The following is a 226347-nucleotide window of genomic DNA, read 5'->3' as shown; positions in this document are numbered from 1 at the left end:
TGCGACCACCGTGATGAGCGCGCTGGATATAGCGCGTATGCTCGGCGACGATATTGCCTTCGGCCACCATCAGCACGCGGTCGTGATACAGCCGTACGCTGATGGGTCGGTTGGCGAAGCTGGCCGGCACGCTGTAGCGATTGCGATCGACGTGCACGAGACAAGTGGGTGTGACGCGTTTGGTTTGTTCGACGAAGCCGTCGAACGGCGCCGAGATCGGCATCAGCTCCGCCAGTTCATCCTGCAATACTTCGGCGATCGTGCGATGCGGAAGCTCAGGATGTGGCAGCGTTTGCCACAGCGCTCTGCAGCGCTGATCCAGCCAATCATTAAGGGCATCCAGCGACGCAGTCGCCGGTGCGTCACCCCAGAGACGATGACGTGCATCGCGCACGTTCTTTTCGATTTGTCCCTTCTCCCAACCCGATGCTGGGTTGCAGAACTCGGCTTCGAAGAGGAAGTGATTCACCATCGTCGCAAAGCGCAGATTGACGTCGCGCTGCTTGCCCTTGCCGACCTTGTTAACCGCCGTCCTCATGTTGTCGTAGATGCCGCGGCGCGGAATCCCGCCGAACGCGGCGAAGGCACGGTTATGTGCGTCGAACAGCATTTCATGTGTCTGCAACCAGTACGCGCGGAGCACGAAGGCCCGGCTGTGGCTGAGCTTGAACTGCGCAACCTGCAGCTTCACTTTCTCGCCGCCGATGCGCGCGTGGTCTTCGCTCCAGTCGAACTGAAAGGCTTCGCCAGGCGCAAAGCTCAGCGGAACGAAAGCCTTGCCTGCACCCTTCGTGCGATCCAGCTCGGCCTGCTTCCAGGTGCGCGCAAACGCTGCCACGCGGTCGTAGCTCCCGGTATAGCCCTTCGCCTGCAATGACGCGTGAATCTGCCGGATCGTCTTGCGGTATTTGCGTGGAGAACGCTGGTTCTCGGCCAGCCAGTCGGCTAATTCCGACGCAAACGAATCCAGGGCGCTATGGCCGCGGCGCTCGGGGTAGTTCGGCGCCAGCGCGCCGGACTTCAGATATTTGTCGATGGTGTTGCGTGACAGCCCTGTACGGCGAGCTATCTCTCGCACGGACAGCTTGTCGCGGAAGTGCATCCTGCGGATGAACGTGAGTTGAGCCATGTCGATCACTCCTGATGCTCCGGGTCGGTGAACGACACCAGAGTGTGGGAGGTGGCTCAAATTTCGATGCAAAACCCTATGAAAACTGGCTCAGTTTTCAGTGCAAATCAACATCAGGTCTTCGGCCTCGAAGTCCGCGCCGTCCGTAGCAAGGATGAACTTCGCCTTGGCCTTGGCCGTCGCAGGGCTGGCCTTGAGAGCGGCCAGCGTCTGCGTCACCCGCCCAGCGTCGCTGGTCAGAATGTGGATGTTGCTGGTCTGGAGAACACCGCCGAGGTCGGATTTGTTCGACGCCCCCGCACGCAGGCGCTTGATTGTCGTCGCCTTGTTGCCAAAGGCTTCAAGGAAGGCGTAGGGGAACTCTGCACGGTCGAAGGGCTGCTCCGCGAGGTCGGTGATGGCTTGTTCGATTTCTACGGCATTCATCGGCGTGCAGCCCCCCCTAGGGGCGAGGCCGCCAAGTTGCTATCGTTTTGCGGGGCGCTCATGTCTTGTCCTGCGTCTTCTCGGCTATCTGCGCGGCAATCCAGCGATCCAACTCGCTGCGACGAAACCGCCAGGTGCCGCCCAGCTTGAATCCCGGTATCTCCCCCTGCTGGGCCAGCCGGTATACGGTCTTCTTCCCTGCCTTGAGGTAGACCGCCACTTCATCCAGCGTGAGAATTTCGCTATCGGGTTGGTTCATTTCAGGCGGCTCGCTTGGTGTCGCGCGGCGAAGTCTTCCAAAGTTTGGCCAAGTTTACCATTTGAGCTGCCCGAATGAACCCGGAATCTCATGTGGCGAAGCCACAGATTCGGCCGGCGCTCCGCCCTGCGGCAAGTTCGCCACACCAGCTTGACGGCAACGCCATGTGCTTTGGCCGCCAGGTCGTAAATGGATTACGCCAAGAAGGTGGACGGCGTGTCTTTTTCCAAGGAAAGCAGGCAACGTAGTAGCCTGTGGCCTCATCTGGATGAGACGGGCTGAGCAATATCAGCGTAAGGCGTGCGATGGGCAAAGAGGAAACAGAGAAAGTGGATATGGAACATTGGCTACATGAACGGATCGGCCCAGCCTACGATGCGTTGAAGGCCGACCCAGGCCGCGCCGTTACCGCTGACCAGGTGCGCACCCGTCTGGCCGACATCGCCCAAGCTATCGAACTGGCCCGCCGCGTCGATGCGGACCTAGAATCCCTAACGCCCTTTGACCCGGCCGAAGACCTGACCACCGCCGAAGCCGTGGCCGCATTCTTGGCGGACGCCGAGGCCACGGCCGACCCGGCTTATATCGAGCACGCGCACCAGGTCGCGGCACGTGCGCGAACCATGCACGGCATCGCGTCGTGAGCGAGCTGGCCAGCATCGCCATTCCTGGCGGTGCTGCAGTTGGATCTCATCGCCGGAAATGACGATGCGAGATCCACGCCAAGGGGAAGAGTAAGGCGGGGCGTCATCGCCCCATCTGGCGATGCTCGAGCGCCGGCGCGCATCGCCACTTCCGACGATGCAGGCCCGGAGACAACAAGGGCAGCCATTGGCTGCCCTTGTTGTTCCTAGTATGTGGCTTACGCTGGGTGAAGCGACTGGCGCACGGCATTCAGTGCCTCACGGAAGTCCGCCGGCGTCGCTCGGCCCGTCTCGGCCTGGTAGAAGACGACCATGAAGGCATTGGCGACTGCTTCGGCCAGCGGCCCGAGCTGCCGGGCTGCATCCTGGTCAATCCAGTCTAGGGCCGCGAGCTGCACGGCCGCATGATGCACTGCCTGAGTTGCGTTGGTAGGATTCAAAGTTGCCATGATTCACCTCTCCATCAGGTGGGTTAATGGAAGTGTCGGCCGGCCCCACGCCGGCCGACGCGCCTTTCACGCCGGCGTCGTGCGATTCACGAAAGCAGCGACTTCATCATCGGGATCGGCCGCCTGATTACCGGCCTGCTCGCCGGCCAAGCTGTCGCCATCGAAGGCAGGAGCCTCTGCCGCAGTGCTGGCTCGGATCGCCGTTGCCACTTGGCCGCCGATCGTTTGGTCCATGCGTTCGTGGAAGCCCTCCGCAAGTTGCACCGCCTTGCCCCTGAGCACGGCACCCGCACCCTTCGCCAGCTCGCCGGCGGTGCCCGCAGCCAATGCTGCGGCACGAGTCAGGCCACTGCGGCCAGTGCTGCCTGGTGCGGCCTGCTGCCCCTGCCCAACACCGCCGGCTGAGGGCTTGGGTTCACTCTTGGCCGACTTGTCGGCACCGTCGCCGGTGCTGGTGGTCGAACTGCTGCCCTTGTCGCCGGCGCCGCCCTTGTCACCCCCCTTCGAGCCGGCCGAGCTGCTGCCGCCACCCGACGACGAGCCCCCGAAGCCCGCAGCCTGCGCGAAGGGCGATCCCCCTGCGCCGGCTGAGTCCTGACCGCCCGAAGCACCCGCGCCCCCCACGCTCGCCATCATGTCCATGCCCGCGCCGGCATCGCCGGTCGCGCTGCCTTGGGCCTTCTCGAAGGCGGCTTTGACGGCCGAAGCCCCGCCGGCGAGGTTGGCCGCGCCACTCATCACGGCAGCGCCGGCCATGCTTGCAGCGCCGGCCGCAACACTGGCAGCCCCCATCGCGGCACCAACAGCAGCGCCCGCACCGAAGTTGCCGATGCCACCGACGTTCCCAACGCCCGTACCGGAAATCACGCCGGCGACCAGCGGCGGCACGCGATTGACCAGCAGCAGCAACGCCAGGCAGAACACCAGCATCACGCCCAGCTCCTCGAAGTTCAGTGTGCCCTTGCTCATCTTGGCGTAGAAGCTGGACAGCAGATCATTCCCGATGCCAACAAGCAGCACCATCGTCATGATCTGCACGGCGACGCCCAGCACGGTCTTGTAGTAGTTGATCGCCATGTCGGAAGTCCAACGCGATCCGCCGAAGCCGAGGAAGAAGATGCCGGCATAGGACAGCAGCCAGGCTGACACGAGCAGCAGCAACATGTTCACGGCGATGACAGCCAGCAGAAGCAGGATGCCGGCGCTCAAGACCACGCCCACAAAGCTGTCGATGGGCGACCAGGCCGACAGGTTGTTGATGGCCTGCTTCCAGATCAGGAAGCCCACATCGACGATGCCCGACGGCGTGATCGAGGAGATACCGGAAGCCTGCTCGCCAATCCTGGACAGCGACTGGATGATCGAGTTGGCAAAGTTCGGCCCATTGCGCAGCAACCAGAGGAAGAAGCCGAAGAACAGGATGAACCTGATGAACTCGGCGAAGAACTCACCAATGTCAGCCTTGCGCAGCGCCATGAAGCCGAAGGTGATGACCAGCGAGATCGTGCCCAGCGTCCAGAACAAGAACGTCGCGGCATTCATCACCACCGTCTGCCAGGCCGTGGCCCGCGTGGCGAACTCCGTTACCACTTGGTCAAGCATCCCCTGGTTGGTGAGCTGGGCCGACGCGGCTGTGGAGTAGAGCGCGAGCGCGACGCCGATCAGCGCCGCCTTGTGCAGTGCTTTCATGGCTTCGCCTCCTGCCCCTTCGAGTCTTTCGGGTCGGCCAGTTCCAGCCAGTTCATCGGCTTCTCGGTCGGGGCGATGCCGCCGCCGGTCCGCGACCGGCGCGAGCACAGCCCGGCGAAAGTTTCGCGCGTCGCCTTGTCCTCGATCTTTTTGATCTTCTCGATCTGGCAGTTCGCGTCATTGACCTCGGGCATGGCCTGGGTGGCCGGCTTGCTGTCGCAGCCGGCCAGCAGCGCCACCACGAGGCCGGCAAGCAGCATCGTCGGTTTCATGGTGTCAGCCTCCCTGGTCAGCGGGTCAGTTCGAGCCAGTTTTTCGGGCTTGCCGTTTTCCCGATCCGCGATTCCGTCGAAGCGGCGTGCGCCGCCTGCTGCCGGGCCTCAAGGTCGGCGTCGGCCTGCTGATCGCGCAGCAGAACGCGATGGCAACCAAGATGCAGGCCGACGCCGACAAGGAAGCCCAGCAGGCGGCAGCGGCCGCACAACTGCGCCAGGGCAGCTACCGGGCCAGCCCGGCGCGCACCTGGTAAGGGGGATTCATGAAAGCAATCAAGGCTCTGTCCTTGGCCTCGGCCGCCCTCGTGGCGGCCTTGGTCGCCGGCTGCGACAACAAGCCGGCCACGGCCCCCATGCCGGAAGTGAACGACGAGAACTGCAAGCCCGAGAACATCGCCAAGATCGAGGACAAGGGCGTCCAGCAGGCTTTTTCGTCGCTGTGCTTGCGTCGTGGTGGGGATTTCAAGCCCAGCCCGAAACGCGAATGGTGAGGTGCTGACGATGAGAATGCCAGCCAATCTAAAAACCCTCGCCCTGCCGCTGTTCGTCTGGCTGGCGTTCTTCGCGGTCGATGCCCACGCGGCCATCGACAACGCCGGCGTGTTCGATAGCGTGCTGGATCGCTACCAGGCCGCCGCGAGCGGCTGGGCCGGTGTCATCACCACGGCCGCAACCTGGCTCTTCTGGACGCTGGTTGTGATCTCGATGGTCTGGACGTTCGGCATGATGGCCTTGCGCAAGGCCGACATTGGCGAGTTCTTCGCGGAGTTCGTCCGCTTCACGATCTTTACCGGCTTCTTCTGGTGGGCGCTGACCAACGGCCCTAACTTCGCCTCGTCCATCTATGCGTCGTTGCGGCAGCTCGCCGGCAACGCGACGGGCCTGGGCAATGCTCTGTCGCCCTCGGGCATCGTGGACGTGGGCTTTGCGATCTTCGACAAGGTGATGGATCAGTCCTCGGTGTGGTCGCCGGTGGACAGCATGGCCGGCATCCTCATGGCCGTGGCGATCCTGGTCATCCTGGCCCTGGTCGGTGTGAATATGCTTCTGCTGCTCGCGTCGGGCTGGGTGCTCGCCTACGGCGGCGTGTTCTTCCTCGGCTTCGGTGGTTCGCGCTGGACTTCCGACATGGCGATCAACTACTACAAGGTCGTCCTGGGCGTGGCCGCGCAGCTCTTCGCAATGGTGCTCCTGGTGGGCATCGGCAAGACCTTCCTCGATGACTACTACTCGCGCATGAGCGCCGGCATCAGCCTCAAGGAAATGGGCGTGATGCTGATCGTCGTCATCATCCTCTTGGCGTTGGTCAACAAGATTCCGCCGCTCATCGCCGGGATCATCACCGGCGCGAGCGTGGGCGGTGCCGGCATCGGCCAGTTCGGTGCAGGCGCTGCGTTGGGTGCCGCAGGCATGGCAGCAGCAGCGGCCGCGACCGGCGGCGCCGCTCTGGCCGCCGGCGCAGCCTCGGCCGCCGGTGGTGCCTCTGCCGTCATGGCCGCCTTCTCGAAGGCCAATGAGAACGTGTCGGCAGGCACGGACGTTATGTCGGCCTTCTCGGGCGGCGGCAGCTCGGGCGGCGGTGCGGGCGGCGGCGGCGACGCCGGCACCGGCAGCACGCCCTTCGCTCAGGCTGCGGGCTTTAGCGGCAGCTCCGGCGGTGGCTCTTCGTCGGGTGGCGGCAGCCCCTCGACCGGCAGCAGCTCGGGCAGCTCGAAGGGCGGCGATAAGGGCGGCGGCAAAGCCGACGCCGGCGGCCAGGGCAGCAGCTCGACGGCCAGCACCGGCAGCAGTGCCGACAAGGCCGCCAAGAACGAACCCAAGCCCGCCGGCGGGGCAGGGCAAGGGCAGCAGGCCGCACCGGGCAGCACCGGCCCCGGCTTGCTCGCATCGGCCGCATCGGCCCTCGGCACGGCCGGCCGCATCGCCGCCGACGCCGGCGCGAACTTGGCGAAGGGAACCGCCGATGTTGCCAAGGCCAAAGCCGCGAGCCTGCGCGAAGCCGCAGCCGAGCGGATCGCCGACACCACTGGCGGAAAGATCGCCGCCGCGATCAAGGCGCAAGGAAGCGGCACGGCCGAGAACATCGACGTGCCCGACCAGCAGCCCGCGCCGAGCTTCGGCGACAACAGCCTGGCAGGCGGCCCCGCCGATGCCGATCCCGAGTCCGAAGTAGCTGCGTTCGCCAACCGCGAGCAAGGCCGCGACGGCACAACTGCGTAACCAAGGAGAGTCCAACCATGAAGAAGAAACTGTTTGCCCTGGCCGCCCTCGTGGCAGCCCTCGGATCGACCGCCGGCACGGCCAGCGCGCAAGACGTGCTGACCGGCGACACGCGCCTGGCCTGCGAGGCGATCCTGTGCCTGTCGTCGGGCACGCGCCCGAGCGAATGCACGCCGTCGCTGTCGCGGTACTTCAACATCACGAAGCGCAAGCTGTCGGACACGATCCGCGCCCGCCTGAACTTCCTCCAGCTTTGCCCGGTGGCGAGCCAGACGCCGGAAATGCAGTCGCTCGTGTCGGCGATCTCGCGCGGCGCTGGCCGTTGCGACGCGCAGTCGCTGAACTCGACGTTGGTGATGTGGACGGGCGGCTACGACGATGGGCGCACGTACATCAGCAACCAGTTGCCTGACTACTGCGGGGCCTACACCGGCCACGCCTACACCGACTTCGCCAGCAGCGGCACGCTGCCGCGCTATGTCGGGACGCCAGAGCGGGGCGGGTATTGGGTCGAAGCGCGCGACTATGACCGCGCCTTGGCCGAGTACAACGAACGCATCCGGCGCGAGGACGAAGAGCGCCGCCGTCAGTCCTGGCTGAACTGAGGGAGGGGAGGGCATGCCGTTCTTCGCCGATCTGCCGCCGCAGCTCCAGGAGCGCGTCGTCTGCTCGATCTCGGCCGCCGTCAAGTACGAGGTGCCGGTCAACATCGTGTTGGCCGTCGCCGAGAAAGAGGGCGGCAAGCCGGGCCAGTGGGTGCGCAACTCGAATGGCACGCATGACGTTGGCCCGATGCAGTTCAACACCGCGTACCTGGGCGACCTGGCCCGATACGGCATCACGGCGAACGATGTGGCGGCTGCCGGCTGCTACTCGTTCGACCTGGCCGCCTGGCGGCTGCGGATGCACATCCGCAACGACAAGGGCGACCTCTGGACGAAGGCGGCGAACTACCACTCGCGCACGCCGCAGTACAACGCGGTGTACCGGGCCGACTTGATGCGCAAGGCGTCGAAGTGGGCCGATTGGCTCGAAGCTCGGTTCGTCACGCTTGACGTGACGAAGGCCGGGGCCACGCCCTCGACGCCCAGCCAGCCCGCGACGGTGGCCCAGCGGGCGACGCCGGCGGCCAGGCCGGCACCAGCACCCCAGCAGGCCGCCCCAGCGGCCGCAGCAGCTCGCAGCGTGTCGGTGGCCGGCTACGTGCCCCGCACGGTGTCTTTCAACACTTCACGCGAGGGGTCGGCCGAGTAGGCCGGCTCTTCCGATTTAGCGGCTAAACATGGACAAATTCCACGCCTTCATGATGCGGTACACGCTGGGCGTCGGCCGGTTGCTTCAAGCCTATTGCAAGTGGGCGGAAGGACAGGCCAAGAACCAGCTCGATTTGCTTCTGCTGGGCCTCGGCCCGATCTTCGCCTTGGGCCTTCTGCTGTGGGCGCTGCCGGCGTGGATCGGCAAGCCCATCGCCTTCGTGCTCTCACTGCCAGCGCTCTACATCATCTTCCTGGTGCTGCGCGCCTACGCGATTCGCGGGGGCCGGCGCTGATGAAGGCCCTGCGGATTCCTGATGGAACCGTCGAAGCGTTGAAGTGGCTCGCACTGGTTCTCATGACCGGCGATCACGTCAACAAGTACCTGTTCAACGCGACGCTGCCGGTGCTGTTCGAGGCCGGCCGCGTGGCGCTCCCCCTTTTCGTGTTCGTCCTGGCCTACAACCTGGCCCGGCCGGGCACGCTCGAACGCGGCGTGTACGGCCGCACCATGTCGCGCCTGGCGATGTTCGGCGCGCTGGCCTCCGTGCCCTTCGTGGCCCTCGGCGGCCTGTACGCCGGTTGGTGGCCGCTCAACGTGATGTTCACGCTGCTGGTCGTCACGGCCACGGCTTACCTGGTCGAACGTGGCGGCAAGCTGCACCTGGCGGCCGCCGGCGTGGTGTTCCTGGTCGGCGGCAGCTCGGTCGAATATTGGTGGCCGGCCGTGGCTTTCGGCCTGGCGGTGTGGTCGTACACGCGCCGGCCGAGCTGGGCCGCCGCGGCGGTCGCGGTGCTGGCCTGCGCGGCCCTGTGGTTCGTCAATCGCAACCTGTGGGCCTTGGCAGCCCTGCCGGTGCTCTTCCTGGCCTCGCGGGTGGATGTGCGCGTGCCGCGCCTGCGCTGGGCCTTCTACGCCTATTACCCGCTGCACCTGGCCTCGCTCTGGTTGATCCGCATCCCCATGAGCAAGGCCGGCTACCTGTTCTTCTGATTGGAGTCCTGCCCCATGCGAAAACCCGTTCTTCTGGCCCTCTCTCTGGCGTTCCTGGTCAGCGCGCAAAGCGCACTGGCCGCCGGCGACGCCGGCAACTTCGGCACGCCGATCAAGTCCGGCGTATCGGTGTCCTTCACCGGCAGCAACGCCCAGGGCGATCACCCGATCATGGATGGCAAGCGGCACCGCGTGCCGGTCGAGGGCGGCAAGAAGGGCGCGCTCGATGGCTTCTACGTGGGCCACCTGGACGGGCACCCGGCCGGGCGGATCATCAACAACAAGACCGGCACGGACATTACCTGGAAGAGCAAGGGCTACGCCTTGAGCGACCAGGAGAAGGCCAAGCTCCAGGCCGAGGCGGCCGAGAAGCTGGCACAGCGAGCCGTCGAGCAGGACAAGGCCCAGGAGGCCACCGCGCAGCGCGTCGGTCGGCAGATGGCCGACCTCGTGCCCATCGAGCAGCCGACGCCCTACCTGCAAGCCAAAGGCATCCAGGCGCAGGCCGGCGTGATGACCGACCGCGAAGGCCAGAAGACCTACATCCCGGCCTTCGACGCAGAGGGCAAGCAATGGACGATGCAATACATCCAGGAGGACGGCACTAAGCGGTTCGCCAAGGACTCGAAGAAGGAAGGATGCTTCCACCCGGTCGGCGGCATGGACGCCCTGGCGGCCGCGCCGGCGCTGGTGATCTCGGAGGGCTACGCCACGGCGGCCCAGGTGGCCGAGGCCGTGGGCCACGCCACGGTCGCCGCCTTCGACAGCGGCAACCTTGAGGCCGTGGCGAAGGCGCTGCACGCCAAGTTCCCGGACAAGCCGGTCATCATCGCCGGCGACGACGACCGGCACCTGGTCATGACCCACGGCAACAACCCCGGCCGGGAGAAGGCCGAGGCGGCCGCCCAGGCCGTGGGCGGCAAGGCGATCTTCCCGATCTTCGCGCCGGCCGAGAACACCTACCCGCGCGACTTGCCCGCCATCACGCCCGACAGCTTCAAGACCCACCTGCGCGCCGAGCAGCGCCTTGCCGACGCCGCCGCCGGCAAGGTCGAGCTGGCCGGCGACGAGGCGGCCAAGCTCAAGGCGTCGATGTTGAGCGGCGCGCAGATCGCGGCGCTGTCCACGATGAAGCAGCACACCGACTTCAACGACTTGGCGCACAAGAGCGAGCTGGGCATCGAGGGCGTGAAGCGGCAGATCGGCGCGGCCATCAGCCAGGTGCAGCGCGACGAGCAGCAGCACCAGGAGCAGAAGCACGTCGAGAAAAAGCAACAGCAGATCGAGCAGCGCCCACGGCGGGCCGCTCGCATCGGATAAGTCGAAAAATCCGGCTAAAGTGGCCGAGCTGCACATCAGGCCGCGCGGTTTTCCTCCCTGATCGCCGGCGCGGTTTCTTCCTCCCTGAACCGCATGCAGACTTGCCGCCTCGGACACCCCGAGGCGGTTTTTTTTCGCCTCGCTCGGGGTCTCCTCGTTTTCAGTGCAATAAGTGACGGTACGCAAAGCTAGCACTGGCGCGGGGGTGGTCTGGGTAGACCGTTGATTTCATTGACTTTCCTGTTCGCTTTGTAAACGGGTATGGTGGCCTCCCACTTTTGAGGTTCACGATGCAGGGTTGGCACACAACGTTTTTGGGGATGCGTGGGCTCCCCCGCGATATCAGCGACTTCGAGATGAAGGCATTTTTCACCTTCGATGGTGCCGAGCGCGACGCAATCAATGCACGCCGAGGTGATTCCCACAAGCTTGGTCTGGCGCTCCATATTGGTTTCCTGCGCATGAGTGGGCGTTTGCTCGGTGCCTTTCGGGTAATTCCAGTAGCCTTGTGGCGCCACCTTGGCAACGAGCTTGGCATTGCAGCACCAGAAGTCGCCTCGCTGAGAGCCATGTATGAACGCGGGCGCACGCTATTCGATCACCAACAAGTAGCCTGCACGGTCCTTGGATTCCAGTGGATGAGCGAGCACCAGCGCCGCTCACTGGTACGTGAACTGCGCGACGAAGTGGCGCGCTGCGCCGACCGCGATCAGCTACTCGTGCGGGCGCGTCAATGGCTGTACAAGAACAAGCTGGTGATCGTGCACGAGCGGGCAATTCGGACACTGATTGCGGCGGCACTTGCCCAGCTTGAAGTTGAAACAGGCACCGCCATCGCCGCCAGCGTTGATCCAGCAACACTTGATCGCTGGCGAGCCTCAGTTTCAGAGCTGCGCCCAGATGGACAAACCCAGCAGAGTTGGCTATGGGCTGCACCGGCGAAACACTCAACCCGCCAAATCAGCGAGGTACTGGAGCGCATCGACCTGCTTTACACGCTGGACGTTCATAAGCACCTGGCAGACATCCCCGATCTCATCTTGCGCCGCTACGCGCGCCGACTTGTCTCCAGGCCGCCCTCAGCCGGAGCCAAGATCAAAGAGCCAGCGCGCACCGTGGAGGTCGCATGCTTTCTTCGGTATTGCCTGTTCACCACCACAGACCAGTTGATCCTTATGGTGCAGCGCCGGATCGCCGATCTGTGGCGTCAGGCTGCCGCCGATGTCCCCGCTACCGTCAATTGGGCCGCAATGTACAAAACGCTGCTCGGCGAACTTGTTGCCTTGAGCGCGCAAGGTGCGGTGCCAGATGCTGAGTTGCGTGCCCGTCTTGAAGCCTTGATCACCGAAACCCAGAAACGCAAACCACCGAGCAGGGCCTCCCTGGTCCGCGAGGGATTGATTGATGGAATTCGCCCCGTGCGGTCGTTGCTCGTCGCCATTGCAAAGCTGCCCTGGCAGGCCACCGGCGAGCATCCTGCCATCGAGTACCTTGCCAAGCTGCAAGCTTTATATCTCAAAGGATCCAGAAAGCTGCCAGTTGAAGTGGTGGCACCAAGTCTGGGAATGATCTGGCAGGTTTCGATCTCCAGCCCAGACCGGGAACGGGCGTTTCAGGCGTTGGAGGTGGCCACCCTGTTTGCCCTGCGCCGCGCGGTGCGCAATGGCTCGGTCTGGATTGAGCACAGCCTGAGCTTTCGGGGTCGTGCGCGCTTGTTCTTCACGGACGAGCGTTGGCAGGCAGAGTCCAAGAAACACTATGCCCGTCTATCGTTACCCAGCAAGGCTGCCACTTTCTTGAAGCCTTTGCTGGCCAGAGTAACTGCCGGTGTCGATGCGGTGGCCGCTGCAGCCCGCAGTGGCGTACTGCGCGTGGATGATGAACTCCATTTGTCGCCATTGCCCGCAGAGGACGAAGACCCAGAAGTGACCAAGCTGCGCGCGGCTTTGGATCACCGCATCGGTGAGGTTCAATTGCCGGAAGTGATTCTGGCCGTTGACGCCCAGGTGCGCTTTAGCTGGATCATGCTCGGACGTGAGCCGCGCTCTACCGACGAGCTGCTGATGGTCTATGCCGGCATCATGGCCCACGGCACCAGTCTGACTGCGGTCGAATGCGCGCGCATGATTCCGCAGCAGAAGGCGGCGCGGCAGTGCTGCCTCAACTTCGGGTGTCACGTCTGTGCTCCTTGAAGAAGCGGCGCCGTCGGTCTGTGCCGGCGGCGCCGCCTTGAGAGGTCGTCCGGCGCACCCACGATCAGCGGGTGCACCTGCTGCTTAGCGCTGACTTCAGCTCAGTTCGCCGCCGAAGCGCTGCACGCCCTTGCCGGTGGCAAAGTTGTGCAGTCCGAAGCTCGGGAAGGTGCCGCGCAGGCCTTCGAACTTGCCGGTGGAATCGACCACCTTGTGCATGACGGTGAGCGAGACCTCGTCGATGCCCGGCACCTGGATGCCTGTGGCGGTGTCGACCGTCGAGATGCGGCTGCCGTCGCGGCTCATGAATTCATGAACCATCGTGAAGCTCGCGCGGCCGTCGACGAACTTGATTTCACTGGTGGCCTTGGCCCAGATCGGGCCGTCGAAGTCACCGTCGCCGGTGGCCAGGAAGGTTTCGATATGCGGCAGGTATTGCACGGCGGCGAAAGCGCCGATGCTGAGGGGCTTGGACATGATGCACTCCTAGGTTGGTGTTGGCCTGATGAATAGGCCGCGGGGACGGACGCTGCCGACGCTCGTCACGCCGGCAGCACCGGGATCACTTGCTGTTGCTCAGGCGGAAGCTGATCACCTTGGCAGCGTCCGTCTTGGAAGCGTTGACGACCTGCGTGTCGGGTGCGCTCTTGGGCTGATAGAACGTTTGACCCGTCAGATAGACGATCGGCGCTTCACCGCGCACTTTGACGCTGACCGCACCCTTGTCGTCGTATTCGTGGCGGTATAGCTTGCCGCCGCGCCGGCTGTCCATCACGTAGGGCGGATCGGCGTAGACGAACTCGGAGCCGGTGAACTGGTGGGACTCCAGCCAGGCCACGGCGTCGCCGTGGTGCAGCTCCAGGCCGGGCACGTCGAGCTGCTGCCAGACCTCGATCACCTCGGGATCAACGTCGATGCCGACGCTGCGGGCAGCGGGCCGCTTGCGCTCCAGGATGTTGCCGCCGCCCAGGTGCGTTTCGATGTACGTGTCGTGAGGCGGGATGTTGTTGATGATCGTCTGGTAGACGCCGGCACCGCCCTTGCCGCCGGGGTATCTCATGGCCTTCTTCCTGGAGTAAATCGGGACTTGGCCAGCATCGTCAGAAATGGCGATGCTGTCAAGGGAAGCCGGCCGGGCCTGCATCGTCAGAGCCGACGATGCGAAGCTGCTGGAGCGTCCTGCAGCACCGCCAGGAATGGCGATGCCGGATCGCTCAGTAGGTGGGGATGTAGACCACCTCAATGTCCACGCGCTGGTTCTCGCGCCGGCCCTCGGCCGTCGAGTTGTCTGCCACGAAATCGGCGGCCGATGCGAAGTTCACCATGATCTTGAGCGGCGAGACGCCGCGCGCCACCAAGTACGACCTGGCCGAGAGCGCACGGCGTAGTGCAAGGGCCTCATCGGCCGCGCTGGGCCGTAGTGTGCTGGTGCGCCCGCTGATGTAGATGATCGCCGCATTCCTAGCGTCGGCCAGCAGCTCCAGGGCCTCTGGCGTCGGCTGGAATGTCGCGCTGCTGTCGGGGAAGGACACCGATACGCCGGACTTGATCGGCGTGCCGAAGTTGCCGGCGTCGCCGGCGGCCAGTGCGCTTTGCGCGCTGACCAGGAACGCCAGAGAGAGGGCCAGAAGAACGGGTTTTCGCATGGGGCAGGACTCCAATCAGAAGAACAGGTAGCCGGCCTTGCTCATGGGGATGCGGATCAACCAGAGCGAGGCCAGGTGCAGCGGGTAATAGGCGTAGAAGGCCCAGCGCAGGCGCGGCACGCGCACATCCACCCGCGAGGCCAGGAAGAGCACCGGCAGGGCTGCCAAGGCCCACAGGTTGCGATTGACGAACCACAGGGCCGCGCAGGCCAGCACCGCGACCGCCGCGGCGGCCCAGCTCGGCCGGCGCGTGTACGACCACACCGCCAGGCCGAAAGCCACGGCCGGCCACCAATATTCGACCGAGCTGCCGCCGACCAGGAACACCACGCCGGCGGCCGCCAGGTGCAGCTTGCCGCCACGTTCGACCAGGTAAGCCGTGGCCGTGACGACCAGCAGCGTGAACATCACGTTGAGCGGCCACCAACCGGCGTACAGGCCGCCGAGGGCCACGAAGGGCACGGAGGCCAGCGCGCCGAACATCGCCAGGCGCGACATGGTGCGGCCGTACACGCCGCGTTCGAGCGTGCCCGGCCGGGCCAGGTTGTAGGCCAGGACGAACACGAAAAGGGGGAGCGCCACGCGGCCGGCCTCGAACAGCACCGGCAGCGTCGCGTTGAACAGGTACTTGTTGACGTGATCGCCGGTCATGAGAACCAGTGCGAGCCACTTCAACGCTTCGACGGTTCCATCAGGAATCCGCAGGGCCTTCATCAGCGCCGGCCCCCGCGAATCGCGTAGGCGCGCAGCACCAGGAAGATGATGTAGAGCGCTGGCAGTGAGAGCACGAAGGCGATGGGCTTGCCGATCCACGCCGGCAGCGCCCACAGCAGAAGGCCCAAGGCGAAGATCGGGCCGAGGCCCAGCAGAAGCAAATCGAGCTGGTTCTTGGCCTGTCCTTCCGCCCACTTGCAATAGGCTTGAAGCAACCGGCCGACGCCCAGCGTGTACCGCATCATGAAGGCGTGGAATTTGTCCATGTTTAGCCGCTAAATCGGAAGAGCCGGCCTACTCGGCCGACCCCTCGCGTGAAGTGTTGAAAGACACCGTGCGGGGCACGTAGCCGGCCACCGACACGCTGCGAGCTGCTGCGGCCGCTGGGGCGGCCTGCTGGGGTGCTGGTGCCGGCCTGGCCGCCGGCGTCGCCCGCTGGGCCACCGTCGCGGGCTGGCTGGGCGTCGAGGGCGTGGCCCCGGCCTTCGTCACGTCAAGCGTGACGAACCGAGCTTCGAGCCAATCGGCCCACTTCGACGCCTTGCGCATCAAGTCGGCCCGGTACACCGCGTTGTACTGCGGCGTGCGCGAGTGGTAGTTCGCCGCCTTCGTCCAGAGGTCGCCCTTGTCGTTGCGGATGTGCATCCGCAGCCGCCAGGCGGCCAGGTCGAACGAGTAGCAGCCGGCAGCCGCCACATCGTTCGCCGTGATGCCGTATCGGGCCAGGTCGCCCAGGTACGCGGTGTTGAACTGCATCGGGCCAACGTCATGCGTGCCATTCGAGTTGCGCACCCACTGGCCCGGCTTGCCGCCCTCTTTCTCGGCGACGGCCAACACGATGTTGACCGGCACCTCGTACTTGACGGCGGCCGAGATCGAGCAGACGACGCGCTCCTGGAGCTGCGGCGGCAGATCGGCGAAGAACGGCATGCCCTCCCCTCCCTCAGTTCAGCCAGGACTGACGGCGGCGCTCTTCGTCCTCGCGCCGGATGCGTTCGTTGTACTCGGCCAAGGCGCGGTCATAGTCGCGCGCTTCGACCCAATACCCGCCCCGCTCTGGCGTCCCGACATAGCGCGGCAGCGTGCCGCTGCTGGCGAAGTCGGTGTAGGCGTGGCCGGTGTAGGCCCCGCAGTAGTCAGGCAACTGGTTGCTGATGTACGTGCGCCCATCGTCGTAGCCGCCCGTCCACATCACCAACGTCGAGTTCAGCGACTGCGCGTCGCAACGGCCAGCGCCGCGCGAGATCGCCGACACGAGCGACTGCATTTCCGGCGTCTGGCTCGCCACCGGGCAAAGCTGGAGGAAGTTCAGGCGGGCGCGGATCGTGTCCGACAGCTTGCGCTTCGTGATGTTGAAGTACCGCGACAGCGACGGCGTGCATTCGCTCGGGCGCGTGCCCGACGACAGGCACAGGATCGCCTCGCAGGCCAGGCGCGTGTCGCCGGTCAGCACGTCTTGCGCGCTGGCCGTGCCGGCGGTCGATCCGAGGGCTGCCACGAGGGCGGCCAGGGCAAACAGTTTCTTCTTCATGGTTGGACTCTCCTTGGTTACGCAGTTGTGCCGTCGCGGCCTTGCTCGCGGTTGGCGAACGCAGCTACTTCGGACTCGGGATCGGCATCGGCGGGGCCGCCTGCCAGGCTGTTGTCGCCGAAGCTCGGCGCGGGCTGCTGGTCGGGCACGTCGATGTTCTCGGCCGTGCCGCTTCCTTGCGCCTTGATCGCGGCGGCGATCTTTCCGCCAGTGGTGTCGGCGATCCGCTCGGCTGCGGCTTCGCGCAGGCTCGCGGCTTTGGCCTTGGCAACATCGGCGGTTCCCTTCGCCAAGTTCGCGCCGGCGTCGGCGGCGATGCGGCCGGCCGTGCCGAGGGCCGATGCGGCCGATGCGAGCAAGCCGGGGCCGGTGCTGCCCGGTGCGGCCTGCTGCCCTTGCCCTGCCCCGCCGGCGGGCTTGGGTTCGTTCTTGGCGGCCTTGTCGGCACTGCTGCCGGTGCTGGCCGTCGAGCTGCTGCCCTGGCCGCCGGCGTCGGCTTTGCCGCCGCCCTTATCGCCGCCCTTCGAGCTGCCCGAGCTGCTGCCGGTCGAGGGGCTGCCGCCACCCGACGAAGAGCCACCGCCGGAGCTGCCGCTAAAGCCCGCAGCCTGAGCGAAGGGCGTGCTGCCGGTGCCGGCGTCGCCGCCGCCGCCCGCACCGCCGCCCGAGCTGCCGCCGCCCGAGAAGGCCGACATAACGTCCGTGCCTGCCGACACGTTCTCATTGGCCTTCGAGAAGGCGGCCATGACGGCAGAGGCACCACCGGCGGCCGAGGCTGCGCCGGCGGCCAGAGCGGCGCCGCCGGTCGCGGCCGCTGCTGCTGCCATGCCTGCGGCACCCAACGCAGCGCCTGCACCGAACTGGCCGATGCCGGCACCGCCCACGCTCGCGCCGGTGATGATCCCGGCGATGAGCGGCGGAATCTTGTTGACCAACGCCAAGAGGATGATGACGACGATCAGCATCACGCCCATTTCCTTGAGGCTGATGCCGGCGCTCATGCGCGAGTAGTAGTCATCGAGGAAGGTCTTGCCGATGCCCACCAGGAGCACCATTGCGAAGAGCTGCGCGGCCACGCCCAGGACGACCTTGTAGTAGTTGATCGCCATGTCGGAAGTCCAGCGCGAACCACCGAAGCCGAGGAAGAACACGCCGCCGTAGGCGAGCACCCAGCCCGACGCGAGCAGCAGAAGCATATTCACACCGACCAGGGCCAGGATGACCAGGATCGCCACGGCCATGAGGATGCCGGCCATGCTGTCCACCGGCGACCACACCGAGGACTGATCCATCACCTTGTCGAAGATCGCAAAGCCCACGTCCACGATGCCCGAGGGCGACAGAGCATTGCCCAGGCCCGTCGCGTTGCCGGCGAGCTGCCGCAACGACGCATAGATGGACGAGGCGAAGTTAGGGCCGTTGGTCAGCGCCCACCAGAAGAAGCCGGTAAAGATCGTGAAGCGGACGAACTCCGCGAAGAACTCGCCAATGTCGGCCTTGCGCAAGGCCATCATGCCGAACGTCCAGACCATCGAGATCACAACCAGCGTCCAGAAGAGCCAGGTTGCGGCCGTGGTGATGACACCGGCCCAGCCGCTCGCGGCGGCCTGGTAGCGATCCAGCACGCTATCGAACACGCCGGCGTTGTCGATGGCCGCGTGGGCATCGACCGCGAAGAACGCCAGCCAGACGAACAGCGGCAGGGCGAGGGTTTTTAGATTGGCTGGCATTCTCATCGTCAGCACCTCACCATTCGCGTTTCGGGCTGGGCTTGAAATCCCCACCACGACGCAAGCACAGCGACGAAAAAGCCTGCTGGACGCCCTTGTCCTCGATCTTGGCGATGTTCTCGGGCTTGCAGTTCTCGTCGTTCACTTCCGGCATGGGGGCCGTGGCCGGCTTGTTGTCGCAGCCGGCGACCAAGGCCGCCACGAGGGCGGCCGAGGCCAAGGACAGAGCCTTGATTGCTTTCATGAATCCCCCTTACCAGGTGCGCGCCGGGCTGGCCCGGTAGCTGCCCTGGCGCAGTTGTGCGGCCGCTGCCGCCTGCTGGGCTTCCTTGTCGGCGTCGGCCTGCATCTTGGTTGCCATCGCGTTCTGCTGCGCGATCAGCAGGCCACGAATCTGCAAGAGCTGGTTGGCCTGCTGGCTGGCGAGCTGGTTGGCGTAGCCGATGGCCTGCATCTGGCCGGTCGCACCCTGCGCGGCCGACTGGAGACGCTGCAACGTCGCCGCGTCGGCCGTCAGGTTCGATTGCTGCTTGTCCAAGCCCTTGAACAACGCATCGTTGGCCTTCTTCTGCGACTGGCTGGCGAGCTGCCGCACGTTGTTCATGGCGGCCAATTCGGCGGCCGAGCAGCCAGTAGCCGAGAAGCACGGTGACCCCTTGTAGTAGTTCACGTCCTGGAACTTGCTGATGTAGCTGTCCAGGCTGCCGAGCTGCGTCTTGTAGTAGTCCAGCGTGTTGACGGCGTTCATCAGCCCATTGATGGTGGACTGCGCCTGATCCCAGATATAGGCTGCCGGAGCCATCGTGTTCTGGAGCTGGTTCTGATACTGCTGGAGCTGGGTGCTGTACTGCTCAATTTGCTTGAGCGTTTGAGCCACCGATTCGATGGCCGTCATGATGTTCTGCGACAGGTTGGTGCCGTCGATGACGGGGATACCCGCCTGCACAGGCGTGATGACGATGCTGCCGGCCAGAACGGCGGCGAGCGCGGTTTTAGCCGCTAAAAAACGGACGTGCTTCATGGTCGCAATCTCCATTCGATGAAAGGAAGGCAATGCCTTGACCAAGCTCGCGCTTGCCCACGGCAAGGTTTCATCGAAGAGCTACGCCACTAGCTAATCGGTATCGCCCTTGGCACTGAGGCCCGGACTTCAGTGTTTCTGTTCTCGGCCCTTATGGGTGTCTCTGGCCTTATGCGTCCTCCCAAGTGTTGATAACGGCCAGGCCGGCGGCCCGGAAGAGGTTTGTGTCGCGTGCAGCACGCCGCAATTTAGCGGCTAAAACTCTCATGATTCGACCCTCGGCTGCACTACCGACTTCATGAGCCGGCTCATTTCGTCCTGGGTGGCCTCAATCCGACCCAGCAGAGCGAGGATCGTGTCATCGCCGAAGCGGGCTGTGCGCGGGTCGTCGGTGAGCCAAAGCTTGAGCAAGCCGCCTAGCCGGCCAAGGTCGCCATTCACGCGCACCAGCTCGCGCACGTACTCGTAATCCATGACGCCCTTGATCTGGTAGCCCTGGCCCACGTCGCGCAGGTAGCGCGCAACGCTGATCCCCGCCCTCTTGGCGTTCGCCTCGATCAGTTCACGCTCTTCGGGAAGGCAGTACACCTTGATGGGCGGGCTGCTCTTCCGCGTGACTCTCTTCTCGTCGTCCATTCATTCTCCAACCGGCGGTAGCCGGCAGCCTCGCAGAGCAGGATGCCCCGTTGAGCGCCCCCGGCGCGAATAAGGGGACGTGAAGAAGGACAACCCGCTTGCGGGTGGGCCTACTTCACACATCCTGCCCGCATAACGGCGTTGATTACTCCAAGGAAAGTCCTCGTCCGGCACCGCAAATCTTTCGCGGAAACCGCACGTTTGGAACGCAACAGCGCGAAAATGAACAGTAATAGCCGGTTTCCGCATGGTTTCCGTGCGCTTGCAGCGATCCATTTGCGTATCGCAGCGATTCATTCCGCCGCTTGTTGCGGTTGAGTTATGGGATTTTCGGAACCAGCCGGCGCGTTGGTGATGTGCCGATGGACGTACTTCAGGAAAGTCTCATAGCGAAACGGAATGCGCCCGATCTCGTGCATGTGCTCCCAGATGATCTTTAGCGCAAAGCCTGCGGCCATTGCTTCCATCACGTCCGAGCGCGCCGCCATGAACGCGGGCAAGAAGTCCTTCCGCTTCAGCCGCCCGGTTTGCTGCGCGCGCATGAGCCGCGCGGCCAGTTCCTGTTCAATCTTTGTCGCCATGTCCGTAAACCTCCGTTATCAACTGAACTACTCCGAAGGTTACGGATTGGCAGCCTGCGCAACATTCCAATAATTGGCCAAACTGGTTGACATGAAGCGAGTGACGCAAGCACGTCTATCGAAACCGCGATAGGCACCACTCAGATTCAGCACCACGGAAAAGTTGAACGCCAAAAAGAGGGCCGAAAGATTGCCTGGCAGCTTGCTGCCCCTCAAGAGTCAATGCTCAGCCGGCCGCAATCGTCGGAACGGAGACAATGGCCAGCCTCGCCGAAAATGACGATGCTGCAGCTTGGTGGGCGCGCCAAAAAAAGTGGCGCCATATGTGACCGTGGCACCGAATAGAACTGTTGTATGTTGTAGCGCGCTACAACATACAACATACAACATACAACGTCAGTCCATTGACACTTGAGGGGCGTAGCGTTTTAGCCGCTAAAAAAGGGGTCGTCTCAGAAAACGGAAAATAAAGCACGCTAAGGCATAGCCGAACCTGCCAAGCTTGCTCCACCCTGTAGTGACGCGATCAGCGGGCAGGAAACGTTCCCCCTTCGCGCATGGCAGGCGCACACCAACTCAGACAGCACGGCCTCCATGCGCGCCAGGTCAGCCATTTTCTCGCGCACGTCCTTGAGCTTGTGCTCGGCCAGACTGCTGGCTTCCTCGCAATGGGTGCCATCCTCCAGCCGCAGCAGCTCGGCGATCTCATCCAGGCTGAAGCCCAGCCGCTGGGCTGATTTCACGAAGCGCACCCGCGTTACATCCGCCTCGCCATAGCGGCGGATGCTGCCATAGGGCTTGTCAGGCTCCAGCAACAAGCCCTTGCGCTGATAGAAACGGATGGTCTCCACATTGACCCCGGCCGCCTTGGCGAAAACGCCAATGGTCAGGTTCTCCAAATTGTTTTCCATATCGCTTGACTCCGTACATGAGTACGGAAGTAAGGTTACGCTATCCAATTTCAATTCGAAAGGACAAGCGCATGTCTGAACCAAAAACCGGGCGCGGCGCGCTCTTCACTGGAGGGCTTGCCGCCATCCTCGCCTCGGCTTGCTGCCTCGGGCCGTTGGTTCTGATCGCCTTGGGGTTCAGCGGCGCTTGGATCGGCAACTTGGCGGTGTTGGATCCCTATCGCCCCATCTTTATCGGCGTGGCGCTGGTGGCGTTGTTCTTCGCCTGGCGGCGCATCTACCGGCAGGCAGCGGCCTGCAAACCGGGTGAGGTCTGCGCGATTCCCCAAGTGCGAGCTACTTACAAGCTCATTTTCTGGATCGTGGCCGCGCTGGTTCTGGTCGCGCTCGGATTTCCCTACGTCATGCCATTTTTCTACTGATCGGAGTTCACCATGAAGAAACTGTTTGCCTCCCTCGCCCTCGCCGCCGTTGTTGCCCCCGTCTGGGCCGCCACCCAGACCGTCACGCTGTCCGTACCGGGCATGACCTGCTCCGCCTGCCCGATCACTGTCAAGAAGGCGATTTCCAAGGTCGAAGGCGTCAGCAAAGTTGACGTGACTTTCGAGACACGCCAAGCGGTCGTCACCTTCGACGATGCCAAGACCAGCGTGCAGAAGCTGACCAAGGCAACCGCAGACGCGGGCTATCCGTCCAGCGTCAAGCAGTGAGTCACTGAAAACGGCACCGCAGCACAACGGACGTCATTGTCTGGCGCCACAAACGATAAAGGATCTGTTGCATGACCCATCTAAAAATCACCGGCATGACTTGCGACTCGTGCGCGGCGCACGTCAAGGAAGCGCTGGAAAAAGTGCCAGGCGTGCAGTCGGCGCTGGTGTCCTATCCGAAGGGCACAGCGCAACTCGCCATCGTGCCGGGCACATCGCCGGACGCGCTGACTGCCGCCGTGGCCGGACTGGGCTACAAGGCAACGCTAGCCGATGCGCCACTGGCGGACAACCGCGTCGGACTGCTCGACAAGGTGCGGGGATGGATGGCCGCCGCCGAAAAGCACAGTGGCAACGAGCCCCCGGTGCAGGTAGCGGTCATTGGCAGCGGTGGAGCCGCGATGGCGGCGGCGCTGAAGGCCGTCGAGCAAGGCGCGCAGGTCACGCTGATCGAGCGCGGCACCATCGGCGGCACCTGCGTCAATGTCGGCTGTGTGCCGTCCAAGATCATGATCCGCGCCGCCCACATCGCCCATCTGCGCCGGGAAAGCCCGTTCGATGGCGGTATTGCGGCAACTGTGCCTACGATTGACCGCAGTAAGCTGCTGGCCCAGCAGCAGGCCCGCGTCGACGAACTGCGGCACGCCAAGTACGAAGGCATCCTGGGCGGTAATCCGGCCATCACCGTTGTGCACGGTGAGGCGCGCTTCAAGGACGACCAGAGCCTTACCGTCCGTTTGAACGAGGGTGGCGAGCGCGTCGTGATGTTCGACCGCTGCCTGGTCGCCACGGGTGCCAGCCCGGCGGTCCCGCCGATTCCGGGCTTGAAAGAGTCACCCTACTGGACTTCCACCGAGGCCCTGGCGAGCGACACCATTCCCGAACGCCTTGCCGTAATCGGCTCGTCGGTGGTGGCGCTGGAGCTGGCGCAAGCCTTTGCCCGGCTGGGCAGCAAGGTCACGGTCCTGGCGCGCAATACCTTGTTCTTCCGTGAAGACCCGGCCATCGGCGAGGCGGTGACAGCCGCTTTCCGTGCCGAGGGCATCGAGGTGCTGGAGCACACGCAAGCCAGCCAGGTCGCCCATATGGACGGTGAATTCGTGCTGACCACCACGCACGGTGAATTGCGCGCCGACAAACTGCTGGTTGCCACCGGTCGGACACCGAACACGCGCAGCCTCGCGCTGGACGCAGCGGGGGTCACTGTCAATGCGCAAGGTGCCATCGTCATCGACCAAGGCATGCGCACGAGCAACCCGAACATCTACGCGGCCGGCGACTGCACCGACCAGCCGCAGTTCGTCTATGTGGCGGCAGCGGCCGGCACCCGTGCCGCGATCAACATGACCGGCGGCGATGCGGCGCTCGACCTGACCGCAATGCCGGCCGTGGTGTTCACCGATCCGCAAGTGGCGACCGTGGGCTACAGCGAGGCGGAAGCCCACCACGACGGGATCGAGACCGACAGCCGCACCTTGACCTTGGACAACGTGCCGCGTGCGCTCGCCAACTTCGACACACGCGGCTTCATCAAGTTGGTTATCGAGGAAGGCAGCCATCGGCTGATCGGCGTACAGGCGGTCGCGCCGGAAGCGGGTGAACTGATCCAGACGGCGGCTCTGGCCATTCGCAACCGCATGACGGTGCAGGAACTGGCCGACCAGTTGTTCCCCTACCTGACGATGGTCGAGGGGTTGAAGCTCGCGGCGCAGACCTTCAACAAGGATGTGAAGCAGCTTTCCTGCTGCGCCGGGTGAGAAAAAGGAGGTGTTCAATGAACGCCTACACGGTGTCCCGGCTGGCTCTTGATGCCGGGGTGAGCGTGCATATCGTGCGCGACTACCTGCTGCGCGGATTGCTGCGCCCGGTGGCGTGCACACCAGGCGGCTACGGCTTGTTCGATGACGCCGCCTTGCAACGGCTGTGCTTCGTGCGGGCGGCCTTCGAGGCGGGCATCGGCCTCGACGCGCTGGCGCGGCTGTGCCGGGCGCTGGATGCGGCGGACGGCGACGAAGCGGCCGCGCAGCTTGCCCTGCTGCGTCAGTTCGTCGAGCGTCGGCGCGAAGCGTTGGCCGATCTGGAAGTGCAGTTGGCCACCCTGCCGACCGAGCCGGCACAGCACGCGGAGAGTCTGCCATGAACAACCCCGAGCGCTTGCCGTCCGAGACGCACAAACCGATCACCGGCTACCTGTGGGGCGGACTGGCTGTGCTGACTTGCCCCTGCCACCTGCCCATCCTCGCTGTCGTGCTGGCCGGCACAACCGCCGGTGCTTTCCTCGGCGAGCATTGGGTCATCGCGGCGCTCGGTTTGACCGGCCTGTTCCTTCTGTCCCTGTCGCGGGCGCTGCGGGCATTCAGGGAAAGAGAATGAGCGCTTTCCGGCCGGATGGATGGACGACGCCGGAACTGGCCCAAGCGGTCGAGCGCGGGCAGCTTGAACTGCACTACCAGCCCGTCGTCGATCTGCGCAGTGGTGGGATTGTCGGCGCGGAAGCCCTGTTGCGCTGGCGTCATCCGACGCTTGGACTATTGCCACCGGGCCAGTTCCTGCCCGTGGTCGAATCGTCCGGCCTGATGCCTGAAATCGGCGCTTGGGTGCTGGGCGAAGCCTGCCGCCAGATGCGTGACTGGCGAATGCTGGCATGGCGACCGTTCCGGCTGGCCGTCAATGTTTCGGCGAGCCAAGTGGGACCGGACTTCGACGGGTGGGTAAAGGGCGTGCTGGCTGATGCCGAGTTGCCCGCCGAGTATCTCGAAATCGAGCTGACCGAATCGGTCGCGTTTGGTGATCCGGCGATCTTCCCCGCCCTGGACGCCTTGCGGCAGATCGGTGTGCGCTTCGCCGCCGATGACTTCGGGACGGGGTATTCCTGTCTGCAACATCTGAAGTGCTGCCCAATCAGCACGCTCAAGATCGACCAATCGTTTGTCGCCGGGCTCGCCAACGACCGCCGCGACCAAACCATCGTGCACACCGTGATTCAGCTTGCGCACGGGCTGGGCATGGATGTGGTGGCTGAAGGCGTGGAAACATCGGCGAGTCTTGATCTATTGCGACAAGCGGACTGCGACACAGGACAAGGCTTCCTGTTCGCGAAGCCAATGCCGGCGGCGGCATTCGCCGTCTTCGTCAGTCAATGGAGGGGTGCCACCATGAATGCAAGTGACTCGACCACCACCAGTTGCTGCGTGTGCTGCAAGGAAATCCCGCTCGATGCCGCCTTCACCCCGGAAGGCGCGGAATACGTCGAGCACTTCTGCGGGTTGGAGTGTTATCAACGCTTCGAAGCGCGTGCCAAGACAGGGAACGAAACCGATGCCGATCCGAACGCCTGCGACTCGCTACCGTCAGATTGAGGCATACCCTAACTTGGCGTCAGACCATCCGGCGCTAAATCGTCAGAATAGAGTTGCCTTCCGAATTGATTGACATACGCCGTCAAGGGTCATAGATTTCTTCCTGACACATTTCCCTCAGGAGGATACCTTGCACGGTCAGCGCATCGGTTACGTCCGCGTCAGCAGCTTCGACCAGAACCCAGAACGGCAGCTCGAACAGATCCAGGTGGATAAAGTGTTCACCGACAAGGCGTCGGGCAAGGACACACGGCGGCCCGAACTGGAACGGCTGCTCGCCTTCGTGCGCGAAGGCGACACGGTCGTGGTGCACAGCATGGATCGTCTGGCGCGCAACCTCGACGACCTGCGCCGCCTGGTGCAGGGCCTCACCCAGCGCGGCGTACGCATCGAGTTCCTTAAGGAGCATTTGACCTTCACCGGCGAGGACTCGCCGATGGCGAACCTGATGCTGTCGGTAATGGGCGCGTTCGCCGAGTTCGAACGCGCCTTGATCCGCGAGCGGCAGCGCGAGGGCATCGCGCTCGCCAAGCAGCGCGGGGCCTACCGTGGCAGGAAGAAATCCCTGTCGTCTGAGCGTATTGCCGAACTGCGCCAACGTGTCGAGGCTGGCGAGCAAAAGACCAAGCTGGCTCGTGAATTCGGAATCAGTCGCGAAACCCTGTATCAATACTTGAGAACGGATCAGTAAATATGCCACGTCGTTCAATCCTGTCCGCCGCCGAGCGCGAAAGCCTGCTGGCGTTGCCGGACACCAAGGATGAGTTGATCCGTCACTACACGTTCAGCGAAACCGACCTCTCCATCATCCGGCAGCGGCGCGGCCCGGCTACCGGGCTAGCGGCCTCAATCTGGTAACGGCTGCCGTCGTGTTGTGGAACACGGTCTATCTGGAACGGGCTGCGCACGCGCTGCGTGGCAACGGCCATGCCGTTGATGACGCGCTGTTGCAGTACCTGTCGCCGCTCGGTTGGGAGCACATCAACCTCACCGGCGATTACCTCTGGCGCAGCAGCGCCAAGATCGGCGCGGGCAAGTTCAGGCCGCTACGACCGCTGCAACCGGCTTAGCGTGCTTTATTTTCCGTTTTCTGAGGCGACCCCAAAAAGGACCGACCGGAGCTGACCACCTCTTCTGGCGTACAACTCAACGGCCGAAGGCCGACCATCGGCAAGGGCTTGGCGTCGCCCTACAGGGCGGCGGCAAATGCCGCGCCTAGTGGATGATCTTGGAAGATCATGGATGGAATTTTCGAACCAGCCGCAAGCCCGCGCCGTTACTGTGTTTTCCAGTTTTTGGCGGGGAACGTTGCTACGGGTGAAGGGGAACGTTACTACGGAGATTGGGGAACGTTACTACGGGCTTCGGCCTCCCGATTTCCCACTTCCCTTCCGCATATTCGGACACCTTCCAGCCCACGGCGGCAAGCTCGGCCAGAGCCTTGCGGGCCTTCTGACGGCGCTTCTTCATGGCCTCAGCGTTCGCGTCGTCCGGCCAAACGTAACCGGAAAGGGTATCCAGTTCCACGCGGCCGGCTTTGCCAGGATCGATCCAGCCGCATAGTCGTTGGTGAATCAGGCGGGCCGGATCGGTTTGTAGCGCCCGCACCTCGGCCATCTCAATGCGGGTATACGGACGCCGCCCAAGAATCGCCTCTGCAATCTGAGGATTCAGCGCGACGAATAGCCGTCCGTCCTCCTCATCGAAGGCATAGCTCATCAAGTGAAAAGACCGTTGCCTGCTCCCTTTGGTGACTACTACTGTCACGTTTGCCATGCGCAGCAAGCACGCCTTGATCGCCCTGATATTGTCGCCGCCATCGGTCAAGCCGATCTCGCTTAGTAGGCTGGCCATGCTCTCTCTCACGACAAGCGCATCCTGCCCTACCGCGTCAAATTTTGGCTCAAGGAATAGACGGAGCTGCTTCGGTAAGTCTGCTGTTGGCTCCGACGTCAGGATAATGCCTTTCGGCCCGCCAAGAGCCACCAGACCTTGCAGCAGCCGCATGTCATCGGCACCGAGCGGCTCAAAGCCGACGAACCGCGCTTGTTCATTCTCGGCGTAGTGATACGTCACATCGAGCTTGAGTTTCTTCCGTTCTCCGCGTTTGAGACTGCGGAACAAGCCGGGGACCAAGCAGTGCATTGGATCGTGCCTGGCATGGGTGAGGTCAAAAGCCATCGCTTCGCCTCCGGCCATCGCATCCCTTCTCCTCACTCCTGCGGGCCTCATGCAGTTCCACTGGCACCAGTACGCCGCCGGAGTGCCGCATGTACCAGCGATCAAGCGGCGTGGCGTCGTAGTTCTGCTTGCTGACGCCGAAACGCACGAAGTAGCTGCGGCGCTCATTACCGATGGGCTGCCGGTCGTGGGGGCGGTCGCTGAGGCGCTTTGCCTCATCCTCGGTCATGCGAGCGACGTAACCACACCACCTGGCGTTGTCGATCAACGCCGATGCGCCACGCGCAGCCTGCTGCTGGTCGGTTTGCCCTTCGCGGGCGCTTCCCTTGCTGACGTGGTGTAGGTAGAGCACGGATGCGCCCGTGGTGGCCGCAACGTGCTCCAACACGGCCACGAGGTGGGCCATGTTGCCGTTGCTGTTCTCATCGAGGGCGTGAATACGGCTCAGGGTATCCAGCACAATCAGCCTCGCCCCGGCACCGTCCTCAATGACGCGGCGCAGGTGAGCCTTGTTCATGATGTCCATGCGCTTGCCCATGATCGGCTCAAGCACCAAGTTCTCTGCGATGGCTTGGCGAGCTGCGTGCCCGAGGTGCTGGCCGATGGCGTGAACGCGCCGCACAAGCGCGGGCGGCGGGTCTTCACCGGCCAGATAGACCACGCGCCCGGAATGTGCGGGGGCAAGGCCCACGAGGTCGCCACCCGGAACGCTGCATGCGATGCTCATGGCCGCTTCTAGCGCCCAGAAACTCTTGCCCGTAGCCCCTGGGGCGACGAGCGCGCCGACCGTTCCCGCCAGGAAGCCAGGCCATAAGAAGTCCAGCACCGGCGGTTCGTGCTCAAACGCCGCCAGTACATCAATCGCCATGACGCTGTTCCCCGCTCAGTACAGGGACTCGTCGCTCAACACCTCGGCGATCTGCGAGGTTCGGAAGTAGACCCGCCGGCCGATCTTCAAGCGGGCCCTGTTGATTCGCTGCGCCCACTCGTTCGTTGCGCGCAAGCTGATCCGCAGTCCATCAGGCGAGCGATCAAGGACAGTGGCGAGCTGCGCGATGCTTAGCAGTGGGCCGAAGCGTTGCAGCAGCGTGTCTTCTATCGTCATTGCGTAAACCTCCGTTATCAACTGAATTGCTACGAAGGTTAGGTGCTATTGGGGGTTGCCTACATCTTATTAATTGTCCAAAATGGTTGACATGAAGAATGACCCAATCATCGTTATCTGGGAAGGTTGCGACCCCACCGTCTCGGAAGCCATCCGGCAGTTTCAAGATCGCTGGCGGCCGTACTCCGCATCCTCGCGGCGCTATCCCATCGTGCGATTGATACAGGAACTGATCGATCCCGCCGTGGCCGCCTACATGGCAGCCCTTCCAGTGCGCTATTCGGGCCACGTCCCCGGCGCCGGCACGGGAGTGAGCTTCAGCGCGATCATTCAACTGGTGGGGCTTGATGCGATGGTTCGCTTGCAGCGGCAATTGCTGCGCGCGTTCGTTCTCACGGAAGATCGACAGTCTGCGAGAGATCAGCGTTTTGTCGCAACGCTGGAATCACTGATCGAACTGGTGTGGGACTGTGCGTGCAAACGACCAGCCAAGTCACAGGTGCGCGACACCCGCCTGAATGGTGAACGTCAGCAGGGCTTCTGCCGGTTTTGCGGAGCACTCGCCGAGTTGACCTCGTTCGCCGGTGGGAGCGATGACCCAAAGGCTGACGACCCCGAGGAGAAACTTCGACTCAGCAGCCTGTACTGCCTGGATCACCGGCCCAAATTGCCGAATGGCGCATGGAATCCCTCATACAGACAAGCAAGACGCTCACTCGCGCAGTTCGATCTCGAACTCGCCAGGCTCAGCCAGCAGTGCGCAAAGCCAGCTACGCCTCAAGTGAAATCGGGCGATCAACTGGTTGACAGCTACTTCTTCCACTACGTCGCCGGCCAAACCTTTCAGCCAGCAGACAAAGCGGAGTTGCGCAATCAAGCGCGGCTCATGGTGGACTCGAAGCTGTCAGACCGCAAAAAACAAATGCTGATGCTCCAGTGGTCTGGGCTCAACCAGTCGGAGATTGCGCGAAAGCTAGGTATAGAACGCCAAGCCGTATCGAAGGCACTGGCGTCGATCCCTGCGATGTTCCACTTGAGTTCAAAGTCGCGCTCGCGGCGTCAACCAAATTGACCAACTAATAGAACGAAACAATCCGCATTCACAGGCACCATCAGGCACATGTTCGCAAGTGACTGAAAGAGGCCAAGGGATGCAGACAACGACAAGTAAGACGCTCATCAACCGCAAGAAGCTACTGGCGATGATCCCGCTGTCTGAGCGCACGATTTTCAATATGGAGCAGCGCGGGGAGTTTCCGCGTCGCATTGCGCTCACCAGCCGAAACGTCGCCTGGGACTTGGCCGAGGTCGAGGAATGGATCGAGGCGCGCAAGGCATCGGGCACTCAGGCCATGCGTCCCGGCTTCACCCCGTCGGTCGCAGCAGCCACTTTTTAGCGGCTAAAACGCAGCGCCCCTCAAGTGTCAATGAAACCCGGGGCCATGCCTCGATGTTCGGGCAGGCGAGCAAACTGTCATCTTCTGGCTTACGCCTTCGGCCGCTTCAGTGTCCATTCGTCGATCATGTCCGCCCAGTCTTGCAACATCGCCGTCCGCTGCTCGCGGTACTCGGCCTTGTTGTAGACGGCCCTGACGCCTCGCTGCTCGTGCGCCAGGCACTTCTCAATCCAGTCCGTGTTGTAGCCGGCCTCATGCAACAACGTGCTGGCTGTGCGCCGCAAGTCATGTGGCCCGAACTTGGCGAGCGACTTCCCTTCCTTCTGCGCCAGCCGATACGTCAGCGTCAGCACCTGGTTGAGCGTGGCGCTGCTCATGGGCAAGTCCGAGTCGTACCGCGACGGCAACACGTAGTCCGATCCGCCGGCAAAGGTCTTGAGGGCAATGAAGATGTCCAGCGCCTGCCGGGACAGGAACACCAGGTGCGGATTGCGTCGCTTCATCCGCTCCTTCGGGATGGTCCAAAGCGCCTCGCTGAAGTTGATCTCGCTCCAGGTCGCGTTGGTCAGCTCGCTCTTGCGCACCATCGTCAGCAGCAACAACTTGGCGGCAGCCCGAATGGATGGCGTTGTGCCGATGCGCTCCATGTACTGATACATCAGACGGATCTCGTCGGGCGTCAGCGCACGGTCGCGCGGCTCGAACTTGGCGATAGTCGTCGGCCGCACCAGCTCTGCCGGGTTCTCGACCTTCTGGCCGCGCTCGATGGCCCAGCGAAAGACCTGCAACATCACCTCGCGAGCATGCACTGCGGTCGCCGGTGCACCGCGCTCCACGATGGCATCGGTCAGCGCCCGCAAGTCCTCGTGGGTGATCTCCACCAGCTTCTGGTTGCTGAATTTAGGCTTCAGCTCGCGCTCGTAGATTGAACGGCGCATGTCGCGGGTGGAGTCAGCCATCTGGTAGCCGCGCAGCCACTTTTCCGCCCACGCCCCGAACGTCTCCGCATCCTTGACGCGGGCCTTGTCCCGCGCCTTCTCTTTGGCCGGCGACTTCCCGGCCGCGATCATCTTCTTGGCCTCGCCCAACCGCTCGCGGGCTTCCGCAAGGGTGATGCCGCCAACGCCATAGCGGCCGAAGGTGATGGTCTCCTGCCGGCCGTGGATCAAGTAGTTGTAGCGGAACGAGATCGCTCCGGCGGGCGTGACGGCCACATAGAGGCCGTCACGGTCGTTTTCCTTGTATAGCTTGTCCCTCGGCTTGAGGTTACGCAGCTTGGTATCGGTCAGCATGGTTCTCGCCTTAGTTCGGCTCAAATACCATGATCTGGAACCCGTCCCATCTTGACGTAAAACACAATAAAATCATTGCACTACGTCAGATCAATACCATGAACCCAAGAAAGTGGACTGCATGGTATCGATGGCATCTCATGGTATCGAAGCACTCAATGCCATTTATCATGCCATGAAAAATTGGTGCTTGGCGATGCCAAAGATTGCCTGATGGTGCCGAACCAAGTCACAAAAAATCCCGCAGTGACGCGGGCTTAGGTGTGTTTTCGTGCTACTCAGTGCCAGCCGATGCCAGACGTGGAATCACTCCCACTCGATCGTCGCCGGCGGCTTGCCGGAGATGTCGTAGACCACGCGCGAGACGCCGCGCAGTTCGTTGATGATGCGGTTGGAGACGGTGCCGAGGAAGTCGTACGGCAGGTGCGCCCAGTGCGCGGTCATGAAGTCGATGGTCTCCACCGCGCGCAGCGCGATCACCCACTCGTAGGCGCGCGCGTCGCCGACCACGCCCACCGACTTGACCGGCAGGAACACCGCGAACGCCTGGCTGGTCTTGTCGTACAGATCGGCCTTGCGCAGCTCTTCGATGAAGATCGCATCGGCCTTGGCCAGCAGTTCGGCGTACTCGCGCTTCACTTCGCCGAGGATGCGCACGCCCAGGCCGGGACCGGGGAACGGATGGCGGTAGACCATGCTGCGCGGCAGGCCCAGTTCCACGCCCAGGCGCCGCACCTCGTCCTTGAACAGTTCGCGCAGCGGCTCGACCAGGCCCAGCTTCATGTGCTCGGGCAGGCCGCCGACGTTGTGGTGGCTCTTGATCACGTGCGCCTTGCCGGTCTTGCTGCCGGCCGACTCGATCACGTCCGGGTAGATCGTGCCCTGCGCCAGCCACTTGGCGTTGGCCAGCTTGTTCGACTCTTCGTCGAAGATCTCCACGAACAGGTTGCCGATGATCTTGCGCTTGGCCTCCGGGTCGCTCACGCCGGCCAGCGCGCTGAAATAGCGATCGGCCGCATTGACCCGGATCACCTTGACGCCCATGTGCTCGGCGAACATCGCCATCACCTGGTCGCCTTCCTGCCAGCGCAGCAGGCCGGTATCGACGAACACGCAGGTCAGCTTGACGCCGATCGCCTTGTGCAGCAGCGCGGCGACCACCGACGAATCCACGCCGCCGGACAGGCCCAGGATCACCTCGTCGTCGCCGACCTGGGCGCGCACGCGCGCGATCTGGTCGTCGATGATGTTGGCCGCGGTCCACAGGGTCTCGCAGCCGCAGACGTCGACCACGAAGCGGCGCAGCAGGGTCTGCCCTTGCAGCGTGTGGGTGACTTCCGGATGGAACTGCACGCCGTACCAGCGCTTGGCCTCGTTGGCCATCGCCGCGACCGGGATGCGGTCGGTGACGGCGGTAATGGTGAAGCCGGGCGGTACCCTGGAGACATGATCGCCGTGGCTCATCCACACGTTCAGGCGCGCGGCGCCGGGATGGTCGCTGAGGCCGGAGAACAGCGCATCGGGGGCGACCACGTCCACTTCGGCATGGCCGAACTCGCGCTGGTCGGCGGCCTCGGTGGCGCCGCCCAGCTGCGCGGCCAGGGTCTGCATGCCGTAGCAGATGCCGAACACCGGCAGGCCGCTGTCGAACACTTCCTGCGGCGCGACCGGCGCGCCCGGCAGCGTGGTCGATTCGGGGCCGCCGGACAGGATGATGCCCTTCGCGCCGAAGCCGGCGATCTCGGCCGGGTCGTGGTCCCAGGCCCAGATCTCGCAATAGACCCCCAGCTCGCGGATGCGACGCGCGATCAGCTGCGTGTACTGCGCGCCGAAATCGAGGATGAGGATCTTGTCGCTGTGGATGTTGGTCATTGGGGCCGGGATTGGGAATGCGGGATTGGGGATTCGCAACAGCGGGATGGCGGCGATGCGCACTGCCGGTGGAGACGCGGCGGGCGACTACGAATCCCCAATCCCGAATCCCCACTCCCGCGCATGGGCGTCAGCCCATGCGGTAGTTCGGCGGTTCCTTGGTGATCTGCACGTCGTGGACGTGGCTCTCGCGCTGGCCGGCACCGGTGATGGTGACGAACTTCGGCTTGGTGCGCATGTCCTCGATCGTCGCGCAGCCCACGTAGCCCATCGTGGCGCGCAGGCCGCCGATCAGCTGGTGGATGATGCCGCTGAGCGGGCCGCGGTACGGCACGCGGCCTTCGATGCCTTCCGGCACCAGCTTGTCGGCGTCGGAGGCGTCCTGGAAGTAACGGTCCTTGCTGCCCTTCTCCATCGCGCCCAGGCTGCCCATGCCGCGATAGCTCTTGTAGCTGCGGCCCTGGAACAGTTCGACCTCGCCCGGCGCTTCCTCGGTACCGGCGAACAGGCCGCCGACCATCACCGTGGAGGCGCCGGCGACCAGCGCCTTGCCGATGTCGCCGGAATAGCGGATGCCGCCGTCGGCGATCAGCGGGATGCGGTCCTGCAGCGCCTCGGCGACCATGTCCACCGCGGTGATCTGCGGCACGCCGACGCCGGCGACCACGCGCGTGGTGCAGATCGAGCCCGGACCCACGCCGACCTTGACCGCGTCGGCGCCGGCGTCCATCAGCGCCAGCGCGGCATCGCCGGTGACGATGTTGCCGCCGATCACCTGCAGCTGCGGATAGGTCTTCTTGACCCAGGCCACGCGGTCGATCACGCCCTGCGAATGGCCGTGCGCGGTATCGACGATGACCACGTCCACGCCCGCCGCGGCGAGCAGTTCGATGCGCTGCTCGGTGTCGCCGCCGACGCCGACCGCCGCGCCGACCAGCAGGCGCGTGGAGGCGTCCTTGGCGGCGTTGGGGTTGTCGGTCTTCTTCTGGATGTCCTTGACCGTGATCAGCCCGCGCAGCTCGAAGCTGTCGTTGACCACCAGGATCTTCTCGATGCGGTTGCGATGCAGCAGCTGCAGCACTTCCTCGTCGCTGGCGCCTTCGCGCACGGTGATCAGGCGATCCTTCTTGGTCATGATGTGGCGGACCGGATCGTCGAGCTTCTTCTCGAAGCGCATGTCGCGGCTGGTGACGATGCCGACCAGCTCGCTGCCGTCGACCACCGGCACGCCGGAGATGTTGCGCGCGCGGGTCAGTTTCAGCACTTCGCCGATGGTGGTTTCCGGACCGACGGTGAACGGCTCGGTGATCACGCCGGCTTCGAACTTCTTGACCTTGGCCACTTCGGCGGCCTGTTGTTCCGGGGTCAGGTTCTTGTGGATGATGCCGATGCCGCCGAGCTGGGCCATGGCCACCGCGAGGCGGTGTTCGGTCACCGTGTCCATCGCCGCCGACAGGATCGGCAATTTCAGGCGCAGGTCGCGGGTCAGCCGGGTTTCCAGGCTGACGTCCTTCGGCAGGACGATCGAATGGGCGGGGACGAGCGAAACGTCGTCGTAGGTAAGAGCTTCAGCCTGGATGCGCAGCATCGGCGGACCCGAATGTGGGGAAGCGCGGCATTTTAACGCATTTGGGGCCGGGATTGGGGATTCGGGATTCGCAACGGCGGAGCCTTCCGCAGCCGGCCGTTTGCATGGTTGCCTGGACGCCAACGGCCGGCCGACCTCGGAGGCAACCGCGATCGACCGACGCACGCGCTTTGCCGTTGCCTTTAACGAATCCCGAATCCCGAATCCTGGCTTTACACAGCCGAATGGCTGGTCATGCCGGCCGCGTCCGCGGCTTCGATGGTGTTCTGCATCAGCGTGGCCACGGTCATCGGCCCGACCCCGCCCGGGACCGGGGTGATCCAGCTGGCGCGCTGCGCGGCCGCGTCGAAGCCGACGTCGCCGACCAGGCGGCCGTCGTCGAGGCGGTTGATGCCGACGTCGATCACCACCGCGCCGGGCTTGACCCATTCGCCGGGGATCAGGCCGGGGCGGCCCACCGCCACCACCAGGATGTCGGCGTCGCGCACCCGCGCCTGCAGCACGTCCGCCGGAGTGAACTTGTGGCAGCAGCTGACCGTGCAGCCGGCGATCAGCAGTTCCAGCGCCATCGGTCGGCCGACGTGGTTGCTGACCCCGACGATGGTGGCGTTGCGGCCGCGCACCGGCTGGTCGGTATGCCCGAGCAGGGTGACGATGCCGCGCGGGGTGCACGGGCGCAGGCCGAATTCGCGCAGCGCCAGGTGGCCGACGTTCTCCGGATGGAAACCGTCCACGTCCTTGCGCGGGTCGATGCGGTGAATCAGCCGGCTGGCGTCGGGAATGCCCGGCAGCGGCAGCTGTACCAGGATGCCGTGCACCCTGGGATCGGCATTGAGGCGATCGATCAGCGCCAGCAGTTCGGCTTCGCCGGTGCCGGCGGGCAGATCGTAGTCGAACGCCTCGATGCCGACCTTTTCCGCCGCGCGGCGCTTGTTGCGCACGTACACCGTGGACGCCGGATCGCCGCCGACCAGCACCACCGCCAGGCCCGGCCGCGGCTGCCCCGCCGCCAATCGCGCATCGACCCGCAGCTTGAGCTGGTCGAGCAGTTCGTCGGCGATGCGCCGCCCGTCGAGGATGCGGGCCGGAACGGAGAAGACGGGCGCGGAATCGGTCATCAGAGCGAGCGGGTGTAGAGTCTGGGGACCCCATTGTCCCCGATTCCGCCATGACCGACACCACCCGCATCGAAGCCGCCGCGTTCCGGCGGCTGCTGCAGCACCTCAACCAGGACCGCAGCGACGTGCAGAACATCGACCTGATGATCCTGGCCGGCTTCTGCCGCAACTGCCTGGCCGACTGGTACCGCGAGGCCGCCGCCGGCGAAGGCCAGACCCTGAGCAAGGAACAGGCGCGCGAGCGGATCTACGGCATGCCGTTCGCCGACTGGAAGGCGCAGTTCCAGGCCGAGGCCACGCCGGAACAACTGGCGGCCTTCGCCGAGGCGCAGCGCCGGCACGGCTAGCGCGCCTGCCTGCCAACCTGACCGCGAGAAGCCCTGCCGCGCTTGCGCGCGCGGGGCGAGAAACAACGAGGGAACGTATGTCGATCAGCGACCCGGCGATGACCCACTCCCCTGCGCGCACCGGCATGGGCCTTCCGCCAGCCGTATCCGGGGCCGCGCGCGGCGCGGCCTGCCGCAGCGACACGCACGACCGCCCGCATGCGGGATACGGCGAGGTGGACCACCCCGATCGCGCCGACAGGCGCTGACGATGCTGCGTCATCTGGGCATCGTGGCGGTGATCGCGGCCGTCGCCTACCTGGTGGTCTGCGCCCTGCTCTACCTGGGCCAGCGCGATCTGCTGTATTTCCCGCAGGCGACCCGGGTCACCGCGGCGCAGACCGATTTCACCCTGCAGCGCAGCCCGGCGTTGCGCCTGCGCGGCTGGCGGGTCAATCCGGGCCGCGACAAGGTCCTGCTGTACTTCGGCGGCAACGCCGAGGACCTGCGCCAGGCGCGCGCGCAGCTTGCGCCGCTGCTGCCCGACTACAGCGTGTACCTGCTGGCCTACCGCGGCTACGGCGCCAGCGACGGCACGCCCAGCGAGGCGGCGCTGATCGGCGATGCGCTGGCGCTGTACGACCATGTGCGCGCCGCGCAACCGCAGGCCGAGATCGCGGTGCTCGGGCGCAGCCTGGGCAGCGGCGTCGCCAGCCAGCTGGCGGCGCGGCGGCCGCTGGCGCGGCTGGTGCTGGTCACCCCGTTCGACAGCCTGGCCGCAGCCGCGCAGGCGCACTACCCGTGGGCGCCGGTGCGCTGGCTGCTGCGCGACCGCTACGACTCGGCCAGCGCGCTGCGCGCCTACCGCGGTCCCTTGCTGGTACTGCGGGCCGGGCGCGACCAGGTGGTGCCGGCGGCGAGCACGCAGCGCCTGCTCGATTCCCTGGCGCAGACGCCCACCGTGGTCGCGATGCCACGCGCAGGGCACGACGACGTCAGCGCCGATCCGCGCTATGCGCAGGCGTTGCGGGCGTTCTTGCGCTGACGCGTTCCAGTTCGGGGACGTCCAGCTGGCGCAGTGCCTGTGGGAGCGACTTCAGTCGCGACAGGGCTTCACCGGTAACGCCTCTGTCGCGACTGAAGTCGCTCCCACAACAGGATGTCCAGCCGCGGCTAGTCGCCGCGGCGCTCGTCCGCCGCCTCCGCCGCCGGCACCGCTTCCGGATTGAGCGTGCGGCTCTCGCGCCGCGGCGGGGTGAACGGGGTCGGCTTGGGCACCGTCGGCGCGATGTTGCCGTACATCATGCCGCTGCCGGCGCGGACGTCGCCGGCGGCGATCTCCAGTTCCAGGCGCTCGGCATCGCGGCGGCGGATCTCGCGGGCGATGCCGGCGGCCTCGTCCTCGGCCATGCCCAGTTCGATCAGCGCGGCCTGGCCGAATTCGACCGCCGACTCGAAGGTCTCGCGGATCTGGTAGTCCACGCCGGCGGCGATCAGCTCCAGCGAATGCTCGCGGTCGTACGAGCGCACCAGCAGCTTGGCGTGCGGGAATTCCTGCGTGGCCAGCTCGACGATGCGGTTGGCCGCCTCGCGGTTGTCGATGCACACCGCGATCGCGCGCACGCTGTGCGCGCCGGAGGCATGCAGCACGTCCAGGCGGGTGCCGTCGCCGTAGTAGATCTTGAAGCCGAACTCGGCCGCGCTCTGGATCATCTCGATGTCGTTGTCGATGATGGTCACGTCCACGTCGCGCGCCAGCAGCGACTGGCTGGCGACCTGGCCGAAGCGGCCGAAGCCGATGATCAGCACGCTGCCGGTCAGCCCGTCGGCCGCTTCCACGCCATCCAGCGACGGCGCCTCCACCGGCGCCCAGCGCCGGTACAGCAGCACGAACAGCGGCGTCAGCGCCATCGACAGCACCACGATCGCGGTCAGGTTGGCATTGACCTGCGCATCGATGACCCCGGCCGCACCGGCCGCCGAGAACAGCACGAACGCGAACTCGCCGCCCTGCGCCATCAGCACGCCGCGGTCCAGCGCCTGCGCGTGGCCGCTGCCGGTGAGCCGCGCGACCAGGTAGATGCAGGCGGCCTTGGCCGCCATGAACGCGAGCACGCCGCTGAGGATCAGGGTCCAGTTGGCCGCCACCACCGCCAGGTTCAGGGCCATGCCCACGCCGAGGAAGAACAGCCCCAGCAGGATGCCGCGGAACGGCTCGATGTCGGCCTCGATCTGGTGGCGGAAGGTGGACTCGGACAGCAGCACCCCGGCCAGGAACGCGCCCATCGCCATCGACAGCCCGCCGAGCTGCATCAGCAGCGCCGCGCCCAGCACCACCAGCAATGCCGCCGCGGTCATCACCTCGCGTGCCTTGGCCGCGGCCAGCAGGCGGAACAGCGGGTTCAGCAGCCAGCGCCCGGCCACCAGCAGGCCGACGATCGCCGCGGCGCCGACGCCGATGCCGACCCAGCGCGAGGGCGCATCGGCGGCGACCGGCACCGGCGCCATCCAGGCCACCACCGCCAGCAGCGGCACGATCAGCAGATCCTCGAACAGCAGGATCGCGACGATCTTCTGCCCGGCCGGCAGCGCGATGTCGCCGCGCTCGCCGAGCAACTGCATCACCACCGCGGTGGAGGTGAGCACGAAGCCGGACGCGGCGATGAACGCCACCGGCAAGGAGAAGCCGAAGCCCAGTCCGACCCCGGTCAGCAGCGTCGCGCAGACCACGATCTGCGCCGTGCCCAGGCCGAAGATCTGCTTGCGCAGGCTCCACAGGTGCGACGGCCGCATCTCCAGCCCGATCACGAACAGGAACATCACCACGCCCAGCTCGGCCACGTGCAGGATCGCCTGCGGATCGGCGAACCAGCCCAGCCCGAACGGCCCGATCGCCAGGCCCGCGGCGAGATAGCCGAGCACCGAGCCCAGGCCCAGGCGGCGGAACACCGGCACCGCCACCACCGCGGCGCCGAGCAACGCCACCACCTTGATCAATTCACTGCTGTCGGCTGCACTGGTCATGCGTGGATTCTACGCACAAGGCCGGCCAGCCCCATGCACCGATGTGCGGATGGGTCATGGCGCCTCGCGGCTCCGGTGCAGTGTGGCTTGGCGCGTGTGCATTTCCACGAAGCGCATCGGTCCACCTCTTCCCAGCGGCACCATTGCTTCCCGTTTCGAGGAAAGGCGCCCTGCAGGGACGGATGAGTGCATGGGGCGCAGGCCTCGTGCATCCAGCCCCCACGAGTCGCTTCGCGCCGGACCCTCACCCCACCCCCTCTCCCGGGGGGAGAGGGGCTAACGGCTCTCCCTTCTCCCACCGGGAGAAGGTGCCCCGAAGGGGCGGATGAGGGTCCGGGCGAAGCCTCGTGCATCCAACCTCCGCGAGTCGCTGCGCGCCGGACCCTCGCCCCAACCCCTCTCCCGGGGGAGAGGGGCTAACGGCTCTTCCTTCTCCCACCGGGAGAAGGTGCCCCGCAGGGGCGGATGAGGGGCCGGGCGAAGCCTCGTACATCCAATCTCCGCGAGTCGCTGCGCGCCGGACCCTCACCCCAACCCCTCTCCCGGGGGAAGAGGGGCTAACGGCTCTCCCTTCTCCCACCGGGAGAAGGTGCCCCGAAGGGGCGGATGAGGGTCCGGGCGAAGCCTCGTGCATCCAACCTCCGCGAGTCGCTGCGCGCCGGACCCTCACCCCAACCCCTCTCCCGGGGGAAGAGGGGCTAACGGCTCTCCTTCTCCCACCGGGAGAAGGTGCCCCGAAGGGGCGGATGAGGGTCCGGGCGAAGCCTCGTGCATCCAACCTCCGCGAGTCGCTGCGCGCCGGACCCTCACCCCGACCCCTCTCCCGAGGGGAGAGGGGCTTGTCGCTCGGCACCGCCTGCGCAGCGACCGATCGCAGTCGTGCGTGGCGACCGATCGCAGTCGCGGGACGCGCAGTGGCGGCTCAGTCCTCCACGCCGCAGAAGTGCGCGTAGTCGATGTAGCCGGGGAACGCCAGGCCGGGGGCGCACACCGGGCACTGCGGGTCGGCGGCCAGGCGGGTTTCGCGGAAGCGCATCGCCAGCGCGTCGAAGTACAGCAGGCGGCCGCGCAGCGGCTCGCCGATGTCCAGCAGCAGCTTCAGCACCTCGCTGGCCTGCAGCAGGCCGACGATGCCGGGCAGCACGCCGAGCACGCCGGCCTCGGCGCAACTGGGCGCGAACTCCGGCGGCGGCGGTTCCGGGAACAGGCAGCGATAGCACGGCGCCTGGCCGCGCCGGCGGCCGGCGTCGAACACGCTGACCTGGCCCTCGAAGCGCTGCACCGCGCCGTACACCAGCGGCTTGCCCAGCTTCACGCAGGCGTCGTTGAGCAGGTAGCGCGCCGGGAAATTGTCCGAGCCGTCCAGCACCACGTCCACGTCCTGCAGCAGGCGTTCGACATTGGCCGAGGTCACCCGTTCGCGCAGCGCCTCGACCCGCACGCCCGGATTCAGCGCGCCCAGCGCCGCGGCCGCCGACTCCACCTTGGACTGCCCGACCCGCGCCTCGGTGTGCAGGATCTGCCGCTGCAGGTTGCTGCGATCGACCACGTCGTCGTCGGCGATGCGCAATGCGCCGACCCCGGCCGCGGCCAGGTAGAAGCCGGCCGGCGACCCCAACCCGCCGGCGCCGACCAGCAGCACGCGCGACGCCTGCAAGCGCCGCTGGCCGTCGACGCCGACTTCGGGCAGGCGCAGATGGCGCGAATAGCGCTCGAAGAAATCCTGCTGCTGCGGTGCCAGTTCCGGCCGCTGCAGCGGCAGCCCGTCGCGCTGCCAGCGCGTGGTGCCGCCCTGCACCGAGGCGACCGCGGCATAGCCGGCCTGCTGCAGGAACAGTGCCGCCTCGTGCGAGCGCTTGCCGCTCTGGCAGATCAGGATCACCTCGGCGTCGGCCGCGCCCAGATGCGCGGCCGGATCGTCCTGCAATTGCGCGCGGGCCACGCCGAGCGCGCCCTCGGCCATGCCGGAGGCGCGTTCGTGCTCCTCGCGTACGTCGATCAAGCGCGCGCCGTGGGCGACGCGCTCGCGGGCCTGCTGCGGGGTCAGTTCACGAATGCTCATGCGCGCATTATCGGCGCAAACCCGTGGCGCGTCCTTCGCACCGGAACCTGTGCGCGGTTCCCGGGCAGGCAGGGTCGGATCCGGCGGCGACGTCGGCCGATCGCGTCTTCTCGCATCTGTTCACGGGCAACGACACCTGCGGAAGAGACCCCGTGTGGACTCGGGCCACGAGCCAGGAACGCTGACGGAACCGGACGCCTTCCAGCTTCGCCGCCACGGCCGATGGCCCAAGGGCACCGGGAGCCGCTCGCACGCTCCGCCGGCTGCAAAAAATGCCTGAACCGAAAATGCGCCGGCCGTGCGACCTGCGCGGCCCGACCGACCCGGACGCGCGTGCGCGCCCTGCCCGGACACGCACGCAAGGCTCAGTACGGGAACACCTCGACCACTTCGCCGGCGTCGAAGCGGCGCGCGCCCTCGTCCAGGCGCAGCAGCACGTCGCTGTCGGCGGCGCCGCGCAGGCGGTGCGAGCCGTCGGCCGGGTTCGGCTCCACCCACAATTGTCCGTGCGCGTCGCAGCGCATGCGCCCGCGCAGGAACTCCAGGCGGTCGTGGCGCTTGTCCCAGCCCGAGGCCAGCCGCGCGCGCCACTGCGGGCGCGGCTCGGCACGCTGCTGCAGCGCGTCCAGCAACGGTCGCCCGATCGCCATGAACGTGGCCAGCACCGATACCGGATTGCCCGGCAGGCCCAGGAACAGGGCGCGGTCCAGCTCGCCGAACAGCAGCGGCATGCCCGGGCGCATGCGCACCTTCCAGAAGTGGATGCGGCCGCGCTCGGCCAGCAGCCGCGGCAGGTAGTCCTTCTCGCCGGCGGACACGCCGCCGCAGGTCAGCACCACGTCGAACGCCGAGGCGGCATCGGCGAGCATCGTCTGGATCCGCTGCGGGTCGTCCGGCAACGTCGGCCACGCGGTCGGCTCCAGGCCGAGCAGGCGCAGCTGCGCCATCAGCATGTCGCGGTTGCTGTTGTAGATCTGCCCGGGCTTGAGCGGCATGCCCGGCTCGACCAGTTCGTCGCCGGTGGCGAACACCGCCACCGTCGGCCGCGCCGCCACCGCCACCTGCGCCACGCCGAGCGCGGCGGCCAGGCCGATCCGCGACGGGGTCAGGGCCACGCCGGCCTCGAGCACGCGCTCGCCGGCGCGTACGTCCTCGCCACGGTCGCGCACGTGCGCGCCGGCGACGAGCCCGGCCGGCACCTGCACCTGGCCGTCGCGCTCGACGACGTTCTCCTTGATCACCACCGTATCGGCGCCGGGCGGCAGCGGCGCGCCGGTGGTGATGCGCAGGCATTGGCCGGCGCCGATCGGCTGGCCCAGGTCCTCGCCGGCGAACTGTTCGCCGGCCAGGCGCAACAGGCTCGGCGCATCCGCGGCCAGATCGGCATGGCGCAGCGCGAAACCGTCCATCGCGCTGTTGGCGAACGGCGGCAGGTCGATCGGCGCATCCAGCGGTTCGAGCAGGATGCGGCCGTCGGCGCGCGGCAACGCCAGGCGTTCGGTGGGCAGTCGGCGCGACTGGGCGACGCTGGCGACGATGGCCAGCGCCTCGGAATAGGCAATGCGGGTGGGATAGTCGTTCATGGCGCCGGCAGGATACCCGCTGCCTGCAGGTCCTGCGGCGTGTTGAGGTTGCCCAGCGTCAGCCCGGGCAGCGATACGCAGGCCAGCGCCAACTGCCGCTGCAGGGTGCGCGGCGCATACCGTCCGGCGGCCAGCGCCGCGGCCAGCGCAGGACGCAAGCTGGAGACGCGGTACAGCGCCACCAGCGGCTGCACGCCGTCGTCGTCCTCGGCGTAGGCCCCATCACTGGCGCCGCTGGCATCGATCAATCTGTCCAGCAACTCAGGCGGAAGCCGGCGCAGGTCCACCGGCAGGGTCAGCAGCCACGGCGTGGCGCAGGCCGCGGCCAGCGCGTCCAGGCCGGCGATCGGCCCGAGCGAGCGTTCGGCATCCGCCGGCGCCTGGATCCGATCGGGCACGGCCTGCAATCCGATCGCGGCATAGCGCGGCAGTTCGCGGTTGGCGCTGACCAGCACCGCCGCCAGCGACGGTGCCAGCGCCTGCGCCAGGCGCTGCACCAGCGGCTGCCCGTCGCCTACCAGCCAGGCCTTGTCGCGGCCGCCCAGGCGTTGCGCGCGGCCGCCGGCGAGGATGCCCAGCGTGACCTCGCGCCGCGCGTCCATCGGCTACTTGCCGCGGACGTGCTTCATCAGGCGCCGCTTCTTGGCCACCTGGCGCTCGGTCAACACGTTCTTCTTGCCTTCATACGGATTGGCGCCTTCGCGGAACATGAAGCGCACCGGCGTGCCGACCAGCTTGAAGCGCTTGCGGAAGAAGTTCTCCAGATAGCGCTTGTACGACTCCGGCAGCACCTTCAGGCGGGTGCCGTGGACGATGAAGGTCGGCGGATTGCTGCCGCCCGGATGCACGTAGCGCAGCTTGGAGACATGGCCGCGGATGCTCGGCGGCGGATTGGTCTCGTAGGCCACTTCCAGCGCCTGGTTGACTTCGCTGGTGCTGAATTCGCGGATCGCCGAGGCATGCGCGTTGTGGATCGCGCGGAACAGCTCGCGCAGGCCGGAGCCGTGCTTGGCCGAGATCCGCACCGCTTCGGCCCAGGGCACGAAGCCGAGCTTGCGCGACAGCAGCGCCTCGGCCTGCTCGCGCTGGTAGTCGGTCAGCCCGTCCCACTTGTTCACCGCCACCACCAGGGCGCGGCCGGCGTCCAGGATCGCGCCGAGCACGCTGGCGTCCTGGTCGGTGACGCCCTCGGTGGCATCGAGCAGCAGCACCGCGACCTCGCATTGCTCGATCGCCTGCAGCGTCTTGAACACGCTGAACTTCTCCACCGCCTCCTCGACCCGGCCGCGGCGGCGCAGGCCGGCGGTGTCGATCAGCCGGTACAGGCGGTCGTCGCGCTGCAGGTCGACCGCGATCGAATCGCGGGTGGTGCCCGGCACTTCGGAGGCGATCATCCGCTCCTCGCCGAGCAGCCGGTTGACCAGCGTCGACTTGCCCACGTTGGGGCGGCCGACGAAGGCGATGCGCATGCGCTTGGGATCGGTGTCCAGCGTCTCGCCGGCCCCCTCCTCCGGCAGGCGCGACAGCACTTCCTCGAGCAGGTCGTCGATGCCGTGGCGATGCGCGGCGGAGACCGCGATCGCCTCGCCCAGGCCATAGCGCGCGAATTCGGCGCGTACCTGGTCCTCGTCGGTGCCGTCGATCTTGTTGATCAGCAGCAGGGTCGGCCGCGCCAGCTTGCGCAGCCAGGCCAGGATCTCGTCGTCGAGCGAGGACGAACCCTCGCGCCCGTCGACCACGAACAGCACCAGATCCGCCTCGCCGGCCGCCGAGCGCGCCTGGTCGGCGGTGGCGCCGGCCAGGCCTTCTTCCTCGCCGGAAATGCCGCCGGTGTCGACGATCACGAACGGGGTGTCCGGCTCCAGCCGGCAGACCCCGTAGTTGCGATCGCGGGTGACGCCGGGCTGGTCATGGACCAGCGCGTCGCGGCTGCGCGTGAGCGCGTTGAACAGCGTGGACTTGCCGACATTCGGCCGTCCAACCAGGGCGACCAGCGGCAGCATCGCGAATTCCTTCCCTTATTGACCCAACCGGAACGCGGTCAGGTCGCCTTTCGTGTTCTGGACCAGCAGGATGCCATCGGCCACCACCGGCTGCGCTACCAGCGCCTTGCGTCCGACCCGTTCGCGCGCCGCGATCTCGCCGTTGTCGAGCTTGAGCCAATGCAGATAGCCCTTGTAGTCGCCGACCACGGCGTAGTCGCCCTGGATCGCCACGCCGGTCAGCGAACGCCGCGCCAGCGCCGGCTGCGACCAGGTCGCCGAACCGGAGGCCTTGTCCAGCGCCCACACCGAACCGGCGTTGTCGGCCACCACCACGCTGCTGGAGCTGACGCCGACGCCGCCGGCGCTGCCATGATCGCGGGTCCACAGCGGACGGCCGCTGGGGCCTTCCAGCGCCAGGGTCTGGTTCTTGAAGCTGGCCGCGTACAGGGTGGTGCCTTCCAGCACCGGCGCGCCGTCCACGTCGGCCATGCGCTCCAGCTCGGTACGGCCTTCCGGCACGCCGATGGTCTGCTCCCACAGCACGCGCCCGTCCTGCATCGCCAGCGCCGACAGGGTGCCGTCGTCGTTGCCGATGAACAGCACGCCCGGACCGGCCACCACCGGCGCGTTGCCGCGCACGGTCAGGGTCGGCAGCTCCTGCGTGTGGAACCAGCGCTGCTGCCCGTTGCTGGCATCGAACGCGGTCACGTGGCCGTCGTTGCTGCGCACGAACACCAGGTTCTGCGAGACCACCGGCGCGGCGATCACTTCGTTGGGCACCTTGGCGCGCCACTTCTCGGCGCCGCTGGCGGCATCGAGCGCGATCACTTCGCCGTTCAGGCCGCCCACCACCACCAGCCCCTCGCCCACCCCGGGACCGCCGGCGAAGCGCGGCAGCGGACGGTTCTTCTCCAGCCGCTTGCGCTCCTTGGCCTGCTGCTTCTCGTTGCGCAGGCGCTGCTTGTAGGCGGCGCGCTCGTCCTTGGACAGGCCCTTGCTCGACTCGCCCTCGACCTGGCTCTCCGGCTGTTCCTGCACCTGCGCCAGGCGCTCCTTGCGCGCCTTCTTGGCGTCGTATTCCCACAGCGTCTTGCCGGTCTGCAGGTCCAGCGCGTAGACCGAACCGGAAGCCGCGGCCAGGTACACCTTGCCGTCGGCCACGGCCGGATGCTGGCGCACGCCGATCCGCTTCTCGCCCTTGCCGGCGTCGGTGGACCACAGCTTGACGACCTTCACCGACGGCTTGAAATCGACCAGCTCGGCCGGCTCGGCGGCCTTCTTGGCGGCCGCGTCCTTGCCCGCGAACCAGCCCTTGACCGTGCTGCAGCCGGACAGCGCCAGGCCCAGCAGGGCGACCGTGGCGATGCGCTTGAACATGATTACCTTCATCAGATCGGCTCCGCAGGATTCGGCACGGTGCCGCCCGCATCCATCAATTTCGTTTCCAGCAGTCGCCGTTGCGGCGCCGCCACGTCCAGGGTGGTCAGCGACTTGGCATAGGCATCGCGTGCCGCCTCGCGCTTGCCCTGCGCGATCAGCGCATCGCCGCGGATCTCCAGGCTCTGGTTGTCGTCGGCCGAGGCCAGCAGCTTCAGCGCTTCGTCGCTCTTGCCGGTCTGGATCAGCAGCCGCGCCACGCGCTGGTCGATCAGCAGCTTCAGCTCGCCCTCGGCCTTGAGCCCGCGCAGCGTCGCCAGGGCCTGGTCGTACTTGCCGTCATCGGCCTGCGCCTTGGCCAGGCGCAGCGCGGCCAGTTCGGCGTAGATGTTGGCCGGGCCCTGCTGCAGCGCCGCCATGTCCTTGCCCGCCTTGTCCAGTTGCTTGGCCTGGATGCTCTTGAGCACGGCGTCGTAGCGGGAATTGGCCAGCGCCAGGTCGTTGGAATGCTGCTTGGTCCACCACTGCCAGCCAATGATCGCGCCGATGCCCAGGGCAATGCCGCCGATCAGGCCGGCGCCGTTTTTCCTGAGCCAAGTGCGGACGCGTTCGCTTTGTTCGTGCTCGTCGAGCAGGTCGTCGATCGCCATGCGTACTCTCGCCCCGCCGCAACGACGGGACATGGAATGTTGAGATTGAGGAACCGCGCCGCCGTCACTCGGACGCTGGCACCACGGAACCGTCAGAGGATACCGCAAAGCGGGCCACGTTCGCGCGCTTGTACGGGGTCAGATCCACGGTACTACCGGATTGCTGAACCTGGACCGCCGAGGCATTGCCGAGCACGATGCGGCCCACTTGACCCGGCGCGTAGTCGCGCTTCTCGCCCGCCTTCAGCAACGCCTTCTCCAGCGGCGTCCCGTCCGGGGCGATGATCTGCACCCAGCTGTCGCCCTGGAACGACAGGCTCAGGCCGGCCTTGTCCGCGGCGCCGGGCGCGCGCTCCGCGTCGCTGGACGCGCGCGGCAGCGGCGTCAGCGAGGCGATGTACGGCGCCGCGTTCGGCGCGGCACGGTTGCTCGGCGCGGCCGGTGGCGGATTGCTGCCGCCGGTACCGGCCGACGCCGCTTGCGCGGCATCGCCCGGGGTCGCCGGCACCACGTCCAGCGACGCGGTGCTGGGGCCGTCCTCGGCGAAATGGGTCCGGGTGGCATACCAGACCGGTACCGCCAGTCCGGCGGTGATCACCACGTACACCATGCGCCGGGTGGCGCTCTCGAGCATGCGCCGCAGCGGCGGCGTATGCGTATGGCTGATCAGTTCCACCGGCTGCACCGGCGCCAGCCGCGCGCTTTCCAGCAGCGGCTCCAGGTCCACCCCGAGCAGGCGCGCGTAGCTGCGCAGCTGGCCGCGCACGAACACCGGCGCGCCCAGGCGCTGCCACTGCTCTTCTTCCAGCGCACGGATCACGTGCACCGGCATGCGCAAGCGGCTACCGACCTCGTCGATGCTCAGGCCCGCCGCTTCGCGCGCTTCGCGGAGATGTTGCCCGCAACCTTTGGCGCCGTCGAAAGCGTTCGGATTGGAATCACTGATCACAATGCACTAGCCCCGGGAGTCGTGGTCGCGGCATCGGGAAACTCCTTGCGCAACCGCTGTTGGTAACGGCCGGCGGCAGCCATGTCGCCCAGCCCTTGTTCAATCTGAATAGCAAGTTGTAACACGGATGCGGTGGCCGGCGCAGCCGCCAAACGCCGTTCCGAGAAGGCCCGCGCCTCGAAAAAGCGGCTCTGCGCCGCTTCGTCGCGCGCCATCGCTTCCAGCGCGTACGCATTGCCCGGGTCCAGCGCCAGCGCCTTGCGCAGGTCGCGTACGCCGCGCTCGCGCTGGCCGATCTGCAGCGCGCAGCCGCCGGCATTGGCCAGGGCCGAGGCCGGCGTGGCGTAGCCCGGCGCCGCCAGGGCGCGATCGAACCACTGCAGCGACTCGGCGATGGCGCCGTTCGCGCACAGCCAGGCACCGTAGTTGCTCAAGGTCTCGCCGCGGTTCGGCGCCAGCTCGGCCGCCTTGCGGTAATGCTCGCCGGCAGCGGCGGCATCGCCGCGGCGTCCGGCGACCACGGCCAGCAGCGTATGCGCCTGCACCGAGTCCGGCGCCAGCGCCAGGGCCTTGCGCGCATGATCCTCGGCGCCGGCCAGATCGCCGCCGCTGAGCCGGTTGCCGGCCAGCCCCAACTGCTCCTGCAGCGCATAGCGCGCCTTGACCGAGCCGTTGTCGCGGAAGTCGTAGTCCGGCGCCACCTGCTCGACGCTGCGCAGCTTGCCGGGCTTGGTGGTGCGTCCAGCGCAGGCCGCCAACGCCAGCAGCGCCACGGTCAACGCCGCGATGGCCAGGAGATGCTTAGGCCGCCGCATCCCGGTCCGCCCGCGTCTGCAACTGACGCTGGAAATCGGCCTGGCGACGGGTACGGTCCAGCACCTGCCCCTTGAGCTGGCCGCAGGCCGCGTCGATGTCGTCGCCGCGGGTGCGCCGCACCATGGTCAGCACCTGCGCATCGAGCAGGATCTTCTGGAACGCGCGGATCTCGGTCTCGCCAGAGCGCTCGTAGCGCGTGCCGGGGAACGGATTGAACGGGATCAGGTTGACCTTGCCCGCGTTCGACGCCTGCACCGCGTTGTCGAACTGGCGCATCAGCCGCGCCAGCTGGCGTGCGTGCTCGGGCTGGTCGTTGATGCCCTTCATCAGCGTGTATTCGAAGGTCACCGACTCGCGGCGCTTGTTGGCGCGCAGGTAGCGCGCGCACGCGGCCATCAGCTCGGCGACCGGGTACTTCTTGTTGAGCGGCACCAGCGTCTCGCGCAGCGCGTCGTCGGCCGCATGCAGCGAGACCGCCAGCGACACGTCGCTCTCGCTGGACAGGCGGTCGATCATCGGCACCAGGCCGGAGGTCGACAGCGTGACCCGCTTGTTGGCCAGGCCGTAGCCCAGGTCGTCGCGCATCACGCTCATCGCGCGCACGACGTTGTCGAAATTCATCAGCGGCTCGCCCATGCCCATCATCACCACGTTGGTGAGACGGCGCTGCTGGTGCGGCACGTTGCCCAGGTGGCGCGCCGCCACCCACACCTGGCCGATGATCTCGGCGGTGGACAGGTTGCGGTTGAAGCCCTGGGTGGCGGTCGAGCAGAACGTGCAGTTGAGCGCGCAGCCGACCTGGGACGACACGCACAGGGTGCCGCGGCCCTTGTCGGGGATGTACACGGTCTCGATCGCGTTCTTGCCGTCGGTGCCCATGGCCAGCAGCCACTTGTGGGTCCCGTCGGTGGACGGCTTGTCGAACACGATGTTGGGGACGACGACCTCGGCATGCTGCTGCAGCTTGGCGCGCAGCGCCTTGCCGAGGTCGGTCATCTGGTCGAAGTCGGTGACGTAGCGGTGGTGGATCCACTTCATCACCTGGTGGGCGCGGTAGCGCGCTTCGCCGAGGGTCTCGGCGAAGAAACGCTCCAACCCCTCGCGATCGAGGTCGAGCAGGTTCTGCTTGGCTGCGGCGCCGGTCCTGAGCGGATCGGCGAGCGCCAACGGAGTGTGGACGACCTCGTTCACGATGACCTCTTAGCGGGAAACCACTTCGGTGGCGGCGAAGAAATACGCCACTTCGTTGGCGGCGTTCTCCACCGAATCGGAACCGTGCGCGGCGTTGGCGTCGATCGAATCGGCGAAATCGGCGCGGATGGTGCCCGGCGCGGCGTCCTTCGGATTGGTGGCGCCCAGCAGGTCGCGGTGCGCGGCCACGGCGTTCTCGCCTTCCAGCGCCTGGATCATCACCGGGCCGGAGATCATGAACTCGACCAGCGCGTTGAAGAACGGACGCTCGCGGTGCACGGCGTAGAAGCCCTCGGCCTCGCGGCGCGACAGCTGCTTGTACTTGGCGGCCACGACCTTCAGGCCGGCCTTCTCGAAGCGGGAATAGATCTCGCCGATGACGTTCTTGGCGACGGCATCGGGCTTGATGATGGACAGGGTGCGCTCCAGCGCCATGGGAAGTTCTCCGTTGGGCGGGCCACTAGACGGCCCGAGGTTAGCATGAAAAAAACCCGCGTCAAAACGCGGGCTTAGCCAGAATTGCGATGGACAATTCTATCCAATCGCAGCGGGCTTTGCACGGCCGCAGGCTGAATCGTGCTGCATCGCAACATGACGCGGCCGGACGCGGGGCCTAGACTCAAACAATCGTTTGATTGATTCCGGCGGCCGCATGGCAAAGCAAGCGCACTTCTCCACCAAGGACCGCATCCTCAGCGCGGCCGAGGAACTGTTCGCCCAGCACGGCTTCTCCGGCACCTCGCTGCGCCAGGTCACCAGCCAGGCCGACGTCAACATCGCCGCGGTCAACTACCACTTCGGCTCCAAGGAGAACCTGGTCAACGAGGTGTTCCGGCGGCGCATGGACGAGATGACCGCGGCGCGCCTGGCGCAGCTGGAGGCCGCGCAGCGCCAGCATCCGGGCCAGCTCGGGCCGGTGCTGGCCGCGTTCGTGGAGCCGGCGCTGGCGATGGCCCAGGATCGCCAGAGCGGCGGCGCCTTCGTGCGCGTGATCGCCCGCGCCTACGCCGAGAAGAACGACAGCCTGCGCCAGTTCCTGTCCGACCATTACGGCCACGTGCTGCGCGAGTTCGGCAAGGCCATCGCCGCCTGCGTGCCCGAGCTGAGCAAGGAAGAACTGTACTGGCGCCTGGACTTCCTGGCCGGCGCGCTGACCTACGCCATGGCCGATTTCGGCCTGATCAAGCGCCCCGCCGGGGTCAGCGAAGGCGCGCACCGCGCCCACGCCGCGCGCGAACTGATCCGTTTCGCCGAAGCCGGCTTCCTGGCCCGCGCCGCGCCCTGATTCCGCAAGAACCGTTGCGCACGAACCCATCCCGCAAGACCCGCATCCCGCAATCGTTGACCCACAGAGGCTGATCGCTATGTCCAACCCCCTGCTAGTCCGCCGTGCCGCCGTCCTGGGCGCGGGCGTGATGGGCGCGCAGATCGCTGCGCACCTGACCAACGCCGGCGTCGACACCGTGCTGTTCGATCTTCCCGCCAAGGAAGGCCATCCCGACGGCATCGTGCTCAAGGCCATCGCCAACCTGACCAAGCTGAGCCCGGCGCCGCTGGCCAGCGCCACGCTGGCCGAGGCGATCACCCCGGCCAACTACGACTCCGGCCTGGAGCAGCTGCGCGGCTGCGACCTGATCATCGAAGCCATCGCCGAGCGCATGGACTGGAAGCAGGACCTGTACAAGAAGATCGCCCCGTTCGTGGCCGATCACGCGGTCTTGGCCTCCAATACCTCAGGGCTGGGCATCAACGCACTGTCCGACGTGCTGCCCGAGCAGCTGCGCCACCGCTTCTGCGGCGTGCACTTCTTCAACCCGCCGCGCTACATGCACCTGGCCGAGCTGATCCCGGCCAAGGGCACCGACGCGGCGGTGCTGGAAGGCCTGGAGGCGTTCCTGGTCACCACCCTGGGCAAGGGCGTGGTCTACGCCAAGGACACCCCGAACTTCATCGGCAACCGCATCGGCGTGTTCTCGATCCTGTCCACCATCCACCACACCGCGCAGTCCGGCCTGGGCTTCGACGAAGTCGACGCACTGACCGGCCCGCTGGTCGGGCGGCCGAAGTCGGCCACCTACCGCACCTCCGACGTGGTCGGCCTGGACACCATGGCCCACGTCATCAAGACCATGGCCGACACCCTGCCCGACGATCCGTGGCACCAGTACTTCGCCTCGCCGAAGTGGCTGGACGCGCTGATCGCCAAGGGCGCGCTGGGCCAGAAGGTCGGCGCCGGCATCTTCCGCAAGGTCGGCAAGGACATCGTGGTGCTGGACCTGCAGAAGCAGGACTACCGCCCGGCCGACCGCGGCGCGGCGCCGGACGTGGTCGAGATCCTGAAGATCAGGAACCCGGCCGAGAAGTTCGCCAAGCTGCGCGAGAGCCAGCACCCGCAGGCGCAGTTCCTGTGGGCCACGTTTCGCGACCTGTTCCACTACAGCGCCTACCACCTGGCCGACATCGCCGAGACCGCGCGCGACGTGGACCTGGCGATCCGCTGGGGCTACGGCTGGTCGCTGGGCCCGTTCGAGACCTGGCAGGCCGCCGGCTGGAAGCAGGTGGCGCAGTGGATCGCCGACGACATCGTCGCCGGCAAGGCCATGTCCAGCGCGCCGCTGCCGGACTGGGTGTTCGACGGCCGCGACGGCGTGCACGCCGCCGAGGGCAGCTACAGCCCGGCGCGCAACGCCAAGCTGCCGCGTTCGGCGCTGCCGGTGTACCAGCGCCAGCGCTTCCCCGACCCGCTGCTGGGCGAGAAGTTCGCCCCGGGCGAGACCGTGTTCGAGAACGACGGCCTGCGCCTGTGGCACGACGGCGACGACATCGCCGTGGTCAGCTTCAAGACCAAGATGAACACCGTCTCCGACCAGGTGCTCGACGGCCTGCAGGAAGCGGTCGCCCGCGCCGAGAAGGGCTTCAAGGGCCTGGTGCTGTGGCAGCACAAGGAACCCTTCTCCGCCGGCGCCGACCTGGCCGGCGCGCTGGGCCTGCTGCAGGCCGGCAAGGTCGATGCGTTCGAGGCGATGGTCGCCAACTTCCAGGCCACCAGCCAGCGCATCAAGTATTCGCTGGTGCCGGTGGTCGCGGCGGTGCGCGGCCTGGCCCTGGGCGGCGGCTGCGAATTCCAGATGCACAGCGCCAAGACCGTGGCCGCGCTGGAGAGCTACATCGGTCTGGTCGAGGCCGGCGTCGGCCTGCTGCCGGCCGGCGGCGGCCTGAAGGAGATCGCGGTGCGCGCCTCGCAGGCGGCCGGCCCCGGTGGCGATGTGTTCGCCGAGCTGAAGAAGACCTTCGAGACCGTGGCGATGGCCAAGGTCTCCACCTCGGCGGTCAACGCCAAGGAACTGGGCCTGCTGCGCGGCACCGACAAGGTCGTGTTCAACAGCTACGAGGCGCTGTACATCGCCAAGGCCGAAGCGCGCGCGCTGGCCGAGGGCGGCTACCGCCCGCCGCTGCCGGCACGCCGCATCCAGGTCGCCGGCGACGTCGGCATCGCCACCTTCAAGATGCTGCTGGTCAACATGCTGGAAGGCCGCTTCATCAGCGAGTACGACTACGAGATCGCCACCCGCATCGCCACCGTGCTGTGCGGCGGCGAAGTCGACCGCGGCGCGCTGGTGGACGAGGAATGGCTGCTCAAGCTCGAGCGCAAGCACTTCGTCGAACTGGCCCAGCAGGAAAAGACCCAGGCGCGGATTGGGCACATGCTCAAGACGGGCAAGCCGCTTAGGAACTGAGATTCGGGATTGGGGATTGGGGATTCGCAACTGTGGCTCCCCACCTCTGCAACGATTCCCTCCAACAATTCATCCGCCGGGCGCAAGTACATTCGGGCACCGGGATCCGCTCCGACGAATCCCCAATCCCGAATCCCCACTCCCGGCTTTCGGAGAAAGCCATGAGCAAACAAATCCAGGACGCCTACATCGTCGCCGCCACCCGCACCCCGGTCGGCAAGGCGCCCAAGGGCGTGTTCCGCAATACCCGTCCGGACGACATGCTGGCGCACGTGCTGCGCGCGGTGGTGGCGCAGGCGCCGGGCATCGACACCTCGCGCATCGACGATGCGATCATCGGCTGCGCGATGCCCGAGGGCGAGCAGGGCATGAACGTGGCGCGCATCGGCGTGCTGCTGGCCGGGCTGCCCAATTCGGTGGCCGGGCAGACCATCAACCGCTTCTGCTCCTCCGGCATCCAGGCGGTGGCGCTGGCCGCGGACCAGATCCGACTGGGCAACGCCGACCTGATGCTGGCCGGCGGCACCGAGTCGATGTCGATGGTGCCGATGATGGGCAACAAGGTCGCGCTGTCGCCGAGCGTGTTCGCCGACGACCACGTCGCCATCGCCTACGGCATGGGCATCACCGCCGAGAAGGTGGCCGAGGAGTGGAAGGTGTCGCGCGAGGACCAGGACGCGTTCGCGCTGGCCTCGCACCAGAAGGCCATCGCCGCGATCGCCGCCGGCGAGTTCCGCGACGAGATCACCCCGTACGAGATCCTGTCGCACCAGCCCGACCTGGCCGGCAACGTCATCGCGCTGCGCAAGCGCCTGGTCGACACCGACGAAGGCCCGCGCCCGGACAGCTCGATCGAGGGCCTGGCCAAGCTGCGTCCGGTGTTCCGCAACGGCCAGTTCGGCGGCAGCGTCACCGCCGGCAACTCCTCGCAGATGAGCGACGGCGCCGGCGCGGTGCTGCTGGCCTCCGAGCAGGCGATCAAGGACTACGGGCTCACCCCCCTCGCCCGCTTCGTCAGCTTCTCGGTCGCCGGCGTGCGTCCGGAAGTGATGGGCATCGGCCCGATCGCGGCCATTCCCAAGGCGCTCAAGCAGGCCGGGCTGAGCAAGGACCAGATCGACTGGATCGAGCTCAACGAAGCCTTCGCCGCACAGTCGCTGGCGGTGATCCGCGACAGCGGCCTGGATCCGTCCAAGGTCAACCCGCTCGGCGGCGCGATCGCGCTCGGCCATCCGCTCGGCGCCACCGGCGCGATCCGCACCGCCACGCTGGTGCACGGCCTGCGCCGCCGCCAGCAGAAATACGGCATGGTCACCATGTGCATCGGCACCGGCATGGGCGCGGCCGGGATCATCGAAGCGCTCTGAACGGCGCGCTTCGGCAACGAAAAAGGGCAGCCCAGGCTGCCCTTTTTCTTGCATCGGTTTTCGCTGCCGAACCCTGTACGCCGCGCGGCGGACCCGCGCGCTTCGGGGCAACGTTGCGGCGTTACTTGCCGCCGGCTTCGACGTCGGCCAGGGCGCGACGCATCATGTCCTGCGCCGGCTTGCTCAGCTTCTCGTGGTCCAGCGCGTAGCGGATGGTCGCCTCGATCAGGCCGATGTGGGTGCCGCAGTCGAAGCGGGTGCCTTCGAAACGGTAGGCATGCACCGGATCGCTCTCGATCAGCGCCGCGATCGCGTCGGTCAGCTGGATCTCGCCGCCGGCGCCCGGCACGGTCTTCTCCAGCAGATCGAAGATCTTGGAACTGAGCACGTAGCGGCCGACCACCGCCAGGTCGCTCGGCGCATCGGCCGGCTTGGGCTTCTCGACGATCGCGGTGATCTTGCCTTCGCTGCCGTCGAACGCCTGGGTGGCGACGATGCCGTAGCTGCCGGTGCTCTCGTGCGGCACGTCCTGCACGGCGATCACGCTGGCGCCGGAGCGCTCGGCGACGTCGGCCATCTGCGTCAGCGCGCCCGGACCGCGGTTCCAGATCAGGTCGTCGGGCAGCAGCACCGCGAACGGCTCGTCGCCGATGATCGGCTTGGCGCACAGCACCGCATGGCCGAGCCCGAGCGCCTCGGCCTGGGTCACGAAGATCGCGCGCACGCCGTTGGGCAGCACGTGGCGCACCAGCTCCAGCTGCTCGGTCTTGCCGGCGCGCTCGAGCTTCTGCTCCAGTTCGTAGGCCTTGTCGAAATAATCCGCAACCGCGTGCTTGTAGCGGTTGGTGACGAAGATCAGGGTGTCGCAACCGGCCTCGATCGCCTCGTCCACGGCGTACTGGATCAACGGCCGATCGATGATCGGCAGCATTTCCTTGGGCACCGTCTTGGTGGCGGGAAGGAAGCGGGTACCCAGACCTGCAACCGGGAAAACTGCCTTGCGGATTCTCTTGCTCATCAGAGCCTTCTGGCCTCGCGTGCGGGGAATGGAACGATTGTAGCGGAGCTATCGTGACCGGCCTGTTGTCGCAACGGCGCGAACTCGGGCATGGTCGTGCGCAGCACTTTCTCGATGCCGTCGCTGTCGTAGTCGGCCACCGCCGCGCGCAGTTGCTGCAGGCCCTGCAGCACGTTTTCGCGCGAGAAACTGCGCGCGCCGGCCTCGAGGATCTTCGGATGCGAGGTGGGACGATAGTTCTCGTCGGAATAGAACAAGGTCTCGTGCAGCTTCTCGCCCGGGCGCAGCCCGGTGTAGACGATGGCGATGTCGCGGCCGGGCTGTTTGCCGGCCAGGCGGATCATCTGCTCGGCGAGCAGGCGGATCGGCACCGGCTCGCCCATGTCCAGCGTATAGATCGCGCCATGCGACGCCGAGGCGGCGGCCTGCACGATCAGCTGGCAGGCCTCGGGGATGGTCATGAAATAGCGGGTCACCTGCGGGTCGGTCACGGTGACCGGGCCGCCCTGGCGGATCTGTTCGCGGAACAGCGGCACCACGCTGCCGGCCGAATCCAGCACGTTGCCGAAGCGCACGGTGACGAAGCGCGTGCCCACGGTCTGGTCGTCCAGCGACTGGCACACCATCTCGGCATAGCGCTTGGAGGCGCCCAGCACGTTGACCGGATTGACCGCCTTGTCGGTGGAGATGAACACGAAGGTCGAGACCTTGGCGGCGATGCAGGCGCGGGCCACGTTCTCGGTGGCCAGCACGTTGTTGCGGACCGCCTCGCGGAACTGGCGTTCCAGCAGCGGCACCTGCTTGTAGGCCGCGGCATGGAACACCGCATCGGGCTCGGCGATGCGCATCGCATGGCGGGTCACGGCCGGATCGCCGCAGTCGCCCAGCACGCACTCGATCTCCAGGTCGGGGAAGGTGCGGTGCAGGTCGGCATGGATGGTGATCAGCGCCAGCTCGTCGATCTCCAGCAGCACCACCTTGCGCGCGCCATGGCGGGCGCACTGCCGGCACAGCTCCGAGCCGATCGAACCGCCGGCGCCGGTCACCATCACCGTGCGTCCGGACAACCAGCCCTTGATCAGCTTCCAGTCCGGAGTCACCGGCTTGCGCCCGAGCAGGTCCTCGATCGCGACCTCCTTCAGTTCGCCCGGCAGATAGTGGCCCTCGAGCACGTCGAGCAGGCGCGGCACGGTGCGGAACGGCAAGCCGGTGCTTTCGCAGATCGCCACCACCCGCTGCATGCCGGCCGCGTCCAGCGACGGGATCGCGATGACCAGCAGCTTGGCCGCGGTTTCCTTGGCGATCGCGCCCGCCTCGTCGATCCGGCCCAGGATCGGCAGGCCCTGCAGCTTGGCGCCATGCAGATGGCCGGCATCGTCGACGTAGCCGACCGGGTTATAGGCACCGGAGCGGCGCAGGTCGCGCACCAGGGCCTCGGCCGCACGGCCGGCGCCGACGATCAGCACGCGCCGCGCGGTCTCGTCCGAATGCGCGATCTGGTAGTCCTTCCATGCGCGGTACAGCAGCCGCGGCGCACCGAGCAGCGCCGACAGCGCGAACGGATACACCATGAGCACCGACAGCGGAATGGAATCGAAGCGGCTGTACGCCAGCCCCAGCACGATCGCGACCAGTCCGTAGAAACTGGCCTTGAAGATGTTCAACAGGTCCGGAACGCTGGCGAAGCGCCACAGCCCGCGATACAGGCCGACCTTCCAGAACACCAGGCCCTGTGCCACCAGCACGATCGCGGTATTGAGGTTCCAGAACGGCAGCGGATGATCGCCGGGCAACATCGTGTAGCGCGCCGCATGCAGCAACTGCCAGCAGACCCAGACGATCGCCAGATCGTGGACGACCACGGATGCCTTGGGGAACAGCTCGGTAAAACGGTCGCGGGTCGAAAGCATCAGTTATCCATCAGAGTTCAGCGCAATCCCTTACGCAAAGTCAGCCAAAGCGCACTCGCCGCCACATACCAGGCAAGCGCCAACCCAACCTGCCCCGCGGTCCGCAACGTTCCACCAAACCAGGCGATTGTAATCGCGACAATGCTGAACAGGGCATAGGCGAAGGTCACAACCGTGTGGCTCCTGCCTGTATGTACCCAACGCTGGTAAAAATGTTGCGCATGCGGCTGCCACCAGCGTTCGCCAGCGAGCATGCGCGACAACAACGTGAAGCCCGCGTCGATGGCGAACGCGGATATTGGTATCAACAGCAACCATGGCGTGAGCCCGGTCGCAACATTGCACAGCGCGAACAGCGCGGCGACCAGATACCCCAGCGCCCCGCTGCCGACGTCGCCAAGGAAGATGCGCGCACGCGGATAGTTGAACGGCAGGAACCCCGCACAGGCCACGATTAGCACCCAGCATGGCCAACGCAACGGCGCCGGCAGCAGGCTGGCGAACCCCAGCGCCACCAGCATCGCCTGGCTGGTCGCCAGGCCGTTGATGCCGTCCATGAAGTTCCAGATGTTGATCAACGAGACCGTCGCCAGCCAGGTCAGCGCGGTCAACCAGGGATCCTGGTGCAGCCGGTAGACAAGTGCGGCCAGCACGCTGGCGGCCAGCGCATGCACCAGCAGCCGCAGCGCGGCCGACAGCGGGCGATGGTCGTCCCACCAGCCAATGCCGGCGACCAGCGCCAGCCCGGCCGCGAACGCCGCAATGGCCATGCCCTGCTGCGGCCAGAGCAGCGCCGCATAGGCGCAGGCGGCCAGCACCGCCGCCACGATCGCCACGCCGCCGCCGCGCGGCGTCGCCACCGTATGGCTGCGCCGCTCGCCGGGAGCGTCCATCAGCTTGCGCTTGAGCGCATAGCGGCGCGACAGCCAGGTGCCCGCCGCGCTGAACAGCGCCAGCGCCGCGAGCAGCGCCCAACCTGCCACCGGCACCTACACCACCGCGTAGTTGAGCAGCGGCTTGACCGTGCCCCACTCCTTGCAGCTCGGGCATTGCCAGTGGTGGGTGCGCGCGCCGAAGCCGCAACGCGTGCAGCGGTAACTGGGATTGCGCACCAGCAGCTGGTCGGTGATGTGCTTCAGGTCCTGCAGGGTGGCGGTGGAATCGGCGCCTTCGGCCAGGGTCAGGTCGATCAACGCCGACTCGCCGCGCACCGACGGCCGGTCCTTCAGCTGCCGCCCCAGATAGGCGCGCGCCGCCGACACGCCTTCCTGCGACTCCATCAACCGGGTCAGCGCCAGCACCGGGGCGATGCCGCGGTAGTGCTCGGTCATCTCCGACAGGAACGCGCGCGCGCCGCTGAGATCGTTGCCGCGCCGGTAGCAGTCCATCAGCGCCGGCATGATCTCCGGCAGGTAGTCCGGGTCGTGGCGCGCGGCGCGCTCGAAGGCGCGGATCGCGGCCTCGTCGTTGCCGTCGTCCACGTCGATGCGCCCTTCCAGGATGCCGGCGCGCACCGACTTGGCGTCGGCCTGGTAGGCGCGCGCGATCGCGGCCCGCGCCAGTTCGGACTTGCCGGAGGCGCGATGGCGGTCGGCCAGCTCGCATTCGAACTGGGCGATCAGCTTGCCCATCGGCTCGCCGGTCACCTCTTCGTAGCGGGTGGCGTTGTCGATCGCCTTCTCCCAGTCGCGCTCGGCCTGGTAGATGCTGATCAGGTGCTTGAGCGCCTGCGGAGCGCGCTGGTCGATCTGCGCCAGTTCGGTGAACACGGTCTCGGCGCGGTCCAGCAGGCCGGACTTCATGTAGTCCTCGCCCAGCGCCAGCAAGGCCTGCACGCGCTGCGGATCGCTCAGGTCGGCGCGCTGCACCAGCCCCTGGTGCAGGCGGATCGCGCGGTCGACTTCGCCGCGCCGGCGGAACAGGTGGCCGAGCGCGACCTGGGTCTCGAAGGTTTCCTTGTCCAGTTCGGCGATATGCAGGAACAGCTCGATCGCCTTGTCCGGCTCTTCATTGAGCAGATAATTCAGGCCGCGGAAATACGTGCTGGAAAGCCGGCTGACCTGCGTATCGCCATGGCGCTGGCCGCCACGGCGGCCGATGACCCATCCGCTCAGCGCCGCCAGCGGCAGGAACAGGAAGAACCAGAACCACTCGGTCAGGAAGTCCATCGAAGATCAGCGTCCATCCACGGGCTGGGTGTAGGTCGGTACCGGCGCGACGGCCGGTGCGGAAGCGGCGATCGCGGCCTTGTTGGCGCGGCGCAGCTTGGCGTACAGCGGGATCACCAGCGCGGCCAGCACCAGGGACGCCCCTATCACCACGCCGACGAACAGCGAGACGATGATGGCGATGCCGGAGGTGGTGTTGATGCCTGTGAAACCGAAATTGATGACGATCTGCTGCGAATTGAGCGATCCGATGACCAGCCCGGCCAGCAGGAACAGCAGCAAGATCAGCAGACGGGCAATTTTCATGAAGGTCTCCAGCGTCGGGAGACACTAGATTAGCCGAACGGGCGTGGATACCGGAAAAAGTCCGGAGGCCCACTGCTCGGGGCTCAGGGCGTATCGGACTCGACCGGAACGACGCCACTGACGCGTTCGCGCAATTCCTTGCCTGGCTTGAAATGCGGCACGTGCTTGCCGGGAAGCGCGACGGATTCGCCGGTCTTGGGATTGCGTCCCAGGCGCGGCGGCCGATAATGCAGGGAAAAACTGCCGAAACCGCGGATCTCGATGCGGTCGCCGCCGGACAGCGCGCCGCCCATCATCTCCAACAGCGATTTCACCGCCAGATCGACGTCGTCCGCCTTCAGATGCGCCTGCTTGCGCGCCAGGATTTCGATCAGTTCGGACTTGGTCATTCGGATTCGTGCGGTGGGGTCGCAACCCGGCACGGCCCGGATCGACCGGGCCGTGCCAGTAACGCTGCGTGTGGCGGATTACTCGGACTTGTTGCCGTTCAACTGCGCACGCAGCAGCGCGCCCAGCTGGGTGGTACCGCCCGACGCGGACTGGTATTCCTCCAGCACTTCGCGCATTTCGGCATCGTCCTTGGCCTTGATCGACAGCTGCAGGGTGCGGCCCTTGCGGTCCATGCCCACGAACTTGGCTTCGATCTTGTCGCCGACCTTCAGGTGCTGGGTCGCGTCGTCGACGCGCTCGTTGGCGATGTCGCGCGCGGCGACGTAGCCTTCGATGCCGTCGGCCAGGTCGATGGTGGCGCCCTTGGCGTCCACTTCACGCACCACGCCCTCGACCTTCGAACCCTTCGGGTTGGCGGCCATGTACTGGCCGAACGGATCCTGCTCCAGCTGCTTGACGCCCAGGCTGATGCGCTCGCGCTCCGGGTCCACCGCCAGCACCACCGCTTCCAGCGTGTCGCCCTTCTTGAAGTTGCGCACGATGTCTTCGCCGGTGGTGTTCCAGCTGATGTCCGACAGGTGCACCAGGCCGTCGATGCCGCCGTCCAGGCCGATGAAGATGCCGAAGTCGGTGATCGACTTGATCTGGCCGGACACCTTGTCGTTCTTCTTGTGGGTGGCCGCGAAGGTTTCCCACGGATTGGCGGCGACCTGCTTCATGCCCAGCGAGATGCGGCGACGCTCCTCGTCCACGTCCAGGACCATGACCTCGACCTCGTCGCCGACCTGCACGACCTTGGACGGGTTGACGTTCTTGTTGGTCCAATCCATTTCCGACACGTGCACCAGGCCTTCCACGCCCGGCTCGATCTCGACGAACGCGCCGTAATCGGTGACGTTGGAGACCTTGCCGAACACGCGGCTGTTGGCCGGGTAGCGGCGCGCGATGTTGTCCCACGGATCCTCGCCCAGCTGCTTCAGGCCGAGCGACACGCGGTTGCGCTCGCGGTCGAACTTCAGCACGCGCACGTCCAGCTCGTCGCCGACGTTCACGACTTCGGACGGATGGCGCACGCGCTTCCAGGCCATGTCGGTGATGTGCAGCAGGCCGTCGATGCCGCCCAGGTCCACGAACGCGCCGTAGTCGGTCAGGTTCTTGACCACGCCCTTCAGGATCGCGCCTTCCTGCAGCTTGTCCATCAGCTGCTCGCGCTCTTCCGAGTGCTCGCTCTCGACCACGGCACGACGCGAGACCACCACGTTGTTGCGCTTGCGGTCCAGCTTGATGAGCTTGAACTCCAGCTCCTTGCCTTCCAGGTAGGCCGGGTCGCGCACGGGGCGCACATCGACCAGCGAACCCGGCAGGAACGCGCGGACATCCTTGATGTCCACGGTGAAACCACCCTTGACCTTGCCGCTGATGCGACCGGTGATGGTCTCGTTCTTTTCCAACGCTTCTTCCAGCTCGTCCCACACCATCGCGCGCTTGGCCTTCTCGCGCGACAACACGGTTTCGCCGAAGCCGTTCTCGAGCGAGTCGAGGGCGACCTTGACCAGGTCGCCTTCGGCGACGTCGATCTCGCCAGCGTCGTTACGGAACTGTTCGATCGGCACGATGCCTTCGGACTTCAGGCCGGCGTTGATCACCACCACGTCGCCGCGGACTTCCACGACGGTACCGGTGACGATGGAGCCCGGCTTCAGCTTCGCCAGATTGGCTTGGCTGGCTTCGAACAGTTCGGCAAAAGATTCGGTCATTTGAAATTACTCTAGTGGACACACGGACAGGGCGTTTCTTCTGGAAACGGCGAACTGCCCACCTGGTTAGTCGGCCCAAACCGCGGCCGGGTGTGAAATGGGAAAAACCGCAGCGCGGGATTGCGCGGCGGAACCTGGGAACAACGGTGTTGCGGCACTACGGGTGAAGCGCACTGCGGTGCAACTCGCGGCGATGGCGCCGGAGCGGCGCCAGGCTGCTGCCCTGCCCCGGCGCGACCCTCAGGCGGGCAGCAATTCCAGGACGCGGCGGACCACTTGCTCGATGTCCATGCCGGTGGTGTCGAGGAGGACGGCATCGTCTGCCGGCCTCAGCGGCGCCACCGCGCGTTGGGCATCGCGTGCGTCGCGGGCCATGATCTCGCGCAGCAGGTCGTCGAATATAACGGAAACTCCTTTTCCCTTCAACTGGTTATGCCGGCGCATGGCGCGTTCCTCGGCACTGGCGGTCAGGAACACCTTGTACGGGGCGTCCGGGAAAATCACCGTGCCCATGTCGCGGCCGTCGGCGACCAGCCCCGGCGGGCGCCGGAACGCGCGCTGGCGCTGCTTCAGCGCCGAGCGCACCTCGGGGATGGCGGCGATCGCCGAGGCCACCGCGCCGGTGGTTTCCAGGCGCAGCTCGTCGGTGGCGTCGACCTCGTTGATCCTGACCCGCAGGCCGCCGCCGGCCGCCTCCTCGAAGGTGACATGGGTGTCGAAGGTGCAGCGCACCAGCGCCGCGGCGTCGGAGATGTCCAGGTTGGCCCAGCTGGCGGCCACGCCGACCGCCCGGTACAGCGCGCCCGAATCCAGGTAGTGCCAGCCCAGTTTGCCGGCGACGATGCGGCTGACGGTGCCTTTGCCGGCCCCCGAGGGGCCATCGATGGTCAGGACGGGAGCGGGGTCGTTCATGCGGTTCCTCGGACGGGGGGCGGCGCATTGTAGCCCCGGCATCGGCCGTGCTGGCGCAAGCACTTGAAACCATGAAGAAAAGCAGGCTACAATCGCCGGCTTACTGATCCAGCGACGTGGTTTCGCCGCGCCGCATCCTTCTCTAATCCACAAGTTTACGCCGAGGTGTGCCATGAAAGTCCTGTCCTCCCTGAAGTCGGCGAAGACCCGTCACCGCGACTGCAAGGTGGTCCGCCGCCGCGGCAAGGTCTTCGTGATCTGCAAGTCGAACCCGCGTTTCAAGGCTCGCCAGCGCTGATCCGACGGCGACCCGCCCTGCGGCACCGCGCGCACGGTTGCGGGTCATCGACGAAAGCCGCCTTCGGGCGGTTTTTTGTTGCCGAAATTTGCTGTAATCGCCGTTCGTCCTCTGGGGAGCACACCGTGATGAAGCACCGTCTGTCCGTCCTGCCGCTGCTGGTCGTCCTGGGCTTTGCCGGCGCGGCCCACGCCGAAACCCTGCTGGTCGAGCGGGTCAAGCAGGAACCCGTCGCGGCGATGCCGGCGCGCGGACTGAGCATGGGCGAGGTCGAGTCGCGCTACGGCGCCCCGCAGCAGAAGCTGGAACCGCGCGGCGGGCAGAAGCGGCAGTGGCCGACGATCAACCGCTGGGTGTATCCGGCCTTCACCGTGTACTTCGAGAAGCACAAGGTGGTGGACGTGGTCGCCAACAAGGCCGATGCCAGCGAGATCGGGCCCAAGCCTGCCATTCGGTGATGCGGGGCGGAATCGCCAATCCCTCGCAAGCGCCCGGTTGATGCGAGTCCTTCGCGACAGCCGTTCTTGTGCGAATCCTTCGCAAGAGCCCGCACATCCACGTGCGGGGATCAAATGAAAAGCCCGGGCTTCGGCTCGTGCATGACCTGAGTAGTGGTTGCAATGACTGATCGCCTTCGCCTTCCCGCGGAATGGGAGCCCCAGTCCGCCATCCTGATCGCCTGGCCGCACGCCGGCACCGACTGGGCCGAGCGCCTGGCCGAGGTCGAGGAGACCTATATCGCCCTGGTCGCGGCGATCGTGCGCTACCAGCGCGTGCTGATCTGCGTCGCCGATGCCGACCTGCAGATCTACGCCGAGGCGCGGCTGCGTTCGGCGCGGGTGGACATGCAGCGCGTGCAGTTCGTCGAGGCCGAGTACGACGACACCTGGCTGCGCGATTCCGGCCCGATCACCCTGGCCCGCGCCGGCGGCGGTTTCCAGTTGCTGGACTTCCGCTTCACCGGCTGGGGCGGCAAGTTCCAGGCCAGCCGCGACGACCAGCTGGTGGGCGCGCTGGCCGCGCAACGGCTGTTCGCCGACAGCACGGTGCGCAGCATCGATTTCGCGCTGGAGGGTGGCGCGATCGACAGCGACGGCGCCGGCACCCTGCTGACCACCTGGCAGTGCCTGCACGAACGCCACCCGCAGCGCTCGCGCGAATCGCTGAGCCAGGATCTGGCCGACTGGCTGGCGCAACAGCGCGTGCTGTGGCTGGACCACGGCTACCTGGAAGGCGACGACACCGACGCGCACATCGATACCCTCGCCCGCTTCGCCAGCGCCGACGCGATCGTCTACCAGGCCTGCGACGACGCCGGCGATTCGCATTACGCCGAACTGCAGGCGATGGGCGCCGAACTGGCCGCGCTGCGCACCGCCGACGGCCGCCCGTACCGGCTGTTCCCGCTGCCGTGGGCGCAACCGGTGATCGACCAGGGCCGGCGCCTGGCCGCGTCCTACGCCAACTTCCTGATCGTCAACGGCGCGGTGCTGATGCCCGCCTATGGCGATGCCGCCGATGCGCAGGCGCAGGCGGTGATGGCGCAGGCGTTCCCACGGCATGAGATCGTGCCGATCCCATGCCGCGCGCTGATCTGGCAGAACGGCAGCCTGCACTGCATCACCATGCAGTTGCCCGAGGGCGTGCTGGCGGCCTGAGCCGCGCGTGCCGGTGGAAGACGTGCAGGAGCGACTGCACGCCTTCGCCGGGTCGTCCGGTCGCACCAGCCCTGCAGGAACTGCCATGCGCACTGCGGGCAGGACTTCGCTCCCGGCGCAGCGCCGGCAGCAAAAGGCCGGATTGGCTTTCTCCTCACCACCCGGACAACGTACCGGACCCGACACCGCACGACGCTCGCGTTCGCGGCTCCGATCCATCCGGGCGCCGGCGCCGGCGCGGCATTCATCTGCCGGGAACCTGCCGCGGCACCATCCGCGTTACCATGCGCGCTTTCGCCGACCATCCTTCCGCAATGAGCCGAAACACTCTTTCCGTCGCGCTGATCCAGGAGCGCAACCATGGCGATGCCGCGGCGAACCTGGCGGCGATCGAATCGCGCGTGGCCGAGGCTGCGGCGCAGGGCGCGCAGCTGGTGCTGCTGCAGGAACTGCACAACGGCGCCTACTTCTGCCAGCACGAATCGGTGGACGAATTCGACCTGGCCGAACCGATTCCCGGCCCCAGCACCGAGCGCCTGGGCGCGCTGGCCAAGCGCCATGGCGTGGTCCTGGTCGGTTCGCTGTTCGAGCGCCGCGCCGCCGGCCTGTACCACAACACCGCGGTGGTGTTCGAAAAGGACGGCAGCCTGCTCGGCAAGTACCGCAAGATGCATATCCCGGACGATCCGGGCTTCTACGAGAAATTCTATTTCACTCCGGGCGACCTCGGCTTCACCCCGATCCAGACCTCGGTCGGGCGCCTGGGCGTGCTGGTGTGCTGGGACCAGTGGTATCCGGAAGCGGCGCGGCTGATGGCGCTGGCCGGCGCCGAACTGCTGCTGTATCCGACCGCGATCGGCTGGGATCCCAGCGATGCGCAGGCCGAGCAGGAACGCCAGCGCGACGCCTGGATCCTCAGCCATCGCGGCCATGCCGTGGCCAACGGCGTGCCGGTGCTCAGCTGCAACCGGGTCGGCCACGAGCCCTCGCCGCTGGCCGCCGATGGCGTGACCGGCGCGGCCGGCATCCAGTTCTGGGGCAACAGCCACGTGCTCGGCCCGCAGGGCGAGTTCATCGCCGAGGCCGGCGCCGAACCGACCGTGCTGGTCTGCGACGTGGACCTGCAACGCAGCGAGCACGTGCGGCGGATCTGGCCGTTCCTGCGCGACCGCCGCATCGACGCCTATGGCGATCTGCTGAAGCGCTATATCGACTGACGCGCTGCACCTGCGGCAGATGCACGGACCGCTGCACCCCGGCGCCGACCAGGCGCCCTCCGATGAGTGATGGAATGAACGAACTTTCCCAGGCCGGCGACGACGCCCTGTTCGACGGCCAGCCGTACCGCATCGTCGAGCGCGATGGCGTGCGCTACACCCTGCTCGGCACCGCGCACGTCTCGCTGGCCAGCGTCGCTGCGGTGGAACGGGCGATCGACAGCGGCCGTTTCGATGCGGTCGCGGTCGAACTGGACCCGCAACGGCTGCAGGCGCTGACCGATCCGGACGCGCTGACCAAGCTCGATCTGGTGCAGGTGATCCGCAAGGGCCGCGTGGCGCTGTTCGCGGCGAACCTGGCGCTGGCCGCCTACCAGCGGCGCCTGGCCGAGCAACTGGGCATCGAGCCGGGCGCCGAACTCAAGCGCGCGGTGCTGCTGGCGCGCGAGCGGCAGCTGCCGGTGTACCTGATCGACCGTGAGGTCGGGCTGACCTTCAAGCGCGCCTCCAGCCGGCTCGGTTTCTTCGGCAAGCTCAAGCTCGGCAGCGGCCTGCTCGGCGGCCTGTTCGCCTCCGACGAGGTCGGCGAGGCGGAAATCGAGAAGCTCAAGCAGGGCGACATGCTCGAGGCCAGCTTCGGCGACTTCGCCAGCGAGAGCCCGGCGCTGTACGACACCATCATCGCCGAGCGCGACCGCTACATGGCCACGCGCCTGCTCGAGGAACGCGCGCAGCGGAGCGCGCCCAGCCAGACCCCGATCGCCGCCGCGGACGACCTCGACGCCGCGCGCGCCGACGGCATCCGCGAGGTGCTGGCCGTGGTCGGCGCCGGCCATCTGGCCGGCCTGGCCCGGCACCTGCAGAACGACCAGGACGATCCGGCCACGTTGCGCAGGACGCTGGAAGACGTGCCGACCAAGAAGAAGATTCCGTGGATCACCCTGACCCTGACCGCGCTGGTGCTGGGCGGCGTGGCCTGGGGCTACTGGCGCGGCGGTTTCGCGCTGGGCACCGACCTGCTGCTGCAGTGGGTGCTGTTCACCGGCGGCCTGGCCGGACTCGGCTGCCTGCTGGCCGGCGGCCATCCGCTGAGCATCATCGCCGGCGCCATCGCCGCGCCGCTGAAGCCGTTCCGGCCCGGCGTGCCGGCCGGTGCGTTCAGCGCGCTGGTCGAGGTGCACATGCGCAAGCCGGCCTACGGCGACTTCCTGGCGCTGCGCGACGACGCGCAGAACCTGCGCGGCTGGTACCGCAACCGCGTCTCGCGGGTGGTGCTGACCTTCCTGCTGACCAACCTCGGCAGCATGGTCGGGGTGTGGCTGGCGGGATTCCGCATCTTCGGCAAGCTGGCCGGTTGAGCGTTTCGCGGCGGCAGGGCCATGTGCCCTGCCCGATCGCACCGTCGCCGTGTCGTTGAACATTGTGGGAGGGGCTTCAGCCCCGACGCCTTATTGGTAAGGCATCGGGGCTGAAGCCCCTCCCACACGTCGTTCTGCGCGATGCGGCGCGCGACGCCGTCAGGACACCACCGGCGCCGCCACGCCACGGCCGCCGCGGGCGCGGCGCACCAGCTTCGCCACGCCGCCGCTGAGATCGTCGAGGATCGCGTAGATGGTCGGCAGGAACAGCAGGCTGACCACGGTGGAGAACGCCAGGCCGCCGGCGATCGCGCGCGCCATCGGGTAATAGGCCGGGCCGTCGCCGAACATCTGCGTGGTGGTCAGCGAGATCGGCACCATCGCCAGGATCGCGGTGCCCATGGTCATCATGATCGGCCGCAGCCGCTCGCGCGACCCTTCCACCAGCGCCTCGGTGCGGCCCAGGCCGCGCCGGCGCAGGTTGTTGATGTGCTCGATCATCACGATGCCGTTGTTCACCACCACGCCCATCAGCACCAGGATGCCGATGAAGGCCATGATCCCGAAGTTGGTGCCGGTGATCCAGAACAGCCAGAACACGCCGAAGATCGAGAACAGCACGCCGCTCATGATCGCCGCCGGGAACAGCAGCGATTCGAACACCGCGGCCATCACCACGTAGATCATCAGCAGCGCGATCAGCAGGTTGAACATCATCTGCTGGCCGGCCTTGTCCTCGTCCTGGCCGTCGGCGCCGTCGAAGCTGTAGTGGTAGCCGGCCGGGAAGCTGACGCCTTTCAGCGTCTCCTCCATCGCCTGCTTGGCCTCGGCCGGGGTGACCTTGACCCCGAGGTTGGCGGTGATGGTCAGCGTGGTCTGGCGGTTGGTGCGCCCGATCTGGGTCGCCGCCGGCCGCGTCTGCACGTCGACCAGGCTCAGCAGCGGCACGCTGCGCCCATCCTTGGTGCGCACGTTGAAACTGTCCAGGTCCTCGGGCGTGGTCTCCTCGGCGCCGGCGAAGCGCACCCACACCGGCACCTCGGTGTCGCCGCGGCGGAACTCGCGCAGCGAGGCGCCGCGCAGCGCCAGGCCGACGAAGCTGGCGACCTGCTCGGCGTTGAAGCCGAACGCCGCGGCGCGGTCGCGGTCCACCCGCACCGCCAGCTCGGTGGTGCGGTCGCCGGTGTCCACGCGCACGTCGCGCAGTTCCTTGCGCCGCGCCAGCAGCGGCACCACGTCGTCGGCGATGGCGCGCAGGGTCTGGGTGGAATCGCCGACCAGCTGCACCTGCACGCTCTGCGCGCCGCTGCCGCCGCCCTGGCCGTTGCCGTTGCTGCCGACGCTGTAGTCGGCCAGCGCCGAGCGCGGCAGGTCCTTGCGGATCTGCTCGATCAGCGCCGGCAGGTCGCGCACCTGCTTCAGGTCCACGGTCAGCGTGGTGCTGCTGCCTTCCACCTCGCTGAACCACGAATACACCTGGGTGACGTGGTAGCGCTGGCGGCGCGCGTCGATGAAGCGCTCGAGCTTGGCCACTTCCGCCGACAGCTGCTCGCGCGTGTACGAGCCCTTCCACTGGTAGCCGATGAAGATCTGCTCGCCGCCGTCGCCGCCGAACATGTCCTTCTTGGTCTGCATCATCGGCAGCACGCTGAGCGCGGTGATCAGCGCGATCGCGCCGACGCTCCAGCCGCGATGGGCCAGCGACCAGCGCAGCACGCGCGCGTAGCGGCGCTGCAGGCGCGGGATCAGGCCGCGTTCGGAGCGGACCAGCGCCGGCGTGCGCATCCGCGCCGACAGCATCGGGATCAGGCTCACCGCCACCAGCCACGAGGCCAGCAGCGACACCGAGATGGTGATCGCGATCTGCGCCATGAAGATGCTGATGTTGTTGGTCTCGCCGAACAGGTTCGGCACGAACACGATGCAGTGGCACAGGGTGCCGGCCGACAGCGCGATGGCGACGTTGCGGGTGCCGATGATCGAAGCCAATTGCGGCTGGTCGGGCATGCGCTCGCGTTCCTGGTAGATGCTCTCCACCACCACCACCGCGTTGTCCACCAGCATGCCCACCGCCAGCAGCAGGCCCATCATGGTCAGGATGTTGAGGGTCACCCCGGCGAAATACATGAAGCCCAGGGTGATGGTGAAGCAGATCGGGATCGCCAGGGTCACCATCAGCGTCGACGGCCAGTGGCGCAGGAAGAAGAACAGCACCGTCACCGACAGCAGCAGGCCGACCGCGCCGGCCTCGGCCAGTTCGCTCAGCGACGAGGTCACCGCCTTGCCCTGGTTGTCGATGACCTTGACCTGCACGTCGCTGAGCGCCGGCTGGGTGCGGATCTGCTCGACCTCGGCCAGCACCGCGCGCGACACCTCGACCAGGTTGGCGCTGCGCTCCTTGTACACGTCCAGGCCCACCGCCGGGCGTCCGTCCAGGCGCCGGCCGTAGTTCATCCGGGTCGGCTTCAGCCGGATGTCGGCGATGTCGCCCAGGCGCAGGCCCTTGTTGTCGATGACCAGGTCGCGCAATTCCTGCAGGTCGCGCAGCTCGCCGACCGGCTGCACCCGCAGGCGCTGGCCGTGGTCGTCGATCTGTCCGGCCGACAGCGAGAAATTGAGCTTGCCCAGGCGCTCGCTGAGATCGTTGAGGCTGAGGTTGTGCGCGCTGAGCCGGTCCGGCGCGATCGCGATCTCCACTTCGTTCGGCGGCGCGCCGGACACCTCCACCTTGGCCACGCCGGGGATGCGCTCCAGGCGCCGCTTGAACTCGCGGTCGAGCATGTCGTAGGCGCCGGTCAGGTCGGCGGCGCCGGCCAGGCGCACCTTCAGCACCGGCTCGTCGCTGCTGGACCACTTGAACACGTGGTAGCGCTGCAGGTCTTCCGGAAGGTCGGCGCGGATCGCGTCGATGCGCTCGCGCGCGTCGGAGGCGGCGATGGCGATGTCGCGGTCCCAGTCCGAAAACTCGATGAACACGTTGGCGCCGTCGGCGGTGGCGGTCGAGCGCATGCGCTTGATCCCGGTCATCGTCGCCAGCGCTTCCTCGGTCGGCCGCACCAGGTTGCGCTCGACCTCGCCCGGGGTCGAGCCGCTGTACGGCAACTGCACGAACAGGAACGGCGCGGAGATGTCCGGCAGCGCCTCCAGCGGCAGCCGGAACGCGGCGATCAGGCCGACCACCACCAGCGACACGAAGCACATGATGGTGGTGATCGGACGGCGGATGCTGAACTCGGCGACGCTCATGCCGGCTCACCCGCACCGTCGCCGGCGCCGCGGCCGAGGCCTTCCAGGCGCCGCCGCGCGCGCTGCCCGCGCTCGGCGTAGTGGCTGTCGGGGCGGCGGTCCAGGCGGTCGTAGACCACCGGGATCACCACCAGGGTCAGCAGCGTGGACACCAGCAGGCCGCCGATCACGGTGATCGCCATCGGCGCGCGCACCTCGGCGCCCTCGCCCACCGCCACCGCCAGCGGCAGGAAGCCGAACAGCGTGCACAGCGTGGTCATGATGATCGGGCGCAGGCGCGAGCGCGCGCCTTCGATCAGCGCCTCGCGCTTGGCCACGCCGTCCTCGCGCAGCTGGTTGACCTTGTCGATCAGGATGATCGCGTTCTTGGTCACCAGCCCGACCAGCAGGATCAGGCCGATGAACACCACCACCGAGACCGGCTTGCCGGTCAGCAGCAGCGCCAGCACCGCGCCGACCATCGCCAGCGGGATGGTGAACAGGATCACGAACGGATGCAGCAGCGATTCGAACTGCGAGGCCATCACCAGGTACACCAGGAAGATCGCCAGGCCGAACGCGAACAGCAGCGACTTGGCCGACTGCGCCAGCTCCTCGCCCTGCCCGCCGATGTGCATGCCGACGCCGGCGCCGAGCGGTTCGCGCGCGACCATGTCCTGCACCTCGCGCACCGCGCCGCCCAGGTCGATGTCGCGCAGGTTGGCCGACACGATCGCCACGCGGATCTGGTCGGCGCGGTGGATCTCGCTGGGGCCGGTGGTGGCGACCACGTCGGCCACCGCGTCCAGTGTCACCGGCTTGCTGCTGCCGGGATTGACGATCAGCCGGCGGATGCTGTCGACGCTGGCGCGGTCGCTCTGCTGCGCGCGCACCAGCACGTCGATCTTGCGGTCGCGGAAGCTGTAGCGGGTGGCGACGTCGCCGCGCACCTTCTTCACCACCACGTCGGCGATCTGCCGCGTGGTCAGGCCCAGCGCGCCGGCGCGCTCCTGGTCGAAGCGGATCTGGATTTCCGGGAAGCCCTCTTCCACGGTCGACTTGACGTCGGCGTAGTGGCCGTTGCCGCGCAGCATCGCCGCCAGCTTCTGCCCGGCATGCTGGATCGTCTCCAGATCCTGACCGCGCAACTCGATTTCCAGCGGCGTGGAGAAGCTGAACAGTTCCGGGCGGCTGAAACCGACCTGCACGCCCGGATGCCTGCGCATCGTCGCGCGCATGCGGTCGCTCTGCTGCGCCTCGAACTGCTCGCTGCCGCCGCCGGCCATGGCGATGGTCAGCTTGCCGATGTTCTCGCCGCTCTCGGTGGGGCTGGCGTCGAGCCGCGTGCCGCTGCCGCTGACCCCGTACAGCGCCTGCACGCCGGCGTCCTTGCCGTGCGTCTCCTGCAGTTCGCGCACCAGCGCATCGGTCTGCCGCAGCGGCGTGCCGGCCGGCAGCTTCACCGTCATCTCGAAGCGGTCCTGCGCCAGCTGCGGGATCAGGTCGGCGCCGAGCATCGGCACCACCGCCAGGGTCGCCGCGAACGCAAGCGCGGCCAGGCCCAGCACCTGCCACGGCCGCGCCAGCGCGCCCGGCAGCAGCCGCAGATAGCCGCGCTCGGCGCGCGCATACGGCGCCATCGCCAGGTCGCTGGCCTTGCGCATCGCCGGCGCGATCACCGCCACGGCGCCGCGCCACAGCCGCACCACCAGCCACGCCGCACCGAAGAAACCGCCGCGCACCGCTGCCGCGGCGCCGCGCCGGCCCCATGCCACCGGCTTCAGCCAACCGCGCTGCGGCTGCCACTGCGGCTGCTCCGGCTCGGCCGGGAACGCCAGCGGCGGACGCCCCTTCAGCGAGCTCAGCATCGGGATCAGGGTCATCGACACCACCAGCGAGATCGCGATCGCGATCGCCACGGTCAGGGCCTGGTCGCGGAACAGCTGCCCGGCCACGCCCTCGACGAACACCAGCGGCAGGAACACCGCGATCGTGGTCAGGGTCGAGGCCACCACCGCCATGCTCACCTCGCGGGTGCCGGCGATCGCCGCATCGAGGATGCTCAGGCCGCGCTCGCGCGCCTTGGCGATGCTCTCCAGCACCACGATCGAATCGTCCACCACCAGGCCGGTGGCCAGCGCCAGCCCGCCCAGCGACATCACGTTCAAGCTCAGCCCGAGCTGGCCCATGAAGAAGAACGTGGCCACGATCGACACCGGCAGCGACAGGCTGATCACGAACGTGCTCCAGCCGTCGCGCAGGAACAGGAAGATGATCAGGATCGCCAGCAGGCCGCCGATCACCGCGTCCTTCTTGACGTCGCCGATGGCGTGTTCGATGAAGCGCGACTGGTCCTCCAGCGTGGTCAGCTCCACGTCGGGCGGGATCTGCGTCTTCAGCTGCTCCAGGCGCTTGCGCAGCGATGCCGCGGTGGACACGGTGTTGGCGTCGCCTTCCTTGTAGATCGCCAGCTCCACCGCTTCCTTGCCGCCCAGGCGGATGATCGCCTCGCGCTCCTTGTAGCCCTGGCGCACCTCGGCCACGTCCTTCAGCCGCACCGGCATGCCGTTGGCGATGGTGGTGGTGGTGCTGGACGAGGCGCTCTGCGCCGCCGAGGCCGCGGCCAGCGCCGCTTCCGAGCCGGTCGAGGCGGCGATCGCGTACATCTGCTGCATCGCCGCGTCGGCGGCGCTGCTGCCCGCGCCCTGGGTGGTCAGCAGCAGGTTGCGGATCTCGTCCAGGTCGGCGAACTGGTTGACCGTGCGCACCAGGTAGCGCTGCGAGCCCTGTTCCAGGCGCCCGCCGGAGATGTTGATGTTCTCTTCCTTGAGCCGGGTGATGACGTTGTCGATCGGCAGGCTCAGTTGCGCCAGCCGCTGCTGGTCGATATCGACCTGGATCTCGTCTTCCAGCCCGCCGCCGACCTTGACCGCGGCCACGCCGGCCACCGGCTCCAGCTTCTTCTTCAGGTCCTCGTCGGCGTAGCGGCGCAGCTGGGTCAGCGCGCGCACCGCATCGGCGTCGCTGGCCGGCGTCGCCTTGCTCGCCAGCACCAGGCGCATGATCGGCTCGGTGGACGGATTGAAGCGCAGCAGCACCGGCGCCTTGGCTTCCAGCGGCAGCTCCAGCGCCTCCATCTTGTCGCGCACCTCCAGGCTGGCCTGGTCCATGTTGGTGCCCCAGGCGAACTCCAGCACCACGTCGCTCTGCCCGGTACGCGACACCGACTTGAGCTTGCGCAGGTTCTTGACCACGCCGACCGCTTCCTCGACCGGCTCGGTCACCAGCGTCTCGATCTCCGACGGCGCCGCGCCGGTGTATTCGGTGCGCACGGTCAAGGTCGGATAGCTCAGGTCCGGCAGCAGGTTGACCTTGAGGCTGTTCAGCGCGATCACGCCGAACAGCAGCAGCGTCACCGTGGCCATGGCGATGGTGACGCGGCGGCGCGTGGCGAATTCGACCAGCCCGCCACCATGCACGCCCGGCGGCGAGTGCTCGTGCGGATCGCTGCCGTGATCGGAACCGGCGCTGCTCATCAGCGCGCTCCGACCGCGGCGCCGCCGCCGACCTCGGCGACCTCGCGCTGCGGCGCGATCACCTGCACCCGGCTGCCGTCGCGCAAGGCGACCTTGCCCGCGGTGACCACCTGGTCGCCGGGCTTCAGGCCGTCGCGGATCTCCACCCACGGGCCTTCGGCGTAACCCAGCTTGACCGGCACCCGCGTCACCTTGCCGGCATCGACCCGGAACACCGCCGGCTCGCCGTCGTCGAGCAGCGCCAGGCGCGGCACCACCAGCGCGTCGGCGCGCTGGTCGTAGTCGATGCGGATGCGCCCGAACATGCCCGGCTGCAGGGCTTCGGCTCCTTCCTCGAAGGCGCACACCACGCGGAACGTGCCGCTGCCCGAATCCACCACCGGCGCGATGCGATCGACCTTGCCCAGGTACTGCTTGCCCGGCAGCGCATCGGCCAGCAACGTCACCGGCTGCCCGGCCTTGAGCGTGGCCAGCTCGCGCTCGGGCACGTTGAGCGTGGCTTCCAGGCGCGAGTCGTCGACGATGCGGAAGATCGGCGTGTTGATCTGCACGAAGTTGCCGGTCTTGATCGAGCGCGACGCGATGACGCCGGAGATCGGCGCGACCACCGTCGCATAGGACAGTTCCAGCGAGGCCAACTGGTGCTGCGCGCGCACGTTGGCCAGGTCGTACTTGATCTGGTCGACATCGGCGGCGCTGACCAGTTGCTGGCCGACCAATTGCTCCGAGCGCCGGTAGTTGTTCTCCAGCTTGCGCAGCTGCGCCTCGCTCTGCGCCACCGCCAGCCGCGCGCGGTCCGGGTCCAGCCGTACCAGCGGCTGCCCGGCGCGGACCTGCTGGCCTTCCTCGGCCAGCACCGCCAACGCCACCCCGGAGGTCTTGGCCACCACCTGCGATTCGGCGCGCGCCTCCAGCGCCGCGGTGCCGCTGTAGCTGGCCGCCACCGCGCGCCGGCTGGCCGTGACCACCTCGACCGGGACCGCGTCCGGCGCCTTCTCGGCCTCCTTGGCCTTGGCCTGCGCATCGCCGGCCGCCGGCTTGCAGCCGCCGAGCAGCAAGGTGGAAGTGATCAACAGCGCGGCGGCGCAGCTGGCAGTGCGTCGGCGCGTGGAATATCGCGTCATCGTCGTGTCCCTGGTGGATGGCGTGAATGGTGTTGTAGGTAAGTAGATCACCTGATGACGTCCAGGTGAATGAGCCAAAGGTCATGGTGACCCTGTGCGGGTCCGCAGCCAGGATCCGGAGGCCTGTTTCGGAGCCGCGAAAGGCCAGGCTATACTCGGGTCGTTCCGTGTTCCCCCACGCCGGAACTCCCAGTCCCGTCCTCCGGACCACGAAACCATGCGCACGCAGCCGCTAGCCGCTTGTTTTGCTCTGGCCGTACTCGTTTCTCTCGGGGTCACCCCGGCAGCGGCGCAGACCGCGCCGGCGCCCGCCCCAGCCGCCGCTCCGGCGGCGCCCGCTGCCGCCGCCGGCAATGCCGGCAACGGCAAGCTGCTGACCTATACCTGCCAGGGGTGTCACGGCGTCACCGGCTACAAGAATGCCTATCCGAGCTACCGCGTTCCCAAGATCGGCGGGCAGTCGGCGCAGTACCTGACCCAGGCGCTGACCGAATACCGGCTCGGCAAGCGCAAGCACCCGACCATGCAGGCCCAGGCGGAGAGCTTCTCCGACCAGGACATCGCCGACATCGCCGCTTACCTGACCACCCTCAAGTAGCCATCCCATGCCGAAAGCCGCGCACGCATTGCGTCCCGCCATCGTCCTGCTTGCTGCCCTGTGGTTGGGGGCGTGTTCGCAATCGCAGGTGGAATCCACCAGCCAGTCCGCCGGCGATCCCGGCCACGCCAGTGGCGAGCATGGTTCCGGCTCCTCCGCCGGCCTGCCGGGCGGGCGTATCGCCGCCGGCGAGAAGCTGGCCCACGCCAAGGGCAAGGCCACCGGGCAGAGCTGCATCGACTGCCACGGCGCCGACGGCAACGCGCCGATCGACCCGACCTATCCCAAGCTCGGCGGCCAGTACGGCGACTACGTGGCGCATGCGCTGCAGGCGTACCGCAGCGGCGATCGCCAGCATCCGTTGATGACCCCGCAGGCGACGCCGCTCAGCGACCAGGACATCGCCGACCTGGCCGCGTACTTCGGATCGCGTGCCACCCAGCTGCGCGACCTGCACGATCTGAAGTGACCGTGGTCGCCGGCGTCCGGCCGGCGCCGGTTTCCATCGCGAGTCCGTGGCGGCAGCGATGCACGTGCATGTGCACCGAGTGCGATCGCCCGCGTGTCGGCGCCGAACTCCTCTGCTGTAGGAGCGGTTTCAGCCGCGACAAGATCCAACGGTAACGCCTGTCGCGGCTGAAGCCGCTCCTACAAGAGTGCAGGCGTCCGCATGTCGGCGGATCGCTGTCGCATGCGGCTGGCTGGGTGCCACAGCGCGGATGCGCGCTGCCCGCGCCTACTTCACGCTGCCGTTGTCGTCCTGCAGGCCTGGCTTGAACGGCACCGGCGGCGGCGGCCGCGCGCCGGCCGGCTGGTCGTTGAGGTTCGGATCGGTGATGCCGCAGCCGCCCCCCACCTGCAGGATCGAGATCACGCAGGAAATGCTGCTGGTGGTGCCGGGAATCGGGATCTTGACGCTCTTGATGCCGCGCCGCACCCACTCCTCCAGCAGCGTCGCGTTCGGCAACCAGTACTTGTCGAACGAGGTCGGCGTGTAGTCGTACGGCGGACGCTTGAGCCATTGGCCGGCATTGGCGATCTGGTCGCGCGACCAGCTGTCGGTCTCGGTGCCGGGCGCGCCGCGCGGCGGCGCCTTGCCCTGCCCTTCGCCGCCAGGCACGCGCACGCTGCCGTCGCCATTGAACAGGCCGTTGCGCTGGCTGGCGCCGGCACCGGCATCGCCGGCGCGGTTGCGCGCCGAGGCGCCCCAGTCGTCGCCGCGCTGCGGCGTCGCCCAACCGCCATCGTGCGCGACCGCGGCCGGACCGCTGCCCGGCGCGGCCGCCTTGCTGCCGGGCGGTGCGGCGCCGCTGCCGGGCGGCGCCTGGGTTTCGGCCTTGCCCTGCGCCGCGGCGCTGGAAGGGGTCGCCGCCTGCGCCGGGGCTGCGGTCTGCGCCGGCGCGCTTGCCGGCGCCTCCGATGCAACCGCAGCCGGCGTCGCCGGCACGGCGGGCGTCGGCAGTTCGATCTGCCGCACCTGCGGCGCCTCCGGCGTGCGCAGCGTCGGCGCAGGATCGCGCGGGCGGATCTGCGGAATCTGCACCTGGACCTGCGGCAGCGGCGCCGGCACCTCGCGCTCGCGCACCTGCAGCTGCGGTTCCGGCGCGCGCGGCAGCGGCACCTCGCGCGGACGGATCTGCGCCACGATGGGAACCTCGGTGACCACCTCGACCTCGCGCTCGGTCACCTGCACGCGCGGCGGCGCGATCTCGCGCGGGGTCAGCGTCGGTTCGCGCACGCTGGGCGGTGGCAGTACGAAATCGCGGGTCGGCTGCTCGGTTTCGGTGACCTGCAGCGGCTGCTCCGCCGGCGGCGGCGGCGGGCTGGACACGGCCTGCGCGGCGGCGGTGCTTGCGGCCGGCTTGGCCGCCGCGGCAGGCGCCGCCGCGGCGGTCTGCGCAGCGGCAGTCGCGGCCTGGCGCGCACGTGCCGCCGCGGCCTGCTGCGCGGCGGCGGCCGCGGCGTCTTGCGCTGCCGCGCCACCACCGGTCTCGGCCGGCGTGCCGCGGCCGACGAATTCCACCTGCACGCGCCCGGCCTCGCCCGCGTCCGGGCGCGGCGGCAACCAGCGCACGAAGGCGACCCACAGCAGGAACAGCGCGAACAGCAGATGCAGGGCCAGGCTGACCAGCGCCGCGATCCGCCGCCACCAGCGCTGGTCGTACGGCGCCGGATCCCAGTGCTGCCACCACAGGCGCCGGAACGCCTGCCACGGACTCAGCGCGGGCAGGCGCACGTTCGGCGCAGGCACCGGCTGCGGCAGCGCCGCGATCAGCTCGGACGAGACGAACGGGCGCGGCATCGCCGGCTGCGAGGAGATCCAGTGCGCCCAGCCGTACGGCAGGCCGGTACGCCGATCGCGCAGCAGCTTGCGCGGCGAGCGCGCCAACAACGCGTCGAGGATGTCGGCGGCGCGCGTCACCGGCGTGGCGGAGGAATCAGGCCGCGGAGTCGCGCGGGATGTACGGTGCGCTGCCACTGTCGTGGTCGGTGGCGTCGCGCACGGCGGTGATGCCGGGCACGCGTCCCATCAGCGTCTTCTCGATGCCCTGCTTCAGGGTCACGTCGGCCATGCCGCAGCCGTGGCAACCGCCGCCGAAGCGCAGCAGCACCACGCCCTCGGCCGACACTTCCTGCACCGCCACGCGGCCGCCATGCTGGGCCAGCTGCGGATTGACCTCGTTCTCGACCACCCAGCGCACCCGCTCGACCAGCGAGGCGGCCTCGCCCGGGGCCTCGCCCTTGATCTTCGGCGCCTTGATCGTCAGCTGCTGGCCGGTGCCCTGGGTGACGTAGTCGATCTCGGCGCCGTCCAGCCAGCCGACGCTGTCGGCGGCCACGTACAGGGTGAAGCCGGCGCAGTCGATCGCCCATTCGTCGCCGGCCAGGTCCGCCGGTTCGGCGAACTCCAGCCGCGCGTCGGCGCGGGCGGTGCCGGGATCGACCGCGCTCAGGCGCACGCCCATGCCGGGCACGGCCTCGCGTTCGAGCAGTTTGCGGAAATGGGTCTGCGCGTTGTCGGAGATCTGGATCATGCGGTTATTCTAACGCTTCCACGCGACCGGCTCATCGCGAACTTTCCCAATCGGCGGCGCGTTCGGCTGCCCTGCCGCAGAGGCTCCAAGAATGAACGACCTGATCCCGCTGGCACAGGCCCATTGCTCGCCCTGCAAGGGCAGCGAATACAAGCTCACCCAGGCGCGCCTGGCCGAATTGCTGCCGCAGGTGCCCGGCTGGGAGCTGGTCGAGCACGGCATGGCGATCAGCCGCACGTTCCGCTTCCCCGACTACTACCGCACGCTGGCGTTCGTGAACGCGCTGGCCTGGATCGCGCACCGCGAAGACCACCACCCCGACCTGGGCGTGCACTACGACCGCGTGGTGGTGCGCTATTCCACCCACGACGTCGGCGGCCTCAGCGAAAACGACTTCATCTGCGCCGCCAAAGCCTCGGCCCTACCGGAATGAATCCCATGCCCGCCGCATCCCGCCGTTCCCCCCTCGCCGCCGCCTCCTGCCTGCCGCTCGCCGCGGCGCTGCTGCTCGGCGGCTGCGGCAACTCCGAGCAAGCGCAGACCCAGCGTGTCGCGGTCGCGCCGACCGAGGTCGCCGCGGTGCAGACCCCGCCGCCGGAGTACCCGATCGAACTGGCCTGCGCCGGGCTCGGCGGCAAGGCGGTGCTCAGCGTGGTGGTCGGCGTGCAGGGCAAGGCCACCGACGTGAAGCTGGTCAACAGCAGCGGCCAGCCCAAGCTCGACGCGTCGGCGCAGCAGCGCGTGCGCGAATGGATCTTCAAGCCGGCCACGCGCAATGGCCAGGCGGTGCCATGGACGATCCAGGTGCCGGTCAACTTCAATCCGCCGCAACCGCGTCCGGACCGCTGCTTCGCGCTCGACGCGCAGTCGCACCACGCCGGCTGAGCGCGGCCGCAGGCCGCTTGCGCGCGCCGCCGGCCTCGGCGGTGCGCCGCCTTCACATTCCGCCAGCCTCGCGCCCGCTTTCATCCCTGTCTCCATCCCCGTCTCGACACAGGAGCCGCCTGGCGCATGCTGGATATTCCGTCGCACAACGTCTGGATCGCCTTGGCGGTCACCCTGGCCGCCGGCCTGGCCACCGGCCTGGGCAGCGTGCTGGTGCTGTTCACCAAGGGCCCGAACCCGCGCCTGCTCGCCTTCGGCCTGGCCTTCGCCGGCGGCGCGATGGTGTACGTGTCGTTGACCGAGATCCTCGGCAAGTCGGTCGCCTCCTTCAGCCACGCGTTCGATCCGCGCCTGGGCTACGCCTACGCCACGCTGGCGTTCCTGGCCGGCATGGCGCTGATCGTGGTGATCGACCGGCTGGTGCCCAATCCGCACGAAAGCCTCAATGCGCAGGATCCGCTGTTCCGCGCCGACAACCGCGCCTACGTCAAGCGCGTCGGCCTGCTGACCGCGGTGGCGATCACCGCGCACAATTTCCCGGAAGGCCTGGCGACCTTCTTCGCCACCCTGGAAAGCCCCACCGTGGGCATGCCGCTGGCGTTCGCGATCGCCGTGCACAACATCCCCGAAGGCATCGCCATCGCGGTGCCGGTGCATTACGCCACCGGGCGCAAGTCCTACGCCTTCGCCGCCAGCCTGCTGTCGGGCCTGGCCGAGCCGATCGGCGCGATCATCGGCTATGTGGCGCTGGCGCAGTTCCTGTCCGAAGCGATCTTCGGCACGGTGTTCGGGGTCATCGCCGGGGTGATGGTGTTCCTGGCCCTGGACGAACTGCTGCCCGCGGCCAAGCGCTACGCCAAGGGCCACGAAACCGTGTATGGGCTGGTCGCCGGCATGGCCACGCTGGCGCTGAGCCTGGTGCTGTTCCGCCTGTCCACCACGCCCTGAGCCGGGCGCCGCACGCTGGCTGAACGGACGCCGGCGCGGCCGGTGTGGCGGCGCGTTGCAGAAAGCTTGCAGACATGCAACACAGAGCATCCTGCGCGCATCTTCCGAACGCCACGTCGAAAAGGTGCAGCATGGAGATCCGCCGTCCCCTGCCATCAACGAAGTTGGCGCTGGCGCTGGCCACCGCGGCAAGCCTGCTGGCGCTGAGTGCGTGCCAACGGCAACCGTCGCCCGTCCCGACCGCGACCGCGGCGCCCGCCGCCGCCGCGCCCGCCCCCTATGTGCCGCCCAGCGCCGAGCAGCTGTACAAGCTGGTGGCGCCGATCGCGCTGTTCCCCGACAAGCTGCTCGCGCAGACGCTGGCCGCCTCGGTGTATCCCGATCAGGTCAGCGATGCCCAGGGCTGGCTGCGCAGCAACAGCGGCCTGGCCGCGGCCGACCGCCTGCAGGCGGCGGCGGCGCAACCGTGGGATCCCAGCGTCAAGGCGCTGACCGCGTTTCCCGACGTGATCGACCAGCTGGCCGGCAACGGCGACTGGACCCGCGCGCTCGGCGACGCCTATGCGCACGACCCCAACGAGGTCCTCGACGCGATCCAGGTCATGCGTGGGCGCGCGCAGGCGCAGGGCCATCTGCGCAGCACGCCGCAGCAACGGGTGCAGGTGGTGCGGCGCACGGTGGTGGAGCCGGTCTACGCCGACGAGCGGATCCCGCCGCCCAGCCAGACCATCGTCATCGAACCGGCGCAGCCGGACGTGGTCTACGTGCCGCGCTACGACCCGGAGGTGGTGTACGGCGCCCCGGTCGACGTCTACCGCGAGTACCGCTACCACCCGCGGTACTACAGCGAGGGCGACCTGGTGACCGCCGGGATCATTTCCTTCGGCGTCGGCGTGCTGGTCGGCGACGCGCTGGAGCACCACCACCACGGCCCGCTGGGCTGGCTGGAACCGGAACCGGCCTGGCACCGCTGGGGCTGGAACAGCTGGGGCATGAACTGGAACGCGCCGCCCTCGGCGCCGCACTACGTGGTCTACCAGAACCGCGTCTACGCGCCGCGCACCACCATCGTCAACAACATCACCAACAACCGGATCGACGCGCGCAGCTTCGTGCGCAACGACAACCGCAGCGTTCCGCAGCAGGCGGCATTGGCGGCGATGCCAGCGGCGGCGGCGGCCGCGGCGCTGGCGCCGCACATGGCCCAGAACCCGCACGGCCCCGCGCCGCAGTTCGCACCGGCGGCGGCGCCGGCGCCACGCCGCGCGGTCGACTATGCACAGCTGTCCACGCCGCATTTCAACGAACGGATGCTGCAGCCGGGCCGTCCGGTCGCGGCGAACGCGGCGCAGCGGCCGCCGCTGTCCGGACCGGGCGGCCCGACCGCCGCCGGCGTCGCGCACGATGCGCGCGCGCAGCCTGCATTCGCGCAATCGCCGCACGCGCCGATGCCGATGTCCGTAACCGATCCCCGCCACGCCATGCCGATGGCCAACGCCGCCGCAGCGCAACGGCGCGACCTGCCGCAGGCGCCGCACGTCAACACGCCGATGCCGATGGGGAACATGCAGCTGGCGCATGCAGCACCGGCGCGCGCGATGTCCATGCCGGCGCCGCAGCGCGAGGATCCACGTGCGCAGCAGGCCCGATTCGCCCAGCCCGAGCCGCCGCGGCAGGCACCGCACCAGTTCGCCGCCTTCAACGCGCAAGCGCCGGCACCCGCGCACCGCGAGGCGCCGATGCGGGAGTTCCCTGAGCGTGTTCAGGCCATGCCGCGACAGGAACAGCAGCGGCCGCCGCTGCAGGAGCAGCGCATGGCCAGGGTCGCGCCGCCGCGGCCGCAACCGATGCACGCGCCCGAGCCGCGTCCTGCCCCGCATCCGGCACAGGCGCACTCCGACCCGCACCATGGCCACGACCACGACAAGCACAACGGCTGAATCTCGCCGGCCGGGCGATCCGCAGCGGGTCGTCCGGCCGGCGCCTGGGTCAGCCGCCCAGGCGGTTCAACGCCTCGGCCAGCTCGTCGGCCAGCGGCGCATTCAATAGATACGGGGTCTTGCCGCCGTCGAGGGTGAATTCCAGCGACGCGGCATGCAGGAACAGACGCTTGAGCCCGATCTGTTCGCGCAGGCGCTTGTTGACCGCCGGATCGCCGTACTTGTCGTCGCCGGCGACCGGATGGCCCAGGTGCTGGGCATGCACGCGGATCTGGTGGGTGCGGCCGGTCTCGATCCGCACCTCGCAATAGGAATGCCCGCCGCGCCGTTCCAGCACCCGGAAATGGCTCAGCGATTCCTTGCCGGCCGCGTTCACCTGCACGTGGCGCTCGCCGCCCTGGCGCAGGCCGATGTGCAGCGGCGCGTCCACGCTCATCACCCCGTCGGGCATGCGCCCGACCAGCAGGGTCAGGTAGCGCTTGCTGATGCCGCGGCCCTCGACCCGGTCGTCCTCGCGCATCAGCGCCTGCATCTCGGTCAGCGCCGAGCGCTTCTTGGCCACGATCAGCAACCCGGAGGTGTCGCGGTCGAGCCGGTGCACCAGTTCCAGCGTCTGGTTCGGGCGCAAGGCGCGCAGGGTCTCGATCGCGCCGAAGCTGATCCCGCTGCCGCCGTGACTGGCGACCCCTGAGGGCTTGTTCAGCGCCAGCAGCCGCGCGTCCTCATAGACGATGGCCGCCTCCAGCCGGGCCATGAACGCGTCCGGCGGCGCGGTCTTCTCGCCCTCCTCGTTCAGCCGCACCGGCGGGATGCGCACCTCGTCGCCGGCCTCCAGCTTGCGCTCGGCCTTGGTGCGGCCGCCGTTGACCCGGACCTGGCCGCTGCGCATCAGCTTGTAGATCAGGCTGCGCGGCGCGCCCTTGAGCTGGCCGAGCAGGAAATTGTCTACACGCTGTCCAGCCCTGTCTTCCGGGACCTTGAGAATGCGCACCGCGCTGGTCGCGACGTCGCGCGGCTTGGGAGGGATCGGGGGGGAAGTCATCAGGCAGTTTATTCTGTTACACTCGGGGGGCGAGATAAGGGTTTGATTTCGTTGGAAGTTAGCGCAGGGCCAGAAGCCCGGCTTGCGACGATTCCGGCACAGTGCGCGACCACCGCCCCCGGGGCGGCCATGTTAGCGGCTCACCGGCCTACCCGGCCATCGCCGGATGCCACAAGCGTCCGCGCTGAACATGCCCCGTGCGGCGCCCAGCCTGGCTGGAGTCGCCGCCGGTCCTGAACCACCTAAAAGAAAGAAGCGCTCCCGCGGCTCGCCGTGGTGTCGTAGCGCTGGAAACCCAAGCCGCCCACCCCGCGCCTGCGCGATGGGCGGCGAAGCGTGACCAGAAGCGAAACCCCATGGCGTTCCGCGCGGTAGCAGCGCGAGGAACGCAACAATGAAGCGAATGCTGATCAACGCCACGCAGGCGGAAGAGCTGCGTGTGGCCATCGTGGACGGCCAGACCCTGTACGACATCGACATCGAGCAGCCGTCCAAGGAACAGAAGAAGTCCAATATCTACAAGGGCCGCATCACCCGGCTCGAACCCTCGCTCGAAGCGGCCTTCGTCGAATACGGCGGCGAGCGCCACGGCTTCCTGCCGCTGAAGGAAATCTCCCGCGATTACTTCCAGGCCGGCGTCGACCACAACAAGGCGACGATCCGCGAGCTGCTGCGCGAGGGCCAGGAAGTGGTGGTCCAGGTGGACAAGGAAGAACGCGGCAACAAGGGCGCCGCGCTGACCACGTTCATCTCGCTGGCCGGCCGCTACATGGTGCTGATGCCGAACTCGCCCAGCGCCGGCGGCGTCTCGCGCCGGATCGAGGGCGAGGACCGCGCCGCGCTGAAGGAAGCGCTGGACAAGCTGAACATCCCCGACGACATGGGCGTGATCATCCGCACCGCCGGCGTCGGCCGCGACGCCGAAGAGCTGCAGTGGGACCTGGACTACCTGCTGCAGGTGTGGAAGTCGATCGCCGAGGCCGCGCTGGCCAAGCCGGCGCCGTTCCTGATCTACCAGGAATCGCGGCTGATCATCCGCGCCCTGCGCGACTACCTGCGCGCCGACATCGGCGAGATCCTGGTCGATACCGTCGAGATGTACGGCGATGCCCAGGAGTTCATGCAGCAGGTGATGCCGCAGAGCCTGCGCAAGCTCAAGCACTACACCGACGACATCCCGCTGTTCAACCGCTTCCAGATCGAATCGCAGATCGAGGCGGCCTACGAGCGCAGCGTGCGCCTGCCGTCCGGCGGCTCGATCGTGGTCGACCAGACCGAGGCGCTGACCGCGGTGGACGTCAACTCCTCGCGCGCGACCAAGGGCAGCGACATCGAGGACACCGCGTTCCAGACCAACCTGGAGGCGGCCGAAGAGGTCGCGCGCCAGCTGCGCCTGCGCGACCTCGGCGGCCTGGTGGTCATCGACTTCATCGACATGGCCTCCAACAAGCACCAGCGCGAAGTCGAGAACCGCCTGCAGAACGCGCTCAAGTACGACCGCGCGCGGGTGCAGATCGGCCGCATCTCGCGCTTCGGCCTGCTCGAGATGAGCCGCCAGCGCCTGCGTCCGTCGCTGGGCGAGTCCAGCCAGATCGTATGCCCGCGCTGCGACGGCCATGGCCGCATGCGCAGCGTCGAGTCGATGTCGCTGTCGATCATCCGCGTCGCCGAAGAGCACGCGATGAAGGAGAACACCGGACAGGTGCTGGTGCAGGCCCCGGTGGAGATCGCCAACTACCTGCTCAACGAGAAGCGCCGCGCGCTCAGCGAGATCGAGAAGCGCCACGACGCGCCGATCGTCATCGTCGCCGACGAGCAGTTGCACACCCCGCACTACGAAGTGACCCGCCTGCGCGAGAACGAGCTCGGCGAGGAAAGCGCCAAGCCCAGCTACCAGCGCAACACCCCGCGCAAGCTGCCGGTGCATGCGCTGACCAAGGCGCAGCTGAACATTCCGGCGCCCGCGGTGACCAATGTGAAGCACTCGCAGCCGGCCCCGGTGCGCGAAGTGGTCGAGGCGCCCGAACCGGTCGCCGCGCCCGTGCAGGTCCAGGCCCCGGCGCCCGCTCCGGTCGCGGCTCCGGCCACCGGCGTGGTCGGCTGGCTGAAGCGGATCTTCGGTGCCGGCGAAAGCCCGGCGCCGGCGCCGGCCGCGAGCGAGCCGGCGCAGCGCCAGCGCGCCCACGACGGCAACCGCAACCGCAACGACCGCGGCGACCGCAACGCGCGTCGCGATGGCGGCAACCGCAACGGCGGCCAGGGCGGCAATGCCGCGCGCGGCAACGGCGGCAACGTGCGTCGCGACGAGCGGCGTCCGGGCAACGGCGGCGGCAATGCGCAAGGCGGCCAGCAGAACCTGGCGGCCAAGCCGCCGCGCAACGAACAGGCGCCGCAGCAGGCCAAGCCGCAGCAGAACCCGCCGCAGCAGCCGAAGGCGCCGAAGCAACAGCAGCCGCAGAACCCGCCGCGGCAGCCCCGGCCGCAGCAGGAGCCGGCATCGGCCGCGCTGCAGGGCGACAAGCCGCAGCGCCAGCCGCGCCAGGACGAGGTCGCGGCCAAGCCCGTCGCCGCCGCTCCCGCCGCTGCAACGCAGGACGCCACCACGATCGCGGCCGCCGCCGTGGCCGGTGGTGCCGCCGCGCTGAGCAGCGACGCACCGGTCAGCGAGGTCAACACCGCCACGCCGGCAGCGGCCGCGCCGCAGTCGAACGTGGCACCGGCGAGCGTCGATGAACGCGAGAGTGCCGCGGAAACCGCGCAGGCGGTCCCGGCCGGCGAGAACGGCGACGCCGACGACGCCAATGGCGAGGCCGGTGGCCGCCGCCGTCGTGGCCGTCGTGGCGGCCGCCGCCGCCGTCGCGGCAATGGCGAAGCCGGCAGCGGCAGCGAGGGCGCGGCGTTCGACGACAACGAACTGGATGCCGGCGACAGCGACAGCGACGGCGAAACCGCGCCGGCGCCGAGCCGCAACCAGCCGGAGTTCGACTTCGACGACGACACCGCCCCCGGCGAAGCCGCCGAGGCCAAGCCGCAGCAGGCGCCGCGTACACCGCGGGAAAAGCGCGAGCCGCGGCCGCGACAGGAGCATCCTGCCGCGGCGCAGGCGCCGGTCGCTGCCGTTGCAGCGCAGGAAGCCGAGGCAAACGCCGACGCTGCCCCGGCGCAGTCCGCGCCGGTCGCCGCAGCCGCGGTGGCGACGATCGCAACGGCTCCCGCCGTTGCCGAACCGGCAGTTGCCGAGCCGGTACAGGCCGAGGCTGCACCGGCGGAAGTGGCACCTGCGGCAGTGGCACCCACGGCGGCAGCGACGCCGGTGACGGCGGCGCCATTGCCTTCCGCCAGCGAAGTGCCGGTCTCGCGTCCCGAAGCGGCGCCTGCAGCGGAAGCGCCTGCAGCGGAATCTGCGCCGGCGTTCGTCGCCGAACCGGTCGCGTCCGACACGCCGCCGGCGGCGATCGAAGCGGCGCTGCAGCCGGCGTCGACGCCGATCGTCGAACGGCCCGCCCCGGTCGTTGCGGCGAAGCCCGCTGCGGAACCGGAAGCCGCCGTGGCACCGGTCGCGCCAGCCGAGGAACCGGCAACGGCAGCCACGGTGGTCGCCGAGCCGCAGCAGGACGCCGCGCCGACGCCGCAACCGCTCGCCGAGGAAGAAGCGCCCAGCAAGCCGGCCTACGTGCCGGTGCAGACCACGCTGCTGGACGTGTTCCATGAGGAAGCGCCGGCCGCGGCGGTCGAACCGACGCCGGTACACGCGCCGGTCGCTGCTGCTCCGGTGTCGGACAGCGCCGAAAACCGCCACGTCGGCGATGCCGAACCGGCACCTGCCGCTGCGGCTGGCAACGGCCTGTTCGATGCGCCGTCTGCCGCTCCGGCGGACGCGCCGGTCAGCGTCGCCCAGCACCAGCCGCACAGCAGGGCCGGCGACAGCGAAAGCGACGACGACAAGGAGCACAAGGAACGCGCCAGCTGATCGGCGCCCGTTCTTCGCAGCAAACAAAAAGCGGCCTTCGGGCCGCTTTTTTTCTGTACGTGAATCGCGCCTCTGTTCTGCCACGCGATTCTGGCGCGGTCCGGCACCCGCGCCTTTGCGGGAATCTTCGCCGAATCGCTTCGTGGAACAGGCGCGTGTCCTGCCCGGTTTCAGCGGCATATCGTGGAAGCAGCGCGCGTCACGATGGCTGCGAAACACCTAGCCACTGCACCCTCGCGGATCGAAACGGAAATGTTCGCGAGCGACCTGCTCCACCGCCCTACACCGTCGTAGCGCTTCGCAGGTCGGGATGTCGCAGCGTCTGCCGAAAAGCTGCCTGGCTGCCTGGGCATAAGGTCTTTCGGTCGCTTGGTCGCCACGACGCTTTGTGTGGGAGCGACTTCAGTCGCGACAGGTTCTACCAGGAATGCCCGCAGTGACTGAACTCTCGCCATAGTCGCCCCAGCGATCATCGCCGGGCATGATGCATGCAGACAAAAAAAAAAGCGACCGGTCAGGTCGCTTTTTTTCGCATCACGCAGGTACGACAGGCCGGCTTACAGCGGATGCGCCGGATCCAGCAGGCCGTACTGCGTCGCCAGCCGCGCCAGTGCGATGTTGTCGTGGATGCCGACCTTCTCGAACAACCGCGCCTTGTGCGTGTTGACCGTCTTGGCGCTGAGGCTCAGGCGCTTGGCGATGTCTTCCTGGCGCAGCCCGCGGGTCAGCAGCAGCGCGACTTCCAGTTCGCGCGGGGACAGCGCATCGAACGGCGAACCGCCGCCTTCCAGGTTGGCCAGGGCCAGGTTCTGCGCGATGTTGGCGCCGAGGTAGCGCTTGCCCATCGCCACGTCGCGCACCGCGCGCAGCAGTTCCTGCGCATCGCCCGCCTTGCCCACGTAGCCGGACGCACCGGCCTCGAGCAGGCGCTTGGGCAGCGGGCCGTCTTCCAGCACCGACACGATGATGACCTTGGTGCCGTGGTCGCCCTTGACGATGCGCTCGGTGACCTCGAGCCCGCTGACGCCTGGCATATGCAGATCGCAGAGCACGATGTCCGGCTTCAGCTGGCGGATCTGCGGCATCGCGGCCTCGCCGCTCTCGGCCTCACCGACGATCTCGATATCGGTCTGATTCGAAAGGATCAGCTTCATGCCGGTACGGACAAGAGCGTGATCGTCGACCAAAAAAACTCTAATGGCCATCTCGTATAACCCCAACGCAGCGAACGCCGCATAGTCAGACTAGCGGCGTGAATTGTTCAGGGCAACCGGAATTTGTAGACAAAATCGTCCAGATTTCACAGCACGCTCAGCTGGGCGTGTTGCGCTTTCATCATGCCGAAAAAAACACCACGCCGGGCTTACTCAAGGCTCGGCACGCAGGGCGAGAGACCAGCCTGTTCGCTCCTCTAGGAAAGCGCGGCGGTACCTGCGTCAGGCAGGTGCAGTATCGCGGCCGGCCGGCGACAACGTTATCAGGGCAAAGCCTGATATCGGGTCAGATTTTCCTGACCTCATTCGGCGCAATCGCGCGGCATGCCGATCGGGATTTTTCCCACTGGATGTCGGGCGCTACGGCTAGCGTTCTCGCGAGCATCAGCAGCACTGTCGCGTTCGGGACGCTCGGCGGGCGCTGCGCTACATCCTTTCTCCAGTTACCCTTTGTGCCTTGTTCCTTTCAGCTGCGCCAGCAGGCCCGTCGCTTTTTTGCCGACCGCTTTTGTACTTGGCTTCCTGGCGGCAGCGGGCACCGCGGCGGGATGGTCGCGCTGCCCCCTCCGCCATTTCTTCCATAACGTATTGCAACTGCTGGACGATTCATGCCGTTCCTCATATAGCCCAGCGGCAGACGCCAACGCGGTAGTCGATCCGCTTCAGCGCTTGCTGCACCTTCTCCTGCCGGTAGCGGTTTGTGGTTAGCGGATGTCCCTACACCTCACCGTAGATTCCGGCAGCGACGCAGCGCCACACAGCGCATCGAACGCCGCGCGCGTGACCGCCGCCCACACCGGCCCGGGCAATTCGCCTATCTGGTTGCGCCCCGCATTTGCGATCGCGCGCCCTCTGGCTAGGTGCTCCGCAGCCGTATCCTGTGGCAATGTCTAACTCTGAATTGGGCCACGGAAGGAAGCCAGCATGTTCTGCCCCCTCGCACTCGACCACGGCAATACAGCCGATTGGGCCTCAGTCGTAGTAGCTGTTCTCGTCGGCTTCTCGGTCTGGCGGCTCAGCGTAGCTGCTAATCGAACTTCCGAAGCCGCCCATCGGAACGAAGTCTTCTTACGCGCCGAGGAGGGTCGGCTGCTCAGCTACTACCTTTTTCACGAGGTGGCCGCAGCCGCGCGAAACTACACGGCCATGGCGGACCAGTTGAGCTCACCAGATTTCCCGGATCGCCTGTCAGCCTCCGCCGATGACAGGCGAACGTATCTACAGATGTTCCGACGCGAGAGAACACCCACCATCGAAGCTCACTTTTCGAGGCTGTTCGTCCTTGAGCCAAGGATCTCGAAACATTTGAGCATGGGTATTGGCCTGGCAGCCCAACTTCGGAATGTCGCAGGATTTGTACCAGATGCCCCGGGAACGCCGGAATCCGAGCGTATCGCCATCGAAGGGATGCAGAAGGTATGTGCCCTTGCCGCGACCGCGTTTCGCATTGCGGAGGACGGCTTGAAGCAGGTCCTCAGTGACGACGCATCTGCGTCGAAGCCCTGAAGCGGCCGTGTGTCTCACGCAATGCGAGTTGATCGGGGCGCAAGAGAACATTTCGACCTTCCCAGCCAGCCACTGCCGTCGCGCTGCACGGCCACTAAGCGGAACGAGTACATGGCCTCGGCGGTCTCGGCGGCGGACGCCGAGTCGATCTTCTGGGCCACGTGTTCCTCCCATGCCGATCCGCGTCGGCCACCCACCGCCATGGGCTTTTTAGCGGTGCAGCGCTGGGTGGCCCGACAGATCGCCCAAAATCGAACGGCATGGCTGGTCGGGTAGCTGGGTGGATAGCCCGCGACATTAATGCAAAAAAAACCGCAATTGCGAGGTTTTTCTTATGGATTGGCGGAGAGAGTGGGATTCGAACCCACGGAAGGTTTGACCCTTCGCCGGTTTTCAAGACCGGTGCCTTAAACCGCTCGGCCATCTCTCCGATTGCGACCACACCGCTTCACGCTTCACGCCAGATTGCCTGGCACGCGCTTGCAACTGTCAGGGCATCGCGCAGCGTCGGCGGTGGCGCTGCGGCCGCGCATTTTCGCACGGCCGCGCGGGTTTTGCTCAGCCGGCCTCGACCGCCATCGCGCCCAGGGTCGAGTGCTTGACCTTGATCCGCTCCGGGCAGCCGCTGCAGTCCAGGCGCGAGGCCTCGATCTGGCGCGGCAGGTGCTCGGCGAGGAAGTCGATGAACACCCGCACCGCCGGCAGCAGGCCGCGGCGCGAAGCGAACACGGCGTGGCAGATGCCCTGCGGCAGCGACCATTCCGGCAGCACCACTTCCAGTTCGCCGTTGCGCACGGCGTCGGCGCAGACCGTCTCCGGCAGCAGGGTGATGCCGAAGCCGTCCTTGACCATCGACTGCAGCAGCGGGAAATCGAAGCCGGCCACGCGCGGCTGCAGGTCGACGCGGCGTACTTCGCCGGCCGGTCCGTGCAGTTCCCAGCGTTGCCGCGCCTCGTCCTCGCTGATGCTCAGGGTCACGTGCGAGGTCAGTTCTTCCGGATCCTTGGGACGGCCGGCACGGTCGAGGTACTTCGGGCTGGCGACCAGCAGTTCCTGCACCTGGCCGAAGCTGCGCATCACCAGGCTGCCGTCGTCGTCCAGGCGCGAGCGCACGCGCAGCGCGACGTCGTAGCCTTCGTTGATGATGTCCACGCGGCGGTTGCTGATGTTCAACTGCAAGCGCACCTTGGGGTACTGGTCGAGGAACATCGGCAGCAGCTTGGGCAATTGCATCTGCGCCAGCGACACCGGCACGCTGACCCGTACCAGGCCGCGCGGCTCGGCGCTGAGCCGGTCCACCACCTCGCGCGCCGCCTGCGCCTCGGCCAGCATCGTCTGCGCGTGGCGATGCACGCTCATGCCCAGGTCGGTGACCGCGAAGCGGCGCGTGGAGCGCTGCAGCAGGCGCACGCCCAGGTCGGTTTCCAGTTGGCTGATGCGGCGGCTCAGGCGCGACTTGGGGATGCCCAGGGCACGCTCGGCCGCGGCGAAACCGCCGTGGTCGACCACCATCGCGAAGTAGTACAGGTCGTTGAGATCGTGCATGTTCTTTCGATATTTAGAACGATGAATGAAATCGCGTTGGGTTCATTCTACTCCCACAACGATCCGAGCTGTGCAATCAGGTCCACCTGCCGTGGCGTGTCCCGAGCACCGCCGCGGCGGCCCGTTCCGGCAGCAGCTACACGGTCGCTTCCGCTTCGCGACAGGGCGATCGCGTGAACGCCCTGCCCTGGCCCTGTGCTTCGCACCAGCGAATGGTCGCTGGTTCGTTCGCAGCGATTCCAGCATGGGATGGCTGGGGCGTCTTGGTTGCCGTTGCGCCGATGCCATCGAACACATCTGGCCCGAACACAGGCCAGCGAAGCGCAGGGAGGTCGGATCGGCCGGAACGCCTGCCTGGGCGTGGACGGTACGCAGCCACGGCATCCGCATAGCCGCCATGGCATGGGACACAGAGCCGGCATGGTTTTCGGCAGCTGGCAACGACCGTGGGAGCGACTTCGGTCGCGACGGGCATCACCGAGAAAGCCCCGTCGCGACTGAAGTCGCTCCCACAGATGCCGCCAGACACTTCCGCAAGGCGACCGCCGCGCCGCATGCGCGGCGCCCGAGACTCAACCGATGCGCTCGATGCCGCCCATGTACGGACGCAGCGCGTCGGGCACGTCGATCGAGCCGTCGGCGTTCTGGTAGTTCTCCATCACCGCGATCATCGCGCGGCCGACCGCGGTGCCGGAGCCGTTGAGCGTGTGCAGCAGCTCCGGCTTGCCGGTGGCGGGATTGCGCCAGCGCGCCTGCATGCGCCGCGCCTGGAAATCGCCGCAGTTGGAGCACGAGGAGATCTCGCGGTAGGTCTGCTGCGACGGCAGCCAGACTTCCAGGTCGTAGGTCTTGGTCGCCGAGAAACCCATGTCGCCGGTGCACAGCAGCACCTTGCGGTACGGCAGCCCCAGCGTCTCCAGCACCACCTCGGCGCAGCGGGTCATGCGCTCGTGCTCGGCGGCGCTGTCCTCGGGCCGGCAGATGCTGACCAGTTCCACCTTCTCGAACTGGTGCTGGCGGATCATGCCGCGGGTGTCGCGGCCGCCGCTGCCGGCCTCGGAACGGAAGCACAGCGAATGCGCGGTCATGCGCAGCGGCAGGCGTTCGGCCTCGACGATCTCGTCGCGCACCAGGTTGGTCAGCGAGATCTCCGAGGTCGAGATCAGGTAGCGCTTCTGCTCGCCCAAATGCGTGGCGAACATGTCCTCTTCGAACTTGGGCAACTGGCCGGTGCCGTACAGGCTGTCGGCGTTGACGATCACCGGCACGTTGGTTTCCTGGTACGCGTGCGGGCCGGTATGCAGGTCGAGCATGAACTGCGCCAGCGCGCGGTGCAGGCGCGCGATCGGGCCGCGCAGCACGGTGAAGCGCGCGCCCGACAGCTTGGCCGCGGTCTCGCCGTCCAGCCAGGCATGGCGCGCGCCCAGTTCCACATGGTCCTTGACCTCGAAATCGAACGCGCGCGGCGTGCCCCAGCGCTGCACCTCGACGTTGTCGGCCTCGTCCTTGCCGGCCGGCACGTCGGCCTGCGGCAGGTTGGGGATCTCCAGCGCCAGCGTCTCCAGCTGCGCGCGGATCTCGTCCAGGCGCTGCTCGGAGGCCTTCAGCTCGTCGCCGAAGCCGGCGACCTCGGCCATCAGCGCGGCCACGTCCTCGCCCTTGGCCTTGGCCTGGCCGATCGCCTTGGAGCGGCTGTTGCGCAGGCTCTGCAGCTCCTGGGTGCGCACCTGGATGCGCTTGCGGTCGGCCTCCAGGGCCTCCAGGGCGGCCACGTCCAGCGCATAGCCGCGACTGGTGCGCAAGCGCTCGGCGAGGTCGGCGGGCTGTTGGCGGAGCAGGACGGGATCGAGCATGGGCGCGGCACGTGGATGGATCGGAGCCGCGCATTATCGCCTGTCGGCCGCGCTTTTGCCGCAATCGCGCGGCAGCGACGGGACGCGGAGGCGCGCGCGCTGGGCGACCGATTCACCGCGGCTATGCCAGAATCCAGCGGTTCCCAAAGGTGAGTCCCATGTCCACGTCGCCTCCGTCCTCCAACACCGGCATCGTGCTGCGCCTGCCGCGGCGCCTCCTCGTGATCGTCGGCATCGCGTTCTGCGCCGGGCTGCTGCTGTTCCTGGCGGTGTGGCTGGTCGGGCGCAAGGACAACGACTTCTACAAGCCGCAACCGGCGCAGGTGCAGCAGGATGCGGCGGAGATCAAGCCGCTGCCCGAACCGCTGCCCGCCGGCAGCGGCGCCAGCGACATGCCGCAAGCCAAGCCGCCGGCAGCGGAGGATGTGCCGAAACTGGTCGAGACCGCGCCGCCTGCTCCGCCGCCCGCCGCCGATGCGATGGCGCCGGCGCCGGGTGGCACCGACGCCGCTGCTGCGGGGACGAACGCCACCGCACTGGCGCCGGGCGATCGTCCTGTGCCGCTGGAAGGTCAGCCGCCGCCACGCTATCCATCGGCGGCCTTGCGCCGCGGCGACAGCGGCACGGTGGTGGTGCGGGTCGAGGTGGATGCCAGCGGCGCCCCCGCGGGCGTGGCCCTGGTCAAGCGCAGCGGCTCGCGCGAGCTGGATCGTGCGGCGATGGAAACCGTGCGCCGCTGGCGCTTCCGGCCGGCGCAGCAGAAGGGCCAGGCGGTCGCCGGCAGCCTCGAGATCCCATTCGATTTCAAGCCGGCTCAGTAAGCTGAACACCGCTTGCAGGACGCATGCTGCGTTCACGGGCGGCTGACACCTCGCGAACGGAATCGGCGCAAGACTGGTCGCGTCCCTGAGACGCAGGAGCACGACCATGTCCAGACAACATGAGACGCAGGAGCTGTATCGGCGCGAACGCGATACCGACCGTGCCCACGCCCATCGCGGTTCGCCCTGGGCCTGGGTCATCCTGATCGCGCTGGTGCTGGCGGCCAGCGGTTGGTGGATGAGCCGCGATCGCGGACTCGACGGCCCGGCCAATGCCCCGGCACCGGCGACGCCGGCCAGCGATCCGCCACGCGCGCCCTAGCGGCGCGCTGCGCGCATCCGCCGCACCCCAGCGATCGGTGCAGCTATCCCAGCCGCGCCCGGCAGAGCGCGGCGCTGCTCAGGCAGCAGCAACCAAGCCGAACCCGGCGCCTTGCGCCAAGCTGTCGAAGCCCGGGAACGACGTGGCCACGTTGGCGACATCGTTGATCCGCACCTCGCCCTGGGCCAGTTGCCCGGCGATCGCGAACGCCATCGCGATGCGATGGTCGCCATGGCTTTCGATCACGCCGCTGCCCAGCGCGCCGCCATGGATGGTGGCGCCATCGGGCGTCTCGTCGACGACGATGCCCAGGCTGCGCAGGCCGGTGGCCATCGCCGCCAGGCGATCGGACTCCTTGACCCGCAGTTCGGCCGCGCCGGTGACCACGGTCTGGCCCTGTGCAGCAGCCGCGGCGACGAACAGCGCCGGGAACTCGTCGATCATGTCCGGCACCACGTCCTCCGGGATCTGCGCCCCGCGCAGCGGCGCGTAGCGCACCCGCAGGTCGGCCACCGGCTCGCCGCCGTGCTCGCTGTGGTTGTGCTCGACGATGTCCGCCCCCATCAGCCGCAGCGCGGCGAGCAGGCCGGTGCGGCGCGGATTGAGGCCGACCGCGCGCAGGGTGATGTCCGAGCCGGGGATGATGCTGGCGGCGACGATGAAGAACGCCGCCGAGGAGAAATCGGCCGGCACCGCGATGTCGGTGGCGCGCAGGCGCTGGCCGCCGCGCAGGCGCGCGTGGCCGGGCGCGAACGCGATCTCCACGCCGAACGCGGACAGCATGCGCTCGGTGTAGTCGCGGGTCGGATGCGGCTCCTGCACCGAGGTGACGCCCTCGGCATACAGCCCGGCCAGCAACACCGCGGACTTGACCTGGGCGCTGGCCACCGGCGAGGCGAAGTCGATGCCGCGCAGCGGCTGCCCGCCGTGGATGCGCAGCGGCGGCACGCCGTTGGCATCGGTGTCGATGCGCGCGCCCATCAGCGCCAGCGGCTCGGTCACGCGGCGCATCGGCCGCTTGGACAGCGACGCGTCGCCGACCAGCACGCTGTCGAACGGCTGCGCCGCCAGCAAGCCGGCGAGCAGGCGCATGCCGGTCCCGGCGTTGCCGCAATCCAGCTCGCCTTGCGGCGCCTGCAGCCCATCGACGCCGACCCCGTGCACGATCCGCTGCGACGGCGACGGCGTGTCGATCCTGACCCCGAGCCTGGCGAAGATCGCCGCGGTCGACCGCGTGTCCTCGCCTTCCAGGAACCCATCGATATGCGAGACCCCATCGGCCAGCGCCGCGAACATCACCGCCCGATGCGAGACCGACTTGTCGCCCGGCACATTCAACGTCCCCTGCAAAGCAGAGCCCTTCGTTGCGATCCAGTATTGCGCGTTGCTCATCACCATTCCCGAGATTGCCGTCGCCCCCGCAGCGGGCGCGCTGTTGATCTTGTCGTAGCGGCTGATTCCGCCGCCGCTGATTTTGCCGCTGCCGCTGCCGTGGTTGTTGTTATTGCTGTTGCTGTTGCTGTTGCTGCTGTTCGCTTTTCAGTTGTTGCTGTTCGCTTTTCAGGGGTCCCCATTGAGTGGTCGGCGAGCGGCCTGGGAACAACCCCGCAGGGGCGGCGCGCAGGATGCGCGACGTTTTTCGCTGGCACATGGATGTGCCATCGAAAAATCCCAGGTTGCTCGCGGACCCCGCGCGCAGCGCGGGGCGACCCGACTGGGGCGGCCTTTCTTTTGCTTACTTTTCTTTGGCCGTTCAAAGAAAAGTAAGTCGCGCAACGCGCGAAAGCCTTTTGCTGTTGCCGTTTCTCCAGCTCAGCCAGTCAGAGCACTTGACTGTTAATCAGCGGGTCGTTGGTTCGAGTCCCACTACGGACGCCAGATCGCCGGCGACCGAACAGGCCAGATCAGGGCACCGCCACCGGATACGACCCCAACACCTTGATCTGCGCCGAATGCGCCTTCAACTCCGCCAGCGCCTGCTTCATCGACTCGTCCTCCACATGCCCGGCCAGATCGATGAAAAACCCGTACTCCCACTTCGCCTGATGCGACGGCCGCGACTCGATCCGGTTCATGCTGATCCCATGCCGCGCGAACGGACTGAGCACATCGAACAGCGCCCCCGGCTTGTCGTGGATGAACACCAGCACCGAGGTGCGATCGTGCCCCGACGGCGGGAAGATCTGCCGGCCGATCACCAGGAAGCGCGTGGTGTTGTCGTCGTCGTCCTCGATCGACTTCATGATCACCTTCTTCAGCGCATACACGTGCGCCGCGCTCTCCCCGCCGATCGCCGCCGCATCCTCCGCGTTGCGCGCGCGCCGCGCGCCCTCGGCGTTGCTCGACACCGGGATCTTCTCCACCTTCGGCAGATGCGCGCGCAGCCAGCCGGCGGTCTGCGCGAACGATTGCGGATGCGCATAGATGCGCTCGATCGCATCGAGCCGGCCGGTGCGCGACAGCAGGTACTGGTGCACGCGCAGCTCGGTCTCGCCGCAGATCTTCAGGTTCGAGGTCAGGAACATGTCCAGGGTGACCTGGATCGTGCCCTGCCCGGAATTCTCCACCGGCACCACGCCGAAATCGGCATTGCCGCTCTCCACTTCCTGGAACACTTCCTCGATCGTCGCCATCGGCAGGCCCACCGCCGAGCGGCCGAAGTGCTTGAGCACCGCCTGCTGGCTGAAGGTGCCTTCCGGGCCGAGGTAGCCGATCTTCAGCGGCTCCTGCTGCGCCAGGCAGGCGGACATGATCTCGCGGAACACGTGCACCAGCACTTCGTCGCTGAGCGGGCCCTGGTTGCGGTCCACCACCATGCGCAGCACCTGCGCCTCGCGCTCGGGGCGGTAGTAGTCCACCGCGGCGGCGAGCTTGCCCTTGGCCTTGCCGACCTGGTGCGCGAACTGCGCGCGCTCGGCGATCAGCGCCTGGATGGTGCGGTCGATCTCATCGATCTTGGCGCGCACGTCGGCCAGCGCCGGCGCGGCGACCGCGGGCTTTGCGACGGCGGTCGGGGTCGGCTTGGCCGGCTTGGTGTCTGTCGCTGGGGATTTCTTCGGCTTTGCGGCCATGGATCGTGGTTCCTCGATGTTGCGGAGCGCCTGCGGGCGCGATCCGGTCGCGGCTGATGGCCCGAGGCCACCTTGAGCCGCTCCTACAGGGGGATGGCGCTCAGCCGTTGCGTTGCTGGAAGTCGCGCATGAAGGCGACCAGCGCCTGCGCGCCGGCCACCGGCATCGCGTTGTACAGCGAGGCGCGGATGCCGCCGACCGCCTTGTGGCCCTTCAGCGCAAGCAGCCCGGCCGCCTTGGATTCGGCGACGAAGCGCGCGGTCAGGGTCTCGTCCGGCAGGAAGAACGGGATGTTCATCCGCGAGCGCGCCTCGGCCACCACCTCGTTGCGGTAGAAGCCGCCGGAGCCGTCGATCGCCGCGTACACCAGCGCCGACTTGGCCTGGTTGCGGCGCGCGAACTCCTCCACCCCGCCCTCGGCCAGCATCCACTTGAACACCAGCCCGGCCAGGTACCAGTTCCAGGTCGGCGGGGTGTTGAGCATCGAGTCGCGCGCGGCATGCGAGCGGTAGTCGAAGATGTCGGCGCGCGGCTGGCCGCTGCGCTGCAACAGGTCCTTGCGGATGATGACCACCGCCACCCCGACCGGCCCCAGGTTCTTCTGCGCGCCGGCGTAGATCACCGCGTAGCGCGACACGTCGATCGGCTCGGCGGCGATGCTGGAACTGAAGTCGGCGAACAGCGGCACCGCGCCCACGTCCGGCGCGTCGCGGAACTCGACGCCGTGGATGGTCTCGTTGGCGGTGATGTGCACGTAGGCGGCATCGGCGCTGAGCTGCCATTGCGCGCGCGGCGGGATGGCGTGGAAGCCACCGGCCTCGCCGCTGGCGGCCACGTGCACGTTGGCGTACGGGGTCACCTGCTTGATCGCGGTCTTGCCCCAGTGCCCGGTCACCACGTAGTCCACGGTCTGCCCGGGCGCGGCGAAATTCAGCGCCAGCAGCGCCTGCTGGGTGGTGGCGCCGCCGGACAGGAACAACACCGCATAGTCGTCGGAGATGCCGAGCAGGCGCCGCAGGTCGGCCTCGGCCTCGGCCGCCACCGCCATGAACTCGGCGCCGCGGTGGCTCAGCTCCACGATCGAGGCGCCCACGCCGTTCCACTCCAACATCTCCGCCTGCGCCTGGCGCAGGACCGATTCCGGCAATGCAGCGGGGCCGGCACTGAAATTGAACGCGCGCGTCATGGGGCACCTATCGGACAAGACGCCTAGTATGCCGCAGCGCACCAGCTTGCGGCCCGGACAATTTAGGTTGCATTTGCATCCATTGGCCCGGTGCCAGCGTAGTCTTTGCCGAAGTCCCCAGCCGTCCCCGCCCCCTCCAGGAGTCAGCCATGTCATTGCGCGATGTGCTCAAGATCCCCAGCCGCGAGGTCACCGACGAGGCGCTCTACCGCGACCGCCGGCGCCTGCTGCAGGCCCTGGCGCTGGCACCGGCGGTGGGCCTGGCCGGTTGCGCCGATGCCGAGCCGCCGCCGCCGCCGAAGACCGTGCTGACCCCGGAACAGGCGCGCAGCGGCTTCCGCACCAGCGAGGAACTGACCCGCTACGAGGACGTGACCAGCTACAACAACTTCTACGAGTTCGGCACCGACAAGACCGATCCGTCGAAGGCGGCCAAGACCCTGCGCACCGCGCCGTGGTCGGTGAAGGTGTCCGGCGAATGCGAAAAGCCCGGCACCCTGGCGCTGGACGACCTGCTCAAGGGCAGCCGCGCCGAGGAGCGCATCTACCGGCTGCGCTGCGTGGAGGGCTGGTCGATGGTGATCCCGTGGCTGGGCGTGCCGCTGGCCGAGGTGCTCAAGCGCTTCGCCCCGACCTCCAAGGCCAAGTACGTTGCCTTCACCACGCTGGCCGATCCGCAGCAGATGCCCGGCGTGCGCTACCGCTCGATCGACTGGCCTTACAAGGAAGGCCTGCGCATCGACGAGGCGATGCACCCGCTGACCCTGCTCGCCACCGGCCTGTACGGCAAGCCGCTGCCGCAGCAGAACGGCGCGCCGCTGCGGCTGGTGGTGCCGTGGAAGTACGGCTTCAAGAGCATCAAGTCGATCGTGGAGATCCGCTTCGTCGAGCGCATGCCGGAAACCGCCTGGCACGAACTGCAGGCCTCCGAGTACGGCTTCTTCTCCAACGTCAATCCGGCGGTGGACCATCCGCGCTGGAGCCAGAAGACCGAGCGCCGCATCGCCGGCAAGGCCAGCAAGCTGTTCGCCGAACGCATCCCGACCCGGCCGTTCAACGGCTATGCCGAGCAGGTGGCGGGGATGTATGCCGGGATGGATCTGAAGAAATGGTATTGAGCCGGGATTGGGGATTCGGGATTGGGGATTGGGAGCACGCGGCGGCTGTGCGGCCTTCGAGCTCGCGTCCGATCTGCCTCGCCGCCGCCGACGTACTGAGACCGCATGGCTAAGACATCTGGTTCGCTGATCGCCGCCAAGGCGCTGGTGCATGCGCTCGCGCTGGCGCCGTTGGCCTATCTGGGCTGGCAGTTCTGGCAGGTGTGGCAGGCCGGCAGCGATGCGCTCGGCGCCGATCCGGTGGCCGAGATCGAGCACCGCACCGGGCTGTGGGCGCTGCGCCTACTGCTGCTGACCCTGGCGATCACGCCGCTGCGGCAGCTGAGCGGGCAATCGGTGCTGCTGCGCTTCCGGCGCATGCTCGGGCTGTACGCGTTCTTCTACGCCTGCGTGCACCTGGGCGTGTACCTGGGCCTGGACCTGCGCGGCTACTGGGCGCAGATCTTCGAGGAGATCGTCAAGCGCCCCTACATCACCGTCGGCTTCCTGGCCTGGCTGCTGCTGATCCCGCTGGCGATCACCTCCACCCAGGGCTGGATGCGCCGGCTCAAGCGCAATTGGGGCAAGCTGCACAAGGCGATCTACGCGATCGGCGTGCTGGCGGTGCTGCACTTCTGGTGGCTGGTGAAATCGGACATCCGCGAACCGCTGCTGTACGCGGCGATCCTGGCGCTGCTGCTGGGCTGGCGCGGCTGGCGGGCGCTCAGCGCGCGCCGAACCACAGCAGCCCGCTGAGCGCGGCCGCCAGCAGCAGGGCGCTGAGCAACAGCCACGGCCAGCGCAAGGCGGTGGCCGGACGCGGCGCGGCGACCGGCGCGGCCGCCAGCGGCACGCTGGCTGGATCGTGCTTCAGCGGCTCGCCGGGCGCGGCCTGCGGCACTTCCAGCACGAAGCGGTGCTGGGCGTCGAACACCAGCTGGTCGCCCGGCTGCAGCCAGCAATCGCGCACCGCATTGCCGTTGACCTGGGTCTGCGCATCGCCGAGCCCGCGCAGCAGCACGCGCTCGCCATGCCGTTCCAGGCGCGCGTGGCGTTCGGCGAAGGCCGGATCGTCGATGCAGATGTCGCAGTCGCGCAGGCGGCCGATGCTGCGCACGCGGTCCAGCGTATAGCTGCGGCCATGGTGCTGGCCGCCGACCCCGCGCAGCACCAGCCGCGGATCCTCGCCCTCGCCTTCGGCCGCGTCGGGCAGGCGCTGCAGCGGCTCGCACACGCCCAGCACCACCATTTCCACGCCATCGGCATAGACCGCGTCGCCGGCGCGCAGCAAGGCCATGCGCCGCACCGGGCGCCCGTTCACATGGATGCCGCGGGCGCCGTTGGCCACCTGCAGCCACAGCCCGCGCCGGTCCAGGCAGAACTGCGCCAGCAGCAGCGCGCCCTGGGTATCGTCGACCACGCGCACGTGGCCGGACGCCTGCCGCACGATGCGGTGCACGCCCGCGCGCAAGGGCCGGTCGGGTTGCTGGCGGTTGCTGAAATGGACTTGCAGGTCGGGCACGGCGGGGAGCCTAGCAGGTTGCCCGCGCTTGAAGAAGCGCGCCGCGCCTGGACAACACTCCGCGCATACGCACAATGCCTGATCTTTTCCGTGGGCCGCATGCCCGCACAGGAGCCAGCCAGCATGTCCAGCATCGACATCCGCCACGACCACGGCAAGACCCCCGCACAGGCGCGCAAGGCGATCGAGGACGCCGCCAAGAAGCTGTCCGAACGTTTCGACCTGGAATCGCGCTGGGACGGCGATGCGCTGCTGTTCTCGCGCTCCGGGGTGGACGGGCGGATCGAACTGCTGCCCAAGCAGGTGCACGTCACCGCCGAGCTGGGCTTCCTGCTGTCGGCGCTGAAGGGCACGGTGGAAAGCGAGATCCGCCGCGTCCTGGCCGAAAAGCTGGGCTGAACCGCTAGCCCCTCTTCCACCGGGAGAGGGGTTGGGGTGAGGGTGCGGCGCAAAGCGTCTCGCGGAGTTTGGATGCACGGGGCTTCGCCCGTACCCTCATCCGGCCCTGCGGGCCACCTTCCCCCGAAAAGGGGGCCATGTTCCCGATGGGAGAAGGAACAGCCTAGCCCCTCTCCCACCGGGAGAGGGGTTGGGGTGAGGATCCGGCCCGCTCAGTCGAACGCGAACGGCTGCGGGTGTCCGGCGAACAGGCGCCGCGAGACCTCGCGCTCGGTGGTCTCGATGTCGCCGATGAAGCCTTCGGCGTCGCCCAGCTTGGAGAACGCGTCGAAGCCGCGCTCCAGGAATCCCTGCAGCTCCGACAGCCCCGCCGCCTTGGCCGGGCCGCGCGCGAAGCGCAGCAGCATGCGCACGCCCGGAGTGTGCACCGCGCCGGCCAGGCCCAGGCCGACGCTGGCGATCAGGTCGATCTGGTGCAGGCGCAGGCGGCGCAGGCCGGTGTGCCGGTAGGCCTCGGCGTACAGGTCGTCGTCCAGGCGCTTGCGGCGCGGCGCCAGCGCCTGCAGCGCCTCGGCCATGCGCAGGTCCAGCGCGTGGGTCAGCACGCCCAGCTCGATGCCGTCGGCCACCGTGTCCAGCAGCGTGGCCGGCATCAGCCGCTGCATCATCGGCAGCACCTTGACGATGTCGGCGTCGCGCCGGCTGAAATCGCGGTCGCCGTAGACGTCGGTGAGGAAGAACATCGCCGCCGGCCGCCGCTGCGGGTCTTCCAGGAAATGCTCGAAGCTGCGCTCCAGCCGCTGCGACTGCCAGCGCCGCAATTCCTGCAGCCAGCGCAGCGCGTTGCGCGGCTCGTGCGCCGGATCGTGCACGGCCTGGTGCCACGCCAGGCGGCGGCCGAGTCGTTCCAGGACGGGATTGCTGCGCGCCATGGGCGCCGATGATGGTGGCAGCCGGGCGTGACCGCAAGCATCATGCAGCTCGGCTACACTCCGGCCGACGCCTTCCGCGGACCGTGCATGCTTTCCCTCCACAGCGCCTCGCCCCGCCCTCGCTCACACGGCCGCATCGGCCTGGCCATCGCCGGCGGCGGCCCGATCGGCGGCATGTACGGACTCGGCGCGCTGCGCGCGCTGGACGAGGCCCTGGACGGACTCGACCTGACCCGGCTGGACTGCTACGTCGGGGTCAGCTCCGGCGCGTTCCTGACCGCCGGCCTGGCCAACCGCATCAGCAGCGCCGAGATCTGCCGGATCTTCGTCACCGGCAACAGCGACGATGCGCACTTCCGGCCCGAGGATTTCCTGCGCCCCAACGTCTACGAATACCTGCGCCGCGCCGCGACCCTGCCCAAGCTCGCCTACGGCTGGTGGTACGACCTGCTGACCGAGCCGCGCAAGACGCGCTGGTCGGACCTGATCACCCGCTTCGGCGGGCTGGTGCCCAGCGGCCTGTTCGACAACGCCGGGGTCGAGCGCTTCATGCAGGACGTGTTCAGCCGGCGCGGCCGCAGCAACGATTTCCGCGCGCTGGACGCCGATCTGTTCGTGGTCGCGGTGGACCTGGACAGCGGCCGCACCGTGCGCTTCGGCGAGCCGGGCCTGGACCAGGTGCCGATCTCGCTGGCGGTGCAGGCCAGCGCCGCGCTGCCGGGGCTGTACCCGCCGGTGGAGATCGACGGCCGCCACTACGTGGACGGCGCGCTGCGGCGCACGATGCATGCGTCCACGCTGCTGGAGCGCGGCATCGACCTGATGATCGGGATCAATCCGCTGGTGCCCTACGACGCCACCCACGCACCGCGCCGCAACGGCCAGATCGATCGCGCGCGGCTGCTCAGCGGCGGCCTGCCGGCGGTGCTGTCGCAGACCTTCCGCACCCTGCTGCAATCGCGCATGCAGGTCGGGCTGGAAAAGTACGCGCGGCAGTACCCGCGGGTGGACCAGCTGGTGTTCGAACCCAATGCCGACAACAGCGAACTGTTCTTCACCAATCTGTTCAGCTATGCCGCGCGGCACCGCGTGTGCCAGCTCGCCTACCGCAACACCATGGCCGACCTGCGCCGCAACGCCGAGGTGCTGGAACCGATGCTGGCCGCACACGGCATCGCCCTGCGCCACCAGATCCTCAACGACCGCCAGCGCACCTTCCTCGACGGCGTGGACGTGCAGCCGGGGCGCACCACCGAGACCACCGCGCGCCTGCGCCGCGCACTCGACGACGTCGACCAGGTCATCGCCCGGCGTCGCGCCACGCGCCGCACGCGGCCTACGCCGCCGCTTTCCGCCGACTGAGGCGCACGCGCTGGTGTGATTACTCTAACCAACGCCGTGAGTCTCGAATCCAGCCACCCAACCGCCGAAGGAACCGCACCGTCATGGCCACCCTGAAGAAATCCGCACGCAAGAAGAAGTCTGCCGCCGCTGCCGACGAGGGCCTGCAGGCGCAGGCGGAAAAGCTGTCCAAGCGCCTGGGCGAATCGGCGCAGCAGGTGTGGCTGGCCGGGGTCGGCGCGTTCGGCCGCGCCCAGGCCGAAGGCGGCAAGCTGTTCGAGACCCTGGTCAAGGAAGGCCTGACCCTGGAGCAGAGCACGCGCAAGCTGGCCGGCGGCGGCGTCGATGCGGTGCGCGATGTGGTCGAGAACCGGGTCGGCCAGGCGCGCGAACGCGCCGCCGACACCTGGGACCGGCTGGAGAAGGTGTTCGAGGACCGGGTGCAGCGCGCCTTGCGCAGGTTGGAAGTGCCAAGCCGCGAAGACCTCGGCACCCTGGTCGATCGCGTAGACGCTTTGAATGCCGAACTGCGCAACCTCGGCAGCGGCCGCCGCGCGCGCCCGGCACCGGCCAAGAAGGCGCCAGCGGCCAAGAAGGCGGCAAAGACCGCCACGCCCAAATCGCGTCCGGCCAAGCAGGCGGCGCCGGCCCGGCGCCGTGCCGGCCCGGTGGTCGCCAGCGCCACGCCGGCGCCGAAACGCGCCAGCCGCAAGCGTGCGACCGCGCCGGCGTCCGCTGAATAAGGTTTTGTTGCAAAGCAGCAGATTTTTCCCGACAATCGGGGCGGACCCGCCAGTCCATCAGAAGACCGTTTGCTCCCCTCCCCTCTCGGCTTCGGACTGGCGGGTCTTCTCCTGTCCGCCGTTTCCCGCTGTCGCCTTGCCGGCGCTGTGACACGCTGGCGATAGACTGGCGTCATCGATAGCGTTACGCGGGTGCGAGCATGTTTTCCTGGATAGCGGCAACGGTCTTGGCAGTTGGAGCATGGCTCGCTGCCACGCTCTACCTGTGGGTGGTCCGTCGCCGCGAGAACGAGACCACCGCCGGGCTGCATGCCCTGGCCGGACTGCATTGGCGCGATTTCTCGCGCATGGTGCGGCGCGCGATGCGCGAGCAGCGCGACCTGCACGACGCGGTCGCCGACGACGACGCGTCCCAGGAACCGCAGAGCGACTTCGTGATGACCCGCGGCGATGCGCGCTGGCTGCTGTCGTGCAAGCACGGCCGCGCCTACCGGATCGGCTCGGCCGCGGTCAACGAACTGGGCGCCGCGGCGCGGCTGATGGGCGCGCAGGGCGGCATCCTGGTCACCGAGGGCAAGGTGCAGCGCGACGGCATCGCCGCGGCCGACAAGCAGTCGGTGGAGATCCTCGACGGCCGCCGCATCTGGCCGATGCTCAAGCGCTACCTGCCCAGCGAACTGGAGGACGGGGTGATCGGCGCCAGCCGCCGGCGTGCGCAGCGGCATACCGCGATCGCCGCGCTGGCCGCACTGACGCTGGGCCTGCTGGTGGGACTGGGCGGGCTGGCGCTGCAGCAGCGCAGCGACGATGCCGCGTCCGCCGCCACGCTGCCAGCGCCAGCAGTTGCCCCCGCACCCGCGCCTGCCACGCCAGCACCCACGCCAGCGCCGCCCGCGGCCAGTCCGCCGCCGGTCGCCGCGGCCGCGGCTGCGGCACCTGCTGCGCCCGCGGCCGCGGTGCAGCCGGCAAGCGCGCAACCCGATGCCGTCACCGAAGCCGGTTATCGCCAGTCGGTGTCCAAGGCCCTGGCCAGGACGCCCGGCGTGATCCGCGGCATCTGGCAGACCCAGATGACCCTGGTGATCGACCGCAGCGGCGACGACGCGCAGGTGTGGCCGGGGATCTGCAAGGAAGTGGAACGCTACCCCTCGCTGCGCACCGTCCGCATCCAGCTCAATCCGCGCCCCGACCGCGACGAGCCGGTGCGCTGGCGGCAATGCAGGACGTTTTGAGCGGGGATTGGGGATTGGGGATTCGGGATTGGTAAAAGCGGATTCGCCGCGCCGGATGCAAACAGCGGGACGATGGACTCGCAGGTGCTAACGTTTTTGCGAATCCCCAATGCCGACTCCCCAATCCCCACTCGTCACCAATGCAAGCCGCGCATCGACGTTTTGAGCCGGGATTCGGGATTGGGGAGTCGGGATTGGTAAAGCGGATTCGCCGGGCCAGATGCAAACCAGCGGGACGATGGACTCGCAGGTGCTAACGCTCTTGCGAATCCCCAATCCCCAATCCCAAATCCCCACTCGTCACCAATACAAGCCGCGTATCGACGTTTTGAGCCGGGATTCGGGATTGGGGAGTCGGGATTGGTAAAAGCGGATTCGCCGCGCCGGATGCCAAGTTGAGACAGCGGACTTGCACGCGCTAACGCTCTTGCGAATCCCCAATCCCGACTCCCGAATCCCCGCCGATCACCAATGGACGCCGCGCATCAGCGCCGCGAACGCGATCTGTTCCTGGCTGGGCTTGGTCTCGCGCAGCGCCTTGCGGTCGCCCTTGGCCGCGGCCGAGTCCGGGAACAGTTCGAAGGCGGTGTTCATCACCACCTCGTAGGCCTTCGGCGCGACCGCGTTGACCAACGCGGCGAAGATGCCCAGCCGCGTCGCCACCCGGCTCGGGCGCTCGATGATCGCCTTGACCATCAGGTCGGCCGCCTCTTCCACGCTCAGCGTCGGCACGCTGTCGTACATCTTGGTCGGCGCGATCATCGGCGTCTTCACCAGCGGCATGTTGACCGTGGTGAAGCTGATGCCCTTGCCCGACAGCTCGCCCTGGGCGCAGCGGCTCCACGCGTCCAGCGCCGCCTTCGAGGCCACGTAGGCGGAGAAGCGCGGCGAGTTGGCCAGCACGCCGATCGAGCTGACGTTGATGATGTGGCCCTTGCGCCGCGCGGTCATGCCCGGCAGCACGCCCATGATCAGGCGCAGGCTGCCGAAGTAGTTCAGCTGCATGGTGCGCTCGAAATCGTGGAAGCGGTCGTAGCTCAGTTCGATCGAGCGGCGGATCGAGCGGCCGGCGTTGTTGATCAGCACGTCGACATGGCCATGCGCCTCGAGCACGGTCTTCAGCAGCGCATCGCAGCCGGCCAGGTCGGACAGGTCGGCGGTGTAGGCGAACACCTTTCCGCCCTTGGCGTTCATCGCATCGCGCGCGGCGAACAGTTCCTGCTCGCCGCGGGCGACGATGATGGTGGTGGCACCGGCTTCGGCGACGCGCTGTGCGGTGGCCAGGCCGATGCCCGAGGAACCGCCGGTGATCAGCACCACCTTGCCGCGCACCTTGCCCTTGAGCGTGCGGTCCACGAACAGGTCCGGATCCAGGTGCCGTTCCCAGTGGTCCCACAGGCGCCAGGCGTAGTCCTCCAGCCGCGGCACGGCGATGCCGCTGCCCTTCAGCGCGCGCTCGGTCTCGCGGCTGTCGAAGCGCGTGGGATAGGTGATGAACTTCAGCACCTCGCGCGGGATGCGGAAATCGCGCAGCAGCATGCCGGTGAAGCGGCGGATCGGCGGCAGCCCGCCGACCGCTGCGCGGATCCCCGCCGGCACGAACGCGAACATGCGCGCGTCCACCCGCAAGGTCATCTCCGGGGCGTGGCCGGCGCGGCAGAACACGTTGAGCACCTCGCCCACGCGCAGCGGCTCCGGGTCGGTGAGGTGGAAGGTGTGGCCGTCGAGCTTGGGCTTGTGCGCGATGTGGTCCATCGCATCGGCGACGAAATCCACCGGCACCAGGTTGATGCGCCCGCCCTCGATGCCCAGCATCGGCATCCACGGCGGCAGCAGCTGGCGCAGCTTCTTGATCAGCGGGAAGAAGTAGTACGGCCCGTCGATCTTGTCGATCGCGCCGCTGCGCGAATCGCCGACCACCATGCCGGGGCGGTAGATGCGCCACTTGATCCGGGTTTCCGCGCGCACCAGCGCCTCGGCGTCGTGCTTGGTGCGCAGGTAGGGATCGTCCAGGCCTTCGGCCTCTTCGAACATGTCCTCGCGGAAGATGCCCGGATACAGCCCGGCCACCGCGATCGAGCTGGTGTGGTGGAAGACGCCGGCGCCGATCTGCGCGGCCAGCTCCAGCGCGTTGCGGGTGCCGTCGAGATTGGCCACGCGCTGCGCCTCGGCCTTGGCGGTGAGGTCGTACAGCGCGGCCAGGTGGAAGAAGTGCCGGACCTTGCCGCGCAGCGCCTGCCGTTGCGCCTCGTCCAGCCCGCAGCAGTCGCTGCCGACGTCGCCGTGCAGCACCACCAGGCGCTTGGCGTCCCAGCCCTGCTCGCGCACCAGCGCGTCGAACTTGCGTTGCGATTCCTTGCGGACCAGGACGTGGATGAGGCCTTTGCGCCGCATCAGGTTGGCCATCAGATAACGGCCGATGAAACCGGTGGCGCCCGTCACGAAATACGTCATGCCCAACCATCCCTCGTTGTGCGGCCGCGGCCCCTCGCCCCGTCCTGGACGCTAACTTGCCAGAGTGCGGCAGGCAGGACAAACGCACGCCGGGGTATGGCGCCTGCGTGCGGCGTGCGGCGGCGCAGCATCGATCGCCGCCGACGCGCGAGGTTTCGCCTGTCGCGCCGGGCTCAGCGCGCGCCCGGCGAGAACCGCGCCACCAGGTCGTAGGTGTCGCCGAGGAAAACCTGGCGCACGAAGGTCACCGCCTGCTCGCCGCGCCAGGTCTGCCGGTCGATCAGCAGGCAGGCGGTGCCGGCCGCCACCTGCAGCCGCGCCGCCTGCGCGGCATTGGCGCCGACCGCGCTGATGCGGTGTTCGGCGCGGGTCCACGGCACGTGCTGCAGCAGCCAGCTGCCGGGCACGACGACCGCGAAATCCATCTGCAGCGCTTCCGGCACCGCCACCGGATTGATCACCCGCTCCTCCAGCGCGAACGGGCGCCCGTCGGCGTAGTGCAGGCAGTGCAGCGCCAGCAGCGTGCCGGCGGCGGCGACCTCGGCCTCCTGCGGCAGTGCGTCGCGCGGCGCGCGCTGGCGCCGCTCGAGCAACTCGAAGCGGTAGGCATGGCCGCGCGCGGCGACCTCGACCGGAATGTCGGGAATCTCCAGCGCCACCTGTTCCATGTGCGGATGCGGCCGCGCCACGAACGAACCGGCGCGGCGGCGGCGCTCGATCATGCCGGCGTCGGCCAGCATCGCCAGCACCTTGTTGACCGTCATCCGCGAGCAGGCGTACTGCGCCATCAGTTCGTGCTCGAACGGGATGCGATGGCCCGGCGGCCATTCGCCGCTGCGGATGCGGCCTTCGATATCGCTGCGGATGCGGTGGTTGAGCGTCGTGGCGGGCCGGGGCTGGCTCATCGGCGCTCCTGCGCGGCGGCGTGGCGGCGCCGGCTCATGCGTCCAGCAGTCCGGTCAGCGCCCGCGCATAGGCCGCGGCGGCCGCGTCGCGGCGATGATGGCGGCCGTCGCGCACCAGTTCGCGGCCGTTGCGCCAGACCGAACGCACCGCCCCGCGCCGCGCGGCGAAGATCCAGCTGTCGAGCAAGGCGTCGCCGTTGCGCGCGCACAGCGCCGGATGCGCCGGATCCAGTTCGACCAGGTCGGCCGGCGCGCCCGCGCACAGCCCCTGCGCCACGCCCAGCGCCTGCGCCGCGCCCTGCGCCGTGGCCTGCAACAGGAAACGGCCGCTGGACTGCGCGGCATCGCCGGCGAGCACGTTGCGCCCGCGCAGCTGCAGGCGCTGGCCGTATTCGAGCAGGCGCAGTTCCTCGGCCGCATCGATCAGCACGTTGGAATCGGAGCCGACGCCGAAGCGCCCGCCGGCGTCGACGAAGGCGCGCATCGGGAACAGCCCGTCGCCGAGGTTGGCCTCGGTGATCGGGCACAGGCCGACCACCGCGCCGCTGGCGGCGATCGCCTGCACTTCGGCGGCATCGACGTGGGTGGCGTGGACCAGGCACCAGCGCGCGTCCACCGGCGCATGCGCCAGCAGCCACTGCACCGGCCGCTGCCCGCTCCAGGCCAGGCAGGCCTCGACCTCGCGGGTCTGCTCGGCGATATGGATGTGCACCGGGCCATCGCACAGCGGCAGCAGCGCGGCCAGCTCGTCCGGGGTGACCGCGCGCAGGCTGTGCGGGGCGATGCCGAGCACCGCATCGTCGAGGCCGCGCAGCGCGCGGCGGCTGCCGTCGAGCAGCTCGGCGTAGCCGTCCACGTCGTGGATCAGCCGCCGCTGCGCCGGGTTCGGCGCCGCGCCGCCGAAATCGGCATGCGCGTAGAACACCGGCAGCAGGCTCAGGCCGATCCCGCTGGTCTGCGCGGCGGCGGCCAGGCGCTGCGCCATCTCGGCGCGGTCGGCGTACGGCCGGCCATCGGCGGCGTGGTGCAGGTAGTGGAATTCGCCGACGCGGGTGAAGCCGGCCTCGAGCATCTCCACGTAGGCCTGCTCGGCGATGGCCTGCATGCTGTCCGGGTCCAGCCGCTGCAGGAAGCGGTACATCAGCTCGCGCCAGCTCCAGAAGCTGTCGCCGCTGCGGCCGCCGACTTCGGTCAACCCGGCCATGCCGCGCTGGAACGCGTGGCTGTGCAGGTTGCCCAGCCCGGGCACGGCGATCGCCAGCGCGTGGTCGCCGGACACCGCGGCCACGCCGGACTGCACCGCGGCGACGCGCCCGTCGCGCACCTCGATCCGCACGTCGCGCGCCCAGCCCTCCGGCAGCAGCGCCTGCGCGCACCAGAAGCCGCTGCTCCCCTCGTTTCCGCCTGCCTGTTGCTGCGCCAGGGTCTGCACTGGACACCCTCCGTCGACCACAATATTGTATATACAAAATAACCGACGAGCCCGCCCGTGACCATGCCCTGCGACACGCTCTGGCACAACGCCCACCTGATGACGCTGGACGCCGAGGACGGCGGGCTGGGGCAGGTCCGCGACGGCGTGATCGCCTGCCGCGACGGGCGCATCGTCTACGCCGGCGCCGCCGCGGCGCTGCCGGAGCCGCTGGCCGCGCTGCGCAGCGTCGACTGCGGCGGGCGCTGGATCGGCCCGGGCCTGATCGACTGCCACACCCACCTGGTCTACGCCGGCAACCGCGCCGGCGAGTTCGAGCAACGCCTGCTCGGCGCCAGCTACGCCGACATCGCCCGCGCCGGCGGCGGCATCGTCTCCACCGTCCGCGCCACCCGCGCCGCCGACGAAGCCGCATTGCTCGCCGCCAGCCTGCCGCGGCTGGACGCGCTGCTGGCCGAGGGCGTGACCACGGTGGAGATCAAGTCCGGCTACGGGCTGACCCTGGACGACGAACTGCGCCTGCTGCGGGTGGCGCGGCGCCTGGGCGAACTGCGCCCGGTGGCGGTGGCGCCGACCTTCCTCGGCGCGCACGCGGTGCCGCCCGGCGCCGACGCGCAGGCCTACATCGACGAGGTCTGCGAACGCATGATCCCGGAAGTCGCCGCGCAGGGCCTGGCCGAGGCGGTGGACGTGTTCTGCGAGCACCTGGCCTTCAGCCCGGCGCAGACCGAGCAGGTGTTCCAGGCCGCGCAGCGCCATGGCCTGGCGCTGAAGATCCATGCCGAGCAGCTGTCCAACCAGGGCGGCGCGGCGCTGGCGGCGCGCTACGGCGCACGCTCGGCCGACCACGTGGAATACCTCGACGACGCCGGCGTGGCCGCGATGGCCGCGGCCGGCACCGTGGCGGTGCTGCTGCCGGGCGCGTTCTACTTCACCCGCGACACCCAGCTGCCGCCGATCGCCGCGCTGCGCGCCGCCGGCGTGCCGCGTGCGCTGGCCACCGACTGCAATCCCGGCACCTCGCCGCTGACCAGCCCGCTGCTGGCGATGAACCTGGCGGCGACGCTGTTCCGCATGACCGTGGCCGAATGCATCGCCGGCTTCACCCGCGAAGCGGCGCGCGCGCTGGGACGCCAGGAGCAGGTCGGCCGGCTGCGCGCCGGGCTGCACTGCGACCTGGCGATCTGGGACATCGAAGAACCGGCCGAACTGGTCTACCGCATGGGCTTCAACCCGCTGCATGCGCGCATCTGGAGGGGACAATGAGCAACGAGATCGTGCTGCGCCCGGGCGCAGTGAGCCTGGCGCAGTGGCGCGCCGTGTACCGTGGCGCCGGCGTGCGCCTGGATCCGGCCTGCGCCGAGACTGTGCTGCGCAGCGCGCAGACGGTGGAGGCGATCGTCGCCAAGGGCGCGCCGGTGTACGGCATCAACACCGGCTTCGGCAAGCTGGCCAGCGTGCGCATCGAGCGCGAGGACCTGGACACCTTGCAGCGCAATATCGTGCTGTCGCATGCGGCCGGGGTCGGCGAGCCGATGCCGGTGCCGGTGGTGCGGCTGATGCTTGCGCTGAAGCTGGCCAGCCTGGCGCAGGGCGCCTCCGGTGTGCGCCCGGCCACGCTGGCGCTGCTGGAAGCGCTGCTGCGCCACGACGTGATCCCGGTGGTGCCGTGCCAGGGCTCGGTCGGCGCCTCCGGCGACCTGGCGCCGCTGGCGCATCTGGCGACGGTGATGATCGGCGTCGGCGAAGCCTTCGTCGGTGGCCAGCGCCTGCCCGCCGCGCAGGCGCTGGCGCAGGCCGGGCTGCAGCCGCTGGCGCTGGGCGCCAAGGAGGGGCTGGCGCTGCTCAACGGCACCCAGTACTCCACCGCCTACGCCTTGGCCGGGCTGTTCGAGATCGAACGCGTGTTCCATGCCGCGCTGGTCGCCGGCGCGCTGTCCACCGAGGCGGCGAAGGGCTCGGACACCCCGTTCGATCCGCGCATCCATGCCTTGCGCGGCCAGCGCGGGCAGATCGCCACCGCCGCCGCGCTGCGCGAGCTGATGCGCGGCTCGGCGATCCGCGACTCGCACCGCGACAACGACGTGCGCGTGCAGGATCCGTACTGCCTGCGCTGCCAGCCGCAAGTGATGGGCGCGGCGCTGGACGTGATGCGCCAGGCCGCGACCACGCTGGCGATCGAGGCCAACGGCGTGTCCGACAATCCGCTGGTGTTCAGCGACACCGGCGAGGCGCTGTCCGGCGGCAACTTCCACGCCGAGCCGGTGGCCTTCGCCGCCGACATGCTGGCGCTGGCGGTGTGCGAGATCGGCTCGATCAGCGAACGCCGCGTCGCCATGCTGGTGGATCCGGCGCTGTCCGGGCTGCCGGCGTTCCTGACCCCGAAGCCGGGGCTCAATTCCGGTTTCATGATCCCGCAGGTCACCGCCGCGGCGCTGGTGTCGGAGAACAAGCAGCGCGCCTACCCGGCCAGCGTCGATTCGATCCCGACCTCGGCCAACCAGGAAGACCACGTATCGATGGCCGCGCACGGCGCGCGGCGCCTGCTGGCGATGGCCGAGAACGCGGCCAACGTGGTCGGCATCGAACTGCTGGCCGCCGCGCAGGGCTGCGACTTCCACGCGCCGCTGACCTCCAGCGCCGCGCTGGAGGCGGCGCGCGCCTTGCTGCGCGCGCAGGTGCCGACGCTGCAGGACGACCGCTATTTCCACCCGGACATGCTGGCCGCCACCGCGCTGGTGCGCGGCGGCGCGCTGGCGGAGGCGGTCGACGTGTCCCTACCCGATGCAACGTCCGGACCATGACCCCCTGCAGGAGCGGCTCTACGTGGCCTTGGGCCATCAGCCGCGACCGGGCGTCACCGGGAAATCCCGGTCGCGGCTGATGGCCCAAGGCCACGTAGAGCCGCTCCTGCAGAAAGACCGAAAGCACGCAAAAACGCGAGGCCTTATGACGTCCCTCCCCGACTGGCTCAGCATCCACCGCGGCGACGCGCCGCTGATCGTCAGCTTCCCGCACACCGGCACCGAGCTGCCGGCAGCGCTGGCCGAGCGCTTCGTGTCGCCGTGGCTGGCGCAACGCGATGCCGACTGGTGGGTGCACCAGCTGTACGACTTCGCCACCGCGCTCGGCGCCACCACCGTGCGCACTGCGATCTCGCGTTCGGTCATCGACGTCAATCGCGACCCCGGCGGCACCTCGCTGTATCCCGGGCAGAACACCACCGGCCTGTGCCCGCTGACCACCTTCGACGCGCAACCGCTGTACCGCCCCGGCGCCGAGCCGGACGCGGACGAGATCGCCGCGCGCCGCGCGCGCTGGTTCGCTCCCTACCACGCCGCCCTCGACGCGGAAATCGAACGGCTGCGTGCGCGTCACCCGGCCATCGTGGTCTACGACGCGCATTCGATCCGCTCGCGCATCCCGCACCTGTTCGACGGCGAGCTGCCGCAGTTCAACATCGGCAGCGCCGGTCCCTCCGGCGCGAACGACACCAGTTGCGCCCCGGCGCTGGCCGACGCGGTCGAGCGGGTCTGCGCCGGCAGCGGCTTCAGCCACGTGCGCAACGGCCGCTTCAAGGGCGGCTGGAGCACGCGCCACCACGCCGCGCCGGCGCAGGGCGTGCACGCGATCCAGATGGAGCTGGCCTGCCGCGGCTACATGCACGAACCGGCCGAAGTGGCGCCGGACAACTGGCCCTCGCCGTGGCGGCCCGACGCCGCCGCGCCGCTGCGCGCGGTGTTGCAGCAGGTGCTGCAGGCGTGCCTGGACTTCGCCCGCGGCAGCGCGCATCCCTCGCCGCGCCCCGCACCGCCCTCCACGGACGTTTGACGCTGCGCATCCTTCGCATATCTCCGCACCTGCATGTGCGGACTTTCCACATCAAGGAATCCCGCATGACCCGCCTCGACACCACCCGCACCCTCCACGCGCCCACCGGCAGCACCCTCAGCTGCAAGAGCTGGCTGACCGAAGCGCCGCTGCGCATGCTGATGAACAACCTGGATCCGGACGTGGCCGAGCGTCCGCAGGAACTGGTGGTGTACGGCGGCATCGGCCGCGCCGCGCGCGACTGGGAATCCTTCGACGCGATCGTGGCCGCGCTCAGGCGCCTGGACGACGACCAGACCCTGCTGGTGCAGTCCGGCAAGCCGGTCGGCGTGTTCCGCACCCACGCCGATGCGCCGCGGGTGCTGATCGCCAACTCCAACCTGGTGCCGCGCTGGGCCACCTGGGACCACTTCAACGAACTGGATAAGAAGGGCCTGGCGATGTACGGGCAGATGACCGCCGGCAGCTGGATCTACATCGGCGCGCAAGGCATCGTCCAGGGCACCTACGAGACCTTCGTGGAGATGGGCCGCCAGCACTACGCCGGCAGCCTGGCCGGCAAGTGGCTGTTCACCGGCGGCCTCGGCGGCATGGGCGGCGCGCAGCCGCTGGCCGCGGTGATGGCCGGCGCCTCGTGCCTGGCGGTGGAATGCCGCAAGAGCAGCATCGAGATGCGCCTGCGCACCGGCTATCTCGACACCTGGACCGACGACCTGGACGAAGCGCTGCGCCTGATCGAGGAATCGTGCACGGCGAAGAAGCCGCTGTCGGTCGGCCTGCTCGGCAATGTCGCCGACGTGCTGGACGAACTGCTGGTCCGCGGGGTCAAGCCGGACCTGCTGACCGACCAGACCTCCGCGCACGACCCGGTCAACGGCTACCTGCCGCAGGGCTGGACGGTGGAGGAATGGGACGCAAAGCGCGTGTCCGCACCGAAGGAGGTGGAAGCCGCCGCGCGCGACTCGATGGCCAACCACATCCGCGCCATGCTCGCCTTCCACGCGCTCGGCGTGCCGACCGTGGACTACGGCAACAACCTGCGGCAGATGGCGCTGGAGGAAGGCGTCGAGAATGCCTTCGACTTCCCCGGCTTCGTCCCCGCCTATATCCGCCCGCTGTTCTGCCGCGGCATCGGCCCGTTCCGCTGGGCGGCGCTGAGCGGCGATCCGGAGGACATCGCCAAGACCGACGCCAAGGTCAAGGAACTGATCCCGGACAACCCGCACCTGCACCGCTGGCTGGACATGGCCGCCGAGAAGATCAAGTTCCAGGGCCTGCCGGCGCGCATCTGCTGGGTCGGCCTGGGCGACCGCGACCGCCTGGGCCTGGCGTTCAACGAGATGGTGGCCAATGGCGAGCTGAAGGCGCCGGTGGTGATCGGCCGCGACCACCTGGACAGCGGCAGCGTCGCCTCGCCCAACCGCGAGACCGAGGCGATGGCCGATGGCTCCGACGCCGTCTCCGACTGGCCGCTGCTCAACGCCCTGCTCAACACCGCCAGCGGCGCCACCTGGGTCTCGCTGCACCACGGCGGCGGCGTCGGCATGGGCTTCTCCCAGCACGCCGGCATGGTCATCGTCTGCGACGGCAGTGAGGCGGCGGCCAAGCGCATCGCCCGGGTGCTGTGGAACGACCCCGCAACCGGGGTGATGCGCCATGCGGATGCAGGGTATGAGATCGCGGTGGAATGCGCGAAGGAGAAGGGACTGGATCTGCCCGGGATTCTGGGCTGATCGCGTGCCGCTGGGTGGGTGCTGGCCGTTGGCCGGTGATCGCCCGCTTTCTCTGAAGCCGAGCATGCTCGGCGCAATGGGTCCGGGTGCACGGTGCCTGATACAAGAGCAGCCGGGCAAAGGCTCGGCGACACACGCTTGACCCTGTCGCCTGTCGTGAAGATGATGCGCCATCGCCGCTGACGGATCACCGCGATGTATCGCGCCCTTGCTGCCGCACTGCTCTGCGCCCTGCTCGGCAGCCTGCCTGCTTCGGCTCGGGAGACACCGCACGGCCTCGCCTCGCGGTTGGACGCCCAGTTGCAGGCCAACCGCGAACGCTATGGCATCGCCGGTCAGGCGGTGCTGGTCGCACACAACGGCCAGGTGCTCTACCGGGGCGCCAGCGGTGAACGCGAGCGCGGCACCCACGCGGCAGCCACCGTGGATTCCATCTTCGCCGCGCAGTCGATGGCCAAGCTGTTGACCAGCACGTTGGTGATGCAGCTGGTGGATCAGGGCGCGGTGGATCTGGACGCCCCCGCCAGCCGCTACGTCCCGGACCTGCCGGCCGCGTGGCAGGCGATCCACGTGCGCGATTTCCTCAATCACAGTTCCGGCATTGCCGAGTACTACGGCCGGGTGGACAACCGTTGGGTGAGCAAGGGCTACCCCGGCGTGGCGCCCGACCTTGCCGCTGCGCTGAAGGTTGCCGGCGCGGCACCGATGCAGTTCGCCACCGGCAGCCGTGCGCAGTACACGCAGGCCAACTACCTGGTGCTGACTGCCCTGCTGGAAGCGCATTACCGCAAGCCCTACCCCGCCATCGCACGCGAACGCATCCTGCAGCCACTGAAGATGCGCAGCACGTCGTGGGGTCTGGCCAGCGTCCCGCCGGATCGCGCGGCCGTGCCGTACATCGGCAAGGACGGCACGCTGCAGCCGGCCAATGAAGATCCGTGGCCTGACTACGGCTGGGGCCACGCCGATCTGCAGACCACCGTCGGCGACATGAACCGATTCCTGCAGGCGCTGGCCAACGGCAAGCTGGTGCGCACAGCCACCCTGGAAAGACTGTGGCAACCGCAGACGCTGACCGGCGGCGGCAACAACTTCTTCTCCACCGGTTGGGATACCACCCGCAGCGATGGCTATACCCAGGTCGGCCACGATGGCGGCACCCGCGTGCGGGCGAGACTGGCCTACAAGGGCACCCTGACCGACGGCTACTGGGTATTCGTGTACTTCACCAACGGCAGCGCCCGCAATGTCTGGTCCAGCACGCTGGTGGAAAGCACGATGGCGCAGGTCGCGCCGAAGGAGTTCCCGCATGCGGTCCTCGCCGAACGCCTGATCGCCTATGCGATGGACGAAAGCGCCGGAGCCGCGGACGCCATGCGTGCGTGGCTGCGCGACGGCAGCGGCGTCCCCGCCAATGAGCGGGAACGCGCGATCAACGCCAGCGGCTACGCCATCCGCGAGAGTCTCGGTGCAGGCAGGGCGCTGAAGGTGTTCACCCTCAACACCGAGCTGTATCCGGACTCGGCCAATGCCTGGGACAGCCTGGCCGAATGCCGCGCTGCGCTGGGCGATGCCGAGATCGCCAAGGCGCTGTACGCGAAGTCGAAGGCGCTGTCCAAGCCCATCCCGTAGCGTCGCGTTTGCTCGACTGCCGCCTGGCGCGGACCGGATCTGCGCCGAGTGCCCTGCATGCCGATCCACGCGTTCGGGCGAGCGCAAACGCAGTGGAAAGCGCGCCGCCTGGAACGTAGCCGGAACGCCGTCACGCATCGCGACAGTCGCGCTCAAGATCGTCGAACCGGCGCCGACAAGAGATGCAACGTCTCGAGGAGCCTGCATGGGCATCCTGATCTACCTGACTCCCGCCGTCGCGCTCTGGGCACTCACCGCCACGGTGCTTGCCTGGGTGTTCTTCGCCCGCTCGCGCCGCGAACAACAACTGCAGGCCAGCGCACAGGACAGCCTCGCCCGCCACCAGGCCGCGCTTTCGCAGATGAAGGCGCGTGCGGCCGCCAGCGCGCGGGAACTGGAGACGCTGCAGCAGGCCTATGCCAGCCTGCGGCAGACGCTGGACCTGCAGACGCAGGAAGCCGTGCCGGCGCAGCAGGCGATGGAGCCGCAGCCGGTGCCGATCGTGGTGATGGACCGCCTGGACATCGCCACCGAGATCGGCACCCTGCTCGCGCACGTGGCGCGCGTGGCCAGGAGCATCCGCCGCTACAGCGCCTACAGCCGCGGCCACAACGCGCCGGAACTCAGTTCCGCGCGCTACGACCTGCACTGGCTGTCCGACTGCCTGCACAGCCTGGACCAGATCGGCCACGCCCTGGCCAGGGGCAACGTGGATACGCTGACCGCCGCCTGCACCGAACTGCTGTCGATGTACGAGCTGTACCTCAAGGACGGCTCCGGCTACAACAGCCGCGACACCTTCCAGCGCCTGAGCAGCCATGTCCCGCTCGCCGACGTGACCGACGCCATCCGCTCGATCGCGGCCAAGGCCTCGCTGGCCCGGCAGGCGCAGATCCAGGCCGGCGAACACGCGCATACGGCACCGGTGGCCTGACGCGCCCGCGCCGGGCAGGCCCGCGCCCGCTGCCGCCGCGTTGACCGGACCGGTCGCCCGTGCTGTGATGCGTGCCGGTCCGGGCGGGAGCAGCACCATGGCAGACATCAAGGCGGCCTTCGAGAAAGCGGCCAAGGACATCAAGCAGCGCGAGGAGCGTCCCGACAACGACACCTTGCTGCGCCTGTATTCGCTGTACAAACAGGGCGCGGAAGGCGACGTCGCCGGCGCCAAGCCCGGCTTCTTCGATTTCGTCGGCACCGCCAAGTACGAGGCCTGGGCCAAGCTCAAGGGCATGCCGCAGGCCGAGGCGCAGAAGAAGTACGTGGACCTGGTGAAGAAGCTGCTGGCCTGATGGCGCGCGACACCCGCCGGCGCATCCTCGACACGGCCCTGGCGATGTTCAACGCGCAGGGCGAGCCGCACGTCACCACCAACCACATCGCCGACGAGCTGGAGATCAGCCCCGGCAACCTGTACTACCACTTCCGCAACAAGGACGACATCATCGAGCACCTGTTCGCGCGCTACGAGGAGCGCATGGACGCGGCGCTGGAGTTGCCGAGCGCGCGCCTGCCCGGGCTGGAGGACATCTGGCTGCAGCTGCACCTGGTGTTCGAGTGCATCTGGGACTACCGCTTCCTGTACCGCGACCTGATCGAGATCCTCAGCCGCAGCCGGCGCCTGCGCCTGCGTTTCGCGCGCATCCTGCGCCGCGCCGACGACAGCACCCAGGCGGTGTTCCAGGGACTGGCGCAGGCCGGGGCGATGCGCGCCACCGCGCAGGAGCTGGGCGGCATCGCCACCAACGTGCTGGTGGTGGCCACGTTCTGGCTCAACTACGCCGCCGCGCGCGGCGAGAAGGACGAGCAACTGGCGATCCGCCACGGCATCGTGCAGGTGATGCTGCTGATCAGCCCGTTCCTGCGCGAGAGCGAACGCGCGCACCTGGCCACGCTGATGCGCGCCTACCTGGACTGAGCGCTCGCGAGCGCGGCGTCGCCGCGTGCGCAGGCCGCACAACGGCGGCGAGGCCGGACCAAGACCGTTGCGGCCGCGGAATCGGCCGGCCCGGTGCATTGCCAGCTGTCGCGCCTGGCCCCGAACGCCGCGCCAAACCCGCACACTGCGTTCGATGTGGTCCGATGCCGCGCGCCGCACCGATTCGCCAAGCGCCGCCGGCATCGGCTAGGCTTGCCGCCCTGCCCTCGCCGCCGCATCGGAACCCGCGTGAGAACCGTCGTCGCCACCCGCTACGTGACCCCGCTGCGCGAAGGCGGCTCGCTGCCCGCGGTGGTCGAGGCCGACGACGACGGCCTGTACGTGCTGAAGTTCCGCGGCGCCGGACAAGGCCCGAAGGCGCTGATCGCCGAACTGCTCGGCGGCGAACTGGCGCGCGCGCTCGGCCTGCCGATGCCGGAGCTGGTGTTCGCGCTGCTCGACCGCGAGTTCGCGCGCACCGAGCCGGATCCGGAGATCCAGGACCTGATCCGCGCCAGCGACGGCCTGAACCTGGCGCTGGACTACCTGCCCGGCGCGATCAACTACGACCCGGCCGCATTGCGCCCGGATCCGGCGCTGGCCTCGGCGATCGTCTGGTTCGACGCCTTCGTCACCAATGTCGACCGCACCGCGCGCAATACCAACCTGATGGTCTGGCACGGCAAGCTGATGCTGATCGACCACGGCGCGGCGCTGTATTTCCACCACGACTGGGAGCACGCCGGCAGCGCCTGCGCCTCGCCGTTCGCGCGCATCCGCGACCACGTGCTGCTGCCCTACGCCAGCGCCATCGCCCAGGCCGACGCGGAACTGGCGCCGCGGCTGACCGATGCGGTCATCGACGCGATCGTGGCGCAGATCCCGGACGCCTGGCTGCAGGCCGAAGCCAGCTTCGCGAGCGTGGACGCGCATCGCCAGGCCTATGCCGATTACCTCAAGCAGCGGCTGGTACTGCGCGCCGCGTTCGTCGAGGAGGCGCTCCGTGCCCACGCTGCACACCTATGACTACGCGATCATCCGCGTGGTGCCGCGGGTGGAGCGCGAGGAATTCGTCAACGTCGGGGTGATCGTGTCGTGCCCGACCTCCAAGCTGCTGCACGCGGCGATCGAACTGGAACCGGCACGGCTGCACGCGCTGGACCCGACCCTGGACATCGAACGCCTGCGCCCCTACTTGGATGCAATCCCGGCGATCTGCCGCGGCGACGCCGATGCCGGCCCGATCGCGCTGCTGCCGCCGCGCGCACGCTTCCACTGGCTGACCGCGCGGCGCAGCTCGATCATCCAGATGTCCTCGGCGCACGTCGGCCGCACCACGCAGCCCGAGCGCGTGGTCGAGCACCTGCTCGCGCGCATGGTGCGGCCCCCGCGCTAGCGGCGCTGTGCAGGCAGCGCATCGGCTTGTTGTAGGAGCGACTTCAGTCGCGACAGGGATCACCGGTAAAGCGCGTCGCGACTGAAGTCGCTCCCACAGGTGGTTCTCGATCTGCTCCACGGATCCTGCGCAGATCAGGCCACGCCGCTGCTCGCAAAGCCGGCAGCGGATCGGCCGCGAGACCCATGCGGTCGGCTGCAAGCGGCTTCGTGCACATCAGCCGCGGCCGGATCGATGCAACGCGGCATGCCGCCGGGCCGGATCCGCTCCCCCGGCGATGCCAACGCCGCTACTGCGAACGCGCGCTACGCTTGGCCGCGCTGCGCGGACGCCGCGCAGCGGTGGTCTTCTTGGTCGCCCGCTTGCCGGGCTTGACCGCCGCCGGCCGCTTGCGCGGCGTTGCACGCGGCTTGGCCTGCAGGCCGAGCTTGACCAGCACCGGCTGCAGCCGCGCCTCGACCTCGGCGCTCAACGGCTGCACCTGGCCGCGCAGCGCCGCGGCGCCCTCGCGCACGCTGGTTTCGGCGCCGTCGGCCAGTTGCGCCACCAGCGCCTTCAGGGTGCTCGCGCCGCTGGCGGCATCGGCCGCCGCGGCCAGCGCGCGCTTGCGGGTCAGCGACACCAGGCCCAGGCCGGCCAGCCACAGGTGCCGCGGCGCCAGGGTCTCGGTCCGGGGCGTGGAGGTGGAACGCTTCTTGGTCGCCATCGTGTGTCTCCCTGGATGCCGGCAGCGGCACCGATGCGAGGCATGCTGGCGGCAGCGGCTTGAGCAAACACACTATCCGCAGTGCAGCTTGCCAGGCGTTCGTTGCGGCGCCATGCTCGGCGCGAATTCCAGGGAGGCCAGGCATGGCAGCAAAACCGACCGCATGGGCGCCGTTCCCGCACGACGCCAAGGCCTACGCCTATCCGGGCGAGGCGCTGAATAAGGCCTGGCCCAAGCTGCACGCCGGCGACCGCGAACCGTATCCGGACCCGGCACGCGCGCAGGCGCTGCTCGCCGCCGCCGGCAAGGCCGGCAAGGGCCACGACGCGCAGACGCTGTCGGCGGCATTGATCGAGGCCTGGCGCAGCTTCCACCAGGGCCAGTTCCAGCAGGCGTACACCGCCGGACAGGCGCTGGGCGTGTTCGGCGCCTCGGTCGCGGTCAAGGCGCTCGGCATCCACGCCAGCTACCTGGTCGAGGACGACAAGGAAAAACTGCAGCGCCTGCAGCAGGCCGCGACGCTGGCCGAGGCGGCGATCGCCGCGCTGCCGGACGAGGCCAACAGCCACTATCGCCACGCCTTCGCGCTCGGCCGCTACAGCCAGGGGCTGAGCATCGTCAAGGCGCTCAAGCAAGGCATCGCCGGCAAGGTGCGGCAATCGCTGGAGACCGCGCTGGAGCTGGAACCCAAGCATGCCGAGGCGCACATGGCGCTGGCGCTGTACCACGCCGAGATCATCGGCAAGGTCGGCGCGATGATCGGCGGGCTGACCTACGGCGCCAAGGCCGCGACCGCCGAACAGCACATCCAGCAGGCGCTGAAGCTGACCCCGGATGCGCCGATCGCGCACGTCGAATACGCCAACGTGCTGTTGCTGCTGCACGGCGACAAGCGCGAGGACGCGGCCGCCGGCGAATTCGAGCAGGCGGCCAAGCTCAAGCCGCGCGACGCGATGGAAGCGCTGGACGCGGCGTTCGCGCGCGAGCAGTTGGAGTAGCTGGGGCGAGCGATCGCTGCAGTGCCTTCTCCCATTGGGACCATGGCCCACTTTTTCGGGGGAAGGTGCCCCGCAGGGGGCCGATGAGGGTGCGGGCGAAGCTTCGTGCACCCGACGCCGCGGGTCGCTTCGCGCCGGACCCTCACCCCAACCCCTCTCCCGGGGGGAGAGGGGCTAGGCATGCATCGCTGTTCCTTCTCGCATCGGGACCATGGCCCCTTTTCGGAGAAGGTGCCCGCAGGGGGCCGATGAGGGTGCGGGCGAAGCTTCGTACACCCGACGCCGCGGGTCGCTTCGCGCCGGACCCTCGCCCCAACCCCTCTCCCGGGGAAGAGGGGCTAGGCATGCATCGCTGTTCCTTCTCGCATCGGGACCATGGCCCCTTTTCGGGGGAAGGTGACCCGCAGGGGTCGATGAAGGTGCGGGCGAAGCTTCGTGCACTCGACGCCGCGGGTCGCTTCGCGCCGGACCCTCACCCCAACCCCTCTCCCGGGGGGAGAGGGGCTTTGTTCGTGGGCATTGCCATGCCCTCGCCGCGCCAGAAACGACGACGCCGGCATTGTGCCGGCGTCGTCGTATGACACGCGCTCGCGCGATCAGTTTTCCGGCGGCAGCTCGCTGGCGATCTCGGCGATGCCGTCCTCGCCCACGCTCGGCTCCGCCGGCTCTTCCTCGACCAGCGAACCGTCCAGGCGCTCCACCGCCTGCAGCTTCTCGCCCTTGGACAGGCGGATCAGGGTCACGCCCTGGGTGTTGCGGCCGACGCGGGAGATTTCCGAGGCGCGGGTGCGCACCAGGGTGCCGCCGTCGGAGATCAGCAGCACCTCGTCGCGGGTGCTCAGCAGCACCGCGCCGACCAGCTTGCCGTTGCGTTCGCTGGTCTGGATGCCGATCACGCCCTGGGTGCCGCGGCCCTTGCGCGGGTATTCGGCCAGCGGGGTGCGCTTGCCGTAGCCGTTCTCGGTGGCGGTGAGGATGTAGGCATCGGGCTCGTCGCCGTTGCGCAGCACGCCCTCGGCGTCGACCTCGGCCTCCGCTTCGAGCGCCGGCTCGACGTCCTCGGCATCCTCGTCCTGGCCCTCGGCCGGCTCGGCCACGATCAGGCTGACCACGTATTCGCTCTTGGCCAGGCGGATGCCGCGCACGCCGCGGCTGCTGCGCCCGGTCGGCTTGACCCCGCCGCGGCTCTTGCGGCGCGGGCTGCGCGCGTCGTCGCCGTCCTCGACCGCCTCGGCCAGCGCGACCTCGTCGTCGCCGTTGTCCTCGCCCGTGCCCTCGTCGATGGCGCCGTCCTCGGCCTCGTCGTCCTTGGGCCGTTCGGAGAAGCGCACGGTCTTGCCGTTGGACGCGAACAGCAGCACATCGCGCTCGCCGTCGGTCAGGCCGACGCCGACCAGGGCGTCGCCCTCGTCGAGATTGATCGCGATCTTGCCGATCTTGCGCTGGAACGCGAATTCGCTGAGCGGGGTCTTCTTGACCATGCCGTTGCGGGTGGCGAAGAACACGTAGCGGCCGCCGGCATAGTCGCGCACCGGCAGCACCGCCTGCACGCGCTCGCCGTTCTCCAGCGGGATCCAGTTGATGATCGGGCGGCCGCGCGCGTTCGGGCCGGCCTCCGGCAGCTGGTACACCGGCAGCCAGAACACCTTGCCGCTGCTGGTGAAGGTCAGCAGCGTGTCGTGGGTGTTGACCAGCCACAGCTGGTCGATGAAATCCTCTTCCTTGGTCGCCGCCGCGCTGCGGCCGCGGCCGCCGCGGCGCTGCGCGCGGTAGGCGCTGACCGGCTGGCGCTTGGCGTAGCCGGCATGCGACAGCGTCACCACCACGTCTTCCGGCGCGATCAGGTCGAGGATGTCGAGGTCTTCCTCGCTGTGGCGGATCTCGGTGCGGCGTTCGTCGCCGTACTCCTCGCGGATGCTGATCAGTTCCTCGCGGATCACCTGCAGCAGCACGTCGGGGTTTTCCAGGATCCGGATCAGCCCGGCGATCGCGTCCAGCAGCTGCTTGTATTCCTCGGTCAGCCGCTCCTGCTCCAGCCCGGTCAGGCGGTGCAGGCGCATTTCCAGGATCTGCGCGGCCTGCACCTCGGTCAGCTGGTAGCCGTCGGCGACCAGGCCGACCCCGGCCGGCAGGTCTTCCGGCTGCGAGGCCTCGGCGCCGGCGGCGCCCAGCAGCGCGCCGACCAGGCCCGCGTCCCAGCGCCTGGCCAGCATGCGCTCGCGCGCTTCGGTCGGGTTGGCCGAGGTCTTGATCAACTCGATCATCTCGTCGATGTTGGCGAGCGCGACGGTCAGGCCTTCGAGGATGTGCGCGCGGGCGCGCGCCTTGCGCAGTTCGAAGATGGTGCGGCGGGTGACCACTTCGCGGCGGTGGCGGACGAACGCCTCCAGCATCTGCTTGAGGTTCAGCAGCTGCGGGCGGCCATCGACCAGCGCCACCATGTTGATGCCGAACACCGACTCCATCTGGGTCTGCTGGTACAGGTTGTTCAGCACCACATCGGCGGCTTCGCCGCGCTTGATCTCGATGTAGATGCGCATGCCGTCCTTGTCGGACTCGTCGCGCAGTTCGCTGATGCCTTCGAGCTTCTTTTCCTTGACCAGCTCGGCGATCTTCTCGATCAGCCGCGCCTTGTTGACCTGGTACGGGATCTCGTTGACCACGATCGCCTCGCGGCCGTTGTCCTGGATCTCGATCTCGGCCTTGGCGCGCATGCGCACGCGGCCGCGGCCGGTGCGGTAGCCGGCGACGATGCCGCTGGTGCCGTTGACGATGCCGGCGGTGGGGAAATCCGGGCCGGGGATGTATTCCATCAGCCCGTCGACGTCGATCTGCGGATTGTCGATCAGCGCCAGGCAGGCGTTGATCGATTCGGTCAGGTTGTGCGGCGGGATGTTGGTCGCCATGCCCACCGCGATGCCGGCCGAGCCGTTGACCAGCAGGCTCGGGAACCGGGTCGGCATGACCGTCGGCTCCAGTTCCTTCTCGTCGTAGTTGGGCTGGAAATCGACGGTTTCCTTGTCGATGTCGGCCATCATCTCGTGGGCCAGGCGCGACATGCGCGCCTCGGTGTAACGCATCGCCGCCGCGGAGTCGCCGTCGACCGAGCCGAAGTTGCCCTGCCCGTCCACCATCAGGTAGCGCAGCGAGAACGGCTGCGCCATGCGCACCAGCGTGTCGTACACCGACTGGTCGCCGTGCGGATGGTACTTGCCGATCACGTCGCCGACGATACGCGCCGACTTGTAGTAGGGCTTGTTGCTGTGCGCGCCCAGCTCGTTCATCGCGAACAACACGCGGCGATGCACCGGCTTGAGGCCGTCGCGCGCATCCGGGAGGGCACGCCCCACGATCACGCTCATCGCGTAATCGAGGTAGCTCTTGCGCATCTCGTCTTCCAGGTTGACCTGGATGATTTCCTTGGCGGATTCTGCCATTCGGGTTCCGTAAGTCTGGTGGCTAATCGACCAGGACGCCGGCCCGCGGCAAGCGGGCCTGCCGGCACCGAAAACCTACGGCGCGCAGCGGTCGATCGAACCGCCGGATTCTATCATGACAGGCGTGCGAATGCCCGGTTTTTGCCGGCCCGAACAAGCACTTGCGTGTCTTTGCGGGGCCGTGCAGGAAGTCTGGCGCGGTTGCCGCGGCTCAGCCGCCGAACGCGGCGCGCATCCGCTCCGGATCCGGACGCTCGATCACCCCGCGCTCGGTGACGATGGCATCGATCAGCGCGGCCGGGGTCACGTCGAACACCGGATTCCAGGCGGCGATGCCGTCGGCCACGGTGCGCACCCCGCCCACCCCGAACAGCTCGCCCGGGTCGCGCTGCTCGATCTCGATCTGCGCGCCGTCGGCGGTGTCCATGTCCACGGTGGACGACGGCGCCACCACCATGAACCCGACCCCGTGGTGGCGCGCGGCGATCGCCAGCTGGTAGGTGCCGATCTTGTTGGCGGTGTCGCCGTTGGCGCAGATGCGGTCGGCGCCGACGATCACCCACTGCACCGCACCGGTCTTCATCAGGTGCGAGGCGGCCGAATCGGCGATCAGGGTCGCGTCGATGCCGTCCTGCTGCAGTTCCCACACGGTCAGCCGCGCGCCCTGCAGCCACGGCCGGGTCTCGCCGGCGAACACCTTGGCGATGCGGCCCTGGGCCATGCCGGCGCGGATCACGCCCAGCGCGGTGCCGAAGCCGGCGGTGGCCAGCGAACCGGTGTTGCAATGGGTCAGCACGCCGCTGCCGGGCGCGATCAGGCCGGCGCCGAGCGCGCCCATGTGGCGGTTGGCGGCCAGGTCCTCCTCGGCGATGGCCTGCGCCTGCCGCGCAATCGCCTGGCGCCAGTCCGCGCCGGCCGCGGCCAGCGCCTTGCGCATGCGCATCAGCGCCCAGGCCAGGTTCACCGCGGTCGGACGCGCCGCATTGAGCCGCTGCAGCGCCGGCTCCAGCTTGGCCAGCGCCTGCGCGCCGTCGTCGGCCTGGATGTCGCGCGCGGCCAGCACCACGCCCCAGCCGGCGGCGATGCCGATCGCCGGCGCGCCGCGCACCGCCAGGCTGTGGATCGCCGCGGCGACCTGGTCGCTGTCGTCGCACTGCACGTGCTCGACCACGAACGGCAGCTTGCGCTGGTCCAGCAGCTGCAGCGCGTCGCCGGTCCACAGGATCGGGCGGATATGGTCGTAGCGGGCGTAATCGATATCGAGGGCGGCGTTCATCGGCCTATTGTAGACGGCGTGGGATTGGGGATTGGGGATTGGCAAAAGCGATGGCGGCGGCGCGATCGGACGCCTGGCCTGCTGGTCGCGCGTCAGTTGACGCTGAATTCTGCGCGGCAGCCCTTGTCGACCCAGATGCCGTCGCGGTCCCAGCCCCAGCTGTCGTCCTGCACGCAGGCGGTGCCGGACAGTTGCCGGCGCAGCTGCACGCCGCCGTGGATGCTGACCCCGCAGCGGCGCCGCGAGCGGCCCTTGGATTCGCACAGCACCGGCCGCGCGCCGACCGGGAAGCCGGAGCCGTCGCTGGCGCCGATCTCGAACTCGCCGCGGCAGCCGCGCGACACCCAGATCTCGTTACGGCGCACGCCCCAGCTGCGCTCCTCGCGGCACGGCACCGAGGACAACTGGCGCATCAGCCGCACCGGCGCGCCGCGCAGCATCACCGGGCAGCTTTCGACCCGGCCATCGGATTCGCAGCGCAACACGCGGCGCATCGCGCCGCGCGTGGCCTGCGGCGGATTGGAACGGAATTCGGCGCGGCAGCCCAGCGTCACCCACACCCCGGTGCCGTCCGAGCCCCATTCGCTGCCGCGGATGCAGTCGTTGTCGGACAGTTGCCGGACCAGCTCCACGCCCTGCTCGGTCGGCATCGGGCAATGCACCCAGCCCATGTCGCGCGATTCGCAGCGCACCACCGCATCGGCATAGGCGTCGGGCACCTGCGCCCACGTCGTCGCCGGCCATGCGCATACCGCCAATCCCAGCCAACCCCAGCTACCGAGCCCGTACGACCACTTCATGCTTGGCGCTGCCCCCGTGCGTAGAACCTGAACAACAAGACCGCCACATCGCGCACCGCGCGCATGTCCGGCTGGATCAAACCATCATCGATGTGGACAAAGCAAGAAGATGGTTCATGAACGCCGCGCGGTTCAGGCGTGCGCGAAATCGTAGGCGAGCACATCGCCGATCCGCGCGGTGCCGCGCATCGCCATCAGCAGGCGATCGACGCCGACCGCGACGCCGGCGCAATCGGGCAGCGCCGGCAAGGCCTGCAGCAGGCGCTCGTCCAGCGGCGGCAGCGGCGCGCCGCGCGCGCGGCGCAGCGCGTGATCGCGCAGGAAGCGGCGGCGCTGCTCGGCGGCGTCGTTGAGTTCGTGGTAGCCGTTGGCCAGTTCGTAGCCGCCCAGGTACAGCTCGAAGCGTTCGGCCACCGGCGGCTGCGCGTCGCGGATGCGCGCCAGCGCGCACTGCGTGGCCGGCCAGTCGTGGACCACGGTGATGCGATCGGCCGGGAACGCCGATTGCAGGCAATGGGTCATCAGCAGGTCGAGCCAGTCGTCGCGGGTCAGCCCCGCGGCGTCGATGCGGATGTCGCGCAACGGCCGCTGCAGCGCGTCCAGCGGCGCCAGCAACGGATCCAGGTCCAGGGTATCCAGGAACAGTTGCCGATAGGTGACGACGTGCAGCGTCGCGCTGCGCGCCACCAGCGCCAGCGCCTCGCGCACCAGCGCCACGGTCTCGTCCACCAGTTGCAGGTGGTTCCAGCCGACCCGGTACCACTCGAGCATGCTGAACTCGGGATTGTGGCGGCCGCCGGCCTCGCCGTTGCGGAACACCCGGCCCAGTTCGTAGCAGTCGCCGACGCCGGCGGCCAGCAGCCGTTTCAATGGATACTCGGGCGAGGTGCGCAGCCAGCGCAGCGCCGGGCCGGCATCGACGTGGCCGCTGAAGCGGGTCTGGAAACTGTCGATGTTGGGCTCGGTGTTGCCCGCCACCGACAGCATCGGCGTCTCCACCTCGAGCACGTCGCGCGCGGCGAAGAAGGCGCGGATGCGCGCGTTGAGCGCAGCGCGCAGGCGCAGCGCGGCCAGGTCCACCGCGCTCATCGCCGCGTTCCGCGCGGCTGCCGCGACGCGCGCAGGCGGCGGCTCATCCCTGCCCCTCGTGCTCGCCGAGCAGCGCCAGCAGCTGCGCCTCGTCCCACACCGCAACGCCCAGCTCCTGCGCCTTGTCCAGCTTGGAGCCGGCCTCGGCGCCGGCGACGACGAACGTGGTCTTCTTCGACACGCTGCCGGCGACCTTCGCCCCCAGCGCCTCCAGCCGCGCCTTGGCCGCGTCGCGGCTGAGTTGCTGCAAGGTCCCGGTCAGCACCACGGTCTGCCCGTCCAGCGGCGCGGCGCGGCGCTCGGCCTGCGCCGGCGCCGCTTCCAGCAGCCGCCGCATCGCCGCATCGGCGGCGCGCAAGGCCTGCACCCGGCCCTCGTCGGCCAGGTAGGCGGCCAGGTTGGCCGCGCCCGCCGCCGACAGCCCGGCGCCGGTCCAGCCGCTTTCGTTGGCGCGCAGCAACGCATCGAGCGTGCCGTAGGTCGCGGCCAGCCGCTGCGCGCTCTTGCCGCCGAGCTTGTCCACCGGCAGCGTGGTCAGCAGGTGCGCCAGGTCGAGGCGCTCGCGCAGCTCCGCCGGCGGCCGGCCTTCGTCGGAAAAGCGGATATCGGCCTGGATCAGCGCATCGACCACCGCGGCGTTGCCGGGTTGCTCGAAGAACGTCGCGATCGAGCGCGCCACCTCGCCGCCGATATCCGGCAGCGCCTGCAACAGCACCGCCGGCGTGGAGCGCACGAAGTCCAGCGACCCCAGCCAGTGCGCGAGCGCCTTGGCGGTGGTCTCGCCCAGGTGCGGGATGCCCAGCGCGAACAGGAACCGCGGCAGCGTGGTGTCGCGGCTGGCGGCGATGCCGGCGACCAGGTTCTCGGCCCACTTCGTGGCCAGCTTGCCGCCCAGATCCACCGCCAGGTGCGCGCGCAGGAACTCGGCGCGCGTCCACTCCGGCGCGTCCTGCGCCAGCAGCGCCTGGCCCTGCGCATCGAGCGCCAGCGCGCCCTTGCTGTCGGCCACCGCCTGTACCAGGTCGGCCGCCGTCGCCGCGTCCAGCGCCGCCTTCATCCGCACCAGGTCTTCGACGCTCAGCGCGTACAGGTCGGCCAGCGAATGCACGAAGCCGAACTCGACCAGGGCATCGGCCTGGCGATCGCCCAGGCCTTCGATGTCCATGGCCCGGCGCGAGGCGAAATGGCGCACGGCCTCCTTGCGCTGCGCCGCGCAGGCCAGGCCGCCGCTGCAGCGCCAGGCCACCGCGTCCTCTTCCTTGACCAGTTCCGAACCGCAGACCGGGCACGTGGCCGGCATCGTCCACGGCACCGTGCCGGCCGGGCGGCGTTCGGCGATGACCCGCACCACTTCGGGAATCACGTCGCCGGCACGGCGCACGATCACCGTGTCGCCTTCGCGCACATCCAGCCGCGCGATCTGGTCGGCGTTGTGCAAGGTCGCGTTGGTGACGGTGACGCCGGCGACCTGCACCGGTTCCAGCCGCGCCACCGGGGTGACCGCGCCGGTGCGGCCGATCTGCACTTCGATCGCGCGCAGCACGGTGGACTGCTCCTGCGCCGGGAACTTGTGCGCCAGCGCCCAGCGCGGCGCGCGCGAGACGAAGCCCATCGCCGCCTGCTGGTCGTAGTCGTCGAGCTTGTAGACCACGCCGTCGATGTCGTACGGCAGCGCGTCGCGCCTGGCGCCGATCTGGCGGAAATACGCGATCAGGCCGTCGAAGCCGGTCGCGGTGGCGACCTCGGGCGCCACCGGGAAGCCGAAGCGGCGCAGCAGTTCCAGGGTCTGCGAATGGGTCTCGGGCAGTTCCAGGCCGCGCACCTCGCCGACCGAATAGGCGAAGAACGCCAGCGGCCGGCGCCGGGTGACCGCCGGATCGAGCTGGCGCAGCGAACCGGCGGCGCCGTTGCGCGGGTTGGCGAGCAGCTTCTCGTTGCGCTCCAGCGCCTTGGCGTTCCAGTCGGCGAAGGCCGCGCGCGGCATGTAGATCTCGCCGCGCACCTCCAGCACCGCCGGAAACGGCATGCCGAGGTCGCGCAGCTTCAGCGGTACCGAGCGCACCTGGCGCAGGTTGGCGGTGACGTCCTCGCCGGTGCTGCCGTCGCCGCGGGTGGCGCCCTGCACGAACGCGCCGTCCTCGTAGCGCAGGCTGATCGCCAGGCCGTCCAGCTTCGGTTCGACCGAGAACACCGGCGCGGCCAGCTCCAGCTCGCGCTCGATGCGCCGCTCGAAATCGGCGACCTCGGCGAACCGGGTGCGGTCGTCGGCGTCGTCGGCCACGCCCGGCGTCTCGAACGCATTGGCCAGCGACAGCATCGGCATCGCGTGCCGCACTTCCGGGAAGCCGCCGTCGGGCCGCGCGCCGACCGTGCGGGTCGGCGAGTCGTCGCGCGCCAGCTGCGGATGTTCGGCCTCCAGCGCCTCCAGCTCGCGCATCAACGCGTCGTACTCGGCATCGGTGATCGTCGGATCGTCGTGCACGTAGTAGCGATCGTTGGCGTCTTCGATACGGCGGCGCAGCGCGGCAACGCGCTGTTGGAGATCGGATGGAGCGGGCATGCGGCCGGGACGTGGTGACGGAACAGGGGGGCGATAGTAACTGCGTGCCTGGCGAGGGGAAATGCGTGCGAGGTCGCGGCGGTGGCGAGGTGCCTGGCGCGGCACGGTGCGGCAGGAATGGGACATGGCGGGCGGCGATCGACGGTGTGCGGCATGCCGTACCCCACCCCAACCCCTCTGCCGGGGCGAGAGGGGCTTGAGCGGCGCTGCGCTTGCGATCCCGTCCCCCAGTTTGCGCAGGATTCAGAAAACTTGCCCAAACGTTAAGCGAACGTTAGCTTTGCCCTCCCCGCTACGACGTTTCGCCTGGAGAGTGCCGTGTCGCTACCTGTTTCGCGCCGTTCCTTCCTTTCCCTCGCCACCTCGGGCCTGGCGGTCGGCGCATTGGGCCTGGCACCGGCTGCGGAGGCGGCAAAGCGCAAGGCAGCGGCCGTCGCGACGCCCGGCGTGGCGCCGGCCGCCGGCCCGGTCTACCTGGACTTCAACGAATGCCCGCTGGGCCCGGCGCCGGCCGCGCTGGACGCGGCACAGGCGATCCTGCCGCGCGCCGGCCGCTACCTGTTCGACCTGCAGAACGACCTGATCGCCCTGTTCGCCGGCGAGCAGCGGCTGCCCAGCGACCACGTCGCGGTCTATCCCGGCTCCAGCGAGCCGCTCAACCGCGCCGCGCGCGCGTTCACCTCGGCGCGCGCCGGCGTGGTGGTGGCCGATCCGACCTTCGAGGCGGTCGCCGATGTCGCCGCCGCGCATGGCGCGCCGGTGCGGCGGGTACCGCTGCGCGCCGACGGCGCGCACGACGTCAAGGCGATGGCCAGCGCCGATCCGAACGCCGGCCTGATCTACCTGTGCAATCCGAACAATCCGACCGGCTCGATCACCGCGCGCGCCGACATCGAATGGCTGCTGGCCAACAAGCCCGCCTCCAGCGTGCTGCTGGTCGACGAGGCCTACATCCACTACAGCGAGCAGAGTTCGGTGGTCGACCTGATCGGCCAGCGCCAGGACCTGCTGGTGCTGCGCACCTTCTCCAAGCTGTACGGCATGGCCGGGCTGCGCCTGGGCCTGGCGGTGGCCTCGCCGGGGCTGCTGACCAAGCTGGCCGCCTTCGGCGAGAACCCGGTGGCGGTGACCGCGATCGCCGCCGGCATCGCCAGCCTGCGCGACGTGCAACTGGTGCCGGCGCGGCGCGCGGAGAACGCGCGCGTGCGCAACGACACCATCGCCTGGCTGCAGAGCAAGGGCTACAAGTGCCTGCCGTCGCAGGCCAACTGCTTCATGGTCGACGTCAAGCGCGACGGCAAGGCCGTCGCCGCGGCGATGGCCAGGCAGGGCGTGATGATCGGGCGCAGCTGGCCGATCTGGCCGAAGCTGGTGCGCGTCACCGTCGGCACCGAGGCGGAGATGCTGCGGTTTCGCGAGGCGTTTTTGAAAGCGCGCAAATAGCGCGCGCTTCGGGATTGGGGAGTCGGGATTGGGGATTCGTAAGAGCCTGGGTTTGATGCCTTCCTAGGCTTCGCCCGTACCCTCATCCGCCCCTTCGGGGCACCTTCTCCCGATGGGAGAAGGGAGGCGCAGTGGATTCGCTTTTACGAATCCCCAATCCCGAATGCCCAATCCCGGCGCCGCGCTACCAGCGCGGCGCCTTCGTCAACGGCGGCGCCTGGTGCTGCCGGTCGTAGGCGCGCAGTTCGTCGCGGATGTGCGCGATGCGCTGGCGGCCGAGCGCGTTGCGGCTGTCGTCCAGGACCACGCCGTCGAGCAGTTCGCCCATGCGCTGCACGGTCGGCAGCATCTTTTCCCAGGCGTCGAGCGCGGTCAGCGGCGCCGGCAGGGTCAGGAAGAACGCGATCGCCGGGGTCTCCATCGCGCGGATGTGGGCCATGTCGAAGCTGCCCGGCTTCATGATGCTGGCCATGCTGAAGATCGGGCCGCGCTCGGGATGGCCTTCGACCAGGCGGTGGAACACGTTCATGTGGCCGAACACCAGCCCGGTCTTCTCCGCGGCGACGACGATGTCCTCGCCGCGCAGCACCTGGCCGGCGCGCGCGGCGACGTACAGCGAGACGATCTTGTCGAAGTCCTGGCTCGGCCGCTTGCCGAGTTCGGCGCTGGCCGATTCGGCGGCGGGCAGGCCCAGCTCCGGCTGGCCGAGGGCGCCGTCCTGCTCGGCCGCGGCGACGGCCTCGCCATCGGCGGGCAGCGCGGCATCGCCGAGCGACGGCTCGCGGCGCGGCGCGGCCGGATCGGTCGGTTCCACGCGCCGGCCCTGGGTCGGTTTCTTCGGGCGGCCGAACAGGAAGATCGCCGCGATCAACAGCAGGCCGGCGGCGAGGATGCCGATGCGTAGCATTGCCATGTCGGACATTACGGGGGTTACTCCGGCAGGGGTGCGTAGGGGGAAGACAAGGTATTTAGCATGTCACGTCAGGCCGCGCCCGCCAAACGCGCGGCTTCCTCGAGGTCCACGCTGACCAGGCGGCTGACGCCCGGCTCGCGCATGGTCACGCCGCTGAGCTGGTGCGCCGCTTCCATCGTCGCCTTGTTGTGGCTGACGAACAGGAACTGCACCTTCTCGCTCATTTCCTTGACCATCGCCGCCAGGCGGCCGACGTTGGCTTCGTCCAGCGGCGCGTCGACCTCGTCGAGCAGGCAGAACGGCGCCGGGTTGAGCTGGAAGATCGCGAACACCAGCGCCACCGCGGTCATCGCCTTCTCGCCGCCGGACAGCAGCGAGATGCTGGACACGCGCTTGCCCGGCGGCCGCGCCATGATCGCCACGCCGGTGTCGAGCAGGTCTTCGCCAGTGAGTTCCAGATACGCGTGGCCGCCGCCGAACAGGCGCGGATACAGCGCCTGCACGCCGGAATTGACCCGGTCGAAGGTGTCCTTGAAACGGCCGCGGGTCTCGCGGTCGATCTTGCGGATCGCATCCTCCAGGGTCTCCAGCGCGGTGTTCAGGTCCACGTCCTGCGCTTCCAGGTATTCGGCGCGCTGCGCGGCCTCGCCGTATTCGCTGATCGCGGCCAGGTTGACCGGCTCCAGGCGGCGCATGCGTCCGTCGATCTGCTGCACCGCCTGCTCCCATTCGGCCGGATCGGCCTGCTCGGGCAAGCCGTTGATCACGTCCTCGAGCACGAAGCCGGCCTTGACCACCGCCGCCGACAGCTGCTCGGCGCTGAGCACCAGCGCCTGCTGGTCGAGGCGGCGCTGGGCGATACGCTCGCGCTGCGCCAAGGCCTGTTCGTCGCGCTGCTGGCGGGTCTGTTCCAGGCCGCGCAGTTCGTTGTCGATGCCGTCCAGCTGCGCGCGCGCCTCGCCGAGCACGCGGTCGGTGCGCACGCGTTCGCTGAGCGCGGCCTGGTGCTCGGCTTCCAGCGCATGCACCGGCGAATCGCCTTCGCTCAGCTGCGCGCTGAGTTCGCCCAGGCGCGAATCCAGTTGCCCGCGCTGGTTGCCCATGCGCTCCAGCGCCTGGCTCAGCGAGGCGATCTGCGCGCGTTGCGATTCCAGGGTCAGGGCCAGCGCATGCGAGGCCTCGCGCACCCGGCGCGCGGCATCGCGGGCCAGGTCGCGCGCCTCGGTGAGCTGGCGGCGCTCGCTCTCCAGCGCGTGCCGGGTGGTTTCCAGGTCGCCCATGCTGGTGACCGCGTCCTCCAGCTTGGAGCGCGCCTCGCGCGCCTGCTCGCGGCTGCTGTCCAGGGTTTCCAGCAGTTGCGCGATCTCCGCCTCGATGCGCTCGATGCGGGTGCGCGCGGCATCCACCTTGCCCTGCTGGCTCTGCAGCTGCCCGGCCAGTTCGGAGACGCTGCGGTGCGCCTGGTACAGCTGGCGCTGCGCTTCCTCGCGCTGCTGCTCGGCGGCCAGCGACTGCTCGCGCAGGCTCGCCAGGCGCTGGTCCAGTTCCGCTTCGCGGTCCTGCAGCGCGTCGATCTGGCCGCGCAGGGCCTGGATCTCGCGCTCGCGCAGCAAGGCGCCCTGCTTGGCCGCGCCGGAGCGCGACACGCGCAGCCAGCCCTCGCCCAGGCGCGCGCCGTCGCGGGTGATGACCGAATCGCCCTCGCCCAGCTGCGGCAGCAAGGCGCGCGCGGCGGCGAGGTCCTCGGCAGCGTGCAGCCGCGACAGCAGCCGGCGGATCGCGATCGGGCCCTGCACCTTGGCCGCCAGCGAGGTCGGCGCGAAGTTGCCGGCCTGCTCCTGGTTGCCGACCAGGGCGATGCGGCCTTCGCCGAGTTCGCCCAGCGCATCGACCAGGGTTTCCGGCGCATCGACCAGCACGCCTTCGATCAATTGCCCGAGCGCGCCTTCGACCGCGTTTTCCCAGCCGCTCTCGACGCTGATGCGCTCGCCCACGCGCGCCGCCGAATCCAGCCCGCGCGCCTTCAGCCAGGCCACCGCGGCGCCCTGCTCCTGGCCGAGCGCGGCCTGCTGCAGGGTTTCCAGCGACGACAGCCGGCCGCGCGCGGCCTGCGCCTGCTTGCGCACCTCGGCCAGTTCCGCCTGCGCGCCGCGCTGCTGTTCCTGCAGCGCCGCCACCGCCTGCTTGCGGGTTTCGACCTGCTCGTTGAGCCCGTCCAGCGCGGCGCGCTGGGTCTCGTGCTGCAGTTCCACCTGTTCGAACGCGGCGGCCAGCGCGTCCAGGTCCAGCCCGGCGCGTTCGGCGGCCAGCGCTTCGCGGCGGCGCTCGGCTTCCAGCGACTGCCGGTCCAGGTAGTCGACGCGGGTGCGCTCCACTTCGCCGGCGCGCGAGGCCTCGGCGGTGTAGCGCTGGTGCGCTTCCCAGCGCTGCTGCCAGTCGGCCAGCCTGCCCTCGGCCTCGCGCAAGGCCTCCTGCTTGTATTCGTTGTCTTCCTGCAACTGCTCCAGCTGCGGTCCGGCCACGTCCACCGATTCGCGCAGCAGCGCCAGCTTGGCCTCGTCGCCGCTGATGTGCTGGCCGAGTTCGGCCAAGGCCAACTGCGCTTCGTCGCGCGCCTTGTGCAGGCGCTGCGACAGGTCGCGCTGGTGCTGGATCTGCTGTTCGATGCGCGCCAGCGTGCTGCCGACCTGGTAGACCTCGGCCTGGGCCTTGCTCAGGGCGTCGGCGGCCTCCTCGCGGCGCACGCGGCCGGTCTCGATCCGCGCCTCGGCGTCGCGCTGTTCGGCGATGAACTGCTGCAGGCGCGTCTCTTCCTGGCCCAGCGCCTCGCGCAGGCCCTGCAGGCGCCCGTCCAGGCCGCGGTATTCCAGCGCCTTCCACTGCGCGTCCTTGACCCTTCGCTCTTCCTGCAGCGCCTGGTACTGCTCGGCCTGGCGCGCCTGGCGCTTGAGGTGCTCGAGCTGCTTGCCGATCTCCTCGCGCAGGTCGCCCAGGCGTTCCAGGTTCTCGCGGGTATGGCGGATGCGGGTCTCGGTCTCCTTGCGCCGCTCCTTGTACTTGGAGATGCCGGCCGCCTCCTCCAGGTACACGCGCAGGTCTTCCGGGCGCGCCTCGATGATCTGGCTGATCATGCCCTGCTCGATGATCGAGTAGCTGCGCGGACCCAGGCCGGTGCCCAGGAACAGGTCGGTGATGTCGCGGCGCCGGCACTTGGTGCCGTTGAGGTAATAGCTGCTGCTGCCGTCGCGGCTGACCTGGCGCTTGACCGAGATCTCGTTGAACGAGGCGTACTCGCCGGAGATGGTGTGGTCGGAATTGTCGAAGATCAGCTCCACCGTGGCCTGCGACACCGGCTTGCGCGCCGAGGAGCCGGAGAAGATCACGTCGGTCAGCGAGTCGCCGCGCAGGCGGCTGGCCGAGCTCTCGCCCATCACCCAGCGCACCGCGTCGATGATGTTCGACTTGCCGCAGCCGTTCGGACCGACGATGCCGGTCATGTTGGTCGGCAGGTGCAGCGTGGTCGGATCGACGAAGGACTTGAAGCCGGACAGCTTGATGGTCGACAGGCGCATGGGGCAGGCAATCCATGGCAGGCGCGGCCGGCAGGCCGGCACGCGCTGCCGCTAGTGAATATCCAGGTGAAGTCCCGCTTCCAAACCCTTGATACGACTACGATCGCCGGACAGGAAACAGGCACGAACCGGTGAGTATAACGGCCCCAGCGGGCGCCGGGGCCGGAGGCCGCAAACGAAACGGGCACCTTGCGGTGCCCGTTTCGGTACAGCGATGGAAGCCGTGGATCAGGCTTCGGCTTCGACCACGACCTTGACCGTGGTCTCGACGTCGGCGTGCAGGCGCACCAGCACCTCGTACTCGCCGATGTTGCGGAACGCGCCTTCGCCCAGCACCACTTCGCCCTTTTCCAGCGGCAGGCCGGCGGCGGTGAACGCCTCGGCGATGTCGCGCGGGCCGACCGAGCCGTACAGCTTGCCTTCGGTCGACGCGTTGGCCTTGACGGTGACGCTGGCGCCTTCCAGCTTGGCGGCACGGGCCTCGGCCTCGTCGTGGATCGACTTGGCCTTGGCTTCGTACTCGGCGCGCTTGGCTTCGAACTCGGCGACGTTGGCGGCGGTGGCCGGCACGGCCTTGCCCTGCGGCACCAGGTAGTTGCGGCCATAGCCCGGCTTGACGTCGACCTTGTCGCCGAGGCCGCCCAGGTTGGTCACTTTCTGCAGGAGGATCAGTTGCATGGTGTTGCTCCGTTATTCGTTAGCGCCGGCCCGTGGCCGACGCAACGCGTGCTGTCCGAATAGGACGGGAATGGAATTGCCGGGAATCGGGAATGGAGGACAGGGAATGGGACAGACCCTGTTCGCCCGACGCACGTCAAATATCGTGGTTGTCCGTGTACGGGATCAGCGCCAGGAAACGCGCGCGCTTGACCGCCGTGGCCAGCTGGCGCTGGTACTTGGACTTGGTGCCGGTCACGCGGCTCGGCACGATCTTGCCGTTCTCGGTGAGGTACTGGCGCAGGGTGTTGAGATCCTTGTAGTCGATCTCTTTGACGCCCTCGGCGGTGAACTTGCAGAACTTGCGGCGACGGAAGAACTTGGACATGGCAGTGCTCCTTAGGCGGCTTCGGCGGCGTCGCCGTCGGTTTCGGTGGCGGCGGCAGGCGCGTCGCCTTCCTCGTCGTCGCGGCGACGGCGCTCACTGCGCTCGGGCTTGTCGCCCTTCTCGTCCTTGCTCTTCATGATCAGCGACTGCTCGGTGTCCGGGCCGTCGCGCTTGATCACCAGGTGGCGCAGCACGGCGTCGTTGAAGCGGAAGCTCTCGACCAGCTCGCTGAGGATGGCCTGGTCCACTTCGATGTTGAGCATGACGTAGTGCGCCTTCACCAGGTTCTGGATCGGGTACGCCAGCTGGCGGCGGCCCCAGTCTTCCAGGCGGTGGATGGTGCCGCTGCCGTTCTCGACCAGCGACTTGTAGCGCTCGATCATGGCCGGGACCTGCTCGCTCTGGTCCGGATGGACCAGGAACACGATTTCGTAATGACGACTCATGTGGTTATACCTTTCGGATGTGGCCCGAGGGCCGGACAGCCCCCCGCGAGGCCCAAAACGGGTGCGGTGGGGCAAGGGATCCCGCCACGACGGGCGCAGGAAGCCGGAAAGTATGGCAGCGCAGGCGCCGCGCCGCAAGGTCCGGGCCCCCGCCCGCCCACGCAGGCCGCAGCCTGTCGCCGGTCAGCGCTGCCGGGCCGTTGCAGGTTTTGCGACACTGGCCGGGTGAACACCCGCATCCCCCCTGCCATTTCGAGCACCGCGGCGGCCGCGTTGGCGCCTGTGCGGCGGCCTGCCCTGCCCGCTTTCGCACGCCACGAGCGCGTGCCCAGGCCCGCGCGAAGGCGCCGCACCGCAAGGAACGCCGCGCTGCATCGCCCGCGGCACGCCACGCCCGTCGGATGCGCGCAGTGAACGCCGACCCGCTCGCCGGCCACCCTGGCGCCCATACCGGCCAACCGTTGCGGCTGGACCTGCCGCCGGCAGTGGCCACGGCCTTGCGCGGCGCGCGCCGCTACCTGCTCGACGACGGCACGCCGCTGTACGCGCTGGCCTTCGAGGCCGGGCGCTTCCAGCCGCAGGCCTTCGCCGCGGCGGCGATCGCCTGCCCGGACAGCATCGCGCGCAGCGTGCGCAAGCGCCAGGCGGAATTCCTGTTCGGGCGCCTGGCCGCGCGGCTGGCACTGACGGACGCGCTCGGCCCGGCGCAGGCGCAGGCCGAGATCGCGATCGGCGCGGCGCGCGAACCGCGCTGGCCGGGCGGCAGCCTGGGCAGCATTTCCCATGGCGACGGCTGCGCGGCGGCGGTGGCGCTGGCGGCCGGCCAGCGCCAGGGCATCGGCATCGACCTGGAACGGCTGCTCGCGCCGGCCGCGCGCGAGGCCGTGCTGGGCGTGGCGATCGACGACGCGGAGGCGGCCCTGCTGGCAGCGGCGGCGGATGCGCGGTGGCCGCCCGATGCGCTGCTGACCGCGCTGTTCTCGGCCAAGGAAAGCCTGTTCAAGGCCGCGTTCGGCGCGGTCGGGCGCTATTTCGATTTCGCCGCGGCGCGCGTGTGCGGAGTCGACCTGGCGCGGCGGCGGCTGCGCCTGCGACTCACCGAGACGCTATGCGCGCAGTTCGCCGAAGGACAGGTCTGCGAGATCGGCTTCGCGCGGCTGGACCTGGATCCGCAGCTGGTGCTGACCCACTACGCGTGGTGAGCGCGGCGCCGGCGCTCAGCGCGCGGCGGCGGCCGCATGCTCGGCGTCGGTGGTGAAGCTCTCGCCGCAGCCGCATTCGGCGGTGGCGTTGGGATTGCGGAAGATGAAGGTCTCGCCCAGGCCCTGCCTGGCGAAATCGATCTCGGTGCCGTCGACCAGCGGCAGGCTGGCGGCATCGACGTAGATGCGCACCCCGTCCTGCTCGAACACCGCATCGTCCGGGTGCGCCTCGCGCGCCAGGTCGGTGACATGGCCCCAGCCCGAGCACCCGGTGCGTTCGACGCCGAAGCGCAGGCCCAGCGCGCCGGGGGTCTGGGCGACGAAGCGCTGCACGCGCTCGAAGGCGACGGGAGTGAGGTGGATGGCCATGGCGAACGACTCCGGGGACAGCGAACGGTCATTATAGGGAGGAACCGGTGCGGCGGATGCGCGCCGCGCCTCGCAAGCGCCGCGGTTCAGCCAGTACACTTGCCCGTTCCATATCGAGTCGCTGCGGCGAGGATTCAAGTCATGACGGTGGTGAGCGTTGAGCATGCGCTGGCCGGGAAGATCCCGGCGGGCGGCGAAGTGACGGTACGCGGCTGGGTCCGCACCCGGCGCGATTCCAAGGCGAGGCTGTCCTTCGTCAACGTCAGCGACGGCTCCTGCTTCGCGCCGATCCAGGTGGTGGCGCCGGCCGAACTGCCCAACTACGAGGCGGAAGTGAAGCGGCTGACCGCCGGCTGCGCGGTGATCGCGCGCGGGCGCCTGGTCGCCTCGCAGGGCCAGGGCCAGAGCTTCGAGATCCAGGCCGAGGCGATCGAGGTGGTGGGCTGGGTCGAGGACCCGGAGACCTACCCGATCCAGCCCAAGGCGCATTCGCTGGAATTCCTGCGCGAGGTCGCGCACCTGCGCCCGCGCACCAACCTGTTCGGCGCGGTCACCCGCATCCGCAACTGCCTGGCGCAGGCGGTGCACCGCTATTTCCACCAGAACGGCTACAACTGGATCAGCACCCCGATCATCACCACCTCCGACGCCGAAGGCGCCGGGCAGATGTTCCGCGTGTCGACCCTGGACCTGGCCAACCTGCCGCGCGACGGCAAGGGCCAGGTCGATTTCGGCCGCGACTTCTTCGGCAAGGAAACCTTCCTGACCGTGTCCGGCCAGCTCAACGTCGAGGCCTACTGCCTGGCGCTGAGCAAGGTCTACACCTTCGGCCCGACCTTCCGCGCCGAGAACAGCCACACCACCCGGCACCTGGCCGAGTTCTGGATGATCGAGCCGGAGATCGCCTTCGCCGACCTGGCCGAGGACGCGCGGGTGGCCGAGGACTTCCTCAAGTACCTGTTCCGCGCGGTGCTGGAAGAGCGCGGCGACGACCTGGCGTTCATCGCCGAGCGCGTGGACAAGACCGCGATCAGCAAGCTGGAGGCGTTCATCAATTCGCCGTTCGAGCGCATCGAGTACGGCGATGCGATCACCCTGCTGCAGAAGTCCGGGCACAAGTTCGAGTTCCCGGTGGAATGGGGCCTGGACCTGCAGACCGAGCACGAGCGCTGGCTGACCGAGCAGCACGTCGGCCGCCCGGTGGTGGTGACCAACTACCCCGAGCACATCAAGGCGTTCTACATGCGCCTGAACGACGACGGCAAGACCGTGGCGGCGATGGACGTGCTGGCGCCGGGCATCGGCGAGATCATCGGCGGCAGCCAGCGCGAGGAGCGCCTGGACGTGCTGGACACGCGCATGGTGCAGTTCGGCCTGGATCCGCAGCACTACGGCTGGTACCGCGATTTCCGCCGCTACGGCACGGTGCCGCACGCCGGCTTCGGCCTGGGCTTCGAGCGCCTGGTGGTCTACATCTGCGGGCTGAGCAACATCCGCGACGCGATCCCCTACCCGCGCGCGCCGGGCAGCGCCGAGTTCTGAGGCGATGGCCGACGCCGACGCCACGGTGACCATGTACCGCCCGCTGGGGCCGGAGGAGTTCGCGCTGCTGCGCGAGGCCGGGTTCCGGCGCTGGCCGCCGCGGCTGCCCGAGCAGCCGATCTTCTATCCGGTGACCAACCAGCGCTACGCCGAGGAGATCGCCGGGCGCTGGAACGTCAAGGACAGCGGCGTCGGCTACGTGGCCCGCTTCGCCGTGCGCGCGGCGTTCCTGGCGCCCTACCCGGTGCAGAAAGTGGGCGGCGCGCACCACACCGAGTGGTGGATCCCGGCCGAGGCGCTGGATGCGCTGAACGACAACATCGTCGGTCCCATCGAGATCGTCGCGCGCTTCGATGCGCCGCCTGAGGAGGCCGCCCCATGATCCTGTTCTTCGCGCTGTGCTTCGTCGGCGTGGCGATCGCCGGGTTCAGCGCGTTCCTGATCTTCTGGCCGCTGACCCTGGTGCACATCCGCGACCGGCATCCGCCGCTGGTGGCGGCGTTCGGTCCCGGCGCCTTCCTCAAGCCGGTGGCGCTGGGCTGGCTGCTGGCGCGGCGCTACCGCCCGCTCGGCGACCGTTCGCTGTCCGGGCTGGCGACGCCGGCCTGGCTGTCGCTGCTGACCATCTTCTTCGGCCTGGGCATGGCCGCCCTGCTCTGGCTGCTTTCCCTGGTGATTCCATGACTTCAGACGCATCCGCCGCCGATCGGTGGTACCTGGCCAGCCTCGGCCGCATCCTGGTGTGGGCGCGCCTGCGCGTGCGCGAGGCCGGCACCGCCGAGGTACTGGACAGCGACGGCAACACGCTCAGCTACGACAGCGAGGACACCGCGCAAGCGGCGCTGTTCGACGCCGAATTCGTCGCCTACGACGGCCTGGACGAGGACGATGCGCTGGCGCGCGGGTTCTCGCTGCATGAAGTGGCGCCGCCGCAGGCCGACAACGACGCGGCGCTGCGCGGGCGCATGACCCAGACCCTCGGCGCGCGCGCCTGAGCGGCCGATGCACGTCCCGCCGGCGTTCGCCGAAACCGACCTGGGCGCGCTCGACGCGCTGATCGCGCGCGACCCGTTCGCGACCCTGGTCAGCGTCGGCGACGACGGCCTGCCCTGCGCCACGCCGCTGCCGGTGCTGTACCGGCGCGACGGCGCACGCATCGTGATCGAGGGCCACTGGGCGCGCGCCAACCCGCAGTCGCGGCATGCCGGCCCGGCGCTGCTGATCGTGCACGGACCGCAGGCCTACGTGTCGCCGGGCTGGTACCCGGACAAGGAGGCGATGGCGCGCGTGCCGACCTGGAACTACGCCACCGCGCATCTGCACGGCCAGTTGCAGGTCAGCGACGACGAGGCGCTGCTGGCCGACATCGTGGCGCGGCTCAGCGAACGCCACGAGCGCGCGCTCGGCAGCGACTGGCGCTACGAGCCGGACAACGAGGCGCACCGGCGCCAGCTGCGCGGCATCGTCGGCTTCCGCTTCGAACCGGAGCGGGTGGAACTGAAATTCAAGCTCAGCCAGAACCATCCACCGGCCAACGTGGAGGCGGTACGCCAGGCGCTGCAGGCGCAGGCCGATCCGGGCGCGCAGGCGGTGGCCGCGCTGATGCGCGAGCGCCTGCCGCGCGGCTGAGCGGCGCAGGCGCCGAACGCGTGGCGATTGCGTGGCGTCTTGCGCATGCTGCGTTGCCGCCGGTGCACGCCGCTGTCCGTGACACTGCGGCCGTTCCTTCTCTAGTCGGGACCACGGCCACCGTTTAGGGGGAAGCTGCCCCGAAGAGACGGATGAGGGTAGGTGCGCGGCCTCGCGCGACCCAACATCGCGAGGGCTTCGCTCCGTACCCTCACCCCAACCCCTCTCCCGATGGGAGAGGGGCTAACAACGCGCAAGCGCTCAGCCGCAGGTGCTGGCCAGCCGCTGCCGGTCGCCATCCGCCCGTTTGCCGTTCCCCATCCCGCCGTCCAGCGGCGACAGGCCCTCGCGGATCGCATAGCGGGTCAACTGGGCGATGCCGTGCATGCCGAGCTTGAGCATGATGTGCTCGCGATGGGTGCCGATGGTCTTGACGCTGATATGCAGCCGCGCGGCGATCTCCTTGGTGGACAGCCCTTCGGACAGCAATTGCACGATTTCGCGTTCGCGCGAGGTCAGCAGCGTGTAGGCCGAGGCCGCGTCGCCCTGCGCGCAGCGGTACTCGCTGACCAGCGATTGCGACAGGCTCGGGCTGATGTACAGCTGGTCGTTGCTGACCTGCTGGATGGCGCGCAGCAGCTCGTGGAAGGTGCTGTTGCGGGCCAGGCAGCCCTTGGCGCCGGCATCGATGACCGCGCGCACGTTGGCCGCGGCGTCGGAGGCGGCGATGCAGATCGCCTTGCTGTGCGGGCTGCGCTGCAGCAGCCGGCGCGTGGCCTCGATCCCGTTCAAGCCCGGCAGCATCACGTCCATCAGCACGATGTCGGGCTGTCTCCTGGTCACCAGTTGCACGCACTCCAGGCCGTCGGCGGCATGGCCGACCACGTCGATGTCCGGCGTGTTGTTCAACAGGGCGACCATGCCCTCCAGCACGATGCTGCGGTCGGCGGCAATCACGATACGTGTGTTCATTCTCTACCCGTTGTCCTCGGCGTGGATCTCCCTACGCTCGCCACCGCGCGAGAACGCTCCCCTGCGGCGCGAGCGCCCCTTTTGAACCCGATGTGCGGCGGAACGGCGTCACTTGCGTGGCGAAGCCAGCTTGTCACGCCGCACAATCGCGGCCATCGGACTCAAGCTGATATCAGGCGGTGCCCACACCTGAACTTATGCCGATTGCTGCATTCGTCTCGCTACGTAGACAGGGATGGCCGAGGCGGTGCGCGAACCGCGAATCGCACCGGGAAAACGTATGCTCGGCGCAACGTGGCCGATCGTGCGAATGCGGCGACCGCACGCGGCGGCGGTGGCGGTCACTCCGGCGGCGGCAAGCCCGAGGTTGCCGGGCTGTCCGCCTGCAGCATGGCGCGGGCGAACGCGGCGAGCCGCTGCTGCACCATGGCCGGCGGCGTGCCGGCGTCGATCGACTGCTGCAGGGCCATCAGCTGCGCGGCCAGCTCGCCCTGCCAGCGCATGCGTTCGGCGTCGTTGCCGGCGCGCTGCACCTCCAGCGTCGCCTGGGTCTGCGCCGCGGCGTCGCCGCGCACCAGCGTCTCCATGGAATCGACCAGGCGCTGCAGCAGCCGGTACACCGCGGTCGCGGAGAAGCCGCCCAGCATCGCCAGGGTCGGCTTGCCGAAGGTGCGCATGCCGCCGCTCTCGAACAGGTCGCCGGGCAGCACCTCGACCAGGATCAGCCCGGCGATCAGGCCCAGGATCATGCGCGCGCCGTAGGAGGCGTCGAACTTGGGATCGTAGGTGGCGTTGGCGACGTAGCGATGCACCTGGAACAGGGACGAGAACGACGCGCCCAGGCCGGCGCAGGACAGCAGGAACAAGGCGTTCCACAGCAGCACGCTGCCGGAGGAATCCAGGAAGCCCAGGCGCACGTTGTCCGCGCTCACCTCGTCGGACAAGGCCGACGCCACCACCGCGAACAGGAACAGCAGCGAGGTCGCGGTCAGCGCGCGCACCAGTGGCAAGGGCCCCAGCAGCGTCGCCCAGTGCCGGCGGCGGCGCTCGGCATCGAGCAGGAACACCGCCTGCGGCGTCGCCGGGCGGATCAGTTGCGCCAGCCGCCGGTGCATCACCGCCAGTTCGTGCGCGCAGCGCTCGCTGCCGGCGGCGCTGGGCACGGTTCCATCCAGCAGCGCCGACAGGCGCGCGACCAGCTCCGGCGGCACGGCCATGCCGTGTTCCAGCGCATAGCGCGCCATCGCCTCGCATTCCACGCGCAGCTGCGGCAGGATGCCCGCCGGCGGCGCCCGCGACGCGGAAGCCGTCCCGGTAACGGCGAGCCAGCGCCGCACGGCCGCGCCCAAGGCCTGGACCCATGCGTTCATCGGAGCACTCCTGGACGGGAACGGTGGTGGCAGCGGTGCCGGTGCCCGCGCACATGGCGGCTGGCGCCCAGGGGCGTGTCGTCAATTCCCGAGCAGGTCGCGTTGGGTCTGTCGGGTCGCCAGCCGGTGCCGCGTGGCGCAGCGCCTGACGGGTGGTCGGGTCAAGCCGCGCGGTGCCGGCTGGCGGCCTGACAGACCCAGCCACGCTTGCGCGTGCACGCTGCCGTGCCGGCGCGGACGTGGACACGCATGCGCAGGAGTGGCGCGAGCCGCTCGGGGATTGGTGACACGCCCTAGGGAATGCGCTGCAGGGTGCCGGCGTCGGCGCGGGTGCCGAGGCGGTCGAAGATCCGCAGGGTGGCGCTCCCGTCCGGCTGCGGCTGCAGTTCGGCCTGGCCATCGCTGAGCCGGCCGCAGTAGCCGGCGTCGTTGACGGTGAGCGACAGCACCAGCGTGGCGTCGCGCATGCCGGCGTAGCGCGCCTCGAGCTGGCAATCGCGCGGGCTGCCGTAGCGCAGCCTGGCCACGGCGGCGCCGGGCGACAGCGGCGTGGCGGCGATCGCCAGCGTCAGCGCCACCGGGTTGCGGCCGCCGCCGCTGCCGCCTGCCAGGCGCCAGTTGCCCTGCAGCGCGCTGACCGGGCCCGGCGCGGTGTGCAGCAGCACCGGCAACGGCGTGTCGTCGATGCTCAGTTGCAGGTCGTCGGCGGCGCTGCGCTGCGCGGTCAGGCGCCGGCCCAGCAGCCGGTCGCAATAGATGCCGCCATTGATCGACTCCAGGCGATAGGCGCCGGCCTCCTGCGGCAGCAGCGCCAGCGTGCAGTTCAGCGGCGCATCGAACTGCAGGCTGGCCTTGCCGGCGCGCTGCTCCAGGCGGACCGCGGCGATGCGCCGGCTATCCAGCGCCAGGCTGCCGCGCCAGTCGCCGCCCGGCAGCGCCGCCGGTGTCGCCGGTGGGGCCGCGCCGGCGGTCAACAACGGTAGCGCCAGCGCCAGGCATAGCGCCGGCCACAGGCCTGGGCGCGGGAAACGCTGCGAACGGATGGGCATGCGACTCTCCTGTTGAAGTGGATGGGGGGCATCTGCGGCCGTTCACCACGGCGGCGCGATGAAGTAGGCGATGGCCAGCAGGGCCGCGCATGCGCACAGCAGGGCCAGCAGCGCCGAGGCCATGCGTCGGCGGCGACGCCGGCGCTGCGCGCGGGCCAGCGACAGCAGGTCGATGCGCAACTCCCTGCACCAATGGTCGGTGTCGCGCCGCGACAGGACGAACCCGTGTCTACGCATGGTCTGGCTCCGTGGCAGGGTCCTGCACGCCGGGCGGGCGTTGCAGGTTCCAGAGTTTCAGCCGCTGTCCGTCGAACAGCACCTCGCCCAGCGGCGCGTGCGTGCCCTGGAACACGATCTGCAGGCGATGGCCCGGCCGCCGCGGCTTGCGCGGCAACACCTGCAGCAGCAGGCGCGGCGCCTCGTCGGGCATGTCGATCACCTCCAGCTCGACCTCGAAAGCCAGCGCCAGCTCGCCGATCTGCGGCAGTTGCCAGCTGCGCAGCTCCCACAGCGGGATCTGCAGCGACGGCGCATCGGCCGTGGACGCCGCCACCGGCAGCGCCGCCTCGCCGCCGAAGCAGGCGCGCAACAGCTGTTCGTGGCGGGCGCGACAGCGCTGCTGCGCATCCAGCAACGCCGCCGCCAGGCCATGCAGCAACAGGTCGAAATCGCAGCGCGGCGCGCGCATCATTCGTCCTTCAGCCAGCCGGGCTTGCGCGGGAAGCCCACGTGGTAGCACAGCCACTGCATCACCACCTGGTGCTCGCCGACCTGCAGCACGGCGAAATTCTTTTCGGTGCCGATGATCGCGCCCTTGGGCGTATCGCTCAGGCATCGGTTGAGCATGGCCCGCGCCTCTTCGATCTGCTCGGGCGTTTTCATCTGCGTCGGGTTGTCGCTACCGACCACGACCCTTTTGACGAACTTGACTTCAGTGAGGTCGAACATCGTTGACGAGTCCCCCGACGAGATGGTCCAACTAACGCCTTACGCGGCGACCGGCACCGGCGCGCCGACCTTGCGCGGCGCCACCGAGCTCTGCAGGATGTCCATCACCCGCGCCAGCCCTTCCGGCATGCCCTTGTCCTCGGCGTGCACCGCGACGTGGTACTTGGCCGAGTTGTCGGAGCTGCGCGTGTTCTCCTTGTGCGTGGCCACCGAGCCCTGGATGTGCACCTTGGCCTTGAACATGCCCCAGCCGAATTCCATGTCGGCCGACAGCGAGGCCGACGCGTCGGTCGAGGACTTCTCGGAGAAGGACGACTTCACCTCCATGTCGAAGGTGACGTCCACCGTCTGGATGCTCAGGCTCGGCACCTTGACGATGGCCAGCAACGGCACTTCCAGCTCCACTTCCTCTTCGGCGATGCCGCCGGCGGTGGTCGGGTCGTCGACCGGCCGCTTGAAGCGGAAGCTGGCGGTGCGGGTGGCGCCCAGCGCTTGCGGATCGGTGCTGCCGGCGTCCGGCGGCAGGAAGCCGATGACGCGGATGAAATCGGCGGTGGCGCGGGCCAGCTTGACCTGCGCGTCGCAGGCCGCATCCAGCGGGCCGCCGATCAGGTCGCCCATCGGCAGACCCTTGAACTGACTGGAGATGTTTACGAGTTCGTCAGGCATTGCAGTGACTCCTTAGGTAGGTGGATTGGTGACATCGTCCGTGCCCGCGGCGGCCGGCCTGTCGGCCATGACCGTCTTGAACACGCCCTGCGTCTGCGCCAGGTGGTTCATCAACCTGGCCGCTCCGTCAGTTGGTTCGGTCCCTTCCACGCGCAGCACGACGTGGACGGCACTCTGGCGCTGGCTCCTGGCGCTGGCGGTGGTGTCCACCCGCACGCTGGATCTGGCCGCGGTGCGCTTGGCCTGCCAGGCGCCCTGCGGCGCGGCAGGGTCCGGCGGCGGCGCGAAGAAGCCTTCGCTGGACTGCAGCCCGCCCATGTCGCCGAGCTGCGCGTCGAAACTGATCTCCACGTCCTTGATCCGCAGCACGTTGGTCGAGACCAGCGGCAGCAGCGGCGCGCGGTAGTAGTCCTCGTCGTCCTCGCCGGCCTGCGGATGCTGCGATGGCAGGCGGATGATCACGCTCTTGGGCCGATGGAACTCGTCGAAGTAGTCGCCGAGGTTGGCCATCTGGTGCTGTTCGATGCGGTCCTGCGCCTCGATCACCGCACCGGCCAAGGCTTCGATCAGGTCATTCAATGCGGTTTGCCCAGCCATGTTCGCTCCTGCAGAAAGGGGACCGCCGTCGGCGACGGCAGCGGATCGGTGTCGCCCGGCGCGCTCGGGCAACTGCCGCCGCGCCGGCCTGCGTGAGCGCGGGCGGCGACGTGGCGGCGCACGCTCACTTCAGGTCGGGAAACGCGTCGACCCTGGCCAGCCAGCCCTTGAGGAACCTGCCGAGCGCGGGCTTGGCGTCGACCAGGCGACGGTAGTAGTCGCGGCGGCCCTGCTTGTAGCGCGCATACAGGTCGCGCTGGTCGGCGGCCAGCAGCGCCGCCAGCGTGGCCGCGCCGAACTTGCCGTCCGCGGGCAGTTGCAGCGCCGGCGTCTGGTCGTTGAGCACGCGCTGCAGCAGCCTGGTCGCATTGCCGCCGGCGTTGACCTGGAAATCGAACAGGATGTCGGCCAGCGGCTGCAGCGCGATCTGGTCGCCATGCACCGCGTTCCAGTAGCAGGCCTTGTAGATCACCCCGGCCTGCGCGTCGCTGAGCGCGCGCAGGTTGTCCAGGGTCGGTTCCAGTTGCAGCAGGCTCTTGGCATACAGCCGGAACGTGCCCAGGGTGATGCCCTTGTTGGTCGCGCCACCCGGATCCACCGGGTCGTTGACGAAGCCGCCCTCGTGCTTGAGCAAGGTGGGGAAAAACGCGTCGAAGTCGGCCATGCGATCCTCCGGGAAGGCGCCCGTCAGCGGGCTTGGAGGAAGTGTGGCGAGCGGGTGCCGGCGGCGGGATCGGCAAAAACCCGATACGGCGGCGCGCAGACACTGAGGCTGCACGCCGCGGCGGTGCGGGGGTTGCCCGCGCGGGGAAAAGCGCATCGCCCTCCATACGCAGGCGTGTGTGCCGGCACCGGCCAGGCTGGCCGATGAACCGGCGCGTGGCGCCGCGGCCAGGGCGGCTGCATCGGCACGCCGGCTTCTGGAATAATGCGCGGCTATGAGCAAAATCGATCAGCTACTGAACAACAACCGGGCCTGGTCCGAGCGCATCAATCGCGAGGATCCAGAGTTCTTCAGCCGCCTGTCCAAGCAGCAGACCCCGGAATACCTGTGGATCGGCTGCTCCGATTCGCGGGTACCGGCCAACCAGATCATCGACATGGCGCCGGGCGAGGTGTTCGTCCACCGCAACATCGCCAACGTGGTCGTGCACACCGACCTCAACTGCCTGTCGGTGATCCAGTTCGCGGTGGAAGTGCTGAAGGTGCGGCACATCCTGGTGGTCGGCCACTACGGCTGCGGCGGCGTGCATGCCGGACTGACCCGCGCGCGCCTGGGCCTGGTCGACAACTGGATCCGCCATGTCACCGACGTGGCCGAGAAGCACGAAGGCTGCCTGCAGCAGGCCGGCGACCTGAGCCTGCAGCATGCGCGCCTGTGCGAACTCAATGTGCTCGAGCAGGTGGTCAACGTCAGCCGCACCTCGATCGTGCGCGACGCCTGGGCCTCCGGCCAGGAACTGACCGTGCATGGCTGGGTCTACAGCCTGCGCGACGGCCGCGTGCACGACCTGGGCATGGAACTGGACCGCATCGAGGACCTGGCGCCGCGCTACGATGCCGCACTGGCGCGGATCTGCCAGGACCGCGAGGATCGCTGATCCGGCGCGGCGCCCGCGCCGCCGCGATTGCCCAAGGACCCCGCATGCTCCCCGCCCCGCTGAACCTGCACGCCTGGATCGAACAGCACCGGCACCTGCTGAAGCCGCCGGTGGGCAACAAGTGCATCTACGCCGGCGACTTCATCGTGATGGTGGTCGGCGGGCCGAACGCGCGCTCGGACTTCCACTACGACGAAGGCCCGGAGTGGTTCTACCAGCTCGAAGGCGAGATGGTGCTGAAGATCCAGGAAGACGGCGCGGTGCGCGAGATCCCGATCCGCGCCGGCGAGACCTTCCTGCTGCCGCCGAAGGTGCCGCATTCGCCGCAGCGTGGGCCCGACTCGGTCGGCCTGGTGATCGAACGCCGGCGCCTGCCGCACGAGAACGACGGCCTGCAGTGGTACTGCGAACGCTGCAACCACCTGCTGTACGCAGAATACTTCCCGCTGCGCAACATCGAGACCGATTTCCCGCCGGTGTTCGCGCGCTTCTACGCCTCCGAGGCCTTGCGCACCTGCGGCCGTTGCGGGCAGGTGCATCCGCTGCCGGCGCCCGCCGCCGCGCCGTGAGCGCCCTCGCCGACCGCCGCGCCGGACCGCGATGCTGCACAGCCTGATCGCGCTCAAGCCGCGCGACGTCCCGCTCCGCGTCGCCCTGCGCAATACCTTCGCGGTGGTCGCCCCGCTCGCCGTGGGCGTGGCCGGCGGCCATGCCGAACTGGGCCTGGCGATGGCCACCGGCGCGCTGAACACCATGTTCTCCGACCAGCCCGGGCCTTACCGGGCGCGCATGCAGCGCATGCTGATGGCGGCGCTGGCGGCCGGCGGCGCGGCGCTGCTGGGCATGCTGATCGGCGCGCACACCCCGGCGCTGGCGCTGGCGGCGCTGCTGCTGGGCCTGGGCGGCGGCCTGCTGGTGGCGCTGGGCCCGGTCGCGGCGCGGGTCGGGCTGACCAGCATGATCCTGCTGGTGGTCAGCGCCGACGTGCGCCTGCCGGCCGCACAGAGCGTCGGCGTGGCCGCGCTGATCTTCGCCGGCGGCCTGCTGCAGATGCTGATGGCGCTGGCCGCCTGGCCGCTGCAGCGCTACCGCCCGGAGCGGTTCGCGCTGGCGGAGCTGATGCGGCAGCTGGCCGGCATCGCCCGCCAGCGGCCGAGCGCGACGCTGGCGCCGCCGGCCACCGAGGCGGTGCTCGAGGCGATGGTGATGCTGCACGGCGAGCACCGTTCGCGCGGGCTGGCGGTGCAGTCGTTCCGGATCATCGCCGAGCTGTGCGAACGCGCGCGGCTGGAACTGCTGACCCTGGCCGACCTGCACGGGCGCCTGGACGAGGCCTCGAGCGCGCGGCTGCCGATCGAGCGCGTGCTGGAACGCAGCGCGGTGGTGCTGGACCAGCTCGCCTACGCGCTGGACAACGCCGAGGATCCGGCCGCGGCGGAGGCCTCGATGACCGGCTTCGACGATCTGGCCGAGGCCTTGGCGCAGGCCGAGGACACCCGCGAGCGGCGCCTGCTGCGCATCGCCGTGGCGCGCACCCACGGCCTGGGCGGGCAGCTGCGCGCGCTGGTGCGCAACGGCCACTGGGCCAGCAGCCGCGGCGAGATCCAGGCCGAACTGGCCGAGGCCAGGCTGCCGGCTGCGCTGCGCCCGCTGGCGCCGCTGCAGACCCTGCGCGCCAACCTGGGCTTTTCCTCGGTCGCGTTCCGCCACGCCTTGCGCTGCGGCGTGTGCCTGAGCCTGGCGGTGCTGTTCGAGCGCTGGCAGGCGATCCCGCACGGCTACTGGATCCCGATGACCACCGCGATCGTGCTCAAGCCGGATTTCGGCGGCACCCTCAGCTTCGGCGCGCTGCGCGTGGCCGGCACCTTCGCCGGGCTGCTGCTGGCCACCGTGCTGGCCCACTTCACGATGGACGGCGCGGTGGTGCGGCTGCTGTTGCTGACCGTGTTCTGCCTGGGCTTCCGCCTGCTGACCCAGGTCAACTACGGCCTCGGCGTGGCTTGCCTGACCGGCATGCTGGTGCTGCTGCTGTCGTTCGAGGGCATGGCCCCGGGCGAGGCGATCGGCGAGCGCATCCAGGCCACCGTGCTCGGCAGCGCGCTGGCGCTGGTCGCCTACGCGCTGTGGCCGACCTGGGAGCGGCGCCACATCCGCGCCACCCTGGCGCACTTGCTGCTGGCCTATCGCGACCATCTCGCCGCGCTGCTCGAAGGCCGCCTGCAGGCGCTGCCGGACACCCGCGCCGCCTCGCGCACCGCGCGCAGCAACGTGCAGGCCTCGATCGAGCGGCTGCGCGGCGAGCCGCGGCGCAAGCGCAACCTGCGCGAACTGAAGCTGGCCGAATCGGTGCTGGCCAACGGCAACCGCCTGATCCGCGCCTCGCTGGCGCTGGAGGCGGTGCTGCGCGACAGCCCGGCGCTGCCGCCGCTGCCGGAACTGGAGCAGTTCCGGCAGCAGGCGCATGCGGCGCTGACCCAATTGGCCGACAGCCTGCGCAGCGGCAACGCCCCGGCGCAGGCCACGCTGCGCAGCGACGAACGGCGCCTGGCCGAGGCGCTGGCGACGCACCTGGCCGATGCCGCCGACGGTTCGGCGCTGGCCGCGCTGGCCGACACCAGTGACCGCGTCGCCGACAGCATCGGCACCCTCACCCACCTGTTGCGCAGCGCCATGCTGCCGGCCGCCGCCAGCGCTCCCGCCGTCGCCGACGAAGCGCCGCACCGCGACCGGTAGACTGTGCCCTCGCCCCGCTGCCCGTTGCCGATGAACGAGATCCTGACCCGCACCCACGCCACCGCGCTCGACGCCGCCGACCCGTTGCGCGAGCTGCGCCGCGAATTCCTGTTCCCGCAGCACCAGGGCGCCGACCAGGCCTACTTCGTCGGCAACTCGCTCGGCCTGCAGCCGCGCGGCGCCCGCGCCGCGGTGCAGGAGGTGCTGGACAAGTGGTCGACGCTGGCGGTGGAAGGCCACTTCACCGGCGACACCCAGTGGATGACCTACCACGAACTGCTCGCCACGCCGCTGGCGCAGCTGGTCGGCGCGCTGCCGCACGAAGTGGTGGCGATGAACACGCTGACGGTGAACCTGCACCTGCTCATGGTCAGCTTCTACCGCCCGACCCGCGAACGCCCGGCGATCCTGATCGAGGCCGGCGCGTTCCCCTCGGACCAGCATGCGGTGGCCTCGCAGATCAGCTTCCACGGCTTCGACCCGGCCACCGAGCTGATCGAAGTGCAGCCCGACAGTGCCGACGGCATCGTGTCGATGGCCGCGCTCGAGCGCGCCATCGCAGAACACGGCCCGCGCCTGGCGCTGGTGCTGTGGCCGGGCGTGCAGTACCGCACCGGGCAGGCCTTCGACCTGGACGCGGTGGCGCGGCTGGCGCGCGCGGCCGGCGCCGCGGTCGGCTTCGACCTGGCGCACGCGGTCGGCAACGTCCCGCTGAATCTGCACGACACCGCGCCCGACTTCGCGGTGTGGTGCCACTACAAATACCTCAACGCCGGCCCCGGCGCGGTCGCCGGCGCCTTCGTGCACGAGCGCCACGGCCACGGCGACACCCCGCGCTTCGCCGGCTGGTGGGGCCACGACAAGCGCACCCGCTTCCAGATGGGCCCGGACTTCGTCGCCGCGCCCGGCGCCGACGGCTGGCAGCTGAGCAATCCGCCGATCCTGAGCATGGCGCCGCTGCGCGCCTCGCTGGACCTGTTCGAACGCGCCGGGCTGCCGGCGCTGCGGCGCAAGTCGCTGCAGCTCACCGGCTACCTGGAGACGCTGATCCGCGCGCGCCTGGCCGAGACCCTGCACATCATCACCCCGGCCGATCCGGCGCAGCGCGGCTGCCAGCTGTCGCTGCGCGTGGCCGGCGGCCGCGCGCGCGGCCGTGCGCTGTTCGACTACCTGCAATCGGTCGGCGTACTCGGCGACTGGCGCGAGCCGGACGTGATCCGGATCAGCCCGGTGCCGCTGTACACCCGCTATCGCGACATCTACCGCTTCGTCGAGGAAGCGGAAACCTGGGCCGGCGTCTGAGCCGCCCCCTCCTGCGCGGCCGCGGCCGCGCGCCTTGCCGGACCTTTCCTTGAGCGACTCCCCCCGCAGCATCACCCTGATCGGCGCCGGCCTGGCCGGCTCCCTGCTCGCCATCCTGCTCTCGCGCCAGGGCTGGCGCGTCACCGTCTACGAGCGCCGCGGCGATCCGCGCATCCAGGACTACGAGCGCGGCCGCTCGATCAACCTGGCGCTGGCCGAGCGCGGCCTGCACGCGCTGCGCCAGGCCGGCGCCGACGCCGCGGTCATGGCCAAGGCGGTGATGATGCGCGGGCGCATGGTGCACTTCGCCGACGGCCGCCAGCAGTTGCAGCGCTATGGCCGCGACGACAGCGAGGTGATCTGGTCGGTGCACCGCAACGACCTCAACATCACCCTGCTGCAGCTGGCCGAGCAGGCCGGCGCGCAGATCCATTTCTACCGGCGCCTGCACACCGTGGACTTCGCGGCGGGCTACGCGCGCTTCATCGACGACCGCGACGACCAGCCGCACGACATCCGCTTCCGCAGCATGATCGGCGCCGACGGCGCCGGCTCGGCGTTGCGCGCGGCGATGCAGCGCGCCTCGCCGATGGCCGAGCACACCGAGTTCCTGGACCATTCGTACAAGGAACTGGAGATCCCGCCCAACGCCGACGGCAGCTTCCGCATCGAGGCCAACGCGCTGCACATCTGGCCGCGCGGGCACTACATGTGCATCGCGCTGCCCAACGACGAAGGCACCTTCACCGTCACCCTGTTCCTGCCCAACAAGGGCGAGCCGAGCTTCGCCACCACCCGCAGCGGCGAGGAGGCGCTGGCGCTGTTCGCGCGCGACTTCGCCGATGCGCTGCCGCTGATGCCGCAACTGGCCGAGCACTGGGAACAGCATCCGCCGGGCCTGCTCGGCACGCTGCGGCTGCAGCGCTGGCACCTGCACGGGCGCGCGGTGCTGCTCGGCGATGCCGCGCACGCGATGGTGCCGTTCCACGGCCAGGGCATGAACTGCGCGTTCGAGGATTGCGTCGCCCTGGCCGCGCACCTGCAGCGCGAACCCGACCTCGAACGCGCCTACGCCGCATTCGAGGCCGAGCGCAAGCCCAACGCCAGCGCGATCCAGCAGATGGCGCTGGAGAACTACATCGAGATGCGCGACCGCGTCGGCGATGCCGGCTTCCTGCTGCAGCGCGAGCTGGAACAGGCGCTGCAGGCGCGCCACCCGACCCGCTTCGTACCGCACTACACCATGGTCACCTTCCTGCGCACGCCGTACGCGCTAGCGCTGGAGCGCAGCGAGATCCAGCGCGAGATCCTGGTGCAGGCCACGCAGGGCCACAGCGACCTGTCGCGGATCGACTGGGCGTGGCTGCAACGCACCGTGCACGAACGCCTGGCGCCGCTGGACGGCGCGCATTGAGCCGATCTTGCCTTACCCTGTGCAGGAGCGGCTTCAGCCGCGACCGGCATTACCGGTAGCGCCGGTCGCGGCTGAAGCCGCTCCTGCACAAGCCGGCCTATGCGTCACGCAAGCAACAACGCAGCCGCGGCCGACGCTCCACCACCACATACCGCCGACTCCCCGATGCCCGACAGCTTTCTCTTCTACGACTTGGAAACCTTCGGCGCCGATCCGCGGCGCACGCGCATCGCCCAGTTCGCGGCGGTGCGCACCGATGCGCAACTGAATGTGGTCGAGGAGCCGGTCAGCTTCTTCGTGCAGCCGGCCGACGACCTGCTGCCCTCGCCGATCGCCACCCTGATCACCGGCATCGCCCCGCAGCAGGCGCTGCGCGACGGGGTCAACGAGGCCGATGCGTTCGCGCGCATCGCCGAGCAGATGGCACGGCCGCAGACCTGCACGCTCGGCTACAACTCGCTGCGCTTCGACGACGAGTTCGTGCGCCACGGCCTGTTCCGCAATTTCCACGACCCGTACGAGCGCGAGTGGCGCGGCGGCAATTCGCGCTGGGACCTGCTGGACATGCTGCGGCTGATGCACGCGCTGCGGCCCGAAGGCATCGTCTGGCCGCAGCGCGAGGACGGCGCCACCTCGTTCAAGCTGGAGCAGCTGGCGCTGGCCAACGGGGTGCGCGACGGCGACGCGCACGAGGCGCTGTCCGACGTGTACGCCACCATCGGCATGGCGCGGCACTTCCGCGAGCGCCAGCCGCGGCTGTGGGACTACGCGCTGAAGCTGCGCGACAAGCGTTTCTGCGGCGGCCTGCTCGACGTGGTGGCGATGCAGCCGGTACTGCACGTGTCGATGCGCTATCCGGCCGCGCGCCTGTGCGCGGCGCCGGTGCTGCCGCTGGCGCGGCATCCGCGCATCGACAGCCGGGTGCTGGTGTTCGACCTGGAAGGCGACATCGAGCCGCTGCTGCGCTACACGCCGGAGCAGATCGCCGACCGCCTGTACACGCCGCAGGCCGACCTGCCCGAGGGCGAGCAGCGCATCCCGTTGAAGGAAGTGCACCTGAACAAGGCGCCGGCCCTGGTCGCCTGGGCGCACCTGCGCGAGCCCGACTTCGCCCGCCTGCAGATCGATCCGGCGCAGATCCTGGCCAAGGCCGCGCGCCTGCGCGAGGCCGGTCCGGAGCTGGCCGAGAAGGTGCGCCGCGTGTTCGGCAGCGAACGCGCGGCGGCCCCGGCCGACGCCGATGCTTCGCTGTACGACGGTTTCCTGGCCGACGCCGACAAGCGCGCGATGGCGCAGGTGCGCGCCACCCCGCCGGCGCAGCTGGCGCCGCTGGAACAGGGCTTCCGCGATCCGCGCCTGCCCGAGCTGCTGTTCCGCTACCGCGCGCGCAACTGGCCGCAGACCCTGTCCATCGCCGAGCAGGGCCGCTGGGACGACTACCGGCGCCGGCGCCTGGTCGACGACAGCGGCCTGTCGGAGCTGAACTTCGACGGCTACTACGCACAGCTGGCCGATTTACGCCTGGCTCACCCCAACGATGCTACCAAGCAGGCTCTGCTCGACCAGCTGGCCGCCTGGGGCCAAGACCTGCAACGCACCTTATGACCAGTTATTTCAGCGACGCCAGCTTCAAGTTCCTGCGTGCCCTGGCGCGGCACAACGACAAGGCCTGGTTCAACGACAACCGGCACAAGTACGAGGAGCACGTGCGCCAGCCGTTCCTGCGCCTGATCACCGACCTGCAGCCGGACCTGGCCCAGGTCAGCGAGCATTTCCGCTCCGACCCGCGCGGCGTCGGCGGCTCGCTGTTCCGCATCCACCGCGACGCGCGCTTCTCCCACGACAAGTCGCCGTACAAGACCTGGCAGGGCGCACGCCTGTTCCACGAGCGGCGCAAGCAGGTGCCCGCGCCGTCGTTCTACCTCCACCTGCAGCCGGGCGAGAGCTTCGTCGGCGCCGGGCTGTGGCACCCGGAACCGGACACGCAGCGCAAGGTGCGCCAGTTCATCTTCGACAACCCGGGCAGCTGGAAGGCCGCCGCGCATGCGCCGAAGCTGCGCCGCCGCTTCGATTTCGAGGCCAGCGAAGTGCTGGTGCGGCCGCCGCGCGGCTTCCCGGCCGAGTTCGAGTTCATCGACGACCTCAAGCACAAGAACTGGGTGTTCTGGCGCCAGCTCGACGACGCCACCATGACCGGGCCGAAACTGCGCGCGCTGGTGGCCGCCGACCTGCAGACGCTGGGGCCGTTCGTGGACTATTTGTGCGCGGCGCTGGATCTGGAATTCTGAGGCAGTCCGCTTTCCCTGCAGGAGCGGCTTCGGCCGCGACAGGCATCATCGGTAACGCCCGTCGCGGCTGAAGCCGCTCCTACAGAAAGCGTGCACCCGTACCGAGGCACACAATGAAAAAATGGCTGGCCGTGCTGTTCCTCGCCCTGCTCGCGCTCGGCGGCTACGTCGTGGCCGGGCCGTACCTGGCGATCCGCGGGATCAGCCAGGCGCTGGAACAGCGCGATGCGGCGGCGCTGGAGCGCTACGTCGACTTCCCCACCCTGCGGGTCAACCTGAAGGCGCAGGTCGACGATGCGCTGCTACGCCACGCCGGTCCGGACCTGCAGGCCGGCCTGTTCGGCGGCGCGCTGCTGTCGCTGGCCGGCAGCGTCAGCGGCATGGGCGTGGATGCGATGGTCACCCCGGCCGGGATCGGCGCCCTGCTGCAGGGCGATGCGCTGTGGAAACGCGCCCGCGGCGACACCGTGGGCGGCGACACCTACGCCGCGCCGCGGCCGCCGCAACCGCTGCGGCAGGCCGAACACCGCTTCGAATCGACCTCGCGCTTCGTCGCCACCATCCACACCGCCGACGGCACCGCGGTGCCCTGCGTGTTCACCCGCGACGGGCTGCGCTGGAAGCTCAGCAACATCCTGCTGCCGTTGTAGGAGCGGCTTGAGCCGCGACATCGGCGCCGGAAGAAGTCTTCAATCGCGACTGATGGCCCGAGGCCACCCAGAGTCACTACAGAAAGCTTGCGACCAATCCGATGGGTGCAGGCTTTACACCCACCCACAGATTGCCGAAACCACAGCGGCTTCCAACTCTGCTCGTCGCGACTGAAGTCGCTCCAACAAGGAGCTGCGGCAAGCCGGCTGGGTTCACTATGGGAGGGACTTCAGTCCCGACTGCTCGATGCATCCGCCCCAATAAAGCACCCGAACCAAGATGGTATCCGCCTCCGCCCGTCGCGACTGAAGCCACTCCCACAGTGACGGGCGGCATGTGGCAGCGACGCCGCTCAGCGGCGCCAGGCGGTCGTCGCGAACGCCTGCTGCAGGCGCCGGAACGTCGGCCGCAGCTGCCAGCGCGCCGACCACGGCAGCTGCGCCAGCGCCGCGCGCACGTCCAGCGCCGACGGATCGCCGGTCCAGGCGAACACCACATGGTTGTCCAGCTCCGGCTCGTCCATGCGCAGCACACGCCCGCCGAAGATCTTGCGCAGGTGCGCCACGTGCTGGCGGGTGTCGGTGTCGTACAGGTTCACCGCCAGCACGCCGCCGGCGGCCAGCGCGGCGTGGCAGGCCTCGTAGAAGCCGCGCGTGCGCATCGCCGCGGGGATGCCCTCGGCGTCGTAGGCATCGAGCAGCAGCAGATCGTAGCGGCCGCGGCGCTGCGGCAGCAGCTGCGCGCCGTCGCCGTGCAGCGCCTGGAAGCGCGCGTCGTCGGCCGGGATGTGGAAGGCGTCGCGCAGCGCCAGCACGTCGGCATCGGCCTCGATCGCCTCGATCCGCGCCTGCGGCAGGTGCCGATAGCAGAACTTGGCCTGCGATCCGCCGCCCAGGCCGACGATGCCGATGCAGCGCGGATCCGGCCGCAGCAGCAGCGCGCCGAGCATGCTGCGGGTATAGCCCACCTCCAGCACGTGCGGCCACCAGGTGAGCATCCGGCTCTGCGTCACCTCGCCCTTGAACTGCAGGCTGGTGTAGCGCCAGCCGCGCTCCAGGTACGGCCGCCCCGGGCGCACCGCCTGCGCGCGGCCGGGCCGCAGCAGCTGGCGCAGCGTGGCCCAGCGACCGCCTGCGCCGCCGCTGCCGCCGGAGGCCGCGCTCACGGCTTGGCGATGAGGTTGGCCACGCCGTGCGGCACGTGCCCGGCGGCCACGCGTTCGCGCGCGGCGCTGTCGATGTTGTGCTGCGAGTCGTCGAAGAAGATGTCGGCGCCGAACGCCTGCAGGAACGGCCCCTTGTGGCGGCCGCCGAGGAACAGCGCCTCGTCCAGGCGCACGCCCCACTCGCGCAGCGTGCGGATCACCCGCTCGTGCGCCGGCGCCGAGCGCGCGGTGACCAGCGCGGTGCGGATCGGCGAGGCCTCGCCGGCCGGGAACGCGGCCTGCAAGGCATGCAGCGCGGACAGGAAGTTGCGGAACGGCCCGCCGGTCAGCGGCTCGCGCGCGTTCTCGCGCTCGTAGCGGCCGAACGCCTCCACGCCCTGCTCGCGCGAGAAGCGCTCGCCCTCGTCGCCGAAGATCACCGCATCGCCGTCGAAGGCGATGCGCAGCTGCGTGGACAGGCGCTCGGAATCGATCGCCCCGGCCGCGGCGGCGGCCTCCTGCGCATGCTCGCCCGGCGGCTTGGGCAGGATCGTGGCCGCGGCGATGCCGTGGCTGAGCGCGCGCCGCACCGATTCCGGATTGGCCGACAGGAACAGGTCGGTGCCGAACGGCTTGACGTAGGGCCAGGTGGCCTCGCCGGAGGTGAAGGTGGCGCGGACGATGCCCAGCCCGTAGTGCTGGATCGAATTGAAGATGCGCAGCCCGGTATCGGCGGAATTGCGCGACAGCAGGATCACCTCCACCGGCGGCGTCTCCGGCGGCGTGCCCTGGTTCAGCGCCAGCAGCTTGCGCACCACCGGGAACGCCACGCCGGGCGCGAGCACGTCGTCCTCGCGTTCGCGCTGGTACGCGCTGTACGCCTCCACCCCCTGCTGCTCGAACAGCGCATGGCCCTCTTCCAGATCGAACAGGGCGCGCGAGGTGATCGCGACGGTGAGCAGGCGGGGGGAGTTGTCGGACATTTGGGCAGGGATTCGGAATTGGGGATTCGGGATTGGCAAAAGCGGCTAGCTGGATCGGATCGTAAAAGAGTAAAGCGCCGGGGCGGCAGATCCGCGGTTGCGAATCCCCAATCCCCAATCACGAATCCCCGCTTTCAAACCATAAATTGCTCGCTCAAGATCCGCTCCTCCAGGTTGTGTTCCGGATCGAACAGCAGCGTGACCAGGCGGTCGCGCGATTCGCGGATGGTGACTTCGACCACGTCGCGGGTCTCGTGCGAGTCGGCGGTGACGCTGACCGGGCGCTTGTACGGATCGAGCACGCGCAGGCGCACCTCGATGTCGGCCTTGAGGATCGCGCCGCGCCAGCGCCGCGGCCGGTACGGCGCGATCGGGGTCAGCGCCAGCGTGTGCGAGCCCAGCGGCAGGATCGGACCGTGCGCCGAGGAGTTGTAGGCGGTGCTGCCGGCCGGCGTGGCCACCATCACCCCGTCGCAGATCAGTTCGTCGACCCGGGTCTGGCCGTTGAGGTCGATGCTGACATGCGCGGCCTGGCGGGTCTGCCGCAGCAGCGACACTTCGTTGTAGGCCAGCGAACCGGTGGTGGTGCCGGATTCGGTCTGCGCCAGCATCTCCAGCGGCCGCAGCTTGGCCGGCTCGGCCTGCGCCAGGCGCGCCACCAGGTCGTCGTCCAGATACTGGTTCATCAGGAAGCCGACCGTGCCCAGCTTCATGCCGAACACCGGCTTGCCCAGCCCGCCGTGGCGGTGCAGGGTCTGCAGCATGAAGCCGTCGCCGCCGAGCGCGCACAGCACATCGGCCTCGGCCGGCGCATGGTCGCCATAGCGCGCGATCAGCTGGTCGCGCGCCGCCAGCGCCGGCGGCGCGGTGCTGGCGAGAAAACAGATGCGGGGGGAAGACGGCAGGACAGGAACGTTCATGGCCCGATCATACCCGGCACGCCGTTACCCGCGCGCGCGCGGTCGGTGCCGAGGCTAGCGTCCGGACACGAAATCGTCGTAGACGGTGCGCGCGGCCTGCGCCTGCATGTCCTGGCGCACCGACGCCGGCACGACGGCGACCAGGTGTTCGCGCACCTGCTGCGCCAATGGCGCGGACGCGATGTCGCCCATGCCCTCGCCCCGCCGCGCGTCGGCCAGACACAACCAGTACCAGGCGCGCGCGACGTCCCTGCACGGCTGCGGGCCGAAGGCCTGGATCCAGGCCAGTTCGGGTTCCCAGCCCTCGCCCTCGCGCCAGCCACGCGCGCCCCACTGCGCCAGCAGCGCGGCATGATCCGGCTCGGTGCCGACGCCCAGAAAGCAGCGGCGGCCATATTCCCGATAGGCGATGCTGAAGCGATTGTCCAGCCAGGTGCGGGCATAGACCGCGCGCTTCAACGCAGCCAGCGCCGCGGCCTGCTCGCCGCTGGCATCCAGGTGCAGAAACAAGGCATACGCGGCATCGCCGAGGGATTTCCTGGACAGCGCGCGCAGCGGCGCCAGGTTGCCTTGCCGCTGTTGCTGCAACGCACGTTGCAGCCGCACCTCCAGCGAGGGACGGCGCGCCAGCAGCACCAGCAGCAGCACGACGAGCGCGGGAATCAGAAGGTGGAGCATGGTCCCTGCCGGCGCGAAGCCGCGGAAAGCAAAGTGGAGCGTGCGCAGGGAACCGGACACGCCAATGCCGGGGCGAACGGCCCCGCCATCGCGGACGTGCCGCTCCGCATCACGCGAGGTGCGCCGGCATCGCGACAGGCGCGACGCCTGCGACCACGCCCCTTCTGCGAAGGAGGCATGGCCGCAGCCGCAGCGACCGGATCGCATGACCCGGCGCGGCCGATCTGCGCGCCGGGCCCGCGACGCGGACCCGCGCACGGGTCACACCCCGTGCGCCGCCAGTTGCCCGAGCCGCTGCACCGCCACCGACACCGTCGGGTAGTCCAGCGACTTCTGCGCCGACAGTTCCTGCAGCATGTTCAAGGTGAAGCGCAGGCTGCTGTCGTCGCGCTGCAGCCACTGCTGCACCTTGGCCTCGGCATTGGCGCCCGGCAACGCCAGGGCCTGCCCGGCCAGCGCGCTGTGGTGCTTGGCCAGCTCGTCGCGCAGCACGCCGCGGGCCACCGCATGCCAGCGGCCGTTGACCTCCAGTGCGTCGATCTGCTCGAAGATCCACGGCAACTGCAAGGCCTCGCCGAGGCGGAAGTGCACCTTCGACACCTCCACCGGCTTGAGCTTGCGGGTGCGCGCCATCTCGATGATGTCGAACGCCGGCTCCAGGAAGCGCAGTTCCGACAGCTGCTGCGCCAGCGCCGGCGGCAGGCCCTTGTCCTGCCACTCCTGCACCAGCGCCTCGTACAGCGGGCGCTGCGCGTCCGGCAACACGCCGGAGGCGACGCGGATGTCGTTGAACGGCTCGTGGTAGCGCTCCACCGCCGCGGTGATGCCGGGCATCGGGCCGGGACGGAACAGCAGCCAGCGCACGAACGCGCGCTGCAGCTTCCAGATCACTTCCAGCGCATCGATCTGCACCGACTCCGGCACCTGCCCGTCCAGCGCGTCGATCTGCGTCCACAGCGCGCGCGCATCCAGCGTCTCGCGGCTGATGGTATAGGCCTTGGCGACCTCGCCGATGCTGCGCCCGGTGTCTTCCTGCATGCGCATCAGGAAGGTCGCGCCCATGCGGTTGATGGTGGTGTTGGTGACCGCGGTGGCGATGATCTCGCGCTTGAGCCGGTGCCGCTCCATCGCATCGGCGTACTTCTTCTGCAGCGGCTGCGGGAAGTAGCGCTGCAGCTCCTTGGACAGGTAAGGGTCCTCGGGGATGTCCGATTCCAGCAGCTGCTGGAACGCGACCAGCTTGGAGTAGGACAGCAGCACCGCCAGCTCCGGCCGGGTCAGGCCCTGGCCGCGCGCCTTGCGCGCGGAGATCTCCGCGTCCGAGGGCAGGTATTCGATCTGCCGGTCGAGCAGGCCCTGCGCTTCCAGGGTGCGGATGAAGTGCTGCTTGGAGCCCAGGCGCTTGACGCTCATCCGTTCCATCAGGCTCAGCGCCTGGTTCTGGCGGATGTTGTCCCACAGCACAAGCTCGGCGACCTCGTCGGTCATCGACGCCAGCAGCGTGTTGCGCGCCGCCACGGTCAGCTTCTTGGCCTGCACCACGTCGTTGAGCAGGATCTTGATGTTGACCTCGTGGTCGGAGGTGTCCACGCCGGCCGAGTTGTCGATGAAGTCGGTGTTGAGCAGCACCCCGGCCTGCGCGGCCTCGATGCGGCCGAGCTGGGTCAGGCCCAGGTTGCCGCCTTCGCCGACGATCCTGCAGCGCAGCTCGCCGCCGTTGACGCGCAGGCCGTTGTTGGCGCGGTCGCCGACGTCGCCATGGCTCTCGCTCGCCGCCTTGACGTAGGTGCCGATGCCGCCGTTCCAGAACAGGTCCACCGGCGCCTTGAGGATCGCGTTCATCAGCTCGTTCGGCGAGAGCTGCCTGACCCCCGCCTCCAGGCCCAGCGCCTCGCGCACCGGCGCGCTGATCTCGATCGACTTCAGCGTGCGCGGATAGATGCCGCCACCGGCGCTGATCAGCCTGGCGTCGTAGTCGGCCCAGCTGGAGCGCGGCAGCTTGAACAGGCGCTCGCGCTCGGCGAACGAGGCGGCGGCGTCCGGGGCCGGATCCAGGAAGATGTGGCGGTGGTCGAACGCGGCCAGCAGGCGGATGTGCCGCGACAGCAGCATGCCGTTGCCGAACACGTCGCCGGACATGTCGCCGATGCCGACCACGCTGAAGTCCTCGCTCTGGCAGTCGCGGCCCAGCGCGCGGAAATGGCGCTTGACCGACTCCCAGGCGCCGCGCGCGGTGATGCCCATGCCCTTGTGGTCGTAGCCGACCGAGCCGCCGGAGGCGAACGCGTCGCCGAGCCAGAAGCCATGGTCGATCGCCAGCCCGTTGGCGATGTCGGAGAACGTGGCGGTGCCCTTGTCTGCGGCGACCACCAGGTACGGATCGTCCTGGTCGTGGCGCACCACCTGCGGCGGCGCCACGATCTTGCCGCCGACGATGTTGTCGGTGATGTCGAGCAGGCCCTGGATGAACAGCTTGTAGCAGGCGATGCCCTCGGCCAGCACCGCGTCGCGGTCGCCGCCGACCGGGGAGCGCTTGCAGAAGAAGCCGCCCTTGGCGCCGACCGGCACGATCACCGTGTTCTTGACCATCTGCGCCTTGACCAGGCCCAGCACCTCGGTGCGGAAATCCTCGCGCCGGTCGGACCAGCGCAGGCCGCCGCGCGCCACCGCGCCGAAGCGCAGGTGCACGCCTTCCACGCGCGGGCCGTACACGAAGATCTCGCGGTACGGACGCGGTTTGGGCAGCTCCGGCACCTTGGCCGAATCGAGCTTGAAGCTGATGCAGTGGCCCGGCTGGCCGTCCTTGCCGGTCTGGTAGTAGCTGGTGCGCAGGGTCGCCTGGATCACGCCCTTGAAGCTGCGCAGGATGCGGTCCTCGTCGAGGCTGGCGACCTGGTCGAACAGCTTCAGCAGCGCGGCGCCGGCCGCCTCCAGCTGTGCGGCGCGGTCGCCGCGGCGCGCGTCGATCACCGGCTGCAGCGCCTTCAGCGCGGCGTCGTCGCCGGCCGCCAGCAGGGTCAGCTGCGCCGACAGGGCGGCCTGGCCATCGGCGATCTGCGCCTTGCTCTCGCTGCCGGTGGCCGGATCGAAGCGCGCCTCGAACAGTTCCACCAGCAGCCGCGCCAGCAGCGGATAGCGGCTGCAGGTCTCTTCCACATAGGCCTGCGAGAACGGCACGCCGGTCTGCAGCAGGTACTTGCAGTAGCCGCGCAGGATCGCCACCTGGCGCCAGCCCAGGCCGGCGCCGACGATCAGGCGGTTGAAGCCGTCGTTCTCGGCGTCGCCGCGCCAGATGCGCACGAACGCCTCGCACAGCGGCGCGTCGGCGCGGGCCACGTCGATGCTGCCGGCCAGCGGCTCCACTTCGAAGTCCTGGATGTACAGCGGCGTGCCGTCCACGGTGAGCCGGTACGGGCGCTCGGAGATCACCCGCAGGCCCAGGTTCTCCATCATCGGCAGCACGTCCGACAGCGGCAGGTCGTCGCGCTGCCGGTACAGCTTCAGGCGCAGGCTGTCGGCGCCGTCGCGGCGCAGCGACTGCAGGCTCAGGTGCAGGTCGTCGGGACCGCGCAGCGCGGCCAGGCGCTCGACGTCGCGCGCGGCGATCTGCGCGGTCGATTCCTCGATGTAGCCGGCCGGCAGCGCGCGGCCGTAGCTGGCCGCCAGGCGCAGGCCGTCGCGCTCGCCGCGGCTGGCCACCAGCGCCTCGCGCAGGTCGTCCTGCCAGTTGCGCAGCAGGTGCGCCAGGCGCGATTCCAGTTCGGTGGTGTCGAATTCCAGCGCTTCGCCGGGCTTGGGCCGCACGATCAGGTGCAGCTGCGCCAGCGGCGATTCGCCCAGCACCACGCTGGAGTCGATGTACTCGCCGTGCAGCGCGTCCTTCAGCAGCGCCTCGATGCGCAGGCGCACGTCGGTGTTGAAGCGCTCGCGCGGGATGTAGACCAGTGCGGAGATGAAGCGGCCGTACTTGTCGCGGCGCAGGAACAGGCGGCTGCGCACCCGCTCCTGCAGGCCGAGGATGCCCATCGCGGTGCGGTACAGCTCTTCCTCGTTGGACTGGAACAGCTCCTCGCGCGGCAGCGTCTCCAGGATGTGGCGCAATGCCTTGCCGCTGTGGCTGCTCGGGGTCAGCCCGGAGCTGCGCATCACGTAGTCGTGGCGCTCGCGCACCAGCGGGATCTCCCACGGCCGGCGGTTGTAGGCGCTGGAGGTGAACAGGCCGAGGAAGCGCTGCTCGGCGACGATGCGGCCCTTGGCGTCGAATTCCAGCACGCCGATGTAGTCCATGTAGCCGCTGCGGTGCACCCGCGAGCGCGCATTGGTCTTGGTCAGGATCAGCGCTTCCTTGATGCCCGATTCGCTGAGGCCGTGCGCGGCCAGGGTGCGCACCGGCCGCGCCGGCGACTTGTCGTGGCCGCGCAGCAGGCCCAGGCCGCTGTCCTCCAGCGGCGCCAGCACGTCTTCGCCGCCCTGCTTCTCGACCCGGTACTCGCGGTAGCCGAAGAAGGTGAAGTGGTCGGCAGCGGCCCAGCGCAGGAACTCCTGCGCCTCGCGCCGGCCCTTGTCGTCCACCGGCAGGCGCCGCGTGGTCAGGTCGTCGGCCAGGGTCAGCATCTTCTCGCGCATGCCGCTCCAGTCGCGCACGATGTTGCGCACCTCGCCGAGGATGCGCTGGATCGCCGCATCGACCCGCGGCATGTCCTCCGGCGGCTGCCGGTCGATCTCCAGCAGCATCAGCGATTCCGGCTTGCCCTCGCCCACCGTCTCCAGCTTGCCGCTCTTGTCGCGGCTCATGCGCAGCACCGGATGGCCGAGCACGTGCACGCCGATGCCCAGTTCCGACAGCGCCATGCTCACCGAATCCACCAGGAACGGCATGTCGTCGTTGACGATCTGCAGCACCGTGCGCGAGGACTCCCAGCCATCCTCCTTCAGGCTCGGATTGAACACCCGCACGTTGACCGTGCCCGGCTTGCGCTTGCGCGCGAATTCCAGCATCGACGCCGCCAGCGCGGCCCATTCCGGCGCGCTGTGGTGGGGGAACTCGTCCTCCTCCATGCGCTTGTAGAACTGTTCGGCGAACACCTGCGCCTCGGCCTGGCGCGCGGCCGGGTAGCGCTTGCGCAACGCCGCGTACACCGGCTCCAGGCTGAAACCGGTCGCGGCCGGCGCCGCATCGATCACCTGCGCAGTGGCCGGCACCGGCGCCGCGCCGCGCTTGCCGGCGACCGGCGCGGGCTTGGCCTTCCTGGCGGACGCCGCCGCGGCGGGCCTGGACGAAGCGGGAACGGGCTTGGACGCGGACTTGCTGGTGGCGGCGGCCGAGGACTTGCTGGAACGGGAGGCGTCTGATTTGGGTTTCATGACGGGGAGCAACAACGATGCTCGTTGGGAAAGCCAGAATTGTACCGGTGGCGCGTTCAACTACCTTGCTGCATGGCGCAAACCGGGATGGGGAATGCGGGCACACGCCAGATCGGGCAAAGTCGCGCGGGCGCCGCCGTCACGCCGGCATAACTTCCCACGGCGGAGCGTCGCCGTTGCCCTGGCCTGTCGCGATCGGCGCGGCGCTGTCAAGGCTGTTCCAATTCTAAACTGGACGGTATAGTCCACATTCAATGAGCGCCTCCCCTGCCCAGTCACGCCTGCCCCAGGCGCGCGATCAGCGCGTGTATGCCGCCGTGCGCGAGCTGTTGGCGGAGGAAGGGATGCGCCTGAGCATGGACGCGGTGGCCGCGCGCGCCGGCTGTTCCAAGCAGACCCTGTACAGCCGCTACCGCAGCAAGCAGGACCTGCTGCAACGGGTGATGCAGGACCACATGGAACTGAGCACCACGCATCTGGGCCCGGCCCAGGGCGAACTGCGCGGCAGCCTGGTGCGCTTCGCCCGCGAGCACCTGGAACAGCTGTCCGAACCGCGCGTGCTGCAGAGCTGCCAGCTGATCGCGGCCGAATCGCGGCACTTCCCCGAGCAGGCCCGCGCCCTGTTCCGCGACAGCGCGCAGGCGCTGATGCAGCGCCTGAGCGAGCGCCTGCAGCTGGCGGTCGCCGCCGGCCAGCTGCGCCATGACGATCCGCACTTCATGGCCGAACTGCTGCTGAGCATGATCGTCGGCATGGATTTCGAGCGGCAGCGCTTCCATACCGCCCATCGCAGCGACGCCGCCGCGCAGCGCGCCTGGGCCGAATTCGCCGTCGACGGTTTTCTGCGCGCATTCGCCGCGCCCCCTTCCCTTTCGTTTTCAACACCAGACCGGAGTACCACCCGATGACCTCCCCGTTGCGTTCCCTCGCCCTGGCCTGCGCCGTCGTGGTGGTGTTGGCGTCCTGCAAGAAACAGGAACAGCAGGCCATGCCGCCGCCGGACGTGGGCGTGCTGGAGGCCAAGCCGCAGACCCTGCCGCTGCAGCGCGACATGGTCGGCCGCCTGTCCGCCTACCGCAGCGCCGACGTGCGCGCACGCGTGGCCGGGGTGCTGGAGAAGCGCCTGTACACCGAAGGCACCGACGTGAAGGAAGGCCAGCCGCTGTTCCAGATCGATCCGGCGCCGCTGCGCGCCTCGCTGGCCTCGGCGCAGGGCCAGCTGGCCTCGGCCGAGGCGACCTACGCCAACGCCAAGGTCGCCGCCAACCGCGCGCGCAGCCTGGCCCCGCAGTCCTACGTGTCCAAGTCCGACCTGGACACCGCCGAAGCCACCGAGCGCACCTCCGCCGCCTCCGTGCAGCAGGCGCGCGCCGCGGTGGAAACCGCGCGCATCAACCTGGGCTATGCCACCGTCACCGCGCCGATCGCCGGCCGCGCCGGCAAGCAGCAGGTCACCGAAGGCGCGCTGGTCGGCCAGGGCGACACCACCCTGCTGACCACGATCGACCAGCTCGACCCGCTGTACGTGAACTTCTCGATGAGTTCGGACGAACTGGCGCAGCTGCGCCAGGCGCAGACCCAGGGCAACGTGGCCCTGAACGCTGAAGGCAAGTCCACCGTGCAGGTCAAGCTCGGCGACGGCAGCACCTACGCCCAGTCCGGCACGCTGGACTTCTCCGATACCGCGGTCGATCCGAGCACCGGCTCGGTGACCCTGCGCGCGCTGCTGCCGAATCCGGACCGGGTGCTGCTGCCTGGTGCGTTCGTGAGCTTCGCCGCCAACCTGGGCCAGCGCAACAACGCCTACCTGATCCCGCAGGAAGCGATCCAGCGCGATGCCAAGGGCGCCTATGCGCTGGTGGTCGGCAAGGACAGCAAGGTCGCGCGCAAGGACGTGGTCACGGTCGGCCAGCAGGACGGCAAGTGGATCATCAGCTCCGGCCTGGCGGCCGGCGACCAGGTCATCGTCTCCGGCCTGCAGAAGGCCAAGGAAGGCGCGCCTGCCAAGGCCACGCCGTGGACGCCGGGCGCCCCGGCAGGCGCACCGGGCCAGGCCCCGGGCGCTGCCGCGCCGCAGGGCCAGGCTGCCGCTGGCGCCGCGCCGCAGGACAAGGCCGCCGGCCAACCGCAGGGCGCAGCGAACGGCGACACGCCGGCCGCCGCGGCCGATTCCAAGCCCGAGCAGCAGTAACGGACCCCCGCCATGCCTAAGTTCTTCATCGAACACCCGGTCTTCGCCTGGGTGGTGGCGATCCTGATCTCGCTCAGCGGCGTGATCGCCATCCTCAACCTCGGCGTCGAGTCCTATCCCTCGATCGCGCCGCCGCAGGTCACCGTCACCGCGACCTACCCCGGCGCCAGCGCCGACACCACCGAACGCTCGGTCACCCAGGTGATCGAGCAGCAGCTGACCGGCATCGATCACCTGCTGTATTTCAGCTCCTCGTCCTCCTCCAGCGGCACCGCCACCGTCACCCTGACCTTCGAGACCGGCACCAATGCCGACATCGCCCAGGTGCAGGTGCAGAACAAGGTGTCGCTGGCGACGCCGCGCCTGCCCTCGGAAGTGACCGCGCAGGGCGTGGTGGTGGCCAAGGCCAACGCCGGCTTCCTCAGCGTGATCGCCTTGCGTTCGGAGAACCCCTCGATCGACCGCAGCGCGCTCAACGACATCGTCGGCTCGCGCGTGCTGGAGCAGATCTCGCGCGTGCCCGGCGTCGGCAGCACCCAGCAGTTCGGCGCCGAATACGCGATGGACATCTGGCTCAATCCCGAGAAGCTGCAGGGTTACCACCTGTCGCCGAGCCAGGTGTACAACGCGATCAGCGCGCAGAACGTGCAGTTCGCCGCCGGCTCGATCGGCTCGGATCCGGCCCCGTCCGGGCAGTCGTTCACCGCCACGGTCACCGCCGAAGGCCGCTTCAGCTCGCCCGAGCAATTCGAGAACATCATCCTGCGCGCGGACAGCAACGGCAGCGTGGTGCGGCTGAAGGACGTGGCGCGGGTCGCGTTCGGCCCGACCAGCTTCGGCGTGGACACCCAGTACAACGGCAAGCCGACCGGCGCGTTCGCGATCCAGCTGCTGCCCGGCGCCAACGCGCTGAGCGTGACCGAGGCGGTCAAGGCCAAGATGGACGAGCTGCAGCCCAGCTTCCCGCAGGGGGTGACCTGGTTCACCCCGTACGAGAGCACCACCTTCGTGCGGATCTCGATCGAGGAAGTGGTCAAGACCCTGATCGAGGCGATCGTGCTGGTGTTCCTGGTGATGCTGGTGTTCCTGCAGAACTTCCGCGCCACCATCATCCCCACCCTGGTGATCCCGGTGGCCTTGCTGGGCACCTTCCTGGGCATGTGGGTGATCGGCTTCACCATCAACCAGCTGACCCTGTTCGCGATGGTGCTGGCGATCGGCATCGTGGTCGACGATGCGATCGTGGTGATCGAGAACGTCGAACGCATCATGTCCGAAGAGCACATGGCGCCGAAGGCGGCCACGCAGAAGGCGATGACCCAGATCACCGGCGCGGTGGTGGCGATCACCGTGGTGCTGGCGGCGGTGTTCATCCCCTCGGCGATGCAGCCCGGCGCGGCCGGCGCGATCTACAAGCAGTTCGCGATCACCATCGCCATGGCGATGGGGTTCTCGGCGTTCCTGGCGCTGAGCTTCACCCCGGCGCTGTGCGCGGCGTTCCTGAAGGCCACCCACAACGAGAACCCGAACTGGGTGTACCGCACCTTCAACAAGTACTACGACAAGCTGTCGCACCGCTACGTCGGCGCGGTCGGCGGCACCATCCGCCGCGCGCCGCGCTGGATGGCGGTGTTCGCGTTGCTGGTGGTGCTGTGCGGCTTCCTGTTCACGCGCATGCCGAGCAGCTTCCTGCCCGAGGAAGACCAGGGCTTCGCGCTGGCGATCGTGCAGCTGCCGCCGGGCGCCACGGTCGGCCGCACCAACGAGGTGTTCACGCAGATGCGCGGCGTGCTCGAGCAGCAGAAGGCCGTGGAAGGCATGCTGCAGGTGGCCGGCTTCAGCTTCCTGGGCCGCGGCGAGAACGTCGGCATGGGCTTCATCCGGCTCAAGCCGTGGGCCGACCGCGACGTCACCGCCACCGACCTGATCCAGCAGTTGAACGGGATGTTCTACGGCATCAAGGGCGCGCAGATCTTCGTGGTCAACCTGCCCACGGTGAACGGCCTGGGCCAGTTCGGCGGCTTCGACATGTGGCTGCAGGACCGCACCGGCGCCGGCGAGGAAGCGCTGACGCAGGCGCGCAACATCCTGCTCGGCAAGGCCGCCGCGCGCCAGGACGCGCTGGCCGGGGTGCGCCCCAACGGCCTGGAGAACGCGCCGCAGCTGCAGCTGAGCGTGGACCGCGTGCAGGCGCAGTCGATGGGCCTGTCGGTCAGCGACATCTACCAGTCGATCCAGATGATGCTGGCGCCGGTATACGTCAACGACTTCTTCTACGAAGGCCGCATCAAGCGCGTCAACATGCAGGCCGACGCGCCTTTCCGCACCGGACCGGAGTCGCTGAGCAACTTCTACGTGCCCAGCAGCAGCGCCACCGACAGCGACGGCCTGCCGCAGATGATCCCGCTGAGCACGGTGGTGAAGTCGAACTGGATCTACAGCTCGCCGTCGCTGAGCCGCTACAACGGCTATTCGGCGGTCAACGTGGTCGGCAATCCGGCCCCGGGCGGCAGTTCCGGCCAGGCGATGAGCGCGATGGAGGAGATCGTCAACACCGACCTGCCGCCGGGCTTCGGCTTCGACTGGAGCGGCATGTCCTACCAGGAGATCATCGCCGGCAACAGCGCCACGCTGCTGCTGGTGCTGTCGATCGTGGTGGTGTTCCTGTGCCTGGCGGCGCTGTACGAGAGCTGGTCGATCCCGGTGTCGGTGCTGCTGGTGGTGCCGATCGGCGTGCTCGGCGCGGTCACCTTCTCGCTGCTGCGCGGCCTGCCCTACGACATCTACTTCAAGATCGGCCTGATCACGGTGATCGGCCTGGCGGCGAAGAACGCGATCCTGATCGTGGAATTCGCGGTGGAGCAGCGCGCGGCGGGCAAGACCTTGCGCGAGGCGGCCACCGAGGCGGCGCACCTGCGCTTCCGCCCGATCCTGATGACCTCGTTCGCGTTCATCCTCGGCGTGCTGCCGATGGCGATCTCCACCGGCGCCGGCGCCAACGCGCGCCACTCGATCGGCACCGGCGTGATCGGCGGCATGGTGTTCGCCACCGTGCTCGGCGTGCTGTTCATCCCGCTGTTCTTCGTGGTGGTGCGGCGCATGCTCGGCGACAAGCTGGACGAGCCGTCGAAGGAATACGCGGCGCTGCAGCAGGAAGGGCAGTCGCGGAATCAGCCGGATCGGTGAGGGGCCGGGATTGGGGATTCGGGATTGGGGATTCGTCAGAATCCCCGGCCCTTGAAATCCTCGGGTTCCTGATGCAAACAAAAAAGCGGCCATGACGGCCGCTTTTTTTGTTCTCTCGGTCCCAGCGCTGCCTGTGGCAGCGCTGGCCCGATTGCCTACTGCCGATTCTCGATTCCCGGCTCTTCAGCGCAGCCCGGTCTCGTTGCGGGCGATCACCAGGCGCTGGATCTCGGACGTGCCTTCGTAGATCTCGGTGATCTTGGCGTCGCGGAAGTAGCGCTCCAGCGGCATCTCCTTCGAATAGCCCATGCCGCCGTGGATCTGCACCGCCTGGTGGGTGATCCACATCGCCGCCTCGGAGGCGGTGAGCTTGGCCACCGAGGCCTCGGTGGTGAAGCGCTTGCCCTGCCCCTTCAGCCACGCCGCGCGCAGCGTCAGCAACAGCGAGGCGTCGAGCTTGCACTTCATGTCGGCGATCTTGGCCTGGGTCATCTGGAACGCGCCGATCGGCGAGCCGAACGCCTTGCGCTCCTTCACGTAGTCCAGGGTGGCCTGGTAGGCGGCGCGGGCGATGCCGATCGCCTGCGAGGCGATGCCGATGCGGCCGGCGTCGAGCACGCTCATCGCGATCTTGAAGCCCTCGCCCGGTGCGCCCAGGATCTCGTCCGGGGTCGCCACGTAGTCCTGGAACTCGATCTCGCAGGTGGCCGAGGCGCGGATGCCGAGCTTGGGCTCGGTCTTGCCGCGGTGGAAACCGGGCTTGTCGGTGTCGACCACGAACGCGGTGATGCCGCGCGAGCCCTGCTCCGGCTCGCTCAGCGCGTACAGCACGATGTACTTGGCGACCGGGCCGGAGGTGATCCAGCTCTTCTTGCCGTTGATCACGAAGCTGCCGTCGTCCTGGCGCACCGCCCGGCAACGCATCGCGGTGGCGTCGGAGCCGGACTGCGGCTCGGTCAGCGCGAACGCGCCGATATGGCTGCCGTCGGCGATCGCGCGCACGTACTTCTGCTTCTGCGCCTCGTTGCCGTTCTTCAGGATGCCGGCGCAGAACAGCGAGTTGTTGACCGAGACGATGGTGGAATGGGCGGCGTCGCCGGCGGCGATCTCGACCATCGCCAGCACGTAGGCGATCGGGTCCATGCCGGCGCCGCCGTACTCCTCCGGCACCTCGATGCCCATCAGCCCGTTCTCGCCGAGCAGGCGGATGTTCTCCAGCGGGAACTCGCCGGTGCGGTCGTGGTGCTCGGCGCTCGGCGCGATCCGCTCCTGGGCGATGCGTCGCGCCACGTCCTGGATCATCAATTGCTCTTCAGTAAAGCTGAAATCCACGTAGAACCCCTCCCGGGCTGTCTGGTGCGCCATTGTAGCCATCCAGACCATACGCTGGCGTGTGCACGACTTGACCCGGTCGGCCCGCGGGACCAGAATATCTCTATATCGCGATAGGAAGATATTATGGATCTGGAGGACTGGTCGACCCGGCTGAAGGTGTTCGCCGACGCGACCCGCGTGCGCCTGCTGGCGCTGCTGGAGCAGGAAGAGCTGACCGTGGCCGAGCTGTCGGCGATCACCCGGCTGGCGCAACCGCGCGTCTCCACCCACCTGGCCAAGCTGAAGGAGGCCGGGCTGGTGCGCGACCGCCGCGCCGGCGTGTCGGCCTACTACCGCTTCGACGAGGCGCAACTGGACCCGGCGCAGCGCGCGCTGTGGCTGGCGCTGAGCACCGGCAGCGACGACCCGCTGCTGCGCCAGGACGCCGAGCGCGTGGCCGCGGTGCTGGCCAACCGCGCCGCCGACCAGAACTGGGCCGACTCGGTGGCCGGCGACATGGAACGCCACTACTCGCCCGGGCGCACCTGGGAAGCGCTGGCGCGCACCGCGCTGCCGCTGCTGGAAACCGGCGACGTGCTCGACATCGCCTCCGGCGACGGCGTGCTGGCCGAACTGGTCGCCCCGCATGCGCGCCGCTACGTGTGCATCGACACCAGCGCGCGGGTGGTGGCCGCGGCCAGCGAGCGCCTGCGCCGGCTGGGCAACGTGGAAGTGCGCGAAGGCGACATGCACGCGCTGCCGTTCGCCGACGCCAGCTTCGACCTGGTGGTGATGATGCATGCGCTGACCTACGCGGCCAAGCCGGCGCAGGCGGTGGCCGAATCGGCGCGGGTGCTGCGTCCCGGCGGACGCCTGCTGCTGTGCAGCCTCGCCCGCCACGAACACAAGGCCGCGGTGCAGGCCTACGGCCACGTCAACCTGGGCTTCTCCTCCAAGGAACTGCGCAAGTTCGTGCACAAGGCCGGGCTGGACGTGTCCAGCCTGGAAACCGTGACCCGCGAGAAGCGCCCGCCGCATTTCGAGGTGGTGTCGTTGATTGCTGTGAAGCCGGTGGAGCCGGGATTCGGGAGTGGGGATTCGGGAATCGCAAAGGCAAAGGCAAAGGCAGGAGCGACCGCATGAGCAGCTCATCCATGTCTCCTCAGTCACAGCCGCCCTGGCTGCATCCGCAGCGCACGCAGAAACTGCTGCAGGCGCTATCCGAACGCATCCTGATCATCGATGGCGCGATGGGCACCATGATCCAGCGCCACGACCTGCAGGAGGCCGACTACCGCGGCGAACGTTTCGCCGCCGGCTACGACAGCGCGCACGTGCACGGCCCCGGCTGCGACCACGCGCCGCAGGGCCACGACCTGAAGGGCAACAACGACCTGCTGCTGCTGTCGCGGCCGGAGGTGATCGCCGGCATCCACCGCGCCTACCTCGATGCCGGCGCCGACCTGCTCGAGACCAACACCTTCAACGCCACCTCGATCAGCCAGGCCGACTACCACCTGGAGCATCTGGTCTACGAACTCAACAAGGCCGGCGCGCAGGTCGCGCGCGCGTGCTGCGACGCGGCCGAGGCGCTCACCCCGGACAAGCCGCGCTTCGTGATCGGCGTGCTCGGCCCGACCAGCCGCACCGCCTCGATCAGCCCCGACGTCAACGATCCCGGCTTCCGCAACACCAGCTTCGACGAGTTGCGCGGCACCTACCGCGAAGCGGTCGAGGGCCTGATCGACGGCGGCGCCGACACGCTGATGGTGGAGACCATCTTCGACACGCTCAACGCCAAGGCGGCGCTGTACGCGATCGAGGAAATGTTCGACGCGCGCGGCGGGCGGCTGCCGGTGATGATCTCCGGCACCATCACCGACGCCTCCGGGCGCACCCTGTCCGGGCAGACCGCCGAAGCGTTCTACGCCTCGGTGGCGCATGGCCGGCCGCTGTCGGTGGGGCTGAACTGCGCGCTCGGCGCCAGCGACCTGCGCCCGCACGTGGAGACGCTGGCGCGGATCGCCGACGGCTACGTCAGCGCGCATCCCAACGCCGGCCTGCCCAACGCCTTCGGCGAGTACGACGAAACCCCGGAGGAAATGGCGGCGACGCTGAAGGAATTCGCCCAATCCGGATTGCTGAACCTGGTCGGCGGCTGCTGCGGCACCACCCCGGCGCACATCCAGGCGATCGCCGAGGCGGTGCGCGGCCTGCGTCCGCGCACGCCGCTGGCGGCGCAGGCACAGGCGGCCTGAGATGACGCTGCATCCGCTGCCGCTTCACGCATTCGCGGGGCGCGCCGCATGCGCCGCACCGGCCGCCGGCGCGCGCGCGTCCACCGCAACGATCCTGCAAGGCTGAGCCCATGTCCGTCCGCATTACCCGCCTGTCCGGCCTGGAGCCGCTGCTGCTGACCCCGGACCTGCTGTTCGTCAACGTCGGCGAGCGCACCAACGTCACCGGCAGCGCGCAGTTCCGCAAGCTGGTCAAGGAAGAGCGCTACGAGGAAGCGGTGGACGTGGCGCGCCAGCAGGTTGCCAGCGGCGCGCAGATCCTCGACGTCAACATGGACGAGGGCCTGATCGATTCGGAGAAGGCGATGACCCGCTTTCTCAACCTGATCATGTCCGAGCCGGACATCGCGCGCATCCCGATCATGGTCGACTCCTCCAAGTGGAGCGTGATCGAGGCCGGGCTGAAGTGCCTGCAGGGCAAGAGCGTGGTCAACTCGATCTCGCTGAAGGAAGGCGAAGCGGTGTTCGTCGAGCACGCGCGCAAGGTGCTGCGCTACGGCGCCGCCGCGGTGGTGATGGCGTTCGACGAGCAGGGCCAGGCCGACACCTGCGCGCGCAAGGTGGAGATCTGCAGCCGCGCCTACCGGATCCTGACCGAGCAGGTCGGCTTCCCGCCGGAAGACATCATCTTCGACCCCAACATCTTCGCCGTGGCCACCGGCATCGAGGAGCACGACAACTACGCGGTGGACTTCATCGAGGCCACCCGCATCATCCGCCAGACCCTGCCGCACTGCCACGTGTCCGGCGGCGTGTCCAACGTGTCGTTCTCGTTCCGCGGCAACGAGACCGTGCGCCAGGCGATCCACTCGGTGTTCCTGTACCACGCCATCGCCGCGGGCATGGACATGGGCATCGTCAACGCCGGCGGCATGCCGATCTACGACGACCTGGACCCGGACCTGCGCGAGCGCGTGGAGGACGTGATCCTCAACCGCCGCCGCGACGGCACCGAGCGCCTGCTGGAGATCGCCGAGCGCTACAAGGGCAAGAAGGGCCAGAGCAGCGTCGAGGACCTGAGCTGGCGCGACAAGCCGGTGCGCGCGCGGCTGGCGCATGCGCTGGTGCACGGCGTGGACGCCTACGTGGAACTCGATACCGAGGAAGCGCGGCAGCAGTCCACGCGCCCGCTGGACGTGATCGAAGGCCCGCTGATGGACGGCATGAACGTGGTCGGCGACCTGTTCGGCGCCGGCAAGATGTTCCTGCCGCAGGTGGTCAAGTCGGCGCGGGTGATGAAGAAGGCGGTGGCCTACCTGCTGCCGTACATCGAGGCGGAAAAACTGCGCACCGGCGACACCGGCAAGTCCAACGGCAAGATCATCATGGCCACGGTCAAGGGCGACGTGCACGACATCGGCAAGAACATCGTCGGCGTGGTCCTGGCCTGCAACAACTTCGACGTGATCGACCTGGGGGTGATGGTGCCGACCCAGACCATCCTCGACCGCGCGCGCGCCGAGAACGCCGACATCATCGGCCTGTCCGGGCTGATCACCCCGTCGCTGGAAGAGATGAGCCACGTCGCCCGCGAGATGCAGCGGCAGGGCTTCTCGATGCCGCTGCTGATCGGCGGCGCCACCACCTCGCGCGCGCACACCGCGCTGAAGATCGACCCGCACTACGCGGCGCCGACGGTGTGGGTCAAGGACGCCTCGCGCGCGGTGGGCGTGGCGCAGTCGCTGATCTCCAAGGACCTGCGCGCCGCGTTCGTGGCCGCCAACGACGCCGACTACGCCGAGATCCGCCAGCGCCACCGCAACCGCGGCGACGCCAAGCGCCTGGTGTCGCTGGAGAAGGCGCGCGCGCAGCGCTTCGACGGCGGCTGGGACGCCTACACCCCGCCGGCGCCGAAGCAGCCCGGGCTGCACGTGTTCGACGACTACCCGCTGGAGGAACTGCTGCCGCTGATCGACTGGACCCCGTTCTTCCAGGCCTGGGAACTGGCCGGCAAGTTCCCGGCGATCCTCAGCGACGCGGTGGTCGGCCAGCAGGCCAGCGACCTGTACCGCGACGCGCGGGCGATGCTCAAGCGCATCGTCGGCGAGAAGTGGCTCACCGCCAAGGCGGTGTTCGGGCTGTGGCCGGCGCAGGCGGTGGGGGACGATGTCGAGGTGGTCCTGGCGGACCACCGGGAATCGGGAGTCGGGATTGGGGATTCGCAACAGCCCGCCCAATCCCCAATCCCCACTCCCCAATCCCGGCATCTCCTGCACTTCCTGCGCCAGCAAGTCGACAAACCCGTCGAGCGTCCCGACTTCTGCCTGGCCGATTTCATCGCGCCCAAGGACAGCGGCAAGCAGGACTGGATCGGGGCGTTCGCGGTCACCGCCGGCATCGGCATCGAGCCGCACGTGGCGCGGTTCGAGGCGGCGCACGACGACTACAACGCGATCCTGCTCAAGGCGCTGGCCGATCGCCTGGCCGAGGCGCTGGCCGAACGCCTGCACCAGCGCGTGCGCCGGGAATTCTGGGGCTATGCCGCCGACGAGGCGCTGGACAACGAGGCGCTGATCGCCGAGAAGTACCGCGGCATCCGCCCTGCTCCCGGCTATCCGGCCTGCCCCGAGCACAGCGAGAAGAAGACCCTGTTCGCGCTGCTCGAGGCCGAGCGCAACGCCGGCATGGCGCTGACCGAGAGCTTCGCGATGCTGCCGACCGCGGCGGTGTCCGGCTACTACTTCAGCCATCCGCAGAGCCAGTACTTCGTGGTCGGGCGCCTGAGCAAGGAACAGGTCGCCGACTACGCGCGGCGCAAGGGCGTGCCGCTGCTGCAGGCCGAGCGCTGGCTGGCCTCGAACCTGGACTACGACCCGGAGTGAGCCGCGGCCGGCCCGCGCAGCGCATCGGTGCCGGCCGCCCGCGCGCAGCCAGCGCAATGCAGTCCATGCACAACGCCTCCAAGCCATCGGAATGGTCCCCATGAAGATCGTGGTCACCGGCAGCAGCGGCCGCATCGGCCGTGCGATCCACATCCGCCTGTCGCGGCAGCACCGCGTCGGCGGCTTCGACAGCGCGCCCTCCTCCACCGCCGCCTGGGTCGGCGACTTGGCCGACGGCGCGCTGCTGGCGCGCGCGATGCAGGGCGCGGACGCGGTGGTGCACACCGCGGCGCTGCATGCGCCGCACGTGCCATATGCCAGCGCGGCCAGATTCCGCCAGGTCAACGTCGACGGCACCCGCCGCGTGCTCGATGCGGCGAGCGCGGCCGGCGTCGGCCGCATCGTCTTCACCAGCACCACCGCGCTGTACGGCAGCGCCGCCAGCCCCGCCGACACCGCGGCCTGGGTCGACGAAGACCTGCCGCCGCAGCCGCAGACCATCTACCACCACACCAAGCTGGAAGCCGAGGCGCTGCTGCGCGAGGCGGCCGCCCAGGGCGGGCCGAGCGTGCGCATCCTGCGCATGTCGCGCTGCTTCCCCGAACCGGCCAATCTGATGGCGGTGTTCCGCCTGCACCGCGGCATCGACGCGCGCGACGTCGCCGACGCGCACGCCGCGGCGCTGCTCCATGCCGGCCCGGCCACGGCGACCTTCGTCGTCTCCGGCACCACGCCGTTCCTGCGCGAGGATTGCCAGGCGCTGCACCTCGACCCGCAGGCGCTGCTGCGGCAGCGCGCGCCGCGGCTGGTCGACGCGTTCCGGCAGCGCGGCTGGCCGCTGCCGACGCGGATCGACCGCGTCTACTCGGCGCAGCAGGCGCTGCAGGCACTGGACTGGCGACCACGCCACGGCTTCGAGGAGGTGCTGGCGCAGTACGACCAGCACGTCCCGGAGGTCCTGCCGCCTGGCGACGGCGAGCCTGCGCGCGAGTGAGCGCGCGGCGGCACGGGCGTAGTCTCGTGCTCCAAACTCCGCGAGACGCTTCGCGCCGGACCCTCACCCCAACCCCTCTCCCGAGGGGAGAGGGGCTATGCACGCTCGGCTGTTCCTTCTCCCATCGGGAGAAGGTGCCCCAGAGGGGCGGATGAGGGTACGAGCGCAGCTTCGCACACCCAACTCCGCGAGACGCTTCGCGCCAGACCCTCACCCAACCCCTCTCCCCGGGGGAGAGGGGCTTGCGGCCGCTCAGCGCAACAGCACCGACACGCCGAGGCCGCCCTGCCAGTCCGAGCTCGGCGCGGACAAGCCGCGCAGCACCGACAGGTCCAGCTGCACGCGCTCGGCGATCAACCAGGTCAAGCCGGTGCCGAGCGCGCGCATCTCGTCCTCGCCGCCGCCGATGCCGGCTTCGGCATAGGCACTGAGGTCGCCCTGCGCATAGAAGGTGTAGCTCGGCGACACGGTCCAGCCGTGGCCGTCGTCGCTGTCGCTGAGGTTGGCGTACAGCGCGACGTTGCGCCCGCCCTCCAGGTCCCAGCCGGCGCTGACGCCGAGATCGTAGCGGTGCCCGTCGTCGCCGTACGGCGCACGCCCCACCGGCACCGCGGCGGTGCCGAGCACGGCCCAGGAAAACGCGTCGCTGTTGCTCGGCAGCGCCCATTTCAGGCCGACGCTGGCATCGCCGCCGCCATGCCCGCGGAAATCCTCGCCGGTGCCGCGCACGCGCTGCCAGACCTGGCTGTCGATGGCCAATTGCAGTTCCGCCTGCGCGCTCAGGCCGATCCGCAGGCGGCTGTCGGCCACGTATTCGGTGCTGCGCACGCCGCCGCTGCGGTCGTAGGTCACGTCCGACAGCGCCTGCTCCCAGGCGACGCCGCCGGCCGGCAGGGTCTGCGACGCGAAGCCGATGCCGGGACGGTCGAAGGCCGGCGCGTCGTCGGCGCAGGCGGCTCCGGCCGGACCCAGGCCGCCGAGCAAGAGCAGCGCGCAACGCAAGGGCGCGCATGCGCGCTGGACGCGGACATTGGCGCGCAGTGGGCCAGCGGGAACAAGGGTGGTCATGGGCCGCCTCCGGGAGATTGGGCGACGCCGCCGGTCACGGCGTCGCGCTCGATTCTGCCTGCACCGCCTTGAAGTGCGCAGTGAAGCTCGGCAACAGCACCCGGTTGCCGTAGCCGCTGAGGTGATCGGCATCGAAGAACAGCGGACGCCCGTCGCGCATGCCGGCGCAGCGCGTCGGCTCGCACAGCTCCGGCAACGGATCCCACACCGATGCGTGCGGCAGCCGCGCGGCGATGCGCTGCAGGCTCTGCAGCACCGGCGCACGGTAGCGCTCCATCGTGTCGCGCGGGATCTGCGTGCCGCGCGCGCAGATCGCATTGCCGCGATTGAACCAGTCCGAGCAGCGATACGGCGGCGCGCGCAGCAACGGCTTCGGCGCTTCGAACACGATGCGCACGCCGCGCTGCGCCAGCGGCTGCAGCAGCGCGATCGCCGCCTCCTCGCCGGCGGCGCGCACCGCCTGCGCCTGCGCACCGTCCTGCTCGGCCATCGCCGCCGCCTCGTCGAACAGCTGCGTCTGCTCGGCCAGGCGCAGCAAGCGCAGCGCCGGCAGGAACAGCACATCGCCGTCGCGCGCATGCGCGGCGACATCGGCCAGGGTGCTGCGCTCGTAGGCCTGGCACCCGGCGTGCGTCGCCTGCCAGGCCTGCAGGCCGACGATGGGGCAGCCGCCGACGCCGTACAGGCGCACCGCGACACCGCTCTGCAGCGCGAACCGGCGCAGCAATTCGTTGTAGGCCAGCGCATGCGAATCGCCGGCGACGAACAGCTGGGTCGGCGTGCGCGGCGTCTCCAGGCCGCCGTCGCGCACGTCGCAGTCGCCGCGCTCGAACAGCTTGGCGCTGCCGACCTGCAGGTCCGCGCGTCCGGTCTTCAGCGTGCAGCGCGGGAACTCCTTGCGCATGCCCTTGGCATAGGCGTACCAGTCCAGCGGATGCCGGCTCACCGTGCTCAGCGAATAGTAGCGCTGCGTGTCCAGCAGCAACGCATGCACCCCGGCGGCAAGCAGGATCAGGCCCAGCCCGGCGGCGATGGTCCGCGCCGGCGTGCGCGTCTTGCCGATGCGGCCGCTGCGCCATGGCAGTTCCACCCAGCGGTACGAGGCGATCGCCAGCGCCGCCACCAACAGCAGCGCCAGCGCCCTGGCCAGCGCCGACTCCAGGCCCACGGTCCAGCGGAACAGCACGAACACCGGCCAATGCCACAGGTACAGCGAATAGGAGACGCGGCCGATCGCCACCACCGCGCGCTGCGACAACGCCCGCTTGATCCAGCCGGCGGGCGCGCCGTGCAACAGCGCCAGCAGGCCCAGCGTGCCCAGCACCGGCCACAGGCCGTCGGGCCACGGCGAATGGCCCGGCCGCGCGCGCCACAGCCCGTAGCCGACCGCGGCCAGCGCCAACGCCAGCAACGGCGAGCGCCAGTGCCAGGTCGCGCGCGACGCCACCGCGCCGCGCTCGAAGCGGCCGCTCAGCGCCAGGCCCTGGTACAGCAGCACGCCGCTGCCCAGCTGCCAGAAGCGCGCGCTGGTCAGGTAGAACGCATCGCCGGCCTCGCCGCCGCCGCGGCTGCGCAGCAACGCGTAGGCCAGCGACGCGGCCGAGGCCAGCGCCACCAGCAGCGTCGACCAGATGCGGCCGCGGCCGCCGCGGTTCCAGGCCAGGAACAGCAGCGGGAACAGCAGGTAGAACTGCTCCTCCACGCCCAGCGACCAGGTATGCGTGTACGGATTGAACTCGGCCTTCGGCGAGAAGTAGTCGTTGTCGCTGGCGGCCAGCACCCAGTTGCTGAGGCCGACGAAGGCCATGCGCCCGGTCTTGGCGCTGGTCTCGCTCAGCCAGGAGTCGGGAATGAACAGGCCGCTGGCCAGCGCGGTCGCCAGCAGGCACGCCACCAGCGCCGGCGCGATGCGGCGCAGGCGCCGCGCGTAGAACTGCGCGAACACGCCCCAGCTGCCGGCGGCCGGCAAGCGCTGCAGCGAGGCGCTGACCACGAAGCCGGAGATCACGAAGAACACATCGACGCCGGTGAAGCCGCCCGGCAGCCAGGCCGGATCCAGGTGATAGGCGATGACCGCCAGCACCGCGAGCGCGCGCAGCCCATCGACATGCGGCAGATAGCCACGCGCATGCGCGTGCGGCGGCGTGGGCAGGCGATCGGTCCCTGCGCTCCCCGTCCCTGGGACCACCATGCCTACCAGACCAGGTCGTCGGGGATCTGGTACTTCGGATCGGCGTAGGGGTCTTCCTCGGCACTGGCGTTGGGGTCCACCCGCAACGCCACCGACGCCGGGAAGATCGCCTCGGCCTGATCCAGCAGGGCCGCCGTGACCAGCAGGTAGCGGCCGTTCTGCTGCAGCACGCCCAGCTCGCCGGCGTTGAGCGCCCTGAGCTGGTCGGCGGTCACGTAGATGCGCTTGATCTTGCCGCCATACGGGAAATGGCGGGCGATGTCGGCCTCGGCGTGATTCAGCGCCTGGTCCTTGAGCAATTCGTCGAGCCTGGCCCGCGCCTCGCGGCGCAGCCGCGCCTGCTCCTGCTTCAGCCGCTCGGCCTCGATGCGCTCGTCCTTCTCGCGCTGCGCACGGATCGCATAGGCCTTGGCCAGATCGATGTCCTCGCGCGAGCGTGGCGGCCGCGCGGCATGCTGCCGTGCCGGTTGCTGGCCAGGCGCGCCCTGCGGCCGGCCCGCACCCTGCGCACGTCCGCGGCCGTCGCCCGCCGCATGCGGACGCGCGGCGCCGTCGCCACGCGGACGGCCGGCGCCGTCATGCGCGCGCGCGCCACCGGGCTTGCCGGCGGCGTGCGGGCGTTCGCCACGCGCGCCTGACGGCTTGTGGCCATGCGCCGGATGTTGGCCGGGCCGCCCTCGCGACGGCTGCGCGGGCGTGGCGTTGCGCTCTGGGCGTTCGGGTTTCGGCACGGGCTTGAAGCCCAGGCCCAGCAGCTGGTCGCGGAGGGTATCGCTCATCGTGGCAGGATCGGATCAGTTCGGTTCTGTATCAATAATGCGGAGGGGGCGGTTCGTCGGCGGGATCGGCATACAGCGTGCTGCGCACCTTGCCCAGGTCCTCGAGCAGGTGGCGCAGCAGCACGGCGTTGCGTTGGCTTTCGGCGCGTGCCTCGGCCAACGCATCGCTCACCTCGGACAGCGCCTGTTCCTGGAAGGACAGGCGCGTCTCCAGCTCGATCAACCGGTTCTCCAGCAATCGATCCTGGGTGGAGAAGTCATGCTTCACTGATCGAACGCCCGCGGCCGATGCCGTAGTAAGCCAGACCGAAGGTCTCGATTTCCTGCGGATCGTAGAGATTGCGGCCGTCGAACACCACCGCGTCGCCGAGCAGTTCCTTGATCCGGGTGAAATCCGGGCTGCGGAACTGCTTCCACTCGGTGACCACGACCAGCGCATCGGCGCCTTCCAGCGCGGCGAAGGCATCCTCGCAGAAGCTCAGGTCGTCGCGTTCGCCGAAGATGCGCTTGGCTTCCTCGGTCGCTTCCGGGTCGTAGGCGCGCACCGTCGCCCCGGCCTCCCACAGCTGCGCCAGCAAACGGCGGCTGGACGCGGCGCGCATGTCGTCGGTATTGGGCTTGAACGCCAGGCCCCACACCGCGAAGGTCTTGCCGGCCACGCTGGCGCCGCCGTAGTGGCGCTGGATCAGCTCGTACAGGTGGCCCTTCTGCGCCTCGTTGACCGCTTCCACCGCATCCAGCAGCTTGGCCTCGTGGCCGTACTGCTGCGCGGTGCGGGCCAGCGCCTGCACGTCCTTGGGGAAGCACGAACCGCCATAGCCGGCGCCCGGGTAGATGAAGTGCCAGCCGATGCGCGGATCCGAGCCGATGCCCTGGCGCACCTTCTCCACGTCGGCGCCGACCCGCTCGGCGATGTTGGCGATCTCGTTCATGAAACTGATCTTGGTCGCCAGCATCGCGTTGGCCGCGTACTTGGTCAGTTCGGCCGAGCGCACGTCCATCTCCACGATGCGGTCGTGGTTGCGGTTGAACGGCGCGTACAGGCGGCGCAGGCGCGCGGCGGTGCCCGGCTTGCTGCTGCCGATCACGATGCGGTCCGGGCGCATGCAGTCGGCGACCGCGTCGCCTTCCTTCAGGAACTCCGGGTTGGACACCACGTCGAACTCGATCGTCTCGCCGCGCTTGTCCAGCTCGGCGGCGATCGCCGCGCGCACCTTGTCGGCGGTCCCGACCGGCACCGTCGACTTGTTGACCACCACGGTCGGTCCCTGGATGTGCTGGCCGATGGTGCGGGCCACCGCCAGCACGTACTGCAGATCGGCGCTACCGTCCTCGTCCGGCGGCGTGCCGACGGCGATGAACACGATATCTCCATGCGCGATGGCGCTGGCCGCATCGGTGGTGAAGAACAGCCTCCGTGCGGCGTGATTGGCCTTGACCATCGGCGAGAGGCCAGGCTCGTAGATCGGGACCACGCCCTTGTTGAGCCCATCCACTTTGGCTTGGTCGATGTCCACGCATACCACGTGATGGCCTACCTCGGCCAGACAGGTTCCGGTGACAAGCCCGACATAGCCGGTGCCGAATATCGCTACGCGCATGTAATCTCCTTTCGGTTATTGAAGGATGCCCAACAGTTCCACATCGAAGGTCAGCATCGCATCCGGGCCGATCGGGCCGCCCGGCGTGCCCTGCGGGCCGTAGCCCAGGTTCGACGGAATCCAGAAACGGTATTTGGAGCCGACCGGCATCAGCGCCACGCCCTCGCTCCAGCCCGGCACGACCTGGCTGAGCGAGAACTCGGCCGGCTGGCCGGTCTTGTACGAGCTGTCGAACACCTCGCCGTTGATCAGCTTGCCCTCGTAGTTGACCCGCACCTTGCTGGTCGGCATCGGCCGTTCGCCGCTGCCCTGGCGCAGGACCATGTACTGCAGGCCCGACGGCGTGGTGACCACGCCCTTCTGGGTCTTGTTCTGGGCCAGGAAGGCGTTGCCCTTCTGGCGGTTCTCGGTGGCCGCGGCGGCCTGCTTGGAGGCGCTGTAGGCCTGCAGCGTGGCGGCCGCCTGCTCCTGGGTCATCGCGGTCTCGCCCTTGGCGAACACCGCGCGCACCGCCCCCATCAGGGTCGGCAGGTCGATCTCGTCCTGGATCCGCGCCAGCGACGGGCCGACCGCACGGTCGCCGAGCATCAGGCCCACGTTCTGCTTGGACACCGGCGGCGGCTGGCTGCCCGGCGCCATGCCCGGCAGCGGCTGCCCGGCGCGCGCGGCCATCTGCGTGCGCAACGCGGTGTCGGTGGCCTGCGCCTGCTCGTCGGACAGCAGCGGCTTGCCGCCCTTGAACGCGTTCTCGATCGCGCGCTGCATGGCGTCCAGGTCGATGTCCTGGGCGATGGGCTCGAACGAGCGCGCCACATCCATGCCGATCGCGTAGCTGACCTTCTGCTTCTCGCTGCCCAGCGCCGCCGGCTTGGCCGCAGCCGGCGCCGCCGGCGCCTGTGCGAACGCGCCACCGGCCACCACCGCCATCCCCATCAACAGCGACGCCGCGGCGCCGCGCATTCCCATCTTCATTCGCTACTTTCCTGGAAGTGAACTAGAGGCGCCGCGATGGCGCAGAGGCCGCATTGTCGCATGCGCGGCAACGATATCGACCCGGATTCAATGTGATCCCGGCTGCGCTTTCAGTTCGCGTTCGATGGCCGCGCGCAGGGCCGCATCGTCCGGCGCGACCTTGCTGGGGAACTGCGCGACCACGCGTCCGTCGCGCGCGATCAGATACTTGTGGAAATTCCAGCCCGGCGCCACGCCGGTGGCCTGGGTCAACTGCTTGTACAGCGGCGTCGCCTCGGCGCCGAGCACGTGCACCTTCTCGAACATCGGGAACTTGACCCCGTAGGTCAGCGTGCAGAACTCCTGGATCTGCTTCTCCGATCCCGGCTCCTGCCCCTTGAAGTCGTTGGAGGGGAAACCGAGCACGCTGAAGCCCTGCGCGGCATAGCGCTGCTGCAGCTGCTCCAGGCCGTCGTACTGCGGGGTGAAGCCGCACTTGCTGGCGGTATTGACCACCAGCAGCACCTTGCCGCCGTAGGCCTTGTTCAGGTTCACCTTGTCCTTGCCGGCCAGCGGACGGTAGTCCAGGTCCAGCAGCGAGGCCGCCCAGGCGCTGCCGACGGTACCGGCGGCGGCAAGGATCGCGAGGAAAAACAAACGCTTGGATAGTTTCATCGGGGCACCGGAAGAGAGAGAAGGAGACGCGGAGGGGCTAGGCCATCAGTTGGGTCGGTCATCGTGTTGACATGACGTGTGACGGTGTTATAGTTAAATACAACACCACTCACCCAGAGCAGGGACACGATGAACCTCCAACGCATGCAGCGCAGCCTTCCGGCCCTGGTCATCGTCGGCGCCCTGCTCTCGGTGAGTTGGGTCGGCGCCCAGAGCAGCCAGGGACGGTCGCCCGATTATGGCGCCAGCGAGCCGCAGGAAGACAGCCACGCCCCTCCCGCCGCGCCCGCGCCGGTACGGCGGATGCGTGCATCGCTGTCGATGCCCTATTTCTCCTTCGCGCACACGCTGCGCCCACGGAGCTGACCATGAGCGATATCCAATGGAGCGATGGTGCTCCGATCTACCGCCAGCTGAAGGATCGCGTGATCGCGATGATGCTGGACGGGATCATCAAGCCCGGCGACGCGCTGCCCTCGGTGCGCCAGGTCGCGGCCGAATACCAGCTCAACCCGATCACCGTCTCGCGCGCCTACCAGGAACTGGCCGACGAGGCCCTGGTCGAGAAGCGCCGCGGGCTGGGCATGTTCATGACCGAGGAAGCGGCCAAGAAGCTGCGCGGCAGCGAGCGCGATCGCTTCCTCAACGAAGAGTGGCCACTGGTGCTGGAACGGATCCAGCGCCTGGGCCTGACATTGGAAGACTTGTTGCCACCGGGGAAAACACCATGACTGCCGTTGTCGCCGCATCCGAATCCGTCGTCTCCGCGCGCTCGCTGCGCAAGACCTACAACCACAAGCCGGCGCTGGCCGACGCCTCGTTCGCGATCGAGCCGGGCCGCATCGTCGGCCTGATCGGCCCCAACGGCGCCGGCAAGACCACCGCGCTGAAGGCGGTGCTCGGCCTGACCTCGGTCGAGGGCGAACTGCGCGTGCTGGGCATGGACCCGCGCAAGCAGCGCAACGAACTGATGAACGACGTGTGCTTCATCGCCGACGTGGCGGTGCTGCCGCGCTGGATGCGGGTGCGCGAGGCGATCGACTTCGTCGCCGGCGTGCATCCGCGCTTCGACCGCGCCAAGTGCGAGCGCTTCCTGGCCAACACCAAGCTCACCCCCAAGCTGCGCGTGCGCGAGATGTCCAAGGGCATGATCGTGCAGCTGCACCTGGCCCTGGTGATGGCCATCGACGCGCGCCTGCTGGTGCTGGACGAACCGACCCTGGGCCTGGACATCCTGTACCGCAAGGAGTTCTACCAGCGCCTGCTGGAAGACTACTTCGACGAACAGAAGACCATCATCATCACCACCCACCAGGTCGAGGAGATCGAGCACATCCTCACCGACGTGCTGTTCATCCGCGACGGCCGCATCGTGCTCAGCGCCGACATGGAGCACATGGCCACGCGCTACACCGAACTGCTGGTGCCGGCCGAGCGCATCGACGCGGCGCGCGCGCTGCAGCCGATCGACGAGCGCGGCCTGCCGTTCGGCAAGACCGTGTTCCTGTACGACGGCGTGCCGCAGGCGCAACTGGCCGCGCTCGGCGAGACCCGCACGCCCGGCCTGGCCGACCTGTTCGTCGCCATCATGAAGGGGACCTACGCATGAACGCACCCGCCAAGTCCATCGCTTCGCTGTCCACCTTCAAGTGGCTGCTCAAGCGCGAGTTCTGGGAACACCGCGGCGGTTTCCTGTGGGCGCCGGTCATCGCCGGCGGCGTGATCACCGTGCTGTACGCGCTGCTGGCGCTGATCGGCACCGTGGCCGGCCACGGCAACGACACCAACAGCATCAACTGGGAGGGCGGCCCGCAGAAGGTGAACGAGGTCATCGGCGCCGTGGGCGACGGCACCATGCTGGCCGGCGTGGTGCTGGCCTGCATCGTGCTGGGGTTCGTGGTGTTCTTCTACGCGCTGGGTTCGCTGTACGACGACCGCCGCGACCGCAGCGTGCTGTTCTGGAAGTCGCTGCCGCTGTCGGACCTGAGCACGGTGCTGTCCAAGGCGGCGTGGGCGCTGCTGCTGGCGCCGATCGTGGCGATCGGCATCGGCCTGCTGATCGGCATCGCGCTGTGGGTGGTCACCGCATTGACCCTGTCGGTCAACGGCGTGCAGCAGAGCGGCGCGGTGTTCACCCACTCGCATCCGCTGCGCATCATCGGCGGCGTGCTGTCCAACCTGCCGATCTACGTGATGTGGTCGCTGCCGACCATCGGCTGGCTGATGTTCTGCTCGGCCTGGGCGCGCACCAAGCCGTTCCTGTGGGCGGTGCTGATCCCGATCCTGGGCTGCGTGATGGCGAGCATGATGGGCATCCTGCCGATGCTGCACGTGAACCACAAGGCGATCTGGTACACGGTGGTCTACCGCGGCCTGCTGAGCGTGCTGCCGGGCACCTGGCTGCCGGTGCTGAGCGAAAGCGCGCCGCCGGTGCAGCAACTCGACGGCCCGCAGGACCTGGCCAATGCGATCCAGCTCAGCGACGCCTGGCGCATCTTCCAGAGCGCCGACATCTGGATCGGTGCGGCGATCGGCGTGGCCTTCATCGTCGCGGCCATCTACCTGCGCCGCTGGCGCGACGAAGCCTGATCCGCACCGCCATCCCGCCGCCCCTTTTCCGATTCCCTCTTTGCATAAGGAGTTCACGATGATGCGCAAGACCTTGCTGCTGTCCGCGCTGCTGCTGGTTCCCGCCCTGGCCCTGGCCGACGAATGCCGGCATTCCGAGCCGCGCAACCTGAAACTGGACCTGGCCGGGGTCAAGAAGGTGGTGTTCGACGCGCAGCAGAACAACCTCAAGCTCAGCGGCGCCGGCGGCGCCGCGTTCGAACTGCGCGGCCGCGCCTGCGCCTCCGACGCGGACATGCTGAAGGAGCTGACCGTGCGCCAGCGCCGCGACGGCGACACGCTGATCGTGACCCTGCAGCACGATGGCAAGATCCATGGCATCAGTTCGGGTACCCGCTACGCCTACCTGGATCTCGCCGGCAGCGTGCCGGGCACGCTGCCGCTGCAGTTGCGGCTGGGTTCGGGCGACGCCGACATCGGCGGCGTCGCCTCGCTGGACGCCAGCGTCGGCTCCGGCGACCTGCATGCGCACGGCATCCGCGGCGCGGTCAGCGCCACCGTGGGGTCGGGCGACATCGAGCTGCGCGACATCGGCAGCCTCAGCCTGCCGACGCTGGGCTCGGGCGACGTCAAGGCGAGCCAGGTCGGCGGCGACGTCAAGATCGGCACGGTCGGCTCCGGCGATCTGACCGTGCACGGCGTGCGCGGCGGGGTGCAGATCGGCAGCATCGGCTCCGGCGATGCGCAGCTGCGCGACGTCACCGGCAGCGTGGCGCTGCAGTCGATCGGCTCCGGCGACCTGGACGTCAGCGGCGTCGGCGGCAACCTCAACGTGGAACGGGTCGGCAGCGGCGACATCCACCACAGCGGCGTGCGCGGCAGCGTCAACGTGCCCAAGCCGCGCTGATCCGTCACCTTCCCTTCTCGCTTCGACCGAGGACACACCCATGCAGCATCGTTCCCTGGCGCTGGCCGGCGTCGCCCTGACTGCACTGCTGGCCCTGGCCGCCTGCCAGCCCTCCGCCCCGCAGTCCGACCGGACCAGCAGCAACACGCCCAGCACGCGCAGCCTCAGCTTCGACAATGGCGACATCACCCTGAAGGTCTCCGGGCAGCCGCCGGCGACCATCACCCGTGCCGGCGACCTGCTGATCGACGGCAAGCAGGTCGCGGTCAGCGCCGAGCAGCATGCCCTGCTGGTGGCCTACCGCGCGCAGCTCGGCGCGATCGGCACGCAGGGCCTGGAGGTCGGCAAGCAAGGCGCCGCGCTCGGGGTGAAGGCGGCCGGAGACGCGCTGGCCGGGGTCATCAGCGGCAACACCGACCACGTCGGCGAGAACATCGAAGCGCAGGCCGAGAAGCTCAAGCAGGAAGCGCTGAAGATCTGCGAGCAGGTGGCGACGCTGCGCCAGGCGCAGGACACGCTGGCGCAGCAACTGCCGGCGTTCCGTCCCTATGCCAGCCTCGACGCCAGCGACATCAGCGACTGCGACAGATCGGTCAAGTAATTGCGCCGGACCCGGCCTAAAATGGCCGGGTCCTCCGCTGCCCCGATCGATCGATGAAGAAGCTCGCCGCCTGGTTCTCCCTGATGACGCTGTGCCTGCTGCTGGCGGCCTGCGGCGCGCGCGACGGCGCAGCCGGTGCGTCGTCCTCGCGCGCCGAGCGCGGCAAGCCGCGCGTGTCGGTGGACAGCATGACCGTGATGCTGCGCCGCGCGCCGGCCGCCAACGCCTCGATCGGCCCCGACGGCAGCCTGCGCATCGACGACATCGAACTGCCGCTGCCGCAGGCGCAGCGCACCCAGCTGCAGCAGCTGTTCATGCACCTGCAGATGCAGCGCCAGCGCACCCTGGAAACCGCGCCGCCGGACCCGAACATGCGCTCGGTCGGCTTTGCCGCCACGCCGGAGATCAGCGCCCTGCAAGGCGCGGTGCTGCACGACATCCCCTCGCTGCAGCCCTACCAGGAAAGCTTCGGCAACCTGCAGGCGGAGCGGCGCTGAGGCCACTGGCGCCTGCCGCGGCATCGGCCGCGGCGGTGGCGATGGGCGTGCGGCGCCAGATCCTGTCGCGGCCGAAGCCGCTCCTGCAGTGCGCCCGGACATCGCATCGCGCGTCTCCCTGCATCGCGCGTGTCCTGTAGTAGCGGTTTCACCGCGACGAACGCAGTGGCGAAGTCTCCGACTCCGGAGGCCGTCGAAGTTGAAGCCCCTTCCAAAGCGCATCTGGCAGGCACGCCCACAGCGCCTTTGTGGGAGCGACTTCAGTCGCGACGAACGAAGCCATGACCGCCGCAGGCGTCATGACCCGTCTGGGCCGATGGCCGATCCACTGGGAAGTTCGTCCAGAGGCTCCAGCGAGGCCCCGGGCCATCAGCCCCGAATGGCGTAGCCATCAGACGTTCTACTTCGGCCCCGGTTCGAAAACACTCCAAGCTCCGCCGCATCGCCCCTCACGGATGACATCGCAAGCCCGCGCCTGCATCCCGGCTCGCCGGCTGCGCTCCCGACCACGCCAGACCAACCGCATGGCGCGGCCCTCGCCGCACCATGCGGCCGCAGCTCAGCCGCCGCTGCCGCCACCGGCGTGGATGCCGCCCTTGGTCAGCGCCGCCGGGTCGAGCAGCTTGCGCAGCTCGGCCTCGCCCAGGCCGCTGTCCTCCAGCGCGATCTCCAGCACCGGGCGGTTCTCCTTGTAGGCGCGCTTGGCGATCGCCGCCGCCTTCTCGTAGCCGATGATCGGGTTCAGCGCGGTGACAAGGATCGGATTGCGGCCCAGCGCCTCGCGGACCCGCTCCTCGCGCACCTTCAGCCCGGCGATCGCCGAATCGGCCAGCAGCCGCGACACGTTGGCCAGCAGGTTGATCGAGTCCAGCAGGTTGGCCGCGATCAGCGGCAGCGCCACGTTCAACTGGAAGTTGCCGGTCTGCCCGGCCACGGTGATCGCGGTGTGGTGGCCGATGACCTGCGCGCAGACCATCACCGTGGCCTCGGGGATCACCGGATTGACCTTGCCCGGCATGATCGAGCTGCCCGGCTGCAAGGCCGGCAATTCGATCTCGCCGAGGCCGGCCAGCGGGCCGGCGTTCATCCAGCGCAGGTCGTTGGCGATCTTGATCAGCGCCACCGCCAGCGCATTGAGCTGGCCGGACAGTTCCACCGCGTCGTCCTGCGCGGCCAGGCCCTCGAACTTGTTGTCGGCGCTGTCGAACTTGCTGCCGGTCAGCGCGGACAGGGCCTTGGCGACCTTGCCGCCGAAGCACGGATCGGCGTTGATCCCGGTGCCGATCGCGGTGCCGCCCAGCGGCAGCCGGCGCAGGCGCTTGAGGCTGTCCTGCAGCCGTTCCTGCGCCGAGGCCAGCTGCGCCGACCACGCCCCGAACTCCTGGCCGAAGGTCAGCGGCATCGCATCCATCAGGTGCGTGCGGCCGGTCTTGACCACCTTGTCCAGTTGCTTGGCGCGCTTGTCGATGACCTTGCGCAGGTGCTTGAGCGCCGGCAGCAGCTGTTCCTCCGTCGCCAGCTGGGCGGAGACGCGGATCGCGGTCGGCACCACGTCGTTGGAACTCTGGCCGAGATTGACGTGGTCGTTCGGATGCACCGCCGGCGCGCCCGGCTTGGCCGCGCGCGTGGCCAGCGTGGCGATCACCTCGTTGGCGTTCATGTTGGACGAGGTGCCCGAGCCGGTCTGGTAGATGTCGATCGGGAAATGCGCATCGTGCGCACCGCCGGCCACCTCCAGCGCCGCCGCCTGCACCGCCTTGGCCACGGCCTTGGGCAGCAGTTCCAGGTCGGCGTTGACGCCGGCCGCCGCGGCCTTGATCAGGCCCAGCGCGCGGATGAAGCCACGCGGCATCGGCTGCCCGGACACCGGGAAGTTCTGCACCGCACGCTGGGTCTGGGCGCCCCACAACGCAGCGGCCGGCACTTGCAACTCGCCCATGCTGTCGTGTTCCACCCTGAATGTGTCGCTCATTGCGCAATCTCCGCATCTGCATAAGAGGAATCCACCCGGCGCTGTCGCGAGGGACGTCCGGGAAGGCAGGCTGGCGGAGCTGCGGCTGGCGCAGCCATTATCCGCGGCACAGCCACCGGCGTCAGCAGTGTGCACCAGTGGATGTTAGCCAGGCCTGGATGCGCGCTCGCGCGGCACCCGCGCCGCGCGCTGGCGCACGGCGCAACGGCGCCACGCCCTAGTCGGCGATACGGAACCAGTAGCGGTAGTCGCGGCGCTGCCCGCCCACCCGCACGTCGCGGATGCTGACGTCGTAGATCGCTCCCGGGCGCAGCGCCGGCACCCGGAACTGCAGGCTGTTGGGGACGCCGAAGCCCTCGTGGTCGGCGCTCAGGCCGCGCACCGCCAATGGCCGCCCGCCGCGTTCGCTGACCTGCACCTGCGCGTCGGCGTAGTCGACGTCGCGGTTGGCGAACTTGCGGCTGCGGTCCAGCAGCGCGGTGAACGACAGCAGTGCGTCGTCGGCGTAGTAGCGACGGGGATAGTCGCCGATCGGCCAGGCGATGAAGTCGTCGCGGCTGCGCGCGGCCACACCGGCGGCGGCGGGGATGAAGCGCAGCGCCGCGCCGCTGCTGACGCCGTTGCCGTCGCGGCCGGCGACCATGCCGAAGGCGACGCGCTGCAGGAACGGATCCAGCAGCCAGCGGCGGTGGCCGAGTCCGCCGGCGCTGGCGTTGTTGCTGTCGGTCAGCCAGTCGACCACGATCTCCTCGACCCCGGCGAAGGCCAGGTAAGGCGAACTGACCCCGCCGTAGATCAGGCTGCTGCGCGCGCCCTTGGCACCGGCGGCCGAGTAGCAGCGCCAAGCCGGCGTCGGCGCGTGGCTGAGCCGGCCGTTGGCGGCGATGATCAGCGCCGCCTGGGTGGCCTCGGCCTCGGCCGCCTCGTCGTAGCCCACCGCGGCGAGCCCATGCAGCCGGCGGATGTCGTTGATCAAGGCCAGCAGTTGGCGCCGCTGCAGCGGCTGCAGCTCGCCGGCACGGCACGCGGCGATCGCCGGCGGCACCCGGTACAGCGCCGCGGCCTGCGCCAGGAAGCCGGGATCCTGCGCGGCCGCCGGCAGCGTGGCGGTCATGGCGGCGGCGGCAAGGCAGGCGAGGATCGGGCGCATGGCGGACATGGCGGCAGTGAGGGTGGCGACACGATAAAAGCGTACGCGCCGGTTCGCTTATGGCCGGCAGCGCGCATGCGGTGCTGCGTTCAGCCCGGCGCCGCGGGCGCGGCCGTGATCGCCACCCGACGCCGCGCCGCCGGCGGCATGGCCGGCGCGCGGCCGGCGTAGAATACCCGCCCCACCGCTGCCGCCCTGCCCCTGCCCATGTCGGATTCCGCCCTGCTCGCCCTGTCCCCGCTCGATGGCCGCTACGCCGGCAAGGTCGATGCCCTGCGGCCGATCTTCTCCGAATACGGCCTGATCAGGGCGCGGGTGAAGGTGGAGATCGAATGGCTGCTGGCGCTGGGCGCCGAGCCGGGCATCGCCGAACTGGCGCCGTTCTCGGCCGCGGCCACGCAGCGGCTGCGCGCGCTGGCCGACGGCTTCGGCGTCGAGCACGCGGCGCGGGTCAAGCAGATCGAGCGCACCACCAACCACGACGTCAAGGCGGTGGAGTACTTCATCAAGGAGCAGCTCAAGGACGACGCCGAGCTCGGCCCGGCGCTGGAATTCGTGCATTTCGCCTGCACCAGCGAGGACATCAACAACCTCAGCTACGGGCTGATGCTGGAGCAGGCGCGGCGCGAGGTGCTGCTGCCGACGCTGGATGGCGTCGCCGCCACCCTGCGCGCGCTGGCCCACGCCCAGGCCGCGCAGCCGATGCTGTCGCGTACCCACGGCCAGACCGCCTCGCCGACCACGCTGGGCAAGGAGATCGCCAACGTCGTCGCGCGCCTGGAGCGCCAGCGCCGGCAGATCGCCGCGGTCGAGCTGACCGGCAAGATCAACGGCGCGGTCGGCAACTACAACGCGCACGTGGCCAGCTATCCGGACGTGGACTGGCCGGCGTTCGCGCAGCGCTTCGTCGAGGGCCTGGGCCTGGTGTTCAATCCCTACACCACCCAGATCGAGCCGCACGACAACGTCGCCGAGCTGGGCGACGCCACCCGCCGCGCCAACACCATCCTGGTCGACCTGGCCCGCGACATCTGGGGCTACATCTCGCTGGGCTACTTTAAGCAGAAGCTCAAGGACGGCGAAGTCGGCTCCTCGACCATGCCGCACAAGGTCAACCCGATCGACTTCGAGAACGCCGAAGGCAACTTCGGCATCGCCAACGCGCTGTTCGAGCATTTCAGCGCCAAGCTGCCGATCAGCCGCTGGCAGCGCGACCTGACCGATTCCACCGTGCTGCGCGCGCTCGGCACCGCGTTCGGCCACACCCAGGTGGCACTGGATTCGCTGGGCAAGGGCCTGGGCAAGCTGACCGTCAATCCCGAGCGCCTGGATGCCGACCTCGACGCGGCCTGGGAAGTGCTGGCCGAAGCGGTGCAGACCGTGATGCGCCGCCATGGCCTGCCCAACCCATACGAGCAGCTGAAGGCGCTGACCCGCGGCCAGGGCATCACCGCCGCCTCGATGCAGGCCTTCGTCGAGACCCTGGAGCTGCCCGAGGACGCCAAGCAACGCCTGCGCGCGCTGACCCCGGGCGGCTACACCGGCCTGGCCGAGCGCCTGGCACGCGCGATCTGAGCACGGCGCGCCGGCCGCCCGCGCCGGCGTGGCACCAGCGCTTTCGAAACCCGACAAGGAGTGATGCGATGACACGGAATCCGTTGTTCTGCCTGCCGCTGCTGGCGCTGGCTGCCTGCACCCAGCAGCCCTCTCCCGCCGCCGCCGAGGCCGCACCCACGGCTGCAGCCGCGACATCGCCCGCCTCCGCCACGGCGCCAGCGGCACCGATCGCGCCGGTACCTGCAGTGCCCAGCGTGTCGGCGCAGGCGGCGGGCGATGCGCAGGTCGGCGGCCAGCCGGACGGCGAACGCCCGACGCTGCTGGTGACCTCGACCAGCGGCACGATCGACTGCGACGGCCAGAATGTGGACATCACCGGCCGCGGTGCCAAGCTGGTGCTGCGCGGGCAGTGCGGCATGATCGCGCTGCTGGGTGCGGACGCCACCTTGCAGATCGAGCACGCCGACGGCGTGCGCGTGGTCGGCGACAACGCGCAGGTGGTCATGCGCAGCGATGCCAAGAACGTCGAGCTGTTCGGCCGCCACGGCAACCTGCAGATGGGCCGCATCGAGACGCTGGCGGTGCCGGGCGACGATAACCAGCTGCGCGCGGTCGCCATCGGCTCGGTGACCCTGCACGGCAGCAAGAACCAGCTCAGCCAGCAGACCGGCACGGCCCAGGTCCAGGACTACGGCCGCGACAATCACGTCACCGGCAACTGAGCGCAGACCGGCCACGCGACCGGCCGCCCGCGGCCGGACCGCGCGCCGCGCTCAGGTCCTGACGAAGATCTCCACGCGCCGGTTCAACTGCCGCCCGGCGGGATTGTCCTGGCCCTGCACCTGGTTCGGCGCCACCGGCCGCGACTCCCCGTAGCCCTTCGCCGACGCCTGCAGCGCCAGGCCGCGCGCGCGCAACGCTTCGAGCACCGCCGCGGCACGGCGTTCGGACAAGGCCTGGTTGTAGGCGTCGTCGCCTTTGCTGTCGGTGTGCCCGCCCACTTCCAGGTCGCGCGCCGGCACGCTCGCCAACGCCTTGCCCAGCGTATCCAGCACCTGCGCGGCATCGGCGCGGATCTGCGCCTTGTCGAAGTCGAACAGCACGCGGTCGTTCAAGGTGATCAGGTAGCCGCACGGGGCGCCGGGCGGGGCGAACTTGCGCAGCGGCGGGAAGCGCCCGGCCGGCGGCACCCTGGGCAGCGGCGCCATCGCCAGCGTGCGTCCCGGCGTGCCGACCACGCCGGTGCCGTCGCCGTTGTTGCGGATCAGGCCCTGCTCGCCGTTCCAGGTGCCGGAACCGTCGGCGTTGATGGTCACCAGGCCCCGCGAGCCGTTCCAGGTGCCGCTGCCGTCGCCATGGTTCTGGATCAGGCCGCTGTCGCCGTTCCAGCTGCCCGCGCCCCTGCCGTCCAGCGTGATCAGCCCGGCCGGGCCGTTGTAGCTGCCCGAACCGTCCGCCTGTACGCGCACGATCGCGTCCTCGCCGTCGCCGACGGTGCCGTTGATGGTGCCGCTGCCGTCGGCGTTGACCTGGACCAGGCCGCCTTCGAAGTTGGCCGTACCGCTGCCGTCGGCCTTGATCTGGAACAGGCCGTCGTCGCCGTTGCGCAGCAGATTGCCCTGCGCATCGACGCCGGTGATGCCGGCATCGTTGACCAGCACGCCCCCGGTGCCGCAGCGCGCCGGCGCGACGCTGACGCCCTGGATCGGATCCAGGATGCCTTTCATGGAGGCTTCCAGTGCGCGCTGCGCCGGCGTCACCCCGAGGATTTCCGGGACCACGATCAGCGGAATGGCCGGAAATTCCGGCACCGGCGCGGTATCGGCCGCCGCGGTTGCGGGCGTGTCCGCGGGCTTGGCCGTTGCGGGTGCGGGTGCGGACGGCGCAGCCGGCGTGTCCGCGCCCCCGCACCCGGCCAGCAACAGCGACGACAGCAAGATCGGCAGTGAACGCATTCCCTTCCCTCCTGGTCCTGAGGCGCGCACTTCAGCTTGCGCGCAGGCCGCTTGTCAAACCGGCGCGGTGCCCGCAGGCCACTGCGACAGCACGATCGCGACGGCCGCCGCGCCTGCGCAAGCACGTCGCCGGCGCCGCCGCCATGCGTACGCACAACGCACCGCGCGGCGGGCTGGGCGACAATGGCGGGCATCGCCGGCACGGTTGTCGGCCTCGCCCCTGCCGGACCACCCGCCCATGAAGAAACCCACCCCGTTCCCGATCGAGATCGACGCCACCCGGCAACTGCCGCTGGGCATGCCCGCCGCGACCTTCCTGCGCGACTACTGGCACAAGCGGCCGCTGCTGATCCGCAACGCCTTCCCCGGTTTCGTCTCGCCGATCGAGCCGGGCGACCTGGCCGGGCTGGCCTGCGAGGAGGCCGCGCTGTCGCGGCTGATCGTGCACGACCGCGCCAGCGACCGCTGGAGCGTGCGCAGCGGCCCGTTCCAGGAGAGCGAGTTCCCCGGCATGCCCGACCACGACTGGACCCTGCTGGTGCAGGACGTCGACAAGTGGGACCCGGACATCCGCGCCCTGCTCGAGCAGTTCCGCTTCCTGCCGCGCTGGCGGGTGGACGACGTGATGGTCAGCTTCGCCGCGCCCGGCGGCTCGGTCGGCGCGCACGTGGACCACTACGACGTGTTCCTGCTGCAGGCGCACGGTCACCGCCGCTGGCAGATCGACGCCAGCGCCGCGCTGGGCCGCGCCGTGCCGCCGACCGATTTCCGCGAGGACGTCGAGCTGAAGCTGCTGCGCAGCTTCACCCCGACCCACGAGTGGGTGCTCGGCCCCGGCGACATGCTGTACCTGCCGCCGCTGGTGCCGCACCACGGCGTCGCCGAGGACGCCTGCCTGACCTTCTCGGTGGGCATGCGCGCGCCGTCCTCGGCCGAGCTGATCGGCGACTACCTGGACACCCTGATCGACGGCGCCGACGAGGCGCTGCGCTACCGCGACCCGGACCTGCAGGTCCCGGCCGATCCGTACGAGATCGACGCGGCGGCGATGGGCCGCGTGATCGAGGCGCTGAACGCACTGCGCATGAACGACCCCGACCGCCTCGGCGCCTGGTTCGGCCGCTTCATCACCACCTACCGCGCCGCCGGCGAGATCCTGCCGCCGGCCAACCCGCCGGCGGCCGGGGAAGTGGCCGCGGCGCTGGAACAGGGCCTGGTCCTGCAGCGCCACCCCTGGGCGCGGCCGGCCTGGCGCCGGGCCACGCGCGGCGCCACCCTGTTCTGCAGCGGCCTGGAATTCGCCCTGCCGCTGAAGGATGCGCGGCGCCTGGCCGCGGCCGAGCAGATCGACGGCGGCGACTACGCGGCGCTGTCCGCCACCGGCCGCGAGACCTTGCTGCAGCTGGTCGAAGCCGGCTTCTATCAGCCACTGGACGAAGCCGACGACGGCGACGGGGATGCCGACGCACAGGACTGATCCGCCCGCCATGCCCGCCCCCGGCTTCCGCATCGAACCGCTCGACCCGGCCCGCCAGGCGGACGAACTGCGCGCGCTGCGCGAGCGCGCCGGCCTGCCGGCGGATGCGGATGCGGCCAGCCAGGCCCTGGATGCGCTGAGCTACCACGTCCTGGCCCGTGCCGGCGACGGCCAGCCGCTCGGCAGCGCGCGGCTGAGTCCCGAGCAGCGCATCGGCTGCATGGCGGTACTGCCGGCCTGGCGCGGCCGCGGCGTCGGCAGCGCGCTGCTGGCCGCGCTGGTGGCCGAAGCGCAGCGCCGGCACTGGCCGCGGCTGCGCCTGCAGGCGCCGCCGGCCGCGATGGATTTCTATGCCCGGCACGGCTTCCTGCCGGTCGGCGCGCGCGTTGCCGGCGCCGCCGGCGACCCCCAGCCGATGCAGCGGCTGCTCGGCGCCGCCGCCGCGGTGGAGGACCTGGCCGCGGCGATCGCGGCCAGTGCCGCGGTGGTCGCGCAGGCGCGGCGCCAGCTGCTGATCTACAGCCGCGCGCTGGATCCGGGCCTGCTGGACAGCCCGCCGCTGCTCGCGCAACTGCGCCGCTTCGCGGTGGCCGCGCGCGACAAGCAGGTGCGCGTGCTGCTGCACGACGCGGCCGCCCCGCAGCGCGCCGCCGCGCCGCTGCTGGCCCTGGCGCAGCGCCTGCCCAGCGTGTTCCGCTTCCGTGAAGTGGTCGATCCGGTCGACCGGGGCGATGCGACGGCCTACCTGGTCGACGATGGCGGCGGCTACTACTTCCGTGCGCTGGGTCACCGTTACGACGGCGAGACCGATCTGCTCGGCGGCGGCCGCGCACGCCAGCTGCGCGACGCGTTCGCGCGGGTCTGGGAGCGTTCACGCGACCGCACGGAGCTGCGCGCGCTGGGTTGGTAGTGCAGCGGATGAACCGAGGTAGCCCCTGTGTATCCGAAATGCACACCCCGGCTTGCTCATGGGGGTATAATTTTTTGGCTTGATAAACGCCCGCGCAGGCCACGCGTCCGCCGGTTCCAACCGCAAGCCAACCCACAAAGCGACCCGACCCCACCATCGTGGACAATCTCCTAAAGCAGTTTGCGCAGTCATCGCAACTCGCCGGCGGCAATGCCGCCTATATCGAAGACCTGTACGAGCAGTACCTGGTCTCTCCCGACAGCATCGACCCCAAGTGGAAAAGCTACTTCGACGGCTTCCAGGGCCGCGATGCCGGTGACGTTCCCCACTCGGCGGTCATCGCCCATATCGCCAGCGCGGCGCGCCAGGCCGCCAACAGCGGCACCAGCCCCGGCGGCGACGAGCGCGAGCGCCATGTCGGGCGCCTGATCACCGCCTACCGCTCGCGCGGCCACCTCGGCGCGCGCCTGGACCCGCTGGGCCTGACCCCGCCGGTGAACCCGCCGGATCTGGGCCTGCCGTTCCACAGCCTGTCGGAAAGCGACCTGGGCAGCGAGTTCAGCACCGGCGGCCTCGGCGGCCAGCCGCGGATGAAGCTGCGCGACCTGCTGGCGCGGCTGAAGGCGACCTACACCGGGTCGATCGGCAGCGAATTCATGCATATCTCCGAATTCGAGCAGCGCCAGTGGATCTACCAGCGGCTGGAGAACGCCGGCGGCAACATCGCCGGCGACGCCGACAGCCGCCGCCGCACGCTGGAGCGGATCACCGCCGCCGAAGGCCTGGAGCGCTACCTGCACACCAAGTACGTCGGCCAGAAGCGCTTCTCGCTGGAAGGCGGCGACGCGCTGATCCCGATGATGGACGTGGTGGTGCGCCGCGCCGGCGCCGATGCGGTCAAGGACATCGTGGTCGGCATGGCCCACCGCGGCCGCCTCAACGTGCTGGTCAACACCCTGGGCAAGAACCCGCGCAAGCTGTTCGACGAGTTCGAAGGCAAGTTCGAGCACGCCCACGACGACCGCGCCCACACCGGCGACGTCAAGTACCACATGGGCTTCTCCGCCGACGTGGCGGTGGCCGACGGCAAGTCGGTGCACCTGGCGCTGGCGTTCAACCCCTCGCACCTGGAAATCGTCGACCCGGTCGTGGTCGGCAGCGTGCGTTCGCGCCAGGAGCGCTACGGCGACGCCGCGCGCAAGACGGTGCTGCCGGTGATCATCCACGGCGACGCCGCGTTCGCCGGCCAGGGCGTGGTGATGGAGCTGTTCCAGATGTCGCAGGCGCGCGGTTTCGCGGTCGGCGGCACCGTGCACATCGTCATCAACAACCAGATCGGCTTCACCACCAGCGCCCGCGACGACGCCCGTTCCACGCTGTACTGCACCGACGTGGCGAAGATGATCGGCGCACCGGTGTTCCATGTGAACGGCGACGATCCGGACGCGGTGGCGTTCGTGGCCAACCTGGCCTACGACTTCCGCCAGCAGTTCAAGAAGGACGTGGTCATCGACCTGGTCTGCTACCGCCGCTGGGGCCACAACGAGGCCGACGAGCCGGCGGCGACGCAGCCGGTGATGTACCAGACCATCCGCAAGCACAAGACCACCCGCGAGCTGTATGCCGCGCAGCTGGAAAGCGAGGGCGTGATCCAGTCCGGGCAGGCGCAGGCGCTGGTCGACAGCTACCGCAACAAGCTCGATTCGGGCGAATACACCACCGAGCTGGCGACCCGCAAGCCCGACGAATTCGCCATCGACTGGTCCAACTACCTGTCCGGCAAGCTCGCCGACAAGGTCGACACCACGGTCAAGCGCAAGACCCTGGACCAGCTGGCCAAGATCATCACCACGATCCCGGCCGGCGTGGAACTGCACCCGCGCGTGGCCAAGATCTACGAGGACCGGGTGAAGATGGCCGCCGGCGACCTGCCGGGCGACTGGGGCTTCGCCGAGAACCTGGCCTACGCCACCCTGCTCGGCGAGGGCCACAAGCTGCGCCTGGTCGGCCAGGACGCCGGCCGCGGCACGTTCTTCCACCGCCACGCGATCCTGCACGACCAGAAGACCGACAGCTATTACCTGCCGCTGCGCCAGCTGGTCGAGAATCCCGAGGACGCCACCGTGATCGACTCGCTGCTCAGCGAGGAAGCGGTGATGGGCTTCGAGTACGGCTACTCCACCACCGATCCCAATGCGCTGTGCATCTGGGAAGCGCAGTTCGGCGACTTCGCCAACGGCGCGCAGGTGGTGATCGACCAGTTCATCGCCGCCGGCGAAGCCAAGTGGGGACGCATCAGCGGCCTGTCGCTGTTCCTGCCGCACGGCTACGAAGGGCAAGGCCCGGAGCACAGCTCCGCGCGCCTGGAGCGCTTCCTGCAGCTGTGCGCGCTGGAGAACATGCTGGTGTGCGTGCCGACCACCCCGGCGCAGTGCTTCCACATGATCCGCCGGCAGATGCGCATGACCACGCGCAAGCCGCTGGTGGTGATGACGCCCAAGTCGCTGCTGCGCCACAAGCTGGCGGTATCGAGCCTGGAAGAACTGGCCGACGGCGAGTTCCAGCACCTGATCCCGGATGCGAAGGCCGATCCGAAGCGGGTCAAGCGCGTCGTGGCCTGTTCGGGCAAGGTCTACTACGACCTGCTCGAGGACCAGACCAAGCGCGGCCAGGACGACGTCGCCATCCTGCGCGTGGAGCAGCTGTACCCGTTCCCGCGCGAGTTGCTGGCCGCCGAGCTGAAGCGCTACGCCCATGCCACCGACCTGGTCTGGTGCCAGGAAGAGCCGCAGAACCAGGGCGCCTGGTACCAGATCAAGCACCACCTGCAGGCCTGCCTGGCCGACGGGCAGAGCCTGCACTACGCCGGCCGCCCGCGTTCGCCGTCTCCCGCCGCCGGCCATTTCGCCGAGCACGTGGAAGAGCAGCTGAAGCTGGTCGCCGACGCGCTATTGAATCCGTTCAACGACCAAGTCGCTGAATAAAACCTCCTTCACCTTCCAAAAGACCCCACTAGGACGCCCTCTGCAATGGCCACCGAAGTCAAAGTTCCGGTACTGCCCGAATCCGTATCCGATGCCACCATCGCCAGCTGGCACAAGAAAGCCGGCGACGCGGTCAAGCGCGACGAGAACCTGGTGGACTTGGAGACCGACAAGGTCGTGCTGGAAGTGCCCTCCCCGGTCGATGGCGTGCTGAAGGAGATCAAGTTCGAGGCCGGCGCCACCGTGACCAGCTCGCAGATCCTGGCGATCATCGAGGAAGGCGCGAGTGCCGCCGCGGCCCCGGCCGAGGCCAAGGTCGCCGACGCGCCGAAGCCGGAGGCGCCGAAGGCCGCCGCCGCCGAAGCGCCGAAGGCCGCCAAGGCCGAGCCGGCCAAGGCCGCCGGCGACGTCTCCAGCCTGCCCCCGGGCGCGCGCTTCTCGGCGATCACCGAAGGCGTGGATCCGGCCCAGGTCGACGGCACCGGCCGCCGCGGCGCGGTGACCAAGGAAGACATCCTCAACTACGCCAAGAACGGCGGTGCCGGCAAGGCCGCCGGTGCGCGTCCGGAAGAGCGCGTGGCGATGACCCGCGTGCGCAAGCGCATCGCCGAGCGCCTGATGCAGTCGAAGAACTCGACCGCGATGCTGACCACCTTCAACGAGGTCAACCTGGCCAAGGTGTCGGCCGCGCGCAAGGAACTGCAGGACGAGTTCCAGAAGGCCCACGGCATCAAGCTCGGCTTCATGAGCTTCTTCGTCAAGGCCGCGGCCAACGCGCTGCAGCGCTTCCCGCTGGTCAACGCCTCGATCGACGGCGACGACATCATCTATCACGGCTACAGCGACATCTCGATCGCGGTCTCGACCGAGAAGGGCCTGGTCACGCCGGTGCTGCGCAACGTCGAGCGGCAGTCGTTCGCCGACATCGAGCAGGGCATCGCCGACTACGCCAAGAAGGCGCGCGACGGCAAGCTGAGCCTGGAGGAACTGCAGGGCGGCACCTTCACCGTGACCAACGGCGGCACCTTCGGCTCGCTGCTGTCGACCCCGATCATCAACCCGCCGCAGAGCGCGATCCTGGGCATGCACGCGATCAAGGAGCGTCCGATCGCCGAGAACGGCCAGGTCGTGATCGCGCCGATGATGTACCTGGCGCTGTCCTACGACCACCGCATCATCGACGGCAAGGACTCGGTGCAGTTCCTGGTCGACATCAAGAACCAGCTGGAAAACCCGGGCCGGATGCTGTTCGGCCTGTGATGCAAACCGGGATTGGTGATTCGGGATTCGGGATTGGCGACAGCTTTCCGATCCCGAGCACCCTGCCTCTTACGAATCCCCAATCCCCAATTCCCAATCTCGCGAGCGAAGAATGAGCGAACAAGAACAATTCGACGTCGTCGTCATCGGTGCCGGTCCGGCCGGTTATCACGCGGCCATCCGCGCCGCCCAGCTGGGCCTGAAGACCGCCTGCATCGACGCGGCGCTGGGCAAGGACGGCAAGCCCGCGCTGGGCGGCACCTGCCTGCGCGTGGGCTGCATCCCGTCCAAGGCGCTGCTGGATTCCTCGCGCCAGTTCTGGAACATGGGCCACCTGTTCGGCGAGCACGGCATCAGCTTCAAGGACGCCAAGATCGACGTCGAGGCGATGGTCGGGCGCAAGGACAAGATCGTCAAGCAGTTCACCGGCGGCATCGCGATGCTGTTCAAGGCGAACAAGATCACCGCGTACTACGGCTTCGGCGAACTGCAGCCGGGCAACGTGGTCAAGGTCAAGCAGCACGACGGCAGCATCGTCGAGCTCAAGGGCACCAACGTGATCCTCGCCGCCGGCTCGGATTCGATCGAGCTGCCGTTCGCCAAGTTCGACGGCGAGAACATCGTCGACAACGTCGGCGCGCTCGACTTCAACGAAGTGCCCAAGCGCCTGGCGGTGATCGGCGCCGGCGTGATCGGCCTGGAACTGGGCAGCGTGTGGAAGCGCCTCGGCGCCGAGGTCACCATCCTCGAGGCGCTGCCGGACTTCCTGGCCCTGGCCGACGCCGAAGTGGCCAGGACCGCGCTGAAGGAATTCAAGAAGCAGGGCCTGGACATCCAGCTTGGCGCCAAGGTCGGCAAGACCGAAGTGACCGGCAAGGGCAAGAAGAAGGAAGTGGTGGTCAGCTACACCGACGCCACCGGCGAGAAGAGCCTGACCGTGGACAAGCTGCTGGTGGCCGTGGGCCGCCGCGCCGCCACCAAGGGCCTGCTGGCCGAGGGCACCGGCGTGAAGGTCAACGAGCGCGGCCAGATCGAGGTCGACGCGCACTGCCACACCGGCGTGGACGGCGTGTGGGCGATCGGCGACTGCGTGCGCGGGCCGATGCTGGCGCACAAGGGCTTCGAGGAAGGCATCGCGGTCGCCGAACTGATCGCCGGCCTGCCCGGCCACGTCAACTTCGACACGATCCCCTGGGTCATCTACACCGAGCCGGAGATCGCCTGGGTCGGCAAGACCGAGCAGCAGCTCAAGGCCGAAGGCGTGCCCTACAAGACCGGCAGCTTCCCGTTCGCGGCGATCGGCCGTGCGGTGGCGATGGGCGAGCCGGCCGGCTTCGTCAAGGTCATCGCGCATGCCGAGACCGACCGCGTGCTCGGCTTGCACCTGGTCGGCGTCGGCGTCTCCGAGCTGGTCCACGAAGGCGTGCTGGCGATGGAGTTCAACGGCTCGGCCGACGACCTGGCGCGCATCTGCCACGCCCATCCGACCCTGTCCGAGGCGATCCACGACGCCGCGATGGCGGTCAGCAAGCGGGCGATCCACAAGGCCAATTGAGGCCGGGATTCGGGAGTCGGGAGTGGGGATTCGCAAAAGCGCCCCCCATCCCGCATCTTTTCCGGCAATGGCAAAGCGCCGGGCGAAAGCCCGGCGTTGTGCTTTGCGGATCGCCGCAAGATGCTGAATCGGTCGACCCACGGCACGTGCCCCGCTCCCAGCGCCGTGAACGCTCGCGCATGCAACACCCCGCTTTTACGAATCCCCAATCCCGAATCCCCAATCCCATGAAAAGCATCTGCGTCTATTGCGGTTCCAATGCCGGCAACAAACCCGCCTATGCCGAGCGCGCCACCGAGTTGGGCACGCGCATCGCCGAGCAGGGCCTGCGGCTGGTCTACGGCGGCGGCAACGTCGGGCTGATGGGCACCGTGGCCAATGCGGTGCTCGCCGCCGGCGGCCAGGTCACCGGCGTGATCCCCAAGCAGCTGGCCGACTGGGAAGTGGCGCACCGCGGCCTCACCGAACTGGAAATCGTCGGCTCGATGCACGAGCGCAAGTCGCGCATGTTCGACCTGTCCGACGGCTTCATCGCCCTGCCCGGCGGCTTCGGCACCATGGAAGAGATCTTCGAGATGCTGACCTGGCGCCAGCTCGGCATCGGCAACAAGCCCTGCGCGTTCCTGGACGTGGAGGAGTTCTACGCCCCGCTGATCGGCATGATCGACCGCATGGTCGCCGAACGCTTCCTGCACCCGGACCAGCGCGCCGACCTGTGGTACGGCGACGACATCGACACGATGCTGGAGTGGATGCACGCCTACACCCCGGCGCAGGCGTCGAAGTGGATCGACGAAAAGCGCCGCAACGCGCTGCGCTGACGCGCACCGCGTTTCCCCAGCGGCGAACCCCGGGGCGCGTGGCGGTGCGCCTGGCACCTGTAGCGAGGATTTCAGTTCCGACGAGTTGGCCAGCCGCGAGCTGGCTACGTTCGTTGCGGTTGAAGCCGCTCCTGCAATGGGACGTCGAAGTGCAGGCGGTTCATTGCGGATGGGGCTTCAGTCGCGACCCAGCTGAATCGAAGCCTGAAGATTTCCCACTGCGTTCGTCGCGACTGAAGTCGCTCCCACAGGGGCTACAGGATACTGGCGGCGCATCTCCGACGCCCTATTCCTTGTGTGCGCGGATCGACAAAGAACACCGCGCCGCACTGCGCTGAGCCACTCGCTACCCAGCGCCGAGCCTGGGCCAGTCGCCACACGCCCAGCATTCCTGTGCATCCCTCCTGCAGCACGGATGGAAACACGCGCTGATGTTCGGCACCTGGAAATACATAGATGGTCATTGAACCATAGCGAGCCAGATTCAACAGTCCAAGACCAGGCTCGTTCCCGTTGCTCCTGCTGTTGCTCCTGCTATTGCTGTTGATTTACCGGGTTCCCTTCCGCAGCGGCGGCCATGGCGGGGAAAAACCCCGCAGGGGCGGCGCACATGGATGTGCGCCGTTCGCGGCAGGGGCAGGGCTCGCCGGAAAAAGGCGAAGCACTGCTTAGCCCCGGCGAGCGGGCTGGCGCCGCGAGGCGACTGCCCCGGACTTGGCCGCGTAGCGGACAAGCCCCTTCCGCGAATCCCCGTCATGGACGCGGACCCGGAGGGCGCAGCGCGGAGGGCGCAAGGCAGGGCGTGCTTGACCAGCCTTCGGCTGCGGTGAAGCGCTTCTTTGGGTTACTTTTCTTTGCACGAGCAAAGAAAAGTGACTCGCGCCCAAGCGCGAAAGCTTTGCCTTTGCTCTGCTTGTAAGCCAAAGCAACAAAACAAGAGACATCCAAGAGCAACTCCGCAAGTCCTATGCCCGATGCCGATACCTATGTCGACCGTACACGCCTCTCAGGCGCATGACGATCGAACAGAAGACCCGCAACAACAAACGACCAAATCGACACTATTCGCACTGCGTCGAACCGGCAAAACGATTCCCAGGAACAACATGCGCGCTCAGCCTCAATGGCGCTGCGCAGGCCGCCCCAACAGATACCCCTGCCCGTAATCGCACCCCAACTCACGCAACGTATCCAACTGCCGCTGGGTCTCGATGCCCTCGCCGATCGTCTCGATCCCAAGCGTACTGGCCAACGCCAGAATGCTGCGCACCAGCGCATAGCTCCCGGCACCGCTCTCGCCGTGCAAACCGGCGACGAAACTCTGGTCGATCTTCAGCGCCGAGATCGGAAACCGGTGCAGATACGACAGCGCCGAGAAACCGGTACCGAAATCGTCCAACTGCGCCAACACCCCGCGATCGCGCAGCGCCTGCAGGATCGTCAGCGTGCGCGGCGCATCGTCGAGCAGCGCCACCTCGGTGATCTCCACCCGCAGCCGCCGCGGATCGGCGCCGGCGGTGTCGATCAGCCCGAACAGCCGCTCGGTGAAGTCCGGCGAGCGGAAATGCCGCGGCGAGACGTTGACCGACACATAGCCGCTGCCGCCCTGGCCCAGGCGCTGGATCACCTGCTCGTACAGCAGCCAATCCACCTGCTCGATCAGCCCGCTGTCCTCGCCCAGGTCGATGAACTGGCTCGGCACCAGCAATCCGCGGCTTTCGTGGCGCCAGCGCAGCAGCGCCTCGTGGCCGACCACCTGGCCGTCGATCAGGCGCACGATCGGCTGATAGAACGGTTCGAAGTCGCGGTTGTTGATCGCGCGACGCAGGTCCGCCTCCAGGTCCAGGCTGCGCAACGCCGCCTCGCGCATCGCCTCGTCGAACACCGCGCACCGGTCCTGGGTCTGCGCCTTGGCGCGGTACATCGCCGCATCCGCGTCGCGCAGCAACTCCTCGCCGCTGCTGTAGCGCGGATGCCAGGCGGCGATGCCCAGGCTGCCGGACGGGAACAGTTCGCGCCCGGCCACCCACATCGGCTGGCCGAGCACGCCGAGCAGGCGCTGCGCCAGTTCGCGCACGCCCTCCAGCCCGTCCTCGCAGCTGACCAGGATCGCGAACTCGTCGCCGCCCAGGCGCGCGACCACGTCGTCGCTGCGCAGCGTGGAGACGATGCGCTTGGCCACCTCGACCAGCATCTCGTCGCCGGCGGCATGGCCGATGCTGTCGTTGACCAGCTTGAACCGGTCCAGGTCCAGGAACAGCACCGCGAACGCCATGCCGTCGCCGTTGCGCGCGCGGTTGATCGCTTCGCCGAGCCGGTCCAGCAGATGCGAGCGGTTCGGCAACCCGGTCAGCGCATCGTGCAGCGCCTGGTGGGTCAGGCGCTGCTCGGCGCGCCAGCGCTCGGCGATCTGCGCCAGCAACTGCTGGTTGACCTCGGCCAGTTCGCGGGTGCGCTCGGCCACCCGCTGCTCCAGCTCGGCATGCGCCAGCCGCAGCCGTTCCTGCGCGCGTTGCCGCGCCAGGCCGCCGCCGACGTTGTGCGCGACGAAGGTCAGCAGGCGCTGGTCGTATTCGGTGAAACGCACCTGCGTGGTATAGCTCTGCACCACGATCGCGCCGACCACCTCGCCCTCGTCGAACAGCGGCACGCCCAGCCAGCTGTGCGAGCGCGTGCCGTATTCCTGCACCTCGCCCTGCGCCACCAGCGCCTCGATGTCCGCCAGTTCCAGCAGCATCGGCCGGCGTTCGCGCATCACGTACTCGGTCAGGCCCTTGCCGCGCCGCCGCAGCGGCCGCAGCGGGCTGTATTCGTCCACCGAGTACACGAACTCGAGCATCCTGCCGTCGTCGGACAACAGGGCGATGTAGAGATTGCGCGCATCGATCAGCCCGCCGACGATGGCGTGCACCTCGGCGTAGAACTGCTGCAGGCTCTCCGAGCGGATCGCCAGCTCGGCGATGCGGAACAAGGCCAGCTGCAGCGTCTCGGCACGCTTGCGCTCCAGGATCTCGTCCTGCAGGTCGTGGTTGGCGCGCTGCAGTTCCTGCGTGCGCAGCTGCACGCGCCGTTCCAGCTGCACCTGCGCATGGCGCCGGTCCATCGCGGTCAGCACGTGCTGGGCGACGTACGCCAGCAGCGCGCGGTCGGCATCGGTGTAGTGCATCGCGCGGTCGTAGTTCTGCACCACGATCGCGCCGCAGACGCGGCCTTCGCGCAGCATCGGCACGCCCAGCCAATCCTTGCTGTCCGGGCCGTGCAGGGCGTCGTAGTGCACGCGCAGGCGGTCGCGCACCTGCTGCGACGGCCCGCGTACCGCCTGGCCGTGGCGCAGCAGGGCGAAGGTCAGGCTGTTGGGCATGTCGCGCTGGTAGTACAGCCGTTGCGGATCGGCGACGAAGTCGTCGTGGCGGTCTGAGAAGTACAGGAAGCGCATGCTCTGCTGTTCTTCGTCGTATTCGACGATGTAGCAGTTCTCCGCATACATCAGCGAGTCCAGCACCGAATGCACGTGCTGCAGCATCTGCCCCATTTCCAGGTCCGCGCCGGCCAGGTCGGCGATCTCGTACAGCGCCTGCTGCAGCTGCTTGGATTTCTCCAGGCCCTCGATGCGCGCGCGCATCCGCTCCGTTTCCAGCAGCGCCAGGCCGAATGCGGCCGCCATCTCGCACCAGGCGGCGCGCTGCGGCTCGGACAGCGGCTGTTCCAGCCGCGCGGCCACGGCCACGCAGGCGCCGTCCTGGGTCTTGAGCACGTGCAGCAGCACCTGTGCAGGCGCCGGCACGGCTTCGACCAGGCAACGCCGGACCAGCGCCGGCAGCCAGGCCGGCGCATGCGGGGTGGCGCCGAACAGGCGCCCGCCGACCGCGCCGTCGCCGCAGGCGATGGCCACGTCGCTGCCCGCCGGCAGCAAGCCGCACAGGGCTGCCGCGCTCTGCATGGACGCGTGGCCGTCGGGTTGATCCTGGCGGGCGATCGCGGACGGCTTGAACAACATCGACAACAACTCCTGCATGACGTCGGACCTGCCCCACGCCTCCCCCTTAGACGTCAGCATACCTTTTACGTGAACGGCCGCACGCGCGGCGACCCCATCCCCGCCGCTGGCGCGTTCACTGTCTACGATGCCCGCTGCCAGCCCGCCCCCGCCCGCCGCCGCCATGCCCACGCCACGCTATGCGCCAGGCCGGCGAACGCTTAGGCTTGCCGCCGTGGACGCCCTGGTCGAAACGAGCGACGAAGCCCTGATGCTGGCCTATGCGGCCGGCGACGCCGGCGCGTTCGAGACCCTGTACGCGCGCCACCGCGGGCGCCTGTACCACTACCTGCTGCGCCAGCTGCGCGACGTGGCGCTGGCCGAGGAGATGTTCCAGGACGTGTGGCAGCGGGTCATCGCCGCGCGCCAGGGCTGGCAGCCGCAGGCCGCATTCAGCACCTGGCTGCTGCGCATCGCCCACAATCGGCTCGGCGACCACTGGCGCGCGGCCAAGCACCGCCCGGCCGCGCCGGCCGATGCCGAGCTGCGCACCGCCAGCGTGCCGGATCCGGATACCCCGGAGCGGCAGCTGTCCGCGTTCGAACAACGGCGCCGGCTGCAGCTGGCGCTCGACGACTTGCCGGAGGACCAACGCGAAGTGCTGCTGCTGCGCCTGGAACAGGAACTGAGCCTGGAGGAGATCGCCCAGATCACCGGGGTCGGCCGCGAGACGGTCAAGTCGCGGCTGCGCTATGCGATGGACAAACTGCGCGCGAGGCTGGGCGAATGAACGCCGACGAGCCGTTGACCCCGGAAGAACGCGCCCTCGCCGAACGCCTGCGGCTGGGCCGGCAGGCGCTGCCGTCGGCGGCGCTGGACGCCTCGATCCTGGCCGCGGCTCGCGCCGCGGTGGCGCCGGCAAGCGCGCCGCAGGCGCAGCCGGCCGATGCCGATCCCGCGCCGACGCCGGTCGCTCACGCGGCGCCGCTGCCGCCGGGCGATCCCCATGCCGCCGCATTGCCGAGACGCCGCGCGCGCTGGCCGGCCTGGACCGGGCTGGCGGCGTCGTTGACCCTGGCCGTGGGCATCGCCTGGCAGCTGCGCACCCCGGCGCCGCCGGCGATGGCGCCGGTCGCGCCGGAGCCGGTCGCGGCCGAGGTCGCCGCCGAGGTCGCCGCCGAGCGGTCCGCCGCCACCACGCAGCCTGCCGGGGCGGAAGACGCCGCGGGCGCGCCGGGTGCGGCATCCGCCGCCGCCCCGGCCACGGCCCCGCCGGCGCCGTTGCCATTGCCGCAGCAGGCGCCGGCGCCGGCCGATGGCGACGCCGCCAAACGCGCCGCAGCTGCGCCGCCGGCGGCGTCCACGGAGGTGCCGGTCGCGTTCGCGCCGGCACCCGTGGTCGCACCGCCCCCTTCCGCAGCGCCGCTGGTTTCGCCACCGGCCCCGCCGGCGCCGCCTGCCGCACCGGCGCCGGTCAAGATGCTGGCGCCGCCGCCGGCAGAGGCGGCAGCGCCACTGGCGAAGCCGGCGGCGCGCGCGCGCGCGGCGAACGCCATGCAGCGCGAAGAGATGTCGCAGGACCGCCGCCAGCACGACGACTACCAGGCGGCAAGCGCACAGGGCCAGGAAGCCGAACTTTCCAGCGTACGCGTCGAGGGCAACCTCAGCGCTGTGCCGGCCATGCCGCCCGCACCGATCGCGGCGTCCGCGGCGGATACCGCAGCCGCGGACGCCTCCAGCACCGATCCGGCGCTTGCGGCCGCGGCGCAGAGCGACGCGCGCCTGTCGCCGCGCCGCTGGCTGGCACGTATCCGCGAGCGCCGCGACGCCGGCGAGCACGCGGCCGCGCGCGCCAGCCTGCAACGCCTGCAACGCGAGCACCCGCACACGCGCATCCCCGACGACCTGCGCGACCTGCTCGAGGACTGACTCGCATCCGGCCGTGGCGGCGATGCGGGCGAGACGGAAACCGACCGCTCCGCTGGCGTCGATCGCGCAACCCAGGGCCGCTCGCCAACGCCATGCCGCGCGTGCTTCCGCAAGCCGATGGGCGAGGTCCGCGACGTCCGGCCGATCGGCAGCGGCGGCGGCGGCGGCGGCGGGATCATGCCCGCTGTACGACACACGCGTCGCCCACCGGCTTGGCGAGCGTCCAGGCACACCCGCTTGACACGCTCCTACCGCGGATGGATGTTGCCCTCTGTCCAGGAGGACCTGCCGCCATGCGCAGCCTGTTCGTCCGTCTCGCAACGCTGCCGGTGCTGTTCGCAGGTATGGCACCGTGCCATGCCGGCACGCTGCCGCCGCCGGGCGGGATCGCTGTGGAGCATGCGGTCGCCAATGCAATCGACGGCACGCCGCTGCATTACGACATCGGCACGCTGTCTGTGCCGGAAAACCGCGACAAGCCGGATAGCCGCGTGATCCAGGTCGGCTTCGCCCGGGTCAAGGCAAGCCGCCCGAGCAACGCGCCGCCGACCTTCCTGCTGGCGGGCGGACCGGGCGTGACGATGCTCGACATCGTGCTCGATCGCGACGACGCGGCCAGGCGCCGGATCAAGGCCTGGCAGGCCTATGCGGAGGTCGCCGACCTGGTGGTGGTCGAGCAGCGCGGCTACACCCTGCGCGGCGAACGGATGGAACTGGATACGCCGGCGTTGCCGCTGGACCAGCCGATGACGACGGCGCAGGACATCGCGATCACCCGCGACCTGGCCCGGCGCGCGCAGGCCGCCTATCCGCACGCCGACCTTTCCGGCTACTCGATCGCGCAGATCGCCGACGACGTCGACGACCTGCGCAAGGCGCTGGGCTACGACCGGATCAACCTGGTCGCGGCCAGCTTCGGTTCGCAATGGGCGTTCGCGGTGATGAAGCGGCACCGCGGGCGCGTGGCGCGCGCGGTGATCTCCGCCGCCGAACCCCTGGATGCCGGCTACGACCAGCCGTCGCAGGTGTTCGCCGCATTCCAGCGCATCGCCGCGGAAGCCGACCAGTCCGCCGCGCTTGCGCCGTACCTGCCCACCGGCGGCATGATCGCGGCGATGCAGGCGACGCGGGATCGCTTCGCGAATGGCCCGATCCGCGTCGACGTCGAACACGACGGCCGCCGGCAGCAGGTGACGCTGGGGCTGGAGGACTACCAGCTCGCGCTGATCACCTATTCCGCCAACGCCGCGACCTTCCCGCGCTTCGTGCTCTCGGCCTACCACGGCCACTACGACGACTGGGCGCGCGACGCCATCGCCTGGCGCGCGCCAGAGCGGCGTGCGCTGATCAATCCCTTGATCAACATCGGCCTGGACATGAGCGCGCCGCGCAAGCGCCTGCTCTGGAGCGACCCCGCGCTGCCGATGCTCGGGCGCTGGAACTTCGCCGCGTATCTGGCGACCAAGGGCGAATGGGCCAGTGCCGACGCCGGCGACGCGATGCGCGCGCCGATCCTGGATCCGACCCCGGTGCTGTTCGTGCAGGGCGACTGGGACACCTCCACGCCGCTGGAGAACACCCTGGCACTGCTGCCCTATTTCCCCAACAGCCGCACCGTGCTGCTGCATCGCGCGCAACACAACGGTACCTTCGCCCTGCTGCGCAGCCGGCCGGAGCTCGCCGCCAAGGTCTACGCGTTCCTGCGCGACGGCGATACCCGCACGCTGCCGGCCGACGCGGCGCTGGACCCGGTGGCGTTCGCCGCACCCGCGTTTGCCGCGCCCACGCCCGGAGCCGCGGTGCCTACCGCGGCGAACGGCCGCCGTTGAGCGCACGAGCGCGTTCGCGCGCAGCAGCGCCATCCACCCGCACCCCACGGCGCCCGCCGCGCCTGCGAACGCGCCGCACCGGCGGGCCGCCGCGGCGCCTCGTCTAGAATGGCGCCGATGCCCGATACGCTCCCCCATCCCGTCAGCCACAGCGTGGACATCAAGCACAGCCGCTTCCTGGCCCACGCGGCACCGATCGCCGACGCCGGCGCGGCGCTGGCGTTCGTGCAGCAGGTCGCGGTGGCCGACGCCACCCACAACTGCTGGGCCTACCGCCACGGCGACGACTACCGCTCCAGCGACGATGGCGAACCGGCCGGCACCGCCGGCCGCCCGATCCTGGCGGCGATCGACGGCCAGGGGTTCGACCGCGTGGTGGTGGTGGTCACGCGCTGGTACGGCGGCATCAAGCTCGGTGCCGGCGGCCTGGTCCGCGCCTACGGCGGTACCGCCGCCGAATGCCTGCGGCTGGCGCCGCGGCAACCGTTGCTGGCCTTGAGCCTGCTCACCCTGCACTGCGGCTTCGACGATCTGGGCGCGGTGCATGCGGCGCTGGGCGCCTGCGCCGCCGAGAAACTCGATGAACGCTTCGACGCCGAGGGCGCCGAACTGCGCCTGCGCCTGCCCAGCGATCGCGTGGACGCCTTGAAAACACGGCTGCGCGACGCCACACGGAACAGGGTCCGCTGTTCGGAAATCTCCCCCGCATGAACGATCCGTCGGCCGACCAGGCCAAGTCGCTGCGCAAACTCGGCAGCCTGCGCACCTTGTGGCCGTTCGTGCAGCGCCAGCGCGGCCTGTTCGGCGCCTGGCTGCTGGCGCTGGCGGTGTCCTCGAGCGCGACGCTGAGCCTGCCGGTCGCGGTCCGGCAGATGATCGACCACGGCTTCAGCGACGGCGGCAGGATCAACCAGTCCTTCGCGCTGCTGTTCGCGGTGGCGGTGGTGCTGGCGATCGCCACCGCGCTGCGCTTCTACTTCGTGTCCCTGCTGGGCGAGAAGGTCGTCGCCGACCTGCGCGGGCGCCTGTACGCGCACCTGATCGGCCTGCACGCCGGCTTCCACGACCGCAACCGCAGCGGCGAACTGGTGTCGCGGCTGTCGGCCGACAGCGAACTGCTGCGCGGGGTGATCGGCAGCACCATGTCGGTGGCGCTGCGCAGCACGGTGACGGTGATCGGCAGCATCGTGATGCTGTTCGTGACCAGCCCGCACCTGGCCGCCTATGCGCTGCTCGGCATCCCGCTGGCGGTGTTGCCGATCGTGCTCGGCGCGCGCCGCCTGCAGAAGATCTCGCGCGCCAGCCAGGACCGCGTCGCCGACGCCAACACCCTGGCCGCCGAAACCCTGGGCGCGGTGCGCACGGTACAGGCGCATGCGCGCGAGCCTTACGAGCGCGGCCGCTTCGGCCAGGCGCTGGCGCTGTCGGTGGACGTGGCGCGGCGCCGGGTCGGCGCGCAGGCACTGATCACCGCGGTGGCGATCGTGCTGGTGTTCGGCGCGATCGTGCTGGTGCTGTGGTCCGGCGCGCACGAAGTGGCGGCCGGCGAGTTGAGCGCCGGCGCGCTCGGCCAGTTCGTGCTGTATGCGATGTTCGGCGGCGGCTCGGTGGCCTCGCTGGCCGAAGTCTGGAACGACCTGCAGCGCGCGGCCGGCGGCATGGGCCGCATCGCCGAGCTGTTCGCCGAACGCCCCGAGGTGGTGGCGCCGGCACAGCCGCGCGCGCTGCCGCAGCCGCTGCGCGGCGAGGTGCGTTTCGACAACGTGGTGTTCCGTTATCCGCAGCGCCCCGACCATCCGGCGCTGGACGGCTTCGACCTGCACGTGCGGCCCGGCGAGAGCGTGGCCCTGGTCGGCCCCTCCGGCGCCGGCAAGAGCACCGTGCTGTCGCTGCTGCTGCGCTTCCACGATCCGCAATCGGGGGGCGTGCGGGTGGACGGCACCGACCTGCGCGAACTGGACCCGGCGCAGCTGCGCGAAGGCATCGGCCTGGTGCCGCAGCATCCGACCCTGTTCGCGGCCAGCGCCGCCGACAACATCCGCTACGGCCGGCTCGAGGCCAGCGACGCCGAGGTCGAGGCCGCGGCGCGCGCGGCCGAAGCCGATACGTTCATCCGCCAGTTGCCGGACGGCTACGCCAGCGAGCTGGGCGAACGCGGCGCGCGCCTGTCCGGCGGCCAGCAGCAGCGCATCGCCATCGCCCGCGCGCTGCTCAAGGACGCGCCGATCCTGCTGCTGGACGAGGCCACCAGCGCGCTCGACGCGCAGAGCGAACATGCGGTGCAGCAGGCGCTGGAACGGCTGATGGACGGGCGCACCACCCTGGTGATCGCGCACCGCCTGGCGACCGTGCTCAAGGCCGACCGCATCGTGGTGATGGACCATGGCCGCATCGTCGCCCAGGGCACCCATGCCGAACTGCTGGCGCAGGGCGGCCTGTACGCGGAACTGGCGCGGCTGCAATTCATCGACTGAGCACACCGCGCTAACGTTGGCGGGACTACGGTCCCGCTGCGCCCCATGCAGCAGCCGCGGCGCACCGGCGCCGGCCTCGCGCGCGGCGCAACCCGGTTCGATGAGTCGCATTCGACAGGAGACACGTCATGTCCTTTCGCCAACTGCCCGCCCTCGGCCCCGACGGCGAGGCCTATCTGATCACCGAGTTCCAGGACGAAGCGCAGCATCAGCAGCAGGCGCAGCACGATGCGTCCTCCGCACCGGCGCTGCGCTACGAACTCGCGGATGGCCGCAAGCTGATCCGCCGCGGCCAGCAGTTCACCACCACCGGCGGCGAGCTGACCCTGACCGCGGTGTGAACGCGCAGGCGCGATGCCGTGCCGGCTTCCTGCGCAGCACGCGCGCGGCGCACGTGGTCAATTATTGACCAAGCCTCTTGACACGCCCGCCCCGCAAGGCGCGCAGACACTTATCCACATGTTTGCGCGCATTCCATCCACACTGCCTGTGGATGAAGCGCTCCGATCGCGGCCGATGCTGCCCCTGTAGGAGCGGCTTCGGCCGCGACGGGCGTTACGTTATAGGACATGCGTGATCGATAACGCCCCGGTCGCGGCTGAAGCCGCTCCTACAGAAGCCGGACGCAACGCCGCTGGCTAGCGCGGCAACACCCGGCCGATGCCGCTGGCGTCGATCTCCGCGGCGGCCGCGTCCAACGCCGCCGCGACGGTGGCCGGATCGAAACCGATGCGGAAATGCAGCTCCCCGGCCGGCGTGCGCGAGGAGTGGATCGAGGCCAGGCTGACGCCATGGCGCTCGAACACGTACAGCAAGGCGCGCAGCGAACCGGCGCGGTCCTCGGGCAGATACACGCTGAGGGTCAGCTGCTCGGTCAGATCGGCGAGCAGGTAGCCGACCCGCTCGTAGCTGTAGTTGCCGTGCGCGATCGCGGCCTCGCCCGCCGCCTGGCGATTGGCGTCGAGGAAATCGGCGCGGAACTGCGCGCGCGCCGCGTCGTCGCCACGGCCTACCTGATCGCGCAACCGCGTCAGCTGCGCGATCAGGCCGTCGAGCACGCCGCCGACGTGCGGATTGCCGAACTGGATGTCCTCGTAGATCGCCGGGTTCAGCGCCAGGATGCGCGCGATGATCGCGGTATCCAGTTCGAACGAGGCCGAACGATACGGCATCAGCGCCTCCAGCGATCCCAGCGTGGATGCATGCTCGCGCAGCACGCCGGCCTGGGCCAGGTGGCTGGCATGCACCATCGCCTGCACCAGCGCCATGACCCGGTCGTGGTGGTCGGGCGTGCTGCGCACGCATTCGGCCTCCAGCGCCGTGCACAATTGCTGCAACCACTCGCTCCAGCGCGACAGCCGCGCCTCGCACACCACCAGCACGCGGCCCTTCAGCGTCGGCGACTTGGGCGGCGCGGTCATCGGGTGCAGGCCGGCCACCTCCGCCTGCGAGGCCAGCATCGCCGCCACCGGTTCGCGCTTGACCGAGGTCACGTCCAGCCACAGTTGTTCGCGTTCGCGGCCGGCGGCGCGGCGCACGTAGTCGCCGATCAACGCCGGCGTGTGCCGGATCGGCGCGGAAAAGATCAGTACCTGCGCGCGCTGCAGCAAGGCATCCGGGTCCAGCGACTGCGGATCGGCCGGGTCGTGGCCGACGACTTCCAGCTGCATGCGCTCGCGGAAGAACCGGCCCAGCCAGCGGCCATAGGCGCCGGCGCTGCCGACGATGCCGACAACCGGGCGCAGGCTCACGCCAGGCGCTCGGCGGCGAAGCGCAGCGGCGTGGCCAGCGCCGCCGGCGCGGCGGCGAGCACGTCCAGTTCCTCGTAGTCCGCGGCCAGGGTCGCTTCCAGTGCCGCGTGCACGCCGGCGATGGCGCGGCCGATCGCCAGTTCGAACGCATCGCCGCGCAACAGGAACGCGACCAGCAACGCCATCAGCACGTCGCCGGTGCCGGCCACGTCCACCGGCAACAGCGGCGAGCGCCAGCGATAGACCGCCTCGCGGCTCACCGCCAGCGTCAGCAGTTGCCCTTCGTCGCCACCGACGCTGTGCGCCAGCACCCACTGCGGCCCGCGCGCCAGCAACGCGCGCGCCGCGGCGATGGCGTCGTCCTGGGCCAGCGCCGGCATCCCGGTCAGGCGGCCGAGTTCGAACGCGTTCGGCGTGACCAGCCACGCATGCGGCAGCAGGCGTTCGGCGAACACCGTCTCCAGCCCCGGCTCGACATAGGGCCCGGTATGCGTATCGCCGATCACCGGATCCAGGCAATAGCGCAGCGACGGGCACTGCGGCAGCGTGGCGTCGAGCCAGTCGGCGAACGCAGCGCCGTTGCCGACGCTGCCGAAATAGCCGGACACCAGCATGCGCGCACGCTGCGGCAGGCCGCGTTCGCTGGCGCCGAGCAGCAGGTCGGCGAACCAGTCCGACGGCAGCACCTTGCCGCGCAGCGTGGCGTAGAACGGCGCATTGCTGAGCAAGGTGGTCGGAATCTCGGCCACGCGCAGGCCCAGCGCGCGCAGCGGCGGTACCGCCGCGCTGTTGCCGGCGTGGCCGTAGACCAATTGCGACTGCACCGAGATCACGTCGATCGGCGAAGGTCCATCCGGACGCTGGCGGCGGCCGTGGAGAAGATGGCTGGCGGTGGATGCGTTCATCCGCACATTCTAGGCCGCGGCAGCCGATGGCGGAGCGCCGGCCCGCTCAACGATTGCGCAGGAACACCACGTAGCCGCGGAACGACGGATTGTCCTCCAGGCCCTGCGGCGGCTGCCAATCGCCATCCTGCAGCAGGCCGATGCGGAACGGCACCTGCAGCCTGCCGAGCCGGGCGACATAGACCGGATAGTCGGGGATCACCGCGCGTCCCTGGTAGATCTGCAGCACCACCTCGTCGACCACGCCGCGCAATCCGGCCAGCGTCTCGGCGCGGCCGTTGACGCTCCAGTCCAGCAGGCCGGTGATGCCGAGCTGGTAGTCGGCCGGCAAGCGCGCGCGCAGCGTGCGCAGGAACGCCAGGTACTGCTCGAGGTGGCGGGTGCCGGCGTCGAAATCGATCTGCAGGCCGGCCACGTCGTTGCCGGCCGCGCGCCAGCGCTGCAACTGCACCAGCACCGCTTCGAACAATGCGGGCGTCCAGTCGATGCGCTCCACCCGCAGCACCATCCACACCTGGCAGTGGCGCAGCTGCGGCAGCGCGGCACGTTGCGCCACCAAGCGCGCCGGCGCACCGGCGGCCAACGGCACCTCGGCCTGCAGCAGGTAGACGCGGCGGGCATTGGCCAGCACCGGCTGCGGCCGCACTCCCGCCCACAGCCAGAACGCATCGTGGCGGCGCGCATCCACCGGCGCGGCGATGGACGTGCCGATCGTCACGCACAGCGCCAGCAGCAAGGCGCAGCGCCCGAACCTGCGAGCGTTCACCAGTAGTACTTCAGGTCCTGCGCCCAGGACGAGGCCGGGAACTCCCGTTTCAGGCGCTGGAACCAACGCTTGCGCTCGGCCACCGGCACGTCCTTGCCGCCGCAATCGTTGTACCCGCTGGGCGCATAGCAGGAGATGGCGCGATACAGCGCATAGGCCTTGTCGTCGGCGGTCACGTGGGCATCGCCGATGATGCGTTGGTAGACCGGCAAGCGGACATACGCGGCGCCGGGAAACTGCGAAGGCGCCCCGCCGAGTTCGCTGGCCGGCGGCGGCTGGTTGATCGGAAGGTGATCCCAGTTCATGACCCGGACGAAATCCGCCAGGCACAACTGCGCATGCGCGTCGGCCGGGGCAGCGGCCAGGGTCCTGGCCATCGCCTCGATCGCCGGGCATGCATCCTCGCCCTGCTCGAACGTGCCGGAGAACACCGCCGCCGGCGCCGACGACTGCGGCAACCAGTAAGGCCCGCGCCGCGGCTCGCTGCTGTCGTGCGGCACGTCGGCGAGCAGCACGCGATCCTGCAGGAAGGCCTTGGCCTGGCCGCGCGTGAGCTCCTTGTACAGCAGCACGAAGGCGGCCAGTTCCCGCTCGTGCGCCGGCGCGTCCGGCGCCGTCGCGCGCCGGCGCAGCAGCTCGGCACCGGCGGCGTAGATCAGCAACTGGTCGCGGATGTCCTGGTCGACGATCGGAGAATCCGCTGCGAACACCTGGTCGAGCGCACGGTCGCGCTCCAGGCGTCGCGCCAGCGCCAGCTGCACCAGCGGTTGCTGCACCCCAGGCTCGGCGTTGCCGAGCAGGCGCAGCCAGTAGGCCGCCAACGCCGGCGCGCCGCTGTCCTCGAGCGCCAGGCCCTTGAGCATGGCCGCGGCGAAGGCCACGCTGCCACGCTTGGCCGTTCCCTTGCCGGCATCCAGCAGGCGCAACGCCTGCGCCGGCGACCGGGCCACGTAGTATTGGTAGCTGGACAGCAACAGCGCGAACAGGTCCGGCTCGTCGGCAAAGCGCGGCCGCTGCGCCTCCAGCGCGGCCAGCGACAGCCCGTGGCCATCGCCGCCATCGCCCGCCCGCATCGCCTTGAGATCGGCCACGGCCAGCAGCAGCGGCGTGGTCAGCGTCGCGGGATCGGCGCTGGCGAGCAGCTTGTTGTCGATTTCCTGGGCCAGCTCCACATCGGACAGGCCGCGCTGCGCGGCCGGCAAGCGCAGCAGCCGCTCGTATTCGGCGGCCAGCGCTTGCGTGTCGCCACCGAGCCAGTACACACGACGCAGCAGGCCGCGCGCCGAGGCGGCGTAGCGTCCCTGCGGATAGTCGTGCAGGTACTGGGCGAAGCCCTGCTCGGCGCGCGCCAACGCGGCCTGGTCGAACTGCGCAGGCTCGCGCTGCACGCCGTATTCGTCGAAGCCATCGACCTGCGCCGCGTTGAGCGCGACCCGGCCCAGCATGTAGCGCGCCGTCTCGCGGATCCAGGGATCGGCCGCCTTGCCCAATCCATCGAAACCTTGCGCGGATGCGTCGAAGGCGCCGGCGTAGAACGCGCTGGCGGCCTGCAGGTACTGCGCGAATTCCCTGCCCGCCGCCGACGCCACGCCATCGGGCGCGGCGATTTCCTGGTCAGGGCACTGCGCCGGCCGCGCCTGGGCCAAGCGGGTCTTTTCGGCCGACGGCACGCGCGCGTTCGCGTTCAGCGCTTCGTTGAATTCGCTGCCGCCGCGCGCATGGCTGTTGCAGCGGTTCGCCTCGCCGTCGAGCATTCCGTCGGCGGCAGCGGCCTGATCGGTCGCCGGCGCTTGCAGCGCCTGGACCATTTCCTCCCAGGTGAACGCCGCTTCGAGCGGGCTGGCAGGCGCGACCGCCGGCGCTGCGCCATCGCGCATCAACAGCAGCAGATTGACCCGGGTGTCGCTGCCCGGCGCAAGCGCGACGCTGTTCTGGCAGCCGCTGTAATCGCCCAGATCCAGCAACAGCCTGGAGGAGCAACCGGCATCGGAACTGGCCAGCGCAGGCGCCGCGACACCTGCGCACAGCAGCACTGCGG

Annotated in this window: 201 protein-coding genes, 1 tRNA gene and 5 pseudogenes (2 of these 207 only partly in view); 102 read left to right on the top strand and 105 right to left on the bottom strand. The window is 68.9% G+C overall.

What is annotated here, in order from left to right:
* The 3 genes and pseudogenes from istA to mads1 form a co-directional block, all read right to left on the bottom strand.
* Nucleotides 1–1129: the 5' portion of an IS21 family transposase gene (istA, locus tag AB3X10_RS10995; protein WP_369981430.1), read on the bottom strand. Its footprint begins 383 nt before the window's first position; only the first 1129 of its 1512 coding nucleotides appear in the window; its start codon is at nt 1127–1129; its stop codon lies off the left edge, out of view.
* A gap of 114 nt (nt 1130–1243) precedes the next feature.
* Nucleotides 1244–1555, bottom strand: a pseudogene (locus AB3X10_RS10990) (type IIL restriction-modification enzyme MmeI); the annotation flags it as partial.
* Between the two features lie 58 nt (nt 1556–1613).
* On the bottom strand, nt 1614–1814 hold the full coding sequence (mads1, locus tag AB3X10_RS10985; RefSeq protein ID WP_010378957.1) for a methylation-associated defense system helix-turn-helix domain-containing protein MAD1: 201 nt from the start codon (nt 1812–1814) through the stop codon (nt 1614–1616).
* Between the two features lie 305 nt (nt 1815–2119).
* Here mads1 and AB3X10_RS10980 point away from each other — a divergent pair, with 305 nt between their 5' ends.
* Nucleotides 2120–2458 (top strand): hypothetical protein, encoded by a 339-nt coding sequence (locus AB3X10_RS10980; RefSeq protein ID WP_016254287.1) that lies wholly within the window; start codon nt 2120–2122, stop codon nt 2456–2458.
* A 218-nt stretch (nt 2459–2676) separates the two neighbouring features.
* On the opposite strand, the gene AB3X10_RS10975 is transcribed toward AB3X10_RS10980, so the two are convergent.
* The 3 genes from AB3X10_RS10975 to trbK (AB3X10_RS10965) form a co-directional block, all read right to left on the bottom strand.
* Nucleotides 2677–2907: a type I toxin-antitoxin system ptaRNA1 family toxin gene (locus tag AB3X10_RS10975; protein ID WP_011347386.1), complete on the bottom strand. Its 231-nt coding sequence runs from the start codon at nt 2905–2907 to the stop codon at nt 2677–2679.
* Between the two features lie 66 nt (nt 2908–2973).
* On the bottom strand, nt 2974–4596 hold the full coding sequence (trbL, locus tag AB3X10_RS10970) for a P-type conjugative transfer protein TrbL (protein WP_175927292.1): 1623 nt from the start codon (nt 4594–4596) through the stop codon (nt 2974–2976).
* Nucleotides 4593–4868 carry an entry exclusion lipoprotein TrbK gene (gene trbK / locus AB3X10_RS10965; RefSeq protein ID WP_011666573.1) on the bottom strand — a complete coding sequence of 92 codons (276 nt, stop codon included), beginning with the start codon at nt 4866–4868 and terminating at the stop codon, nt 4593–4595. Before trbK (AB3X10_RS10965) ends, trbL (AB3X10_RS10970) begins: the two co-directional genes overlap by 4 nt.
* A 122-nt stretch (nt 4869–4990) precedes the next feature.
* Here trbK (AB3X10_RS10965) and AB3X10_RS10960 point away from each other — a divergent pair.
* From AB3X10_RS10960 to AB3X10_RS10920, 9 genes and pseudogenes are all read left to right on the top strand, one after another.
* Nucleotides 4991–5125 (top strand): annotated as a pseudogene (locus tag AB3X10_RS10960) (conjugal transfer protein TrbJ); the annotation flags it as partial.
* A 9-nt stretch (nt 5126–5134) separates the two neighbouring features.
* Complete coding sequence (gene trbK / locus AB3X10_RS10955) at nt 5135–5362, top strand: entry exclusion lipoprotein TrbK (RefSeq protein ID WP_000644148.1); 228 nt, start codon at nt 5135–5137, stop codon at nt 5360–5362.
* A 10-nt stretch (nt 5363–5372) separates the two neighbouring features.
* Nucleotides 5373–7091 carry a P-type conjugative transfer protein TrbL gene (gene trbL / locus AB3X10_RS10950; protein ID WP_011114051.1) on the top strand — a complete coding sequence of 573 codons (1719 nt, stop codon included), beginning with the start codon at nt 5373–5375 and terminating at the stop codon, nt 7089–7091.
* Between the two features lie 17 nt (nt 7092–7108).
* Entirely contained in the window at nt 7109–7696 is a 588-nt protein-coding gene (locus AB3X10_RS10945; RefSeq protein ID WP_010890138.1) for a TrbM/KikA/MpfK family conjugal transfer protein, read from the top strand.
* Nucleotides 7697–7709: 13 nt separating this feature from the next.
* Nucleotides 7710–8345, top strand: coding sequence for a transglycosylase SLT domain-containing protein (locus AB3X10_RS10940; protein ID WP_011114052.1), 636 nt, complete (start codon nt 7710–7712; stop codon nt 8343–8345).
* A gap of 28 nt (nt 8346–8373) precedes the next feature.
* The gene (locus tag AB3X10_RS10935) at nt 8374–8640 is read left to right on the top strand and encodes a hypothetical protein (RefSeq protein WP_010890140.1); all 267 of its coding nucleotides are present in this window, start codon (nt 8374–8376) and stop codon (nt 8638–8640) included.
* Nucleotides 8640–9338: a TraX family protein gene (locus tag AB3X10_RS10930; protein ID WP_011114053.1), complete on the top strand. Its 699-nt coding sequence runs from the start codon at nt 8640–8642 to the stop codon at nt 9336–9338. Before AB3X10_RS10935 ends, AB3X10_RS10930 begins: the two co-directional genes overlap by 1 nt.
* Before the next feature lie 132 nt (nt 9339–9470).
* A pseudogene (locus AB3X10_RS10925) lies at nt 9471–10658 on the top strand (toprim domain-containing protein); the annotation flags it as partial.
* Between the two features lie 290 nt (nt 10659–10948).
* A pseudogene (locus AB3X10_RS10920) lies at nt 10949–12802 on the top strand (Tn3-like element IS1071 family transposase); the annotation flags it as partial.
* A 144-nt stretch (nt 12803–12946) separates the two neighbouring features.
* On the opposite strand, the gene AB3X10_RS10915 reads toward AB3X10_RS10920, so the two are convergent.
* The 13 genes from AB3X10_RS10915 to AB3X10_RS10855 form a co-directional block, all read right to left on the bottom strand.
* Nucleotides 12947–13327, bottom strand: a complete 381-nt coding sequence (locus tag AB3X10_RS10915; protein WP_011655359.1) for a hypothetical protein — start codon at nt 13325–13327, stop codon at nt 12947–12949.
* An 85-nt stretch (nt 13328–13412) separates the two neighbouring features.
* Nucleotides 13413–13910, bottom strand: a complete 498-nt coding sequence (locus tag AB3X10_RS10910) for an SAM-dependent methyltransferase (RefSeq protein WP_011655360.1) — start codon at nt 13908–13910, stop codon at nt 13413–13415.
* 154 nt (nt 13911–14064) lie between these two features.
* Complete coding sequence (locus AB3X10_RS10905) at nt 14065–14496, bottom strand: OmpA family protein (RefSeq protein WP_001665065.1); 432 nt, start codon at nt 14494–14496, stop codon at nt 14065–14067.
* Between the two features lie 15 nt (nt 14497–14511).
* A complete protein-coding gene (locus tag AB3X10_RS10900; protein WP_011114053.1) occupies nt 14512–15210 on the bottom strand; it encodes a TraX family protein in 699 nt (232 codons plus the stop codon).
* Entirely contained in the window at nt 15210–15476 is a 267-nt protein-coding gene (locus tag AB3X10_RS10895) for a hypothetical protein (protein WP_010890140.1), read from the bottom strand. The genes AB3X10_RS10900 and AB3X10_RS10895 overlap by 1 nt, the downstream gene beginning before the upstream one ends.
* Nucleotides 15477–15504: 28 nt before the next feature.
* Nucleotides 15505–16140 carry a transglycosylase SLT domain-containing protein gene (locus AB3X10_RS10890; RefSeq protein WP_011114052.1) on the bottom strand — a complete coding sequence of 212 codons (636 nt, stop codon included), beginning with the start codon at nt 16138–16140 and terminating at the stop codon, nt 15505–15507.
* Between the two features lie 13 nt (nt 16141–16153).
* The gene (locus tag AB3X10_RS10885) at nt 16154–16741 is read right to left on the bottom strand and encodes a TrbM/KikA/MpfK family conjugal transfer protein (protein ID WP_010890138.1); all 588 of its coding nucleotides are present in this window, start codon (nt 16739–16741) and stop codon (nt 16154–16156) included.
* 17 nt (nt 16742–16758) lie between these two features.
* Complete coding sequence (gene trbL, locus AB3X10_RS10880) at nt 16759–18477, bottom strand: P-type conjugative transfer protein TrbL (protein ID WP_011114051.1); 1719 nt, start codon at nt 18475–18477, stop codon at nt 16759–16761.
* Nucleotides 18478–18487: 10 nt separating this feature from the next.
* Nucleotides 18488–18715: an entry exclusion lipoprotein TrbK gene (trbK, locus tag AB3X10_RS10875; RefSeq protein WP_000644148.1), complete on the bottom strand. Its 228-nt coding sequence runs from the start codon at nt 18713–18715 to the stop codon at nt 18488–18490.
* A 9-nt stretch (nt 18716–18724) separates the two neighbouring features.
* On the bottom strand, nt 18725–19492 hold the full coding sequence (gene trbJ / locus AB3X10_RS10870; protein ID WP_369981422.1) for a P-type conjugative transfer protein TrbJ: 768 nt from the start codon (nt 19490–19492) through the stop codon (nt 18725–18727).
* Nucleotides 19493–19756: 264 nt separating this feature from the next.
* Nucleotides 19757–20128 (bottom strand): conjugal transfer transcriptional regulator TraJ, encoded by a 372-nt coding sequence (gene traJ, locus AB3X10_RS10865; protein WP_011666571.1) that lies wholly within the window; start codon nt 20126–20128, stop codon nt 19757–19759.
* Nucleotides 20129–20421: 293 nt separating this feature from the next.
* Entirely contained in the window at nt 20422–20709 is a 288-nt protein-coding gene (locus AB3X10_RS10860; RefSeq protein ID WP_011666570.1) for a TraK family protein, read from the bottom strand.
* A gap of 476 nt (nt 20710–21185) precedes the next feature.
* Complete coding sequence (locus AB3X10_RS10855; RefSeq protein WP_003131969.1) at nt 21186–21620, bottom strand: mercury resistance transcriptional regulator MerR; 435 nt, start codon at nt 21618–21620, stop codon at nt 21186–21188.
* 71 nt (nt 21621–21691) lie between these two features.
* Here AB3X10_RS10855 and merT point away from each other — a divergent pair, with 71 nt between their 5' ends.
* The 9 genes and pseudogenes from merT to AB3X10_RS10810 form a co-directional block, all read left to right on the top strand.
* Nucleotides 21692–22042 (top strand): mercuric ion transporter MerT, encoded by a 351-nt coding sequence (gene merT / locus AB3X10_RS10850; protein ID WP_006224622.1) that lies wholly within the window; start codon nt 21692–21694, stop codon nt 22040–22042.
* Between the two features lie 12 nt (nt 22043–22054).
* Complete coding sequence (gene merP / locus AB3X10_RS10845; protein ID WP_003131987.1) at nt 22055–22330, top strand: mercury resistance system periplasmic binding protein MerP; 276 nt, start codon at nt 22055–22057, stop codon at nt 22328–22330.
* 71 nt (nt 22331–22401) lie between these two features.
* Nucleotides 22402–24087 carry a mercury(II) reductase gene (gene merA, locus AB3X10_RS10840; RefSeq protein WP_003156770.1) on the top strand — a complete coding sequence of 562 codons (1686 nt, stop codon included), beginning with the start codon at nt 22402–22404 and terminating at the stop codon, nt 24085–24087.
* A 17-nt stretch (nt 24088–24104) separates the two neighbouring features.
* Nucleotides 24105–24470: a mercury resistance co-regulator MerD gene (gene merD / locus AB3X10_RS10835; RefSeq protein ID WP_000995360.1), complete on the top strand. Its 366-nt coding sequence runs from the start codon at nt 24105–24107 to the stop codon at nt 24468–24470.
* The gene (merE, locus tag AB3X10_RS10830) at nt 24467–24703 is read left to right on the top strand and encodes a broad-spectrum mercury transporter MerE (RefSeq protein WP_003132004.1); all 237 of its coding nucleotides are present in this window, start codon (nt 24467–24469) and stop codon (nt 24701–24703) included. Before merD ends, merE begins: the two co-directional genes overlap by 4 nt.
* A complete protein-coding gene (locus tag AB3X10_RS10825) occupies nt 24700–25689 on the top strand; it encodes a DUF3330 domain-containing protein (RefSeq protein WP_003132006.1) in 990 nt (329 codons plus the stop codon). The genes merE and AB3X10_RS10825 overlap by 4 nt, the downstream gene beginning before the upstream one ends.
* A gap of 130 nt (nt 25690–25819) precedes the next feature.
* Nucleotides 25820–26380: a recombinase family protein gene (locus tag AB3X10_RS10820; RefSeq protein ID WP_003124096.1), complete on the top strand. Its 561-nt coding sequence runs from the start codon at nt 25820–25822 to the stop codon at nt 26378–26380.
* A gap of 2 nt (nt 26381–26382) precedes the next feature.
* Nucleotides 26383–26547 (top strand): DUF4158 domain-containing protein, encoded by a 165-nt coding sequence (locus AB3X10_RS10815; protein ID WP_016254289.1) that lies wholly within the window; start codon nt 26383–26385, stop codon nt 26545–26547.
* Nucleotides 26520–26759, top strand: a pseudogene (locus AB3X10_RS10810) (Tn3 family transposase); the annotation flags it as partial. The gene AB3X10_RS10815 and the pseudogene AB3X10_RS10810, both read left to right, overlap by 28 nt.
* Before the next feature lie 241 nt (nt 26760–27000).
* Here the strand turns inward: AB3X10_RS10810 and repC are convergent.
* Genes repC through AB3X10_RS10795 form a run of 3 tightly spaced genes read right to left on the bottom strand, consistent with a single transcriptional unit; the run spans nt 27001 to nt 28975 of the window.
* Nucleotides 27001–27870, bottom strand: coding sequence for a replication protein C, IncQ-type (gene repC, locus AB3X10_RS10805; protein WP_031632336.1), 870 nt, complete (start codon nt 27868–27870; stop codon nt 27001–27003).
* Nucleotides 27860–28738: a helicase RepA family protein gene (locus AB3X10_RS10800; RefSeq protein ID WP_011666566.1), complete on the bottom strand. Its 879-nt coding sequence runs from the start codon at nt 28736–28738 to the stop codon at nt 27860–27862. The genes repC and AB3X10_RS10800 overlap by 11 nt, the downstream gene beginning before the upstream one ends.
* A 15-nt stretch (nt 28739–28753) precedes the next feature.
* Complete coding sequence (locus AB3X10_RS10795) at nt 28754–28975, bottom strand: hypothetical protein (protein ID WP_016254290.1); 222 nt, start codon at nt 28973–28975, stop codon at nt 28754–28756.
* Nucleotides 28976–29057: 82 nt separating this feature from the next.
* Here AB3X10_RS10795 and AB3X10_RS10790 point away from each other — a divergent pair, with 82 nt between their 5' ends.
* Nucleotides 29058–30047 (top strand): LuxR family transcriptional regulator, encoded by a 990-nt coding sequence (locus AB3X10_RS10790; protein ID WP_175927142.1) that lies wholly within the window; start codon nt 29058–29060, stop codon nt 30045–30047.
* A 79-nt stretch (nt 30048–30126) separates the two neighbouring features.
* A complete protein-coding gene (locus AB3X10_RS10785) occupies nt 30127–30372 on the top strand; it encodes a helix-turn-helix transcriptional regulator (protein WP_015649464.1) in 246 nt (81 codons plus the stop codon).
* Between the two features lie 89 nt (nt 30373–30461).
* Here AB3X10_RS10785 and AB3X10_RS10780 read toward each other — a convergent pair whose 3' ends face one another.
* The 4 genes from AB3X10_RS10780 to folD form a co-directional block, all read right to left on the bottom strand.
* Nucleotides 30462–31664, bottom strand: coding sequence for a tyrosine-type recombinase/integrase (locus AB3X10_RS10780; RefSeq protein WP_011666563.1), 1203 nt, complete (start codon nt 31662–31664; stop codon nt 30462–30464).
* Between the two features lie 306 nt (nt 31665–31970).
* Nucleotides 31971–33536, bottom strand: coding sequence for a glutamine-hydrolyzing GMP synthase (gene guaA / locus AB3X10_RS10775; protein ID WP_369981411.1), 1566 nt, complete (start codon nt 33534–33536; stop codon nt 31971–31973).
* A 130-nt stretch (nt 33537–33666) separates the two neighbouring features.
* Complete coding sequence (guaB, locus tag AB3X10_RS10770) at nt 33667–35124, bottom strand: IMP dehydrogenase (protein ID WP_369981409.1); 1458 nt, start codon at nt 35122–35124, stop codon at nt 33667–33669.
* Between the two features lie 212 nt (nt 35125–35336).
* The gene (gene folD, locus AB3X10_RS10765; protein ID WP_369981407.1) at nt 35337–36242 is read right to left on the bottom strand and encodes a bifunctional methylenetetrahydrofolate dehydrogenase/methenyltetrahydrofolate cyclohydrolase FolD; all 906 of its coding nucleotides are present in this window, start codon (nt 36240–36242) and stop codon (nt 35337–35339) included.
* A 50-nt stretch (nt 36243–36292) separates the two neighbouring features.
* On the opposite strand from folD, the gene AB3X10_RS10760 reads away from it, so the two are divergent.
* The 3 genes from AB3X10_RS10760 to AB3X10_RS10750 all read left to right on the top strand — a co-directional run bounded on the left by AB3X10_RS10760 (nt 36293) and on the right by AB3X10_RS10750 (nt 37613).
* A complete protein-coding gene (locus AB3X10_RS10760; RefSeq protein ID WP_369981405.1) occupies nt 36293–36589 on the top strand; it encodes a DUF1244 domain-containing protein in 297 nt (98 codons plus the stop codon).
* Nucleotides 36590–36666: 77 nt separating this feature from the next.
* Nucleotides 36667–36837 carry a hypothetical protein gene (locus AB3X10_RS10755; RefSeq protein WP_369981403.1) on the top strand — a complete coding sequence of 57 codons (171 nt, stop codon included), beginning with the start codon at nt 36667–36669 and terminating at the stop codon, nt 36835–36837.
* A gap of 2 nt (nt 36838–36839) precedes the next feature.
* Nucleotides 36840–37613, top strand: coding sequence for an alpha/beta hydrolase (locus AB3X10_RS10750; protein WP_369981401.1), 774 nt, complete (start codon nt 36840–36842; stop codon nt 37611–37613).
* A 128-nt stretch (nt 37614–37741) separates the two neighbouring features.
* Here AB3X10_RS10750 and AB3X10_RS10745 read toward each other — a convergent pair whose 3' ends face one another.
* The 11 genes from AB3X10_RS10745 to ndk form a co-directional block, all read right to left on the bottom strand.
* Entirely contained in the window at nt 37742–39592 is a 1851-nt protein-coding gene (locus tag AB3X10_RS10745) for a monovalent cation:proton antiporter-2 (CPA2) family protein (protein WP_369981399.1), read from the bottom strand.
* A 922-nt stretch (nt 39593–40514) separates the two neighbouring features.
* Entirely contained in the window at nt 40515–41654 is a 1140-nt protein-coding gene (moeB, locus tag AB3X10_RS10740) for a molybdopterin-synthase adenylyltransferase MoeB (RefSeq protein ID WP_369981397.1), read from the bottom strand.
* A 365-nt stretch (nt 41655–42019) separates the two neighbouring features.
* Nucleotides 42020–43237, bottom strand: coding sequence for a gephyrin-like molybdotransferase Glp (gene glp, locus AB3X10_RS10735; protein WP_369981396.1), 1218 nt, complete (start codon nt 43235–43237; stop codon nt 42020–42022).
* Nucleotides 43234–43839: a molybdenum cofactor guanylyltransferase gene (gene mobA, locus AB3X10_RS10730; RefSeq protein WP_369981395.1), complete on the bottom strand. Its 606-nt coding sequence runs from the start codon at nt 43837–43839 to the stop codon at nt 43234–43236. Before mobA ends, glp begins: the two co-directional genes overlap by 4 nt.
* Before the next feature lie 3 nt (nt 43840–43842).
* Nucleotides 43843–45240 carry a ribosome biogenesis GTPase Der gene (gene der, locus AB3X10_RS10725; RefSeq protein WP_145706413.1) on the bottom strand — a complete coding sequence of 466 codons (1398 nt, stop codon included), beginning with the start codon at nt 45238–45240 and terminating at the stop codon, nt 43843–43845.
* 15 nt (nt 45241–45255) lie between these two features.
* Nucleotides 45256–46611: an outer membrane protein assembly factor BamB gene (bamB, locus tag AB3X10_RS10720; RefSeq protein WP_369981393.1), complete on the bottom strand. Its 1356-nt coding sequence runs from the start codon at nt 46609–46611 to the stop codon at nt 45256–45258.
* Complete coding sequence (locus tag AB3X10_RS10715) at nt 46611–47249, bottom strand: YfgM family protein (RefSeq protein ID WP_369981391.1); 639 nt, start codon at nt 47247–47249, stop codon at nt 46611–46613. The genes bamB and AB3X10_RS10715 overlap by 1 nt, the downstream gene beginning before the upstream one ends.
* Before the next feature lie 64 nt (nt 47250–47313).
* Nucleotides 47314–48198 (bottom strand): helix-turn-helix domain-containing protein, encoded by an 885-nt coding sequence (locus tag AB3X10_RS10710; protein WP_369981389.1) that lies wholly within the window; start codon nt 48196–48198, stop codon nt 47314–47316.
* Complete coding sequence (locus tag AB3X10_RS10705) at nt 48195–48986, bottom strand: type IV pilus biogenesis/stability protein PilW (RefSeq protein WP_369981776.1); 792 nt, start codon at nt 48984–48986, stop codon at nt 48195–48197. The genes AB3X10_RS10710 and AB3X10_RS10705 overlap by 4 nt, the downstream gene beginning before the upstream one ends.
* Before the next feature lie 13 nt (nt 48987–48999).
* On the bottom strand, nt 49000–50205 hold the full coding sequence (gene rlmN / locus AB3X10_RS10700; protein WP_369981387.1) for a 23S rRNA (adenine(2503)-C(2))-methyltransferase RlmN: 1206 nt from the start codon (nt 50203–50205) through the stop codon (nt 49000–49002).
* A gap of 9 nt (nt 50206–50214) precedes the next feature.
* Nucleotides 50215–50640: a nucleoside-diphosphate kinase gene (gene ndk / locus AB3X10_RS10695; RefSeq protein ID WP_002812972.1), complete on the bottom strand. Its 426-nt coding sequence runs from the start codon at nt 50638–50640 to the stop codon at nt 50215–50217.
* A 217-nt stretch (nt 50641–50857) separates the two neighbouring features.
* On the opposite strand from ndk, the gene AB3X10_RS10690 reads away from it, so the two are divergent.
* From AB3X10_RS10690 to AB3X10_RS10680, 3 genes are all read left to right on the top strand, one after another.
* Nucleotides 50858–51490, top strand: coding sequence for a TetR/AcrR family transcriptional regulator (locus tag AB3X10_RS10690; protein ID WP_369981386.1), 633 nt, complete (start codon nt 50858–50860; stop codon nt 51488–51490).
* A 79-nt stretch (nt 51491–51569) separates the two neighbouring features.
* The gene (locus AB3X10_RS10685) at nt 51570–53942 is read left to right on the top strand and encodes a 3-hydroxyacyl-CoA dehydrogenase/enoyl-CoA hydratase family protein (RefSeq protein WP_369981385.1); all 2373 of its coding nucleotides are present in this window, start codon (nt 51570–51572) and stop codon (nt 53940–53942) included.
* 161 nt (nt 53943–54103) lie between these two features.
* On the top strand, nt 54104–55309 hold the full coding sequence (locus AB3X10_RS10680) for an acetyl-CoA C-acyltransferase (protein WP_263113398.1): 1206 nt from the start codon (nt 54104–54106) through the stop codon (nt 55307–55309).
* A gap of 121 nt (nt 55310–55430) precedes the next feature.
* On the opposite strand, the gene galU is transcribed toward AB3X10_RS10680, so the two are convergent.
* The 8 genes from galU to cmk form a co-directional block, all read right to left on the bottom strand.
* The gene (gene galU / locus AB3X10_RS10675) at nt 55431–56327 is read right to left on the bottom strand and encodes a UTP--glucose-1-phosphate uridylyltransferase GalU (RefSeq protein ID WP_369981383.1); all 897 of its coding nucleotides are present in this window, start codon (nt 56325–56327) and stop codon (nt 55431–55433) included.
* Nucleotides 56327–58237 (bottom strand): polysaccharide biosynthesis protein, encoded by a 1911-nt coding sequence (locus tag AB3X10_RS10670; protein ID WP_369981382.1) that lies wholly within the window; start codon nt 58235–58237, stop codon nt 56327–56329. The genes galU and AB3X10_RS10670 overlap by 1 nt, the downstream gene beginning before the upstream one ends.
* Before the next feature lie 17 nt (nt 58238–58254).
* Nucleotides 58255–59226, bottom strand: a complete 972-nt coding sequence (locus AB3X10_RS10665) for an MraY family glycosyltransferase (protein WP_369981381.1) — start codon at nt 59224–59226, stop codon at nt 58255–58257.
* Nucleotides 59227–60405 carry a lipopolysaccharide assembly protein LapB gene (gene lapB / locus AB3X10_RS10660; protein WP_369981380.1) on the bottom strand — a complete coding sequence of 393 codons (1179 nt, stop codon included), beginning with the start codon at nt 60403–60405 and terminating at the stop codon, nt 59227–59229.
* A gap of 6 nt (nt 60406–60411) precedes the next feature.
* Complete coding sequence (locus AB3X10_RS10655; RefSeq protein WP_369981379.1) at nt 60412–60711, bottom strand: hypothetical protein; 300 nt, start codon at nt 60709–60711, stop codon at nt 60412–60414.
* A gap of 83 nt (nt 60712–60794) precedes the next feature.
* Complete coding sequence (locus tag AB3X10_RS10650; protein WP_003468670.1) at nt 60795–61100, bottom strand: integration host factor subunit beta; 306 nt, start codon at nt 61098–61100, stop codon at nt 60795–60797.
* 78 nt (nt 61101–61178) lie between these two features.
* Nucleotides 61179–62858 (bottom strand): 30S ribosomal protein S1, encoded by a 1680-nt coding sequence (rpsA, locus tag AB3X10_RS10645; protein ID WP_128420018.1) that lies wholly within the window; start codon nt 62856–62858, stop codon nt 61179–61181.
* 240 nt (nt 62859–63098) lie between these two features.
* The gene (cmk, locus tag AB3X10_RS10640) at nt 63099–63770 is read right to left on the bottom strand and encodes a (d)CMP kinase (RefSeq protein WP_369981378.1); all 672 of its coding nucleotides are present in this window, start codon (nt 63768–63770) and stop codon (nt 63099–63101) included.
* Between the two features lie 172 nt (nt 63771–63942).
* Between cmk and ykgO the strand changes: the two genes are divergently transcribed.
* The 5 genes from ykgO to AB3X10_RS10615 all read left to right on the top strand — a co-directional run bounded on the left by ykgO (nt 63943) and on the right by AB3X10_RS10615 (nt 68301).
* Entirely contained in the window at nt 63943–64068 is a 126-nt protein-coding gene (ykgO, locus tag AB3X10_RS10635) for a type B 50S ribosomal protein L36 (RefSeq protein ID WP_005913193.1), read from the top strand.
* Nucleotides 64069–64196: 128 nt separating this feature from the next.
* A complete protein-coding gene (locus AB3X10_RS10630; protein ID WP_369981377.1) occupies nt 64197–64526 on the top strand; it encodes a hypothetical protein in 330 nt (109 codons plus the stop codon).
* A gap of 162 nt (nt 64527–64688) precedes the next feature.
* A complete protein-coding gene (locus tag AB3X10_RS10625; RefSeq protein WP_369981375.1) occupies nt 64689–65726 on the top strand; it encodes an agmatine deiminase family protein in 1038 nt (345 codons plus the stop codon).
* 314 nt (nt 65727–66040) lie between these two features.
* Entirely contained in the window at nt 66041–66943 is a 903-nt protein-coding gene (locus tag AB3X10_RS10620; protein ID WP_145706383.1) for a carbon-nitrogen hydrolase, read from the top strand.
* A gap of 62 nt (nt 66944–67005) precedes the next feature.
* On the top strand, nt 67006–68301 hold the full coding sequence (locus AB3X10_RS10615) for a TraB/GumN family protein (protein ID WP_369981373.1): 1296 nt from the start codon (nt 67006–67008) through the stop codon (nt 68299–68301).
* Between the two features lie 159 nt (nt 68302–68460).
* Here the strand turns inward: AB3X10_RS10615 and AB3X10_RS10610 are convergent, their stop codons facing one another.
* The 3 genes from AB3X10_RS10610 to AB3X10_RS10600 are packed head-to-tail and all read right to left on the bottom strand — an operon-like array spanning nt 68461 to nt 76186.
* Entirely contained in the window at nt 68461–71547 is a 3087-nt protein-coding gene (locus AB3X10_RS10610) for an efflux RND transporter permease subunit (protein WP_369981371.1), read from the bottom strand.
* Nucleotides 71544–75062, bottom strand: a complete 3519-nt coding sequence (locus AB3X10_RS10605; protein WP_369981368.1) for an efflux RND transporter permease subunit — start codon at nt 75060–75062, stop codon at nt 71544–71546. Before AB3X10_RS10605 ends, AB3X10_RS10610 begins: the two co-directional genes overlap by 4 nt.
* Nucleotides 75062–76186 carry an efflux RND transporter periplasmic adaptor subunit gene (locus tag AB3X10_RS10600; protein WP_369981366.1) on the bottom strand — a complete coding sequence of 375 codons (1125 nt, stop codon included), beginning with the start codon at nt 76184–76186 and terminating at the stop codon, nt 75062–75064. The genes AB3X10_RS10605 and AB3X10_RS10600 overlap by 1 nt, the downstream gene beginning before the upstream one ends.
* Nucleotides 76187–76403: 217 nt before the next feature.
* Between AB3X10_RS10600 and AB3X10_RS10595 the strand changes: the two genes are divergently transcribed.
* Both AB3X10_RS10595 and AB3X10_RS10590 read left to right on the top strand, forming a co-directional pair.
* Complete coding sequence (locus tag AB3X10_RS10595) at nt 76404–76784, top strand: c-type cytochrome (protein ID WP_369981365.1); 381 nt, start codon at nt 76404–76406, stop codon at nt 76782–76784.
* Nucleotides 76785–76791: 7 nt separating this feature from the next.
* Nucleotides 76792–77253, top strand: a complete 462-nt coding sequence (locus tag AB3X10_RS10590) for a c-type cytochrome (RefSeq protein WP_369981363.1) — start codon at nt 76792–76794, stop codon at nt 77251–77253.
* Nucleotides 77254–77520: 267 nt separating this feature from the next.
* On the opposite strand, the gene AB3X10_RS10585 is transcribed toward AB3X10_RS10590, so the two are convergent.
* Both AB3X10_RS10585 and AB3X10_RS10580 read right to left on the bottom strand, forming a co-directional pair.
* Nucleotides 77521–79206, bottom strand: coding sequence for a transmembrane repetitive protein (locus tag AB3X10_RS10585; RefSeq protein WP_369981361.1), 1686 nt, complete (start codon nt 79204–79206; stop codon nt 77521–77523).
* Nucleotides 79207–79222: 16 nt separating this feature from the next.
* Entirely contained in the window at nt 79223–79819 is a 597-nt protein-coding gene (locus tag AB3X10_RS10580) for an NfuA family Fe-S biogenesis protein (RefSeq protein ID WP_003468698.1), read from the bottom strand.
* A 91-nt stretch (nt 79820–79910) separates the two neighbouring features.
* Between AB3X10_RS10580 and AB3X10_RS10575 the strand changes: the two genes are divergently transcribed.
* From AB3X10_RS10575 to AB3X10_RS10560, 4 genes are all read left to right on the top strand, one after another.
* Entirely contained in the window at nt 79911–80252 is a 342-nt protein-coding gene (locus AB3X10_RS10575) for a 4a-hydroxytetrahydrobiopterin dehydratase (protein WP_206228904.1), read from the top strand.
* Between the two features lie 5 nt (nt 80253–80257).
* Nucleotides 80258–80704: an energy transducer TonB gene (locus AB3X10_RS10570; protein WP_369981358.1), complete on the top strand. Its 447-nt coding sequence runs from the start codon at nt 80258–80260 to the stop codon at nt 80702–80704.
* A gap of 126 nt (nt 80705–80830) precedes the next feature.
* Nucleotides 80831–81652: a zinc transporter ZupT gene (gene zupT / locus AB3X10_RS10565; RefSeq protein WP_369981356.1), complete on the top strand. Its 822-nt coding sequence runs from the start codon at nt 80831–80833 to the stop codon at nt 81650–81652.
* Nucleotides 81653–81789: 137 nt separating this feature from the next.
* Nucleotides 81790–83592, top strand: a complete 1803-nt coding sequence (locus AB3X10_RS10560; protein WP_369981774.1) for a DUF3300 domain-containing protein — start codon at nt 81790–81792, stop codon at nt 83590–83592.
* Between the two features lie 49 nt (nt 83593–83641).
* Here AB3X10_RS10560 and AB3X10_RS10555 read toward each other — a convergent pair whose 3' ends face one another.
* Entirely contained in the window at nt 83642–84634 is a 993-nt protein-coding gene (locus AB3X10_RS10555; RefSeq protein WP_145706364.1) for an RluA family pseudouridine synthase, read from the bottom strand.
* Between the two features lie 394 nt (nt 84635–85028).
* On the opposite strand from AB3X10_RS10555, the gene AB3X10_RS10550 reads away from it, so the two are divergent.
* Entirely contained in the window at nt 85029–88604 is a 3576-nt protein-coding gene (locus AB3X10_RS10550) for an Rne/Rng family ribonuclease (RefSeq protein WP_369981354.1), read from the top strand.
* Between the two features lie 557 nt (nt 88605–89161).
* On the opposite strand, the gene AB3X10_RS10545 is transcribed toward AB3X10_RS10550, so the two are convergent.
* Nucleotides 89162–89809 carry a response regulator gene (locus tag AB3X10_RS10545; protein WP_145706360.1) on the bottom strand — a complete coding sequence of 216 codons (648 nt, stop codon included), beginning with the start codon at nt 89807–89809 and terminating at the stop codon, nt 89162–89164.
* A 933-nt stretch (nt 89810–90742) separates the two neighbouring features.
* On the opposite strand from AB3X10_RS10545, the gene AB3X10_RS10540 reads away from it, so the two are divergent.
* Nucleotides 90743–91324, top strand: a complete 582-nt coding sequence (locus AB3X10_RS10540; RefSeq protein WP_369981352.1) for a hypothetical protein — start codon at nt 90743–90745, stop codon at nt 91322–91324.
* A 340-nt stretch (nt 91325–91664) separates the two neighbouring features.
* On the opposite strand, the gene AB3X10_RS10535 is transcribed toward AB3X10_RS10540, so the two are convergent.
* From AB3X10_RS10535 to serS, 3 genes are all read right to left on the bottom strand, one after another.
* Nucleotides 91665–91754 (bottom strand) — tRNA-Ser (locus AB3X10_RS10535).
* A gap of 128 nt (nt 91755–91882) precedes the next feature.
* On the bottom strand, nt 91883–92869 hold the full coding sequence (locus AB3X10_RS10530; RefSeq protein WP_145706358.1) for a LysR family transcriptional regulator: 987 nt from the start codon (nt 92867–92869) through the stop codon (nt 91883–91885).
* A 572-nt stretch (nt 92870–93441) separates the two neighbouring features.
* A complete protein-coding gene (gene serS, locus AB3X10_RS10525) occupies nt 93442–94722 on the bottom strand; it encodes a serine--tRNA ligase (RefSeq protein WP_369981350.1) in 1281 nt (426 codons plus the stop codon).
* Nucleotides 94723–94880: 158 nt separating this feature from the next.
* On the opposite strand from serS, the gene AB3X10_RS23235 reads away from it, so the two are divergent.
* Both AB3X10_RS23235 and AB3X10_RS10510 read left to right on the top strand, forming a co-directional pair.
* On the top strand, nt 94881–95543 hold the full coding sequence (locus AB3X10_RS23235; protein WP_420018514.1) for an energy transducer TonB: 663 nt from the start codon (nt 94881–94883) through the stop codon (nt 95541–95543).
* A 106-nt stretch (nt 95544–95649) separates the two neighbouring features.
* The gene (locus AB3X10_RS10510; RefSeq protein WP_369981348.1) at nt 95650–95865 is read left to right on the top strand and encodes a hypothetical protein; all 216 of its coding nucleotides are present in this window, start codon (nt 95650–95652) and stop codon (nt 95863–95865) included.
* Between the two features lie 78 nt (nt 95866–95943).
* Here the strand turns inward: AB3X10_RS10510 and aroA are convergent, their stop codons facing one another.
* The 3 genes from aroA to serC all read right to left on the bottom strand — a co-directional run bounded on the left by aroA (nt 95944) and on the right by serC (nt 100122).
* On the bottom strand, nt 95944–97257 hold the full coding sequence (aroA, locus tag AB3X10_RS10505) for a 3-phosphoshikimate 1-carboxyvinyltransferase (RefSeq protein WP_369981346.1): 1314 nt from the start codon (nt 97255–97257) through the stop codon (nt 95944–95946).
* A 512-nt stretch (nt 97258–97769) separates the two neighbouring features.
* Complete coding sequence (gene pheA / locus AB3X10_RS10500; protein WP_369981344.1) at nt 97770–98936, bottom strand: prephenate dehydratase; 1167 nt, start codon at nt 98934–98936, stop codon at nt 97770–97772.
* A gap of 100 nt (nt 98937–99036) precedes the next feature.
* Nucleotides 99037–100122 carry a 3-phosphoserine/phosphohydroxythreonine transaminase gene (gene serC, locus AB3X10_RS10495; RefSeq protein ID WP_369981343.1) on the bottom strand — a complete coding sequence of 362 codons (1086 nt, stop codon included), beginning with the start codon at nt 100120–100122 and terminating at the stop codon, nt 99037–99039.
* Between the two features lie 149 nt (nt 100123–100271).
* Between serC and msrP the strand changes: the two genes are divergently transcribed.
* Both msrP and msrQ read left to right on the top strand, forming a co-directional pair.
* On the top strand, nt 100272–101240 hold the full coding sequence (msrP, locus tag AB3X10_RS10490; protein ID WP_369981341.1) for a protein-methionine-sulfoxide reductase catalytic subunit MsrP: 969 nt from the start codon (nt 100272–100274) through the stop codon (nt 101238–101240).
* A 105-nt stretch (nt 101241–101345) separates the two neighbouring features.
* Nucleotides 101346–101975 (top strand): protein-methionine-sulfoxide reductase heme-binding subunit MsrQ, encoded by a 630-nt coding sequence (gene msrQ / locus AB3X10_RS10485; protein ID WP_369981340.1) that lies wholly within the window; start codon nt 101346–101348, stop codon nt 101973–101975.
* Here the strand turns inward: msrQ and AB3X10_RS10480 are convergent.
* The gene (locus tag AB3X10_RS10480; protein WP_145706330.1) at nt 101944–102741 is read right to left on the bottom strand and encodes an FHA domain-containing protein; all 798 of its coding nucleotides are present in this window, start codon (nt 102739–102741) and stop codon (nt 101944–101946) included. The two genes, msrQ and AB3X10_RS10480, sit on opposite strands and share 32 nt — an antisense overlap.
* A gap of 123 nt (nt 102742–102864) precedes the next feature.
* Between AB3X10_RS10480 and AB3X10_RS10475 the strand changes: the two genes are divergently transcribed.
* Nucleotides 102865–103140: a polyhydroxyalkanoic acid system family protein gene (locus tag AB3X10_RS10475; protein WP_003473856.1), complete on the top strand. Its 276-nt coding sequence runs from the start codon at nt 102865–102867 to the stop codon at nt 103138–103140.
* Between the two features lie 212 nt (nt 103141–103352).
* On the opposite strand, the gene AB3X10_RS10470 is transcribed toward AB3X10_RS10475, so the two are convergent.
* Complete coding sequence (locus AB3X10_RS10470) at nt 103353–104072, bottom strand: FFLEELY motif protein (RefSeq protein ID WP_369981337.1); 720 nt, start codon at nt 104070–104072, stop codon at nt 103353–103355.
* Nucleotides 104073–104159: 87 nt separating this feature from the next.
* On the opposite strand from AB3X10_RS10470, the gene AB3X10_RS10465 reads away from it, so the two are divergent.
* The 3 genes from AB3X10_RS10465 (at nt 104160) to AB3X10_RS10455 (ending at nt 107388) form a co-directional block, all read left to right on the top strand.
* Entirely contained in the window at nt 104160–105434 is a 1275-nt protein-coding gene (locus tag AB3X10_RS10465; RefSeq protein ID WP_369981335.1) for a patatin-like phospholipase family protein, read from the top strand.
* An 83-nt stretch (nt 105435–105517) separates the two neighbouring features.
* On the top strand, nt 105518–106156 hold the full coding sequence (locus tag AB3X10_RS10460; protein WP_369981334.1) for a phasin family protein: 639 nt from the start codon (nt 105518–105520) through the stop codon (nt 106154–106156).
* A gap of 200 nt (nt 106157–106356) precedes the next feature.
* Entirely contained in the window at nt 106357–107388 is a 1032-nt protein-coding gene (locus AB3X10_RS10455) for a restriction endonuclease (RefSeq protein WP_369981332.1), read from the top strand.
* Nucleotides 107389–107853: 465 nt separating this feature from the next.
* Here the strand turns inward: AB3X10_RS10455 and AB3X10_RS10450 are convergent, their stop codons facing one another.
* The 3 genes from AB3X10_RS10450 to AB3X10_RS10440 form a co-directional block, all read right to left on the bottom strand.
* Nucleotides 107854–109842, bottom strand: a complete 1989-nt coding sequence (locus AB3X10_RS10450; RefSeq protein WP_369981330.1) for an SDR family oxidoreductase — start codon at nt 109840–109842, stop codon at nt 107854–107856.
* Nucleotides 109843–110015: 173 nt separating this feature from the next.
* Nucleotides 110016–110747, bottom strand: a complete 732-nt coding sequence (gene hutC, locus AB3X10_RS10445) for a histidine utilization repressor (RefSeq protein ID WP_369981329.1) — start codon at nt 110745–110747, stop codon at nt 110016–110018.
* 34 nt (nt 110748–110781) lie between these two features.
* Nucleotides 110782–112179 carry a formimidoylglutamate deiminase gene (locus AB3X10_RS10440; protein ID WP_369981327.1) on the bottom strand — a complete coding sequence of 466 codons (1398 nt, stop codon included), beginning with the start codon at nt 112177–112179 and terminating at the stop codon, nt 110782–110784.
* A gap of 63 nt (nt 112180–112242) precedes the next feature.
* Between AB3X10_RS10440 and hutI the strand changes: the two genes are divergently transcribed.
* The 10 genes from hutI (at nt 112243) to AB3X10_RS10390 (ending at nt 122686) form a co-directional block, all read left to right on the top strand.
* Nucleotides 112243–113445 carry an imidazolonepropionase gene (gene hutI / locus AB3X10_RS10435; RefSeq protein WP_369981770.1) on the top strand — a complete coding sequence of 401 codons (1203 nt, stop codon included), beginning with the start codon at nt 112243–112245 and terminating at the stop codon, nt 113443–113445.
* Entirely contained in the window at nt 113442–114983 is a 1542-nt protein-coding gene (hutH, locus tag AB3X10_RS10430; RefSeq protein ID WP_369981326.1) for a histidine ammonia-lyase, read from the top strand. Before hutI ends, hutH begins: the two co-directional genes overlap by 4 nt.
* A 145-nt stretch (nt 114984–115128) precedes the next feature.
* A complete protein-coding gene (hutG, locus tag AB3X10_RS10425; RefSeq protein ID WP_369981324.1) occupies nt 115129–116010 on the top strand; it encodes an N-formylglutamate deformylase in 882 nt (293 codons plus the stop codon).
* Between the two features lie 65 nt (nt 116011–116075).
* On the top strand, nt 116076–117743 hold the full coding sequence (gene hutU / locus AB3X10_RS10420; RefSeq protein WP_369981323.1) for a urocanate hydratase: 1668 nt from the start codon (nt 116076–116078) through the stop codon (nt 117741–117743).
* Between the two features lie 195 nt (nt 117744–117938).
* Nucleotides 117939–119375: a serine hydrolase domain-containing protein gene (locus tag AB3X10_RS10415; RefSeq protein ID WP_369981321.1), complete on the top strand. Its 1437-nt coding sequence runs from the start codon at nt 117939–117941 to the stop codon at nt 119373–119375.
* A 205-nt stretch (nt 119376–119580) separates the two neighbouring features.
* Complete coding sequence (locus AB3X10_RS10410; protein ID WP_369981319.1) at nt 119581–120309, top strand: hypothetical protein; 729 nt, start codon at nt 119581–119583, stop codon at nt 120307–120309.
* Nucleotides 120310–120406: 97 nt separating this feature from the next.
* Nucleotides 120407–120664 carry an acyl-CoA-binding protein gene (locus AB3X10_RS10405; RefSeq protein WP_369981317.1) on the top strand — a complete coding sequence of 86 codons (258 nt, stop codon included), beginning with the start codon at nt 120407–120409 and terminating at the stop codon, nt 120662–120664.
* Nucleotides 120664–121290, top strand: coding sequence for a TetR/AcrR family transcriptional regulator (locus AB3X10_RS10400; RefSeq protein ID WP_145706300.1), 627 nt, complete (start codon nt 120664–120666; stop codon nt 121288–121290). Before AB3X10_RS10405 ends, AB3X10_RS10400 begins: the two co-directional genes overlap by 1 nt.
* Nucleotides 121291–121539: 249 nt before the next feature.
* Nucleotides 121540–122316, top strand: a complete 777-nt coding sequence (locus tag AB3X10_RS10395) for a HipA family kinase (RefSeq protein ID WP_369981316.1) — start codon at nt 121540–121542, stop codon at nt 122314–122316.
* Nucleotides 122294–122686 carry a DUF3037 domain-containing protein gene (locus AB3X10_RS10390; protein ID WP_369981314.1) on the top strand — a complete coding sequence of 131 codons (393 nt, stop codon included), beginning with the start codon at nt 122294–122296 and terminating at the stop codon, nt 122684–122686. Before AB3X10_RS10395 ends, AB3X10_RS10390 begins: the two co-directional genes overlap by 23 nt.
* Nucleotides 122687–122975: 289 nt before the next feature.
* Here AB3X10_RS10390 and AB3X10_RS10385 read toward each other — a convergent pair whose 3' ends face one another.
* On the bottom strand, nt 122976–123392 hold the full coding sequence (locus AB3X10_RS10385) for a hypothetical protein (protein WP_369981312.1): 417 nt from the start codon (nt 123390–123392) through the stop codon (nt 122976–122978).
* A 143-nt stretch (nt 123393–123535) separates the two neighbouring features.
* Here AB3X10_RS10385 and AB3X10_RS10380 point away from each other — a divergent pair, with 143 nt between their 5' ends.
* On the top strand, nt 123536–124390 hold the full coding sequence (locus AB3X10_RS10380) for a hypothetical protein (RefSeq protein WP_369981311.1): 855 nt from the start codon (nt 123536–123538) through the stop codon (nt 124388–124390).
* A gap of 596 nt (nt 124391–124986) precedes the next feature.
* On the opposite strand, the gene gyrA is transcribed toward AB3X10_RS10380, so the two are convergent.
* From gyrA to ligA, 5 genes are all read right to left on the bottom strand, one after another.
* On the bottom strand, nt 124987–127827 hold the full coding sequence (gene gyrA, locus AB3X10_RS10375) for a DNA gyrase subunit A (protein ID WP_369981309.1): 2841 nt from the start codon (nt 127825–127827) through the stop codon (nt 124987–124989).
* 211 nt (nt 127828–128038) lie between these two features.
* The gene (gene mtnA, locus AB3X10_RS10370) at nt 128039–129103 is read right to left on the bottom strand and encodes an S-methyl-5-thioribose-1-phosphate isomerase (protein WP_369981307.1); all 1065 of its coding nucleotides are present in this window, start codon (nt 129101–129103) and stop codon (nt 128039–128041) included.
* A 92-nt stretch (nt 129104–129195) separates the two neighbouring features.
* Nucleotides 129196–129774, bottom strand: coding sequence for a DUF3011 domain-containing protein (locus tag AB3X10_RS10365; RefSeq protein WP_369981768.1), 579 nt, complete (start codon nt 129772–129774; stop codon nt 129196–129198).
* Nucleotides 129775–130035: 261 nt separating this feature from the next.
* The gene (epmA, locus tag AB3X10_RS10360; protein ID WP_369981305.1) at nt 130036–130992 is read right to left on the bottom strand and encodes an EF-P lysine aminoacylase EpmA; all 957 of its coding nucleotides are present in this window, start codon (nt 130990–130992) and stop codon (nt 130036–130038) included.
* A gap of 43 nt (nt 130993–131035) precedes the next feature.
* Nucleotides 131036–133552: an NAD-dependent DNA ligase LigA gene (ligA, locus tag AB3X10_RS10355; protein WP_369981303.1), complete on the bottom strand. Its 2517-nt coding sequence runs from the start codon at nt 133550–133552 to the stop codon at nt 131036–131038.
* Nucleotides 133553–133870: 318 nt separating this feature from the next.
* Here ligA and AB3X10_RS10350 point away from each other — a divergent pair, with 318 nt between their 5' ends.
* Nucleotides 133871–134995, top strand: coding sequence for a pyridoxal phosphate-dependent aminotransferase (locus AB3X10_RS10350; RefSeq protein WP_369981301.1), 1125 nt, complete (start codon nt 133871–133873; stop codon nt 134993–134995).
* 184 nt (nt 134996–135179) lie between these two features.
* Here the strand turns inward: AB3X10_RS10350 and zipA are convergent, their stop codons facing one another.
* From zipA to rpsF, 5 genes are all read right to left on the bottom strand, one after another.
* Entirely contained in the window at nt 135180–135917 is a 738-nt protein-coding gene (zipA, locus tag AB3X10_RS10345; RefSeq protein WP_369981300.1) for a cell division protein ZipA, read from the bottom strand.
* Nucleotides 135918–135976: 59 nt separating this feature from the next.
* The gene (gene smc, locus AB3X10_RS10340; protein WP_369981298.1) at nt 135977–139480 is read right to left on the bottom strand and encodes a chromosome segregation protein SMC; all 3504 of its coding nucleotides are present in this window, start codon (nt 139478–139480) and stop codon (nt 135977–135979) included.
* A 228-nt stretch (nt 139481–139708) separates the two neighbouring features.
* Nucleotides 139709–140158, bottom strand: coding sequence for a 50S ribosomal protein L9 (gene rplI, locus AB3X10_RS10335; protein ID WP_369981296.1), 450 nt, complete (start codon nt 140156–140158; stop codon nt 139709–139711).
* Nucleotides 140159–140294: 136 nt separating this feature from the next.
* Nucleotides 140295–140525: a 30S ribosomal protein S18 gene (rpsR, locus tag AB3X10_RS10330; protein ID WP_005926280.1), complete on the bottom strand. Its 231-nt coding sequence runs from the start codon at nt 140523–140525 to the stop codon at nt 140295–140297.
* Between the two features lie 11 nt (nt 140526–140536).
* Nucleotides 140537–140971 carry a 30S ribosomal protein S6 gene (gene rpsF, locus AB3X10_RS10325; RefSeq protein WP_145706270.1) on the bottom strand — a complete coding sequence of 145 codons (435 nt, stop codon included), beginning with the start codon at nt 140969–140971 and terminating at the stop codon, nt 140537–140539.
* 410 nt (nt 140972–141381) lie between these two features.
* Here rpsF and AB3X10_RS10320 point away from each other — a divergent pair, with 410 nt between their 5' ends.
* On the top strand, nt 141382–142173 hold the full coding sequence (locus AB3X10_RS10320; RefSeq protein ID WP_369981293.1) for a 4'-phosphopantetheinyl transferase family protein: 792 nt from the start codon (nt 141382–141384) through the stop codon (nt 142171–142173).
* A gap of 15 nt (nt 142174–142188) precedes the next feature.
* On the opposite strand, the gene AB3X10_RS10315 is transcribed toward AB3X10_RS10320, so the two are convergent.
* A complete protein-coding gene (locus AB3X10_RS10315) occupies nt 142189–142542 on the bottom strand; it encodes a HesB/IscA family protein (RefSeq protein WP_369981291.1) in 354 nt (117 codons plus the stop codon).
* A 141-nt stretch (nt 142543–142683) separates the two neighbouring features.
* On the opposite strand from AB3X10_RS10315, the gene asnS reads away from it, so the two are divergent.
* The 5 genes from asnS to AB3X10_RS10290 are packed head-to-tail and all read left to right on the top strand — an operon-like array spanning nt 142684 to nt 145713.
* Nucleotides 142684–144084 (top strand): asparagine--tRNA ligase, encoded by a 1401-nt coding sequence (gene asnS / locus AB3X10_RS10310; protein WP_369981289.1) that lies wholly within the window; start codon nt 142684–142686, stop codon nt 144082–144084.
* 4 nt (nt 144085–144088) lie between these two features.
* On the top strand, nt 144089–144466 hold the full coding sequence (locus AB3X10_RS10305) for an ADP-ribosylation/crystallin J1 (protein WP_369981287.1): 378 nt from the start codon (nt 144089–144091) through the stop codon (nt 144464–144466).
* On the top strand, nt 144463–144768 hold the full coding sequence (locus tag AB3X10_RS10300; RefSeq protein ID WP_003473760.1) for a hypothetical protein: 306 nt from the start codon (nt 144463–144465) through the stop codon (nt 144766–144768). The genes AB3X10_RS10305 and AB3X10_RS10300 overlap by 4 nt, the downstream gene beginning before the upstream one ends.
* Nucleotides 144765–145079 (top strand): hypothetical protein, encoded by a 315-nt coding sequence (locus AB3X10_RS10295; protein ID WP_369981284.1) that lies wholly within the window; start codon nt 144765–144767, stop codon nt 145077–145079. The genes AB3X10_RS10300 and AB3X10_RS10295 overlap by 4 nt, the downstream gene beginning before the upstream one ends.
* A gap of 7 nt (nt 145080–145086) precedes the next feature.
* Nucleotides 145087–145713, top strand: coding sequence for an FMN-binding negative transcriptional regulator (locus AB3X10_RS10290; protein ID WP_369981282.1), 627 nt, complete (start codon nt 145087–145089; stop codon nt 145711–145713).
* Nucleotides 145714–145974: 261 nt separating this feature from the next.
* Here AB3X10_RS10290 and AB3X10_RS10285 read toward each other — a convergent pair whose 3' ends face one another.
* The 9 genes from AB3X10_RS10285 to AB3X10_RS10245 form a co-directional block, all read right to left on the bottom strand.
* Nucleotides 145975–146685: a response regulator gene (locus AB3X10_RS10285; RefSeq protein ID WP_369981280.1), complete on the bottom strand. Its 711-nt coding sequence runs from the start codon at nt 146683–146685 to the stop codon at nt 145975–145977.
* A 341-nt stretch (nt 146686–147026) separates the two neighbouring features.
* Nucleotides 147027–147929: a hypothetical protein gene (locus AB3X10_RS10280; RefSeq protein WP_369981766.1), complete on the bottom strand. Its 903-nt coding sequence runs from the start codon at nt 147927–147929 to the stop codon at nt 147027–147029.
* 419 nt (nt 147930–148348) lie between these two features.
* Nucleotides 148349–149104 (bottom strand): hypothetical protein, encoded by a 756-nt coding sequence (locus AB3X10_RS10275; RefSeq protein WP_369981278.1) that lies wholly within the window; start codon nt 149102–149104, stop codon nt 148349–148351.
* Nucleotides 149105–149146: 42 nt separating this feature from the next.
* Nucleotides 149147–149341, bottom strand: a complete 195-nt coding sequence (locus AB3X10_RS10270) for a hypothetical protein (RefSeq protein WP_369981276.1) — start codon at nt 149339–149341, stop codon at nt 149147–149149.
* On the bottom strand, nt 149334–149792 hold the full coding sequence (locus AB3X10_RS10265) for a hypothetical protein (RefSeq protein WP_369981274.1): 459 nt from the start codon (nt 149790–149792) through the stop codon (nt 149334–149336). The genes AB3X10_RS10270 and AB3X10_RS10265 overlap by 8 nt, the downstream gene beginning before the upstream one ends.
* Nucleotides 149792–150052: a hypothetical protein gene (locus AB3X10_RS10260; RefSeq protein WP_369981272.1), complete on the bottom strand. Its 261-nt coding sequence runs from the start codon at nt 150050–150052 to the stop codon at nt 149792–149794. Before AB3X10_RS10260 ends, AB3X10_RS10265 begins: the two co-directional genes overlap by 1 nt.
* Nucleotides 150053–150091: 39 nt before the next feature.
* A complete protein-coding gene (locus AB3X10_RS10255; RefSeq protein ID WP_145706246.1) occupies nt 150092–150721 on the bottom strand; it encodes a DUF2589 domain-containing protein in 630 nt (209 codons plus the stop codon).
* A gap of 12 nt (nt 150722–150733) precedes the next feature.
* Entirely contained in the window at nt 150734–151318 is a 585-nt protein-coding gene (locus AB3X10_RS10250; protein ID WP_369981270.1) for a DUF2589 domain-containing protein, read from the bottom strand.
* A 124-nt stretch (nt 151319–151442) separates the two neighbouring features.
* Entirely contained in the window at nt 151443–151982 is a 540-nt protein-coding gene (locus tag AB3X10_RS10245) for a glycoside hydrolase family 108 protein (protein ID WP_369981268.1), read from the bottom strand.
* A gap of 274 nt (nt 151983–152256) precedes the next feature.
* On the opposite strand from AB3X10_RS10245, the gene can reads away from it, so the two are divergent.
* From can to AB3X10_RS10205, 8 genes are all read left to right on the top strand, one after another.
* On the top strand, nt 152257–152919 hold the full coding sequence (gene can / locus AB3X10_RS10240; RefSeq protein WP_369981266.1) for a carbonate dehydratase: 663 nt from the start codon (nt 152257–152259) through the stop codon (nt 152917–152919).
* Between the two features lie 44 nt (nt 152920–152963).
* Nucleotides 152964–153488, top strand: a complete 525-nt coding sequence (locus AB3X10_RS10235) for a 3-hydroxyanthranilate 3,4-dioxygenase (protein ID WP_369981264.1) — start codon at nt 152964–152966, stop codon at nt 153486–153488.
* Between the two features lie 31 nt (nt 153489–153519).
* The gene (locus AB3X10_RS10230) at nt 153520–155652 is read left to right on the top strand and encodes an FUSC family protein (RefSeq protein WP_369981263.1); all 2133 of its coding nucleotides are present in this window, start codon (nt 153520–153522) and stop codon (nt 155650–155652) included.
* A gap of 30 nt (nt 155653–155682) precedes the next feature.
* Complete coding sequence (gene kynU / locus AB3X10_RS10225; protein ID WP_369981261.1) at nt 155683–156954, top strand: kynureninase; 1272 nt, start codon at nt 155683–155685, stop codon at nt 156952–156954.
* 49 nt (nt 156955–157003) lie between these two features.
* Nucleotides 157004–158368 carry an FAD-dependent oxidoreductase gene (locus AB3X10_RS10220; RefSeq protein WP_369981260.1) on the top strand — a complete coding sequence of 455 codons (1365 nt, stop codon included), beginning with the start codon at nt 157004–157006 and terminating at the stop codon, nt 158366–158368.
* 165 nt (nt 158369–158533) lie between these two features.
* Nucleotides 158534–159973, top strand: coding sequence for an exodeoxyribonuclease I (gene sbcB, locus AB3X10_RS10215; protein WP_369981258.1), 1440 nt, complete (start codon nt 158534–158536; stop codon nt 159971–159973).
* The gene (locus tag AB3X10_RS10210) at nt 159970–160656 is read left to right on the top strand and encodes a DUF2461 domain-containing protein (RefSeq protein WP_369981256.1); all 687 of its coding nucleotides are present in this window, start codon (nt 159970–159972) and stop codon (nt 160654–160656) included. Before sbcB ends, AB3X10_RS10210 begins: the two co-directional genes overlap by 4 nt.
* A gap of 113 nt (nt 160657–160769) precedes the next feature.
* Nucleotides 160770–161306, top strand: a complete 537-nt coding sequence (locus AB3X10_RS10205) for a DUF2939 domain-containing protein (RefSeq protein ID WP_369981254.1) — start codon at nt 160770–160772, stop codon at nt 161304–161306.
* 353 nt (nt 161307–161659) lie between these two features.
* Here AB3X10_RS10205 and AB3X10_RS10200 read toward each other — a convergent pair whose 3' ends face one another.
* The 5 genes from AB3X10_RS10200 to AB3X10_RS10180 all read right to left on the bottom strand — a co-directional run bounded on the left by AB3X10_RS10200 (nt 161660) and on the right by AB3X10_RS10180 (nt 170396).
* Nucleotides 161660–162472: a transferase gene (locus AB3X10_RS10200; protein WP_369981252.1), complete on the bottom strand. Its 813-nt coding sequence runs from the start codon at nt 162470–162472 to the stop codon at nt 161660–161662.
* Nucleotides 162469–163434: a 5'-nucleotidase gene (locus tag AB3X10_RS10195; protein WP_369981250.1), complete on the bottom strand. Its 966-nt coding sequence runs from the start codon at nt 163432–163434 to the stop codon at nt 162469–162471. Before AB3X10_RS10195 ends, AB3X10_RS10200 begins: the two co-directional genes overlap by 4 nt.
* Before the next feature lie 134 nt (nt 163435–163568).
* Entirely contained in the window at nt 163569–164339 is a 771-nt protein-coding gene (locus AB3X10_RS10190; protein WP_369981764.1) for an NAD kinase, read from the bottom strand.
* 69 nt (nt 164340–164408) lie between these two features.
* Nucleotides 164409–165239 (bottom strand): hypothetical protein, encoded by an 831-nt coding sequence (locus tag AB3X10_RS10185; RefSeq protein ID WP_369981248.1) that lies wholly within the window; start codon nt 165237–165239, stop codon nt 164409–164411.
* 54 nt (nt 165240–165293) lie between these two features.
* Nucleotides 165294–170396 (bottom strand): NAD-glutamate dehydrogenase, encoded by a 5103-nt coding sequence (locus AB3X10_RS10180; RefSeq protein ID WP_369981247.1) that lies wholly within the window; start codon nt 170394–170396, stop codon nt 165294–165296.
* Nucleotides 170397–170650: 254 nt separating this feature from the next.
* On the opposite strand from AB3X10_RS10180, the gene AB3X10_RS10175 reads away from it, so the two are divergent.
* The 3 genes from AB3X10_RS10175 to AB3X10_RS10165 are packed head-to-tail and all read left to right on the top strand — an operon-like array spanning nt 170651 to nt 175773.
* Complete coding sequence (locus AB3X10_RS10175) at nt 170651–171304, top strand: TetR/AcrR family transcriptional regulator (RefSeq protein ID WP_369981245.1); 654 nt, start codon at nt 170651–170653, stop codon at nt 171302–171304.
* The gene (locus AB3X10_RS10170) at nt 171301–172587 is read left to right on the top strand and encodes an efflux RND transporter periplasmic adaptor subunit (protein WP_369981244.1); all 1287 of its coding nucleotides are present in this window, start codon (nt 171301–171303) and stop codon (nt 172585–172587) included. Before AB3X10_RS10175 ends, AB3X10_RS10170 begins: the two co-directional genes overlap by 4 nt.
* A gap of 12 nt (nt 172588–172599) precedes the next feature.
* Nucleotides 172600–175773 (top strand): multidrug efflux RND transporter permease subunit, encoded by a 3174-nt coding sequence (locus AB3X10_RS10165; protein WP_369981243.1) that lies wholly within the window; start codon nt 172600–172602, stop codon nt 175771–175773.
* A 183-nt stretch (nt 175774–175956) separates the two neighbouring features.
* On the opposite strand, the gene AB3X10_RS10160 is transcribed toward AB3X10_RS10165, so the two are convergent.
* Nucleotides 175957–177138 (bottom strand): acyl-CoA dehydrogenase family protein, encoded by a 1182-nt coding sequence (locus AB3X10_RS10160; protein WP_206228865.1) that lies wholly within the window; start codon nt 177136–177138, stop codon nt 175957–175959.
* 93 nt (nt 177139–177231) lie between these two features.
* Between AB3X10_RS10160 and AB3X10_RS10155 the strand changes: the two genes are divergently transcribed.
* The 4 genes from AB3X10_RS10155 to AB3X10_RS10140 all read left to right on the top strand — a co-directional run bounded on the left by AB3X10_RS10155 (nt 177232) and on the right by AB3X10_RS10140 (nt 183200).
* Nucleotides 177232–178230, top strand: a complete 999-nt coding sequence (locus AB3X10_RS10155) for an ArsR/SmtB family transcription factor (protein WP_369981240.1) — start codon at nt 177232–177234, stop codon at nt 178228–178230.
* Nucleotides 178227–179345: a homocysteine S-methyltransferase family protein gene (locus tag AB3X10_RS10150; protein WP_369981238.1), complete on the top strand. Its 1119-nt coding sequence runs from the start codon at nt 178227–178229 to the stop codon at nt 179343–179345. The genes AB3X10_RS10155 and AB3X10_RS10150 overlap by 4 nt, the downstream gene beginning before the upstream one ends.
* Nucleotides 179346–179455: 110 nt before the next feature.
* Nucleotides 179456–182206 carry a methionine synthase gene (metH, locus tag AB3X10_RS10145; protein ID WP_369981236.1) on the top strand — a complete coding sequence of 917 codons (2751 nt, stop codon included), beginning with the start codon at nt 179456–179458 and terminating at the stop codon, nt 182204–182206.
* 100 nt (nt 182207–182306) lie between these two features.
* The gene (locus AB3X10_RS10140; RefSeq protein WP_369981234.1) at nt 182307–183200 is read left to right on the top strand and encodes an NAD-dependent epimerase/dehydratase family protein; all 894 of its coding nucleotides are present in this window, start codon (nt 182307–182309) and stop codon (nt 183198–183200) included.
* A gap of 252 nt (nt 183201–183452) precedes the next feature.
* Here AB3X10_RS10140 and AB3X10_RS10135 read toward each other — a convergent pair whose 3' ends face one another.
* The 7 genes from AB3X10_RS10135 to AB3X10_RS10105 form a co-directional block, all read right to left on the bottom strand.
* The gene (locus tag AB3X10_RS10135; protein WP_369981233.1) at nt 183453–184268 is read right to left on the bottom strand and encodes a transporter; all 816 of its coding nucleotides are present in this window, start codon (nt 184266–184268) and stop codon (nt 183453–183455) included.
* Nucleotides 184269–184302: 34 nt separating this feature from the next.
* A complete protein-coding gene (locus AB3X10_RS10130) occupies nt 184303–186459 on the bottom strand; it encodes an acyltransferase family protein (RefSeq protein ID WP_369981231.1) in 2157 nt (718 codons plus the stop codon).
* Between the two features lie 2 nt (nt 186460–186461).
* Entirely contained in the window at nt 186462–187238 is a 777-nt protein-coding gene (locus tag AB3X10_RS10125; protein WP_369981229.1) for a DUF2058 domain-containing protein, read from the bottom strand.
* 31 nt (nt 187239–187269) lie between these two features.
* A complete protein-coding gene (locus AB3X10_RS10120; RefSeq protein WP_263394750.1) occupies nt 187270–187506 on the bottom strand; it encodes a SlyX family protein in 237 nt (78 codons plus the stop codon).
* Entirely contained in the window at nt 187496–188839 is a 1344-nt protein-coding gene (locus AB3X10_RS10115; protein ID WP_369981226.1) for a UDP-glucose dehydrogenase family protein, read from the bottom strand. Before AB3X10_RS10115 ends, AB3X10_RS10120 begins: the two co-directional genes overlap by 11 nt.
* A gap of 15 nt (nt 188840–188854) precedes the next feature.
* A complete protein-coding gene (locus tag AB3X10_RS10110; protein WP_369981225.1) occupies nt 188855–189811 on the bottom strand; it encodes an FKBP-type peptidyl-prolyl cis-trans isomerase N-terminal domain-containing protein in 957 nt (318 codons plus the stop codon).
* Between the two features lie 87 nt (nt 189812–189898).
* On the bottom strand, nt 189899–190465 hold the full coding sequence (locus AB3X10_RS10105; protein WP_369981223.1) for a glutathione peroxidase: 567 nt from the start codon (nt 190463–190465) through the stop codon (nt 189899–189901).
* 129 nt (nt 190466–190594) lie between these two features.
* Between AB3X10_RS10105 and AB3X10_RS10100 the strand changes: the two genes are divergently transcribed.
* The 7 genes from AB3X10_RS10100 to AB3X10_RS10070 all read left to right on the top strand — a co-directional run bounded on the left by AB3X10_RS10100 (nt 190595) and on the right by AB3X10_RS10070 (nt 195038).
* A complete protein-coding gene (locus AB3X10_RS10100; protein WP_369981221.1) occupies nt 190595–190831 on the top strand; it encodes a hypothetical protein in 237 nt (78 codons plus the stop codon).
* Nucleotides 190832–190833: 2 nt separating this feature from the next.
* Nucleotides 190834–191196, top strand: a complete 363-nt coding sequence (locus tag AB3X10_RS10095) for a GntR family transcriptional regulator (protein WP_046980357.1) — start codon at nt 190834–190836, stop codon at nt 191194–191196.
* On the top strand, nt 191193–192074 hold the full coding sequence (locus AB3X10_RS10090; protein ID WP_369981219.1) for an ABC transporter ATP-binding protein: 882 nt from the start codon (nt 191193–191195) through the stop codon (nt 192072–192074). Before AB3X10_RS10095 ends, AB3X10_RS10090 begins: the two co-directional genes overlap by 4 nt.
* Nucleotides 192071–193054, top strand: a complete 984-nt coding sequence (locus tag AB3X10_RS10085; RefSeq protein ID WP_369981217.1) for an ABC transporter permease — start codon at nt 192071–192073, stop codon at nt 193052–193054. Before AB3X10_RS10090 ends, AB3X10_RS10085 begins: the two co-directional genes overlap by 4 nt.
* 61 nt (nt 193055–193115) lie before the next feature.
* The gene (locus tag AB3X10_RS10080; protein WP_369981762.1) at nt 193116–193940 is read left to right on the top strand and encodes a hypothetical protein; all 825 of its coding nucleotides are present in this window, start codon (nt 193116–193118) and stop codon (nt 193938–193940) included.
* 40 nt (nt 193941–193980) lie between these two features.
* A complete protein-coding gene (locus tag AB3X10_RS10075) occupies nt 193981–194541 on the top strand; it encodes a DUF2884 family protein (protein WP_369981215.1) in 561 nt (186 codons plus the stop codon).
* Nucleotides 194542–194594: 53 nt separating this feature from the next.
* Complete coding sequence (locus tag AB3X10_RS10070) at nt 194595–195038, top strand: hypothetical protein (RefSeq protein WP_369981214.1); 444 nt, start codon at nt 194595–194597, stop codon at nt 195036–195038.
* A 559-nt stretch (nt 195039–195597) separates the two neighbouring features.
* Here AB3X10_RS10070 and AB3X10_RS10065 read toward each other — a convergent pair.
* Complete coding sequence (locus AB3X10_RS10065) at nt 195598–197010, bottom strand: class II fumarate hydratase (protein ID WP_369981213.1); 1413 nt, start codon at nt 197008–197010, stop codon at nt 195598–195600.
* A gap of 217 nt (nt 197011–197227) precedes the next feature.
* On the bottom strand, nt 197228–198160 hold the full coding sequence (locus tag AB3X10_RS10060; RefSeq protein WP_369981760.1) for a CAP domain-containing protein: 933 nt from the start codon (nt 198158–198160) through the stop codon (nt 197228–197230).
* A gap of 207 nt (nt 198161–198367) precedes the next feature.
* On the opposite strand from AB3X10_RS10060, the gene purB reads away from it, so the two are divergent.
* Both purB and AB3X10_RS10050 read left to right on the top strand, forming a co-directional pair.
* Entirely contained in the window at nt 198368–199735 is a 1368-nt protein-coding gene (purB, locus tag AB3X10_RS10055; protein ID WP_369981211.1) for an adenylosuccinate lyase, read from the top strand.
* A gap of 68 nt (nt 199736–199803) precedes the next feature.
* The gene (locus AB3X10_RS10050) at nt 199804–200439 is read left to right on the top strand and encodes a DUF3060 domain-containing protein (RefSeq protein ID WP_369981209.1); all 636 of its coding nucleotides are present in this window, start codon (nt 199804–199806) and stop codon (nt 200437–200439) included.
* Between the two features lie 51 nt (nt 200440–200490).
* On the opposite strand, the gene AB3X10_RS10045 is transcribed toward AB3X10_RS10050, so the two are convergent.
* Nucleotides 200491–201672: an OmpA family protein gene (locus AB3X10_RS10045; RefSeq protein ID WP_369981207.1), complete on the bottom strand. Its 1182-nt coding sequence runs from the start codon at nt 201670–201672 to the stop codon at nt 200491–200493.
* 238 nt (nt 201673–201910) lie between these two features.
* Here AB3X10_RS10045 and AB3X10_RS10040 point away from each other — a divergent pair, with 238 nt between their 5' ends.
* From AB3X10_RS10040 to AB3X10_RS10015, 6 genes are all read left to right on the top strand, one after another.
* Nucleotides 201911–203149 (top strand): JmjC domain-containing protein, encoded by a 1239-nt coding sequence (locus tag AB3X10_RS10040; RefSeq protein ID WP_369981206.1) that lies wholly within the window; start codon nt 201911–201913, stop codon nt 203147–203149.
* Nucleotides 203150–203159: 10 nt separating this feature from the next.
* Entirely contained in the window at nt 203160–204059 is a 900-nt protein-coding gene (locus AB3X10_RS10035; protein ID WP_369981204.1) for a GNAT family N-acetyltransferase, read from the top strand.
* A gap of 158 nt (nt 204060–204217) precedes the next feature.
* Nucleotides 204218–207043 (top strand): 2-oxoglutarate dehydrogenase E1 component, encoded by a 2826-nt coding sequence (locus tag AB3X10_RS10030; protein ID WP_369981202.1) that lies wholly within the window; start codon nt 204218–204220, stop codon nt 207041–207043.
* Between the two features lie 45 nt (nt 207044–207088).
* Complete coding sequence (gene sucB / locus AB3X10_RS10025; protein WP_369981200.1) at nt 207089–208303, top strand: dihydrolipoyllysine-residue succinyltransferase; 1215 nt, start codon at nt 207089–207091, stop codon at nt 208301–208303.
* 112 nt (nt 208304–208415) lie between these two features.
* Complete coding sequence (gene lpdA, locus AB3X10_RS10020; RefSeq protein WP_369981198.1) at nt 208416–209858, top strand: dihydrolipoyl dehydrogenase; 1443 nt, start codon at nt 208416–208418, stop codon at nt 209856–209858.
* Between the two features lie 227 nt (nt 209859–210085).
* Nucleotides 210086–210679 (top strand): TIGR00730 family Rossman fold protein, encoded by a 594-nt coding sequence (locus AB3X10_RS10015; protein WP_369981196.1) that lies wholly within the window; start codon nt 210086–210088, stop codon nt 210677–210679.
* 1120 nt (nt 210680–211799) lie between these two features.
* Here the strand turns inward: AB3X10_RS10015 and AB3X10_RS10010 are convergent.
* Nucleotides 211800–214676, bottom strand: coding sequence for an EAL domain-containing protein (locus AB3X10_RS10010; protein ID WP_369981758.1), 2877 nt, complete (start codon nt 214674–214676; stop codon nt 211800–211802).
* Nucleotides 214677–214890: 214 nt separating this feature from the next.
* On the opposite strand from AB3X10_RS10010, the gene AB3X10_RS10005 reads away from it, so the two are divergent.
* The 6 genes from AB3X10_RS10005 to AB3X10_RS09980 all read left to right on the top strand — a co-directional run bounded on the left by AB3X10_RS10005 (nt 214891) and on the right by AB3X10_RS09980 (nt 221228).
* Nucleotides 214891–215445 (top strand): RNA polymerase sigma factor, encoded by a 555-nt coding sequence (locus AB3X10_RS10005; protein ID WP_369981194.1) that lies wholly within the window; start codon nt 214891–214893, stop codon nt 215443–215445.
* Nucleotides 215442–216584, top strand: a complete 1143-nt coding sequence (locus AB3X10_RS10000; protein WP_369981192.1) for a hypothetical protein — start codon at nt 215442–215444, stop codon at nt 216582–216584. Before AB3X10_RS10005 ends, AB3X10_RS10000 begins: the two co-directional genes overlap by 4 nt.
* Before the next feature lie 293 nt (nt 216585–216877).
* Entirely contained in the window at nt 216878–218413 is a 1536-nt protein-coding gene (locus tag AB3X10_RS09995) for an alpha/beta hydrolase (protein WP_369981191.1), read from the top strand.
* 117 nt (nt 218414–218530) lie between these two features.
* Entirely contained in the window at nt 218531–219124 is a 594-nt protein-coding gene (locus AB3X10_RS09990; RefSeq protein WP_369981190.1) for an IMPACT family protein, read from the top strand.
* A complete protein-coding gene (locus tag AB3X10_RS09985; RefSeq protein ID WP_369981189.1) occupies nt 219121–220887 on the top strand; it encodes an ABC transporter transmembrane domain-containing protein in 1767 nt (588 codons plus the stop codon). Before AB3X10_RS09990 ends, AB3X10_RS09985 begins: the two co-directional genes overlap by 4 nt.
* 128 nt (nt 220888–221015) lie before the next feature.
* Nucleotides 221016–221228, top strand: a complete 213-nt coding sequence (locus AB3X10_RS09980) for a hypothetical protein (protein ID WP_369981188.1) — start codon at nt 221016–221018, stop codon at nt 221226–221228.
* 297 nt (nt 221229–221525) lie between these two features.
* Here the strand turns inward: AB3X10_RS09980 and AB3X10_RS09975 are convergent, their stop codons facing one another.
* The 4 genes in view from AB3X10_RS09975 to AB3X10_RS09960 are tightly spaced (at most 46 nt apart) and all read right to left on the bottom strand, a layout consistent with a single transcriptional unit that may run on beyond the window.
* Nucleotides 221526–222638: a prephenate dehydrogenase gene (locus tag AB3X10_RS09975; protein WP_369981186.1), complete on the bottom strand. Its 1113-nt coding sequence runs from the start codon at nt 222636–222638 to the stop codon at nt 221526–221528.
* Nucleotides 222635–223543, bottom strand: coding sequence for a pyridoxal kinase (gene pdxY / locus AB3X10_RS09970; RefSeq protein WP_369981185.1), 909 nt, complete (start codon nt 223541–223543; stop codon nt 222635–222637). The genes AB3X10_RS09975 and pdxY overlap by 4 nt, the downstream gene beginning before the upstream one ends.
* 46 nt (nt 223544–223589) lie before the next feature.
* Nucleotides 223590–224309: a DUF3142 domain-containing protein gene (locus AB3X10_RS09965; protein WP_369981184.1), complete on the bottom strand. Its 720-nt coding sequence runs from the start codon at nt 224307–224309 to the stop codon at nt 223590–223592.
* Nucleotides 224306–226347: the 3' portion of a hypothetical protein gene (locus AB3X10_RS09960; protein WP_369981183.1), read on the bottom strand. The gene runs 34 nt beyond the window's last position; only the last 2042 of its 2076 coding nucleotides appear in the window; its start codon lies beyond the right edge, outside the window — the gene reads right to left on this strand; it ends in the stop codon at nt 224306–224308. Before AB3X10_RS09960 ends, AB3X10_RS09965 begins: the two co-directional genes overlap by 4 nt.

Source organism: Xanthomonas sp. DAR 80977 (assembly GCF_041240605.1).
GTDB lineage: Bacteria > Pseudomonadota > Gammaproteobacteria > Xanthomonadales > Xanthomonadaceae > Xanthomonas_A > Xanthomonas_A bundabergensis.
Note: the sequence above shows the minus strand (reverse complement) of the source record. Positions and strands in the feature narration are given on the sequence as shown.

What these genes read in the sequence shown, in the direction of transcription:
- AB3X10_RS10385 (WP_369981312.1), bottom strand. Translation starts at nt 123,392, where the DNA reads ATGGCGACCAAGAAGCGTTCCACCTCCACGCCCCGGACCGAGACCCTG.
- AB3X10_RS10140 (WP_369981234.1), top strand. Translation starts at nt 182,307, where the DNA reads ATGAAGATCGTGGTCACCGGCAGCAGCGGCCGCATCGGCCGTGCGATC.
- AB3X10_RS10115 (WP_369981226.1), bottom strand. Translation starts at nt 188,839, where the DNA reads ATGCGCGTAGCGATATTCGGCACCGGCTATGTCGGGCTTGTCACCGGA.
- AB3X10_RS10455 (WP_369981332.1), top strand. Translation starts at nt 106,357, where the DNA reads ATGTTTTCCTGGATAGCGGCAACGGTCTTGGCAGTTGGAGCATGGCTC.
- AB3X10_RS10980 (WP_016254287.1), top strand. Translation starts at nt 2,120, where the DNA reads ATGGGCAAAGAGGAAACAGAGAAAGTGGATATGGAACATTGGCTACAT.
- AB3X10_RS10575 (WP_206228904.1), top strand. Translation starts at nt 79,911, where the DNA reads ATGAACGACCTGATCCCGCTGGCACAGGCCCATTGCTCGCCCTGCAAG.
- hutG (WP_369981324.1), top strand. Translation starts at nt 115,129, where the DNA reads ATGACGTCCCTCCCCGACTGGCTCAGCATCCACCGCGGCGACGCGCCG.
- AB3X10_RS10450 (WP_369981330.1), bottom strand. Translation starts at nt 109,842, where the DNA reads ATGACGTATTTCGTGACGGGCGCCACCGGTTTCATCGGCCGTTATCTG.
- AB3X10_RS10580 (WP_003468698.1), bottom strand. Translation starts at nt 79,819, where the DNA reads ATGATCCAGATCTCCGACAACGCGCAGACCCATTTCCGCAAACTGCTC.
- AB3X10_RS10260 (WP_369981272.1), bottom strand. Translation starts at nt 150,052, where the DNA reads ATGTTCGACCTCACTGAAGTCAAGTTCGTCAAAAGGGTCGTGGTCGGT.
- rpsA (WP_128420018.1), bottom strand. Translation starts at nt 62,858, where the DNA reads ATGACCGAATCTTTTGCCGAACTGTTCGAAGCCAGCCAAGCCAATCTG.
- AB3X10_RS10690 (WP_369981386.1), top strand. Translation starts at nt 50,858, where the DNA reads ATGGCAAAGCAAGCGCACTTCTCCACCAAGGACCGCATCCTCAGCGCG.
- AB3X10_RS10015 (WP_369981196.1), top strand. Translation starts at nt 210,086, where the DNA reads ATGAAAAGCATCTGCGTCTATTGCGGTTCCAATGCCGGCAACAAACCC.
- AB3X10_RS10080 (WP_369981762.1), top strand. Translation starts at nt 193,116, where the DNA reads ATGCGCAAGACCTTGCTGCTGTCCGCGCTGCTGCTGGTTCCCGCCCTG.
- AB3X10_RS10230 (WP_369981263.1), top strand. Translation starts at nt 153,520, where the DNA reads ATGCTGCACAGCCTGATCGCGCTCAAGCCGCGCGACGTCCCGCTCCGC.
- AB3X10_RS10085 (WP_369981217.1), top strand. Translation starts at nt 192,071, where the DNA reads ATGAACGCACCCGCCAAGTCCATCGCTTCGCTGTCCACCTTCAAGTGG.
- AB3X10_RS10235 (WP_369981264.1), top strand. Translation starts at nt 152,964, where the DNA reads ATGCTCCCCGCCCCGCTGAACCTGCACGCCTGGATCGAACAGCACCGG.
- lpdA (WP_369981198.1), top strand. Translation starts at nt 208,416, where the DNA reads ATGAGCGAACAAGAACAATTCGACGTCGTCGTCATCGGTGCCGGTCCG.
- trbK (WP_011666573.1), bottom strand. Translation starts at nt 4,868, where the DNA reads ATGAAACCGACGATGCTGCTTGCCGGCCTCGTGGTGGCGCTGCTGGCC.
- AB3X10_RS10780 (WP_011666563.1), bottom strand. Translation starts at nt 31,664, where the DNA reads ATGCTGACCGATACCAAGCTGCGTAACCTCAAGCCGAGGGACAAGCTA.
- ndk (WP_002812972.1), bottom strand. Translation starts at nt 50,640, where the DNA reads ATGGCGCTGGAGCGCACCCTGTCCATCATCAAGCCCGATGCCGTCGCC.
- AB3X10_RS10545 (WP_145706360.1), bottom strand. Translation starts at nt 89,809, where the DNA reads ATGGCCATTAGAGTTTTTTTGGTCGACGATCACGCTCTTGTCCGTACC.
- AB3X10_RS10945 (WP_010890138.1), top strand. Translation starts at nt 7,109, where the DNA reads ATGAAGAAGAAACTGTTTGCCCTGGCCGCCCTCGTGGCAGCCCTCGGA.
- AB3X10_RS10415 (WP_369981321.1), top strand. Translation starts at nt 117,939, where the DNA reads ATGTATCGCGCCCTTGCTGCCGCACTGCTCTGCGCCCTGCTCGGCAGC.
- AB3X10_RS10670 (WP_369981382.1), bottom strand. Translation starts at nt 58,237, where the DNA reads ATGCTTTCGACCCGCGACCGTTTTACCGAGCTGTTCCCCAAGGCATCC.
- AB3X10_RS10305 (WP_369981287.1), top strand. Translation starts at nt 144,089, where the DNA reads ATGGCCGACGCCGACGCCACGGTGACCATGTACCGCCCGCTGGGGCCG.
- AB3X10_RS10785 (WP_015649464.1), top strand. Translation starts at nt 30,127, where the DNA reads ATGCAGACAACGACAAGTAAGACGCTCATCAACCGCAAGAAGCTACTG.
- ykgO (WP_005913193.1), top strand. Translation starts at nt 63,943, where the DNA reads ATGAAAGTCCTGTCCTCCCTGAAGTCGGCGAAGACCCGTCACCGCGAC.
- AB3X10_RS10265 (WP_369981274.1), bottom strand. Translation starts at nt 149,792, where the DNA reads ATGCGCGCGCCGCGCTGCGATTTCGACCTGTTGCTGCATGGCCTGGCG.
- AB3X10_RS10895 (WP_010890140.1), bottom strand. Translation starts at nt 15,476, where the DNA reads ATGGACAAATTCCACGCCTTCATGATGCGGTACACGCTGGGCGTCGGC.
- AB3X10_RS23235 (WP_420018514.1), top strand. Translation starts at nt 94,881, where the DNA reads ATGTCCACGTCGCCTCCGTCCTCCAACACCGGCATCGTGCTGCGCCTG.
- hutC (WP_369981329.1), bottom strand. Translation starts at nt 110,747, where the DNA reads ATGAGCCAGCCCCGGCCCGCCACGACGCTCAACCACCGCATCCGCAGC.
- cmk (WP_369981378.1), bottom strand. Translation starts at nt 63,770, where the DNA reads ATGAACGACCCCGCTCCCGTCCTGACCATCGATGGCCCCTCGGGGGCC.
- AB3X10_RS10000 (WP_369981192.1), top strand. Translation starts at nt 215,442, where the DNA reads ATGAACGCCGACGAGCCGTTGACCCCGGAAGAACGCGCCCTCGCCGAA.
- pheA (WP_369981344.1), bottom strand. Translation starts at nt 98,936, where the DNA reads ATGGCCGCAAAGCCGAAGAAATCCCCAGCGACAGACACCAAGCCGGCC.
- AB3X10_RS10315 (WP_369981291.1), bottom strand. Translation starts at nt 142,542, where the DNA reads ATGGCCATCCACCTCACTCCCGTCGCCTTCGAGCGCGTGCAGCGCTTC.
- AB3X10_RS10075 (WP_369981215.1), top strand. Translation starts at nt 193,981, where the DNA reads ATGCAGCATCGTTCCCTGGCGCTGGCCGGCGTCGCCCTGACTGCACTG.
- AB3X10_RS10105 (WP_369981223.1), bottom strand. Translation starts at nt 190,465, where the DNA reads ATGAAACTATCCAAGCGTTTGTTTTTCCTCGCGATCCTTGCCGCCGCC.
- AB3X10_RS09995 (WP_369981191.1), top strand. Translation starts at nt 216,878, where the DNA reads ATGCGCAGCCTGTTCGTCCGTCTCGCAACGCTGCCGGTGCTGTTCGCA.
- AB3X10_RS10825 (WP_003132006.1), top strand. Translation starts at nt 24,700, where the DNA reads ATGAGCGCTTTCCGGCCGGATGGATGGACGACGCCGGAACTGGCCCAA.
- AB3X10_RS10760 (WP_369981405.1), top strand. Translation starts at nt 36,293, where the DNA reads ATGACCGACACCACCCGCATCGAAGCCGCCGCGTTCCGGCGGCTGCTG.
- AB3X10_RS10365 (WP_369981768.1), bottom strand. Translation starts at nt 129,774, where the DNA reads ATGGGCTGGGTGCATTGCCCGATGCCGACCGAGCAGGGCGTGGAGCTG.
- AB3X10_RS10285 (WP_369981280.1), bottom strand. Translation starts at nt 146,685, where the DNA reads ATGAACACACGTATCGTGATTGCCGCCGACCGCAGCATCGTGCTGGAG.
- hutU (WP_369981323.1), top strand. Translation starts at nt 116,076, where the DNA reads ATGACCCGCCTCGACACCACCCGCACCCTCCACGCGCCCACCGGCAGC.
- pdxY (WP_369981185.1), bottom strand. Translation starts at nt 223,543, where the DNA reads ATGAACGCATCCACCGCCAGCCATCTTCTCCACGGCCGCCGCCAGCGT.
- merA (WP_003156770.1), top strand. Translation starts at nt 22,402, where the DNA reads ATGACCCATCTAAAAATCACCGGCATGACTTGCGACTCGTGCGCGGCG.
- AB3X10_RS10475 (WP_003473856.1), top strand. Translation starts at nt 102,865, where the DNA reads ATGTCCAGCATCGACATCCGCCACGACCACGGCAAGACCCCCGCACAG.
- AB3X10_RS10050 (WP_369981209.1), top strand. Translation starts at nt 199,804, where the DNA reads ATGACACGGAATCCGTTGTTCTGCCTGCCGCTGCTGGCGCTGGCTGCC.
- trbL (WP_175927292.1), bottom strand. Translation starts at nt 4,596, where the DNA reads ATGAAAGCACTGCACAAGGCGGCGCTGATCGGCGTCGCGCTCGCGCTC.
- guaA (WP_369981411.1), bottom strand. Translation starts at nt 33,536, where the DNA reads ATGACCAACATCCACAGCGACAAGATCCTCATCCTCGATTTCGGCGCG.
- AB3X10_RS10380 (WP_369981311.1), top strand. Translation starts at nt 123,536, where the DNA reads ATGGCAGCAAAACCGACCGCATGGGCGCCGTTCCCGCACGACGCCAAG.
- AB3X10_RS10975 (WP_011347386.1), bottom strand. Translation starts at nt 2,907, where the DNA reads ATGGCAACTTTGAATCCTACCAACGCAACTCAGGCAGTGCATCATGCG.
- rplI (WP_369981296.1), bottom strand. Translation starts at nt 140,158, where the DNA reads ATGCAACTGATCCTCCTGCAGAAAGTGACCAACCTGGGCGGCCTCGGC.
- AB3X10_RS10465 (WP_369981335.1), top strand. Translation starts at nt 104,160, where the DNA reads ATGCTTTCCCTCCACAGCGCCTCGCCCCGCCCTCGCTCACACGGCCGC.
- trbJ (WP_369981422.1), bottom strand. Translation starts at nt 19,492, where the DNA reads ATGAAGCACGTCCGTTTTTTAGCGGCTAAAACCGCGCTCGCCGCCGTT.
- AB3X10_RS10070 (WP_369981214.1), top strand. Translation starts at nt 194,595, where the DNA reads ATGAAGAAGCTCGCCGCCTGGTTCTCCCTGATGACGCTGTGCCTGCTG.
- merP (WP_003131987.1), top strand. Translation starts at nt 22,055, where the DNA reads ATGAAGAAACTGTTTGCCTCCCTCGCCCTCGCCGCCGTTGTTGCCCCC.
- AB3X10_RS10205 (WP_369981254.1), top strand. Translation starts at nt 160,770, where the DNA reads ATGAAAAAATGGCTGGCCGTGCTGTTCCTCGCCCTGCTCGCGCTCGGC.
- AB3X10_RS10885 (WP_010890138.1), bottom strand. Translation starts at nt 16,741, where the DNA reads ATGAAGAAGAAACTGTTTGCCCTGGCCGCCCTCGTGGCAGCCCTCGGA.
- galU (WP_369981383.1), bottom strand. Translation starts at nt 56,327, where the DNA reads ATGAGCAAGAGAATCCGCAAGGCAGTTTTCCCGGTTGCAGGTCTGGGT.
- AB3X10_RS10530 (WP_145706358.1), bottom strand. Translation starts at nt 92,869, where the DNA reads ATGCACGATCTCAACGACCTGTACTACTTCGCGATGGTGGTCGACCAC.
- rpsF (WP_145706270.1), bottom strand. Translation starts at nt 140,971, where the DNA reads ATGAGTCGTCATTACGAAATCGTGTTCCTGGTCCATCCGGACCAGAGC.
- metH (WP_369981236.1), top strand. Translation starts at nt 179,456, where the DNA reads ATGTCCGTCCGCATTACCCGCCTGTCCGGCCTGGAGCCGCTGCTGCTG.
- AB3X10_RS10620 (WP_145706383.1), top strand. Translation starts at nt 66,041, where the DNA reads ATGAGCCGAAACACTCTTTCCGTCGCGCTGATCCAGGAGCGCAACCAT.
- bamB (WP_369981393.1), bottom strand. Translation starts at nt 46,611, where the DNA reads ATGAAGGTAATCATGTTCAAGCGCATCGCCACGGTCGCCCTGCTGGGC.
- AB3X10_RS10460 (WP_369981334.1), top strand. Translation starts at nt 105,518, where the DNA reads ATGGCCACCCTGAAGAAATCCGCACGCAAGAAGAAGTCTGCCGCCGCT.
- hutH (WP_369981326.1), top strand. Translation starts at nt 113,442, where the DNA reads ATGAGCAACGAGATCGTGCTGCGCCCGGGCGCAGTGAGCCTGGCGCAG.
- kynU (WP_369981261.1), top strand. Translation starts at nt 155,683, where the DNA reads ATGAACGAGATCCTGACCCGCACCCACGCCACCGCGCTCGACGCCGCC.
- can (WP_369981266.1), top strand. Translation starts at nt 152,257, where the DNA reads ATGAGCAAAATCGATCAGCTACTGAACAACAACCGGGCCTGGTCCGAG.
- serS (WP_369981350.1), bottom strand. Translation starts at nt 94,722, where the DNA reads ATGCTCGATCCCGTCCTGCTCCGCCAACAGCCCGCCGACCTCGCCGAG.
- AB3X10_RS10110 (WP_369981225.1), bottom strand. Translation starts at nt 189,811, where the DNA reads ATGAAGATGGGAATGCGCGGCGCCGCGGCGTCGCTGTTGATGGGGATG.
- AB3X10_RS10210 (WP_369981256.1), top strand. Translation starts at nt 159,970, where the DNA reads ATGACCAGTTATTTCAGCGACGCCAGCTTCAAGTTCCTGCGTGCCCTG.
- AB3X10_RS10135 (WP_369981233.1), bottom strand. Translation starts at nt 184,268, where the DNA reads ATGACCACCCTTGTTCCCGCTGGCCCACTGCGCGCCAATGTCCGCGTC.
- AB3X10_RS10185 (WP_369981248.1), bottom strand. Translation starts at nt 165,239, where the DNA reads ATGCGATCCGGTCGCTGCGGCTGCGGCCATGCCTCCTTCGCAGAAGGG.
- AB3X10_RS10605 (WP_369981368.1), bottom strand. Translation starts at nt 75,062, where the DNA reads ATGAGCAGCGCCGGTTCCGATCACGGCAGCGATCCGCACGAGCACTCG.
- lapB (WP_369981380.1), bottom strand. Translation starts at nt 60,405, where the DNA reads ATGGACTTCCTGACCGAGTGGTTCTGGTTCTTCCTGTTCCTGCCGCTG.
- AB3X10_RS10800 (WP_011666566.1), bottom strand. Translation starts at nt 28,738, where the DNA reads ATGGCGATTGATGTACTGGCGGCGTTTGAGCACGAACCGCCGGTGCTG.
- AB3X10_RS10300 (WP_003473760.1), top strand. Translation starts at nt 144,463, where the DNA reads ATGATCCTGTTCTTCGCGCTGTGCTTCGTCGGCGTGGCGATCGCCGGG.
- trbK (WP_000644148.1), top strand. Translation starts at nt 5,135, where the DNA reads ATGAAAGCAATCAAGGCTCTGTCCTTGGCCTCGGCCGCCCTCGTGGCG.
- merD (WP_000995360.1), top strand. Translation starts at nt 24,105, where the DNA reads ATGAACGCCTACACGGTGTCCCGGCTGGCTCTTGATGCCGGGGTGAGC.
- AB3X10_RS10255 (WP_145706246.1), bottom strand. Translation starts at nt 150,721, where the DNA reads ATGCCTGACGAACTCGTAAACATCTCCAGTCAGTTCAAGGGTCTGCCG.
- AB3X10_RS10900 (WP_011114053.1), bottom strand. Translation starts at nt 15,210, where the DNA reads ATGAAGGCCCTGCGGATTCCTGATGGAACCGTCGAAGCGTTGAAGTGG.
- AB3X10_RS10935 (WP_010890140.1), top strand. Translation starts at nt 8,374, where the DNA reads ATGGACAAATTCCACGCCTTCATGATGCGGTACACGCTGGGCGTCGGC.
- AB3X10_RS10095 (WP_046980357.1), top strand. Translation starts at nt 190,834, where the DNA reads ATGAGCGATATCCAATGGAGCGATGGTGCTCCGATCTACCGCCAGCTG.
- trbK (WP_000644148.1), bottom strand. Translation starts at nt 18,715, where the DNA reads ATGAAAGCAATCAAGGCTCTGTCCTTGGCCTCGGCCGCCCTCGTGGCG.
- AB3X10_RS10060 (WP_369981760.1), bottom strand. Translation starts at nt 198,160, where the DNA reads ATGCGCCCGATCCTCGCCTGCCTTGCCGCCGCCGCCATGACCGCCACG.
- asnS (WP_369981289.1), top strand. Translation starts at nt 142,684, where the DNA reads ATGACGGTGGTGAGCGTTGAGCATGCGCTGGCCGGGAAGATCCCGGCG.
- AB3X10_RS10150 (WP_369981238.1), top strand. Translation starts at nt 178,227, where the DNA reads ATGAGCAGCTCATCCATGTCTCCTCAGTCACAGCCGCCCTGGCTGCAT.
- AB3X10_RS10400 (WP_145706300.1), top strand. Translation starts at nt 120,664, where the DNA reads ATGGCGCGCGACACCCGCCGGCGCATCCTCGACACGGCCCTGGCGATG.
- AB3X10_RS10250 (WP_369981270.1), bottom strand. Translation starts at nt 151,318, where the DNA reads ATGGCTGGGCAAACCGCATTGAATGACCTGATCGAAGCCTTGGCCGGT.
- moeB (WP_369981397.1), bottom strand. Translation starts at nt 41,654, where the DNA reads ATGAGCATTCGTGAACTGACCCCGCAGCAGGCCCGCGAGCGCGTCGCC.
- smc (WP_369981298.1), bottom strand. Translation starts at nt 139,480, where the DNA reads ATGCGCCTGTCGACCATCAAGCTGTCCGGCTTCAAGTCCTTCGTCGAT.
- AB3X10_RS10755 (WP_369981403.1), top strand. Translation starts at nt 36,667, where the DNA reads ATGTCGATCAGCGACCCGGCGATGACCCACTCCCCTGCGCGCACCGGC.
- serC (WP_369981343.1), bottom strand. Translation starts at nt 100,122, where the DNA reads ATGACGCGCGCGTTCAATTTCAGTGCCGGCCCCGCTGCATTGCCGGAA.
- trbL (WP_011114051.1), top strand. Translation starts at nt 5,373, where the DNA reads ATGAGAATGCCAGCCAATCTAAAAACCCTCGCCCTGCCGCTGTTCGTC.
- AB3X10_RS10510 (WP_369981348.1), top strand. Translation starts at nt 95,650, where the DNA reads ATGTCCAGACAACATGAGACGCAGGAGCTGTATCGGCGCGAACGCGAT.
- ligA (WP_369981303.1), bottom strand. Translation starts at nt 133,552, where the DNA reads ATGCCCGCTCCATCCGATCTCCAACAGCGCGTTGCCGCGCTGCGCCGC.
- AB3X10_RS10600 (WP_369981366.1), bottom strand. Translation starts at nt 76,186, where the DNA reads ATGACGCGATATTCCACGCGCCGACGCACTGCCAGCTGCGCCGCCGCG.
- AB3X10_RS10040 (WP_369981206.1), top strand. Translation starts at nt 201,911, where the DNA reads ATGAAGAAACCCACCCCGTTCCCGATCGAGATCGACGCCACCCGGCAA.
- aroA (WP_369981346.1), bottom strand. Translation starts at nt 97,257, where the DNA reads ATGAGCAACGCGCAATACTGGATCGCAACGAAGGGCTCTGCTTTGCAG.
- der (WP_145706413.1), bottom strand. Translation starts at nt 45,240, where the DNA reads ATGCTGCCGCTGGTCGCCCTGGTTGGACGGCCGAATGTCGGCAAGTCC.
- AB3X10_RS10170 (WP_369981244.1), top strand. Translation starts at nt 171,301, where the DNA reads ATGACCTCCCCGTTGCGTTCCCTCGCCCTGGCCTGCGCCGTCGTGGTG.
- AB3X10_RS10790 (WP_175927142.1), top strand. Translation starts at nt 29,058, where the DNA reads ATGGTTGACATGAAGAATGACCCAATCATCGTTATCTGGGAAGGTTGC.
- AB3X10_RS10750 (WP_369981401.1), top strand. Translation starts at nt 36,840, where the DNA reads ATGCTGCGTCATCTGGGCATCGTGGCGGTGATCGCGGCCGTCGCCTAC.
- AB3X10_RS10540 (WP_369981352.1), top strand. Translation starts at nt 90,743, where the DNA reads ATGTTCTGCCCCCTCGCACTCGACCACGGCAATACAGCCGATTGGGCC.
- AB3X10_RS10715 (WP_369981391.1), bottom strand. Translation starts at nt 47,249, where the DNA reads ATGGCGATCGACGACCTGCTCGACGAGCACGAACAAAGCGAACGCGTC.
- AB3X10_RS10795 (WP_016254290.1), bottom strand. Translation starts at nt 28,975, where the DNA reads ATGACGATAGAAGACACGCTGCTGCAACGCTTCGGCCCACTGCTAAGC.
- AB3X10_RS10065 (WP_369981213.1), bottom strand. Translation starts at nt 197,010, where the DNA reads ATGAGCGACACATTCAGGGTGGAACACGACAGCATGGGCGAGTTGCAA.
- AB3X10_RS10155 (WP_369981240.1), top strand. Translation starts at nt 177,232, where the DNA reads ATGGATCTGGAGGACTGGTCGACCCGGCTGAAGGTGTTCGCCGACGCG.
- AB3X10_RS10590 (WP_369981363.1), top strand. Translation starts at nt 76,792, where the DNA reads ATGCCGAAAGCCGCGCACGCATTGCGTCCCGCCATCGTCCTGCTTGCT.
- AB3X10_RS10010 (WP_369981758.1), bottom strand. Translation starts at nt 214,676, where the DNA reads ATGTTGTTCAAGCCGTCCGCGATCGCCCGCCAGGATCAACCCGACGGC.
- AB3X10_RS10745 (WP_369981399.1), bottom strand. Translation starts at nt 39,592, where the DNA reads ATGACCAGTGCAGCCGACAGCAGTGAATTGATCAAGGTGGTGGCGTTG.
- AB3X10_RS10860 (WP_011666570.1), bottom strand. Translation starts at nt 20,709, where the DNA reads ATGGCGACAAAGATTGAACAGGAACTGGCCGCGCGGCTCATGCGCGCG.
- epmA (WP_369981305.1), bottom strand. Translation starts at nt 130,992, where the DNA reads ATGAGCGCGGTGGACCTGGCCGCGCTGCGCCTGCGCGCTGCGCTCAAC.
- AB3X10_RS09985 (WP_369981189.1), top strand. Translation starts at nt 219,121, where the DNA reads ATGAACGATCCGTCGGCCGACCAGGCCAAGTCGCTGCGCAAACTCGGC.
- AB3X10_RS10630 (WP_369981377.1), top strand. Translation starts at nt 64,197, where the DNA reads ATGAAGCACCGTCTGTCCGTCCTGCCGCTGCTGGTCGTCCTGGGCTTT.
- AB3X10_RS10275 (WP_369981278.1), bottom strand. Translation starts at nt 149,104, where the DNA reads ATGCCCATCCGTTCGCAGCGTTTCCCGCGCCCAGGCCTGTGGCCGGCG.
- AB3X10_RS10090 (WP_369981219.1), top strand. Translation starts at nt 191,193, where the DNA reads ATGACTGCCGTTGTCGCCGCATCCGAATCCGTCGTCTCCGCGCGCTCG.
- AB3X10_RS10855 (WP_003131969.1), bottom strand. Translation starts at nt 21,620, where the DNA reads ATGGAAAACAATTTGGAGAACCTGACCATTGGCGTTTTCGCCAAGGCG.
- guaB (WP_369981409.1), bottom strand. Translation starts at nt 35,124, where the DNA reads ATGCTGCGCATCCAGGCTGAAGCTCTTACCTACGACGACGTTTCGCTC.
- AB3X10_RS10175 (WP_369981245.1), top strand. Translation starts at nt 170,651, where the DNA reads ATGAGCGCCTCCCCTGCCCAGTCACGCCTGCCCCAGGCGCGCGATCAG.
- purB (WP_369981211.1), top strand. Translation starts at nt 198,368, where the DNA reads ATGTCGGATTCCGCCCTGCTCGCCCTGTCCCCGCTCGATGGCCGCTAC.
- AB3X10_RS10940 (WP_011114052.1), top strand. Translation starts at nt 7,710, where the DNA reads ATGCCGTTCTTCGCCGATCTGCCGCCGCAGCTCCAGGAGCGCGTCGTC.
- merT (WP_006224622.1), top strand. Translation starts at nt 21,692, where the DNA reads ATGTCTGAACCAAAAACCGGGCGCGGCGCGCTCTTCACTGGAGGGCTT.
- AB3X10_RS09990 (WP_369981190.1), top strand. Translation starts at nt 218,531, where the DNA reads ATGCCCGATACGCTCCCCCATCCCGTCAGCCACAGCGTGGACATCAAG.
- AB3X10_RS10685 (WP_369981385.1), top strand. Translation starts at nt 51,570, where the DNA reads ATGTCCAACCCCCTGCTAGTCCGCCGTGCCGCCGTCCTGGGCGCGGGC.
- repC (WP_031632336.1), bottom strand. Translation starts at nt 27,870, where the DNA reads ATGGCTTTTGACCTCACCCATGCCAGGCACGATCCAATGCACTGCTTG.
- rpsR (WP_005926280.1), bottom strand. Translation starts at nt 140,525, where the DNA reads ATGTCCAAGTTCTTCCGTCGCCGCAAGTTCTGCAAGTTCACCGCCGAG.
- AB3X10_RS10915 (WP_011655359.1), bottom strand. Translation starts at nt 13,327, where the DNA reads ATGTCCAAGCCCCTCAGCATCGGCGCTTTCGCCGCCGTGCAATACCTG.
- AB3X10_RS10405 (WP_369981317.1), top strand. Translation starts at nt 120,407, where the DNA reads ATGGCAGACATCAAGGCGGCCTTCGAGAAAGCGGCCAAGGACATCAAG.
- AB3X10_RS10035 (WP_369981204.1), top strand. Translation starts at nt 203,160, where the DNA reads ATGCCCGCCCCCGGCTTCCGCATCGAACCGCTCGACCCGGCCCGCCAG.
- AB3X10_RS10570 (WP_369981358.1), top strand. Translation starts at nt 80,258, where the DNA reads ATGCCCGCCGCATCCCGCCGTTCCCCCCTCGCCGCCGCCTCCTGCCTG.
- AB3X10_RS10655 (WP_369981379.1), bottom strand. Translation starts at nt 60,711, where the DNA reads ATGAAAATTGCCCGTCTGCTGATCTTGCTGCTGTTCCTGCTGGCCGGG.
- AB3X10_RS10555 (WP_145706364.1), bottom strand. Translation starts at nt 84,634, where the DNA reads ATGACTTCCCCCCCGATCCCTCCCAAGCCGCGCGACGTCGCGACCAGC.
- AB3X10_RS10815 (WP_016254289.1), top strand. Translation starts at nt 26,383, where the DNA reads ATGCCACGTCGTTCAATCCTGTCCGCCGCCGAGCGCGAAAGCCTGCTG.
- trbL (WP_011114051.1), bottom strand. Translation starts at nt 18,477, where the DNA reads ATGAGAATGCCAGCCAATCTAAAAACCCTCGCCCTGCCGCTGTTCGTC.
- AB3X10_RS10410 (WP_369981319.1), top strand. Translation starts at nt 119,581, where the DNA reads ATGGGCATCCTGATCTACCTGACTCCCGCCGTCGCGCTCTGGGCACTC.
- folD (WP_369981407.1), bottom strand. Translation starts at nt 36,242, where the DNA reads ATGACCGATTCCGCGCCCGTCTTCTCCGTTCCGGCCCGCATCCTCGAC.
- AB3X10_RS10680 (WP_263113398.1), top strand. Translation starts at nt 54,104, where the DNA reads ATGAGCAAACAAATCCAGGACGCCTACATCGTCGCCGCCACCCGCACC.
- AB3X10_RS09980 (WP_369981188.1), top strand. Translation starts at nt 221,016, where the DNA reads ATGTCCTTTCGCCAACTGCCCGCCCTCGGCCCCGACGGCGAGGCCTAT.
- AB3X10_RS10595 (WP_369981365.1), top strand. Translation starts at nt 76,404, where the DNA reads ATGCGCACGCAGCCGCTAGCCGCTTGTTTTGCTCTGGCCGTACTCGTT.
- AB3X10_RS10160 (WP_206228865.1), bottom strand. Translation starts at nt 177,138, where the DNA reads ATGGCGCACCAGACAGCCCGGGAGGGGTTCTACGTGGATTTCAGCTTT.
- mobA (WP_369981395.1), bottom strand. Translation starts at nt 43,839, where the DNA reads ATGGACGCGCGGCGCGAGGTCACGCTGGGCATCCTCGCCGGCGGCCGC.
- mads1 (WP_010378957.1), bottom strand. Translation starts at nt 1,814, where the DNA reads ATGAACCAACCCGATAGCGAAATTCTCACGCTGGATGAAGTGGCGGTC.
- AB3X10_RS10930 (WP_011114053.1), top strand. Translation starts at nt 8,640, where the DNA reads ATGAAGGCCCTGCGGATTCCTGATGGAACCGTCGAAGCGTTGAAGTGG.
- sucB (WP_369981200.1), top strand. Translation starts at nt 207,089, where the DNA reads ATGGCCACCGAAGTCAAAGTTCCGGTACTGCCCGAATCCGTATCCGAT.
- AB3X10_RS10245 (WP_369981268.1), bottom strand. Translation starts at nt 151,982, where the DNA reads ATGGCCGACTTCGACGCGTTTTTCCCCACCTTGCTCAAGCACGAGGGC.
- msrP (WP_369981341.1), top strand. Translation starts at nt 100,272, where the DNA reads ATGTCATTGCGCGATGTGCTCAAGATCCCCAGCCGCGAGGTCACCGAC.
- hutI (WP_369981770.1), top strand. Translation starts at nt 112,243, where the DNA reads ATGCCCTGCGACACGCTCTGGCACAACGCCCACCTGATGACGCTGGAC.
- AB3X10_RS10615 (WP_369981373.1), top strand. Translation starts at nt 67,006, where the DNA reads ATGAGTGATGGAATGAACGAACTTTCCCAGGCCGGCGACGACGCCCTG.
- traJ (WP_011666571.1), bottom strand. Translation starts at nt 20,128, where the DNA reads ATGGACGACGAGAAGAGAGTCACGCGGAAGAGCAGCCCGCCCATCAAG.
- AB3X10_RS10290 (WP_369981282.1), top strand. Translation starts at nt 145,087, where the DNA reads ATGCACGTCCCGCCGGCGTTCGCCGAAACCGACCTGGGCGCGCTCGAC.
- sbcB (WP_369981258.1), top strand. Translation starts at nt 158,534, where the DNA reads ATGCCCGACAGCTTTCTCTTCTACGACTTGGAAACCTTCGGCGCCGAT.
- AB3X10_RS10100 (WP_369981221.1), top strand. Translation starts at nt 190,595, where the DNA reads ATGAACCTCCAACGCATGCAGCGCAGCCTTCCGGCCCTGGTCATCGTC.
- AB3X10_RS10550 (WP_369981354.1), top strand. Translation starts at nt 85,029, where the DNA reads ATGAAGCGAATGCTGATCAACGCCACGCAGGCGGAAGAGCTGCGTGTG.
- AB3X10_RS10045 (WP_369981207.1), bottom strand. Translation starts at nt 201,672, where the DNA reads ATGCGTTCACTGCCGATCTTGCTGTCGTCGCTGTTGCTGGCCGGGTGC.
- AB3X10_RS10270 (WP_369981276.1), bottom strand. Translation starts at nt 149,341, where the DNA reads ATGCGTAGACACGGGTTCGTCCTGTCGCGGCGCGACACCGACCATTGG.
- mtnA (WP_369981307.1), bottom strand. Translation starts at nt 129,103, where the DNA reads ATGAACGCCGCCCTCGATATCGATTACGCCCGCTACGACCATATCCGC.
- glp (WP_369981396.1), bottom strand. Translation starts at nt 43,237, where the DNA reads ATGAACGACTATCCCACCCGCATTGCCTATTCCGAGGCGCTGGCCATC.
- AB3X10_RS10295 (WP_369981284.1), top strand. Translation starts at nt 144,765, where the DNA reads ATGACTTCAGACGCATCCGCCGCCGATCGGTGGTACCTGGCCAGCCTC.
- msrQ (WP_369981340.1), top strand. Translation starts at nt 101,346, where the DNA reads ATGGCTAAGACATCTGGTTCGCTGATCGCCGCCAAGGCGCTGGTGCAT.
- AB3X10_RS10125 (WP_369981229.1), bottom strand. Translation starts at nt 187,238, where the DNA reads ATGAGCGATACCCTCCGCGACCAGCTGCTGGGCCTGGGCTTCAAGCCC.
- AB3X10_RS10625 (WP_369981375.1), top strand. Translation starts at nt 64,689, where the DNA reads ATGACTGATCGCCTTCGCCTTCCCGCGGAATGGGAGCCCCAGTCCGCC.
- AB3X10_RS10905 (WP_001665065.1), bottom strand. Translation starts at nt 14,496, where the DNA reads ATGCGAAAACCCGTTCTTCTGGCCCTCTCTCTGGCGTTCCTGGTCAGC.
- merE (WP_003132004.1), top strand. Translation starts at nt 24,467, where the DNA reads ATGAACAACCCCGAGCGCTTGCCGTCCGAGACGCACAAACCGATCACC.
- AB3X10_RS10910 (WP_011655360.1), bottom strand. Translation starts at nt 13,910, where the DNA reads ATGAGATACCCCGGCGGCAAGGGCGGTGCCGGCGTCTACCAGACGATC.
- AB3X10_RS10165 (WP_369981243.1), top strand. Translation starts at nt 172,600, where the DNA reads ATGCCTAAGTTCTTCATCGAACACCCGGTCTTCGCCTGGGTGGTGGCG.
- AB3X10_RS10195 (WP_369981250.1), bottom strand. Translation starts at nt 163,434, where the DNA reads ATGTCCGACAACTCCCCCCGCCTGCTCACCGTCGCGATCACCTCGCGC.
- AB3X10_RS10890 (WP_011114052.1), bottom strand. Translation starts at nt 16,140, where the DNA reads ATGCCGTTCTTCGCCGATCTGCCGCCGCAGCTCCAGGAGCGCGTCGTC.
- AB3X10_RS10470 (WP_369981337.1), bottom strand. Translation starts at nt 104,072, where the DNA reads ATGGCGCGCAGCAATCCCGTCCTGGAACGACTCGGCCGCCGCCTGGCG.
- AB3X10_RS10280 (WP_369981766.1), bottom strand. Translation starts at nt 147,929, where the DNA reads ATGGCGCGCTATGCGCTGGAACACGGCATGGCCGTGCCGCCGGAGCTG.
- gyrA (WP_369981309.1), bottom strand. Translation starts at nt 127,827, where the DNA reads ATGGCAGAATCCGCCAAGGAAATCATCCAGGTCAACCTGGAAGACGAG.
- AB3X10_RS10610 (WP_369981371.1), bottom strand. Translation starts at nt 71,547, where the DNA reads ATGAGCGTCGCCGAGTTCAGCATCCGCCGTCCGATCACCACCATCATG.
- zupT (WP_369981356.1), top strand. Translation starts at nt 80,831, where the DNA reads ATGCTGGATATTCCGTCGCACAACGTCTGGATCGCCTTGGCGGTCACC.
- AB3X10_RS10650 (WP_003468670.1), bottom strand. Translation starts at nt 61,100, where the DNA reads ATGACCAAGTCCGAACTGATCGAAATCCTGGCGCGCAAGCAGGCGCAT.
- AB3X10_RS10180 (WP_369981247.1), bottom strand. Translation starts at nt 170,396, where the DNA reads ATGAAACCCAAATCAGACGCCTCCCGTTCCAGCAAGTCCTCGGCCGCC.
- AB3X10_RS10130 (WP_369981231.1), bottom strand. Translation starts at nt 186,459, where the DNA reads ATGGTGGTCCCAGGGACGGGGAGCGCAGGGACCGATCGCCTGCCCACG.
- zipA (WP_369981300.1), bottom strand. Translation starts at nt 135,917, where the DNA reads ATGTCCGACATGGCAATGCTACGCATCGGCATCCTCGCCGCCGGCCTG.